204 protein-coding genes and 6 pseudogenes are annotated in these 223,875 nt (G+C 73.8%); 99 read left to right on the top strand and 111 right to left on the bottom strand.

Features of this window, described 5'->3' with window-relative positions:
- The first annotated feature begins 57 nt into the window (after nucleotides 1–57).
- The 7 genes from IE217_RS12025 to IE217_RS11995 all read left to right on the top strand — a co-directional run bounded on the left by IE217_RS12025 (nucleotide 58) and on the right by IE217_RS11995 (nucleotide 7,850).
- Nucleotides 58–576: a (2Fe-2S)-binding protein gene (locus IE217_RS12025; protein ID WP_190177773.1), complete on the top strand. Its 519-nt coding sequence runs from the start codon at nucleotides 58–60 to the stop codon at nucleotides 574–576.
- On the top strand, nucleotides 573–2,966 hold the full coding sequence (locus tag IE217_RS12020; RefSeq protein ID WP_190177772.1) for a xanthine dehydrogenase family protein molybdopterin-binding subunit: 2,394 nt from the start codon (nucleotides 573–575) through the stop codon (nucleotides 2,964–2,966). Before IE217_RS12025 ends, IE217_RS12020 begins: the two co-directional genes overlap by 4 nt.
- Nucleotides 2,963–3,817 (top strand): FAD binding domain-containing protein, encoded by an 855-nt coding sequence (locus IE217_RS12015; RefSeq protein ID WP_190177771.1) that lies wholly within the window; start codon nucleotides 2,963–2,965, stop codon nucleotides 3,815–3,817. The genes IE217_RS12020 and IE217_RS12015 overlap by 4 nt, the downstream gene beginning before the upstream one ends.
- Nucleotides 3,818–3,832: 15 nt before the next feature.
- On the top strand, nucleotides 3,833–4,708 hold the full coding sequence (locus IE217_RS12010; protein ID WP_229865219.1) for an AAA family ATPase: 876 nt from the start codon (nucleotides 3,833–3,835) through the stop codon (nucleotides 4,706–4,708).
- A 5-nt stretch (nucleotides 4,709–4,713) separates the two neighbouring features.
- The gene (locus IE217_RS12005) at nucleotides 4,714–5,940 is read left to right on the top strand and encodes a vWA domain-containing protein (protein ID WP_373298001.1); all 1,227 of its coding nucleotides are present in this window, start codon (nucleotides 4,714–4,716) and stop codon (nucleotides 5,938–5,940) included.
- Nucleotides 5,933–7,039, top strand: coding sequence for an XdhC family protein (locus IE217_RS12000; protein WP_190177769.1), 1,107 nt, complete (start codon nucleotides 5,933–5,935; stop codon nucleotides 7,037–7,039). Before IE217_RS12005 ends, IE217_RS12000 begins: the two co-directional genes overlap by 8 nt.
- A 67-nt stretch (nucleotides 7,040–7,106) precedes the next feature.
- On the top strand, nucleotides 7,107–7,850 hold the full coding sequence (locus IE217_RS11995) for an SRPBCC family protein (RefSeq protein WP_190177768.1): 744 nt from the start codon (nucleotides 7,107–7,109) through the stop codon (nucleotides 7,848–7,850).
- A 95-nt stretch (nucleotides 7,851–7,945) separates the two neighbouring features.
- On the opposite strand, the gene IE217_RS11990 is transcribed toward IE217_RS11995, so the two are convergent.
- Both IE217_RS11990 and IE217_RS11985 read right to left on the bottom strand, forming a co-directional pair.
- Nucleotides 7,946–9,598 (bottom strand): MFS transporter, encoded by a 1,653-nt coding sequence (locus IE217_RS11990; RefSeq protein ID WP_229865218.1) that lies wholly within the window; start codon nucleotides 9,596–9,598, stop codon nucleotides 7,946–7,948.
- A 70-nt stretch (nucleotides 9,599–9,668) separates the two neighbouring features.
- Nucleotides 9,669–10,178, bottom strand: a complete 510-nt coding sequence (locus IE217_RS11985; RefSeq protein ID WP_190177767.1) for a metallophosphoesterase family protein — start codon at nucleotides 10,176–10,178, stop codon at nucleotides 9,669–9,671.
- A 151-nt stretch (nucleotides 10,179–10,329) separates the two neighbouring features.
- Between IE217_RS11985 and IE217_RS11980 the strand changes: the two genes are divergently transcribed.
- Genes IE217_RS11980 through IE217_RS11970 form a run of 3 tightly spaced genes read left to right on the top strand, consistent with a single transcriptional unit; the run spans nucleotide 10,330 to nucleotide 12,930 of the window.
- Nucleotides 10,330–10,791: a MarR family winged helix-turn-helix transcriptional regulator gene (locus tag IE217_RS11980; RefSeq protein WP_190177766.1), complete on the top strand. Its 462-nt coding sequence runs from the start codon at nucleotides 10,330–10,332 to the stop codon at nucleotides 10,789–10,791.
- Nucleotides 10,792–10,816: 25 nt separating this feature from the next.
- On the top strand, nucleotides 10,817–12,340 hold the full coding sequence (locus IE217_RS11975) for an MFS transporter (RefSeq protein ID WP_373297996.1): 1,524 nt from the start codon (nucleotides 10,817–10,819) through the stop codon (nucleotides 12,338–12,340).
- 5 nt (nucleotides 12,341–12,345) lie between these two features.
- Complete coding sequence (locus IE217_RS11970; RefSeq protein WP_190177765.1) at nucleotides 12,346–12,930, top strand: hydrolase; 585 nt, start codon at nucleotides 12,346–12,348, stop codon at nucleotides 12,928–12,930.
- A gap of 47 nt (nucleotides 12,931–12,977) precedes the next feature.
- Here IE217_RS11970 and IE217_RS11965 read toward each other — a convergent pair whose 3' ends face one another.
- Nucleotides 12,978–13,154: a hypothetical protein gene (locus tag IE217_RS11965; protein WP_190177764.1), complete on the bottom strand. Its 177-nt coding sequence runs from the start codon at nucleotides 13,152–13,154 to the stop codon at nucleotides 12,978–12,980.
- Between the two features lie 160 nt (nucleotides 13,155–13,314).
- Here IE217_RS11965 and IE217_RS11960 point away from each other — a divergent pair, with 160 nt between their 5' ends.
- Nucleotides 13,315–14,607: an MFS transporter gene (locus tag IE217_RS11960; RefSeq protein WP_229865217.1), complete on the top strand. Its 1,293-nt coding sequence runs from the start codon at nucleotides 13,315–13,317 to the stop codon at nucleotides 14,605–14,607.
- 31 nt (nucleotides 14,608–14,638) lie between these two features.
- Here the strand turns inward: IE217_RS11960 and IE217_RS11955 are convergent, their stop codons facing one another.
- The 4 genes from IE217_RS11955 to IE217_RS11940 form a co-directional block, all read right to left on the bottom strand.
- Nucleotides 14,639–15,007: a DUF6479 family protein gene (locus IE217_RS11955; protein ID WP_190177763.1), complete on the bottom strand. Its 369-nt coding sequence runs from the start codon at nucleotides 15,005–15,007 to the stop codon at nucleotides 14,639–14,641.
- Between the two features lie 51 nt (nucleotides 15,008–15,058).
- On the bottom strand, nucleotides 15,059–15,346 hold the full coding sequence (locus IE217_RS11950) for a hypothetical protein (RefSeq protein WP_190177762.1): 288 nt from the start codon (nucleotides 15,344–15,346) through the stop codon (nucleotides 15,059–15,061).
- Nucleotides 15,347–15,459: 113 nt separating this feature from the next.
- Nucleotides 15,460–17,916 carry a SpoIIE family protein phosphatase gene (locus IE217_RS11945; protein WP_190177761.1) on the bottom strand — a complete coding sequence of 819 codons (2,457 nt, stop codon included), beginning with the start codon at nucleotides 17,914–17,916 and terminating at the stop codon, nucleotides 15,460–15,462.
- A 470-nt stretch (nucleotides 17,917–18,386) separates the two neighbouring features.
- On the bottom strand, nucleotides 18,387–19,895 hold the full coding sequence (locus IE217_RS11940; protein WP_229865216.1) for a S1 family peptidase: 1,509 nt from the start codon (nucleotides 19,893–19,895) through the stop codon (nucleotides 18,387–18,389).
- A gap of 627 nt (nucleotides 19,896–20,522) precedes the next feature.
- Here IE217_RS11940 and IE217_RS11935 point away from each other — a divergent pair.
- The 9 genes from IE217_RS11935 to IE217_RS11895 all read left to right on the top strand — a co-directional run bounded on the left by IE217_RS11935 (nucleotide 20,523) and on the right by IE217_RS11895 (nucleotide 30,172).
- A complete protein-coding gene (locus IE217_RS11935) occupies nucleotides 20,523–20,738 on the top strand; it encodes a type A2 lantipeptide (protein ID WP_190177760.1) in 216 nt (71 codons plus the stop codon).
- Between the two features lie 128 nt (nucleotides 20,739–20,866).
- Nucleotides 20,867–21,673: a biotin/lipoyl-containing protein gene (locus IE217_RS11930; RefSeq protein WP_190177759.1), complete on the top strand. Its 807-nt coding sequence runs from the start codon at nucleotides 20,867–20,869 to the stop codon at nucleotides 21,671–21,673.
- 92 nt (nucleotides 21,674–21,765) lie between these two features.
- Nucleotides 21,766–23,931, top strand: coding sequence for an NHLP family bacteriocin export ABC transporter peptidase/permease/ATPase subunit (locus IE217_RS11925; RefSeq protein ID WP_229865234.1), 2,166 nt, complete (start codon nucleotides 21,766–21,768; stop codon nucleotides 23,929–23,931).
- A 1-nt stretch (nucleotide 23,932) separates the two neighbouring features.
- On the top strand, nucleotides 23,933–26,749 hold the full coding sequence (locus IE217_RS11920; RefSeq protein ID WP_190177757.1) for an NHLP bacteriocin export ABC transporter permease/ATPase subunit: 2,817 nt from the start codon (nucleotides 23,933–23,935) through the stop codon (nucleotides 26,747–26,749).
- Nucleotides 26,750–26,861: 112 nt separating this feature from the next.
- The gene (locus tag IE217_RS11915) at nucleotides 26,862–27,869 is read left to right on the top strand and encodes a Ppx/GppA family phosphatase (RefSeq protein ID WP_190177756.1); all 1,008 of its coding nucleotides are present in this window, start codon (nucleotides 26,862–26,864) and stop codon (nucleotides 27,867–27,869) included.
- Nucleotides 27,870–27,960: 91 nt separating this feature from the next.
- The gene (locus IE217_RS11910; RefSeq protein ID WP_190177755.1) at nucleotides 27,961–28,185 is read left to right on the top strand and encodes a hypothetical protein; all 225 of its coding nucleotides are present in this window, start codon (nucleotides 27,961–27,963) and stop codon (nucleotides 28,183–28,185) included.
- 71 nt (nucleotides 28,186–28,256) lie between these two features.
- Entirely contained in the window at nucleotides 28,257–29,270 is a 1,014-nt protein-coding gene (locus IE217_RS11905; protein ID WP_190177754.1) for an iron-containing redox enzyme family protein, read from the top strand.
- A gap of 52 nt (nucleotides 29,271–29,322) precedes the next feature.
- Nucleotides 29,323–29,976: a HemK2/MTQ2 family protein methyltransferase gene (locus IE217_RS11900; RefSeq protein ID WP_190177753.1), complete on the top strand. Its 654-nt coding sequence runs from the start codon at nucleotides 29,323–29,325 to the stop codon at nucleotides 29,974–29,976.
- Entirely contained in the window at nucleotides 29,957–30,172 is a 216-nt protein-coding gene (locus tag IE217_RS11895) for a CDGSH iron-sulfur domain-containing protein (RefSeq protein ID WP_190177752.1), read from the top strand. Before IE217_RS11900 ends, IE217_RS11895 begins: the two co-directional genes overlap by 20 nt.
- A 211-nt stretch (nucleotides 30,173–30,383) precedes the next feature.
- Here the strand turns inward: IE217_RS11895 and IE217_RS11890 are convergent, their stop codons facing one another.
- Nucleotides 30,384–30,818, bottom strand: coding sequence for a protease inhibitor (locus IE217_RS11890; protein WP_190177751.1), 435 nt, complete (start codon nucleotides 30,816–30,818; stop codon nucleotides 30,384–30,386).
- A gap of 330 nt (nucleotides 30,819–31,148) precedes the next feature.
- On the opposite strand from IE217_RS11890, the gene abmR reads away from it, so the two are divergent.
- The 3 genes from abmR to IE217_RS11875 all read left to right on the top strand — a co-directional run bounded on the left by abmR (nucleotide 31,149) and on the right by IE217_RS11875 (nucleotide 33,756).
- Nucleotides 31,149–31,781 carry an ATP-binding transcription factor AbmR gene (gene abmR, locus IE217_RS11885; RefSeq protein WP_229865215.1) on the top strand — a complete coding sequence of 211 codons (633 nt, stop codon included), beginning with the start codon at nucleotides 31,149–31,151 and terminating at the stop codon, nucleotides 31,779–31,781.
- A 48-nt stretch (nucleotides 31,782–31,829) separates the two neighbouring features.
- Nucleotides 31,830–32,525: an alpha/beta fold hydrolase gene (locus tag IE217_RS11880; protein ID WP_190177750.1), complete on the top strand. Its 696-nt coding sequence runs from the start codon at nucleotides 31,830–31,832 to the stop codon at nucleotides 32,523–32,525.
- Between the two features lie 61 nt (nucleotides 32,526–32,586).
- Entirely contained in the window at nucleotides 32,587–33,756 is a 1,170-nt protein-coding gene (locus tag IE217_RS11875) for a lactate 2-monooxygenase (protein WP_190177749.1), read from the top strand.
- Nucleotides 33,757–34,075: 319 nt separating this feature from the next.
- On the opposite strand, the gene IE217_RS11870 is transcribed toward IE217_RS11875, so the two are convergent.
- Both IE217_RS11870 and IE217_RS11865 read right to left on the bottom strand, forming a co-directional pair.
- Complete coding sequence (locus IE217_RS11870; RefSeq protein WP_190177748.1) at nucleotides 34,076–34,453, bottom strand: toxin Doc; 378 nt, start codon at nucleotides 34,451–34,453, stop codon at nucleotides 34,076–34,078.
- Nucleotides 34,454–34,456: 3 nt separating this feature from the next.
- Nucleotides 34,457–34,702, bottom strand: a complete 246-nt coding sequence (locus IE217_RS11865) for a hypothetical protein (protein WP_190177865.1) — start codon at nucleotides 34,700–34,702, stop codon at nucleotides 34,457–34,459.
- A gap of 341 nt (nucleotides 34,703–35,043) precedes the next feature.
- Here IE217_RS11865 and IE217_RS11860 point away from each other — a divergent pair, with 341 nt between their 5' ends.
- Nucleotides 35,044–37,419, top strand: coding sequence for a SpoIIE family protein phosphatase (locus IE217_RS11860; protein ID WP_190177747.1), 2,376 nt, complete (start codon nucleotides 35,044–35,046; stop codon nucleotides 37,417–37,419).
- Nucleotides 37,420–37,453: 34 nt separating this feature from the next.
- Here the strand turns inward: IE217_RS11860 and IE217_RS11855 are convergent, their stop codons facing one another.
- Complete coding sequence (locus tag IE217_RS11855) at nucleotides 37,454–38,002, bottom strand: RNA polymerase sigma factor (protein ID WP_229865214.1); 549 nt, start codon at nucleotides 38,000–38,002, stop codon at nucleotides 37,454–37,456.
- 47 nt (nucleotides 38,003–38,049) lie between these two features.
- On the opposite strand from IE217_RS11855, the gene IE217_RS11850 reads away from it, so the two are divergent.
- The 4 genes and pseudogenes from IE217_RS11850 to IE217_RS11835 all read left to right on the top strand — a co-directional run.
- Nucleotides 38,050–39,645 carry a serine/threonine-protein kinase gene (locus IE217_RS11850; RefSeq protein WP_190177746.1) on the top strand — a complete coding sequence of 532 codons (1,596 nt, stop codon included), beginning with the start codon at nucleotides 38,050–38,052 and terminating at the stop codon, nucleotides 39,643–39,645.
- 167 nt (nucleotides 39,646–39,812) lie between these two features.
- The gene (locus IE217_RS11845; protein ID WP_190177745.1) at nucleotides 39,813–40,523 is read left to right on the top strand and encodes a DUF4232 domain-containing protein; all 711 of its coding nucleotides are present in this window, start codon (nucleotides 39,813–39,815) and stop codon (nucleotides 40,521–40,523) included.
- Between the two features lie 107 nt (nucleotides 40,524–40,630).
- Complete coding sequence (locus IE217_RS11840; RefSeq protein ID WP_190177863.1) at nucleotides 40,631–41,881, top strand: arsenic transporter; 1,251 nt, start codon at nucleotides 40,631–40,633, stop codon at nucleotides 41,879–41,881.
- A 38-nt stretch (nucleotides 41,882–41,919) separates the two neighbouring features.
- Nucleotides 41,920–42,405 (top strand): annotated as a pseudogene (locus tag IE217_RS11835) (universal stress protein); the annotation flags it as partial.
- A gap of 165 nt (nucleotides 42,406–42,570) precedes the next feature.
- On the opposite strand, the gene IE217_RS35235 reads toward IE217_RS11835, so the two are convergent.
- From IE217_RS35235 to IE217_RS11825, 3 genes and pseudogenes are all read right to left on the bottom strand, one after another.
- Nucleotides 42,571–43,533, bottom strand: coding sequence for an RICIN domain-containing protein (locus tag IE217_RS35235; RefSeq protein WP_308432719.1), 963 nt, complete (start codon nucleotides 43,531–43,533; stop codon nucleotides 42,571–42,573).
- Between the two features lie 552 nt (nucleotides 43,534–44,085).
- Nucleotides 44,086–45,339, bottom strand: a pseudogene (locus tag IE217_RS35510) (RNA polymerase sigma factor); the annotation flags it as partial.
- Nucleotides 45,340–45,674: 335 nt separating this feature from the next.
- Nucleotides 45,675–46,643, bottom strand: a complete 969-nt coding sequence (locus IE217_RS11825; protein ID WP_190177742.1) for an aldo/keto reductase — start codon at nucleotides 46,641–46,643, stop codon at nucleotides 45,675–45,677.
- A gap of 418 nt (nucleotides 46,644–47,061) precedes the next feature.
- On the opposite strand from IE217_RS11825, the gene IE217_RS11820 reads away from it, so the two are divergent.
- Nucleotides 47,062–47,553: a hypothetical protein gene (locus IE217_RS11820; RefSeq protein ID WP_190177741.1), complete on the top strand. Its 492-nt coding sequence runs from the start codon at nucleotides 47,062–47,064 to the stop codon at nucleotides 47,551–47,553.
- Between the two features lie 159 nt (nucleotides 47,554–47,712).
- Here IE217_RS11820 and IE217_RS11815 read toward each other — a convergent pair whose 3' ends face one another.
- From IE217_RS11815 to IE217_RS11805, 3 genes are all read right to left on the bottom strand, one after another.
- Entirely contained in the window at nucleotides 47,713–48,255 is a 543-nt protein-coding gene (locus IE217_RS11815) for a flavoprotein (RefSeq protein ID WP_190177740.1), read from the bottom strand.
- 29 nt (nucleotides 48,256–48,284) lie between these two features.
- On the bottom strand, nucleotides 48,285–48,746 hold the full coding sequence (locus IE217_RS11810; RefSeq protein ID WP_190177739.1) for a nuclear transport factor 2 family protein: 462 nt from the start codon (nucleotides 48,744–48,746) through the stop codon (nucleotides 48,285–48,287).
- Between the two features lie 83 nt (nucleotides 48,747–48,829).
- Entirely contained in the window at nucleotides 48,830–49,510 is a 681-nt protein-coding gene (locus tag IE217_RS11805; protein ID WP_190177738.1) for an FMN-dependent NADH-azoreductase, read from the bottom strand.
- A gap of 68 nt (nucleotides 49,511–49,578) precedes the next feature.
- On the opposite strand from IE217_RS11805, the gene IE217_RS11800 reads away from it, so the two are divergent.
- Complete coding sequence (locus IE217_RS11800) at nucleotides 49,579–50,523, top strand: sigma-70 family RNA polymerase sigma factor (RefSeq protein ID WP_190177737.1); 945 nt, start codon at nucleotides 49,579–49,581, stop codon at nucleotides 50,521–50,523.
- Between the two features lie 16 nt (nucleotides 50,524–50,539).
- Here IE217_RS11800 and IE217_RS11795 read toward each other — a convergent pair whose 3' ends face one another.
- Together IE217_RS11795 and IE217_RS11790 are read right to left on the bottom strand one after the other, a co-directional pair.
- The gene (locus IE217_RS11795) at nucleotides 50,540–50,740 is read right to left on the bottom strand and encodes a ferredoxin (RefSeq protein WP_190177736.1); all 201 of its coding nucleotides are present in this window, start codon (nucleotides 50,738–50,740) and stop codon (nucleotides 50,540–50,542) included.
- 12 nt (nucleotides 50,741–50,752) lie between these two features.
- A complete protein-coding gene (locus IE217_RS11790) occupies nucleotides 50,753–51,958 on the bottom strand; it encodes a cytochrome P450 (RefSeq protein WP_190177735.1) in 1,206 nt (401 codons plus the stop codon).
- A gap of 282 nt (nucleotides 51,959–52,240) precedes the next feature.
- Between IE217_RS11790 and IE217_RS11785 the strand changes: the two genes are divergently transcribed.
- Both IE217_RS11785 and IE217_RS11780 read left to right on the top strand, forming a co-directional pair.
- Entirely contained in the window at nucleotides 52,241–52,879 is a 639-nt protein-coding gene (locus tag IE217_RS11785) for a LysE family transporter (RefSeq protein ID WP_190177734.1), read from the top strand.
- 281 nt (nucleotides 52,880–53,160) lie between these two features.
- Nucleotides 53,161–53,610, top strand: coding sequence for a nitroreductase family deazaflavin-dependent oxidoreductase (locus IE217_RS11780; protein ID WP_190177733.1), 450 nt, complete (start codon nucleotides 53,161–53,163; stop codon nucleotides 53,608–53,610).
- A gap of 194 nt (nucleotides 53,611–53,804) precedes the next feature.
- Here IE217_RS11780 and IE217_RS11775 read toward each other — a convergent pair whose 3' ends face one another.
- A complete protein-coding gene (locus IE217_RS11775) occupies nucleotides 53,805–54,845 on the bottom strand; it encodes a cation diffusion facilitator family transporter (protein WP_190177862.1) in 1,041 nt (346 codons plus the stop codon).
- 74 nt (nucleotides 54,846–54,919) lie between these two features.
- Between IE217_RS11775 and IE217_RS11770 the strand changes: the two genes are divergently transcribed.
- Both IE217_RS11770 and IE217_RS11765 read left to right on the top strand, forming a co-directional pair.
- The gene (locus tag IE217_RS11770; protein WP_190177732.1) at nucleotides 54,920–55,939 is read left to right on the top strand and encodes a glutathione S-transferase family protein; all 1,020 of its coding nucleotides are present in this window, start codon (nucleotides 54,920–54,922) and stop codon (nucleotides 55,937–55,939) included.
- A 58-nt stretch (nucleotides 55,940–55,997) separates the two neighbouring features.
- On the top strand, nucleotides 55,998–56,297 hold the full coding sequence (locus IE217_RS11765; RefSeq protein ID WP_190177731.1) for a DUF4235 domain-containing protein: 300 nt from the start codon (nucleotides 55,998–56,000) through the stop codon (nucleotides 56,295–56,297).
- A 74-nt stretch (nucleotides 56,298–56,371) separates the two neighbouring features.
- On the opposite strand, the gene IE217_RS11760 is transcribed toward IE217_RS11765, so the two are convergent.
- Complete coding sequence (locus IE217_RS11760; RefSeq protein ID WP_190177730.1) at nucleotides 56,372–57,319, bottom strand: GlxA family transcriptional regulator; 948 nt, start codon at nucleotides 57,317–57,319, stop codon at nucleotides 56,372–56,374.
- A 71-nt stretch (nucleotides 57,320–57,390) separates the two neighbouring features.
- Here IE217_RS11760 and IE217_RS11755 point away from each other — a divergent pair, with 71 nt between their 5' ends.
- On the top strand, nucleotides 57,391–58,341 hold the full coding sequence (locus IE217_RS11755) for an NADP-dependent oxidoreductase (RefSeq protein ID WP_190177729.1): 951 nt from the start codon (nucleotides 57,391–57,393) through the stop codon (nucleotides 58,339–58,341).
- Nucleotides 58,342–58,567: 226 nt separating this feature from the next.
- Nucleotides 58,568–58,948, top strand: a complete 381-nt coding sequence (locus IE217_RS11750) for an anti-sigma factor antagonist (protein WP_190177728.1) — start codon at nucleotides 58,568–58,570, stop codon at nucleotides 58,946–58,948.
- 31 nt (nucleotides 58,949–58,979) lie between these two features.
- On the opposite strand, the gene IE217_RS11745 is transcribed toward IE217_RS11750, so the two are convergent.
- Complete coding sequence (locus IE217_RS11745; protein ID WP_190177727.1) at nucleotides 58,980–59,951, bottom strand: ribose-phosphate diphosphokinase; 972 nt, start codon at nucleotides 59,949–59,951, stop codon at nucleotides 58,980–58,982.
- Between the two features lie 225 nt (nucleotides 59,952–60,176).
- Here IE217_RS11745 and IE217_RS11740 point away from each other — a divergent pair, with 225 nt between their 5' ends.
- Together IE217_RS11740 and IE217_RS11735 are read left to right on the top strand one after the other, a co-directional pair.
- A complete protein-coding gene (locus IE217_RS11740) occupies nucleotides 60,177–60,839 on the top strand; it encodes a DUF4230 domain-containing protein (RefSeq protein ID WP_190177726.1) in 663 nt (220 codons plus the stop codon).
- Nucleotides 60,840–60,949: 110 nt separating this feature from the next.
- A protein-coding gene (locus tag IE217_RS11735) for an IS5 family transposase (protein ID WP_373298000.1) occupies nucleotides 60,950–61,761 on the top strand; the annotation gives its coding sequence in 2 pieces (ribosomal slippage) (nucleotides 60,950–61,273 and nucleotides 61,276–61,761; 810 coding nt in all).
- A gap of 53 nt (nucleotides 61,762–61,814) precedes the next feature.
- Here the strand turns inward: IE217_RS11735 and IE217_RS11730 are convergent.
- The 8 genes and pseudogenes from IE217_RS11730 to IE217_RS11695 form a co-directional block, all read right to left on the bottom strand.
- On the bottom strand, nucleotides 61,815–62,939 hold the full coding sequence (locus IE217_RS11730; RefSeq protein WP_229865239.1) for a right-handed parallel beta-helix repeat-containing protein: 1,125 nt from the start codon (nucleotides 62,937–62,939) through the stop codon (nucleotides 61,815–61,817).
- 287 nt (nucleotides 62,940–63,226) lie between these two features.
- Nucleotides 63,227–63,346: pseudogene (locus IE217_RS11725) on the bottom strand (IS5/IS1182 family transposase); the annotation flags it as partial.
- Between the two features lie 35 nt (nucleotides 63,347–63,381).
- Nucleotides 63,382–65,163 carry a complex I subunit 5 family protein gene (locus tag IE217_RS11720; protein WP_190177725.1) on the bottom strand — a complete coding sequence of 594 codons (1,782 nt, stop codon included), beginning with the start codon at nucleotides 65,161–65,163 and terminating at the stop codon, nucleotides 63,382–63,384.
- Nucleotides 65,163–65,510 (bottom strand): sodium:proton antiporter, encoded by a 348-nt coding sequence (locus IE217_RS11715; RefSeq protein ID WP_190177860.1) that lies wholly within the window; start codon nucleotides 65,508–65,510, stop codon nucleotides 65,163–65,165. Before IE217_RS11715 ends, IE217_RS11720 begins: the two co-directional genes overlap by 1 nt.
- A gap of 19 nt (nucleotides 65,511–65,529) precedes the next feature.
- Entirely contained in the window at nucleotides 65,530–66,270 is a 741-nt protein-coding gene (locus tag IE217_RS11710) for an MnhB domain-containing protein (protein ID WP_190177724.1), read from the bottom strand.
- Complete coding sequence (locus IE217_RS11705; protein WP_190177723.1) at nucleotides 66,267–66,533, bottom strand: Na(+)/H(+) antiporter subunit B; 267 nt, start codon at nucleotides 66,531–66,533, stop codon at nucleotides 66,267–66,269. Before IE217_RS11705 ends, IE217_RS11710 begins: the two co-directional genes overlap by 4 nt.
- Complete coding sequence (locus IE217_RS11700) at nucleotides 66,526–66,978, bottom strand: monovalent cation/H+ antiporter complex subunit F (protein ID WP_190177722.1); 453 nt, start codon at nucleotides 66,976–66,978, stop codon at nucleotides 66,526–66,528. Before IE217_RS11700 ends, IE217_RS11705 begins: the two co-directional genes overlap by 8 nt.
- The gene (locus IE217_RS11695) at nucleotides 66,975–67,157 is read right to left on the bottom strand and encodes a hypothetical protein (RefSeq protein ID WP_190177721.1); all 183 of its coding nucleotides are present in this window, start codon (nucleotides 67,155–67,157) and stop codon (nucleotides 66,975–66,977) included. The genes IE217_RS11700 and IE217_RS11695 overlap by 4 nt, the downstream gene beginning before the upstream one ends.
- 182 nt (nucleotides 67,158–67,339) lie before the next feature.
- Here IE217_RS11695 and IE217_RS11690 point away from each other — a divergent pair, with 182 nt between their 5' ends.
- Nucleotides 67,340–67,981: a VanZ family protein gene (locus tag IE217_RS11690; protein ID WP_229865213.1), complete on the top strand. Its 642-nt coding sequence runs from the start codon at nucleotides 67,340–67,342 to the stop codon at nucleotides 67,979–67,981.
- A 128-nt stretch (nucleotides 67,982–68,109) separates the two neighbouring features.
- Nucleotides 68,110–69,363 carry a lectin gene (locus tag IE217_RS11685; RefSeq protein ID WP_190177719.1) on the top strand — a complete coding sequence of 418 codons (1,254 nt, stop codon included), beginning with the start codon at nucleotides 68,110–68,112 and terminating at the stop codon, nucleotides 69,361–69,363.
- A gap of 8 nt (nucleotides 69,364–69,371) precedes the next feature.
- Here IE217_RS11685 and IE217_RS11680 read toward each other — a convergent pair whose 3' ends face one another.
- From IE217_RS11680 to IE217_RS11670, 3 genes are read right to left on the bottom strand one after another with little or no spacing between them, the layout of a single operon-like run.
- Nucleotides 69,372–69,617, bottom strand: coding sequence for a hypothetical protein (locus tag IE217_RS11680; protein WP_190177718.1), 246 nt, complete (start codon nucleotides 69,615–69,617; stop codon nucleotides 69,372–69,374).
- A gap of 45 nt (nucleotides 69,618–69,662) precedes the next feature.
- Nucleotides 69,663–70,679 (bottom strand): DNA topoisomerase IB, encoded by a 1,017-nt coding sequence (locus IE217_RS11675; RefSeq protein WP_190177717.1) that lies wholly within the window; start codon nucleotides 70,677–70,679, stop codon nucleotides 69,663–69,665.
- A 10-nt stretch (nucleotides 70,680–70,689) separates the two neighbouring features.
- Complete coding sequence (locus IE217_RS11670; RefSeq protein ID WP_190177716.1) at nucleotides 70,690–71,502, bottom strand: SDR family oxidoreductase; 813 nt, start codon at nucleotides 71,500–71,502, stop codon at nucleotides 70,690–70,692.
- Between the two features lie 150 nt (nucleotides 71,503–71,652).
- Here IE217_RS11670 and IE217_RS11665 point away from each other — a divergent pair, with 150 nt between their 5' ends.
- The 4 genes from IE217_RS11665 to IE217_RS11650 all read left to right on the top strand — a co-directional run bounded on the left by IE217_RS11665 (nucleotide 71,653) and on the right by IE217_RS11650 (nucleotide 76,040).
- Nucleotides 71,653–72,690, top strand: a complete 1,038-nt coding sequence (locus tag IE217_RS11665) for a PHP domain-containing protein (RefSeq protein ID WP_190177715.1) — start codon at nucleotides 71,653–71,655, stop codon at nucleotides 72,688–72,690.
- A gap of 60 nt (nucleotides 72,691–72,750) precedes the next feature.
- Nucleotides 72,751–73,407, top strand: a complete 657-nt coding sequence (locus IE217_RS11660) for an HAD family hydrolase (protein ID WP_190177714.1) — start codon at nucleotides 72,751–72,753, stop codon at nucleotides 73,405–73,407.
- Nucleotides 73,408–73,526: 119 nt separating this feature from the next.
- Nucleotides 73,527–74,750, top strand: a complete 1,224-nt coding sequence (locus IE217_RS11655; RefSeq protein ID WP_190177713.1) for an FUSC family protein — start codon at nucleotides 73,527–73,529, stop codon at nucleotides 74,748–74,750.
- Between the two features lie 318 nt (nucleotides 74,751–75,068).
- Nucleotides 75,069–76,040, top strand: a complete 972-nt coding sequence (locus IE217_RS11650) for an SDR family NAD(P)-dependent oxidoreductase (RefSeq protein ID WP_190177712.1) — start codon at nucleotides 75,069–75,071, stop codon at nucleotides 76,038–76,040.
- A 15-nt stretch (nucleotides 76,041–76,055) separates the two neighbouring features.
- On the opposite strand, the gene IE217_RS11645 is transcribed toward IE217_RS11650, so the two are convergent.
- Nucleotides 76,056–76,892, bottom strand: coding sequence for an alpha/beta fold hydrolase (locus IE217_RS11645; protein WP_190177711.1), 837 nt, complete (start codon nucleotides 76,890–76,892; stop codon nucleotides 76,056–76,058).
- A 243-nt stretch (nucleotides 76,893–77,135) separates the two neighbouring features.
- Here IE217_RS11645 and IE217_RS11640 point away from each other — a divergent pair, with 243 nt between their 5' ends.
- Nucleotides 77,136–78,164, top strand: coding sequence for an SDR family oxidoreductase (locus IE217_RS11640; RefSeq protein ID WP_190177710.1), 1,029 nt, complete (start codon nucleotides 77,136–77,138; stop codon nucleotides 78,162–78,164).
- A 41-nt stretch (nucleotides 78,165–78,205) separates the two neighbouring features.
- Here IE217_RS11640 and IE217_RS11635 read toward each other — a convergent pair whose 3' ends face one another.
- Nucleotides 78,206–78,457 (bottom strand): hypothetical protein, encoded by a 252-nt coding sequence (locus IE217_RS11635; RefSeq protein ID WP_190177709.1) that lies wholly within the window; start codon nucleotides 78,455–78,457, stop codon nucleotides 78,206–78,208.
- An 85-nt stretch (nucleotides 78,458–78,542) separates the two neighbouring features.
- Nucleotides 78,543–78,932, bottom strand: coding sequence for a DUF6624 domain-containing protein (locus IE217_RS11630; protein WP_308432714.1), 390 nt, complete (start codon nucleotides 78,930–78,932; stop codon nucleotides 78,543–78,545).
- Nucleotides 78,933–78,951: 19 nt separating this feature from the next.
- Between IE217_RS11630 and IE217_RS11625 the strand changes: the two genes are divergently transcribed.
- Entirely contained in the window at nucleotides 78,952–79,326 is a 375-nt protein-coding gene (locus IE217_RS11625; RefSeq protein WP_190177878.1) for a hypothetical protein, read from the top strand.
- A 517-nt stretch (nucleotides 79,327–79,843) separates the two neighbouring features.
- Here the strand turns inward: IE217_RS11625 and IE217_RS11620 are convergent.
- On the bottom strand, nucleotides 79,844–80,347 hold the full coding sequence (locus IE217_RS11620) for an ATP-binding protein (protein WP_190177707.1): 504 nt from the start codon (nucleotides 80,345–80,347) through the stop codon (nucleotides 79,844–79,846).
- Nucleotides 80,348–80,601: 254 nt separating this feature from the next.
- On the opposite strand from IE217_RS11620, the gene IE217_RS11615 reads away from it, so the two are divergent.
- The 3 genes from IE217_RS11615 (at nucleotide 80,602) to IE217_RS11605 (ending at nucleotide 82,687) form a co-directional block, all read left to right on the top strand.
- On the top strand, nucleotides 80,602–81,468 hold the full coding sequence (locus tag IE217_RS11615) for a helix-turn-helix domain-containing protein (RefSeq protein ID WP_506004906.1): 867 nt from the start codon (nucleotides 80,602–80,604) through the stop codon (nucleotides 81,466–81,468).
- Nucleotides 81,469–81,572: 104 nt separating this feature from the next.
- A complete protein-coding gene (locus IE217_RS11610; protein WP_229865226.1) occupies nucleotides 81,573–81,788 on the top strand; it encodes a DUF397 domain-containing protein in 216 nt (71 codons plus the stop codon).
- A gap of 89 nt (nucleotides 81,789–81,877) precedes the next feature.
- The gene (locus IE217_RS11605; protein ID WP_190177705.1) at nucleotides 81,878–82,687 is read left to right on the top strand and encodes an SAM-dependent methyltransferase; all 810 of its coding nucleotides are present in this window, start codon (nucleotides 81,878–81,880) and stop codon (nucleotides 82,685–82,687) included.
- Between the two features lie 57 nt (nucleotides 82,688–82,744).
- Here IE217_RS11605 and IE217_RS11600 read toward each other — a convergent pair whose 3' ends face one another.
- A complete protein-coding gene (locus tag IE217_RS11600; protein ID WP_190177704.1) occupies nucleotides 82,745–83,956 on the bottom strand; it encodes a cysteine desulfurase-like protein in 1,212 nt (403 codons plus the stop codon).
- Nucleotides 83,957–84,033: 77 nt separating this feature from the next.
- Nucleotides 84,034–85,320, bottom strand: a complete 1,287-nt coding sequence (locus tag IE217_RS11595; protein ID WP_190177703.1) for an ROK family transcriptional regulator — start codon at nucleotides 85,318–85,320, stop codon at nucleotides 84,034–84,036.
- Between the two features lie 271 nt (nucleotides 85,321–85,591).
- Between IE217_RS11595 and IE217_RS11590 the strand changes: the two genes are divergently transcribed.
- The 4 genes from IE217_RS11590 to IE217_RS11575 all read left to right on the top strand — a co-directional run bounded on the left by IE217_RS11590 (nucleotide 85,592) and on the right by IE217_RS11575 (nucleotide 89,972).
- On the top strand, nucleotides 85,592–86,086 hold the full coding sequence (locus IE217_RS11590; RefSeq protein ID WP_190177702.1) for an FBP domain-containing protein: 495 nt from the start codon (nucleotides 85,592–85,594) through the stop codon (nucleotides 86,084–86,086).
- Between the two features lie 52 nt (nucleotides 86,087–86,138).
- The gene (locus IE217_RS11585) at nucleotides 86,139–87,392 is read left to right on the top strand and encodes an FUSC family protein (RefSeq protein WP_190177701.1); all 1,254 of its coding nucleotides are present in this window, start codon (nucleotides 86,139–86,141) and stop codon (nucleotides 87,390–87,392) included.
- 94 nt (nucleotides 87,393–87,486) lie between these two features.
- Nucleotides 87,487–88,608 carry a hypothetical protein gene (locus tag IE217_RS11580; protein ID WP_190177700.1) on the top strand — a complete coding sequence of 374 codons (1,122 nt, stop codon included), beginning with the start codon at nucleotides 87,487–87,489 and terminating at the stop codon, nucleotides 88,606–88,608.
- A gap of 116 nt (nucleotides 88,609–88,724) precedes the next feature.
- The gene (locus IE217_RS11575) at nucleotides 88,725–89,972 is read left to right on the top strand and encodes a lactonase family protein (protein WP_190177699.1); all 1,248 of its coding nucleotides are present in this window, start codon (nucleotides 88,725–88,727) and stop codon (nucleotides 89,970–89,972) included.
- Between the two features lie 80 nt (nucleotides 89,973–90,052).
- On the opposite strand, the gene IE217_RS11570 is transcribed toward IE217_RS11575, so the two are convergent.
- Complete coding sequence (locus IE217_RS11570) at nucleotides 90,053–90,667, bottom strand: TetR/AcrR family transcriptional regulator (RefSeq protein WP_190177698.1); 615 nt, start codon at nucleotides 90,665–90,667, stop codon at nucleotides 90,053–90,055.
- A gap of 90 nt (nucleotides 90,668–90,757) precedes the next feature.
- On the opposite strand from IE217_RS11570, the gene IE217_RS11565 reads away from it, so the two are divergent.
- The gene (locus IE217_RS11565) at nucleotides 90,758–92,305 is read left to right on the top strand and encodes a cytochrome P450 (protein WP_190177697.1); all 1,548 of its coding nucleotides are present in this window, start codon (nucleotides 90,758–90,760) and stop codon (nucleotides 92,303–92,305) included.
- Here IE217_RS11565 and IE217_RS11560 read toward each other — a convergent pair.
- The 11 genes from IE217_RS11560 to IE217_RS11510 all read right to left on the bottom strand — a co-directional run bounded on the left by IE217_RS11560 (nucleotide 92,267) and on the right by IE217_RS11510 (nucleotide 102,802).
- Nucleotides 92,267–93,118 (bottom strand): pentapeptide repeat-containing protein, encoded by an 852-nt coding sequence (locus IE217_RS11560; protein WP_190177696.1) that lies wholly within the window; start codon nucleotides 93,116–93,118, stop codon nucleotides 92,267–92,269. The two genes, IE217_RS11565 and IE217_RS11560, sit on opposite strands and share 39 nt — an antisense overlap.
- Nucleotides 93,119–93,163: 45 nt before the next feature.
- Nucleotides 93,164–93,334 (bottom strand): alpha/beta fold hydrolase, encoded by a 171-nt coding sequence (locus tag IE217_RS11555; protein ID WP_373297993.1) that lies wholly within the window; start codon nucleotides 93,332–93,334, stop codon nucleotides 93,164–93,166.
- Nucleotides 93,335–93,378: 44 nt separating this feature from the next.
- Entirely contained in the window at nucleotides 93,379–94,308 is a 930-nt protein-coding gene (locus IE217_RS11550) for a sigma-70 family RNA polymerase sigma factor (RefSeq protein WP_190177695.1), read from the bottom strand.
- Between the two features lie 56 nt (nucleotides 94,309–94,364).
- On the bottom strand, nucleotides 94,365–95,108 hold the full coding sequence (locus IE217_RS11545) for a PIG-L deacetylase family protein (RefSeq protein WP_190177694.1): 744 nt from the start codon (nucleotides 95,106–95,108) through the stop codon (nucleotides 94,365–94,367).
- Between the two features lie 53 nt (nucleotides 95,109–95,161).
- Complete coding sequence (locus tag IE217_RS11540) at nucleotides 95,162–96,463, bottom strand: alpha/beta fold hydrolase (RefSeq protein WP_190177693.1); 1,302 nt, start codon at nucleotides 96,461–96,463, stop codon at nucleotides 95,162–95,164.
- Nucleotides 96,464–96,561: 98 nt separating this feature from the next.
- Nucleotides 96,562–97,587 carry a LacI family DNA-binding transcriptional regulator gene (locus tag IE217_RS11535; RefSeq protein WP_190177692.1) on the bottom strand — a complete coding sequence of 342 codons (1,026 nt, stop codon included), beginning with the start codon at nucleotides 97,585–97,587 and terminating at the stop codon, nucleotides 96,562–96,564.
- Between the two features lie 145 nt (nucleotides 97,588–97,732).
- Complete coding sequence (locus IE217_RS11530) at nucleotides 97,733–98,053, bottom strand: L-rhamnose mutarotase (protein WP_190177691.1); 321 nt, start codon at nucleotides 98,051–98,053, stop codon at nucleotides 97,733–97,735.
- Nucleotides 98,054–98,070: 17 nt separating this feature from the next.
- On the bottom strand, nucleotides 98,071–99,153 hold the full coding sequence (gene rhaS, locus IE217_RS11525) for a rhamnose ABC transporter substrate-binding protein (protein WP_190177690.1): 1,083 nt from the start codon (nucleotides 99,151–99,153) through the stop codon (nucleotides 98,071–98,073).
- Between the two features lie 82 nt (nucleotides 99,154–99,235).
- Nucleotides 99,236–100,258 carry an ABC transporter permease gene (locus tag IE217_RS11520; RefSeq protein ID WP_190177689.1) on the bottom strand — a complete coding sequence of 341 codons (1,023 nt, stop codon included), beginning with the start codon at nucleotides 100,256–100,258 and terminating at the stop codon, nucleotides 99,236–99,238.
- A complete protein-coding gene (locus tag IE217_RS11515; protein WP_190177688.1) occupies nucleotides 100,251–101,291 on the bottom strand; it encodes an ABC transporter permease in 1,041 nt (346 codons plus the stop codon). Before IE217_RS11515 ends, IE217_RS11520 begins: the two co-directional genes overlap by 8 nt.
- A complete protein-coding gene (locus IE217_RS11510; RefSeq protein ID WP_190177687.1) occupies nucleotides 101,288–102,802 on the bottom strand; it encodes a sugar ABC transporter ATP-binding protein in 1,515 nt (504 codons plus the stop codon). The genes IE217_RS11515 and IE217_RS11510 overlap by 4 nt, the downstream gene beginning before the upstream one ends.
- Nucleotides 102,803–103,063: 261 nt before the next feature.
- On the opposite strand from IE217_RS11510, the gene rhaI reads away from it, so the two are divergent.
- The 6 genes from rhaI to IE217_RS11480 all read left to right on the top strand — a co-directional run bounded on the left by rhaI (nucleotide 103,064) and on the right by IE217_RS11480 (nucleotide 110,736).
- A complete protein-coding gene (gene rhaI, locus IE217_RS11505) occupies nucleotides 103,064–104,224 on the top strand; it encodes an L-rhamnose isomerase (protein WP_190177686.1) in 1,161 nt (386 codons plus the stop codon).
- 105 nt (nucleotides 104,225–104,329) lie between these two features.
- Nucleotides 104,330–106,369, top strand: coding sequence for a bifunctional aldolase/short-chain dehydrogenase (locus IE217_RS11500; RefSeq protein ID WP_190177685.1), 2,040 nt, complete (start codon nucleotides 104,330–104,332; stop codon nucleotides 106,367–106,369).
- Between the two features lie 56 nt (nucleotides 106,370–106,425).
- The gene (locus tag IE217_RS11495; protein ID WP_190177858.1) at nucleotides 106,426–107,808 is read left to right on the top strand and encodes a rhamnulokinase; all 1,383 of its coding nucleotides are present in this window, start codon (nucleotides 106,426–106,428) and stop codon (nucleotides 107,806–107,808) included.
- Between the two features lie 41 nt (nucleotides 107,809–107,849).
- The gene (locus IE217_RS11490; RefSeq protein ID WP_190177684.1) at nucleotides 107,850–108,605 is read left to right on the top strand and encodes a (Fe-S)-binding protein; all 756 of its coding nucleotides are present in this window, start codon (nucleotides 107,850–107,852) and stop codon (nucleotides 108,603–108,605) included.
- On the top strand, nucleotides 108,602–110,080 hold the full coding sequence (locus IE217_RS11485; protein ID WP_190177683.1) for a LutB/LldF family L-lactate oxidation iron-sulfur protein: 1,479 nt from the start codon (nucleotides 108,602–108,604) through the stop codon (nucleotides 110,078–110,080). Before IE217_RS11490 ends, IE217_RS11485 begins: the two co-directional genes overlap by 4 nt.
- Nucleotides 110,077–110,736: a LutC/YkgG family protein gene (locus IE217_RS11480; RefSeq protein WP_190177682.1), complete on the top strand. Its 660-nt coding sequence runs from the start codon at nucleotides 110,077–110,079 to the stop codon at nucleotides 110,734–110,736. The genes IE217_RS11485 and IE217_RS11480 overlap by 4 nt, the downstream gene beginning before the upstream one ends.
- Nucleotides 110,737–110,738: 2 nt before the next feature.
- Here the strand turns inward: IE217_RS11480 and IE217_RS11475 are convergent, their stop codons facing one another.
- From IE217_RS11475 to IE217_RS11455, 5 genes and pseudogenes are all read right to left on the bottom strand, one after another.
- Nucleotides 110,739–111,326, bottom strand: a complete 588-nt coding sequence (locus tag IE217_RS11475; RefSeq protein ID WP_190177681.1) for a hypothetical protein — start codon at nucleotides 111,324–111,326, stop codon at nucleotides 110,739–110,741.
- A gap of 40 nt (nucleotides 111,327–111,366) precedes the next feature.
- Nucleotides 111,367–112,335 carry an ABC transporter substrate-binding protein gene (locus IE217_RS11470; protein WP_190177680.1) on the bottom strand — a complete coding sequence of 323 codons (969 nt, stop codon included), beginning with the start codon at nucleotides 112,333–112,335 and terminating at the stop codon, nucleotides 111,367–111,369.
- Entirely contained in the window at nucleotides 112,332–113,006 is a 675-nt protein-coding gene (locus IE217_RS11465; protein WP_190177679.1) for an ABC transporter permease, read from the bottom strand. The genes IE217_RS11470 and IE217_RS11465 overlap by 4 nt, the downstream gene beginning before the upstream one ends.
- Nucleotides 113,003–113,683, bottom strand: a complete 681-nt coding sequence (locus tag IE217_RS11460; protein WP_190177678.1) for an ABC transporter permease — start codon at nucleotides 113,681–113,683, stop codon at nucleotides 113,003–113,005. The genes IE217_RS11465 and IE217_RS11460 overlap by 4 nt, the downstream gene beginning before the upstream one ends.
- A gap of 81 nt (nucleotides 113,684–113,764) precedes the next feature.
- Nucleotides 113,765–114,271: pseudogene (locus IE217_RS11455) on the bottom strand (TetR/AcrR family transcriptional regulator); the annotation flags it as partial.
- 94 nt (nucleotides 114,272–114,365) lie between these two features.
- On the opposite strand from IE217_RS11455, the gene IE217_RS11450 reads away from it, so the two are divergent.
- Together IE217_RS11450 and IE217_RS11445 are read left to right on the top strand one after the other, a co-directional pair.
- The gene (locus tag IE217_RS11450) at nucleotides 114,366–115,223 is read left to right on the top strand and encodes an AAA family ATPase (RefSeq protein WP_190177676.1); all 858 of its coding nucleotides are present in this window, start codon (nucleotides 114,366–114,368) and stop codon (nucleotides 115,221–115,223) included.
- Nucleotides 115,224–115,294: 71 nt separating this feature from the next.
- A complete protein-coding gene (locus IE217_RS11445; protein ID WP_190177857.1) occupies nucleotides 115,295–116,674 on the top strand; it encodes a vWA domain-containing protein in 1,380 nt (459 codons plus the stop codon).
- 219 nt (nucleotides 116,675–116,893) lie between these two features.
- Here the strand turns inward: IE217_RS11445 and IE217_RS11440 are convergent, their stop codons facing one another.
- Nucleotides 116,894–117,259, bottom strand: a complete 366-nt coding sequence (locus tag IE217_RS11440; protein WP_190177675.1) for a cupin domain-containing protein — start codon at nucleotides 117,257–117,259, stop codon at nucleotides 116,894–116,896.
- 188 nt (nucleotides 117,260–117,447) lie between these two features.
- Between IE217_RS11440 and IE217_RS11435 the strand changes: the two genes are divergently transcribed.
- The gene (locus IE217_RS11435; RefSeq protein WP_190177674.1) at nucleotides 117,448–118,341 is read left to right on the top strand and encodes an aminoglycoside phosphotransferase family protein; all 894 of its coding nucleotides are present in this window, start codon (nucleotides 117,448–117,450) and stop codon (nucleotides 118,339–118,341) included.
- 12 nt (nucleotides 118,342–118,353) lie between these two features.
- On the opposite strand, the gene IE217_RS11430 is transcribed toward IE217_RS11435, so the two are convergent.
- The 8 genes from IE217_RS11430 to IE217_RS11395 all read right to left on the bottom strand — a co-directional run bounded on the left by IE217_RS11430 (nucleotide 118,354) and on the right by IE217_RS11395 (nucleotide 130,757).
- Complete coding sequence (locus tag IE217_RS11430; RefSeq protein WP_190177856.1) at nucleotides 118,354–118,836, bottom strand: MarR family winged helix-turn-helix transcriptional regulator; 483 nt, start codon at nucleotides 118,834–118,836, stop codon at nucleotides 118,354–118,356.
- Nucleotides 118,837–119,365: 529 nt separating this feature from the next.
- Nucleotides 119,366–119,629: a hypothetical protein gene (locus IE217_RS11425; protein WP_190177673.1), complete on the bottom strand. Its 264-nt coding sequence runs from the start codon at nucleotides 119,627–119,629 to the stop codon at nucleotides 119,366–119,368.
- A 22-nt stretch (nucleotides 119,630–119,651) separates the two neighbouring features.
- Complete coding sequence (locus IE217_RS11420) at nucleotides 119,652–120,668, bottom strand: SDR family oxidoreductase (RefSeq protein ID WP_190177672.1); 1,017 nt, start codon at nucleotides 120,666–120,668, stop codon at nucleotides 119,652–119,654.
- A 3-nt stretch (nucleotides 120,669–120,671) separates the two neighbouring features.
- Complete coding sequence (locus IE217_RS11415; protein WP_190177671.1) at nucleotides 120,672–122,450, bottom strand: glycoside hydrolase family 15 protein; 1,779 nt, start codon at nucleotides 122,448–122,450, stop codon at nucleotides 120,672–120,674.
- A gap of 76 nt (nucleotides 122,451–122,526) precedes the next feature.
- Entirely contained in the window at nucleotides 122,527–124,350 is a 1,824-nt protein-coding gene (locus IE217_RS11410) for a thiamine pyrophosphate-requiring protein (RefSeq protein ID WP_190177670.1), read from the bottom strand.
- A 39-nt stretch (nucleotides 124,351–124,389) separates the two neighbouring features.
- Nucleotides 124,390–127,476 carry an FAD-binding and (Fe-S)-binding domain-containing protein gene (locus IE217_RS11405; protein ID WP_190177669.1) on the bottom strand — a complete coding sequence of 1,029 codons (3,087 nt, stop codon included), beginning with the start codon at nucleotides 127,474–127,476 and terminating at the stop codon, nucleotides 124,390–124,392.
- Between the two features lie 271 nt (nucleotides 127,477–127,747).
- Complete coding sequence (locus tag IE217_RS11400; protein WP_190177668.1) at nucleotides 127,748–129,217, bottom strand: SAV_2336 N-terminal domain-related protein; 1,470 nt, start codon at nucleotides 129,215–129,217, stop codon at nucleotides 127,748–127,750.
- A 7-nt stretch (nucleotides 129,218–129,224) separates the two neighbouring features.
- The gene (locus IE217_RS11395) at nucleotides 129,225–130,757 is read right to left on the bottom strand and encodes a VMAP-C domain-containing protein (protein WP_190177667.1); all 1,533 of its coding nucleotides are present in this window, start codon (nucleotides 130,755–130,757) and stop codon (nucleotides 129,225–129,227) included.
- Nucleotides 130,758–131,006: 249 nt separating this feature from the next.
- On the opposite strand from IE217_RS11395, the gene IE217_RS11390 reads away from it, so the two are divergent.
- Entirely contained in the window at nucleotides 131,007–131,432 is a 426-nt protein-coding gene (locus tag IE217_RS11390; protein WP_190177666.1) for a hypothetical protein, read from the top strand.
- Between the two features lie 10 nt (nucleotides 131,433–131,442).
- Here IE217_RS11390 and IE217_RS11385 read toward each other — a convergent pair whose 3' ends face one another.
- The 3 genes from IE217_RS11385 to IE217_RS11375 all read right to left on the bottom strand — a co-directional run bounded on the left by IE217_RS11385 (nucleotide 131,443) and on the right by IE217_RS11375 (nucleotide 139,234).
- Entirely contained in the window at nucleotides 131,443–137,148 is a 5,706-nt protein-coding gene (locus IE217_RS11385; protein WP_190177877.1) for an ATP-binding cassette domain-containing protein, read from the bottom strand.
- Between the two features lie 135 nt (nucleotides 137,149–137,283).
- The gene (locus IE217_RS11380; protein WP_373297992.1) at nucleotides 137,284–138,354 is read right to left on the bottom strand and encodes a cytochrome c oxidase assembly protein; all 1,071 of its coding nucleotides are present in this window, start codon (nucleotides 138,352–138,354) and stop codon (nucleotides 137,284–137,286) included.
- 97 nt (nucleotides 138,355–138,451) lie between these two features.
- On the bottom strand, nucleotides 138,452–139,234 hold the full coding sequence (locus IE217_RS11375; RefSeq protein ID WP_190177664.1) for a hypothetical protein: 783 nt from the start codon (nucleotides 139,232–139,234) through the stop codon (nucleotides 138,452–138,454).
- A gap of 88 nt (nucleotides 139,235–139,322) precedes the next feature.
- Between IE217_RS11375 and IE217_RS11370 the strand changes: the two genes are divergently transcribed.
- On the top strand, nucleotides 139,323–140,390 hold the full coding sequence (locus tag IE217_RS11370) for a GTP pyrophosphokinase (RefSeq protein WP_190177663.1): 1,068 nt from the start codon (nucleotides 139,323–139,325) through the stop codon (nucleotides 140,388–140,390).
- Between the two features lie 72 nt (nucleotides 140,391–140,462).
- Here the strand turns inward: IE217_RS11370 and IE217_RS11365 are convergent, their stop codons facing one another.
- Nucleotides 140,463–141,176 carry an LmeA family phospholipid-binding protein gene (locus IE217_RS11365; RefSeq protein ID WP_190177662.1) on the bottom strand — a complete coding sequence of 238 codons (714 nt, stop codon included), beginning with the start codon at nucleotides 141,174–141,176 and terminating at the stop codon, nucleotides 140,463–140,465.
- A gap of 144 nt (nucleotides 141,177–141,320) precedes the next feature.
- On the opposite strand from IE217_RS11365, the gene IE217_RS35090 reads away from it, so the two are divergent.
- A complete protein-coding gene (locus tag IE217_RS35090) occupies nucleotides 141,321–141,452 on the top strand; it encodes a hypothetical protein (RefSeq protein WP_268249142.1) in 132 nt (43 codons plus the stop codon).
- An 18-nt stretch (nucleotides 141,453–141,470) separates the two neighbouring features.
- Here the strand turns inward: IE217_RS35090 and sigJ are convergent, their stop codons facing one another.
- The 3 genes from sigJ to IE217_RS11350 form a co-directional block, all read right to left on the bottom strand.
- A complete protein-coding gene (gene sigJ, locus IE217_RS11360; protein ID WP_190177661.1) occupies nucleotides 141,471–142,427 on the bottom strand; it encodes an RNA polymerase sigma factor SigJ in 957 nt (318 codons plus the stop codon).
- A 50-nt stretch (nucleotides 142,428–142,477) separates the two neighbouring features.
- A complete protein-coding gene (locus tag IE217_RS11355; RefSeq protein WP_190177660.1) occupies nucleotides 142,478–143,176 on the bottom strand; it encodes an NAD(P)-dependent oxidoreductase in 699 nt (232 codons plus the stop codon).
- A gap of 238 nt (nucleotides 143,177–143,414) precedes the next feature.
- The gene (locus tag IE217_RS11350; protein ID WP_190177659.1) at nucleotides 143,415–144,380 is read right to left on the bottom strand and encodes a pirin family protein; all 966 of its coding nucleotides are present in this window, start codon (nucleotides 144,378–144,380) and stop codon (nucleotides 143,415–143,417) included.
- A gap of 163 nt (nucleotides 144,381–144,543) precedes the next feature.
- On the opposite strand from IE217_RS11350, the gene IE217_RS11345 reads away from it, so the two are divergent.
- Entirely contained in the window at nucleotides 144,544–144,891 is a 348-nt protein-coding gene (locus IE217_RS11345; RefSeq protein WP_190177658.1) for a tetratricopeptide repeat protein, read from the top strand.
- Between the two features lie 39 nt (nucleotides 144,892–144,930).
- Here the strand turns inward: IE217_RS11345 and IE217_RS11340 are convergent, their stop codons facing one another.
- Both IE217_RS11340 and IE217_RS11335 read right to left on the bottom strand, forming a co-directional pair.
- Nucleotides 144,931–145,872, bottom strand: coding sequence for a M56 family metallopeptidase (locus tag IE217_RS11340; RefSeq protein ID WP_190177657.1), 942 nt, complete (start codon nucleotides 145,870–145,872; stop codon nucleotides 144,931–144,933).
- A 119-nt stretch (nucleotides 145,873–145,991) separates the two neighbouring features.
- Nucleotides 145,992–146,381 (bottom strand): annotated as a pseudogene (locus IE217_RS11335) (BlaI/MecI/CopY family transcriptional regulator); the annotation flags it as partial.
- 242 nt (nucleotides 146,382–146,623) lie between these two features.
- Between IE217_RS11335 and IE217_RS11330 the strand changes: the two are divergent.
- Nucleotides 146,624–147,268, top strand: a complete 645-nt coding sequence (locus tag IE217_RS11330; protein ID WP_190177656.1) for a peptide deformylase — start codon at nucleotides 146,624–146,626, stop codon at nucleotides 147,266–147,268.
- A 31-nt stretch (nucleotides 147,269–147,299) separates the two neighbouring features.
- Here IE217_RS11330 and IE217_RS11325 read toward each other — a convergent pair whose 3' ends face one another.
- A complete protein-coding gene (locus IE217_RS11325; protein ID WP_190177655.1) occupies nucleotides 147,300–148,730 on the bottom strand; it encodes a dihydrolipoyl dehydrogenase family protein in 1,431 nt (476 codons plus the stop codon).
- Nucleotides 148,731–148,872: 142 nt separating this feature from the next.
- Between IE217_RS11325 and trxA the strand changes: the two genes are divergently transcribed.
- Both trxA and IE217_RS11315 read left to right on the top strand, forming a co-directional pair.
- Nucleotides 148,873–149,259 carry a thioredoxin gene (trxA, locus tag IE217_RS11320; protein WP_190177654.1) on the top strand — a complete coding sequence of 129 codons (387 nt, stop codon included), beginning with the start codon at nucleotides 148,873–148,875 and terminating at the stop codon, nucleotides 149,257–149,259.
- A 157-nt stretch (nucleotides 149,260–149,416) separates the two neighbouring features.
- Nucleotides 149,417–150,595, top strand: coding sequence for an FAD-dependent oxidoreductase (locus tag IE217_RS11315; protein ID WP_190177653.1), 1,179 nt, complete (start codon nucleotides 149,417–149,419; stop codon nucleotides 150,593–150,595).
- A gap of 53 nt (nucleotides 150,596–150,648) precedes the next feature.
- On the opposite strand, the gene IE217_RS11310 is transcribed toward IE217_RS11315, so the two are convergent.
- Nucleotides 150,649–151,368, bottom strand: a complete 720-nt coding sequence (locus IE217_RS11310) for a TetR/AcrR family transcriptional regulator (protein ID WP_229865211.1) — start codon at nucleotides 151,366–151,368, stop codon at nucleotides 150,649–150,651.
- Nucleotides 151,369–151,489: 121 nt separating this feature from the next.
- On the opposite strand from IE217_RS11310, the gene IE217_RS11305 reads away from it, so the two are divergent.
- The 3 genes from IE217_RS11305 to IE217_RS11295 all read left to right on the top strand — a co-directional run bounded on the left by IE217_RS11305 (nucleotide 151,490) and on the right by IE217_RS11295 (nucleotide 155,595).
- The gene (locus IE217_RS11305) at nucleotides 151,490–152,053 is read left to right on the top strand and encodes an NAD(P)H-dependent oxidoreductase (RefSeq protein WP_190177651.1); all 564 of its coding nucleotides are present in this window, start codon (nucleotides 151,490–151,492) and stop codon (nucleotides 152,051–152,053) included.
- Nucleotides 152,054–152,218: 165 nt separating this feature from the next.
- The gene (locus tag IE217_RS11300; protein ID WP_190177650.1) at nucleotides 152,219–153,199 is read left to right on the top strand and encodes an alpha/beta hydrolase; all 981 of its coding nucleotides are present in this window, start codon (nucleotides 152,219–152,221) and stop codon (nucleotides 153,197–153,199) included.
- A 245-nt stretch (nucleotides 153,200–153,444) separates the two neighbouring features.
- On the top strand, nucleotides 153,445–155,595 hold the full coding sequence (locus tag IE217_RS11295; protein ID WP_190177649.1) for a SpoIIE family protein phosphatase: 2,151 nt from the start codon (nucleotides 153,445–153,447) through the stop codon (nucleotides 155,593–155,595).
- Between the two features lie 67 nt (nucleotides 155,596–155,662).
- Here IE217_RS11295 and IE217_RS11290 read toward each other — a convergent pair whose 3' ends face one another.
- Entirely contained in the window at nucleotides 155,663–156,802 is a 1,140-nt protein-coding gene (locus tag IE217_RS11290; protein WP_190177648.1) for a serine/threonine-protein kinase, read from the bottom strand.
- 503 nt (nucleotides 156,803–157,305) lie between these two features.
- Here IE217_RS11290 and IE217_RS11285 point away from each other — a divergent pair.
- Nucleotides 157,306–158,733 (top strand): amidase, encoded by a 1,428-nt coding sequence (locus tag IE217_RS11285; RefSeq protein WP_190177647.1) that lies wholly within the window; start codon nucleotides 157,306–157,308, stop codon nucleotides 158,731–158,733.
- A 71-nt stretch (nucleotides 158,734–158,804) separates the two neighbouring features.
- Here IE217_RS11285 and IE217_RS11280 read toward each other — a convergent pair whose 3' ends face one another.
- A complete protein-coding gene (locus tag IE217_RS11280; protein WP_190177646.1) occupies nucleotides 158,805–159,233 on the bottom strand; it encodes a hypothetical protein in 429 nt (142 codons plus the stop codon).
- Between the two features lie 138 nt (nucleotides 159,234–159,371).
- Entirely contained in the window at nucleotides 159,372–160,055 is a 684-nt protein-coding gene (locus tag IE217_RS11275; RefSeq protein ID WP_190177645.1) for a helix-turn-helix transcriptional regulator, read from the bottom strand.
- A gap of 120 nt (nucleotides 160,056–160,175) precedes the next feature.
- On the opposite strand from IE217_RS11275, the gene IE217_RS11270 reads away from it, so the two are divergent.
- Nucleotides 160,176–160,622, top strand: a complete 447-nt coding sequence (locus tag IE217_RS11270) for a type II toxin-antitoxin system PemK/MazF family toxin (protein ID WP_190177644.1) — start codon at nucleotides 160,176–160,178, stop codon at nucleotides 160,620–160,622.
- Nucleotides 160,623–160,751: 129 nt separating this feature from the next.
- Here IE217_RS11270 and IE217_RS11265 read toward each other — a convergent pair whose 3' ends face one another.
- Entirely contained in the window at nucleotides 160,752–161,564 is an 813-nt protein-coding gene (locus tag IE217_RS11265) for a TIGR02452 family protein (protein WP_190177643.1), read from the bottom strand.
- Nucleotides 161,565–161,882: 318 nt separating this feature from the next.
- Between IE217_RS11265 and egtA the strand changes: the two genes are divergently transcribed.
- From egtA to egtD, 4 genes are read left to right on the top strand one after another with little or no spacing between them, the layout of a single operon-like run.
- Nucleotides 161,883–163,220, top strand: coding sequence for an ergothioneine biosynthesis glutamate--cysteine ligase EgtA (gene egtA / locus IE217_RS11260; RefSeq protein WP_190177642.1), 1,338 nt, complete (start codon nucleotides 161,883–161,885; stop codon nucleotides 163,218–163,220).
- On the top strand, nucleotides 163,217–164,584 hold the full coding sequence (egtB, locus tag IE217_RS11255) for an ergothioneine biosynthesis protein EgtB (RefSeq protein ID WP_190177641.1): 1,368 nt from the start codon (nucleotides 163,217–163,219) through the stop codon (nucleotides 164,582–164,584). The genes egtA and egtB overlap by 4 nt, the downstream gene beginning before the upstream one ends.
- Nucleotides 164,584–165,375: an ergothioneine biosynthesis protein EgtC gene (egtC, locus tag IE217_RS11250; protein ID WP_190177640.1), complete on the top strand. Its 792-nt coding sequence runs from the start codon at nucleotides 164,584–164,586 to the stop codon at nucleotides 165,373–165,375. The genes egtB and egtC overlap by 1 nt, the downstream gene beginning before the upstream one ends.
- A complete protein-coding gene (gene egtD, locus IE217_RS11245; protein ID WP_190177639.1) occupies nucleotides 165,372–166,334 on the top strand; it encodes an L-histidine N(alpha)-methyltransferase in 963 nt (320 codons plus the stop codon). Before egtC ends, egtD begins: the two co-directional genes overlap by 4 nt.
- 43 nt (nucleotides 166,335–166,377) lie before the next feature.
- Here the strand turns inward: egtD and IE217_RS11240 are convergent, their stop codons facing one another.
- Nucleotides 166,378–167,637, bottom strand: coding sequence for an extracellular solute-binding protein (locus IE217_RS11240; RefSeq protein WP_190177638.1), 1,260 nt, complete (start codon nucleotides 167,635–167,637; stop codon nucleotides 166,378–166,380).
- 104 nt (nucleotides 167,638–167,741) lie between these two features.
- On the bottom strand, nucleotides 167,742–167,897 hold the full coding sequence (locus tag IE217_RS11235) for a hypothetical protein (protein ID WP_190177637.1): 156 nt from the start codon (nucleotides 167,895–167,897) through the stop codon (nucleotides 167,742–167,744).
- Here IE217_RS11235 and IE217_RS11230 point away from each other — a divergent pair.
- Nucleotides 167,896–168,111: a dodecin gene (locus IE217_RS11230; protein WP_189704560.1), complete on the top strand. Its 216-nt coding sequence runs from the start codon at nucleotides 167,896–167,898 to the stop codon at nucleotides 168,109–168,111. The genes IE217_RS11235 and IE217_RS11230 overlap by 2 nt on opposite strands.
- Before the next feature lie 15 nt (nucleotides 168,112–168,126).
- Here the strand turns inward: IE217_RS11230 and IE217_RS11225 are convergent.
- A pseudogene (locus tag IE217_RS11225) lies at nucleotides 168,127–168,693 on the bottom strand (LNS2 domain-containing protein).
- Between the two features lie 72 nt (nucleotides 168,694–168,765).
- Here IE217_RS11225 and IE217_RS11220 point away from each other — a divergent pair.
- Genes IE217_RS11220 through IE217_RS11205 form a run of 4 tightly spaced genes read left to right on the top strand, consistent with a single transcriptional unit; the run spans nucleotide 168,766 to nucleotide 172,969 of the window.
- Nucleotides 168,766–168,999, top strand: coding sequence for a hypothetical protein (locus IE217_RS11220; RefSeq protein WP_190177636.1), 234 nt, complete (start codon nucleotides 168,766–168,768; stop codon nucleotides 168,997–168,999).
- Nucleotides 169,000–169,042: 43 nt separating this feature from the next.
- Entirely contained in the window at nucleotides 169,043–170,041 is a 999-nt protein-coding gene (locus IE217_RS11215) for an MsnO8 family LLM class oxidoreductase (protein WP_190177635.1), read from the top strand.
- Between the two features lie 40 nt (nucleotides 170,042–170,081).
- Nucleotides 170,082–172,439, top strand: coding sequence for an ATP-binding cassette domain-containing protein (locus tag IE217_RS11210; RefSeq protein ID WP_190177634.1), 2,358 nt, complete (start codon nucleotides 170,082–170,084; stop codon nucleotides 172,437–172,439).
- Nucleotides 172,436–172,969, top strand: coding sequence for a GNAT family N-acetyltransferase (locus tag IE217_RS11205; protein ID WP_190177633.1), 534 nt, complete (start codon nucleotides 172,436–172,438; stop codon nucleotides 172,967–172,969). Before IE217_RS11210 ends, IE217_RS11205 begins: the two co-directional genes overlap by 4 nt.
- Here IE217_RS11205 and IE217_RS11200 read toward each other — a convergent pair.
- The 5 genes from IE217_RS11200 to IE217_RS11180 all read right to left on the bottom strand — a co-directional run bounded on the left by IE217_RS11200 (nucleotide 172,948) and on the right by IE217_RS11180 (nucleotide 178,224).
- Nucleotides 172,948–173,787, bottom strand: coding sequence for a lysophospholipid acyltransferase family protein (locus IE217_RS11200; protein WP_190177632.1), 840 nt, complete (start codon nucleotides 173,785–173,787; stop codon nucleotides 172,948–172,950). The genes IE217_RS11205 and IE217_RS11200 overlap by 22 nt on opposite strands.
- Nucleotides 173,784–174,572, bottom strand: a complete 789-nt coding sequence (locus IE217_RS11195; protein ID WP_190177631.1) for a GNAT family N-acetyltransferase — start codon at nucleotides 174,570–174,572, stop codon at nucleotides 173,784–173,786. Before IE217_RS11195 ends, IE217_RS11200 begins: the two co-directional genes overlap by 4 nt.
- A 283-nt stretch (nucleotides 174,573–174,855) precedes the next feature.
- Entirely contained in the window at nucleotides 174,856–175,605 is a 750-nt protein-coding gene (locus IE217_RS11190) for a succinate dehydrogenase/fumarate reductase iron-sulfur subunit (RefSeq protein WP_190177630.1), read from the bottom strand.
- The gene (locus IE217_RS11185; protein ID WP_190177629.1) at nucleotides 175,602–177,551 is read right to left on the bottom strand and encodes a fumarate reductase/succinate dehydrogenase flavoprotein subunit; all 1,950 of its coding nucleotides are present in this window, start codon (nucleotides 177,549–177,551) and stop codon (nucleotides 175,602–175,604) included. The genes IE217_RS11190 and IE217_RS11185 overlap by 4 nt, the downstream gene beginning before the upstream one ends.
- Nucleotide 177,552: 1 nt before the next feature.
- Nucleotides 177,553–178,224 (bottom strand): succinate dehydrogenase, encoded by a 672-nt coding sequence (locus IE217_RS11180; protein WP_190177855.1) that lies wholly within the window; start codon nucleotides 178,222–178,224, stop codon nucleotides 177,553–177,555.
- Between the two features lie 120 nt (nucleotides 178,225–178,344).
- On the opposite strand from IE217_RS11180, the gene IE217_RS11175 reads away from it, so the two are divergent.
- Nucleotides 178,345–179,232 (top strand): LysR family transcriptional regulator, encoded by an 888-nt coding sequence (locus IE217_RS11175; protein ID WP_190177628.1) that lies wholly within the window; start codon nucleotides 178,345–178,347, stop codon nucleotides 179,230–179,232.
- 44 nt (nucleotides 179,233–179,276) lie between these two features.
- Here the strand turns inward: IE217_RS11175 and IE217_RS11170 are convergent, their stop codons facing one another.
- On the bottom strand, nucleotides 179,277–180,167 hold the full coding sequence (locus IE217_RS11170) for an NAD(P)H-binding protein (protein ID WP_190177627.1): 891 nt from the start codon (nucleotides 180,165–180,167) through the stop codon (nucleotides 179,277–179,279).
- 138 nt (nucleotides 180,168–180,305) lie between these two features.
- On the opposite strand from IE217_RS11170, the gene IE217_RS11165 reads away from it, so the two are divergent.
- Complete coding sequence (locus IE217_RS11165; RefSeq protein WP_190177626.1) at nucleotides 180,306–181,130, top strand: LysR family transcriptional regulator; 825 nt, start codon at nucleotides 180,306–180,308, stop codon at nucleotides 181,128–181,130.
- A gap of 58 nt (nucleotides 181,131–181,188) precedes the next feature.
- Here the strand turns inward: IE217_RS11165 and IE217_RS11160 are convergent, their stop codons facing one another.
- The 3 genes from IE217_RS11160 to IE217_RS11150 form a co-directional block, all read right to left on the bottom strand.
- Complete coding sequence (locus IE217_RS11160) at nucleotides 181,189–183,324, bottom strand: putative bifunctional diguanylate cyclase/phosphodiesterase (RefSeq protein WP_190177625.1); 2,136 nt, start codon at nucleotides 183,322–183,324, stop codon at nucleotides 181,189–181,191.
- On the bottom strand, nucleotides 183,321–184,133 hold the full coding sequence (locus tag IE217_RS11155; RefSeq protein ID WP_190177624.1) for an SAM-dependent methyltransferase: 813 nt from the start codon (nucleotides 184,131–184,133) through the stop codon (nucleotides 183,321–183,323). The genes IE217_RS11160 and IE217_RS11155 overlap by 4 nt, the downstream gene beginning before the upstream one ends.
- Before the next feature lie 229 nt (nucleotides 184,134–184,362).
- Nucleotides 184,363–185,322 carry an SCO0930 family lipoprotein gene (locus IE217_RS11150; RefSeq protein WP_190177623.1) on the bottom strand — a complete coding sequence of 320 codons (960 nt, stop codon included), beginning with the start codon at nucleotides 185,320–185,322 and terminating at the stop codon, nucleotides 184,363–184,365.
- Between the two features lie 746 nt (nucleotides 185,323–186,068).
- On the opposite strand from IE217_RS11150, the gene IE217_RS11145 reads away from it, so the two are divergent.
- The 3 genes from IE217_RS11145 (at nucleotide 186,069) to IE217_RS11135 (ending at nucleotide 187,658) form a co-directional block, all read left to right on the top strand.
- Nucleotides 186,069–186,233 carry a hypothetical protein gene (locus IE217_RS11145; RefSeq protein WP_190177876.1) on the top strand — a complete coding sequence of 55 codons (165 nt, stop codon included), beginning with the start codon at nucleotides 186,069–186,071 and terminating at the stop codon, nucleotides 186,231–186,233.
- A gap of 15 nt (nucleotides 186,234–186,248) precedes the next feature.
- Nucleotides 186,249–187,013, top strand: coding sequence for a bestrophin-like domain (locus IE217_RS11140; protein WP_190177622.1), 765 nt, complete (start codon nucleotides 186,249–186,251; stop codon nucleotides 187,011–187,013).
- Between the two features lie 201 nt (nucleotides 187,014–187,214).
- On the top strand, nucleotides 187,215–187,658 hold the full coding sequence (locus IE217_RS11135; protein WP_190177621.1) for a hypothetical protein: 444 nt from the start codon (nucleotides 187,215–187,217) through the stop codon (nucleotides 187,656–187,658).
- 746 nt (nucleotides 187,659–188,404) lie between these two features.
- Here IE217_RS11135 and IE217_RS34650 read toward each other — a convergent pair.
- A complete protein-coding gene (locus tag IE217_RS34650) occupies nucleotides 188,405–189,382 on the bottom strand; it encodes a hypothetical protein (RefSeq protein ID WP_229865238.1) in 978 nt (325 codons plus the stop codon).
- A 344-nt stretch (nucleotides 189,383–189,726) separates the two neighbouring features.
- Here IE217_RS34650 and IE217_RS11125 point away from each other — a divergent pair, with 344 nt between their 5' ends.
- Nucleotides 189,727–190,404, top strand: a complete 678-nt coding sequence (locus IE217_RS11125) for a class F sortase (protein ID WP_190177620.1) — start codon at nucleotides 189,727–189,729, stop codon at nucleotides 190,402–190,404.
- Nucleotides 190,405–190,453: 49 nt separating this feature from the next.
- Here IE217_RS11125 and IE217_RS11120 read toward each other — a convergent pair whose 3' ends face one another.
- The gene (locus tag IE217_RS11120) at nucleotides 190,454–191,302 is read right to left on the bottom strand and encodes a polysaccharide deacetylase family protein (RefSeq protein WP_190177619.1); all 849 of its coding nucleotides are present in this window, start codon (nucleotides 191,300–191,302) and stop codon (nucleotides 190,454–190,456) included.
- A 100-nt stretch (nucleotides 191,303–191,402) separates the two neighbouring features.
- Nucleotides 191,403–194,675, bottom strand: coding sequence for a bifunctional lysylphosphatidylglycerol synthetase/lysine--tRNA ligase LysX (lysX, locus tag IE217_RS11115; protein WP_190177618.1), 3,273 nt, complete (start codon nucleotides 194,673–194,675; stop codon nucleotides 191,403–191,405).
- A 136-nt stretch (nucleotides 194,676–194,811) separates the two neighbouring features.
- Between lysX and IE217_RS11110 the strand changes: the two genes are divergently transcribed.
- Nucleotides 194,812–195,291 (top strand): universal stress protein, encoded by a 480-nt coding sequence (locus tag IE217_RS11110; RefSeq protein ID WP_190177617.1) that lies wholly within the window; start codon nucleotides 194,812–194,814, stop codon nucleotides 195,289–195,291.
- 202 nt (nucleotides 195,292–195,493) lie between these two features.
- Nucleotides 195,494–196,906 (top strand): amino acid permease, encoded by a 1,413-nt coding sequence (locus tag IE217_RS11105; protein ID WP_190177616.1) that lies wholly within the window; start codon nucleotides 195,494–195,496, stop codon nucleotides 196,904–196,906.
- A 64-nt stretch (nucleotides 196,907–196,970) separates the two neighbouring features.
- On the opposite strand, the gene IE217_RS11100 is transcribed toward IE217_RS11105, so the two are convergent.
- Nucleotides 196,971–198,134, bottom strand: coding sequence for a CapA family protein (locus IE217_RS11100; RefSeq protein ID WP_190177615.1), 1,164 nt, complete (start codon nucleotides 198,132–198,134; stop codon nucleotides 196,971–196,973).
- Between the two features lie 279 nt (nucleotides 198,135–198,413).
- Here IE217_RS11100 and IE217_RS11095 point away from each other — a divergent pair, with 279 nt between their 5' ends.
- From IE217_RS11095 to IE217_RS11085, 3 genes are all read left to right on the top strand, one after another.
- Nucleotides 198,414–198,962 (top strand): sigma-70 family RNA polymerase sigma factor, encoded by a 549-nt coding sequence (locus tag IE217_RS11095; RefSeq protein ID WP_190177614.1) that lies wholly within the window; start codon nucleotides 198,414–198,416, stop codon nucleotides 198,960–198,962.
- A gap of 134 nt (nucleotides 198,963–199,096) precedes the next feature.
- On the top strand, nucleotides 199,097–199,612 hold the full coding sequence (locus IE217_RS11090; RefSeq protein WP_190177613.1) for a hypothetical protein: 516 nt from the start codon (nucleotides 199,097–199,099) through the stop codon (nucleotides 199,610–199,612).
- A gap of 197 nt (nucleotides 199,613–199,809) precedes the next feature.
- Nucleotides 199,810–200,469 carry a zf-HC2 domain-containing protein gene (locus IE217_RS11085; protein WP_190177612.1) on the top strand — a complete coding sequence of 220 codons (660 nt, stop codon included), beginning with the start codon at nucleotides 199,810–199,812 and terminating at the stop codon, nucleotides 200,467–200,469.
- A gap of 63 nt (nucleotides 200,470–200,532) precedes the next feature.
- On the opposite strand, the gene IE217_RS11080 is transcribed toward IE217_RS11085, so the two are convergent.
- Both IE217_RS11080 and IE217_RS11075 read right to left on the bottom strand, forming a co-directional pair.
- A complete protein-coding gene (locus IE217_RS11080) occupies nucleotides 200,533–201,396 on the bottom strand; it encodes an Fpg/Nei family DNA glycosylase (protein WP_190177611.1) in 864 nt (287 codons plus the stop codon).
- A gap of 66 nt (nucleotides 201,397–201,462) precedes the next feature.
- Nucleotides 201,463–203,550 (bottom strand): SpoIIE family protein phosphatase, encoded by a 2,088-nt coding sequence (locus IE217_RS11075; protein ID WP_190177610.1) that lies wholly within the window; start codon nucleotides 203,548–203,550, stop codon nucleotides 201,463–201,465.
- Between the two features lie 99 nt (nucleotides 203,551–203,649).
- Here IE217_RS11075 and IE217_RS11070 point away from each other — a divergent pair, with 99 nt between their 5' ends.
- On the top strand, nucleotides 203,650–205,071 hold the full coding sequence (locus IE217_RS11070; RefSeq protein WP_190177609.1) for a lipase maturation factor family protein: 1,422 nt from the start codon (nucleotides 203,650–203,652) through the stop codon (nucleotides 205,069–205,071).
- A gap of 56 nt (nucleotides 205,072–205,127) precedes the next feature.
- On the top strand, nucleotides 205,128–205,535 hold the full coding sequence (locus tag IE217_RS11065; RefSeq protein ID WP_190177608.1) for a DUF3224 domain-containing protein: 408 nt from the start codon (nucleotides 205,128–205,130) through the stop codon (nucleotides 205,533–205,535).
- 34 nt (nucleotides 205,536–205,569) lie between these two features.
- On the opposite strand, the gene IE217_RS11060 is transcribed toward IE217_RS11065, so the two are convergent.
- The 7 genes from IE217_RS11060 to IE217_RS11030 form a co-directional block, all read right to left on the bottom strand.
- Complete coding sequence (locus tag IE217_RS11060; protein ID WP_190177607.1) at nucleotides 205,570–206,037, bottom strand: DUF4231 domain-containing protein; 468 nt, start codon at nucleotides 206,035–206,037, stop codon at nucleotides 205,570–205,572.
- Nucleotides 206,038–206,885: 848 nt separating this feature from the next.
- A complete protein-coding gene (locus IE217_RS11055; RefSeq protein WP_190177606.1) occupies nucleotides 206,886–209,912 on the bottom strand; it encodes an alpha-mannosidase in 3,027 nt (1,008 codons plus the stop codon).
- A gap of 35 nt (nucleotides 209,913–209,947) precedes the next feature.
- Entirely contained in the window at nucleotides 209,948–211,996 is a 2,049-nt protein-coding gene (locus IE217_RS11050) for an endo-beta-N-acetylglucosaminidase (protein ID WP_190177605.1), read from the bottom strand.
- On the bottom strand, nucleotides 211,993–213,279 hold the full coding sequence (locus tag IE217_RS11045) for a glycoside hydrolase 5 family protein (protein ID WP_190177604.1): 1,287 nt from the start codon (nucleotides 213,277–213,279) through the stop codon (nucleotides 211,993–211,995). Before IE217_RS11045 ends, IE217_RS11050 begins: the two co-directional genes overlap by 4 nt.
- Nucleotides 213,280–213,311: 32 nt before the next feature.
- Complete coding sequence (locus IE217_RS11040; protein ID WP_190177603.1) at nucleotides 213,312–214,226, bottom strand: carbohydrate ABC transporter permease; 915 nt, start codon at nucleotides 214,224–214,226, stop codon at nucleotides 213,312–213,314.
- Complete coding sequence (locus IE217_RS11035) at nucleotides 214,223–215,125, bottom strand: carbohydrate ABC transporter permease (protein ID WP_190177602.1); 903 nt, start codon at nucleotides 215,123–215,125, stop codon at nucleotides 214,223–214,225. The genes IE217_RS11040 and IE217_RS11035 overlap by 4 nt, the downstream gene beginning before the upstream one ends.
- A gap of 8 nt (nucleotides 215,126–215,133) precedes the next feature.
- Nucleotides 215,134–216,429 carry an ABC transporter substrate-binding protein gene (locus IE217_RS11030; RefSeq protein WP_190177601.1) on the bottom strand — a complete coding sequence of 432 codons (1,296 nt, stop codon included), beginning with the start codon at nucleotides 216,427–216,429 and terminating at the stop codon, nucleotides 215,134–215,136.
- A 232-nt stretch (nucleotides 216,430–216,661) separates the two neighbouring features.
- Between IE217_RS11030 and IE217_RS11025 the strand changes: the two genes are divergently transcribed.
- Nucleotides 216,662–217,708, top strand: a complete 1,047-nt coding sequence (locus tag IE217_RS11025) for a LacI family DNA-binding transcriptional regulator (RefSeq protein ID WP_190177600.1) — start codon at nucleotides 216,662–216,664, stop codon at nucleotides 217,706–217,708.
- A 93-nt stretch (nucleotides 217,709–217,801) separates the two neighbouring features.
- Here the strand turns inward: IE217_RS11025 and IE217_RS11020 are convergent, their stop codons facing one another.
- Together IE217_RS11020 and IE217_RS11015 are read right to left on the bottom strand one after the other, a co-directional pair.
- Nucleotides 217,802–219,001, bottom strand: a complete 1,200-nt coding sequence (locus IE217_RS11020; protein ID WP_190177599.1) for a flotillin family protein — start codon at nucleotides 218,999–219,001, stop codon at nucleotides 217,802–217,804.
- A gap of 14 nt (nucleotides 219,002–219,015) precedes the next feature.
- The gene (locus IE217_RS11015) at nucleotides 219,016–219,267 is read right to left on the bottom strand and encodes an NfeD C-terminal domain-containing protein (RefSeq protein WP_190177598.1); all 252 of its coding nucleotides are present in this window, start codon (nucleotides 219,265–219,267) and stop codon (nucleotides 219,016–219,018) included.
- 204 nt (nucleotides 219,268–219,471) lie between these two features.
- Here IE217_RS11015 and IE217_RS11010 point away from each other — a divergent pair, with 204 nt between their 5' ends.
- Nucleotides 219,472–220,857 (top strand): amidase, encoded by a 1,386-nt coding sequence (locus IE217_RS11010; RefSeq protein WP_190177597.1) that lies wholly within the window; start codon nucleotides 219,472–219,474, stop codon nucleotides 220,855–220,857.
- Nucleotides 220,858–220,910: 53 nt separating this feature from the next.
- On the opposite strand, the gene IE217_RS11005 is transcribed toward IE217_RS11010, so the two are convergent.
- The 4 genes from IE217_RS11005 to IE217_RS10990 form a co-directional block, all read right to left on the bottom strand.
- Complete coding sequence (locus IE217_RS11005) at nucleotides 220,911–221,393, bottom strand: GNAT family N-acetyltransferase (RefSeq protein WP_190177596.1); 483 nt, start codon at nucleotides 221,391–221,393, stop codon at nucleotides 220,911–220,913.
- 52 nt (nucleotides 221,394–221,445) lie between these two features.
- Nucleotides 221,446–221,619, bottom strand: coding sequence for a hypothetical protein (locus IE217_RS11000; protein WP_189704433.1), 174 nt, complete (start codon nucleotides 221,617–221,619; stop codon nucleotides 221,446–221,448).
- 358 nt (nucleotides 221,620–221,977) lie between these two features.
- Entirely contained in the window at nucleotides 221,978–222,214 is a 237-nt protein-coding gene (locus IE217_RS10995) for a hypothetical protein (protein WP_190177595.1), read from the bottom strand.
- Nucleotides 222,215–222,304: 90 nt separating this feature from the next.
- Nucleotides 222,305–223,804 carry an SDR family NAD(P)-dependent oxidoreductase gene (locus IE217_RS10990; RefSeq protein ID WP_190177594.1) on the bottom strand — a complete coding sequence of 500 codons (1,500 nt, stop codon included), beginning with the start codon at nucleotides 223,802–223,804 and terminating at the stop codon, nucleotides 222,305–222,307.
- Between the last annotated feature and the right edge of the window lie 71 nt (nucleotides 223,805–223,875).

Here is a 223,875-nt window from a genome sequence, read left to right as displayed (position 1 = left end):
ACACCACGCTGGTCGCTGATTTCCCTCACCCACGCCCATACGGTCTCTGGAGGGCACATGACCCATATCTCGGTCACGGTGGACGGCACGGCCTACGAGGACGAGGTGGAACCCCGACTCCTCCTGGTCCACTATCTGCGCGACCGTCTCGGTCTGACCGGTACCCCGATCGGCTGCGACACCTCGAACTGCGGGGCCTGCACGGTGGAGCTCGACGGCGTGAGCGTCAAGAGCTGCACGGTGCTGGCCGTCCAGGCGGACGGGAGCGAGGTGACGACCGTGCAGGGGCTGGCCCCGGACGGCGAGTGGACGCCGCTGCAGCGCGCCTTCCACGAGCGGCACGCCCTGCAGTGCGGCTACTGCACGCCGGGGATGCTCATGGCCGCGCGGGACCTGCTGCGCGAGAACCCGCACCCCTCCCCCGAGGAGGTGCGCAGGGCCCTCGAGGGCAACCTGTGCCGGTGCACCGGATACCAGAACATCGTGCGCGCGGTGCTCTCGGCCGCCGAGGAGAGCGACGGCTCGGGGGCCACCGGCGAGCGGAGCGCCGCGTCCGCCCAGGAGGTGACGGCATGACCGACCAGGCCGTCGAGCGCGAGGTCGGCAAGGCCCGGCTGCGCAAGGAGGACGCCCGGCTGATCACCGGCCAGACCAACTGGACCGACAACATCTCCGTGGCCGGTCTGCTGCACATGGCCATCCTGCGCAGCCCGATGGCGCACGCCCGCGTCGAGCGTGTGGACGTCTCCCCGGCTCTCGGGCGCCCCGGCGTCGTCGCCGCGTTCAGCGGCCGCGACCTCGCCGAGGGCCTCGGCTCCCTGCCGTGCGCCTGGCCCGTCACCGAGGACATGGTGCTGCCCGACCACCCGCCGCTCGCCGTGGACGAGGTGCGCCACGCCGGCGACCCGGTGGCGGTGGTGGTGGCCCGCGACCGGTACGCGGCCGCCGACGCCCTCGAGGCGGTCGAGGTCGACTACGAGCCGCTGCCGCCCGTGCTGGACCTGGAGGCGGCGCTCGCCGAGGACGCCCCGCTGGTCCACGCCGACAAGGGCACCAACCGCGCCTACGTGTGGCCGCTGAAGACCGGCGAGGACTACGGGAGCGTCAAGCAGCGCGCGGACGTGGTCGTCAAGCGGCGCTACGAACAGCAGCGCCTCATCCCCAACGCCATGGAGCCGCGCGCGGTCGTCGTCACCCCGCTCGCCGCCTCCGGCGAGTACACGGTGTACTCCGCCACCCAGATCCCGCACATCCTGCGGATCATGCTGTCGGTGGTCACCGGGGTGCCCGAGCACAAGCTGCGCGTGGTCGCCCCGGACGTGGGCGGCGGCTTCGGCTCCAAGCTCCAGGTGTACGGCGAGGAGGCCCTCGCCCTGGCGGTGGCGCGCAAGCTGGGCCGCCCGGTGAAGTGGACCGAGTCCCGCTCGGAGGGATACCTGGCCACCCACCACGGCCGGGGCATGATCCAGGACATCGAGCTCGCCGCGACCTCCGAGGGCCGGCTGCTCGGCCTCAAGGTGGACCTGCTGGCCGACATGGGCGCGTACCTCATGCTGGTCACGCCGGGCATCCCGATTCTGGGCGCGTTCATGTACCCGGCGATCTACAAGATGGACGCCTACGAGTTCAACTGCACGGGCGTGTTCACCACCCGCACCCCCACCGACGCCTACCGCGGCGCCGGGCGCCCGGAGGCCACGTACGCCATCGAGCGGGCCATGGACGAACTGGCCGCCGAGGTGGGACTGGACCCGGTGGAGGTGCGGCGGCGCAACTGGATCCGGCACGAGGAGTTCCCGTACACCTCGATCGCGGGACTGACCTACGACAGCGGCAACTACGAGGCGGCCACCGACAAGGCGCTCGCCCTGTTCGGCTACGACGACCTGCGCGCCGAGCAGGCCAAGCGCAACGAGCGCGGGGACACCGTGCGCCTGGGCATCGGCGTGTCGACGTACACGGAGATGTGCGGCCTCGCCCCCAGCCGGGTGCTGCGCGACCTGCGCTACTCGGCGGGCGGCTGGGAGGCGGCGAGCATCCGCATGCTGCCCACCGGCAAGGTCGAGGTGGTCACCGGCACCAGCCCGCACGGGCAGGGGCACGTGACGTCCTGGAGCCAGATCGCCGCCGACGTGCTGGGCGTGCCGTTCGAGGACGTCGAGGTGGTGCACGGCGACACCAAGGTGGCCCCGCAGGGCATGGACACCTACGGCTCGCGGTCGCTGGTGGTGGGCGGCGCGGCCGTGCACCGGGCGGCCGAGAAGGTGGTGGACAAGGCGCGCAAGGTCGCCGCGCACCTGCTGGAGGCCAGCGAGGACGACCTGGAGTTCCGGGACGGGGTGTTCTCCGTCAAGGGCTCCCCCGAGGCGCGCAAGACGATCCAGGAACTCGCCTTCGAGGCGTTCACCTCGCACGACGTGCCCGAGGGCATGGAGCCCACCCTCAACGCCGAGCACGTCCTCGACCCGGAGAACTTCTCCTACCCGCACGGCACGCACCTGTGCGCGGTCGAGGTCGACACCGAGACCGGGCGGACGGGTATCAGGTCCTACGTGTGCGTCGACGACGTGGGCCGGGTGGTAAACCCGATGATCGTCGAGGGCCAGGTGCACGGCGGGCTCGCGCAGGGCATCGCGCAGGCGCTGTACGAGGAGGCGGTGTACGACACGGAGGGCAACCTGGTCTCCGGCACGATGGCCGACTACCTGGTGCCCTCGGCGCCGGACCTGCCCGAGTTCGTCACCGACCGGACCGAGACGCCCGCGGCCTCCAACCCGCTCGGCGTCAAGGGCGTCGGCGAGGCGGGCACCATCGCCTCCACGCCCGCCGTCGTCAACGCGATCGTGGACGCGCTGCGGCCGCTCGGCGTGCACGACGTGCGCATGCCGTGCACACCGGAGCGGGTCTGGGAGGCGGCACGGTCGGCACAGTCGTCCGGTGCGGCCCGGAAGGAGGGCTCGGCATGATTCCCCCCGCATTCGACTACGTACGCCCGGCCGGCGTCGAGGAGGCCGTGCGCGCGCTCGCCGACGCGGGCGAGGACGCCAAGGTGCTGGCCGGCGGGCAGAGCCTGCTGCCGCTGCTCAGGCTGCGGCTGGCCTTCCCCGAGCTGGTCGTCGACGTCGGGCGCATTCCGGAGCTGCGCGGGGTGCGCGAGGACGGCGACACGCTCGTCATCGGCGCGCTGACCACGCACCACGACGTGGTCCACGACCCGCTGGTGCGCCGGCACGCCGGTCTGCTGGCCCAGGCCACCGAGGCGGTGGCCGACCCCGCGGTACGGCACCGGGGCACCCTCGGCGGCTCGCTCGCCCACGCCGACCCGGCCGGCGACCTGCCGGCGGTGGCGCTGGCGCTGGACGCCGAGCTCGTCGCCCAGGGGCCGGGCGGGCGGCGCGCGATCCCGGCCCGCGAGTTCTTCACCGACTACCTCCAGACCACCCTCGCTCCCGACGAGCTCCTGGTCGAGATCCGGGTGCCGAAGCGGGACGGCTGGGGCTTCCGCTACGAGAAGTTCGCCCGCGTCGCCCAGTCCTGGGCGATGGTGGGGGTCGCCGCGCTCGTACGGCGCGACGACGGGCACATCGCCGAGGCGCGCGTCGGGCTCACCAACATGGGCGCCACCCCGCTGCGGGCCACGGCGGCCGAGGAGGCGCTGGCCGGGGCGGGGGACGCCGGGGCGGTGGCGCGGGCGGCGGAGTCGGCGGCCGAGGGCACCCGGCCCTCCCGCGACGCCTCGGCCTCGCCCGAGTACCGGGCGCACCTGGCGCGGGTGCTCACCAAGCGGGCGGTCCTGGCCGCCGCCGGGATGGGGTGAGCGCCGATCACCGCCATGGACGGCCCCGAGCAGGTGCGGGCCCGCCTGGAGGAGACGGGGTACCTCGTCGACGACGGGCTGGCCATCGCCTGCTTCCTGGCGCTCAGGCTGCACCGGCCGGTCTTCTGCGAGGGCGACGCGGGCGTCGGCAAGACGGCGCTCGCCTCCGCCCTCGCCGAGGCGCTCGGCGCCCCGCTGATCCGGCTCCAGTGCCACGAGGGCATCGACGCCTCGCAGGCGCTGTACGACTGGGACTTCCCCCGTCAGCTGCTGCATCTGCGGGCCGCCGAGGCGGCCGGCGTCAAGGACGCCGAACGGCTCGAACGCGAGCTGTACGACCGGCGGTTCCTGGTCGCGCGGCCACTGCTCAAGGCGCTCCAGACGCAGCCGTCGGTGCTGCTCGTCGACGAGATCGACCGCGCCGACGACGAGTTCGAGGCGTTCCTGCTGGAGGTGCTGTCGGAGTTCCAGGTGACCGTGCCGGAGCTGGGCACGCTGCGGGCGGAGGTGCCGCCGGTGGTGGTGCTCACCTCCAACCGGACCCGGGAGGTGCACGACGCGCTGAAGCGGCGCTGTCTGTACCACTGGTTCGACCATCCGGGCTTCGCCCGCGAACTGGCCATCGTACGGCGGCGGTTGCCCGAGGTGTCGGCCCGGCTGGCCGAGCAGGTGACCGCGCTGGTGCAGGCGCTGCGCGCCGAGGACCTGCTCAAGCCGCCCGGCGTGGCCGAGACGCTGGACTGGGCCCGCGCGCTGGACGCGCTCGGCGCGAGCGAGGTCGACGCGGAACTGGCGGTCACCACCCTGGGCTCGGTCCTGAAGTACCGCGAGGACACCGACCGGGCCCGGGGGCTGGACTTCGCGGCGGTCCTCGCGGCGCGGGGGGCGTGAGCGCCGTGGCGGGCCCGGACCCCGAACCGGCCCGAACGCTCCGGGCGGACGCCGTGCTGCTCGGCTTCGCGCGGGCACTGCGCGCCGCGGGCGCCGACACCGGCTCCGAGCGCGTGCACGCCTTCCTGCGGGCGGTGGACGCGCTGCGGCCCGGTGTCCGGGCGGACGTGTACTGGGCGGGCCGGCTGACGCTGTGCGGCGACCGGGACGACCTGGAGCGCTACGACCGGGTCTTCGCCGCCTACTTCGGCACCGGCGAGGCCACGACCCGGCCGGCGCGGACCCTCGTACCGCCCCGGCTGCGGCTCACCCTGCGGGAGGCCCCCGCCGGGCCGCGCCCCGACGGCCCCCGGGGCGAGCGGCAGGGGCCGCCCACCGCCACGCTGGCCAGTTCGGTGGAGGTGCTGCGCCATCGGGACGTGGCTCAACTCGACCCCGCCGAGCGGGCGCAGGTGCGGCGGCTGCTGGCCGCGCTCGCGCTGCGCGGGCAGCCGCGGCGCACCGCGCGGCGCCGGCCGGCCCGGCGCGGCACGGTCGACCCGCACCGCACGGTGCGGGAACTGCTGCGGCGCGGCGGCGAGCCCGCGCTCCTGCGGCGGCACGCGCGGGCCGAACGGCCCCGGCGGGTGGTGCTGCTCGTCGACGTCAGCGGGTCCATGGCGCCGTACGCCGACGCGCTGCTGCGCTTCGCCCACGCGGCGGCCCGCGGGCAGCGCACGGAGGTGTTCACCATCGGCACCCGCCTGACCCGGGTGACGCGCGAGCTGTCCCACCGGGACCCGGACCTCGCGATGGCCGCGGTCGCCGAGGCCGTGCCCGACTGGCGCGGCGGCACCCGGCTGGGCGAGCTGCTGCGGGAGTTCCTCGACCGGTGGGGGCAGCGGGGCATGGCGCGCGGGGCCGTGGTGGTGCTGCTGTCCGACGGCTGGGAGCGCGGCGACCCCGAGCTGCTGGCCGCGCAGATGCGGCGCCTGCACCGCCTGGCCCACCGGGTCGTCTGGTCCAACCCGCGCAAGGCCCGCCCCGGCTACGCCCCCCTCGCCGCCGGCATGGCCGCCGCCCTGCCGAGCGTGGACGCCTTCGTGGAGGGCCACAGCCTGGCGGCACTGGAGAACCTGGCGGCGGTGGTGCGGGGCGCGGACGTGGGCGCCGTGACGGAGCGGGCGTCGCCCGGTGCCGCGGGGGCGGGACCTGCCGGCGTTGGTTCGCGGGAAGGAGTTCGACGTGCGTGAGATTCTGCCCGTGCTGGAGCGGTGGTACGCGGCGCGGGTTCCGTTCGGGCTGGCCACGGTGGTGTCGGTCAGCCGCAGCGCGCCGCGCGACCCCGGCGCGGCGATGGCGGTCGGCCCGGACGACGAGGTAGCGGGCAGCGTGTCGGGCGGCTGCGTGGAGGGCGCGGTCTTCGAGCTGGCCCAGGAGGTGGTGGCGAGCGGCGAGGCACGCCTGGCGACCTTCGGCTACAGCGACGAGGACGCCTTCGCGGTCGGCCTGACCTGCGGCGGCGAGATCACCGTGCTGGTCCGCCCCGTCACCCACGAGTCCGATCCCGCCTTCGGCGCGGTCGCCGCGTCGGTCGCCTCCGGCGAGCCGGTCACCCTGGCGACCGTGGTCGACGGGCCCGCGCCGCGCGGAGCGACCCTCGCGGTGTGGCCGCACACGGTCGTGGGCAGCCTGGGCGCGCCGGGACTGGACGTCGCCGTCACCGCCGACGCCCGCGGCGAACTCGCCCTCGGCGCCACGGGTACGCGGCACTACGGGGCGAACGGCGAGCGCCGCGAGGACGCCGTCACCGTCTTCCTGCACTCCTTCGCGCCGCCCCCGCGCATGCTGGTGTTCGGCGCGATCGACTACGCCGCCGCGGTGGCCCGGATCGGCGCCTTCCTCGGCTACCGCGTCACGGTGTGCGACGCCCGCCCGGTGTTCGCCACGCCGAAGCGGTTCCCGGATGCCGTGGAGGTCGTCGTGGACTGGCCGCACCGCTATCTGCACGGCACGGACACCGACGAGCGCACGGTCATCTGCGTCCTGACCCACGACCCCAAGTTCGACGTGCCGCTGCTGGAGGAGGCGCTGCGCCGCCCCGCCGCGTACATCGGCGCGATGGGCAGCCGCCGTACCCACGACGACCGGCTGGCCCGGCTGGTGGAGGCGGGCCTCACGGACGCCGAGCTGTCGCGGCTGCGCTCGCCGGTCGGGCTGGACCTCGGCGCCCGTACGCCCGAGGAGGTCGCCGTCTCCGTCGCGGCCGAGATCGTCGCGCTGCGCTGGGGCGGCACCGGGCAGCCGCTGACCGCGACCGCCGGAGCCATCCACACGGCCGGCACCGCCTGAGCCCCGGCCCGGAGCCTGATCCCCGAGCCCCGAGCCCCGAGTCCGAGTCCGCAGAGGAGAGGAAGAGATGGAGCTGCACCACGAGTTCACCGTGCCCGTCCCGGTCGACGACGCCTGGCGGGCGCTCCTCGACATCGAGCGGGTCGCGCCGTGCCTGCCGGGGGCCGCCGTGGAGGACTACGACGGCAAGACGGTCACCGGCTCGGTCAAGGTCAGACTGGGGCCGATCACCGTGACGTACAAGGGGACGGCGGTCTTCGAGGAGCAGGACGAGGCGGCCCACCGGATGGTGCTCGCCGCGAGCGGCCGGGAGACCCGGGGGCAGGGCACGGCCCGCGCCACCGTCACGGCCACGCTGGAGGAGCGCGACGGCACCACGGCGGTGTCGGTGGGCACCGACCTGACGGTGACCGGCCGGCCGGCGCAGTTCGGGCGGGGCGTGATGGCGGAGGTGGGCGACCGCCTGGTGGGCCAGTTCGCGGACTGCCTGGCACAGCGGCTCGCGGAACCGGCGGCGCGAGCCGCGCCGGGGACGGCCGCCGGGGCAGCCGTGACCGAGACGGGCGCCGGTGCCGTGCCGGGGGCGGCTGCCGGTGCCGTGACGGAGGCGGGTGCCGAGACCTCCTCCGAGCCTCGCGGGGAGGCGGCTGCCCGCACCCGCGCCCAGCCGCCCGCGTACGCCCCGTCGGAGCCGATCGACCTGCTGCGCACCGCCGGCGGGCCGGTCGCCAAGCGTGTCGCGGTGGCGGGCGCCGCGGCCGCCGCGGTGGTGTTGCTGGTGGTGGCGGTGCGTCGCCTGCGGGGCAGGTGACAGGGGACGGCTGCCGTGCGGGGATTTCCGTAGATTCCTCCCGGTTTTGTCGGCCGGGGTGGTGTGCCGCGCGCCCGGGACGGGTAGGCGGCGCATCAACGGATGAGGCATGCATGGCCTCTGCAGCACATGTGCCGCACATCCCCGCTGGAAGGAGGTCCGTGACAGCGCACCATCACAGCGCCCGGGCCGCCTCCGCGCACAGAGCGGTGGCCCGGATCTCGTCCAGAAGTCGGGAATGAGAAAGGGAAGAGTGATCCCGGGGCGGCCCCGTCGGGGTCGCCCTCCCCTGTGCGTGGCCGTCCGTCACCGCCTGCCCAGCAGCGCCGCGCGCCCGGCAGCAGGGCGCCCGGCAGCAGCGCCAGCACCAGGAGCACGGTGGCCGCGTAGAGGCCGGCCGCGCCGAGCGCGATCGCGTGGAATCCCCGTACGAAGTGGGACTGGTCGCCGGGCTGTCCGGCGACGGCGCCGGCCACCGCGATGCCGATGGCCCCGCCGGTCTGGCGCGCGGTGTTGTTCACGGCCGAGGCCAGGCCCGAGCGGCCGGCGGGCACGGCCGCGACCGCGGCGGCCACGACGGCCGGGGTGAGTATGCCGAGGCCGGTGCCCCACAGCAGGAACGCGGGCAGCAGCACCGCGTAGCCGGAGTGCGGCTGGGCGCGGACCAGCAGGGCGAGTCCGGCGGCGGCGCACAGCAGTCCGGCGGTGGCCGGCAGCCGGGCCCCGACGCGGCTGGTGATCCGCCCGCCGAACGGCGCGATCACCGCGAGCGGGGCGAACAGCGGGACGACGGCAAGACCCGCGCCCAGCGCGGAACGGCCCTGCACCGACTGCAGGAACAGCATCAGCACGAACAGCGCGCCCAGCGTGCACAGGTTCATGATCCCGGCGGCGGCGTTGGCCGCGTCGAAGGCGGGCCGCCGCAGCAGCGCGGGCGGCAGCATCGCCTCCTCCCCGCGCCGCGCCTCGGCGACGCACAGCGCGGCCAGGGCGGCCACCGCGACCACGGCCGCGGCGACGACGCGCGGGGCGCCGGCCCCGGACCGTCCGCCCTGGACGAAGGCGTACGTCGTGGCGAGCAGCAGCAGCGCGCCCAGCAGCAGTCCGGGCAGGTCCAGGGGCGGGGTGCTGGCACCGCGGCTCTCGCGTACGACGGCCGCGGACCACACCAGGGCCACCAGCACGATCGGCACGTTGACGAGGAAGACCGCGCGCCAGCCCAGCCCGTCGACGAGCAGCCCGCCGAGCAGCGGACCGGCCGGCAGGGCCAGGCTGCCGATTCCCGCCCACACCCCGATGGCCCGCGCCCGCCCGCGCTCGTCCGGGAAGGCCTGCCCGATGATGGCCAGCGTGCCCGGCAGCAGCAGCGCGGCGCCCACGCCCTGCACCACCCGGGCGGCGACCAGCACGGGGGCGTCCGGGGCGAGGCCGCAGGCGAGGGAGCCGAGGCCGAAGACGCCGAGCCCGGCCAGCACGACACGCCGGTGGCCGTAGCGGTCGTCCGCCGTGCCGCTGGCCAGCATCAGCGCGGCGAGCGCCAGCGCGTAGCCGTCCACGACCCACTGGAGTCCGCCGATGTCCGCGCCGAGGCCCGAACCGATCCGGGGCAGCGCGACGTTGACGATCGTCACGTCGAGCAGCACCAGGAAGTACCCGGCGCACATCACGACGAGGACGGTGCGGGGCGAGCCGGTGGACCGGGGCGGGCCCACGACCCGCCGCAGGAGCGTTGCCGGTGTGTCAGCCATGACTCCACGCATACCACCGGGGTCCGACACTCCCCTTCGGGATCGGCGGCGGGCGCGGACCCGGCGGTCGCTACGTCGTGTGGCGCGGCGGCAGCCGGTGCAGTTCCACGTCGGTGAGCCGGCCGCCGTCGACGGTGGCGGTCATGTAGGTGCAGTAGGGCTGGCGGCGGCGGTCGGTGGGCGAGCCCGGGTTGAGCAGGCGCAGACCGGAGGGCGCGGTGGTGTCCCAGGGGATGTGGCTGTGTCCGAAGACCAGGACGTCCAGGCCGGGGAAGCGGGCGGCGCAGCGTACCTCGCGGCCCTGGGCGGGCCCGGTCTCGTGGACGGCGCCGAAGCGCAGCCCGCCGAGGTCGGCGCGGGCCACCTCGGGCAGACGGGCGCGCAGCGCGGGTCCGTCGTTGTTGCCGTACACGCCGACGAGCCGGCGGCTGCGGCTCTCCAGCAGGTCGAGGGTGGCGGTGTCGACCCAGTCCCCGGCGTGGAGGACGACGTCCGCGCGCGGGATCTCCTCGAGCAGCGGCGCGGGCAGTTCCTTGGCGCGCTTGGGGAGATGGGTGTCGGACATCAGCAGCAGGCGCACCGGCTCAGCGTACTGCCGCAATGCCCGCGGGACCTCGGAGGAGAGGGCTCCGAAGCGCCGTACGGACCGCGCGGGACGATCCAGAAGATCTACAGGTGAAACTGTTCAGTTCGGACTGGACAGTTTGGGCTTACGGTTCTACGGTGGCCGTATGGATCACGAGACCGGTGAGGTGCCCGAGGGCGTCTCCCGCTCCGCCGCCCGGGCCGCGCGCGAGCTGCGCGTGGTGTTCAGCCGGCTGCGGCGGCGCATCCGCGAGGTCGCGCAGGACGAGGACCTGACGCCGTCGCAGGTGTCGGCACTCACCCTGGCCGGCAAGCACGGGGCCGCCACGGCGAGCGCCCTCGCGGCCGCCGAGGGGGTGCGCCCGCAGTCGATGGCGACCACGCTGTCCGCCCTGGAGCAGCACGGGCTCATCCGCCGCAGCCCCGATCCCGACGACGGCCGGCGCCAGTTGGTCACCCTGACCGAGACGGGCCGCGAACGCATCGAGGACAACCGGCAGGTGCGCGCGGAGTGGCTGGCCCGCGCCCTGCAGGACCGGTTCTCGGAGGCCGAACGGGGCACGCTCCTGGAGGCGTTCGCCCTGATGGAACGGCTGACCCGCCCGTGACCCGCGCGACCTCGGGGACGCGGCCGTGATCCCCCGGATACCGCGGTTCACCCGCGCCCGGCGCGGCGCGGACCGCCCGAAGCCGCCGGGATTCGACCGCCGGCTGATCGCGCCCATGGTCCTCGGCTCGGTCCTCAACCCGGTCAACTCGTCCATGATCGCGGTGGCCCTCGTCCCGATCGGCACCGCCTTCGGCGCGTCCCCGGCGCGGACGGTCTGGCTGGTCTCGGCGCTGTACCTGGCCACCGCCGTGGGACAGCCCGTCATCGGACGGCTGGTGGACATGTACGGTCCCCGCCGGCTCTACCTCGTGGGCACGTCCATGGTGGGCGTCGCGGGACTGCTGGGCGCGCTCGCGCCGTCGCTCGGGGCGCTGATCGGGGCGCGGGTGCTGCTGGGGTTCGGGACCTCGGCGGCGTATCCGGCGTCCATGCAGCTGACCCGGCGCGAGGCCGAACGCACCGGCCAGGACAGCCCGGCGGGTGTGCTGACCGCGCTCGCCGTCGCCAACCAGACGGTGGCGGTGGTCGGTCCGGCGCTCGGCGGGCTGCTGATCGGCGCGGGCGGCTGGCGCGCGGTGTTCACCGTCAACGTGCCGCTGTCCGCGGCCTGTCTGGTCCTCGGCAGCCTCCGCCTGCCCAGGGAGCCCCGGGCCTGCGGGCGCTCCCGCCGCGACGTCGACCTGCCCGGCATGGTGCTGTTCGCCGCCATGCTGGTGGCGCTGATGCTGTTCCTGATGGCCCCGCGCGCGGACCACTGGTACCTGCCCGTGCTCGCGGCCGGCGCGGCGGCCGCGTTCGCCCTGCGGGAGCTGCGGACCGCGCGGCCGTTCGTGGACCTGCGAGTGCTGGGCGGCAACGCGCCGCTGCTGGTCACGTATCTGCGCCAGTTCCTCGGTTACGCCACGTCCTACGCCTTCATGTACGGCTACACCCAGTGGCTGGAGCAGGGGCGCGGGCTGGACGCGTCGACCGCAGGACTGGTGCTGCTGCCGCTGTCGGCGACCGCGCTCGGCGTCTCCACCCTGACCGGGCGCCGCGAGGCGGTGCGGACCAAGCTGGTGGCCGGCGCCTGCGTCCAGATCGCGGCCTGCGCGTTCCTGCTGCTGGTCGGCTCCGGCAGCGGCCTGTGGACGCTGCTCGTGGCCGGGGTCGTGATGGGCGTGCCGCAGGGCCTGATCGGCCTCGCCAACCAGAACGCCCTCTACCGGCAGGCCGATCCCGCGCGGATCGCGTCGGCCGCCGGGCTGCTGCGCACCTTCATGTACCTCGGCGCGCTGGGCGCGTCCGCCGCCACGGCCGGGTTCTTCCCGCACCGCGCCGACACTGCCGGTCTGCACGGCCTGGCTCTGGTCATGCTCGCCGGATCGACACTGCTCCTGGCGACCGTCCTGCCCGACCGCTCCCTGCGCGGCCTCACGCTCCCGGCCGCCGGGGCTCCAGCCCTCCCGGAACCGCGGCCCCCGCAATCACAGCGAGCATCCGGAACGCCCCGACAACCGCAAGAAGCGCCCGAGTCGCAGGACTCGCGCGGAACCCGAAAGGCCTGACCCCCATGGCAGTCACCGCCCTCGACCCCCGCACCGCCCTCGTGGTGATCGACCTCCAGGCCGGCATCGTCGGCGCCCGGACCGCGCCGTACTCCGCCGCCGAGGTCGTCTCCCGGACGGCCGAGCTCGCCGACGCCTTCCGCGCCCGCGGCCTGCCCGTCGTCCTCGTGCGGGTCTCCTTCGCGCCGGACTTCGGCGACGTGCCGCCCGGCCGCACCGAGGCGCCGCGCTCCGGCGGCGGACGGCCCGAGGGCTGGGACGTGATCGTCCCCGAACTCGCCGGTCACGCGGGCGACATCACCGTCACCAAGCACAACTGGGGCGCCTTCCACGGCACCGACCTGGACGTGCAGCTGCGGCGGCGCGGCGTCACGCAGATCGTGCTGACCGGCATCGCCACCAGCATCGGCGTGGAGTCCACCGCGCGGGCCGCGTACGAGCACGGCTACCACGTCACGCTCGCCACCGACGCCATGTCCGACCTGGACGCGGAGGGCCACCGGGGTTCCGTGACACGGGTGTTCCCGCGTCTGGGTGAGACGGGCACCACCGCCGAGATCCTCGAACTGCTGGCCAAGACCCACGCCTGAGGCGCGGGAGGGTCAAGGGCGCGGGAGGGTCAGGGGTGCGGGGAGGGTCAGTCCTCGCCGCGCACGATGTTCGACTCGGAACCCACGCGGTCCCGGTGCGGCCCGCCGCAGTCGCCGACCGCCGGCACGCAGGTACGCACGGGCTCGCGCCGCAGCCGGCGGGCCTTCGCCCAGCCGGTCTCGGGGCTGTGGACAACCGGTTTCTCACTGGTGTGGGCGGTCACGACGCCTCATCTTCCTTCTGCGTCCGGTCCGGTGCGGTGGTTCGGTCCGGTGGTTCGTCCGCGAACCCCGTCCTCCTGGGCAGTCGGGTCCCCGCACGCACCGGCAGCAAACCCGCCCCCCGTACCGCTCGGCGCCCCCCGGTGACGGACACTGTCGGGCGTGGACGCTAAGCCGGCCGGCGAGCCCGGGACCGCGCCACGGGCCCGGATGGGCGCGTGGCGCTTCGTGGTGTGGTTCGGCACCGTCAGCCTGCTCGCGGACTTCGTCTACGAGGGCGCCCGCTCGGTCACCGGGCCGCTGCTGTCCTCGCTCGGGGCCTCGGCGCTGGTGGTCGGCGTGGTCACCGGCGCGGGTGAGGCGGCGGCCCTCGGACTGCGGCTGGTGTCCGGGCCCCTGGCCGACCGGACCCGGCGCTTCTGGGCCCTGACCATCGCCGGCTATCTGCTCACCGTCGTCGCGGTGCCCCCGCTCGGTGCGGTCGGGACCCTGTGGGCCGCGTGCGCGCTGGTGGTCGCCGAAAGGGTGGGCAAGGCGGTGCGCTCACCGGCCAAGGACACCCTTCTGTCGCACGCCACCGCGGCGACCGGACGCGGCCGGGGCTTCGCCGTGCACGAGGCGATGGACCAGGTGGGCGCGCTGGTCGGCCCGCTCACCGTCGCCGGTGTGCTCGCGCTGACGGGTGGCTCCTACGGGCCGGCGCTGGGCGTTCTCGCCGTGCCCGGGGTCGCCGTGGTCGTCCTGCTGCTGTGGCTGCGGAACCGGGTGCCCGACCCGCGCCGCTACGAGGAGGCCGCCGGGCCCGCCCCGAAGACCGCGGAAGGCCCGAAGGCCCCAGGAGCCCCGGAAACGGCAGGAGGGGGCCCGGCGAGGCGGCCCGCCCCGGCGAAGGCGGGCGGCCGGGTGGGCCGGCTGCCGGTGGCGTTCTGGACGTACGCGGCGTTCACCGCGGCCACCACCGCCGGCTTCGCCACCTTCGGCGTGCTCTCCTACCACCTGGTCCAGCGCCATCTGCTGGCCCCGGCGTGGGTGCCCGTGCTGTACGCGGCCGCGATGGCCGTGGACGCGGTGGCCGCCCTGGTGACCGGCTGGTTCTACGACCGGTACGGGCCCGCCGTGCTCGTCGTCCTGCCGCTGCTCGCCGCCCTCGTACCGGCGCTGGCCTTCACGGACGCGGTGACCGTCGCGGTGGCCGGGTCGCTGGTGTGGGGCGCCGCCCTGGGCGTGCAGGAGTCGACGCTGCGCGCCACGGTCGCCGACCTGGTCCCGCCGGGACGGCGGGCGACGGCGTACGGCGTGTTCGCGGGCGTGGCGGGCGGCGCGAGCCTGGTGGGCGGGGCGCTGACGGGCGCGCTCTACGGGGTGTCCGTCCCGCTGCTCATCACGGTCGTGGCAGCGATCCAGGCCTTGGCCCTGGCCCTGCTGGCGTTCACACGCACATGGCGCCGCCGCTGACCGAGCCAGGGCCTTCACCGGCCCGGTCCGGTCACCTGCCCCCGGAGCCGCCGCTGCCGAAGGAGCCGCTGGAGCCGTCGTCCCAGCGGGGGCGGGACTGGTCCTCGCTGCGCCTGCTGCCGGAGGAGCTGAGCTCGTGCGGGGTCAGGCGGCGGCCGGTCTCCTCGGCACGGGGCACCTCGTCGGGCTCGCGCCGCTGCTGGGTCTCGTGGACCGGTCCGGACTCCGGCAGAGTGGGGTGCTCGCCTCCGCGCGGGGTCCGGGGTTCGCGCTGCTTGACCTTGATGCCGAGGCCGATGGCCCACACCAGGGCGGCGGCGATGACCAGACCGCCGACGACGATGACGGCGATCCCGAAGGCCGAGCCCGCGGCGAGTGCTTCGTACCGGGTGGTGTCCATGGACGGCGGGTACCCCGCCACGGCCACCGGATACGTGCCTGCGGCCACGGCCTACGACTCGGCGCCCTCTCCGCCCTCGCGTGCCGCCCGGGCCACCTCGTCCTCGACCTCGGGGCGCGGCCGTCCCTCCTGGCCGGCGTACTCGTTCAGGGCGGTGCTCAGATCGCGGGCCAGGTCGCGCCAGGCGCGCAGCGCCGTCTCGTACGTCTCGCTCTGGGTCCCGGTCAGGCGTGACTGCGCGGGCGGCCCGTAGGCGGTGCGCAGCTCCGCGACCCGGGCGTGGGCCTCGTCGGCCGCGCGCTTCTTGGCCACGAGCTCTTCGAAGGTGGTGTGTGACACAGCCCAGGACCCTAAGCAACGGATGGCCCGGCGGCGGCTCAGACCTGCCGTCGCGGGCGCGCGGCGCACCCGTGTGGCGGGTCGGCCGCGGTGTGCGCCCGGGGCCGGACGGGTCAGCGGCCCAGCACCAACTCGCTCCACACCTGCTTGCCGCCGCTGACCGGCAGGGTGCCCCAGGCCGCCGACATGGCCTCGACCAGGAGGATGCCCCGCCCGCCGGTGGCCTCCCAGCCGATGCTCGTCGGCTTGACCGGGGTGCGGGGCGAACCGTCGGCGACCGCGACGCGCAGGCGGTGGTTGACCAGGGTGAGGTCGAGGCGGACCTGCCCTTCGGTGTGCACCAGGCCGTTGGTGACCAGTTCGGAGACGATCAGCAGGGCGGCGTCGATGTCGTCGTCGCCCACGCCCCACGAGCGCAGGGTGCGCCGGGTGAAGCGGCGGGCGTGCCGTACCGCCTCGGGCACCCGCCATACCGTCCAGCTCTCCCGCAGCGGGCGTACGGCGAGGCCGTTGTAGCGCATGAGCAGCAGGGCGATGTCGTCGCTGCGGCCCGCGTCGGTGAGCAGGGCGTCGGCGACGAGGCCGAGGTGGGCGGGGTCGACGGCGGCCAGGCCCTCGGCGAGGCGGTTCATGCCGTCGTCGATGTCGGCCTGGGGGGACTCCACGAGGCCGTCGGTGGTCAGCGCGAGCACGGTGCCGGGCTGGAGCCTGAGCGGGGTCATGGGGAAGTCGGCCTGGCTGAGCACCCCGAGCGGCGGGCCGCCCTCCGCCTCGGCGATCTCCACGCTGCCGTCCGGGTGGCGCAGCACCGGCGGCAGGTGACCGGCGCGCACGCACCACGCCGTGCCCGCCTCCATGTCGACGTCGACGTAGGCGCAGGTGGCGAACAGGTCGGTCTCCAGCTCCAGCAGGAGCCGGTTGGCGTGCGAGACGACCACGTCCGGGGGGTGGCCCTCGGCGGCGTAGGCGCGCAGCGCGGTGCGCATCTGGCCCATGAGGGTGGCGGCGGCGGCGCTGTGGCCCTGGACGTCCCCGATGACGAAGGCGACGTGGTTGTCGGGCAGCGGGATCACGTCGTACCAGTCGCCGCCGACCTCCAGGCCGGCGGTGGCGGGCAGATAGCGGGCCACGGCCTCGGCGCCGGGCAGCTTGGGCAGGCGGCGGGGCAGCAGGGTGCGCTGGAGCATGCCGACGAGTTCGTGCTCGGCGTCGAAGGCGTGGGCGCGCATGAGGGCCTGTCCGGCGAGGCCGGCCGAGGCGGTGAGCAGGGCGCGTTCGTCGGGGCCGAAGTCGTGCGGGGTGTCCCAGCCGATCAGGCAGACGCCGGCCATCCGGCCGCCGGCGGCCAGCGGCAGGACCGCGAGCCCGCCGGGGCCGACCTCGGCGAGCGCGGGCTCCAGGCTGGTCCCGGCGGGCCAGATCTGGGCGCGTCCCTCGCGCAGGGCGGCGGCGAGGGTGGGCATGGCCCGCACCGGCGCGTCGGGCCATTCCGTGCGCCACTCCAGGCGCCACAGCTCGGGCCAGGCCTCGGGTTCGGGCGGGTCCAGGACGGTGACGACGAGCCGGTCGTTCTCCAGTTCCGCCAGCGCGATCCGGTCGGCCTGGAGCGGCTTGCGCAGGGCGCCGACCACGGCCTGGCTGACGTCGCGGACGGTGCCGGCGGTGGCCAGGGCGGCGGCGAGCCGCTGGACGCGGGTGACGTCGGTGACGCCGCCGGCGCGCATCGTCGAGGCGTCGGCGACCGTGCCGACCAGGCGGGCGGGCCGGCCCTCGCCGCCGGGCAGCAGCCGCCCGCGCAGCCGCAGCCATCTGGGCGGCCCGTCGGGCTGGAGGATGCGGAACTCCAGCTCGCGCTCGCCGATCGACATGTGGTCGGCCTCGACCACGGACATGAGGGAGGGCAGGTCCTCGGGCACGGTCAGTGACAGCAGCGTCTCGACCTTGCCGTCGAAGTCGCTGCGGCCGATGTCGAACAGGCGCAGGATGTCGTCGCCGACCTCGACCCGCCCGGTGTCCATGGCGAGGCTGAAGGCGCCCGGCGGCAGCTCCTCGCCGTGCGCGGTCTCGGCCGGGGCGGGACAGGCGACGGCGCGGGCGACGAGTTCCAGGCACTCGCGGTCCTCGCTGTCGAAGCCGCCCGGGCTCTCGGTGACCGCGACCAGGCAGCCGCCCTCGCACCCGCCCAGCGGGACCACGGCGAGGAAGACGTCCCCGGCGGGCATCCGGCGGGAGTCCGCGCACCCGGCGAGCTCCTCGGGGCCGAGCCACACGGCCCGCCCGGTGCGGCGGGCCTCGGCGGCCGGGGACCGGCCCTCCAGCGGGTAGGCGTCACGCAGGCCGTACAGGGTGCGCGGCACGCCGGCGGACTCGGCCAGGCACAGCAGGTCCCCGCCCTCTCCACACGTGTAGACGGCGGCGAAGGCGGCGCCGGCGAAGACCAGGGCCTGCTCCAGGACGCGGTGCAGGCGGTCGTCGGTGGCCGGCTCGGAGGTGAGGGTGCTGAGGGCAAGTTCGGCTCGCAGACTCCTCGTTCTGCGTGCCGTAGCGCCCTCACTGACCACGTTGGCCATTACAGCGCGTATCGGCCGCCTGCGCAGCCCCTGTGACGGTTCCGTGGAGTTCCTGGCCGCCCGCCCGCCTCGCCGTGCGCCGTGTGCGCTCCGGGGAAGTCCCGACCCGGGGGCCTTCGCACGGGCGGGTGAGAGGTGGGGGCGTGACCGCGGGGCAGTGGTCCGGGTGCCGTCCGTGACCGCCCGCCTGGTGCGCCACCCGGCGGCGGCACGGGAGCGGATCGACGACGTGCCGGTGCTCCCGCCGCGGGCTCGCGGGGACGGCCGAGCGGAGCCGTCCCCGCGAGGTTCGTACGGAGTGGTCCGGTCCTCCCGCCGGAGGACCGGACCACTCCACCGGCCGGCCGGGAACCGCTGGTGCTTGGCCGGCCGGTGGCTGGGGAGGGGGAGGCGGCCGAGGGGAGACGGCCGGGCCCGGGCGGGCGGGTCCTTGGACGCTCCCCCTCCTCAGGGACTGCCGGTCCGGGCCGTCACCCGCCCTGGGAGATCCCGGAGCCGTTGGAGACGCCGGACCCGTTGTTGGCGCCCGAGCCGTTGTTGGCACCCGAGCCGTTGGAGACGCCGGACCCGTTGTTGGCACCCGACCCGTTGTTCGCGCCCGAGCCGTTGTTCGCGCCGGACTGGTCGCCGGGGGAAGCCGTGCCCGCGCCCGACTGGTCGCCCGGGGACGCCGTGCCCGACTGGTCGCCGCCGGCCTGCTGGCCGCCGCCCTGCTGGTTACCACCCTGCTGGTTGCCGGCGCCGTTCCCGTTGCCCGCGCCATTGCCGGCGCCGTTTCCGTTGCCCGCGCCATTGCCGGCGCCGTTCCCGTTGCCCGCGCCCGCGCCGTTGCCCGCGCCCAGCGTCGCTCCGGTCGCCTGGAGTGCGGCGGTCACCGGCTGGAAGAAGGTCTCTCCGCCCTTGGTGCAGTCGCCGCTGCCGCCGGAGGTGAGGCCGACCGCGCCACCGTCCTGCGTGAACAGGGAGCCGCCGCTGTCGCCCGGCTCGGCGCACACGTTGGTCTGGATGAGGCCGTTGACGGTGTCGACGCCGCCCGGGTTGGTCTCGCTCTGGAAGTTGACGGTGGCGTCGAGACCGGTCACCTGGCCGTTGTGCAGACCGGTGGTGCTGCCCATGCGGAACACCGTAGAGCCCACGGTCGCGTCGACGGCCTGGGTGATCTGCACGGTCTGCCCGTTGCCGGCGTTGACCTCGCTCGGGGCCTGCGTGTTGGGGTCGTCGTACTTGAGGAGGGAGAAGTCGTTGCCGGGGAAGGTGGCCTGGTCGACGGTGGCGACCGGCTGGCCGTTCTGCGAGTCGGCCCACTGCTTGGCGGCGACACCGCAGTGTCCGGCGGTCAGGAAGGCCGGCTTGCCGTCCGAGGCCGTCACGTTGAAGCCGAGGGAACAGCGCACGGTGCCGCCCTGGGCCTGGGCGAAGATGGCGTCGCCGCCCGAGGCGAAGGTCTTGAAGGCGCCGGCGGACTTCTTCAGCGTCGCCATGCCCGGGCCGAGGCTCTTCACGGTGGATTGGAGTCTGTTCCACTTCGCGCCGGTGACCGTGCTGTCGGCCGTGACGACGACCTTGTCGGTGCGCGGGTCGACGGCCCAGGAGGTGCCCGGGATGGTGGCCTTGGCCTTGAGGGTGCGCGCGGCCGACTTCAGGGACGCGGTGCTGTTGGCGACCTGGCGGACCGCGGCGCCGGCCTTCTTCGCCTGTACGGCCACGTTGTTGTTGTCGCCGCCCACCACGTTGACCACGAGCTGCTGCTTGGCGCTGTCGTAGTAGGCGCCCGCGAAGGAGTCGCCGGGGTTCTTGGCGAGCTGTGCGGCGAGGCTGGAGGCGTCCGTCGCCTTGAACGTCCGGGGGGTGGCGTTGTCCGCGGCGCCGCCGTCCTGGGAGGCCATGGCGTTGGGGAGCAGCACCGCCGCCGCGCCCAGCGCCACCACGCTGCCCGCCGCTATCGCGGCCTTGCGCTTCGGAATTCGCTTGTGACTCAAACTTCTCGACCTCCTGGGGACGGGGTCTGCGCCGCCGTCCGGCGGCTCGTTTCGGGGACGCCTGGATGGCTGTTGGTACGCACGTGCCGGGCGGGGCGTTCAATCCCGTTCGCCAACTCCCGGTGCGTGGGGCCGAATCGGCCAACTCCCCAGGCGGGGACGGCACATCCGGTACGGACACGCAGCGCGACCGCGCGGGCACCGGCGGTCGCGGTTCACTTGCGGAATCCCGGCTTCAGCGAATCTGCACATCCACTGCTCAGCGAGGTCACCGCGCGCGGAGGATCTGCACAATCGCGCGCCCCCCGGCAGACCTTTGGCGACAAGTGCCGGATTCGGCCACGGGGCGGCAAGGGGGTGGGTGGGCCGAAGCCGTGCGGCATGTGAAGAAGTAGCTGGCAAGCCGTGTCCGAGCCTGCACGGATGACGTCGACGGATCGACAAGTTGCCTGATGAGAGGCCTGGTTGAGTGGAATCGGCGGCGCGGGGCGTGCTTTGATCCATCGCACCGCGGGCCCCACTGGGCGCTTGGGAATCTGGCGTCCGGCGCCCGCGGTCGCGGCCGTCCTGTCCCCAGAGGGGGCCGCTCCCCCCTTATGAGATATCCATACGAAGGGAAGTTCCATCATGAACTCCACCCCCCAGGTTGAGACCGTCGAGATCTCCGACGCCGAGCTCGACAACGTCTCCGGCGGTCTGTCCGTGAACGCTCTGGGCACCGCCACCGGCCTGGTGGACGGCGTTGCCCCGGTGTCCGGCCTGGTCGACACGGCCGTCGGCACCGTCGAGGGCGTGACCGGTCTGAACGTCGCCCCGGCCGCCAACCTGGTCGCCGGTCTCTGATCGCGCCGCGTCGCCGCCGAGTCCCGGAGCCGGATCGCCGGTTCCGGGATTCCCGGGTGCCGTGGGCACCCCGCACCCTCCCCTCTCCCCCGTCCCCTCCGTACGCCCGCACAGGTGAGGGATAGACCGTGCAGTTCCGTCAGCAGGCCCTCGCCAAACTCCAGTCGCCCGAGGAGCTCGACCTCCCGGTGCGGCTCGCCCGCCCGCAGGGATGGCTCGTGCTGTCCGTGACACTGGTGGCGATGGCGGCCGCCTGCGTGTGGGCGGTGACGGGCTCGGTGGCCTCCACCGTCGCCGCGCCGGCCGTCCTCACCCACGGCCAGGGCAGTTACCTGCTGCAGAGTCCGTTCGCCGGCCAGGTCACCGCGGTCTACGCCCAGGAGGGCGGGCGCCTCACCGCCGGCGCGCCCGTGCTGAGGGTGCGCACCGAACGGGGCGAGCAGGTCGTCCGCGCGGTCGCCGCGGGCCGGGTCACCGCGCTCGCCGCCGACCTCGGCCAGATCGTCTCCACGGGCGCGAACCTCGCCGCCGTCGAGAAGACCGCCCACGCCTCCGACCCGCTCTACGCCACCGTGTACGTACCGGCCCAGAACGCCGCCTCGATCCCCGCCGGGGCCCCCGTCGACCTCACCGTCTCCTCGGTGCCCGCCCAGCGGTACGGGGTGCTGCGCGGCCATGTGAAGTCGGTGGACCGCTCGGCGCAGTCGGCGCAGCGGATCGCCGCTTTCCTCGGCGACGCGCAACTGGGCGAGCAGTTCACCAGGAAGGGACGGCCCGTCGCCGTGCTCGTACGGCTGGACGCCTCCGCCGCCACCAGGAGCGGCTACCGCTGGTCCTCCGCCGGCGGACCGCCGTACCGCCTGGACTCCATGACCATGGCCACGGCCTCCATCCGCCTGGCCGACCAGCGCCCCGTCGACTGGCTGCTGCCGTGAGCGCCGTACGGGAGACGCCCCCGGCTCCGGAGTCCCGGCGGGCGCGGGAGTCACGCGGCCGGCGGCGTGCCGCCGCTCCGCCCCGCCGTCCGGTGCCCAAGGCGCGGGGCGGGACCGTGCGCACCCCGACCGTGCTCCAGATGGAGGCCGTGGAGTGCGGCGCCGCCTCGCTCGCCATGGTGCTCGGCCACTACGGCCGCCATGTGCCGCTGGAGGAGCTGCGCATCGCCTGCGGTGTCTCGCGGGACGGCTCGCGCGCGAGCAACCTGCTGAAGGCGGCGCGTGGTTACGGCCTGACCGCCAAGGGCATGCAGATGGACACCGCCGCCCTCGCCGAGGTCGCCGCGCCGGCCATCCTGTTCTGGGAGTTCAACCACTACGTCGTCTACGACGGCATGGGCCGCCGCCTCGGCCGGCGCGGGGTGTACGTCAACGACCCCGGCAAGGGCCGCCGTTTCGTGCCCATGGAGGAGTTCGACACCTCCTTCACCGGTGTGGTGCTGGTGATGGAGCCGGGCGAGGGGTTCGCCAAGGGCGGCCGCAGGCCCGGGATCCTGGGCGCCCTGCCGGCCCGGATGCGCGGCACCGCGGGCACCATGCCGGCGGCGATGCTGGCGAGCCTGCTGCTGGTCGCGGTGGGCGCGGCGGTGCCCGCGCTCAGCCGCACCTACATCGACACGTACCTGATAGGCAATCAGACCTCGCTGCTCGGCGTGCTGTTCGCGTCGATGGGCGCGTGCGTGCTGCTCACGGTGGTGCTGACCTGGCTCCAGCAGGCAAACCTGCTGCGCGGCCGCATCATCTCCTCCACCCTGGGCGGCGCCCGCTTCCTGCGCCATCTGCTGCGGCTGCCGGTGACGTTCTTCGCCCAGCGCAGCCCGGCCGACCTGGTGCAGCGGCTGCAGTCCAACGACCAGGTGGCCGAGACGCTGGCCCGCGACCTCGCGGCGGCGGGCGTCGACGCGGTCGTGGTGGTGCTGTACGCGGTGCTGCTGTACACCTACGACCCGCAGCTGACGTTCGTCGGCATCGGCGTGGCGCTGCTGAACGTGGTGGCGATGCGCGTGGTCGTACGGCTGCGCGCCACCCGTACGGCGAAGCTGCGGGCGGACACCGCCCGGCTCACCAACACCGCCTATACCGGGCTGCAGTTGATCGAGACCATGAAGGCGACCGGCGGCGAGGACGGCTACTTCGCGCGGTGGGCGGGGCAGCACGCCACGACGCTCGAGGAGCAGCAGCGGCTCGGCGTGCCGAGCGCGTGGCTGGGCGTGGTCGCGCCGGCGCTGGCCACGTTCAACAGCGCGCTCATCCTGTGGATCGGCGGGATGCGGGCGGTCGAGGGGCACATCTCGGTCGGTCTGCTGGTGGCCTTCCAGGCGCTGGTGACCCGCTTCACCGCGCCGCTGACCCGGCTCAACGGGGTCGCGGGCCGCATCCAGGACTTCGCCGCCGACGTGGCCCGGCTGAAGGACGTCGAGAACTTCCGCACCGACCCGCTCTACGCCCGTCCGGGCCCCGGCGAGTCCACGCGCCGGCTGCACGGCCATGTCGAGCTGGAGAACATCGCGTTCGGCTACAGCCCGCTGGACAAGCCGCTGCTGACGGGATTCGACCTGACCGTGGGGCCGGGGCAGCAGGTCGCGCTGGTCGGCGGGTCCGGCAGCGGCAAGTCCACCGTCTCCCGGCTCATCTCGGGGCTGTACACCCCGTGGGAGGGCGTGATCCGCATCGACGGGCAGCGACTGGAGGACATCCCGCGCGGGGCGCTCGCGGCGTCCGTCTCCTTCGTCGACCAGGACGTGTTCCTCTTCGAGGGCACGGTCCGCGACAACGTGGCGCTGTGGGACCCGTCCGTGCCGGACGATGCGGTGGTGGAGGCGCTGAAGGACGCGGCGCTGTACGACGTGGTCGCGCGCCGGCCCGGCGGCATCCACGCGCGCGTGGAGCAGGACGGGCGCAACTTCTCCGGCGGCCAGCGCCAGCGCCTGGAGATCGCCCGCGCGTTGGTGCGCAGGCCCAGCATCCTCGTGCTCGACGAGGTGACGAGCGCCCTGGACGCGGAGACCGAACTGGTGGTGATGGACAACCTGCGGCGGCGCGGCTGCGCCTGCGTGGTCATCGCCCACCGGCTCTCCACGGTGCGCGACAGCGACGAGATCGTCGTGCTCCAGCACGGCCAGGTGGTCGAGCGCGGCCGGCACGAGGAACTGGTGGCGCGCGGCGGGGCGTACGCGGCACTGGTCAGGGAGCGGTGAGATGACGTCCGTCCACGAAGGCGATCTGGTCCTCGGCGCGCTCGGCTCGCTCGGCACACGCGTGGACTGCGCCGGCTTCGGCCGGCTGGACCTGGAGGGTCCGCAGGTGCTGTGGCTGGTCGCGGCCGGCGCGGTGGACCTGTTCGCGGTGGACGCGGCCGAGCAGGGGCACTGGCACCACCTGGGCCGTCTTGAGGCGGGTTCGCTGCTGCTCGGCCCGGTCGCCGGACCGCGCCACACGCTGGTCGCCCGGCCGCTGCGGGACTGCGTCGTGCACCGTGTCGCGCTGCGCGAGCTGTACCAGCCCGCCGCCACGCAGACCTGGTCCTACGACGAGTACGGCAACCCGCAGTACGTGCCCCCGGCGACCAGTCCGCTGGAGTACGCCGTGGCGCTCGGCGTCGGCCGCAGCCTGTCGGTGCTGTTCCAGGCCCCGCAGCCCGGGGAGCGGGCCGACGCGCCCGGCGACGACGACGTGTTCTGGATGCAGGTGCCGCCCGGCAGTGTCCAGTACGGGGCGGTCTACGGCGCCGAGGCGGCCGCCGACCTGCTGATGGACCCGGCGCTGTGGCAGAGCATGGTCGACCAGCAGTACCGGCTGCTGACCGCGCTGGACCGCTGGATCGAGGAGCTGGAGCGCAGCCACGAGGACCGCACGGCGGCCGGGATCAGGGCCGGCGAGGCCGTGCGCGCCCTGGCCGACCGGACGCTGCTGGCGTCCATCGGACGGTCCGCGCCGGCGCGTACGACGGCGGCCGACGCGGACGCCACCTACGCGGCCTGCGCGCTGGTCGCCCGCGCCGCGGGGATCACGCTCGCCGAGGCGCCCAGGTCCGGCACCGGCAGCGACCGGCTGGATCCGGTGGAGCAGGTGGCCCTCGCCTCCCGGGTGCGCACCAGGGCCGTACGGCTGCGCGGGAAGTGGTGGCGGGAGGACATCGGCCCGCTGGTGGGGCACCGGGCGCTGTCGGGCGCGCCGGTGGCGCTGCTGTGGCGGCGCGGCGGATACGTCGCCGTGCACCCGGCGACCGGCCGGGAGACGCCCGTGGAACGGGCCAACGCCGAGGAGTTCGAGCCGCGCGCGGTGATGTTCTACCGGCCGCTGCCCGAGCGCCGCCTCGGACTGCTCGGGCTGCTGCGCTTCAGTCTGCGCGGCACCCGCGGCGACCTGCTCAACCTGCTGCTCGCCGGCCTGGTGACGGTGGCCATCGGGGCGCTGGTGCCCGTGGCCACCGGCAAGGTGCTCGGCCAGTACGTGCCGAGGGCCGAGCAGGGGCCGATCACCCGGGTGTGCCTGGCGGTGATGGTCAGCGGTGTGGTGGCGGCGGCCTTCATGCTGCTGGAGAACCTGACCATCCTGCGGCTCGAGGGCCGGATCGAGGCCACGCTCCAGCCGGCCGTATGGGACCGGCTGCTGCGCCTGCCGACCAAGTTCTTCACCGAGCGCTCCACCGGTGAGCTGGCGAGCGCCGCCATGGGCGTGAGCGCGATCCGCCGGCTGCTGGCCGGGGTGGGCCCGGTGGTCGCCCAGTCGGTCACCGTGGGCGCGATGAACCTGGCGCTCCTGTTCTGGTACAGCGCCTCGATGGCCCTGGCGGCGATCGGCATGCTGGTGGTGATCGCGGGCGTGTTCCTCGGGCTCGGCCTGTGGCAGGTGCGCTGGCAGCGCCGGCTGGTCGTGCTCGGCAACAAGCTGAACAACCAGGCCTTCCAGACCCTGCGCGGACTGCCCAAGCTGCGCGTGGCCGCCGCCGAGAACTACGCCTACGCCGCATGGGCCGCGCAGTTCGCGCGCAGCCGTGAGCTTCAGCGGAAGGCCGGCGGGATCAAGAACCTCACCACGGTGCTGGGCGCGGTCTACCTGCCGGTGTGCACGCTGGTGATGTTCATGCTCCTCGCGGGCCCGGCCAGGGGGTCGATGTCGGCGGCGGCGTTCCTGACCTTCAACACCTCGGTGACGATGCTGCTGACCTCCGTCACCCAGCTGACCGGCGCGTTCGTCTCGGCGGTGGCCGCGCTGCCGCTGCTGGAGGAGATCCGCCCGGTGCTGGACGCCGCGCCCGAGGTGCGGGCCGCGAGCACCCGGCCGGGTCCGCTGTCGGGGGCGATCGAGGCGCGGCGGCTGTCGTTCCGGTACAGCGACGACGGGCCGCTGGTGCTGGACGAGGTGTCGTTCCGGATCCGGCCGGGCGAGTTCGTGGCGGTCGTCGGGCCGAGCGGCTGCGGCAAGTCGACCTTGTTGCGGCTGCTGATCGGCTTCGACCGCCCGCTGTCGGGCAGTGTGCTGTACGACGGCCAGGACCTCGCGGCCCTGGACCAGTCGGCCGTGCGCCGGCAGTGCGGGGTGGTGCTCCAGCACGCGCAGCCGTTCACCGGCTCCGTCCTGGACGTCATCCGGGGCACCGAGCCGTGCACGCCCGAGGAGGCGATGGCGGCGGCCGAACTGGCCGGGCTCGCCGAGGACATCAAGCGGATGCCGATGGGCCTGCACACCATCGTCTCGGGCGGCGGCGCCGTCTCCGGGGGCCAGCGGCAGCGGCTGATGATCGCGCAGGCCCTCGTACGGCGCCCGCGCATCCTGTTCTTCGACGAGGCGACCAGCGCCCTGGACAACGACACGCAGCGCACGGTGATCGAGAGCACCCGCAAGCTCAACGCCACCCGCATCGTCATCGCGCACCGCCTGTCGACGGTGCTGGACGCCGACCGTGTGATCGTCATGGAGGACGGCAGGATCATTCAGCAGGGGCCGCCCGCCGAACTGCTCGCGGACACCGGCGGGCGCCTGCACGAGCTGGTGCGCAGACAGCTGGCGTGAGACGCAGGTGCCGTACCCACGTCACGGACCCGGGTGCGACGGGCCTCAGGCTCCGTGACGTGGGTACGGGCCCGGAGGGCATCAAGCCCTGTGACTGGGTACCCACTTGCCCATGCGAATCAGCGTGGTGGACGTGGGGTCGAACACGGTCCGGCTCGTGGTGGCCGACGCGGAGGGCGGGGTGCCGCTGCCGGTCCACACCGCCAAGTGGCGGCTGCGGCTGTCGCAGCAGGTCCGCCCCGGGGAGGACATTCCCGAGGAGGCCGTGGACCGGCTGGTGCGCGCGGTCGGCGAGGCGGGCCGGACCGCGGCCCGGTGGGGCGCGGCCCCGCCGCCGGCCTTCGCGACGGCGGTGGTGCGCGGCGCCCCCAACCGGCTCGAGGTGCTGCGCGCCGTACGGGAGCGCACCGGCATCGCCCTGTGCACGCTGCCGGGCGAGGTCGAGGCCGAGCTCACGTTCCTGGGCGCGCGGCGCTGGATGGGCTGGCGGTCGGGGCCGCTGGCGCTCCTCGACATCGGCGGCGGCTCACTCGAGGTGGCGTTCGGCCGCGGCCGGCTGCCGGACTTCGTGGCCTCGCTGCCGCTGGGCGCGGGGCGGCTGACCCACGAGTTCCTCTCGGCCGGGGACCCGCCGTCCCCGGAGCAGCTGAAGGCGCTGCGGCGCAAGGTGCGCCACCAGCTGCGCGACGTGGCCGCTCGGATCCGCTGGGAGGGGCCGCGCACCGCGGTGGCCACCTCGCGCACCTTCCAGCAGCTGGGCCGGTTGTGCGGGGCCGCGCCCGGGCGGCACGGGCCGTTCGTGGAGCGCCGGCTGCGCCGCCGCGACCTGCGCGAGGCGGTCGGCCGGCTCGCGGCGCTGCCCGCCGCCGAGCGGTCCGCGCTGCCCGGGATCTCCGCTCCGCGGGCCGCGCAGAGCCTGGCCGGCGCGGTCGTCGGCCATACGGCGATGAAGCTCACGGGACTGAGGAAGGTCACCCTCTGCCCCTGGGCGATCCGTGAGGGAGTGCTGCTGCGGCACATCGAGGACGGGGCCTCCTGGTGGGCGGAGGTGTCCCGGCTCAGCGACGAGGCCGCACCCCCGGAGCCGGTGCCCCTGCGCATCGCGGCCGCGCGCACATGACCCGCGCCGGCCCTCCGGACATACATCCCGACGTACGAGAACAGAGACACGAGCCGGGACGACGACCCGCACCGACGGAAGGAAGACGACCATGACCGGCAAGCACGGCCACCAGGGCGACCGCGACGAGCACCGCACCGCCCCTCCCCGCACCGCCGTCGGCGAGGTGCTGCGCGAGTTCGAGGACGCCGAGACCGATGTCGCCGAGGAGCGGGACAGGCGCCACGGCGGCCAGGCCGGCGAGGCGATCACGCCGAACGTGAGCGCCCAGGAGCAGGCCGAACGCGAGGCGCGCGAGGGCTCCAGGGACGAGTGAGCACCCGGCGCCGGCCGCGTGGCCGTGCGCCACGGGAGGATGGCCCAGGCCCGCGCGGGTACCCGCACCCCATGAACCACGAGTGCCCAGGACCAGCCCTGCCCTGCGACCGGGGCCCGGTATCCGCGGCCGTGACGGCGTATCTGCGCGGTACCGGCCCCCTCCCCCGCGCCGAGGACGCCGACGCGGCGCACCCCTACGGCGACGACCTCCAGCTGGCCCTGTACGTGTGCTACGAGCTGCACTACCGGGGCTTCGCCGGGGTCGGTCCCCAGTACGAGTGGGACCCCGGACTGCTGGGCGTGCGGGCGGCCCTGGAGCACCGCTTCCTGTCCGCGCTGCGCGCCGACACCCCCGGCCACGACAGCCTCGACGACGCCCTGGCCGCCCTCCTGGTCGAACCGGTCCACGGCACGGGCGTCTCCCACTACCTGCGCGACGAGGGCGAGCTGTGGCAGCTGCGGGAGTACGCCGCCCAGCGCTCCCTGTACCACCTCAAGGAGGCCGACCCGCACGCCTGGGTGCTGCCCAGGCTGTGGGGACGGGCCAAGGCGGCGATGGCGGCGGTGGAGTTCGACGAGTGGGGCGCCGGCCGCGCCGAGCGCGTGCACGCCCAGCTCTTCGCCGACCTGATGACGGACCTGGGCCTCGACACGACGTACGGCCGCTACCTGGACGCGGCCTCGGCGGAGCTGCTGGCCGTCGTCAACCTCATGTCCCTGTTCGGACTCCACCGCGAACTGCGCGGCGCGCTGGTGGGCCACTTCGCCGCCGTCGAGATCACCTCCTCCCCCGGCTCCCGGCGGCTCGCCGAGGCGATGCGCCGGACCGGCGCGGGACCGGCCGCGGAGTTCTTCTACGACGAGCACGTCGAGGCGGACGCGGTGCACGAGCAGGTGGTGCGCCACGACGTGATCGGCGGGCTGCTCGCCGAGGAGCCGCACCTGGCACCGGACGTCGCCTTCGGCATCGACGCGACCGGCTTCCTGGAGGACCGTCTGGGCGAGCGGCTGCTCGCCGACTGGCGCGCGGGCAGGTCGTCGCTGCGGGCGCCCCTCGCCGAGGCGGCGGCGCATTCCCGCTGATTGCCGAGAACCACCACCGGTATCTCCTGCCCATCGGGGTACACGGACCTCCGTGAACGCACTGGTACTCCCGGGTGTCTACGCCCCACAGGACGACACGGAACTGCTGGCCGAGGTCATCGCCGAGGAGCCGTACGAGCCCGGCACGGAGGTGCTCGACGTGGGCACCGGGAGCGGGACGCTCGCTCTGGCCGCCGCCCGCAGGGGCGCGCGGGTGACCGCGGTCGACGTCTCCCGCCGCGCGGTGTGGACCGCCCGGCTCAACGCCTGGCTGACCCGGCTGCCGGTCCGCGCCCGCCGCGGAAACCTGTTCGCGCCGGTGCGCGGCCGGACCTTCGACGTCATCGTGGCCAATCCGCCCTACGTGCCGGCCCCCGAGGCCCGCGGTGTGCCGCGGGGCCGCTCCCGCGCCTGGGACGCGGGCGACGACGGGCGCCTGGTGCTGGACCGGATCTGCCGGGACGCGCCCGCGCTGCTGCGGCCCGGTGGCGTGCTGCTGATCGTGCACTCCGCGCTCAGCGGCCCGGACCGCACCCTGGACCTGCTGCGCGCGGCGGGCCTGAAGGCCGCCGTGGTGCGGCGGCGCTGGATCGCCTTCGGGCCGGTGCTGCGGGCCCGCAAGGGCTGGCTGCGCGAACGCGGCCTGCTGGATGCGGCCGAGGAGAGGGAAGAGCTGGTGGTCATCCGTGCCGAACGACCCCTCTGAGACGACGCCCCGCGGCGCTCCGGCGCGCCGGGTGACCATGCAGCGGCAGGGCCCGATCCTCGTGGACGGGCCGGTCGAGGTGGAGCTGGAGGACGGCACCACGGTCTCCTCCGACCGCTTCCGCGTCGCGCTGTGCACCTGCCGTCGCAGCCGGCGTTACCCGTGGTGCGACACCAGCCACCGCAAACGGGTCTAGCCGGGTACGGTTCCCCGCCCGTACCCGGCCGGACCCGGGTGGGCGGTCCGCGTACGGACCGCCCGACGTAATACCAGGGGCCGGCGGGAGGCCCCACTCCTCCCGGCCGGCCCCTGGTGCGGAATCGCTGTCGTGTCCTCGCCTTCGGGCCCGCACTCCCCAGTCACGGGACCCATGGTGCTGCGCGAGGACCGCGCGACCCCGGTCCTTTTCAGAAGGAGAAGACGCTCGTCGCGGCCGCGTCCTTCACACACTCGTTGGCGAAGGTGCGCTCGAAGGAGACGCGCTTGCCCTGCCAGACCCCCTGCGCGGTGACCACCACCGGGTTCCAGATCTGGGTGCACATCACGCCGGCCCGGGCCGTCAGCGCGTCGAAGTCCCCGCCGACGGCGCGCAGTTCGGCGCAGGCGTCGGGCGCCGCGGGGTGCGTGCCGGACGCCGACGGGGCGCAGTTGAGGGTGACGGCCCGCTCGGGGGTGGCCGCCGCCGCGTTCACGCCGTGGCCCACGGTGAGCACCAGGGCCGAGGGGGCGTAGAGCGAGGCGGGGGCGCTGGACGGGGTGGCGAGGGCGCTTCCGGTGAGAGGCCCGCAGACGGCGGTGGCCGTCAGGCCGAGAGTGGCAGCCCAGCGCGCGGTGTTCCGCATCGTGTGCTTCCTTCCGCTCGATTTTCGATGAGAGATGCCGGGCCCGAGCTCGATGGGTTGCCGGACCGGCGTGCCGGAGTCTGCCGAGTCCGCCGCCGAAACTCACATCGAACCCACGGGTTTCAGTAACCTTGCGTATTGAATCAGTGGCGTGAAGTCACGGAATTCGAACGTTCCAACCGCCGAACCACGGGCTTTTCGATCACTGGATCCGGCCGATTGGCCTGAAACCATAGGTTCGTTAATCGTCCTGAAACATTCCGGTTCCGCTCTGGGCGGACTCCTTTCGGACCCCTTGTGTTCATGAACGAACGGAGTAATCGTCATTACATGATTACGCCAGAGCAGCGGGAGAAGGTCCGCGGCTGGTTCGCAGGCCGTCTGCCCGACGGCCTGTTCGAGGAACTGGCCGAAGTGACCGTGGACCGCGAGGAGATCACCGTCGTGGGCCGCATAGCCGCGCCCCGCACCGCCGACGACGCCTCGGCGACGGAACGCAGGGCTGCCGTGGAGGGCCGCGTCCAGGAGTTCCGGGAACGCACCCGGGAGGACCGGATGGCGGTCGCGCGCGCGGCCGAGCACCGGTTCGGGCGCAAGGTGTCCTGGGGGGTGCGGTGCGGGGACGAGCGTGCCCTGTTCACCCATGTCGCCGCGCCCGTGATGACCCGGCTGCGCCAGCCCGAGCGGCAGGTCCTCGACACCCTGATCGCGGGCGGTGTCGCCCGCAGCCGGAGCGAGGCGCTCGCGTGGTGCGTGCGGCTGGTCCAGCGCCACGCGGACGACTGGCTCACCGAACTGCGCCAGTCCCTGGAGCACGTCCAGCGGGTGAGGTCCCAGGGCCCGGACACCGACGCCGGGACGGACTCCGCGAGCGACGGCGATGACGGCGGCAACGGCAACGGCAGCGGCAGCGGCAGCGGCAGCGGCAGCGGCAGCGGCAGCGGCAGCGGCAGCGGCAACTGACCTGTGGCCGCAGGGGCGTTGTCACACCCGTCCGGTACGTTGCCGGCCATGACTCGATTCGTGTTGGTGGCGGGCGCGTGGCTCGGCGGCTGGGCGTGGGACGAGGTGGCCTCGGCGCTGCGGGAGGCCGGGCACGAGGCGGACGCGGTGACGCTGTCCGGCCTCGCCGAGAGGAGGGACACGCCGGCCGGGCTGCGGACGCACGTCAAGGACGTCGTGGACCACGTCGAGCGGCACGGTCTCACGGACGTGGTCCTGGTCGGCCACAGCTACTCCGGGGTGCCGGTCGGTCAGGCCGCCGAGCTGATCGGCGACCGGCTGCGGCGCGTGGTGTTCGTCGACGCCAACGTCCCGGTGGACGGGGAGTCCTTCCTCGACGGCTTCCCCAGCGACCACATCCGGCAGGCCCTCGCGGCCTCCGGCGGAGCCTGGCCGCCCCTGCCGCCCGCCGGCTACGCCGGCCAGGACCTGACCGACGAGCAGATCGGCCGCATCGTCACCGAGGGCACACCCCACCCGGGCGCCACCCTCACCGAGCCGGCCGTCCTCGGCCGCCCCTTGGGCGAGCTGCCGGCGACCTACGTCAAGTGCCTGATGGACGGCCGCGATCCCGCCCCTTCCGTGGCCGGGCTCCTCAAGAGCGACCGCTGGGATCTGGCCGAGATGGAGACCGGCCACTGGCCGATGTTCTCCCGCCCGCGCGAACTGGCCCGCCTCCTCGCCGAAGCGGCCGGCGAAGGCTGACCTACCCGCCGGTATGGTCGGGGTCGCAAGGCATGGCCGGCGACGAGAGGCGGGTGCACGGGTGGGGAAGCACTGGGGTGACTTTCAGTACGAGATCTATCTGAACGGGATGACGGGGGCCGTGCCCCGCCTGCCCACCGATCTCACGCGGCTGGAGGCGCTGGTCGAGCGCCGGCTCGGCCCCGGCCCCGTGGGCTATGTGGCGGGCAGCGCCGGCAACGGCAGTACGGCGCTGGCGAACCGGGCCGCCCTCGACCGGCGCCGGATCGTCCCGCGCATGCTGCGGGACGTGCACGAGCGCGACCTGTCGGCCGAGGTGCTGGGCCGCGCCCTGCCCGCCCCGCTCGCGCTCGCGCCCGTCGGCGTCCTTTCGATCATGCACCCGGACGCCGAGTGCGCGGCCGCCCGGGCCGCCGCCGCGCAAGGGGTGCCGTACATCCTGTCGTCGGCCTCCAGCACACCCATGGAGCAGGTCGCGGAGGCGATGGGCGACGCGGAGCGGTGGTTCCAGCTGTACTGGGCCAAGGACCGGGAGGTGACCCGGAGTTTCCTCGACCGGGCCAAGGCGTCCGGCTTCGGCGTCCTCGTCGTCACCCTCGACACCCCGCTGCTGGCATGGCGCCCGCGCGACCTCGACCAGGCCTACCTGCCCTTCCTGCACGGCGTGGGCACCGCCAACTACTTCACCGACCCGGCGTTCCTGGCGGGCCTCGCCAAGCCCGTGCACGAGGACCTGAACGCGGCGGTGCTGCGCTTCGTCGGCATGTTCGCCGACCCCGGCAAGACCTGGCCCGATCTGGCGTTCCTGCGTCGGCACTGGGACGGCCCGATCGTCCTCAAGGGCGTCCTGCACCCGGACGACGCCCTGCTCGCCGCCGAGGCCGGGATGGACGGCGTGGTGGTGTCCAACCACGGCGGCCGCCAGGTGGCCGGTTCGGTGGCGGCCGCCGACGCGCTGCCGCGGGTGGCGCGGGCGGTGGGCGACCGCCTGACGGTCCTGTTCGACAGCGGGGTGCGCACCGGGGACGACGTCTTCAAGGCCCTCGCCCTCGGCGCCCGCGCCGTCCTCCTCGGACGGCCCTACGTCTACGGGCTCGGCCTGGACGGCCAGGCGGGCGTGGAGCACGTGATCCGCTGCCTGCTCGCCGAGTTCGACCTCACCCTCGCCCTGTCCGGCCACGCCACCCCGGCCACGGTCACGGCCTCGGACCTGGAGGAGAGCCCCGCCTGACCGGCCGGGCGGGACGTACGGCGCCGTGCGCCCCGTGTGAAGCACGCGCACCCACCCGGCCGCCGCGCACGCTCCCGGCCCACCCGGCCGAGGAGTGCACTGGAGTCGGCCCCTCGGCCCCGCGCGGGACGGCGGCTCTCCCGCGCGCGCCGGGCCGCCGGCCCTGTTCCTCCCGCCCTGGACCGGCGGCCCAGGGGACTCGGGCACTCCGGCATGCGGACAGGGGCCCAGGCCCCTCGCGCGCCCGGACGGGGCCCCAGGCCTTCGCGCCCGCGGCCCCGGGCCCTCGCGCACGCGGACGGCCACGAACGGCGAGGTGTCAGATCTCCCAGGAGCGCAGGCGGTCCGCGGCGCCGTAGACGTCGGTCTTGCCGGACATCAGATCGCGGGCGAGGTCGACGAGCGCGCCGTAGGGCGGGTCGATGCCGACCCCGCTGACGAACATGTAGGCCACGGCCGTCGAGCACGCGAAGCGGGCGTTGGCCGAGGGCAGGGGCCGCAGCAGGGCGAGGGTGTGCAGCAGGGCGGCGGCCCGCCAGGCGGGGTCGGAGTCCACGCCCAGGCGCGGCGGATCGACCCGGTGGCGGGCGACGGCGGCCACGAGGGCCGAGAAGTCGTTGATCGTGGGCTGGTCCGGCAGCACTTCCTCGTGACGCTGCAGGAGCCAGGGCACGTCGATGTGGATGACAGGGGTCATCGGTCAGGCGGCCCGCCCCTCGCCCCTGCTGGGCGGCTCGTCGTCGGGAAAGGCCGCCGCGAACTCGTCCGCGTGGGCCGTGAAGAACCGGCGGAAGGCCTCGGCGCCCTCCTGGAGGGCGCGGTGCCTGGCTATGTCGGCGGCCGCGGCCTCGCGCACGAGCGCCTTCATGGACGTACCGCGTTCCTTGGCGATCTGCCGCAAGTCCTCGAGCTCGCGGTCGCTGAACTCCACATTCAGAGCTGGCATGCCCTTCACGGTACCGCGCGGGTACTCTGGCGTAAATACCAGCAGGTCAGGGTGCCTCCTGCACGGTACCGTGAAGGGGTCGGTCAGCCCGAGCCGGGAGCCGCGGGCGCGCCCGAAGGTGATCACCGCGGGGCTGCCGGAGGTGTCGGTGGTGCGGCCGCCGGCGCGCGGTCCGGCGCGCGGGGTGCAGCGGCGGGGGGCGAAGTCCCACAACAGCGTGTGCGAGACCATGCGTTCGAGGTTGGCGCGGGGTCGGCCGTCCGCCGCGGACGGGTAAGCACTAGGCTGGAACTCAAGTGACGCGCCTGATCACTGTGAGTGTGCGCGATGGAGTGGCGACGATGAGCCCGGTGTATCCGTTCGACGACGCCGCAACGGCACGGGCCGCCGTCGACGACCACGGCGTCCTCGTGGAGTGGAACGAGGGCGCGCGCCGGCTGCTCGGCTGGGAGCCCGGGGAGGTCCTCGGCAGGCCGGCGGCCGAGCTGATGGCCGGGCCGGGCCTCCGGCTGCCCGGTGACCCCCGCTGGCACGGCAGTCTCACGCTCCGCCACCGCGACGGGCACGAGGTCACCGTCTGGGCCCTGGTCCACCACCGGCGCCCGGAGGACGGCGGCGGCCGGCTCCTGGTCACACCCCTTGAGGGCGGCACGCCCCCCGACCCGGACGACCCCCTCTCCCGTGCCGTGCTCCTCCAGTCCCCGTGCGCCGTGGCGATCTACGACGCCCGGCTGCGCCTGCACGCCGTGAACGACGCCATGGCCGAGGTGATCGGCGCGCCCGGGGAGCGGCTGCGTGGCCTGCGGGTGTCCGAGATCGGCGGCCGGCGCGACAGCGAGGACATCGAGGCACAGATGCACCGCGTCCTCACCACCGGCGTCGGCCACGACGTGCGGACGTACGTCCCGATAGGCGGCGCCGGACGGATGAGCGCCTGGCTGGCCCGCATGTCCCCGATCACCGACGCGCGGGGGCGGGTGTGCGGGGTGTGCCTGGCCGCCCACGACTTCACCGAGCAGTACCGGGCCCGCGAGCGGCTGCAACTGGTGAACGAGGCGAGCGTGCGCATCGGCACCACCCTCGACGTCACCCGTACGGCGCAGGAACTCGCCGACGTGTGCGTGCCGTCGCTCGCCGACTTCGTCAGCGTCGACCTGCTGGAACCGCGGGAACGCACCGGCGAGCCCTTCACCGGCCCGCCCGGGGCGCCGGTGACCCTGCGCCGCGCCGCCCACCGCTCCGTCCACCGGGGCGAGCCGGAGGCGGTCACCCTGCCCGGGCGCAGCGAGGTCTACCCGGCCACCTCGCCCCAGGGCGCGTCCCTGCTGGCGGGCCAGTCGGTCGTGGTCACCCAGGAGTCGGGCGACCTGGAGAAATGGCTGTCCTGGGACCCCGCGCGCAGCCTGCTCGCCCAGCGGCTGGGCATCCACTCCACGATGTCGGTGCCGATCCGGGCCCGGGGCACCACCCTGGGCGTCGCCGTCTTCACCCGCTTCGAACAGCCCGCGCCCTTCCTCCCCGACGACGTGCTGCTGGCCGAGGAGGTCACGGCGCGGGCCGCCGTGTGCATCGACAACGCCCGCCGCTACTCGCGCGAGCGGGAGACCGCGCTCGCCCTCCAGCGCAGCCTGCTGCCGCGCAGCCTGCCGCACACGGCCGCCCTGGACGCGGCCTCCCGCTACCTCCCCGCGGCGCACACCGGGGTGGGCGGCGACTGGTTCGACGTGATCCCGCTGTCCGGGATGCGGGTCGCCATGGTCGTCGGGGACGTCATCGGGCGCGGCGTGCAGGCGTCGGCGACCATGGGCCGGCTGCGCACCGCCGTGCGCACCCTCGCCGACATCGACCTCGCCCCGGACGAGCTGCTCACCCACCTCGACGACCTGGTCGTACGGATGTCCGCGGAGGCCGGCACCGAGAGCGCCTCGGGGGCGCTCGGCGCGACCTGCCTCTACGCCGTGTACGACCCGGTGTCCCGGCGCTGCACGCTCGCCCGCGCCGGCCATCCCTCCCCGGTGCTGCTCCCGCCCGACGGGCCGCCCCGCCGCGTGGACCTGCCCTCCGGTCCCCCGCTGGGCGTGGGCGGGCTGCCCTTCGAGTGCGCGGAGATCGATCTGCGCGAGGGCAGCGTGCTGTCGTTCTACACCGACGGGCTGCTCGAGGGCCGCGAGCGGGACGTGGAGGCGGGGCACCGGCTGCTGTGCGAGGCGCTGGCCGACCGCACCGGCTCGTTGGAGGAGACCTGCGACCGCGTGCTCGGGGCGCTGCTGCCGGCCGGCGGCTCCGCCGACGACGTGGCCCTGCTGCTGGCCCGCACCCGGGGCCTGCCCGCCTCCCAGGTGGCGACCTGGGACATCCCCGCCGACCCCGCGCTGGTCGCGCCGATCCGCAAGCAGGTCGTCGACCAGCTGGACGACTGGGGCATGGCCGAGTCGGCGTTCACCGCCGAGCTGGTGGTGAGCGAGCTGGTCACCAACGCGATCCGGTACGGCATCCCGCCCATCCGGCTCCGGCTGATCCACGACGACGCGCATCTGATCTGCGAGGTGTCCGACACCAGCCACACCGCCCCGCACCTGCGCCGCGCCAAGACCTGGGACGAGGGCGGCCGCGGGCTGCTGCTGGTCGCCCAGCTCACCCGGCGCTGGGGCAGCCGGCACACCACCGAGGGCAAGACGATCTGGTCGGAGCTGGACCTGCTCACCGACGAGGAGTGAGGGGACGAGGGGACTCGGCTGGACGTGTCCGGGCTCAGGACGCGTCGGTCAGCCAGGGCCGCACCTGGCGGCGCGCCTCGTGCAGCCGGGACTTGAGCGTGCCGAGCGGGATGCCGATCCGCTCGGCGGCCTCGGCGTACTCCAGCCGGCAGATGTCCCGGTACACCAGCGGCGCCACCAGGTGCGGGTGCTCGCGCTCCAGCCGCTCCAGCGCCTCCAGGAGGTCCACGCGCGAGCCGGCGATGACGCTGGTGGTGCGCGGGTCGATCTGCTGCGCGGGCTCGATCGCGGCGGGCCGCTCGGCCGCGCGGCGCCTGAGCTCGCGGTACTTCTGCCGGCAGCAGTTGGCGACGACCGTGTGCAGCCAGGTGCTGAACCGGCTGCGGCCCTCGAAGGTGGTGATCCTGCGCGCGAGCTGGAGCAGCACGTCCTGCGCGGCCTCCTCGGCGTCCTCCCGGCAGGGCAGGAAGCGCCCGCAGCGGCGGACCACCTCGGGCCGCACCTCGTGCAGCAGTTCCTCCAGCGCCGTGCCGTCACCGGCGGCGGCCCGGCGGGCGAGGTCCTCGGTCAGCGCCGCGTCCACGACGAGGGTCCCCCTCCGAGTCGATCTCAGACAGGCATCATAGTCGTATGCCCTCCCTCGAGCGGATCGGCCGCTACCGCCTCGAACGGCGCCTGGGAACGGGCGCGTTCGGCACCGTGTGGCTCGCCCACGACGACGTGCTCGACGCCCCGGTCGCCGTCAAGGTACTCGCCGAGAACTGGGCGCACCGCCTCGACGTCCGCGAGCGGTTCCTGTCCGAGGCGCGGCTGCTGCGCAAGGCCGGCTCACCGCGCGTGGTCCAGGTCTACGACATCGGTGAACTGCCGGACGGCAGGCCCTACTTCGTCATGGAGTACGCCGACGGCGGCACGCTCGCCGACCTGTGCGACGGCGCCGGTGTGCTGCCGGTGCCCCAGGCGCTGCGGCTGACCGCGCAGGCCGCCCGGTCCGCGCACGCCCTGCACGAGGCGGGCATCGTGCACCGGGACGTCAAGCCGGGCAACGTGCTGCTGCGCACCGCCCCGGACGGCACCCGCCGGGTGCTGCTCGCCGACCTGGGACTTGCCAAGAGCCTCGCGGAGGCGTCAGGGCTCACCCTGGCCGCCGGTTCGGCCGGGTACCGGGCGCCCGAGCAGGCGCGGGCCGGCGCGGGCATCGACGCGCGCGCCGACGTCTACGGCCTGGGCGCGGTCGGCTACCGGCTGGTGACGGGCACGGTCCCCGCCGCGCCCGGCGAGGTCGTACCGCCCGGACGGCTGCGCCCGGGCCTCGACCCGGCGGTCGAGCGGGCCCTGATGCGGGCCCTGGCCCCGGACCGCGACCATCGGCCGCCCGACGCGGGCACGTTCGCGGACGAGCTCGAGGCTCTGGCCGAGGGCCACCGTCCCACGGCCTTGTCCCGGGCCGCCCGTAACCGGGTCCGCCTCCGCCTGCCCCGGGGCCGTCCCGGCCGGTCCCAGGACCCCGGCACCCGGTCCCTGGACCGCACGGACCAAGCCCCGGCCCCCGCAGACCGGGCCGGCCGGGACGCGGAGCGCGCGGGCCGGGACACGGACCGCGCGGGCGGTCCCGTGGACCGACGCGGCCGGTTCCCGGAGCCCACCGGCCGGGACGCGGGTCGCAGGCGGGCGCTCGGTCTGGTCGCCGTCGCCGTCGCCGTCGCGGGCGGGATCGTCGCCGGTGGTGTGGGGATCACGGCGGCGTTGTGGCCGGGCGGGTCCGACGGGGTCGCGGTCCGGGACGGCACGGGGCGGATCGCGGTACGGGTGCCGGACGGCTGGGCGCGTCAGCTGCGCGGCTCCGGCTGGGATCCGCGGGCGCTGGGCCTGCCCGGCGGGCACGAGCCCGGGCTCGCCGTGGCCGACGATCTGGCGCGCTGGCAGGACCTCGGCGCGGCGGCGCGCGGTGTGTTCGCGGGGCTGAGCGAGCACGGTGACGTCACGGCCCGCGTGAACGCCCTCGCGCACCCCGGCTGCCACTACGACGGCGCCCGCGCCTGGACGGGCCCGCGCTGGCACGGCCGTATCCGCGCCTGGAGCGGCTGCCCGGACGGCGGCCGGCTCACCGAGACCGCGCTCGTCCCGGCCGGGGGCGCCGCGCGGCCTCAGGTGTACGTGCAGATCCGGCAGTTCGACGGCGACGACGCGACCGATCACATACTCCGCTCCCTGCGGGTCACCTGACCCGTACGGGTGAACGGGGGCCGGTGCGGGGCGGGAAGAAATCCCCGGAGGATTCCGCGACGGCCGTGAACTTTCCGCGCAGCCGGTGCATCGGACACTCATGACGGCGCACCAGGCGCCGGACGCACGCGCCACCGCGTGCGACGCGACCACCAGGAGTGTGGAACATGGCGCATCCGTCCCTTCCGGTGAACCGGGCCGCCCTGCTCGCGGGCGCGGCCGCCGTACTGGGCCTGCTGACCGCCTGCGGCAACGGCGGCGCCGCGAGCCCCCCGCAGCACGTGTCGGGCACCGCCGCACCGGCCTCCGGCGGTACGACGGCGAGCGGGAGCGCGAGCTCCGCCCCCGGCGACGGCACCGCACAGGGCAGTACGGCCCCGGGCTCCTCCCCCGCGACGACCCGCGCGGGCGGCACCACCGCCGGCACGAACCCCGGCACCGGTGCGGGCAGCGGTGCCGGCGGCCGGTGCCACACCTCGCAGCTCAAGGCGTCCGTGGGCCGCAACGACCCGGGCGCCGGGCAGGAGAACTTTCCCGTGGTCCTCACCAACGTCTCGGGCCGCACCTGCACCGTGCGCGGCTACCCGGGCGCCGCCTTCGTGGACGCCTCCGGCAAGCAGCTCGGCCCCGACCCGAAGCGCTCCGCGGGCACACCCACGACGGTCAACCTGAAGCCCGGCCGCAGCGCCTGGGCGGGCCTGACGTTCTCCAACCCCGGCGTGAGCGGCGCGAAGACGGCGACGCCCGCCGCGCTGATCGTCACCCCGCCGGACGAACGCGACCACCTCACCGTCCCGTGGCAGGCGGGCCCGGTCCCGGTCGGCGGCAACGCCTCCTCGGTGTTCCTGACCGTCCTCAGCCCCGGCACCGCGCCCTGAGCCGGGGCGCCCTCCACGGCGCGGCGCGGATCAGCCGCTTTCCGGTCCGTGCGGCACGTTTGCTTTGATGGGCGGGCACCAGCCCACCCCGCCCCGAGGACCGCGCCCTGAACGCACCGTTCGCCGAGACCCTCTCGGCCGTCCTGCTCGTCGCCGTGCTCGCCTGGGCCGTCGTCCGCCCCTTCGGATGGCCCGAGGCGGTCATGGCCGTACCCGCCGCCGGCGTCGCCGTCGCCACCGGTGCGATCTCCCTCGACCACGCCCGCGCGGAGGCCGAACGGCTCGGACCGGTCGTCGGCTTCCTGGCCGCCGTCCTCGTCCTCGCACACTTCTGCGACGTCGAGGGTCTGTTCCAGGCGTGCGGGGCGTGGACGGCCCGCTGGGCGGGCGGCCGTCCGGTGCGGCTGCTGACCGCGGTGTTCGCACTCGCCTCCGCGATCACGGCCGTACTCAGCCTGGACGCCACCATCGTGCTGCTGACCCCGGTCGTCTTCGCCACCGCGGCCCGGACCGGAGTACGGCCCAAACCGCACGTGTACGCGTGCACGCATCTGTCGAACACGGCCTCGCTGCTGCTGCCGGTCTCCAACCTCACCAACCTGCTGGCGTTCGCGGCCAGCGGGCTGAGCTTCACCCGGTTCGCCGCGCTGATGGCGCTGCCGTGGCTGGTGGCGATCGGCGCAGAGTACGTGGTCTTCCGCCGCTTCTTCGCCCGCGACCTGGCCGCGGCCGCCCCGTCCCGGAGCGCCGGGGAGCCGCCCGCGCTCCCGCTGTTCGCGCTGGTCACGGTGGGCTGCACGCTCGCCGGGTTCGTCGTCACCTCCACGTTCGGCATCGACCCGGCCTGGGCCGCGTTCGCGGGGGCGCTGGTGCTGGCCGGGCGCGCGCTGGTGCGGCGGCGGGCGACCCCGCTGTCGGTGGTGCGGGCCGCCGCGCCGGCCTTCCTGGCGTTCGTGCTCGCCCTCGGCATCGTCGTGCGGGCCGTGGTGGACAACGGCCTCGCGAGCGCGCTCGGGCACGTGCTGCCCGGCGGGGGTTCGCTGCCCGCGCTGCTCGGCGTGGCCGCGCTGGCCGCCGTACTCGCCAACATGATCAACAACCTGCCGGCGGTGCTGGTCCTGCTGCCGCTGGCCGCGCCCGCCGGACCTGGCTCGGTCCTCGCCGTCCTGCTCGGCGTCAACATCGGCCCGAACCTCACCTACGCCGGCTCGCTGGCGACCCTGCTGTGGCGGCGCATCGTGCACCAGCACGAACACGGCGTGGACCTCAAGGAGTTCACCCGGCTCGGCCTGATCGCCGTGCCCGCCTCCCTGGTGCCCGCGGTGGTGGCACTGTGGGGGGCGCTCCAGGTTCTGTGAGACCGACCGGACCGCCCACGGCTCGAGGAGGCCGACCGATGCGTGTGATCGCCTGGCTGGTGGAGGGCACCTGGCCCGCCTGCGTGGACGCCGTACGCACCCATGCGCCCGACGCGTCCGAGGTGGTGCTGCTGCACGTGAGCGGGCCGGAGGTGCCCGGTGTGGCGCACGGCGCGTTCGCCGGGCTGCTGGGGCGTGGGCATCCCGAGCGCGATCCCGGGGACCTGCTGGAGGACCTCGGGGGCGCGTCGGCGGCGGAACTGCTCGACGCGGCGGCCGAGCGGCTGGAACGGCCGTGCACGCGGCTGGAGCGGACCGGGCGGGCCGAGCGCGAGGTGGTGGCGGCCGCCGGAGACGCCGATCTGCTGGTGCTGGCCCGGGACGGCGACCGCGACCGGCTAGGGCCGCGCAGCCTCGGGCCGGCCGTGCGGTTCGCCGTGGACCACGCGCCGTGCCCGGTGCTGCTGGTGTGGCCGGAGGCCGCCCCTGCCCTCACCACGCTGCCTCCGCCGCCGCCCGCCCATCCGGCACGTCCGGGGCACCACGGGCGTCCCGCGCCGCCCCGGCCTCCGGAGCCACCGGTGCCGTTGGAGCCGCCGCGGTCGCAGGGGCCTCCGCGACCGCCGGAGCCGCCCGAGCCGCCCCGGCCTCCGGAGCCGCCCGAGCCGCCCCGGTAGCCGTGACGCCGGTCAGCGTCCGCCGTAGCCGCCCCCGCCGCCCCAGTGGACGTCGCCCCGCTGGTGGTCCCAGTGGTGCTGCCCGTCGCCCCCGCACCAGTACCGGTCGGCGTCGCAGCTGACGCTGGGATCGGGGGGCGTCGTGGCGGTCGTCGCACCCGCGGCCGGGTCCGGCGTCGCCGAGGGCTTCCCCGTGCTCGACGGCCCGGGGGTGGCGGAGGACGTGCCCGTGGGACGGGCCGAAGTGCCGCCGTCCGCGTCCCAGTTGACCACCTCCATCTGGAGGTCGGGCTGGGACGCGTCGATTGTCCAGCGCTGGGTGTCGCTCTTGGCGCGGGTCTTCAGTACGAGGGTGCCGGCTCCGTCGGTCGCGGCCGGGGTGAGGGCCAGGTCCTGGTCGAAGCGGGGCACGAGCGTGCCCTGGAGCGTGAAGTCGTAGCGGATGTACTTGCCGGCCGGCTCGGAGGCGGCCACGCAGGGAGCGAGCTGCACCGAGTAGCCGAGGTGGGAGTCGAGGCAGAGGCCGGGGTCGGCGCCGCTGCGCAGCAGCCCGTCGGCCTCGTACACCCACTGCTGGCCGGGCGTGCCCGAACACTTCGCCAGCTCGGTCTCGGCGCCCGCCACGACCTTTCCGCCGGTCACGCCGACGCACAGCCCCGAGGCGACGTTGTGCAGCCGCCCGCGCAGGGTGCCCTTGCCGGGCGCGCCGGTTCCGGTCCGGGCGGGCCCGGACGGCCGGGCGCCGGAGCCGGGCGCCTCGGAGGGCTGGCCGCCGGCGCGCGGCGCGGTGCCGTCCCCGGAGCCGAGGACCGCCCACAGGACGAGCGGCAGTACGACCAGTCCGCTCACCGTCGCCACGGCGATGGCGAGGTTGCGCTGCCGCGCGGTCCGCCGCGCCGCCCGCTTGGCCGACCGCCCCTCGGCGGCACGGGGCCCGGTGGCCGTGTCGGCCTTCCGCGCCACCCCGCGCCGCATGGCGGCGGCGGCTTCCGCACGCCCCCGCGGGAACCGCCTCTCACCGTCCCCGGCCGACGCGGCGCGCGTCGCGGGAGTGCCGCCCGGGCCGGTGAACGCGGAGGCGAAGGACTCGGAAGCAGAGGACGCGGAGGCGAAGGAGCCGGAGGCAGCGGACGTCTGGGCGGAGGAAGTCGGGGCAGAGGGCGTGGGCGCGGAGGAGGTGGGCCCGGAGGCCTCCGAGAAGAAGTCCTCGCCCCCGATCGGACCACCGCCCACCGCGTCGGCCCGCGCACCGAACGGATCCGGCAACGCGTCCGCACCCGCACCCGGAGAACCGGCCCACCCGGGCTCGCCGTCCCCCGCGAACGCCTCACCCGCGCCCGCCGGACCCGGTGTCCCGTTCGCCCACCCCTGCCCCTTGGCGGGCGCGCCCGGCGCTTCGACCCCGGGCCTTCGCCGGCCGGGCACGGATGCCTCGCCTCCTGACCGCGCCGCGCGCGGAGCGAAACCGAAGAAGTCACCGCCCGCTGCCGCGCCGAAGGGGCCGCCGGTGGGTGCCGGCTCATGGGCGGCGGCGGGCCCGGTGGCCGCGCCTCCCGTCGGTGCCACCTGGCCGAGGCCACCGGCGGCTGCCGCCTCGCGGGGGACGGTGCCGGCAGGCTCAGCGCCGCCGACCGCCGGCCCCTGGCGAGGGACCGTGCCCGAGAGGCCCGCGCCGGCGGTCGCCCCCTGGCCAGGAGCCGTGCCCGAGGGGCCGCCACCCACCGCCGCTCCCCGGCCGGGAACCGTGGCCGAAGGACCGCCGCCGGTGGTCGCCGGCCCGCCGGGGACCGTGCCCGGAAGGTCGCCCGCGGCCGCCGCTCGACGGGATGCCGGGCGCGCTCTTCTCCTGCCGGGTGCCGGGCCCGCACCGCGGCCGGCGGGCGGAGCGGCCTCCGGGCGGGCCGGAGTTGGCTCCGCCGGCCGCTCGGGCGTCCGCTCGGCGGCCGCCGCCGCGAGGCGCGCGTTACGGTACGGCACCGCGCCCCAGCCGAGGACGCCCTCGGCCAGCGCGGTGCCGAGGTCGCCGTTGAACTGGGCGAGCTGGTCGGCGGTGTAGCGGCAGTGCTTGCACCCGGCCAGGTGCCCGCGCAGATCGGGGTCGATGCCGACCCCCTCGCGCCGGTAGGTGACGTCCAGCAGCCGGAAGTAGCGCAGGCAGTCCTGGTCCGGCGCGACTTCGCGGTGCACCTGGAGGCACTCCTCGCGCAACCGATCCCGCGCGCGCCGGAGTTCGAGGCGCGCGCCCTCCTCGTCGAGACCGAGCAGCGCGGCCGGGACCGTGAGGGGCTCGGCCTCGACCTCGGCGTGCCACAGCAGCGCGCGGGCCGCCTGCGGCAGCCGCTGGAACGCCCGGGAGAGCAGCCGCCGGTCGGTGGGCGGCAGCAGCCGCGCGGCGATCGGCTCGCCGTCGCCGGCCGCGGCCCGCAGCAGGTCCGGGTGGAGCATCTCCTGCCGGTGGTCGGCGCTCCACTCCGCCGCTATGCGCCGTACGGTGACGAGGAGTTGGGGCCGCCACGCGGCCGTGGGACCGGACTGTCTGATGGACGCGCCGAACAGTCGGGTGAAGGCGGCGGTGGTGAGCATGCCCGCGGGGTGCGGACCGTCGGTGCACAGCCGGGCGTAGGCGTACGCGGCCTCCCAGTGCCGGTCGAGCAGCTCGCCGACCGGGTGGACGGCGGGCGAGGCGCCGGTCCACTTGCGCAGTTCGGCGCTCAGTTGCTCGTCGGTGATACCGAAGGAGCGGGGCGGCCTGGGGGAATTCGACATGCCTGGGTCGTTCACGGCTGCATTCCTCCATACGCACCGCGGATTTTGATCCGTACCAAGAGTGGGGGGTGTCGGCACCTCGAACGTCCACCGCACAGAGGGAAGATCCATTTCTGTACGCCGACAGCGCACACCTTCGCACAGGTCACCGGGAGCAACAAGGGATCACACTCATCCGCGCCCGGTGCCCGGCGCGCACCCGCCCGTTGACGAATTGTCAATTCGCTTCGGGCGGGTGCGGGGAACCCGCGCAGGGAACGGCCGTGGTGAATTGGTGCGCCGTTTCCGGCAGACGGGAGATGCGAGGAGATCAAGGAGATCCGAGGAGATCCGGGGAGAACCGAAAAGACTCAGTGCCCGCTGACGGGGTGCGGCTCGTAGGGGCGCTCGAGTTCCTCGATCTCCTTCTCGCTCAGCCGGAGTTCGACGGCGGCCACGGCGTCCTCGAGGTGGCCCGCCCTGGACGCGCCGACGATCGGGGACGTCACCGTGTCCTGGTGCAGCAGCCAGGCGAGGGCCACCTGGGCGCGCGGCACCCGGCGCTCGGCGGCGATGCGCGTGACGGCTTCGACGACCGCGCGGTCGCCCTCCGGGTAGAGGGTGCTGCCGAAGGCGTCGGTGGCGCTGCGCCCGGTGGCCGTGTCCCAGTCGCGGGTGAGGCGGCCGCGGGCCAGCGGGCTCCAGGGCAGCACGCCGACGCCCTGGTCGGCGCACAGGGGCAGCATCTCGCGCTCCTCCTCGCGGTAGAGGAGGTTGTAGTGGTTCTGCATGGACACGAACCGGGTCCAGCCGTTCAGCCGCGCGGTGTACTGGGCCTTGGAGAACTGCCAGGCGTACATCGAACTGGCGCCGATGTAGCGGGCCTTGCCCGCCTTGACCACGTCGTGCAGGGCCTCCATGGTCTCCTCGACGGGGGTGTGGGGGTCCCAGCGGTGGATCTGGTAGAGGTCGACGTGGTCGGTGCCCAGGCGGCGCAGGCTGTTGTCGATCTCGGTCATGATCGCCCTGCGCGAGAGCCCGGCGCCGTTGGGCCCGGGCCGCATCCGGCCGTGCACCTTGGTGGCCAGCACGATCTCGTCGCGGCGGGCGAAGTCGCGCAGCGCGCGGCCGACGATCTCCTCGCTGGTGCCGTCGGAGTAGACGTTGGCGGTGTCGAAGAAGTTGATGCCCGCCTCGAGGGCCTGGCGGATGAGCGGGCGCGACGCCTCCTCGTCGAGGGTCCACTCGTGGTTGCCGCGGCCGGGCACGCCGTAGGTCATGCAGCCCAGACAGATCCGCGACACGTCCAGGCCCGTCGAACCGAGCTTCACGTACTGCATCGTTGCTGCTCCTGCCTCGAAGGTGGGGAGTTGCCGCTCCCGAGCGTATGCCGTCGATCACCGGGGGCGGCCGCCGGCGTGGCGCGTCCGCCGTCGCTGCCCGCAGGTGACCGACCGGCGCGGAAGCATCCACCGTCGCTGCCCGCAGGTGACCGACCGGCGCCGGAGCATCCACCGTCGCTGCCCGCAGGTGACCGACCGGCGCCGGAGCATCCACCGTCGCTGCCCGCAGGTGACCGACCGGCGCCGGAGCATCCGCCCTCGCCGCCCGCAGGTGACCGACCGGCGCGGGAGCATCCGCCGTTGCTGCCCGCAGGTGACCGACCGGCGTGGGAGCGGCCGGCCGGCCGCCGCGGTCACGCATCCTCGGGGCGGACGGCCGGCGCGGGGCCGGCCGCTGCCGTACGGGAGGAACGCGGTGCGAACACGTCTGGCCACCCTCCGGACCCTGATGGGGACGGCCGTGCTGCCGCTCGCCCTGGTGACGCCCGCCTGGGGCCGGCCCGACCCGCCCAGGTCGGTCCAGGAGGTGCCCGCCACGCTGTGCGCCCCGGCGGGTGTGCTGCGCGGCGCCGGGCACCAGTGGGCGTCGGTCAGCCTGTGCACGGGCGTCGGCACGCCGGTGATGGCGGTGTTCGCGGCGGCGCTGTGCGGGTATCCCGCCACGAAGGTGCGCTACGCCTGCCGTACCTGGGGCACCTGGACGGCCGCCCGGGACGGCGCGACGGTGGCCTCCGGCACGCTGCCGGGGCCCGGCGAGTACCCCGGCCCGGGCACGTACGAGGTCAGGGCCGAGGTGCGGGTGCGGTCCGCGCCGCCGCGCGTGGAGCTGAACGGCACGGTCCGCGCCACCCTGACCCTGACCGCGCCCACGGCCACCGCGCCCTCCGGGCCGCGGGCTCTCGGTTAGGGTCTTTCGTCTGGATCAGGCCGGATCAGAGAGCGGGGTCTGGTGCCGTGCATCGCAAGGCGGAGGAGGGCGTCATGGCGGAGCCATGGCAACCGACGACAACGCCGCGAGGCGCGGTGCCGGAGCCCGCGAGCCCGGCATGATCCAGACGAGGGGCCCCTAGCCGGCCGGGAAGGGTTCGAGCAGGTCCAGTGCCCGGGCCCAGCCGAAGTCCGGGCGAGTGCCGTCCGCGGCCGGCTCCGCGGTGTACGGCTCGCCGAAGCGCACGCCCATCCCGCGCAGCCGGGCCAGGCTCTCCTGGTAGGCGGGGTGGGCGGCCAGGGCGCCGCCCACGCACGGCAGGACGGCGACCGGGACGCCGAGGCCGTAGGACTCGCACAGGGTGGCCAGGGCGAGGGTGTCGGCGGTGCCGGCGGCCCACTTGTTGACGGTGTTGAAGGTGGCGGGGGCGACGACCACGGCGTCGGGCGGCGGGAAGGGGCGCGGGTCGCCGGGGGTGCGCCAGGCGGACCGGATGGAACGGCCGGTGCGCGCCTCGACGGCGGCGGTGTCGAAGAAGCCGCCCATGGCGACCGGCGTCGCGATGACCCCGACCCGCCAGCCGCGCCCCTGCGCGGCGGCGATCAGCTCGTCCACGCCGGCGGCGATGCCGGCGGCGCAGACGACGACGTAGAGGAAGGGTTCCGGAGCCGGTTCGGTCATCCGGGCACCCTACTGAACGCCCGCCGGGCTCAGCGCAGCGGGAAGGTCCGTCCGCGCTCGGCCTGGGGGCGCGGCCCGTGGATGCGGCGCTCGCCCTCCTCGATCGGCACGTCGTTGATGCTGGCCTCGCGCCGGGTCATCAGGCCGTGCTCGTCGAACTCCCACAGCTCGTTGCCGTACGAGCGCCACCACTGGCCGCGGACGTCCCGGGACTCGTACTGGAACCGCACGGCGATGCGGTCGCCCTCGAAGGCCCACAGGTCCTTGCGCAGCGCGTAGTCCAGCTCCCGCTCCCACTTGGCCGTGAGGAACGCGACGATCTCGGCGCGGCCGGTGACGAAGGTGTCCCGGTTGCGCCAGAGGGAGTCCTCGGAGTAGGCGAGGGCGACCTTGTGGGGGTCGCGGGTGTTCCAGGCGTCCTCGGCGGCCTGGACCTTCTGTGCGGCGCTCTCCCGGGTGAAGGGCGGCAGGGGCGGGCGGTCCTCGGGCATCGGTCCTCCTGACGGGCCGTCGACGGCGTTGCGGGGAAGTCGCCTGCCAACGTACCGACAGCCGGGGCCCGGTTCCGGGGGGCTCACGTGCTCGTGGCGAGCGTCTTCGCCGCCTGCTCGGCCGCGGCGTGGGAGGCCGCGGCGCGCTGTTCCAGACCGGCCAGGTGGGGAAGTACGTCCACGCGGGTGAGTTCGGCGGCCACGGCGTGGAAGCGGTCGGGTGCGACGCCGAGGTTGATGAAGTAGGCCCTCAGATATGGGGTCTGGAAGTCGCACGCCTCCCTCGGGGTGCCGGGGCCGTAGGCGCCGCCGCGGGCCATGAGCGCGACCACGCGGGTGTCGCGCAGCAGGCTCTCTCCCGAGTCGGGGTCCTTGAACGCGCCCGGGAAGGTCACCCGGTCGATCCACGCCTTGAGGGCGGCGGGCACGCAGAGGTTGTACATCGGCACCCCGAGCAGGAGGGTGTGCGCGGCCCGCAGTTCGGTGATCAGGGGCAGGGTCAGGTCCCACTCGCGCCGCTCGGCGGCGGTCCCGATCAGGGCGGGCACCTTGGCCGGGGGCACGAAGCCCTCGCGCTCGACCCGCCGGCCCAGGAGGGTGTACGCGGCGGTCAGCGGGGGCACCGGCGCGGCGGCCAGGTCACGGCGGCGGTACTCGCCGGCGGGGTGCGCCGCCTTCCACGTACGGGTGAAGAGGGCTGTCAGACGGCGGGTCACCGAGTCGGCGGTGGCGTCTGCGCTGGAGTCGATGTGAAGGAGCAGCATCGGAAGGTCACCTCGGTCGTGTGCGGTTCGTCAGTGAGGTGACGGAACACGGCACGGAAAGGTGACCCATGCGCCCCAGCGACCGCGACGACCCCACGGCCCCCGGCCCCTCCTCCCCCGCCGGCGAGGAACTGGCCCGGCGCTTCGAGGAGCGGCGCGGGCATCTGCGGGCGGTGGCGTACCGGATGCTGGGCTCGCTCAGCGAGGCGGACGACGCCGTGCAGGAGACGTGGCTGCGGCTCGGGCGGACCGGGGCGGACGGCATCGGCAACCTGTCCGGGTGGCTGACGACCGTGCTCTCCCGGGTGTGCCTGGACATGCTGCGCTCGCGCAGGGCCCGGCGCGAGGAGCCGTACGGCGACGACTGGCCCGAGGGAGTGGGCGGGCGGGAGGCCGGTCCCGAGGACGAGGCGGAGCTGGCCGAGTCGGTGGGCCTGGCGCTGCTGGTGGTGCTGGACACGCTGAGCCCGCCGGAGCGGGTCGCCTTCGTGCTGCACGACCTGTTCGCCGTGCCGTTCGACCGGATCGCGGCCGTGGTGGACCGCTCGCAGCCGGCCGCGAAGAAGCTGGCCAGCCGGGCCCGGGCGAAGGTGCGCGGCACGCCCGTGGTGCCGGGCGCGGAGCTGGAGGGGCACCGGCGGGTCGTGGAGGCGTTCCTCGCGGCCGCCCGGGGCGGCGACCTGGGCGCGCTGCTGGACGTGCTGGCGCCGGACGTGGTGCGCCGGGCCGACCCCGCCGCCCTGCCGGCCGGGGTGCCGGCGGAGCTGCGCGGGGCGCGGGCGGTCGCCGAGGGCACGGTCGTGCTCCGGGACCGCGCCCGGTTCGCCGCGGTGGCGCTCGTGGACGGCCGCGCGGGGGTGGTGGTCGCCCCGCGCGGGCGGCTGGTGTTCGCCCTGCGGGTCGCCGTGGAGGGCGGGCGGGTCGTCTCCTACGAGGTGGTCGCCGCCCCGGAGCGCCTGCGCCGCCTGCCGCTGGGCCTGCTGGACCCACCCGGGGCGGAAGGCGGCGCATAAGGGGCGGGCGGCGGTCTCACACCGCCGTTTCGGAGACCTTGATGGCGCCGACCGGGCAGGCCCGCGCGGCCTCCCGAACCATCGGGTCGCCGCCGCCGTCCTCCCGGCCGGGCAGCAGGCTGCTGTAGCCCTCGTCGTCCTGGGTGAACACGCCCGGGGCGGCCAGGGCGCACTGCCCGGCGCCGATGCAGAGATCCGTGTCGATGTCGATGTGCATGACGGCAGCCTCTTACCAGGTCACGGGGAGTTCCAGCATCCCCTGGATCGTGTCGCCGGGTTTGAAGGGGATCTCCTCGGGCGGGACGGCCAGGCGCAGCCCGGGCAGCCGTGTGACGAGGGTGCCGAGGGCGATCTCCAGTTCGGCGCGGGCGAGGTTCTGGCCGAGGCACTGGTGGATGCCGAATCCGAAGGCGACGTGGTGGCGGGCCGGGCGGTGGAGGTCGAGGGTGTCGGGGGCGGGGTAGACGTCCTGGTCGCGGTTGATGAGCGAGGTCGAGAAGAGCACGGCGTCGCCGGCGCGGATCGTGGTCCCGGCGACCTCGATGTCCTCGGTGGCCAGCCGCAGCAGTCCGTCCGCGATGGACAGCATCCGCATCAGCTCGTCCACGGCGGCGGGCAGCAGCGCGGGGTCGGCGCGCAGCTCGGCCAGCCGTCCGGGGTGCCGCAGCAGGGTGTAGGTGCCCAGCGAGATCATGTTGGCGGTGGTCTCGTGCCCGGCGACCAGCAGGATGATGGCGAGCGCGACCAGTTCGGCTCGGTTTGGGCGCCCTTCGTTCGTCCGCCGCCGGACCAGTTCGTCCAGCAGGCCGTCGCCGTCCCCGGCGGCCTTGCGGTCGATCAGGTCGCCCAGGTACTCCTCCAGGCGGTCCCGCGCGCCCTGGGTGTCGTCGGCGGTCGGGCCGCGCAGCAGCCGCCGTGACTGTTCCTCGAAGAACTCGTGGTCGGCGTAGGGCACTCCGAGCAGTTCGCAGATCACCATGGAGGGCACCGGCAGCGCGAACGCCCCGACCAGTTCGGCGGGCGGCCCCTGGGCGGTCATGGCGTCGAGGAGGCCGTCGACGATCCGCTGGATGCGGGGGCGCAGCGCGGTGGCCCGTTTCAGGGTGAAGTTGGGGATCATCATGCGCCGCTGAGCGCGGTGTTCGGGGTCGTCGACGCCCAGCAGCGCGGTCCTGCGCTTGCGGACGGCGGCGAAGCGGGCCGTGGTCGCCGGGAAGCCGTCACGGGTGCGGTCGCTGGACAGGCGCGCGTCGGCGAGCAGTTCGCGGGCCACGGCGTGTCCGGTGACCATCCAGGCGGGGCGGCCGTCGTAGAGGGTGACGCGGGTCAGCGGCCGGGCGGCGCGCAGGGGGTCGTAGCCGGCGGGCGGGTGGTAGGGGCAGGTGCGGTCCTGCGGGAAGGCGACGGGTGCGGACAGTGCGGTCGGTTCCGTCATGGAAGACCTCGCAGACGAAGGGTGCGTCGTGCCGATCTTCATTAGATGCCCGAGGCACCTATGGTGCGACGAGAAGTTCGGCCAGATCGGTCACCTGCGGGAACTGGCTGGGAAGCGTCTGTTCCGGGGCGAAATCCGGTTGCCGTGGCCGGCTCGCGGGCCGCAGGATCCGGTCATGCCCGCGATCGTCGTACCCGTGCCGCCGCTGTCCGCCGCCGCCCTTCCGGCCGCGCGCCGACAGCGGGCCGGCCGTCCGGAGGGGGCCGGTCCGCCGCCGCGGTCATGACGGCCGCGCTCGTCGCGGGCCTGCTCGCGGGCTACGGCATCGCCGTGCCCGTGGGCGCCGTCGGCACCTACCTGGTCTCCCTCACCGCGCGCACGTCCCTGCGGACCGGCGGCTGCGCCGCGCTCGGCGTGGCCACCGCGGACGGGCTCTACGCCGCGCTGGCCACGCTCGGGGGTTCCGCGGCAGCCGCCGCGCTGCGGCCGGTCATGGGGCCGCTGCGCTGGGCCTCGGTGCTGGTGCTGGCCGGTCTCGCGGCGCACGGCGCGGTCACCGCCGTGCGGCGGTACCGCGCGGGGCACCGCCTCGCCACCGCCGCGCAGCCGCCCCCGCCGAGCCCGTCCCGGGCCTACCTGGGGCTGCTCGGGATCACTCTGCTCAACCCCACCACGGTCGTCTACTTCGCCGCCCTGGTCCTCGGCGCCCGTGCCACGGGATCCGTACCGGCCCTGGAGCAGGCGGTGTTCGTGCTGGCCGCCCTGGCCGCGTCCGCGAGCTGGCAACTGCTGCTCGCGGCGGGCGGCGCCCTGCTCGGCCGTGCCCTGACCGGCCGCCGGGGCCGGCTCGGGACGGCCCTCGCCTCCAGCGCCGTGATGGCGGTACTGGCGGTGCGGATGCTGCTGACGCCGGGCGGGTGAGGACGTACGGACAGGGGGTGCGAGGTGGCGTGCGCGCGGGGGCGGCGACGGCGTCCGCGTGCGGGTGCCCGCGTCGTCCATCGTCGTGGAACTGGCCCGATACACCCATCCGTCGAGCACCCGAAGGCGCCGGAATCCTTCGAACGCGGCGCGCGGCGGCGTGGCCCGGGCGTGGCTGGTGGGATACGCGGGGCGTGGAGCGGTAGGGATGATGCGTGCGTGCACCGGTGTTGAACGCCGGTGCACGACCGGTCACCGAACGCGAGGAAGGGACGGACGCCATGCCGCTCGAGGGCGAGTACGAGCCGAGCACGGCCCAGTGGGTGCGCGACCAGGTGGAGCTCTACGAGAGCTCCGGCGGTACCAAGGGCACCACGCTGATGGACACGGGGATGCCCGTCATCCTGCTCACCACGCGGGGCGCGCGGAGCGGGAAGATCCGCAAGACGCCGCTGATGCGGGTGGAGCACGGCGGGCGCTACGCCGTGGTGGCCTCGCAGGGCGGTGCGCCCAAGCACCCCTTCTGGTACTTCAACCTCAAGGCGGACCCTCGCGTCGAGCTCCAGGACGGGCCGCGCAAGCAGGACATGACGGCGCGTGAGGTCACCGGCGAGGAGAAGGCTCAGTGGTGGGAGCGGGCCGTCGCCGCCTACCCGCCCTACGCCGAGTACCAGGAGAAGACCTCACGGGAGATCCCGGTCTTCGTGCTGGAGCCCGTCGAGGGGCACTGAGCCCGCGGGACTTCGGCCCGCCTTCGGGACCCCGGGGGGCTACGGGCCTCGGACTCCCGGGCCTTCGGGCTCCCGGACCTCCGGGCTCCTGGACCTTCGGGCTCCTGGACCTTCGGGCTTCCGGGCCTTCGGGGCCGGCCCGAGGGAATTCCGGGCCGTGAGGCATGAACCCCGGAGGCCCGGGCACCCGGACCTCAGGCCTCGCCGCGTTCCCCCGTCGCGGCGGGGCTTTCCTGTGCCTCCTCCGCCGGGCGGTCGGTCACGTCGAGGAAGATCTGGTCCGTCTCCGGCACGGTGCGGGCGATGGAGCGCTTGATGCGCACGGCGACCTCCTCGACCCGCTCGCTGTCCAGGCCGGGCGCGAGGTCGATGCGGGCGGCCACCAGCACCGAGTCCAGGCCCATCTTCATCGTGAACAGCGCCTCCACGCTGTCGATCTCCGGCTGGGCCTGGAGCAGACTGCGGATGCGGCCGCTCAGCTCCGGATCGGCGGCCTCCCCGATGAGCTGGTCGCGGGCGTCCCGGCCGAGGCGGTAGGCGACGTAGACGAGCAGCGCGCCGATGGCGAGCGAGGCCGACGCCTCCCAGACGACCTGCCCGGTGACCATGTGCAGGGCCATGCCGATGAGGGCGAGGGTGACGCCGAGCACCGCGGTGCCGTCCTCGGCGACGACCGTGCGCAGCGCGGGATCGCGCAGGCCGCCCTTGGCGCCGCCCTGCCGGCGCACCTGGTGCAGCGCCCGCAGCAACGAGAGCCCCTCGGCGAGGAGGGCCACCCCGAGCACGATCAGCCCGGCGACGTAGCCGCCGTGCGTCTCCTGCTCGTCGCTGCGCAGCGCCTGGACGCCCTGGAAGAAGGAGAAGCAACCGCCCATGACGAAGATCCCGACGGCGGCGAGCAGCGACCAGAAGAACCGCTCCTTGCCGTAGCCGAACGGGTGACGCCGGTCGGCGGGGCGGCGGCTGCGCCGCAACGCGGCCAGCAGGAACACCTCGTTGAAGCTGTCGGCCACGGAGTGGGCCGCTTCCGACAGCAGCGCCGGCGAGTGCGCGACCAGGCCTCCGACGGCCTTGGCGACCGCGATCACCAGGTTCGCCGCGAGTGCCACCAGGACGGTGACACGCGTCTTGCGGTCGGGAGCGTGAGACCGCGCCCGCCCGTTCGTACGATGATCCGGATACCCGCCCGATGTGCCGCCCACTTTCGCCGGATGCCCCCGGCCGGGACGGCTCACACAGTGCCGCCGGCCGATTCCGGGGAACGCGTTCACCAGGACACCCGTGCGGCACCCCTACAGCAGGAGGACCCATGAGCGAGGGGCGCGAGGGCAACAGCGCCTACGGCCACAAGGCCTTCAAGCGGTCCCGGAGCCACTTCGCGGACCGGATCACCGCCGACGGCCGGGACGGCTGGCCGGTGGAGGCGGGGCGCTACCGGCTGGTGGTCAGCCGCGCCTGCCCGTGGGCGAGCCGGGCGCTGGTCGCGCGGCGGCTGCTCGGCCTGGAGGACGCGCTGTCGCTGGCCGTGACCGATCCCATCCAGGACGACCGCAGCTGGCGCTTCACCCTGGACCCGGACGGCCGCGACCCGGTCCTCGGCATCCGCTTCCTCAGCGAGGCCTACGACAAGCGGGAGACGGGCTATCCGGGCGGGGTGAGCGTGCCGGCCGTCGTCGACGTGCCCAGCGGCAGGCTGGTCACCAACGACTTCCAGCAGATCACCCTGGACCTCGCCACCGAGTGGACCGCGCTGCACCGGCCGGGCGCGCCCGACCTGTACCCCAAGGAGCGGCGCGACGAGATCGACACGGTGATGGCGGAGGTCTACCAGGACGTCAACAACGGCGTCTACCGGGCCGGCTTCGCCACCGGCCAGCGGGAGTACGAGCAGGCGTGCACCGGGGTGTTCCGGCGGCTGGAGCTGCTGGCCGCCCGGCTGGCCGGGCAGCGCTACCTCGTCGGCGACACGATCACCGAGGCGGACATCAGGCTGTTCACCACGCTGGTCCGTTTCGACGCCGTGTATCACGGTCACTTCAAGTGCAACCGCTGGAAGCTGGCGGAGAACCCCGTGCTGTGGGCATACACCCGCGATCTGTTCCAGACGCCCGGCTTCGGCGACACGGTCGACTTCGACCACATCAAGCGGCACTACTACCAGGTGCACACCGGCATCAACCCGACCGGCATCGTGCCCCTCGGCCCGGACCTGTCCGGGTGGCTGACGCCGCATCACCGCGAGGAACTCGGCGGCCGCCCCTTCGGCGACGGCACGCCGCCGGGGCCGGTGCGGGCCGGCGAGGAGGTCCCGCCGCAGGGCCGCCCCTGACCGGCGGATCAGCCACGCGGACCAGCCCCGTAGAAATCACCCAGAGGAGGAGAACCAGGTGGCCAAGAAGAAGCACAAGCTCCCGCTCGCCTACCAGCCCGTCGGATTCGTGCTGGGGTGGGCCGGCGGCGCGCTGGCCGGCATGGCGTTCCGCGCCACGTGGAAGGCCATCCGGCACGAGGACGACGCCCCCGACGCGCTGGACCAGGACCGCCGCTGGGGCGAGATCCTGCTGGCGGCGGCGGTCCAGGGCGCCATCTTCGCCGTGGTCCGCAGCGCCGTCGACCGAGCGGGTGCCAAGGCCGTCGAGCGCTCCACGGGAGTGTGGCCCACGAAGGAGAAGGGCGGCCGCGACTAGACCCCGGCGGGGAGCCGGCGCAGTCGGCTCCCCGGCGCCCGCTCCCCCGCCGTACGCCCCCGGCCGGGCCGCCCTCAGCGTGCCGTCTGGAACGTGCGCCGGTAGGCCTGCGGTGAGACGCCGATCGCCGCCTGAAGGTGCTGGCGCAGCGACGCGCCGGTGGCGAAGCCCACCTCGGCCGCGATCTGGTCCACCGTCAGGTCACTGGACTCCAGCAGGTCGCGGGCCCGCGCCACCCGCTGCTGGATCAGCCAGCGGCCGGGGCTGAGGCCCACCTCGTCGTTGAAGCGGCGCGCGAAGGTGCGCAGGCTCATCCGGGCGTGGGCGGCGAGCCCGGCGAGGGTGAGCGGCTCGCCGAGGCGTTCCAGGGCCCAGGCGCGGGTCGCGGCGGTGCTCGCGGCGCTGTACTCGGGCACCGGCCGCACGATGTACTGGGCCTGCCCGCCCTCCCGGAAGGGCGGCACCACGCAGCAGCGGGCCACGAAGTTGGCCACCGCGCTGCCGTGGTCCTGGCGCACGAGGTGCAGGCAGATGTCGACGCCGGAGGCGGCGCCGGCCGAGGTGAGGAAGCGGCCGTCCTCGACGAACAGCACGTCCGGGTCGAGGGTGACGCGCGGGAAGGCGCGCCGGAAGCGCTCGGCCACGTGCCAGTGGGTGGTGGCCCGGCGTCCGTCGAGCAGTCCGGCCGCCGCCAGCACGAAGGCGCCCGTGCAGATGGAGACCACCCGCGCGTGCGCGGGGATGCGGGCGAGGGCGGCGGCGACCGGTTCGGGCAGCCGCTCGGGGATGCGGTCCTCCGGCATCGAGGTGATGATCACCGTGTCCGCCGTGCCGATCACCTCGGGCCCGTGCTCCACGGTCACGGAGAAGTCCGCGTTGGTACGTACGGGGCGGCCGTCGACCGTACAGGTCAGCACCTCGTAGCGGCCGCGGGCCGCGCCGAGGATGCGGCTGGGGATGCCGAGTTCGAAGGGGTAGACGCCGTCGAGGGCCAGGACGACGACCCGTTCCACACGCTGCATGGCACGATCTTATCGAAGGTTGGCAATCATGCCATTTCCCCGACGCGCGCTCCCGGGCAGGCTGGTTCACCATGAGCGATGTGAAGACGATGCGCGCGATCGGCCAGGACGTCCTCGGCGGTCCCGAGGTGCTGAAGGAAATCGAACTCGAGCGGCCCGAGCCGCGTGCCAACGAGGTGCTGGTCCGGGTGCGGGCCGCCGGAGTGAACCCCACCGACTGGAAGCACCGGGCCACCGGCGGCTTCCTGGGTCAGCCGCCCTTCGTGCTGGGCTGGGACGTCTCCGGGGTCGTCGAGGCCGTGGGCATCGGGGTGGCCGAGTTCAAGCCCGGTGACGAGGTGTTCGGCATGCTGTCGTACCCCTTCGGGCACGGCTCGCACGCCGAGTACGTCACCGCCCCGGCCCGCACCTTCGCGCTGAAGCCCGCCGGGATCGACCACGTCCAGGCGGGCGCGCTGCCGTTGGTGTCCCTGACCGCCTGGCAGGCGCTGGTGGAGCGGGCGGAACTGCGGCCCGGGCAGCGGGTGCTGATCCACGCGGCGGCCGGCGGCGTCGGCCATGTGGCCGTGCAGATCGCCAAGGCGCACGGCGCGTACGTCATCGGCACGGCGAGCGAGGGCAAGCACGACTTCCTGCGCGGCATCGGTGTGGACGAGGCGGTGGACTACCGCACGACGGACTTCGCCGAGGCGGTCCGGGACGCGGACGTGGTGCTGGACACGATCGGCGGTGACACGTCCCTGCGCTCGCTGCGGGTGCTGCGCCCCGGCGGGCTGCTGGTGTCGATCCTGCCGGTGGGCTCGGACGAGCTGTACCGGGAGGCGGAGCGGCTCGGCGTGCGGGCGATCCGGATGCTCGTCGACGCCGACCACCACGGCATGCGGGAGATCGCGGGGCTCGTGGAGGCGGGGAAGCTGAGCGCGACGATCGCGGGGACCTTCCCGCTGGCCGAGGCGGCCAGGGCGCACGAGCTCGGCGACACCGGCCGCACCACGGGCAAGCTGGTGCTGGTGGTCGACTGACGGCCGAAAGGACGACGTCCGTGACGGGCCCGGCGCCCGTCACGGACCGTAGTGTGCCCAGCCCGTCCCGCAGATCACCCGAGCGTCGGCCTCAATTCGAAGACATATGTCAATCGAACATGCTGGAATTCACTCCCAGGAGGGTAACTTGCAGGGCGGGGAAGGGTGTTGCAGCCGCTGACCCGAGAACCCGCCGCAGAAGCAGCCGGTTGGAGGCGATGTCGTCGTGCCGCAGGAGCCTGCGCCGCTCACCCGGCATCTGCGCATCCGCCGGGAGCGCGGTCACACCGTGCTGGAGCTGCGCGGGGAGATCGACATCGCGGCGGCGGTGCAGATCGTGCCGTACCTGGACCGGGTGACCGCACGGCCCGGCGCCCGGGTGGTGATCGACCTCAGCGGGGTGGAGTTCTTCGACTGCTCCGGGCTGCGCCTGCTCTACCGGGCCCGCGGCCGCCTCCTCGGCCAGGACGGGGAGCTGCGCCTGGTGTGCACGCACCCGCTGACCCTGCGCATCCTGAAGGTCACCGGCCTCGCCCGGCTGCTGCCCCCGCAGCCCACGCTGGACGCGGCCCTGGAGCAGCCCGAGGCGACCTCCGGCTCCCTCTGAACCGGCCTTCCGGTACGGACCGCCCGGACCGTCACTCACCGCGCGGCGCGTCGAACAGGGCGCTCACCGACTCGCCGTTGTGGATGCGCCGCACGGCCTCGGCCAGCGCCGGCGCGATGGACAGGACCCGCAGCTTGTCACCGTGCGCCCGGTACTCCTCGTGGTCCTCCCCCGGCACCGGCACGGTGTTGGTGCACACGATCTCCAGGACGTCCGGCTGCTCGGTCAGCCGCTTCAGCGCGCCCGCCGCGAACAGCCCGTGGGTGCAGGCGATGCGGATGGAGCGCGGCCCCGACTCGCGCAGCCGCTCGAGGAGTTCGAGCACCGTACTGCCCTTGGCGATCTCGTCGTCCAGCACGATCACGTCCCGCCCGGCCACGTCCCCGATGACGGAGCTGATGGTCACCCGGTCGTCGGCGTAGCGCTGTTTGGCGCCGGCGGCCACCTGGGCGCCGATCATCCGGGCGAACGCGGCGGCCTCCTTGGCGTTGCCGAGGTCCGGCGACACCACGGTGGTGCGGCTCAGGTCGTACTGGCCGAAGTGCGCGGCCAGCTCGCGCAGGGCGTGCAGGTGGTCGACGGGCACCGAGAAGAAGCCGTGCACCTGCGGCGCGTGCAGCGTCATGGCCAGCACGCGGCCCGCGCCCGCCGCCGTCAGCAGGTCGGCCACCAGCCGCCCGCCCAGCGAGATGCGCGGGGCGTCCTTCTTGTCGGAGCGCGCGTAGGAGTAGTGAGGCATCACGACGGTGATGCGCCCGGCGGAGGCGCCGCGCGCCGCGTCGCACATCAGCAGCAGCTCGACCAGGTGCTCCTGCACCGGCTTGACCAGCGGCTGGATGAGGAAGACGTCCCGCTCGCGGCAGTTGGCCTGGAGCTGCACCTCCAGGCAGTCGTTGGCGAAACGGCTGACCCGGGTGGGGCTGAGCGGCACACCGAGGTGTGCGCAGACCTCGGCCGCGAGGCCGGGATGGGCGCTGCCGCTGAACACCGCGATGTCTCGCACGATCCGTACGCTCCCCGCATGATCGTTTGTGCTGCCGCGCTCATGCTACTGACCGCGGCCCCGCCGGGCGCGGCACCGGGCGCGGAACGCGCCAGACGGCCCGGCGGCGGCCGCCGTGCGCCCCGGGCGCGCCCTGTGCCGCCGGTCCGCCGGTGTCCGCGTTCAACCAAGCGGTCTGGTACGGGATTTGGCGGGCATCCGCAGTCGTAGGAAGGAGGAGCCCGCATGACGACTTCCCTCGGGCGACAGCCCCGGCGCATGCCCGGCTGGGCGAAGGCGGTGACCGCCGTCGTGCTGGTGCTCGCGGTGCTGTTCGCCGGGATCCGGCTGGCCGTGCTGCCGGGCATCAAGGACCTGTTCGGCACCGAGACGCACGACCGCTCCGGGCCCGCGCTGCTGAAGTCCATCCAGGACCTGAGCCGCTACGACGCCGCCTCCGGCAACTTCCAGGTCGTGGTGGACCTGGAGAAGGACTCCAAGTACCTGCCGGACGCCATCCGGGGCACCCGCACCCTCTACGTCGGGGCCGGCACCGTGGACGCCTACGTCGACCTCGGACGGGTCGGCCAGGGGGACGTGACGGTGAACGGCGACCGCACCTCGGCCACGCTCCGGCTGCCGCACGCGCGCCTGGGCAAGGCGGCCCTGGACGCCGACCACTCGTACGCCGTCTCCAAGCAGCGCGGGCTGCTCGACCGCCTCGGCGACCTGTTCTCGGACAACCCCAACAGCGAGCACGCGGTGCAGCAGCTCGCCGTGCGGCACATCGCGGACGCCGCCAAGGGCAGCGGGCTCACCGCGCGGGCCGAGACCAACACCGCCGGCATGCTCCAGGGGCTGCTGAGCTCCCTCGGCTTCAAGGAGGTCCACGTCTCCTTCGGCGCCTGAGCTCCCGCGGCGCCGGAGCGGCCGTGTACGGCCGTTATAACGGCTAACACAATGAGGTGGCCGAGCCGTGGTATCCGTGTCTGGACGGCGAGTTGAGCATTGTCCGATGCGTGGGGGCATCACCGTGGATCGTGTCGGATGAGCTATGGGAGCGGATCGAGCCGCTGTTGCCGAGGCGGAAGCGCAGGTTCCGGTATCCAGGCCGTAAGCCGTTGCCGGACCGGCAGGTGCTGTGCGGGATCCTGTACGTGCTGCACACGGACATCCAGTGGGAGTACCTGCCCAAGGAGCTCGGGTTCGGGTCGGGCATGACGTGCTGGCGTCGGCTGCGGGACTGGAACGAGGCCGGGGTCTGGCAGCGGCTGCACGAGGTCCTGCTCGCCGAGCTGAACGCGGAACGGAAGCTGGACTGGTCCTGCTGCGTGGTTGATTCCTCGCACGTCAGGGCATTAAAAGGGGGAGCCACACGGGCCCGTCGCCGGTCGACCGGGGCCGGGCCGGTTCCAAACACCACTTGATCACTGACGGGCATGGGACTCCGCTGGCGGTCATCCTGACCGGCGGGAACCGCAACGACGTCACCCAGCTGCTGCCTCTGCTGGATGCCGTCCCGCCCGTCCGCGGTCGGGTCGGCCGGCCCCGCCGTAGAGCGGTCACGCTCTACGCGGACCGCGGCTACGACCACGACTGCTACCGCAAGCAGGTCCGCGCCCGCGGCATCGTGCCCGCCATCGCACGGCGCGGCACCGAGCACGGCTCCGACCTGGGCGTCTACCGGTGGGTGGTCGAGCGGACCTTTGCCTGGCTTCACGGCTTCCGCCGGCTGCGTGTGCGCTGGGAACGACGAGCAGACATCCACGAGGCATTCCTGAAACTTGCCTGCTGCCTGATCGCCCACCGGCAACTCAACTCAATCTGTTAGCCGGTGTGAACGACGAGACCCCCGGCCGGCCGGGGGTCTCCTCCTGCGCTCGGCTACCCCTTGCAGCCGGGGATCGGCGTGGGGGCGCAGTTGTCGGGATGGTTCTTGCGCACCTCGGAGTCGTGCAGCGTCACGACGCCCAGGTTGTAGATGCCGCCGCCGTCCTGGTAGGCGGTGTTGTGTTCGACGGTGGAACGGAGGAGTGTGAGGTTGCCGGTGGGGCCGTTGAAGATGCCCCCGCCGAAGCGCCCGGCGATGTTCCCACTCACCGTCGTCTCCTCCAGCGTTGTCTTGCTTTGGTTGTAGATGCCGCCGCCGTCGTTGCTGCCCGAGGTGTTGTCGAGGACTTGGGAACGGTACAGCGTCGCCGAAGTGTTGGTGTGTTCGATGAGGATGCCGCCGGAGTCCAACGTGTTCGCGGCGTTCTTGCTGACCGTGGAGTCGATGAGCGTCAAGGTGCTCTGGTTGTAGGTGTCGATGCCGCCGGCCTCAGCGGAACTGTTGTTGCTCACCGTGGAGCTGATCAGTTTCAGTTTTGTACGGCCGTTCTCGATGCCTCCCCCGATGCTTCCAAAGGTGCCGCCCGTGAAGTTGTCGCTCACCGTTGAGTGATCCAGTGTCACGGTGCCGTTGTTACTGTTGATACCGCCCCCGAAGCCGAAAGAACCATTGGCGATGTTGTTGCGCACCGTCGACCGGATCAACGTCAGGGTGCCCAGTTGGTTGTCGATGCCGCCACCGCCCTGGCTTGAGGTGTTGTTGCGCACGGTTGAGTCGTCGAGCGTCACCCGGCCGCGGTTGTTCAGGACGCCGCCGCCACCGTTGACGGTGTTGCCGTGGATGATCGTCAGGTTTTTCAGTTCCACCCGGGCCGAGTTGACCGTCACGGTGGTGCCCGTCTCATGGCCGTCCAGAACCGCGTCGTCCACGCCGACCAGCTTCAGGTCCTTGTTGATGACGAAGTTGCCGAAGCAGACGCCTTTGATCCGCGACGTCGATCCCGGCTGGGCAGTGCCGAGAGCGATCACCAGTGCGTTGGGATCGCGGTTGCAGTCGACCACGGTGTCGTGATCGGCGGCCGCGGCCGCCCCTGACTCGACCATGCAGATCGCCCCCGCTGCCGCTACCGCCGCCGCGGTTCTCCCCCACCGAGAACGCGCCCCCTTGACCACTCCCATGTGCATCCCGTTCTCCTGTGTCGTGCGGGGCTCGAACGAATGAATTCGGTGCCCGCTCCGCCTTCCGTCAGGGGTGCACCCGTGGCGCAGCCCACGGAGGGAGGGTGCGCCCGGCCGGGCGGCAGAGGTACGGGACAGGCCAGGGCATCAATCCAATGGCCGCGCATGGTAACCGGCGCGGCCCACACACGGCACCCGAAAGGGTGAGTGGCCCTACCCGGCCACTGTCCGGTTGCCGGACACGGTGAGGAGCGCCAGGCGCGCCGGGCGCCGGGCCCGTTCGTGCGCCGGCACCTTGCCCGGCGAGGCCCGTGGTCGTAGCCGCGGTCCGCGTAGAGCGTGACCGCTCTGCGGCGGGGCCGGCCCACCCGGCCACGGACAGGCGGGCCGGCATCCAGCAGAGGGACACCATGGCTCGGCCACCTCATTCTGTTAGCCGTTGTTAGCCCAGTACGCCGGGCAGGGCCAGAGCCGCCAGCACGGTCATGCCGAGCAGGGTCCAGGCCACGTAGTCGCCGACGTGACCGGACTGCAGGCGCCTGAGGGGCAGGGCCCAGCCGGGGGCGGCGAGCCGGCGCGGGCGGGCCACGGCCAGGGCGGCCAGCCCCACGGCGAGCGCGGTCGACAGCAGGTCCAGCAGGACCCCGGCCGCCGTCCAGTGCACGGAGGAGAACACCCCCCAGGTACCGGCCTCGTCGACGGAGTGCGCCACGACGTCGGCGAAGCCGGGCGCCGCGCCGGCCGCGAGCGCCCCGGCGAGCAGCAGCGCGGCCACCGCCCGCATGGTGTCGGGGACCCGTGTCAGCCGCCGCCGAGTCTCGGGCTCCTCGTCGGAGCCGGACGTCTCGTCCTCGTCGCGCTCCACGCCGTCGTGCTCCTCGGGCCGGGGGCCGAGCCCCAGGAACACCCTGGCGGTCACCCGCAGCACGGCGGCTCCGGTGACGGCCGACACGGCGACGTAGAGCACGGTGAGCGGGCCGCCCACGGCCTCCTCGCTCACGGCCTTGCCGAGCCCGGTGCCGAACGGCGGCAGTCCGGCCAGGGCCAGCCCGCCGAGGGCGAACATGACGCCCACGCCGCGCAGCCGGCGGGCCCGGCCGTGCAGCTGGAACTCGTCGACGGTGCCGTAGCGGTCGAGCAGGACGCCGGCGCAGGCGAACAGGGCCGCCTTCACTCCGGCGTGCCCGAGGATGTAGAGGGCGGTGCCGTCGTCCGCCTCTGCCTTGAGCACGCCGATGCCGACCAGGAACAGGCCCGTGTGGGAGATGGTGGAGAAGGCGAGCAGCCGTTTGATGTGCCGCTGGTACCAGCACATGACCGCGCCCACGGCCGCGGTCAGCACGCCGAGGCAGACGAGGGCGCGGGTGAAGTCCGCCACGGGAACGCCGCCGGGACCGGAGAAGACCGTCCCGTAGACGCGCCAGACGCCGTACACGCCGAGTTCGACCATCACGCCGGACAGCAGCATGCACACCGGGGTGGGGGCGACGGCGTGCGCGTCGGGCAGCCAGAACTGGAACGGCACGGCGGCGGCCTTCACCAGCAGCCCGGTCACGACCAGGACGAAGCCGGCCAGGGTGAGGGCGTCGGGCCCGCCGCCCGCGGCGCTCGCGTCCAGCCCGTGCCCGATCCTCGTCATGGCCAGCTCGCCGGTACGGGCGTAGAGCAGGGCGATGCCCATGAGCATGGCGTACGCGCCCAGCGAGTTGACGACGCCGAAGGTCAGCGCGCCCTGGACGGCCTTGGCCTCGTCGATGCGGTAGCCGGTGAGCGCGTAGGCGACCACGCTCATCAGCTCGAAGAACACGAACGCGTTGAAGAGGTCGCCCGCGATCGCGAAGCCGCACATGCCGCCCTGGAAGAGCAGCATCAGCGCGGGAAAGGAGCCGGCGTGCCCGCGGGGCGGCTCGTCGAAGTAGTACCAGGAGTACGCCAGCGCCGCGAGGGTGAGCAGCGAGGCGAGCGCGGCCATGCCGAGCCCGGCCCCGTCCCCCACCAGCACGATGCCCACGCTCCCGCCGTGCCGCGGGAACCAGTCACCCACCCATTCCACCAGTGGCGGCGAGGAGTTGAGCAGCAGCACGAGAGCGAGGGCGGCGGTGGCGGCCGAGGCCAGGCAGCCGAAGCCCTCGGCGATCCGCCGGGAGACATGGCGGCCGCCGGCGACCAGCAGGGCGGCCGCGAGCAGCGGCACGGCCACGAGCAGCGGCACGAGGTGGTGCATCAGCCGCGCAGCTCCCTCAGCTCGTCCGGGTCGACCGTGCCGTGCCGCTTGGAGATCTGCACCACGAGGGCGAGCAGCAGCGCGGTCACGGTCGCGCCGACCACGATGTCGGTGAGGGTGAGCGCCTGCACGACGGGGTCGGCCACGGGCCGGGAGCCCGGCCGCAGGTCGGAGAAGACGGGGGCGGTGCCGCCGTCGCGGTAGCCGACGGCCAGCAGCAGGACGTACGTGGCCGACTGGCACACGGCCAGGCAGCCCACCGCGTGGATGAGGTTGCGGCTGGTGGCGAGGCCGTAGCAGCCGACGACGAACACGTACGCGGCGGTCAGGTACGGAAGGACGTGCATGACGGCGGTCACGGCGCTCTCACTTCCCGCTCTCCTCCTCGATCTCGACGGCCTGGTCCAGGAAGCGGGCGAGCAGCACGACGACCGCGCAGGCGACCTCCATGCCGATGGCCGCGTTCAGCAGCGGGACTGTGCCCGCGGAGGACAGGGTGTTGAACGTCCCGTACGGCAGCAGGGCGTTGGCGAGGAACCCGGTGCCGGCCAGCACGCCGGCGAGGCCCAGCACGAGGTAGGCGGAGGCGGCCAGCGCGTCGCCGGCCTCGAAGGCCTCGAGCGGGCGGACGCGTTCCAGGGCCGCGTAGTCGGCGCCGAGGTACATCAGATGCAGGGCGGTCGCGGCGACCACTCCGCCCTGGAAGCCGCCGCCGGGGCTGAGCTGTCCGTGGGCGACGACGTAGAGGCCGGTGACCAGGGCGACGGGCAGCACTGCGAGGGCGTAGCGGCGTACCGGCGCGGCGACCTCGGCGGGGCGGGGGCGGCCGCGGTGCTCGTCGCGGGCCTGCCGCAGCAGGACCACGCAGCCGAGGACGGCCGCGAAGAGGATCGCCATCTCGCCCATCGTGTCGAAGGCGCGCTGGTCGAAGTTGACGGAGGCGATGGTGTTGGCGGTGTGCCGGCTGAGGGCGGCACGCACCGCGCGGTCGCCGTAGGGGTGGTGGCCGCCGCCGAAGCGGGGCAGCCGCAGGCAGGCGGCGGCGAGCAGCGCGGCGAGTCCCGCGCCGCCGATGGCGACCAGCCACAGCCTGGCGCGCGGGTTCACTCCTCACCGTCCTCGCCGGTCTCGGCCGGGCGCCGTTTGACCTTGCGCACCGCGAGCATGATCAGCAGCGGGGTGAGGGCGGAGCCGACGGCGAGCTGGGACAGCCCCACGTCGGGCGCCTGGTCCACGGTGAACAGCACGGCGAGGGCGGTGCCGAGGACGGACAGGACCAGGGCCTGGCGCACGGGGTCGCGGTTGACGACGGCGGCGGTCGCGGCGCCGGCGACGAGCAGCAGGGCGACGACGACGACCGCTTCAGCCACGGTCCACCCCCGCGAAGCCGTGGGACAGGGCGCGGGAGGCGACCAGGTTGCCGCCGACCACCAGCGCCCCGGCCACGAGGAGCTTCACCATGGCCCGGCCGGGCCCGGTGACCGCGCAGAGCACCAGCACGACGACCGCGCCGACCGCGGCCACCGTCCAGGTCGACGCCCGCGCGCGCGGCGGGTCGTCGGCGAGTTCGGCGGCGAGCAGCCGGGCGAAGACGAGAGTGCCGACCGGGCCGAGCAGGGCCAGGACCAGGGCCAGGTCGACGTAGGAGGTGCGGCCGTAGCCCTGGGCGAGCAGGAGCAGGCCGGGGCAGACGATGGCGTTGGACAGGTTCTGGGCGACCACCCGGCGCTTGAGGGGGCCCGTGGACACGCCCCACAGGCAGGTCCCGAGGCCCACGGCGATGACCAGGGCCGCGGCGAGGATCCAGCCGTTCACCGGTCGCTCACCGCCCGCCGCCCGGCCCTCGCGGCGAGCGCGCCCACGCCCGCGGCGCACGCGCCGACCACCCATTCGAGTGTGGAGACGGTGCTGATGAGCATCAGCCACAGCACGAGGAGCGCGGCCCACCAGGCCAGTACCTCGCCCACGGCGAGGAGCGTCGCAGGCGCCTTCACACGCCACCTCCCCGTCTCGGGTCGTCCCGGCTGCTGTTCCCGGATGCCCAGGGAACACCGGTGGAAACCGGCGGCGCGGTACCGGCCGGTGGGCGGCTTCGGTGGTGGAATCCGGCGGCATCGGCGGTCCGTTCGCGGGTAATCGGCCCGGCACAGAGGGAAGTTGACGCAGGGAGGACCGAATGGCCCGGATGGCGATCCGTCCGCGTACAGTGTTCCGGCCGCGCCCGGGAAAGACCCGGCAGGACGCCCGTGCCTCACGGACTTCGCGGACGGCGTCATGGTTTTCGCGGGCTTCACGGACCTCGCGGGCGTCAGGAACTTCGCGGGCTTCACGTGCTTCGCGGAAGGCGACCGGTGAGCGGCGGCCCGCGCCGTGGCCGCTGCGGCTGCTGGCGATGCTGTGCGCGTTCGTCTTCATGGTGGGGTTCGCCGTGGTGCTGGCGCGGCTGACGCTGGAGCCCTCCCCCGCCTCGGCGGCCATCGCGCACACCAATCTGCACCCCGGCCGCTCCCTGCGCGCCTATCTGTCGGAGCCCGGGCTGCGCGACGCGGCCAAGCAGATCGGCGGCAACCTGCTGCTCGGGGTGCCGTTCGGGGTGCTCGTGCCGGTGCTGGCGCCCCGGACGCGCGGGCTGTGGCGGGTGCTGCTGCTGACCGCGGTCGTGATGCTGCTGGTGGAGTTCGCGCAGGGCGCGCTGATCACCGGGCGCGCCTTCGACATCGACGACGTCATCCTCAACACCAGTGGCGCGCTGGTGGGTTACCTGCTCCTGGGCCGGCGGATGAGCCGTGCCGTGCACGCCCGCCGCAGCCGTGAATGACCACCGGAAACTGGTCCGGACCAAAGTATTGACGCTCACTTAGTTCATTACTTGAATCAAGAGTCGACGCATCCACCCCCCACAGGTCGGCGTGCCCCTCCCCGGGCCGCCGTACGGAAGGGAGAGACGTGGCCTCTCCACGCCTGCTCCGCAGATGTCTGTTCGCCGCGCTGTCCGCCGCACTCGCCGGATCGGCCGCCGTGGGCCCGGCCGGCGCGGCGCCGGCCGACGTCTCCGCCGCCCCCGCGGTGGCCGCGGTGTCCACCTTCTCCGACACCTTCGACGGGCCCGCGGGCGCGGCCGTCGACCCCGCCAAGTGGCAGACCGAGACCGGCGACAACGTCAACAACCACGAGCGGCAGTACTACACGGCCGGGAACCGCAACGCCGCCCTCGACGGCCAGGGCCACCTGGTCATCACCGCCCGGCGCGAGAACCCCGCCGGCTACCAGTGCTGGTACGGCACTTGCCAGTACACGTCGGCGCGGCTGAACACCTCGGGGAAGTTCGCCGCGCAGTACGGGCACGTCGAGGCCCGCATGAAGATCCCGCGCGGGCAGGGCATGTGGCCCGCCTTCTGGATGCTCGGCGACGACATCGGGCAGGTCGGCTGGCCGGACTCCGGTGAGATCGACGTGATGGAGAACGTCGGCTTCGAGCCCTCGACGGTCCACGGCACCATCCACGGCCCCGGCTACTCCGGCTCGGGCGGCATAGGCGCCGGCTACACGCTCCCCGGCGGCCAGGCCTTCGCCGACGCCTTCCACACCTTCGCCGTCGACTGGGCGCCCGACTCGATCACCTGGTCGGTGGACGGCAACGTCTACGAGCGCCGCACCCCCGCCGACCTCGGCGGGAAGACGTGGGTGTTCAACAAGCCGTTCTTCCTCATCCTCAACCTGGCCGTGGGCGGCTACTGGCCCGGCGACCCGGACGGCTCCACCGCCTTCCCGGCCCAGCTGGTGGTCGACTCGGTGTCGGTGACCACGAGCGACTCCCCCACCGGCGGCGCGATCCGCGGGCTCGCCGGCAAGTGCGTGGACGTGGCCGGGGCGAACCCCGCCAACGGCACCCCGGTGCAGCTCTACGACTGCAACGGCACCGCCGCCCAGCGGTGGACCGTGGGCCCGGACGGCACGCTGCGCGCGCTCGGCAAGTGCCTGGACGTGACGGGCAACGCCACCGCGGACGGCTCCACGGTCCAGCTGTGGGACTGCACCGGCGGCCCCAACCAGAAGTGGGCCCTCTCCCCGGCGAACGACATCGTCAATCCGCAGGCGGACAAGTGCCTGGACGTCACCGGCAACAATGCGGCCAACGGCACCCGGCTCCAGATCTGGACCTGCACGGGCGGCGCGAACCAGAAGTGGACGGTCGGCTGAGGCGGCACCTACCGCTGGTGGCGCGGTGTCCAGGTGAACTTGTCCCCACCGACCCAGCGGACCACGTCCGGGTCGTCGAGGTCGTGGACCCGGATGCCGAACAGGAGGGCGGCCCGCAGGACGTCCGTGACGCCCTTCGCCTCCCCCACCACCTCCCCGTCGACCTCCACGATCCGGAACGGCGGGGGGCCCGGCTGCACGCCGAGCACCAGGATCCGCGGCTGGGAGATGTAGGGACACGCGGCTTCGGTCATGCATTCCAGCGTAGAACGCGGGCCCCTGCCGGCGCGTCGTGAGCGTCACCGCTCCAGCAGCTCCAGCACGGCCGCCTCCACGGCCCCCTGGGTGGCGGGGCGGCCGAAGTCCCCGTGCTCGCCCAGCCGGGTGAGCACGGGGGCGATCGTCTCCCCCGCCTCGAACAGCTCGAAGACCTTCGGGTCGATGTAGGAGGAGCGGCACACGGCGGGGGTGTTGCCCAGGTAGTGGCTCACCTCGCGGACCGTGCGGGTGATCTGCCGGCGCCGGGCCGCCGCCGTCGCCCGTGCCTGCTCGGCGGAGACGGAGACGCCCACGGCGGCCAGCACCGTGGCGTGCCAGGTGCGGAAGTCCTTGGCGGTGATGTCGGTGCCCGACAGCCGGCGCAGCGCCTCGTTGAGGTCGCCGCTGTGCAGGTCGTGCCAGGCCCCGCCGTTGCGGTACACCAGCAGCCGCTGCCCGCCGTGCCGGCGCCGCAGCAGGGCGCGGACCACCGCGTGCGCCTCCTCGTCCACCAGCGCCCGTACGAGTTCGGTGCCGCCCTTGGCCGGGTAGCTGAACGCGATCTCGCCGTGGCCGCAGGTGACGTGCTCGCGGAGCATGGTGGTCAGGCCGTAGGTCTCGCTCTCGCGGGTGTGCCGGTCGCTGCCGATGCGGAAGAAGCCGAGGTCCAGCAGGCGCACCGCGCAGGCGGTGACCCGGTCGCGGCCGAGGCCCCGCCCCGCGAGGTCGGAGGCGACGCGGGCGCGCAGTTCGGGCAGGGCGCGGGCCACCTCGCGCACGTGCTCGTGCTTGGCCTGCTCCTGCTGGGCGCGGAACTCCTCGTGGTACAGGTACTGGCGGCGTCCGGCGTCGTCGGTGCCGACCGCCTGGAGATGGCCGTTGGGCCAGGGGCAGATCCACACCTGGCGCCAGGCGGGCGGGATCGTCAGGGCGCGGATGCGGGCGAGGTGGGCGGGGTCCCGGAGCGGCTGCCCCTCGGCGTCCTCGTAGCGGAAGCCGCGGCCGCAGCGGATCCGGGTGAAGCCGGGCCGGTCACAGGAGCTGGTACGCAGTCGCACGGCGGCCGGCTCAGGGACGGCGCCAGTCGTCGCCGGTCAGGTGCGAGCCGGCCATCGGGCCCATGCGAAGCATCCCGCCGTCCACGCTCCAGGACGCCCCCGTGACGTAAGAGGCGTCGGGGCCCGCCAGGAAGGCGATCACGGCGGCCACCTCGCGGGCGTCGCCGGGCCGTCCGAGCGGCACGCCGGGGCGGTGCTCGGCGCGCACGTCGGTGTCCTCCTGGCCGGTCATGGGGGTGGCGATCTCGCCGGGCGCCACCGCGTTGACGGTGATGCCGTGCTCGGCCAGCTCCAGGGCCATGACCTGGGTGAGCAGGCCGAGGCCGCCCTTGGCCGCGCAGTACGGGGCGGCGCCGACGCGCGGCTGGTGCTCGTGCACGGAGGTCACGTTGACGATCCGGCCGCCCCCGCCCTGCCCGATCATCCGCCGGGCCGCCTTCTGCCCGCACAGGAACGGCCCCACGAGGTCCACGTCCAGCACCTCGCGGACGTCGTCGAGGCGCAGGTCGAGGAACGGGGTCGCGGTGCCGGTACCGGCGTTGTTGACCAGGACGTCGATCCGGCCGCCCAGCGCGTCGGCCAGCTCGTCCACGGCGTCCGCGGCGTCGGGCAGGCGGGTGAGGTCCATCCGCGCCACGGCGGCCCGCCGGCCCTTGCCGCGGACCTCCTCGGCGGTCCGCTCGGCGCCCTTCTCGTCGGTGTGCCAGGTGACGCCGACGTCCATGCCCGCCTCGGCCAGGCGTACGGCGGTGGCGCGGCCGATGCCGGAGTCGGCACCGGTGACCACGGCCACCCGGGGAGCTCCGGCTGTGGGGGCGGACATGACGGCCTCCTGCGGTGACGGTCGGTCGCGGGGCGTCTCCTCGCGGGATCCGCAGGTACCCGGGGGCGCACCGGGCAAACCGGGAGCGGTCCGGGCAACGTCGCGGTGCGGCCGGCGCGGCGCCGGGGAACCCTGGGGGTGGAGGTGGCCATGGACCCCGTCGAGGCACTGGACCGGATCGCGTTCCTGCTGGAGCGGTCGCAGGCGCCGACGTACCGCGTGCGCGCCTTCCGCACCGCGGCGGGGGTGCTGTCGGCGCTGCCCGCCGAGGAGGTGGCGCGGCGGGCCGCGGCCGGGACCCTCCAGTCCCTCAAGGGCGTCGGCCCGAAGACCGCCCAGGTGGTGAGCGAGGCGCTGGCCGGAGGGGTGCCGGGCTACCTGGAGAAGCTCCAGGGCGAGGCGGCCGCCCCGCTCGCCCGTGGCGGCGAGCGGCTGCGGGCGCTGCTGCGCGGGGACTGCCATCTGCACTCCGACTGGTCCGACGGCGGCAGCCCGATCGAGGAGATGGGCCGCACCGCGGCGCGGCTCGGGCACGAGTGGGCGGTGCTCACGGACCATTCGCCGCGGCTGACGGTGGCCCGCGGGCTGTCCCCCGCGCGGCTGCGCGAGCAGCTGGACGTGGTGGCCCGGCTCAACGAGACCTGGGCGCCCTTCCGGCTGCTGACCGGCATCGAGTGCGACATCCTCGAGGACGGCTCGCTCGACCAGGAGCCGGAGCTGCTGGACCGGCTGGACGTGGTCGTGGTCTCGGTGCACTCCAAGCTGCGCATGGACGCCCGCTCGATGACCCGCCGCATGGTCGCCGCCGTACGCGATCCGCACTCCGACGTGCTCGGGCACTGCACCGGGCGGCTGGTGACCGGGCGGGGGCGGCCGGAGTCGGAGTTCGACGCGGACGAGGTGTTCGCGGCGTGCGCGGAGACGGGTACCGCGCTGGAGATCAACAGCCGCCCGGAACGGCTCGACCCGCCGCGCCGCCTGCTGCGCCGGGCCGTCGAGGCGGGCGTGCTGTTCTCCATCGACACCGACGCCCACGCGCCCGGCCAGCTGGACTGGCAGATCCACGGGTGCGCGCGGGCCGAGGAGTGCGGGGTGCCGCCCGAACGGGTGGTGACCACCTGGTCCCTGGACGAACTGCTGGCCTGGACGCGTGATCGCCGTACGCCCGCCCGCGTGGCCGCCGGCTGACGTGGTACCCGCCCAACCGGAGAACGGATCAGCGATCGGCACTGGAGAGAGGACCCCCGGATGGACCGTGCGGCCGTGTTCGACGTCGACGGAACGCTCGTCGACACCAACCACCTCCACGTCACCACCTGGTGGGAGGCCTTCCGCCAGGCGGGTCACCGGGTGCCCATGCACGCCATCCACCGGGCCGTGGGCCTGGGCTCCACCGACCTGGTCGCCCATCTGCTCGGCGAGGACCGCGACAAGGACCAGGACGACGCGTTGAGCTCCGCCCACACCACGCTGTACGCCCAGTACTTCGACCGGCTGCCCGCCCTCGACGACGCCGGGCGGCTGCTGCGGCGGCTGCACGAGGACGGCTGGCGGGTGGTGCTGGCCACCTCGGCGAGCGGCGCCGAGCTGGGCGCGCTGCGCCGGGCCATCGACGCGGACGAGGCCATCGACGCCACCGCGAGCGCCGACGACGTCAAGGAGGGCAAGCCCGCACCGGAGCCCGTGGAGCACGCCCTCGAACTGGCCGGGGTGCCGGCCGAACGCGCGGTGTTCGTGGGCGACACCGTGTGGGACATGCGGGCCGGAAGCCGGGCCGGGGTGCGCTGCGTGGGCGTCCTGTGCGGCGGCATCCCGCGCGCCGACCTGGAGGCGGCCGGCGCCCAGGCGATCTACGACGACCCGGCGGACCTGCTCGCCTCGCTGCGGGAGAGCCCGCTGGCGTGAGTGCGCCGGCGTGAGCCCGCTGGCGTGAGTGCGGGGCCGTCGGTCCGCGGGGTGGAGTGTTCCCGGGGTCACTGCAGGTGGGGCGTGGGCGGCCGGGATCTCTGGATACCCGCACCCGCATGGCAGTGGTCAAGGAGGCTTCACAAGAGGACGCGCACGCACGCGGGCGGTGGGCGGGTGCCCGGCCGGCCGCGGTGGTGCGCCGGGAGGGCCGGACCGTGCGCCGCGCGGCCCGGGCGGCCTGGCGGGGACCGGGCCGGGAGCGGGACATGGTCGTGCAGTCGCTCAAGGCAGCGGCGGCGGCCCTGCTGGCCTGGCTGGTGGCACGGGACTGGCTCGGCGACCCGATGGCCCTCATGGCGCCCTGGGTGGCGCTGGTCCTGGTGCAGGCGACCGTCTACAGCTCGCTGCGGCGGTCGGTGCAGCAGTTCACCGCGATCTGCGCCGGGACGCTGTGCGCCTCGGCGGCGCAGGCGCTCACCCACGACACCACCGCCTCGCTGGCGCTGTGCGTGCCCGTGCTGATGCTGCTGGCGAACTGGCCCCGGTTCGGCGACCAGGGCGTCTACGGCGCGACGACGGCCGTGTTCACCCTCGCCACCGGCAGCGTCTCCACCGCCGCGGTCGGGCACCGGCTGGGCCAGACCGCGCTCGGGGCGGTCATCGGGGTCGCCGTGAACGCGCTGGTGCTGCCGCCGATCCATCTGCGCGACGTACGGGAGAACCTGGCGGCGCTGGCCCGCGAGGCCGGCGAGGTGCTGCACGAAGTGGCCGCCGACCTGAACCGCGAGGACTGGGACCCCGGGGCGGCGGCCGGCTGGTCGCACGGCTCGGACCGGCTGGAGCGGCGGCTCACGTCCCTGCACGCGGCACGGGCGTGGAGCCGGGAGAGCCTGCGGCTGACGAACGGGGTGCTGCGCAGGCTGCGCCGCGTCCCGGGCCCGGTGCCGCCCGAGGAGGAGGACGAGCGGTGGGCCCGCGTCACCGGGCACATCAGGTCCCTCACCCGCACGCTCGCGGTGGCCACCGACGACAACCGGGCGCCCGCCCCGCCCGACACCCCGGTCCTGCGGACGTACGCACGGCTGCTCGACCTGATCGCGGACCGCTGCCGCACGGAAGCCGGCCGGCTCCTGCACGGCGGCGTCGCACAGCCGCCGGACGGGGAGGCCAGGGCCGCCATGGAGGAACTGCACGGCCATGTGCAGGAGGCGCTGCGCGAGCACGCGGGCCGGGAGGCGACCCGGACGACGGTGCTCGGCTCGCTGCTGCTCCAGGCGGAGAACGTGTGGGCGGAGGTCGTGCCCGGCGCCGTACAGGAGGCGGGGCAACGTGCGGAGTGACTCAGATCACCACAAAAGCGGACGCACACCGGAACACCGGGCGGTGGTTCGCCGTTGAACAGACCGTGGGTGCGGGTGGGACAGTGTCCCCGGGCCTCACCTATCGCCCACAGGGAAGATCGTTCGGCTGAAGCCCTGTGGAGCCTTTCGCCGAGAGGCGACCGCCATGCGTGCCCACACCTCGAGCCGCCCCGGCCGTGATTCCCCCGTCGCGGCCGGGGCTTCCCCATGTCCGGGCCCGCGCCGTCCGGGTGGGAACCCCGCGTCCGGACGGCACCGCTTGACTTGGAGCGCACTTCAATTCCTAGCGTTCCCGACATGAGCACTACGCCACAGCACAAGATCGGTTCCGGTTTCGGCGCGACGAGCACCGCCGACGACGTACTGGAGGGCATCGACCTCACCGGGAAGCTCGCGCTCGTCACGGGCGGCTACTCCGGCCTCGGCCTGGAGACCACGCGGGCCCTGTCCAGGGCGGGCGCCCAGGTGGTGGTGCCCGCCCGGCGGCCCGGCACCGCGCGGGAGGCGCTGGCCGGCGTCGAGCGCGTCGAGGTGGACACGCTCGACCTCGGCGACCTTCGCAGCGTGCGCGCCTTCGCCGAGCGGTTCCTCGCCTCCGGCCGCACCATCGACCTCCTCATCGGCAGCGCCGGGATCATGGCGTGCCCCGAGACCCGGGTGGGCCCGGGCTGGGAGGCCCAGTTCGCGACGAACCACCTCGGGCACTTCGCCCTGGTCAACCGCCTGTGGCCGGCGATCGAGCCGGGCGGCGCCCGCGTGGTCTCCGTCTCCTCCCGCGGCCACCACTTCTCCGGCATCCGCTGGGACGACGTCCACTGGCGCCGGGGCTACGACAAGTGGGCGGCCTACGGCCAGGCCAAGACCGCCAACGTCCTGTTCGCCGTCCACCTCGACCGGCTCGCCCGGGACCGCGGTGTCCGCGCCTTCGCCCTCCACCCCGGCGGCATCCTCACCCCGCTCCAGCGGCACCTGGCCAAGGAGGAGATGGTCGAGCGCGGCTGGATCGACGAGCAGGGAAACCTACTGAACCCGGAGGGCTTCAAGAGCCCCGAACAGGGCGCCGCCACGCAGGTCTGGGCGGCGACCTCCCCGCAGCTCGAGGGCATGGGCGGCGTCTACCTGGCGGACTGCGACATCGCCGAGCCGGCCTCCGAGGCGGACGGCGACCGGCGCGGGGTCAGGTCCTGGGCCACCGACCCGGAGCAGGCGGCGCGCCTGTGGGCCCTGTCGGCCGACCTCACCGGCGTGGACGCCTTCGCCGGGCGGTAGCGGGGCGCGGCGGGCTCAGTCCGTGGTGGTCATGAACGCGCGCAGGTCGGTCACGAGACGGTCCGCGTGCGTGACGTAGAGGCCGTGGCCGGCGTCCTCGTAGACCTTGAGCGTGGCGTCCGGCAGGAGGTCTGCGGCGCGGCGGCCGGTCGTCTCCAGGGCGGCCGAGGTGTCGTGGGTGCCGTGCACGACGAGCACCGGGAGCTCCAGCTTGGGCAGCTCCGGGGCCACGTCCACCTCGGCGATCAGGGCCTGGACGGCGGCGGTCGCGCGGGCGGTGGCGGTCAGGCAGCAGCCCAGGACGTAGCGGACGTACTCCGGGGAGACGTCGTTGCCGGGCCGGTCGAGCGCGAAGAAGGCGTCGGCGGAGGAGGCGAAGAACGCCGCCCGGTCGCGCCGCGAGAGCTCGTTGGCGGCGAGTACGGCGGCCGGGTCGGCGCCGTCGGGGTTGGCGGGCGTGCGCACCACGCCGGGGGCGATGCCGGCGACGAAGGCCACCCTGGCCACCCGGCCGGTGCCGTGCCGGGTCAGGCAGCGGGTGATCTCCACGCTGCCCATGGAGTGGCCGATCAGGGTCACCTCGCGCAGGTCGAGGTGGTCGAGCAGCCCGTACAGGTCGTCGGCGAGGGTGTCGAGGTCGTAGCCGCCCCAGACGTCCTCGGAGCGCCCGTGGCCCCGCCGGTCCATGGAGACGCAGCGGTACCCCTCCGCCGCCAGCGCCGGCATCTGGAACTCCCACATCTCGGTGCCGAGGTAGGCGCTGTTCACGAAGACCGCCACGGGGCCGTCGGCCGGCCCGTAGTCGGCGTAGTGCAGTCGCGTGCCGTCGGCGGGGCTGGTGAAGTACGGCATGGAGGCCTCCCGGGGTCCGGTTCGCAGGACTCCTGCGAACGCGTGCGGACGTTTTCGTGCGGACGGCTCTCATGGTCGCGGGCGGGGCGCGCGGGGTCGATTACCTCTCGGGTCATGCGGGGGCGGGCGCCTCTCGGGTCGGCCATGCAGGGGGGCGGGCGCCTCTCGGGCCACGCGGGGGTGGGGCGTGCGGGCGCGGGTACTCGGGGCGGCGCACGGTCAGCGCCGCGAGAGGAGCCGAAGGTGAGCAGTGCGTCGGGCAGCAGGGTCGTCGTCACGGGTGCCACCGGCAATGTCGGCACGAGTGTCGTCCGCGTTCTCTCCGAGGATCCGGACATCGCCTCGGTACGGGGTCTGGCCCGCCGCAAACCGGGCTGGTCGCCGCCGAAGACGGAGTGGTCGGCGGTGGACGTGGCCTCCGAACAGGCCGGTCTCGCCGCGGAGTTCGAGGGCGCCGACGCCGTGATCCATCTGGCCTGGGCGTTCCAGCCGACGCACGATCCGGCGACGACCTGGCGCACCAACGTGCTCGGCAGCATGCGGGTGTTCGAGGCGGTGGCCGCCGCCCGGGTGCCGGTGCTGGTGCACGCCTCGTCGGTCGGGGCGTACTCGCCGGGGCCGAAGGACCGCGCCGTGGACGAGTCGTGGCCCACGCACGGCTGGCCCGACGCGGCGTACACCCGGGAGAAGGCGTACCTCGAACGCGCCCTGGACACCTTCGAGCGGGACCACCCGGACATCAGGGTGGTGCGGATGCGGCCCGCGTTCCTCTTCAAGCGGGAGTCGGCCAGCGAGCAGCGTCGCATCTTCGGCGGCCGCTTCCTTCCGGGGCCGCTGGCCCGGCCCGAGCTGCTTCCGTTCCTGCCGGACATCCCGGGGCTGCGGGTGCAGGCGCTGCACACCGACGACGGCGCGCGGGCCTACCGGCTGGCGCTGCGGCACGAGGTGCGGGGCGCCTTCAACCTGGCCGCCGATCCCCCGCTCGACGCGCATGTGCTGGGCGAGATGCTGGGCGCGCGCACCGTACGGCTGCCCCGGGGCGCCGCACGCTCGGCGATCGCCGCCGCGTGGGGGCTGCACCTGCTGCCGGCGTCGCCGCACCTGTTCGACGCGGTACTGCGGCTGCCGCTGATGGACTGCACCCGCGCCCACACCGAACTGGGCTGGCGCCCGGAGCGTACGGCGACCGAGGTCGTCCAGGAGTTCCTGGAGGGACTCCAGCAGGGCGAGGGCGCGGACACGGAGCCGATGCGCGGCCGCAAGGTCGGCTGACCCGAAGGTGACCGACCCGGGCCGGGCCCGGTCCGGGTCGGTCAGCCGCTGGGCTCGTCGGGGACGGGGTGCTCGGGGTGGACGGTGCCGGGGCGCGCGGCGCCCTTGGGACCGGTGCCCGCCTCGTCCGAGTCGGGCACGTCCGGGGCCTCCGCCTCCGGCTCGCGCCCCTTCGCGCGCCGCGCGGGCGCGGCGTCCCAGGGGTCCTCGCCCTCCTGCACCTGCTGGTCCGGCATGTCCCGGGGAACGGGCGCGCCGTTCTCGCCGGGAGCCTCGCGACGGTGATCGGTCACGGCGTACTCCCTTCGCCTCGTCTCGCCTGCCGGGCGACGCGCGAGTACCTCCGCGGCGGCCCGCGAAACCCGGCGGGCGTGCGGGTCAGCCGGACAGCCGAAGTGCCCTCATCTGCTCCTGGAGCGTGCCGAGGCCGACGTCCCGGCGGCGCTCGTCGAGGGTCTGCGGCCGGCGCACCGGGTACGGGCGCAGGGTGGCGGGGTCGATCCGCGTGCCGTAGAACTGCGGTTCGCCCAGGTCCACCGCGCAGTGGTCGGCGATGTAGGCGAGGTGCACTGCGGGACAGCGCCCGTCCGCCGCGGCCCGCGCTATGAGGTCCCGGCAGCGCAGACGGAAGTCCAGGTCGGGGGCGTGCAGCAGGATCATGAGGGCGGCCGTGGAGGCGGCGGTGCCCACGACATCGGCGGCCGGCCACCCGTGCCGCCGCACGATCGCGGCGAGCGCCTCGGCGTTGTCCCGGTGACACTCCCCCACCCTCCGCCGCCGCGCCGCCGTGGGAGCCACCCCCGCCACCCGCGTCACCGCCCTGTCCTCCTCCGCCCGCCGCACCAGTTCCTCCGCGATGGCGGAGGCCAAGGCGGGCGAGGGCGGGGATACGGGCGTGGGCGAGCCGCCCGGGACGACGGCCCCACCGTCGCCCACGCCCGGGGCCCCGGCTGCTGTCGCCCCCTTCGTCAGGGGCGCGGGTGTGACCCCGGAGGTGACCGGAGCCTCCGTGTCCGGGGACGGGGTGGTGACCGACGGTGCCGGCGCGAGCGCACTCGCGGACGCCCCCGCCGCCACGGGCGCCGACGCCGCGCCGGCCGCGCGGTCGGTGCGCTCGCGAGCCGCGCCCGCCCTCACGGCCGCGGCCGCGGCCGCGGCCTGATGAGCGTCCCGCTTCTTCCGCTGAGCACCGCTCTCCCGCCCGCCGTGGGGCTCGGAGCCGGCTGCCCCACCACCGGCCGGCCCGGGACGGAAGCCCCGACCTCCCTCGGCCTCAGCCTCGGCCTCGGAACCCCGGCCACCGAGCGCCCCGGCACCGCAAGCCTCACCACCATGGAACCCTGAACCGGAGGACGGACCGCCAAGTGGCCCCGGCCCCGAGGCCTCGCCACCGCGGAACCCAGAACCGGAGGACGAGCCACCAAGCGGCCCCGACCCCCAGGCCTCGCCACCGCGGAACCCAGAACCGGAGGACGAGCCACCAAGCGGCCCCGACCCCCAGGCCTCGCCGCCGAGGCCGGAGCCGGAACCCCGGCCGCCCCCATGGCCGGAGCCGGAACCCACGCCGTCGGCGGGCACGGGGCGGGAGGCCCATCCTCCTTGGCTTTCGGGGACCGAGGTCCGACCGGCGCGGGCGTCCGGGCCAGAGGCTGCGCCGGGGTCGGGGTTGGGGTGGTGGGTCATGGTGTCGTGCCGCTCCGGCGTCGTAACGTGAACCACACGCTCTTGCCCGCCGCGCCCGGGCGGGGCGGGGCCATGCCCCAGTCGTCGGCGAGGGCGGCCACGATGGCCAGCCCGCGCCCCGACTCGGCGAGGGGATCCGCCGTCCCCGGGCGCGGACGTGCGGGTGAGGGATCGGCGACCGTCACCCGCAATGTGCCCGCGCTCCACTCGAGGGTGACGGTGACCGTTTCGTGCGAGCCGGTGCTCGCGTGTCTGACCGCGTTGGCGAACAACTCGTCCGTCGCCAGCACCGCGTCCTCCCGCTGCCCGGCCGCCAGCCGCAGCCCCGCGAGGTGTTCGGCCACCAGGCGGCGCACGGCCGGGGCCCGTGAGGCCTCGGCGGGCACGGAGCAGCGCAGGCTGAGCGGTTCGTCGTCGGCGTGCCCACCCGGCACGGCCCCGAGCGTGAACTCCCGCACGCTGTCCGGACTTCTCGACTGTCCGTCGGTCACGGTGGCCATCCAGGTCTCGCCTCGCATGGGTGTGCGGCCGGCGCGGGCCACACCTGGTGGAACGTCAGTTCCGTTTCTGCCACGCACAGTTGGCCCCGAAGGACCGGCGCCGGGCGGCAGCTCCTCGGATCACTATGATGTCGGACACACACGGCTCGCAACCTGCGTTCTGATAATTTCAGAACGCCCCGCATCACCCTGTCCTCGTCCCGCGGCAGCGTGCCACACTGCACGCTGTGACGGCCCGCCCGGGGAGGTAGGACGTGAGGGAGAACCGCTCCGGCGGCAGCGCGCCCACCGTCCTGCGGATGGTCCTCGGCAAGCGTCTGCGGCAACTGCGGGAGCAGGCCGGCGTGTCCTTCGAGGAAGCGGCGCGGACCATCGAGGTCACGCCGCTGACGGTCCGCCGCATCGAGAAGGCCGAGGTCGGCCTGCGCATCCCGTACGTCAGGGAGCTGCTGCGCGCCTACGGCGTCCCGGCGGCGGAGATCGACGGCTTCCTCGCCCTGGCGCGGGAGGCCAACCGGCCCGGCTGGTGGTACAAGTTCCGCGATGTGCTGCCCGAGTGGTTCAGGGCCTACGTCAGCCTGGAGAGCGAGGCCAGTGTCATCCGCCTGTACGAACCGCACTACGTACCGGGCCTGTTGCAGACGTACGACTACGCCACCGCGCTGATGCGCGTCGGCTTCCCCAACGAGTCGAAGGAGGAGATCGCCCGCCGCGTGGACCTGCGCCTCAGACGCCAGGACCTGCTGGCCAAGCCGGACGCGCCGGCGGTGTGGGCCATCGTGGACGAGACGGTGCTGCGCCGTCCCGTCGGCGGCCCCGAGGTGATGCGGGCGCAGATCGACCGGCTGGCCGAGGTCTGCTCGATGCCGAAGGTCCGCATCCAGGTCATGCGCTTCTCCGTGGGGGCCCACCCGGGCGCCTACGGCCCCTTCCACCACTTCCGTTTCGGATTCTCCGAGCTGCCCGACATCGTCTACACCGAGAACCTGGCGGGCTCGGTCTACTACGACCGTCCGGAGGACGTCGTCGCCTACCTCGAAGTACTGGACCGGATGTCCGTACAGGCGGAGCCGGTCGCACGGACCAGGGAGATCCTGGACGAGCTGCGTAAGGAGTTGTGATCATGTCGGAAACCACCGGGTCCACCGGAGTCAACGGATCCACCGGATCGACGGGACGCGCGGAACGCGCGGAATCCGCGGGCTTCGTCCACGTCCGCAGCGGCATGCCGGCCGGCGAACTGGGCGCCGAGGGCTGGCACAAGCCGTGGAGCGGCACCAACGGCGGCTCCTGCGTGGAGGCCAAGCGGCTGCCCGACGGACGGGTCGCCTTCCGCCAGTCCACCGACCCCGAAGGACCCGCCCTCGTCTACACCCGCGACGAGATGCTCACCTTCCTGGAGGGCGCCAAGGCGGGCCTCGCCGACTTCCTGGTCGACTGAGCCCTACCGATCCTTGAACTCGCGCCGCGGGCAAGGGGGTTGGCGCTACGTTGGACACACACCGCGTGACGCACGGCAGGAGACCTCCCATGACCGACGGCCGGCCCGCTCCCGACCAGGACGCATTGTCGAAGATCGACACCACGGTGCCGCACTCGGCCCGCATCTGGAACTACTGGATGGGCGGCAAGGACAACTACGAGGTCGACCGGATCGCGGGCGACGCCTACCGGGAGCACGCGCCCACCATCGAGACGATGGCCCGCGCCTCCCGGCAGTACCTGATCCGCGCGGTGACGTTCGTGGCCGGCGACCTCGGCATCCGCCAGTTCCTCGACATCGGCACCGGACTGCCGACGTACGACAACACCCATCAGGTGGCCCAGCGCGTCGCGCCCGAGGCGCAGGTAGTCTACGTCGACAACGACCCGCTGGTACTGCGTCACGCGCAGGCGCTGCTCACCAGCACGCCCGAGGGCGTCACCGAGTACATCGACGCGGACCTGCACGAGCCCGAGAGGATCCTCGAACGGGCGGGCAAGGTACTGGACTTCGAGCAGCCGGTCGCGCTGATGCTCATGGGCATCCTCGGCCACATCCAGGACTACGAGGAGGCGAAGTCGATCGTCCGCCGCCTCCAGGCGGCCCTGCCCCCGGGCAGCTACTTCGTGCACTACGACAGCACCGACACCGACCAGGCGCTCAAGGAGGCCCAGCAGGGCTACGACGACACCGGCGCGGTGCCCTACGTACTGCGCAGCCCCGAGCAGCTCGCCGCGTACTACGAGGGCCTGGAACTGCTCGAACCCGGCATCGTCTCCTGCCCGTTGTGGCGTCCGGAGCCCGGGACCACGCCCGCGCCCACGGACATTTACGGCGGGGTGGCCCGCAAGCCCTGACCCGACGGGCACGTAGCGGCGCGCACGACCCGGCGCGCACGACCCGGCGGGCACCGCTCAGGGCGCCGTCCGCAGGAAGTCCGCCAGCCCCTCCAGGAGCCGGTCGGCGTCCTCCTCGTCGTTGTACGGGGCGAGTCCCACGCGCAGGCCGCCGGTGTCGCCGAGGCCGAGGTGGCGGGAGGCCTCCAGGGCGTAGAAGGAGCCGGCGGGCGCGGCCACCTCACGCCCGGCGAGATGACGGTAGGCGTCGGCTCCGGCGCGCCCCTCGAAGGTCAGCAACAGGGTGGGCGTGCGCCGGGCCGCGCGGGAGCGCACGGTGACGCCGGGCAGCGCGGCCAGGCCCTCCTCGATGCGGCGGCGCAGCGCGTCCTCGTGGTGCTCGAGCGAGGCGAAGGAGGTGAGCAGCCGCTCCCGCCGGGTGCCGGTGGCGCGCGGGTCCATGCCGGCGAGGAAGTCCACGGCTGCCGCGGTGCCGGCCAGCAGCTCGTAGGGCAGGGTGCCGAGTTCGAAGCGCTCGGGGACCGCGTCGGAGGAGGGCAGCAGCTTGTCCGGGCGCAGGGTCTCCAGCAGTTCGGGGCGGGCGGCGAGCACGCCCAGGTGGGGGCCGAGGAACTTGTAGGGCGAGCAGACGAAGAAGTCCGCGCCCAGGTGCGCCAGTTCGACGGGTGCGTGGGCGGTGTGGTGCACCCCGTCGACGTACAGCAGCGCGCCGCGCTCGTGGGCGAGGGCGGCGATCGCGGGGATGTCGGGCCGGGTGCCGATCAGGTTGGAGGCGGCGGTGACCGCGACCAGCCGGGTGCGGTCGGACAGCTGGGCCGCGATGTCCCGCGCGCCCAGTTCGCCGGTGACCGGGTCGAAGTCCGCCCACCGCACCGTCGCGCCCACGGCCTCGGCGGCCTGCACCCAGGGGCGGATGTTGGAGTCGTGGTCGAGCCGGGTCACGACGACCTCGTCGCCCGGCCCCCAGCCCTTGGCCAGCGTGCGGGAGAAGTCGTACGTCAGCTGGGTCGCGCTGCGTCCGAAGACGACGCCGGACGGCTCGGCGCCGAGCAGGTCCGCCATGGCGCCCCGGGCGGCGGCGACCCGGTCCTCGGCGTTGCGCTCGCCGGCCGTGAGGACGCCCCGGTTGGCCAGCGGCCCGGCCAGGGCGTCGGCGATCGCGTCGATCACCGGCTGCGGCGTCTGGCTGCCGCCGGGCCCGTCGAAGTGCGCCCACCCGGACTTCAGCGCGGGGAACTGCGCACGCACACCGGCGATGTCATGGCTCACGGACGACTCCTTCGAACGGCCCTGCGGTACGGGGTGCCGTCACCCTATGACCTGCGGCGGCGCCGCAGAAGACCTGCTCAGGACCTGCGCTCCTCCAGCGCCGCCTGCCAGGCGGGCGACGGGGCGGGCGGAGCGGGTTCCACGGCCCGGCCGCCGCGGCCGAAGAAGTCGGCGAGGGGGAGGATCGCCGCGCCGACGGTGACCGCGTCCGGGCCGAGGCGGCCCAGGTCGATGGTGACCTTCTCGGCCGGGTGGCGCAGCGCGTACGCGGCGGCGTGGCGGCGCACGGCGGGCAGGAAGCGGGGGCCGAGCTGGAGCCCGGCCCAGCCGCCGATGAGGATGCGCTCGGGCTGGAAGAGGTTGATCAGGTCGGAGAGGCCGGCGCCCAGGTACTCGGCGGTCTCCTCCAGGACGCCGAGCGCGACCGGGTCCGCGGCGGCGCCGTCCGCGGGATAGGCGGCGGCGAGCATCGCGGTGAGCGCGGTCTCCTCGTCGGTGTCCTCGGGCGGCCGGCCGCCCTCCTCGCGCCAGCGGGCGAGCAGGGACTCCGCCCCCGCGTACGCCTCCAGGCAGCCGAGCGCGCCGCACCGGCAGCGGCGGCCCCGCACCCGTACCGTCAGGTGCCCCCACTCGACCGCCCGGCCCCGCTCCACCTCGGGGGTGACCAGGCACGCGCCGACGCCCGAGCCGAAGAGGACCACGATCGCGTTGCCCGCGCCGCGTCCGGCGCCGAACCACATCTCGGCCTGGCCGAGGGTGCGCGCGCCGTTGTCGATGAAGTACGGCACTTCCGCGGGCAGCTGGGAGCCGGAGCGCAGCAGGGACTCCAGGGGGACGGCGTCCCAGCCGATGGTCTGCCCGTGCACCACGGCCCCGCGGCCGGGGGTGCGCTCGACGATGCCGGGGACGCCGATGCCGACGCCGAGCAGCCGCTCGGGGGTGGGTCCGGCGGCGGCGAGCACCTCGGCGATGCCGTCCCTGATGTGCCCGGTGATGACGTCGACGTCGTAGCCCTGCGCGGTGAGCGGCCGGTCGGTGCGGGCGAGCTCGGTGAGGGTGAGGTCGAACAGCTCCACCCGCACCCGGGTCTCGCCGACGTCGACGCCGATCATGTGGCCGCTGCCGGGGTTGACGCGCAGGAGGGTGCGCGGGCGGCCGCCGTCGGAGTCGACGGAGCCGGCCTCCTCGACCAGGCCGTCGGCGATCAGGTCCGCGACGACGTTGCTGACGGAGCCGGAGCTCAGGCCGGTGGCCGGGCCGAGTTCGAAGCGGCTGAGGGGGCCGTCGAAGTACAGCCGCTGAAGCACGGCCGCGCGGTTGCCCCGCCTGAGATCGCGCACCGTGCGCCCGTTCCGCCCCGCCATGTGGCTCCCTAGTCCGAACTCTCCCACCCTGCCCGAGCCGCAACATACCGTCGGAAGTGACCTCGGCGCGACTTCTCGGAGCACTTAGTCCACGCAATAAATTAAGACGTAACCTTTTCCGCCCGCACAGTGCCCGCACAGGTACGCCTCCGGCCCGGCCCCGAAATCCGGTGGAGCGCCGACGCGGCACCTGTCTACCCTAGGCCCGAAACTAAAACCCATAGGTTTCCGTACGGGCTTTTCCCTGGCCCAGGATCCGAGGAGGGCTCCCATGAGACCGCTGGACGAGCAGGACATCCGCACCGCGTTCGTCAACTGCTCCAAGGGCGAGGCCAAGCGCCTGCCCGTACCCCGTGACCTGGGTGAACGCCCCTGGGACGACCTCGACTTCCTGGGCTGGCGCGATTCCGGCGCGCCCGACCGCAGCTATCTGGTCACCGAGCGGGAGGGCCGGCCGGTGGGCGTGGCCCTGCGCTTCCCGTCCTCGCAGCGCGGCTTCCTGCACCGCAGCCTGTGCTCGCTGTGCCTGACCACGCACCCGGGGGGCGGGGTCTCGCTGATGACCGCCCGCAAGGCGGGGGCGGCGGGCCGCGAGGGCAACTCGGTCGGCCTGTACATGTGCACCGACCTCGCCTGCTCGCTGTACGTGCGCGGCCGGAAGGTCCCCAAGGGCGGCACCCGCTTCGAGGAGAGCCTCACGCCGGCCGAGCAGATCGCCCGGGTCACGGGGAACCTGGCGGCCTTCCTGGACAAGCTGTACGTCTGAAGCGCCGCGTGTCCACGTTCGATGCGTCTGCGAACGGGGAACAGCGCAAGGGATGCAAGATGTACGTGAGTGGCCGTCGTCCCTGGCGGCACTGGTGCGACGGCACCGGGACCCCGTGGTCGTACAGGCCCTGAGGTCCACGGTCGCGGCCACGATCGCCTATGTGATCGCCAAGTGGCTGAGCCCGGAACCCGCCCCGCTGACCGCCCCCCTGACCGCCCTGCTCGTCGTCCAGGTCACCCTCTTCGCGACCCTGAAGACCAGCGTCCGCCGAGTGAACGCGGTGGTCGCGGGGGTGCTCGTCGCCATCGCCTTCTCCCTGCTGGTGGGGCTCACCTGGTGGAGCCTCGCCCTGGTGATCCTGGCCGGTCTCGGCGTGGGCCACCTGGTGCGGGTGGACGAGTTCGTGGTCGAGGTGGCGATCAGCGCGATGCTGGTCCTCGGCGTCACCACCGTGGGCAGCACCGCCTGGGCGCGGATCGTGGAGACGCTGATCGGCGCGGTGGTCGGCCTGGCCTGCAACCTGCTCCTGGCTCCCCCGGTGTGGACCGGGCAGGCGAGCGAGTCGATCGACGGGCTGGCGCGGCGGATGCGGCAGCTGATGCTGCGCATGGGCGACGAGGTGACCGACGGCATCCCGGTGGAGCGGGCGGCCGCGCGGCTGCACGAGGCGCGCCGCCTGGACCACGACATCGCCGACGTGGACGCCGCCCTGCGGCAGGCCGAGGACAGCCTGCGGCTCAATCCGAGGGTACGCGAGGGACTGCTGCACCGGGTGGTGCTGCGCACCGGCCTGGACACCCTGGAGATCTGCACCGTGGTCCTGCGGGTGCTCGCGCGCACCTTCACCGACCTGACCAAGCAGCGGGCGCCGGAGCCGCTGTTCTCCCCGCAGACCGGCGCCCTCGTGAGGCAGCTGCTGTGCGAGATCTCCGACGCGGTGGTCAGCTACGCGGTGCTGGTGACCACGGACGTCAGCGTGAGCGCGGAGTCGGCCGAGGACCGGCTGGCCGCCGAGCTGCGGCAGGCCGGGACGACCCGCGACAAACTGGCGCAGGTGCTCCTGGAGGAGGTGCAGCAGGACGTCAGCAACTGGCAGCTGTACGGCGCGGTGCTCACCGAGGTCAACCGCATCCTCGACGAGATGGACACCGAGCACCGCTCGCAGCGGCTGCTGGAGGAGCTCGACCGGCACACCCGCGAGCAGCGCGAGAAGCGGCCGCACCTGACGCGGCTGGCGGACAAGCTGGGAGCGCCGGTCAGGTCGCACCGGAACCGGCAGGACCCCCAGCGGCGTTCTCCGTGAGGGATCATCGGACGCGCGTCCGGTGGCCGGTGCCGTCGGGCGGGGGTCGCGTCGCCCTCCGGGGGCGCGCGGAACGACGGAGGGGAGCGGGCGAATGACCGGTACGAGGGTCCGGATCGACGGGAACACACTGCGGCTGCCGGGCGGTGTGGCGGTGCGGTTCGTGCGCACCCTGCGGCTGCCGGAAACGGGCACCCACCCGCTGCCGCCGGGGCTCGGCGAGTTCCCGGTGCGCCGGGTCGCGGACTACGGGGACGCGGTGCCCGAGCAGATGCGCGCCCGCGGTGGGGTGATGCTGCCGGTGTACCTGCGCGAGGCCATGTGGCTGAGCTTCGCGGGCACCAGCGAGCCGGCCGCGCTCCAGGTGGGCGTGGGCAAGGTGTGCGCGGTGTCGGGCAGGCCGTGGACCGGGCGCATGGCCCGCGGCCCGCAGAACTACGTGGTGCTGCCGCGCCAGCCCTGGCTCGACGGCATCAACTCCGGCCGGGGCACGGTCCGCCAGTTCGTGGCGGTGCCGCTCGGCCTCGGGGCGACGGTGGAGGGCCAGGTCACGGGCGAGGAGGTGTGGGGCGGCGTGCAGTTGCAGGCCTTCCCGCTGCGGCCCGGGGAGCTGGCCAGGTGGCGCGAGCAGGAGCAGCAGCGGCAGCGGACGACCCGGTCGGTCAAGACCATGGGCGCGGGCTTCCCCCTGCCGCCGCCGGGGGCGCCGGCACCGGCCGCTCCGGGTGGGGCGCCGTTCGCGGGCGCTCCGGGTGGCGCGCCGTTCGCGGCCGCTCCGGGTGGCGCACCGGCCGCGGGCGGTCCGCCCGCCCCGGGGGCCCGCCCCCGGACCGCCGCGGCCATGGGCCTGGGCGTCGGCGGCTCCATGCGCCAGGAGGTGTACGAGGACGACCGCCCGCTGGGCGACTGGGCCGAGGAGCCCGCCGGGCGCGTGTTCGTGCACCTGGTGACGCCCCCGGAGTGGCGCCGCATCACCGGCGAGGCCGCCCCGCCCTCCCCCGTGGACCGCGCCGCGTACACCCGCGCGGGCCTGCCCTGGTACGACTACTACGACGAGGGCGCCGAGGACCTGGCCCCGGCCGACACCCTGACGCAGGTCCAGCCGGTCGGCGACTGGCTCGGCGACGACCACGACCCGTGGCAGGCGCCGTCCCCGGACCAGGTGCACCCCCTCAAGGACGCGCCGGGCAAGCCGGTCGAGGACGGGAACTGGTAGGCCCACCGCCCGCGCATTGCGGAGTCCGCAACGCGGGTTGCCGTACTTGCACCGGGGGCCGGGTCCACGCAAAGGTGGCCCGGGACCGGGGGCAGTCGACGACCTGAGGTGCGGGCATGGGCAGCGGTGAGCGCGGGCAGGGCTGGAGCAGGCGCAGGATCGTGGGCGCCCTGACGGGCGCCGCCGCGGTGGCGGCCGTACCGGCGCCGGCGGCGCCCCGCCGCACCCCCGATCCGGACGCCGGCGCGGACGCACCGGGAGCCTCCCCGGATCCGCGGCCGGATCCGGAGGCGGCCGCCGGTACGGGCCGCGCCCCCGGCGAGCCGTCCGGCCCCCGGCCGCTCTACGTCGGCACCTACACCTCCGTCGAGGGCGGCGGTACGGGCATCGGCCTGGCGGAGTACGACCCGGTGACGGGCGCCGTCACCGGCCGGAGCACGCTCACCGGGGTGCCCGACCCGTCGTACCTCGCCGTGCACCCGGACGGACGCACGCTGTACGCCGTCGACGAGCGCCAGGACGGGGCCGTGACCGCCGTACGGCTCGCGGACCGCCGGGTGCTGGGCACCCGGAGCACGGGCGGGGCGGGCCCCTGCCACCTGTCCGTGCACCCCACCGGACGCTGGCTGCTCAGCGCCAACTACACCTCCGGCAGCGTGGCCGTGCACCCGATCGCGCCCTCGGGCGCCCTCGGCGAGCGCTCCTGCCTGGTGACCCACACCAGCCCGCCGCCGGGCCCGGGCCAGGACGGGCCGCACGCACACCAGTTCGTCACGAGTCCGGAGGGTGGTCACGTCCTCGCGGTCGACCTCGGCACCGACACCGTCTACACCTACCGTCTGGACACCCGCACGGGCCGGCTCACCGAGGTGTCGCAGGCGCACGCCCGCCCCGGGGCCGGGCCGCGCCACCTCACCTTCCATCCCGGCGGCCGCCACGCCTACCTCGCCAACGAGGTCGACGACACCGTGGCGGTGTGCGGCTACGACCCGCCGACCGGCCGGCTGTCCATCGGCGAGCCGCAGTCCACGGGTCCGGGCCCGGGCGGCGTGCGGAACTATCCGGCGCAGATCCTGGTCACGTCCGACGGCTCCTTCGCCTACCTCGCCAACCGCGGCCACGACAGCCTCGCGCGCTACGCCGTCGAGGCGGGCGGGGCGCGGCTCAGGCTGCTGGACACGGTGCCTGTGGGGGGCGGCTTCCCGCGGCAGATCGCCTTCTCGCCGGACGGCGGGCTGCTGTTCGCGGCCAACCAGAAGTCGGGTTCGGTCAGCGTCTTCCGCGTGGACCGCGCGAGCGGGGAACTGACGCTCGCGGGCGAGCCGTTCGCCTCGCCCGTCGCCGTCTGTGCGCTGCCGCTGTAGGGCGCGCGGGCGGAGGCGGGCGCTCGCCCGGGCGAGCGGTGCGTGCAGGCGCTCGCCGACCACGCCCGGCCGGTGCCGCTTCAGGAGGTGAGTACGCCGAGCAGCGCGCGTGCGCACAGGTCGCGCACCTGTTCCCGCGTCAGGCCCGGGTCGCCGCGCAGCCACTCCAGGCAGACGGCGGTGGTGAAGGCCAGCCAGCCTCGGACGGCCAGCCGGATGTCGGCCCGCTGCCCGGCCGACGCGCCGAACTCCGGGTCCGCGGCCAGGGCTGCCAGGATCTGCCGCTCCTGCGCGGCCAGGGCACGCCGGTAGACCCGGCGCACGGCCTGGTCGCCCGCCGCGTCGGCGCGGTGGAAGGCGCGGTAGCCGTGCGCGTGCGTGCGTACGTACTCCAGATAGGTGTCCAGACCCGCCGTCAGCTGTTCGCGTACGGGAACTCCGGGCACCGCCGCGGTCATCCGCAGCATACGCTCGCTCTCGCGCTCCACGACCGCCGCGAAGAAGTCCCGCTTGGTCGGGAAGTAGTGGTAGAGCAGCCCGCGCGAGACTCCGGCGATCTCCGCGACCTGCTCGATCCACACGTCGTCGTACGGGCTCTCCGAGAACAGCCGCGCCCCCACCGACAGGAGCTGCTCCCGGCGCTCGGCGGTGCTCAGCCGGCGGCGCGTGCGCTGCTCCCCCTCGTTCGCGGCCATGCCCACACTTTACTTGACGGGGGTTCAACAACGGGACCAGACTGAATCGCGTTGTTGAACCCACGTACAACACGTTCGGGAGATCGCGTCATGGCGCAGACGACGACGGCGTCGGAACTGCCGAAGGGATTCCGCGGCGCGGAGCAGGGGTGGCCCGAGCTGCACCGCATCCCGCATCCGCCGTACCGGATCCCGTTCCTCGGTGACGTGCTCGGCGCGAACCGGCGCACGCCCCTCCAGGACTCGATGCGCCACGCCCGCGCGCTCGGCCCGGTCTTCCGCCGCAAGGCCTTCGGCAAGGAGTTCGTGTTCGTGTGGGGCGCGCGGCCGGCCGCCGACCTCGCGGACGAGTCCCGCTTCGCCAAGCACGTGGGCCTCGGGGTCGCCAACCTGCGCCCGGTCGCCGGGGACGGGCTGTTCACGGCGTACAACCACGAGCCCAACTGGCAGCTGGCGCACGACGTGCTGGCCCCCGGGTTCAGCCGCGAGGCGATGGCCGGCTACCACACGATGATGCTCGACGTGGCCGCGCGGCTCACCGGCCACTGGGACCGGGCGGCGGCCGCCGGACACCCCGTGGACGTGCCCGGCGACATGACCAAGCTGACGCTGGAGACGATCGCCCGGACCGGGTTCGGGCACGACTTCGGCTCCTTCGAACGCGCCCGGCCGCACCCGTTCGTGACCGCGATGGTCGGCACCCTCAGCTACGCGCAGCGGCTCAACACCGTGCCGGCGCCGCTCGCCCCGTACCTGCTGCGGGAGGCGAGCCGCCGCAACGCCGCCGACATCGCCCACCTCAACAGCACCGTCGACGAACTGGTGCGCGCCCGGCGCGCGGCGAGCGGGAGCGGGAGCGGGGACCTGCTCGACCGGATGCTGGAGGTGGCCCACCCGGAGACAGGCGAGCGGCTGTCACCCGAGAACGTGCGCCGGCAGGTGATCACCTTCCTGGTCGCGGGCCACGAGACCACCTCCGGAGCCCTGTCCTTCGCCCTGTACTACCTCGCCCGACACCCGGAGGTCGCGGCCCGGGCCCGCGCCGAGGTGGACCGGGTCTGGGGCGGCACGCAGGCGCCCGCGTACGAGCAGGTGGCCAAGCTGCGGTACGTGCGGCGGGTGCTCGACGAGTCGCTGCGGCTGTGGCCGACCGCGCCCGCCTTCGCCCGCGAGGCGGTGCGGGACACGGTGCTGGCCGGGGAGCACCCGATGCGCCGAGGCGCGTGGGCGCTGGTGCTGACCCCGATGCTGCACCGGGACACCGAGGTGTGGGGGCCGGACGCGGAGCGCTTCGACCCGGACCGGTTCGACGCGCGGGCCGTCCGCGCGCGCCCGCCGCACGTCTTCAAACCGTTCGGCACGGGGGCGCGGGCGTGCATCGGCCGCCAGTTCGCGCTGCACGAGGCGACGCTGGTCCTGGGCCTGCTGCTGCGCCGCTACGATCTGCTGCCCGAACCGGGCTACCGCCTGAAGGTCACCGAGCGCCTGACCCTGATGCCGGAGGGCCTGCGCCTGCTCCCGGAGCGACGGACGTCCGTTCCGCCGGAACGCCCACCGGCACCGGCCGAAGAGGCGCCCCCGGCCCCCGGCACGCAGGACTCAGCCCTGGGCTGTCCAGTGCACCGGGCGGGTGACTGACTGCGGAAGCCGGGTGCCGACGCTGCCCCGGGCCGCGTTGAGCTGCGGCTGGGTCAGGAAGAACGCGCCGGTCAGATCGGCGTCCGTGAGGTCCGCGTCGCGCAGGTCGGCGCCGATCAGATCCGCCTGGCGCAGATCGGCGCCGGTCAGGTCGGCGGCGATCAAACAGGCGCCGCGCAGGGAGGCCCCGCGCAGGTCGGCCCCCTTGAGCCGGGCACCGATCAGATCGGCCCCCCGCCGGTCCTTGCGCTTGCGGGCGGGCACCTGTGCGCGGACCAGTTCGCTGGTGCGCAGGAGCAGCACGTTGGCCTCCTGCCGGTGCGCGCCGACGTCCAGCGCGGCGAGCTCGTCGGGCGTGCCGAGGGTGAGCCGCTCGGTGCGCTCCAGGGCCCGGCGCAGTTCGGAGCGGATGGGCCGGGCGGCCGGCAAGGTGAGCGCCTCCGTCAGGTACCAGAGCAGTTCGTGCAGGTGGCGCACGACCGGGAACACCTCGAACATCCGCCGCGCCCCGTCCCCGGACGCCGCACGCCAGTCCCGGCCGGCGAAGGTCACCCGGGACACCTTCTGCCCGGCGCCGAAACAGTCGTAGACCGTGCAGCCGCTGTACCCCTCCTGCCGCAGCCGGGCGTGGATCCCGCACCGGTGGTCGTCCCGGAGGTTCGGACACGGCTTCCCCGCGGGCTTGTCCCTCGCGAAGTCCGCGGAAGCGGCGAAGGGGAGAGCGACACAGCACAGCCCGAAGCAACGCGCGCAGTCCCCACGCAACTCGGACAACTGGGGCAGCTCGGGCCGGTCGGCTCTCTGATCAGGCATGGCGTCCAGCCTACTGACTCACCGCACGCACCCCGGGCGGCCGGGTCACCGCAGGAAGGCGCCGACCGCGGCGACGAAGCGGGCAGGGTCGTCCAGCCACGGGAAGTGCCCGGCGCCGGGCTGCACGACCAGTTCGGCGCGCGGGAACAACCCGCCGTACTCGGCCATCGCTGGCGGCGGGGAGTTCAGGTCGACCTCGCCGGCGAGCACGAGCACGGGACACCGGACGTGATCAGCGCGAGCCGGCCGACGCGTTCGGGTCAGCCTTCCGCGGCCGGCCGGTCGTCCTCCGTGTGCCGGGGCGGGTCCAGGCGGTCGAGGCGGGCGGGGTCGGCCAGGATGTACATGTGGGTGATCCTGCCGTTCGCGACGGTGACGGCCATGACCGAGCGGGGCCCGGTCTCGGGGGCGTTGGCGACGCCGATCGTGCCGTTGACCAGGACGAGCCGGGCGGAGGCGGCGTACCGGGCGAAGGTGAGGGCCTGCGCGGCGACCGTCGTCGCGCCGTGGACCACCTTGGAGACGGCGGCGCCGCGGACCAGGGCGCCCGCGTCGACGCGCAGCACCACGTCGGGGTGGAGGACGGCCACCAGCGCCTCGAAGTCGCCGGCCCGTGAGGCGGCCAGGAAGGCCTCGAGCACCTGCCGCTGCCGGTTGAGGTCGGTCTCGGCCGAGGGGGTGGCGCCCTGGACGCGGCGCCGGGCGCGGCTGGTGAGCTGCCTGGTGGAGGCGGAGGTCCGCTCCAGGACCGGGGCGATGTCGTCGAAGGGCACGGCGAACATGTCGTGCAGCACGAACGCCAGCCGCTCGTCCGGGGCCAGCCGCTCCAGGACGACGAGCAGGGCCAGGCCCAGCGAGTCGGCCTCGACCGCCTCCTGCTCCGGGTCGGTGCGGGTCAGCGGCCGGATGACGGGGTCGGGCACGAAGGTGTCGTCGAGCGGGTCCTCGCGGCGCGAGGTCCGCGTGCGCAGCAGGTCGAGGCAGATCCGGCCGGTCACGGTGGTCAGCCAGGCGCCCAGGTTCGTGATGGCGCCGGTGTCCGTGCGGGTCAGCCGCAGCCAGGCCTCCTGGACCGCGTCCTCGGCCTCGGTCAGCGAACCGAGCATGCGGTAGGCGACCGCGCGCAGTTGGCCCCTGTGCTCCTGGAAGCGCCGCGCCAGGAGTTCCTTGTCGTCGTCCGCCTCGCGCACCTGCCGCCCCCGTCCTTTTCGATCATCCTAGGCCGGGCCCGGCCCGCCGCACGCCCTCACCGGCCGAAGACCTCGAAGGCGACGGCCGGTTTCCCGCCGTGGCGCTCGCCCACCGCCGTCGCCGTCGAGGTCAGGAACTCGCGCGCGTACGTCTCCGGGTCCTCGTCCGTCAACGCCTCGATGTAGGTGCGGTGTTCCAGCAGCGAGCGCACCGCCCGCTCCAGGCCGGGCCCCGCCTCCACGGCGTGGGTGGGCGTGGCGGAACCGGCGACGGCGACCCAGCGGACGCCGTTCCAGGGCTCGAGGCCCTGCTCGGCCAGCTCGGGGAAGATCCAGCGGTTGCCCGCGTCCGCCGCCGCGTCCAGCGTGGCCCGGCCGACCGCCACGTGGTCGGGCGTGTTCCAGGCGACGCCGCCCCAGGTGTCGCGGTGGTTGAGGGTGATCACCAGCTCGGGGCGGTGACGCCGGATGGCGGCGGCGATGTCCCGGCGCAGGGCGGTGCCGTACTCGATCACGCCGTCGCGGTGGTCCAGGAACTCCACCCGGGACACTCCGACCGCGGCCGCGCTCGCCCGCTGCTCCCGCTCGCGCAGGGGTCCGCAGGTCGCCGGGTCGAGGGTGTCGATCCCGGCCTCGCCTCGCGTGGCCAGGACGTAGACGACCTCGCGGCCCGCGTCGGTCCACGCGGCGACCGCCGCCGCGCAGCCGTACTCCAGGTCGTCGGGGTGCGCGACCACGGCGAGCGCGCGCCGCCAGTCCTCGGGCATGGGCCGCAGCCGGCCGGTGCCGGACTCGGTCATACGGGACTTCTCCTCTCGGCTGTCGTCACGGTTGTCACGGTTCCCGTCCCGTCTCACACCTCGTCGCGGACCAGGGCGAGCAGGCGGTCCAGGACGCGGGGGCCGCCGGCGCGGACGCCGTCGTGCTCGAACTCGTCGGTGACCCAGGTGCGCAGGCCCCGTACGGAGCGCGCGGTGTCGAGGGCGTGCGCGGTGTCGACGTACATGTCGTCGTGGTAGACGGCCGCGGCGACCGGGACCTCGTTGGCGGCGAGCCGGGCGCGGTCGTACAGGGGCCGCCAGTCGGTGCGGGCGGCGAGCAGCTCCGCGGTCTCCCGCAGCGGGCGCAGCGCGGGGTCGCAGTCGAACGTCCAGGGGTGCACGGACTCGCCGGTGAACAGCAGCGGCCCGTCCCCGGCCAGCGCCTTGGCCGCGTCGAACTGCGGGAACTCGGCCCGCACCCGCTCCGCGGCCCAGGCGGTGGGCCGCTCGTCCTGGCCGTAGATCGCCTCGTGGACGAGGGCGTACAGCGGGTGGCCGGCGTACGACAGCAGGCCCCGCACCTCCTCCTGGAAGGCGTCGGAGAGCTCGAGGCCCCCCGGGGTGCGTACGAAGGCGTGCTCGAGGAGGAAGTGGAGGCGGTGGCTGCCGTCGCCGCCGCCCAGCATGATGCCCAGGGACTGGAACGCCTCCACGGTCAGGCGGTGGCCGCCCGGCAGCACGACGTCGTGGGTGAGCAGGTGGTCGGCGATGCGGCGGGCGCGCTCGACGTCCTGCGGGTAGCGCGCGTAGTGGGCGGCGACCTTGCGCTCGATGCGCGGGTAGGCGGCGCGGTAGACGTCGTCGGCGTGGGCGTCGAGGGAGGGCAGGCCGCCGGTGATCAGGGCGGCGGACAGGCCCTCGGGGTGCGTGGAGAGGTAGTTGACCGTGCAGAAGCCGCCGAAGCTCTGGCCGAGGACGGTCCAGGGGGCACCGCCGGTCAGCTTCGGGCGGATCGCCTCGCAGTCGCGGACGATGGAGTCGGCGCGGAAGTGCGTGAGGTAGCCGGCCTGCTCGGCCGGGCCGCCGCGCAGCGGGAGGGTCTGGCGGTTGGCGGGTGTGGAGTGGCCGGTGCCGCGCTGGTCCAGGAGCAGCACCCGGTACTCCTCCAGGGCCCGCCCGAGCCAGGCCTGCTTGCCGGTGAAACGGTTCGCCCCGAAGCCGGGGCCGCCCTGGAGGTAGACCAGCCAGGGCAGGTCCTTGCCGGCCTTGTCGCTCGCGACGGCCTCACGGGCGTAGAGCTCGATCGTCTCCCCCGCCGGGTCGTCGTGGTCGAGCGGCACGGTGAAGCGGTGGTCGGTGAGGACGACGCCGGGCTGGCGGTAGCTGAGGGACAAGGGGGCTCCCGGGACGGAGGGTTTACGGCCGCGTCCCAGTTCAGCACATGTTCCTGCGCCGTCCGCCCCCCGGGATCGTGAGAACGGCCGGATCCCGGTCAGCGGGCGGGCAGGCTGGAGCTGCGGACCACCAGCTCCGGCTGGAGCACCACGCGCCGGTGCTCGTGCACGCGCGCCGCCGGCCCGGACCCGGTCTCCTCCAGCAGCAGTTCGGCGGCGAGCGCCCCCATGGTGGCCGCGGGCTGGCGGACCGAGGTCAGCGGTACGGCGGCGGCCGCGGCGAACTCGATGTCGTCGTAGCCGACGATGGCGAGGTCGTCGGGGACGTTCACCCCGGCCGCGTACATGGCCTGGAGCAGACCGAGGGCGAGCAGGTCGTTGGCGCAGAAGACGGCGGTGGGCCGCTCGGCGAGGCCCAGCAGCCGCGCCCCGGCGTCACGGCCCGCGGCCACGTCCAGCCGCTCGGTGGGCAGTTCGCGCAGTGCCTCGGGGCCGAGGCCGGCCTCGGCGAGCGCGTGCAGCGCGCCGGTGCGCCGGTCGCGGACCTGGTTCAGGCCGGGCGGGCCGCTGACGTAGGCGATGGAGCGGTGCCCGGCGTCCACCAGGTGCCGCACGGCGAGCGCGCCGCCCGCCACGTCGTCCACCGAGACCGAGCACTCGGTGGCGCCCTCGGCGACCCGGTCGACCAGCACGAAGGGGATATTGTGCCGGCGGAAGGCGGCGATGTTGCGCCCGGTGGCGTCGGTCGGGGTGAGCAGGACGCCGCGCACCCGCTGCTCGGCGAAGAGGGAGAGGTACTCGGCCTCCTCGCTGACGCTCTGCGCGCTGTTGCACACCATCACGCCGAGCCCCGCCTCGCGCGCCGCCCGCTCGGCGCCGCGCGCCACGTCCACGAAGAAGGGGTTGCCCATGTCGAGGACGAGCAGGCCCATGATCCGGCTGCGCCCGGCGCGCAGTTGGCGCGCGGACTCGCTGCGGACGTAGCCGAGCCGGTCGATCGCGGACAGCACCCTGGCCCGGGTCTCGGTGGCGACGGACTCGGGGCGGTTGATGACGTTGGAGACCGTGCCCACGGAGACGCCGGCGGCGCGGGCGACGTCCTTGATACCCACCGGCTGGCTCATCGGGCGGAAACCTCCAGGGAAGACGGGACGGGGGCGGCGGGCGGGGCTTCACATTACCGTCGGCGCACCGCACACCGGAGCGGATCGGGCGGGTGGGGCGGAAGGCGGCGGCGCTTGAGGGCGCCGGCGCCTGCGCCCCGTGGGGTCAGGCGAGGTGGAAGATCTGGGTGAGGGGTCTCATCGCCTCGTCGGGCCGGGTGCCGTCCAGTGCTTCGAACAGCGGGCCCATCCCGGCCTGCCAGCGGGCGTTGACCTCGGTGGCCTCCATGCCGGCCCTGGCGGCCTCGAAGTCCTCGGTCTCCAGGTAGCCGACGAGCAGGCCGTCGTCGCGCAGGAAGAGGGAGTAGTTGTGCCAGCCGGTGGCCGAGAGCGCCCGGCGCATCTCGGGCCACACGGCGGCGTGGCGTTCGCGGTACTCGGCGATCCGGTCCTCGCGGACCTTGAGGAGGAAACAGACGCGCTGCATGAAGTACCGCTCCCGCTCTAGAAGTCGAACTGGTCGATGTTCCTGGCGTCGAACACCGTCGGCTTGCCGAGGTTGATCACCCCGTCCTTGCCGAGGGTGTACGACCCCATCGCGCCGGCCTTGAAGGTCTCGCCCTCCTTGCCGCCGATCTGCCCCGAGGACAGGGCGACCGCGGTGCGCGCGGCGAGCTCGCCGAGCTTGGCCGGGTCCCACAGCTCGAAGGCGTCGACGGTGCCGTTCTTGACGTACTTGCGCATGTCGTTGGGGGTGCCGAGGCCGGTCAGCTTGACCTTGCCCCTGTACTTGGAGCCTGACAGGTACTGGGCGGCGGCCTTGATGCCCACGGTGGTCGGGGAGATGATCCCCTTGAGGTCCGGGTACTCCTGGAGCAGGCCCTGGGTCTGCTGGAAGGACTGCTGGGCGTCGTCGTTGCCGTAGGCGACCTTGACCAGCTGGACGTTCTTGTACTTGGGGTCCTTGAGCTCCTGCTTCATGTAGTCGATCCAGGTGTTCTGGTTCGTCGCGGTCTGCGCGGCGGACAGGACCGCGATCTTGCCCTGGTAGCCGATCTGCTGGGCGAGCAGTTGCACCTCGGTGCGGCCGAGGTCCTCGGCGGAGGCCTGGGAGACGAAGGCATTGCGGCACTCGGGTTTGGTGTCGGAGTCGTAGGTGACGACCTTGATGCCGTTGCTCATGGCCTGCTTGAGCGCGGTGCACAGGGCGCCGTGGTCCTGCGCGGACACGGCCATCGCGTCGACCTGCTGCTGGGTGAGCGTGTTGACGTAGGAGACCTGGCCGGAGGTGTCGGTGGCGCTGGAGGGGCCGACCTCCTTGTACTTCTCGCCCAGTTCCTCCAGGGCCTTCCTGCCGCCGTTGTCGGCGGAGGTGAAGTAGGGGTTGTTGACCTGCTTGGGCAGGAAGCCGACGGTCAGGCCCTTCTTGGTCGCAGCGCCGGGGTCGGCCTTGCCGGCCGTGGCGGCGGAGCCGCCCTCGCTGCCGACGTCCTTCTTGGTGGTGCCGCCGCAGGCGGTGGCGGCCAGGGCGAGGGAGGTGACGGCGGCCAGGGCCGCGCAGGTACGGCGGATCGAGGCTCTGCGCATGGGGGTTCCTTGTCGGAGAAGGGCGGGCGGGAAAGGGCAGGTGCGGAAGCGGTTACGCGGGAAAGGGCAGGTGCGGGAGCGGCTATGAGGTCGGCGCGGAGGCCTCGGACACGGGCGCCGCGGCGGCCCGGCGTCCGGCCCTGGCGACCGCGATCCGGCGGGCGAGGCGGGGCCCGAGCACGGAGACGACGAGCAGGACGCCGGTGACGACGATCTGCGACTGGGCGGAGACGTTGAGCAGGCTCATCACGTTCTGCAGGGCGCCGAGCAGGAACACGCCGGCGATCGCGCCGCCGAGGGTGCCCCTGCCGCCGTCGAAGTCGATGCCGCCGAGCAGCACGGCCGCGACGACGGAGAGCTCGAGGCCGGTGGCGTTGTCGTAGCGGGCGCTGGCGTAGTGCAGGGCCCAGAAGACGCCGGTCAGCGAGGCCATGAAGCCGGTGGCGACGAAGAGGAGCAGCTTGTGCCGCTTGACGCGGATGCCGGCGAACCGGGCCGCCTCCTCGCTCGCGCCGATCGCGAACAGGGACCGGCCGAACGGGGTGGCGTGCAGGACGACCACGGCGATCCCCAGCAGGACCAGGAAGGGCGGGAAGGCCCGCGGCAGGAAGCTGTCGCCGAGGCGGCCGGCCGCGAAGTCGAGGTACTGGCCGGGGAAGTCGGTCACCGCGTCGGAGCCGAGGACGATCTGCGCGATGCCCCGGTAGGCGGCGAGCGTGCCGATGGTGACGGCGAGGGACGGCAGGCCCAGCCGGGTCACCAGCAGGCCGTTGGCCAGGCCGCACACCGCGCCGAGCACCAGGCACAGCGGGATGATCGTCTCGATGGCCATGCCCTGGTTCCACAGGGCGCCCATCACCGCGCCGGACAGCCCGGCCGTGGAGGCGACCGACAGGTCGATCTCGCCGGAGACGACCAGCAGGGTCATCGGCAGCGCGATCAGGGCGATCGGGAGGGTGTTGCCGATCAGGAACGACAGGTTGAGGGAGTTGCCGAAGCCGTCGGCGAAGCCGAAGGAGAACAGCAGGACCACGACGAGCAGGGCGCCGACGACGGTGTCCCAGCGCACCGCGCGGGCCAGTGAGGTCGCGGAGAAGTCAGCCATGTCGGGCGTTCCTCTTCTTCAGGGCCGAGGCCACGCGCAGCGCGACGATCCGGTCGACCGCGATGGCGAGCAGGAGCAGGATGCCGTTGATCGCCAGCACCCAGACGGAGCTGACGCCCAGGGCGGGCAGCACGCTGTTGACGGAGGTCAGCAGCAGGGCGCCGAGGGCGGCTCCGTGGACGCTGCCGGAGCCGCCGGTGAAGACCACGCCGCCGACCACGACCGCGCTGACGACGGTGAGTTCGTAGCCGTTGCCGGTGCCGGAGTCGACGTTGCCGAACCGGGCGAGGTACAGGGCGCCGGCGAGACCGGCCAGGGCGCCGCAGAAGGTGTACGCGGCCAGGATCCGCCTGCGCACCGGGATGCCGGCGAGGCGGGCGGCCTCCGGGCTGGAGCCGAGCGCGTACAGCTCACGGCCGCTGCCGTAGTGCTTGAGGTAGTACGCGGTGCCCACCAGGACCACGAGCGCGATCAGCGCCAGGTAGGGCACCGCCGAGATGCCGCCCGAGCCGAAGTCGACGAAGCCGCCGGGCAGGTCGGCCGCGGTGATCTGGCGCGAGCCGACCCAGATGGAGTCGATGCCGCGGATGATGTAGAGCGTGCCGAGGGTGACGACGAGGGCGGGCACCTGGCCGAGGCTGACCAGCAGGCCGTTGAGCAGTCCGAAGCCGACGCCGAGGAGCACCGCGAGGACGACCGCGACCACGGGGTTACCGCCGCCGTGCAGATAGGTGCCCGCGGCGAAGGCGGTGATGCCGAGGGTGGAGCCGACGGACAGGTCGACGTTGCGGGTGATGACGACCAGGGACTGGCCGGTGGCGACCAGCACCAGGATGGTCGCGTTCAGCAGCAGGTCCTTGACGCCCTGCTGGGACAGGAACTCGCTGTTGCCGGCCTGGGTGACGGCGATCATCACCAGGAAGACGGCCAGGATGGCGAGTTCGCGCATCTTGAACACGCGGTCGGCCAGGCGGCTGCCGCTGGACGCGGACGCCTCGGCGGCGGAGGCGGGGTTGGGGGCGGTCACGGTCACGCGACCCTCCCCGTTGCTGCGGCCATCACGGTTTCCTCGGTGGCGTCGGAGCGGGGGATCTCGGCGGTCAGCCGGCCCTCGTGCATCACGAGCACGCGGTCGGCCATGCCGAGGATCTCGGGCAGGTCGGAGGAGATCATCAGGACGGCGACGCCGTCGGCCGCCAGTTGGCTCAGCAGCCGGTGCACCTCGGCCTTGGTGCCCACGTCGATGCCGCGGGTGGGCTCGTCGACGATGAGCACCTTCGGCCCGGTGGCGAGCCACTTGGCGAGGACGACCTTCTGCTGGTTGCCGCCGGAGAGGGTGGAGACGGCGTCGGCGATGCGGGCGTACTTGACCTGGAGCCTGACCGCCCAGTCGAGGGAGCGGCTGCGTTCGGCACCGCGGTCCATCAGGCCGGCCCTCACGGTGGTGCGCAGGCCGGTGAGGCCGATGTTGCGCTCGATGGACATGTCCATCACCAGGCCCTGGGCGCGCCGGTCCTCGGGGACCAGGGCGAGCCCGGCGGCCATCGCCGCGGACGGGGCGCCGTTGGTCAGGCCGCGGCCGTCGACCTCGACCTCCCCGGCGTCCCAGCGGTCGACGCCGAAGACGGCCCGCGCGACCTCGGTGCGCCCGGCGCCGACCAGCCCGGCGAGCCCGACGATCTCGCCGCGCCGCACCTCGAAGGAGACGTCGGTGAAGACTCCCTCGCGGGTCAGCCTGCGCACGCTGAGCGCGACCTCGCCCGGCGTGACGTCCTGCTTGGGGTAGAGCGCCTCGAGGTCACGGCCGACCATGCGTCGTACGAGGTCGTCCTCGCCCATGCCCTGAAGCGGCTCGCTCGCGATCCGGGCGCCGTCCCGCAGGGTGGTGACCCGCTCGCAGATCTCGAAGATCTCCTCCAGCCGGTGGGAGATGAACAGCACGGCGGCGCCCTGTTCGCGCAGGGTGCGCACCACGCCGAAGAGGCGGGCGACCTCGCTGCCGGTCAGCGCGGCGGTCGGCTCGTCCATGATCAGGACGCGGGCGTCGAAGGAGAGCGCCTTGGCGATCTCCACGATCTGCTGGTCGGCGATGGACAGGCCGCGCGCGGGGCGGTCGGGGTCGAGTTCGACGCCCAGGCGCCGCATCAGGCCGGCCGTGGCCTCGCGGGTGGCCTTGTGGTCGATGCGGCCGAGGGCGCGGCGGGGTCTGCGGCCCATGAAGATGTTCTCGGCGATCGACAGGTCGGGGAAGAGGGTCGGTTCCTGGTAGATCACGGCGATGCCGGCGTCACGGGCGTCGCCGGGGCCGTGGAAGACGACGGGCTCGCCGTCGAGCAGTACCTGGCCGGCGTCCGGCCGGTGCACCCCGGCGAGGGTCTTGATGAGGGTCGACTTGCCCGCGCCGTTCTCCCCGGCGAGGGCGTGCACCTGGCCCGGGAACAGTTCCAGGGACACGTTCTTGAGGGCACGCACCGCGCCGAAGGACTTCGAGATGTCCTTAAGTGCCAGCACCGGGGCCGGACCCGTGTCGGACGGGTGGGTCATGGAGGGCTCCTCGACGACGCCGGCCGGAGAGCCGCACCGCGTCGTGAAAGGTTTCAACTGGGTTGCCGGGACGTTAGACACGGAGCAGATGTCACGTCAATGGGTCCCGGTCGAAAAGTTGCGGCGGATTCAGGTCACGCATGGGTCACAACCACCGATGTACGCGGGCGGGGTTGACACCCCCTGGCACTGCCCCTAGCTTCCCGTCCTGAATCGTTTCACTCTGTGGTCGTGCAGACCCGATGTCACAGGAGCCCTCACGTGACCGAGCTCGCCGCGGCGAAGGCCGCTCTCAAGACACAGGCCGTCGAGACGCCGTCGTGGGCGTACGGGAACTCGGGCACCCGTTTCAAGGTGTTCGCGCAAGCCGGCGTGCCGCGCACCCCCGAGGAGAAGCTGGACGACGCGGCCAAGGTGCACGAGTTCACCGGCGTCGCCCCGACCGTGGCGCTGCACATCCCGTGGGACAAGGCGGAGGACTACGCGGCACTGGCCAGGCACGCCGAGGACCGGGGAGTGCGGCTCGGCACGATCAACTCCAACACCTTCCAGGACGACGACTACAGGCTGGGCAGCATCTGCCACCCGGACGCGGCGGTGCGGCGCAAGGCCGTCGGCCATCTGCTGGAGTGCGTCGACATCATGGACGCCACCGGGTCCCGCGACCTGAAACTGTGGTTCGCCGACGGCACCAACTACCCGGGCCAGGACGACATCCGCTCCCGCCAGGACCGCCTCGCCGAAGGGCTCGCGGAGGTCTACGAGCGGCTCGGCGACGGGCAGCGGATGCTGCTGGAGTACAAGCTGTTCGAGCCGGCCTTCTACACCACCGACGTCCCCGACTGGGGCACCGCCTACGCCCACTGCCTCAAGCTCGGCCCCAAGGCGCGGGTCGTCGTCGACACCGGGCACCACGCGCCCGGCACCAACATCGAGTTCATCGTGGCGACGCTGCTGCGCGAGGACAGGCTCGGCGGTTTCGACTTCAACTCGCGCTTCTACGCCGACGACGACCTGATGGCCGGCGCGGCCGACCCCTTCCAGCTGTTCCGGATCATGTACGAGGTGGTGCGCGGCGGCGGGCTCACGCCCGGGGTCGCGTTCATGCTCGACCAGTGCCACAACATCGAGGCGAAGATCCCGGCGATCATCCGTTCGGTGATGAACGTCCAGGAGGCGACGGCCAAGGCTCTGCTCGTCGACCGGGAGGCGCTGGGTGAGGCCCAGGCCGCGGGGGACGTTCTCGGCGCCAACGCCGTGCTGATGGACGCGTACGACACGGACGTGCGTCCGCTGCTTCGCGAGGTGCGTCAGGAGATGGGGCTGGACCCCGACCCCCTCGCCGCCTATCGGCGGTCCGGGTGGGCGGAGAAGATCGTGGCCGAGCGGGTGGGCGGGGAGCAGGCCGGGTGGGGGGCGTGAGCGGCTGCCGGGTCACTGTCCGTCGCGGGGCGCGGGTCGTTCGCGGCTGGTCGCGCAGTTCCCCGTGCCTCTTTTTCACTCACCTCTCTTCGAAGGGAACCCTCCGTGTCACTTCATCCTGAAGCCGCTGCCCTCCTCGCCCGGTCCCACCGGCTCGGCTCCGATCCCCGCAACACCAATTACGCCGGGGGGAACGCCTCCGCCAAGGGCACGGAGAAGGACCCCGTCACCGGCGGGGACGTGGAGCTGATGTGGGTCAAGGGGTCCGGGGGTGATCTCGGGACGCTGACCGAGGACGGGCTGGCGGTGCTGCGGCTGGACCGGCTGCGGGCGCTCACCGGCGTGTATCCAGGGGTGGAGCGCGAGGACGAGATGGTCGCCGCGTTCGACTACTGCCTGCACGGGAAGGGCGGGGCGGCGCCGTCCATCGACACCGCCATGCACGGGCTGGTCGACGCCCCGCACGTGGACCATCTGCACCCCGACTCCGGGATCGCGCTCGCCTGCGCGGCCGACGGGGAGAAGCTGACCGCCGAGTGCTTCGGCGACAGCGTGGTGTGGGTGCCGTGGCGGCGGCCCGGCTTCCAGCTGGGCCTGGACATCGCCGCCATCAAGGAGGCCAACCCCCAGGCCGTCGGGTGCGTGCTCGGCGGGCACGGGATCACCGCGTGGGGCGCCACCGCCGAGGAGTGCGAGCGCAACTCCCTGCACATCATCCGCACCGCCGAGGCCTTCCTCGCCGAGCGCGGCAAGGCGCGGCCCTTCGGGCCGGTGATCGAGGGGTACGGCCCGCTGCCCGGGGCCGAGCGGCGCAAGCGGGCCGCCGCCCTCGCGCCGTACGTCCGCGCGATCGCCTCCCAGGACCACCCGCAGGTCGGGCACTTCACCGACTCCGACGTCGTGCTCGACTTCGTCTCCCGCGCCGAGCACCCCCGGCTCGCCGCGCTGGGCACCTCCTGCCCCGACCACTTCCTGCGCACCAAGGTCCGCCCGCTCGTCCTCGACCTGCCGCCGACGGCGCCCCTCCAGGAGGCCGTGGACCGGCTGAGGGAACTGCACGCGGCCTACCGGGAGGAGTACGCGGCCTACTACCGCCGGCACGCCGGGCCCGGCTCCCCCGCCATGCGGGGCGCCGACCCGGCGATCGTGCTCGTGCCGGGCGTCGGCATGTTCTCCTTCGGCAGGGACAAGCAGAGCGCCCGGGTGGCCGGCGAGTTCTACGTCAACGCGATCAACGTGATGCGCGGGGCCGAGGCGGTCTCCGCGTACGCGCCGATCGAGGAGTCGGAGAAGTTCCGCATCGAGTACTGGGCGCTGGAGGAGGCCAAGCTGCGGCGGATGCCCCCGCCCCGGCCGCTGGCCACGCGCATCGCGCTGGTCACCGGCGCGGGCAGCGGCATCGGCAGGGCGATCGCGCACCGGCTGGCGGCCGAGGGCGCGTGCGTCGTGGTGGCCGACCTGAACGCGGAGAACGCGGCGGCGGTCGCCGGGGAGCTGGGCGGTCCGGACAAGGCCGTCGCGGTCACCGTGGACGTGACCGACGAGGAGCGCATCGCGGAGGCCTTCGAGGCGGCCCTGCTCGCCTTCGGCGGGGTGGACCTCGTCGTCAACAACGCCGGGATCTCCATCTCCAAGCCGCTGCTCGAGACCTCGGCCGGGGACTGGGACCTCCAGCACGCCGTCATGGCCCGCGGTTCCTTCCTCGTCTCGCGTGAGGCGGCGCGCGTGATGACCGCCCAGGGCCTGGGCGGCGACATCGTCTACATCGCCTCCAAGAACGCCGTCTTCGCCGGCCCGAACAACATCGCCTACTCCGCCACCAAGGCCGACCAGGCGCATCAAGTACGGCTGCTGGCAGCCGAGTTGGGTGAGCACGGGATCCGTGTCAACGGCGTCAACCCGGACGGGGTGGTGCGCGGCTCGGGGATCTTCGCGGGCGGCTGGGGCGCCCAGCGGGCCGCCGTGTACGGGGTGCCGGAGGAGAAGCTCGGCGAGTTCTACGCCCAGCGGACCCTGCTCAAGCGCGAGGTGCTGCCCGAGCACGTGGCCAACGCGGTGTTCGCGCTGACCGGCGGGGAGCTGTCCCACACCACCGGGCTGCACGTCCCGGTCGACGCCGGCGTCGCGGCCGCCTTCCTGCGGTGAGCGGCGGCGTGAAGGCGTACGCCGCGGTCGACCTCGGCGCGTCCAGCGGGCGTGTCATGGTCGGCCGGGTCGGGCCCGGGTCGCTGGAGCTGACCGAGGCGCACCGCTTCCCCAACCGGCCCGTGCGGCTGCCCGAGGGCCTGCGCTGGGACGTCCTCGCGCTGTACGCGGGGGTCCTGGACGGGCTGCGGGCGGCGGGCGAGGTGGACTCGGTCGGCATCGACAGCTGGGCCGTCGACTACGGCCTGCTGGACGCCGACGGCGCCCTGCTGGGCAACCCGGTGCACTACCGCGACCCGCGCACCGAGGGCGTCGCGGAGCAGGTGTGGGCGACGATGCCGGCCGCCGAGCTGTACGCGGCGACCGGCATCCAGTACGCCCCCTTCAACACCCTCTACCAGCTGACCGCGGCCCACTCGACCGCCCAACTCGCTGCAGCCCAGCGGCTGCTGCTCATCCCCGATCTGCTGACGTACTGGCTGACAGGTGAGCAGGGCACGGAGCTGACCAACGCCTCCACCACCCAGCTCGTCGACCCGCGCACGCGTGACTGGTCGCGGGAGGTCGCCGACCGGCTGGGCGTCGACCTGGACCTGTTCGCGCCGCTGCGACTGCCCGGCGACCCGGCGGGAGGGCTGCGGCCGAAGGTGCTGGAGGAGACCGGGCTCACCGGTCCGGTGCCGGTCACGGCGGTCTGCTCGCACGACACCGCCTCCGCGGTGGCCGCGGTGCCGGCCGGGAACGAGCGGTTCGCCTACATCTGCACGGGCACCTGGTCGCTGGCCGGTCTGGAACTGGACGCGCCGGTGCTCACCGAGGAGAGCCGGGCGGCGAACTTCACCAACGAGCTGGGCCTGGACGGCACCGTGCGCCATCTGCGCAACATCATGGGTCTGTGGCTGCTCCAGGAGTGCCTGCGCGCCTGGGGCGAGCCCGGTCTGGACGGGCTGCTGCGCGAGGCCGCCGAGGCGCCCGGGCTCAGGTCGGTGGTGGACGCGGGGGACGCGGCCTTCCTCGCCCCGGGCCGGATGCCGGAGCGGATCGCGGCGGCCTGCCGGGACTCCGGGCAGCCAGTGCCCCGCTCCCCCGCCGAGACCACCCGCTGCATCCTGGACTCCCTCGCCCTCGCCCACCGGCGGGCCGTCCGCGAGGCGCAGCGCCTGGCGGACCACCCCGTGGACGTGGTGCACATCGTGGGCGGCGGCGCCCGCAACGCCCTGCTGTGCCGGCTGACCGCCGACGCCTGCGGGCTGCCGGTGGTGGCGGGCCCGGCGGAGGCGGCGGCCCTGGGCAACGTCCTGGTGCAGGCCCGCGCGCACGGACTGGTCGGCGACCGGGCCGGCATGCGGCGCCTGGTGGCCCGTACGCAGCCGCTCACCCGCTACGAACCCCGGGGTGACGCGGCGGCCTGGCGCTCGGCGGAGGCCCGGCTCGTCTGACTACCCTGCACACATCCGACGAACGACAGCGAGGAGCCGCGATGCGTGTCGCACTGTTCCTGACCTGCGTCAACGACACGCTCTATCCGGACACCGGGCGCGCCGTGGTGAGACTGCTGACCCGGCTGGGCGTGGAGGTGGACTTCCCGCTGGGGCAGACGTGCTGCGGGCAGGCGCACTACAACACCGGCTACCGGCACGAGGCCGAGCCGCTCGCCCGTCGTTTCGCCGAGGTCTTCGGCGGCTACGAGGCGATCGTCACGCCGTCCGGTTCCTGCGGGGCGATGGTGCGGGAGCAGTACCCGCGGATGGGCGGGCGGGCCCGGGCCGAGGGGCGCGGGAACACCCTGGAGCGGGTCCTGGCCCCGGTGGTGCCGAAGACGTACGAGTTGACGGAGTTCCTGGTGGACGTGCTGGGGGTGACGGACGTCGGCGCGTACTACCCGCACCGGGTCACCTACCACCCGACCTGCCACGGGCTGCGCGGCCTGGGCCTCGGGGACCGGCCCCGGCGGCTGCTCCAGGCGGTGAGGGGGCTGGAGCTGGTGGAGCTGCCCGGCGCGGAGGAGTGCTGCGGATTCGGCGGCACCTTCGCGGTGAAGAACCCCGACGTGTCGGCGGCGATGGGCGCCGACAAGGTGCGCAACGCCGAGTCGACGGGCGCCGGGGTGCTGTGCGCGGGCGACAACTCCTGCCTCATGCACATCGGCGGGACCATGAGCCGGCTCGGCAGCGGGATGCGGCCGGTGCACATCGCGGAGATCCTGGCGAGCACGGAGGAGGAACCCGCCGTATGAGCGTGACGTTCGTGGGGATGCCCGCCTTCCCGGTCGCGGCGCACGAGGCGGTCGCCGACAGCACCCTGCGCGGCAATCTGCGCCACGCCACGCACACCATCCGCGCCAAGCGGGCGGCGGCCGTGGCGGAGGTGTCCGACTGGGCCCGGCTGCGCGAGGCCGGCCGGCGGATCAAGGACCACACCCTGCGCCACCTCGACCGGTACCTGGTCCAGGTGGAGGAGGCGGTGACGGCGGCGGGCGGCACGGTCCACTGGGCGGCCGACGCCGAGGAGGCCAACCGGATCGTGACCGCTCTGGTGAAGGCCACCGGTGAGAGCGAGGTGGTCAAGGTCAAGTCGATGGCCACCCAGGAGATCGGGCTGAACGAGGCGCTGGAGGCGGAGGGCATCCGTGCCTACGAGACCGATCTCGCCGAGCTCATCGTGCAGTTGGGCAAGGACCGGCCCTCGCACATCCTGGTGCCGGCCATCCACCGCAACCGAGGGGAAATCCGGGACATCTTCCGCTCCGAGATGAGGGAGTGGGGCCGCCCGGCCCCCGAGGGCCTGACCGACGCGCCCGCCGAACTCGCCGAGGCGGCCCGGCTGCACCTGCGGGAGAAGTTCCTGCGCGCCAAGGTCGGCATCTCGGGCGCCAACTTCGTGGTCGCCGAGACCGGCACGCTGGTGGTCGTGGAGTCCGAGGGCAACGGGCGGATGTGCCTGACGCTGCCCGAGACGCTGATCTCGGTGGTCGGCATCGAGAAGGTGGTGCCGACCTGGCGGGACCTGGAGGTGTTCCTCCAGACGCTGCCGCGCTCCTCGACCGCCGAGCGGATGAACCCGTACACGTCCATGTGGACCGGCGTCCGCGACGAGGACGGACCCAGCGCCTTCCACCTGGTCCTGCTCGACAACGGCCGCACCGACACGCTCGCCGACGAGGTCGGCCGGCAGGCCCTGCGCTGCATCCGCTGCTCGGCCTGCCTGAACGTCTGCCCGGTGTACGAGCGGGCCGGCGGGCACGCCTACGGCTCGGTCTACCCGGGGCCGATCGGCGCCATCCTCAGCCCCCAACTGCGCGGCACCCAGAGCGAGATCGACGCCTCGCTGCCGTTCGCGTCCTCGCTGTGCGGGGCCTGCTACGAGGTGTGCCCGGTCGCCATCGACATCCCCGAGGTCCTGGTGCACCTGCGCGAACGCGTCGTGCAGGGCGGCCCGGCGACCCGGCAGGGCAACAAGGTGGTGCTGAAGCCCGCCAAGGGACACGCGGCCGAGCGCGCGGCGATGCGCGCCGCGCGCTGGGCGTTCAGCCATGCCGGTGCGCTGCGCGGCGGCCAGCGCCTGGCCTCGCGCACCCGCCGGCTGCATCCGCGGACCCTGCCCGGCCCGGGCCGGGCGTGGACCGGGACCCGGGATCTGCCGCCGGTGCCCGCCGAGCCGTTTCGCGACTGGTGGCAGCGCACGCACGGGGGCCAGGAGGGCACGAAGTGAGCAGCAGGGACCGGGTGCTGGGCCGGGTGCGGCGCGCGCTGGCCGACGTACCGGAGGACGACACGCCGTACGCGCAGGCCGTCGTCCGCGACTACCTGCGCCGGCACGGGGAGCGCGACCCCGAGGACACGGTGGAGCTGCTGGCCGAGAACCTGGTGGACTACCGGGCGGTCGTGCACCGCGCGGACGCCGGGGACCTGCCGCTGCTCATCACGCGGCTCCTCGAGGCACGCGGATCCGGCAAGGTGCTCGTGCCGCCGGGACTGCCGCCCGAGTGGACGTCGGCGCCCGACACCCACTGGGTCCAGGACCACACGGTGAGCACTCCGGAGGAACTCGACCGCGTGGACAGCGTGGTGACCGGCTGCGCGGTGGCGATCGCCGAGACGGGCACCATCGTCCTGGACGGCTCCCCCGACCAGGGCCGCCGCCGCATCACGCTGATCCCCGACCACCACATCTGCGTCGTCCGCGTCCCCGACCAGGTCGTCTCCTCCGTGCCCGAGGCGCTGGAGCGCCTGGACCCGGCACGCCCGCTGACGTGGATCTCCGGGCCCTCGGCGACCAGCGACATCGAACTGAACCGGGTCGAGGGCGTGCACGGTCCGCGCACCCTCGAGGTGGTGCTGGTGAGCGGGGACCACAGCTCGCCGTAGGCTCAGCAGAAGGCGATCGGGGCGCCCCGGCGCACCGAGTGCTGGGCCGCGCGCAGGTACAGCGCCACGTAGAACGACGCGTCCAGGTCCTCGCTCCACGGTCCTGGGCGTACGGCGGCCAGCTTCGTGGCGTCGCCGTCCAGGAACCAGTTGGTCAGGTCGAGGTTGTCGCACGCGGACGGCACCTCGGGCGGCAGCGCCACGGCCGTCGCCAGCCGCTGGGCGAGCGCCTCGACCTGGGGCGCGCCACAGACGGCCGTCTCGTCCGCGTAGGCGTCGCCCACGGGAAGTATCAGCTCCTGATCGAGGGAGAACGGCACCAGCAGCGACCAGCCGCACAGTCTGTCCGTCTCCTCCTGCGACAGGTGCGCCCGGCACAGGGCGAGGAACCCGTCCATGCCCGGCACCAGCTTCTCCTCGAAGGACTGCCCCGAGCCCCGTACGAAGTCCTCCTCCTCGGGAGGGGACCCGTACGGCGGCAGGCCGCGGCGGCGCAGCTCCTCGTTCAGCGCGACGGCGAGTGAGCCCCGGCCGTCCTCGCTCCCGTCGGACCACTCCCGCGCGCCGACGCTGACCAGATAGACACCCATGCCCGCAACGTACAGGCGGCCACTGACAGCCCGGCCGCTCTCACCCGAGCAGGCCCTTCTCGCGCAGGTAGCGGCGGGCCACGTCCTCGGGAAGGCGGCGCCACTGGTCCACCTCCCGGTTCATCGACGCGAGGTCCGCCGTCGTCAGGACCGCGCTCAGCCGGCCGAGCGCGCGGGTCACGCCGGGGCCGCCGGCGCGGGCGCGGTTGACGACCGGGACGACGTAGTCGGCGTTCTGGAGGTGCCGGTCGTCGGCGAGGAGGACGAGGCCGAAGGCGTCGAGGCCGGCGTCCGTGGTGGTGGTCAGCACCATCTGGTCGCGGCCGCCGCGCACGGCCTCCTTGGCCTGGGTGGTGCCGACCCCCTTGGGGTCGATCCCGGTGATGTCGATGCCGTAGGTCCGGCGCAGTCCCGGCGCGCAGTACGGCCGTTGCACGCACTCGTCGCCCGCCGCGAGCCGCACCTTCAGGCCCGAGGCGCCCAGGTCGCTGAGGGTTCTGAGGCGGTGCTGCCGCGCGTAGGAGGCGCTCACGGCGAACGCGTTCTGGTCGACGGCGCGGCCGGGTTCGAGGACGGTCAGCCCGCGGGGCGCGGCGAGCCGGCGCAGGGCGTTCATGGTGGTCCCGAGGCCGGGTGAGCCGACGGGGCGCGCGCCGGAGCCGTGAGTCCGTGCGTTGAGCCAGTCGGCGAACGTGGCGGCGTACTCGGGTACGACGTCGATACCACCGGACTCCAGGGCGGGTTCGTACAGTTCGCGGTTGGCGACGGTGATCAGGGAGGTCCGGTAGCCGGCCCGGTTCAGCAGCAGGGCGTACAACTGGGCGAGCAGGTCGCTCTCGGTGAAGCCGGCCGACCCCACGGTCAGGTGACGGCTGTCGCCGGGCGCAGCGGTGACCCGGCCGCGGTCCTCGAGGGCGGGGCCCGTGGCGCAGGCGGTGAGCGGGGCGAGCAGGAGCAGCGGGAGCAGCGGGAGCAGCGGGAACGGCCGGCGCGGGGCCGGCGCTCTCACCGTGCGCCGCCGCGCGTCCACGGCGGCCCGAGCCGCTCGGCGGCCGCGAACACGCCCTCGACGAGCAGCGCGAGCGCCGCGACGAGGACGGCGCCGGCGACCACCTGCGGGGTGCTCGCCAGGTTGAAGCCGGCCGTGATGATCCGGCCGAGCCCTCCGCCGCCGGCGAGCGCGGCGATCGTGGCGGTGGCGACGAGCTGGACGGCGGCCGTGCGCACGCCGGTGAGGATCATCGGCAGCGCCAGGGGCAACTCCACCTGGAGCAGCACCTGCCGCCCGGACATCCCCGTCCCGCGGGCCGCGCGCACCGTGTCCCGGTCGACCTCGCGCACGCCGACGTAGGCGTTGGTGAGCAGCGGGGGCAGGGCGAACAGCACCAGCGCGACGACCGTCGGCCCCTCGCCCCAGCGGCCGACCGGGGTCAGGAGCAGCAGGACGAGGACGGCGAAGGTGGGCACGGCCCGGCCGACGTTGGAGATGTTGACGGCGAGGGCACCGCCCCTGCCGAGGTGGCCGAGGACGAGCGCGACCGGGAGGGCGATCAGGCAGGCGACGGCCAGGCAGACGGCCGTGAGCACCACGTGCTCAAGGAGGCGGTGGGCGATGCCGTCCTCGCCGGCCCAGTGCGCGGGGTCGGTGAGCCAGTTCCAGGTGCCGGCCGGGGTCGTCATGCGCGTTCCGTCCGCGTCCAGGGCGTGATCAGCCGCTGGACGGCCAGCAGGATCAGGTCGGCGGCGACCGCGATGACCACGCACAGCACGGACGCGGTGAGCACCTGGGCCTTGAAGTAGGTGTTCATGCCCGCGTAGATGAGGTTGCCGAGGCCGCCGTGGCCGACGACCGCGCCGAGGGTGACGAGGGAGACCGCCGAGACCGTGGCGACGCGCAGTCCCGCCATGGCGGCGGGCAGGGCGAGCGGCAGTTCGACGGTGAGCAGCAGCCGCAGCGGGCCGTAACCGAGGCCGAGCGCCGCCTGCCGGGTCTCCTCGGGCACGCCTCGCAGCCCGGTGAGGATGTTGCGCACCAGCAGGGTCAGCGAGTACAGCGCGAGCCCGGCGACGACCAGGCTCTCCGAGAGCCCGTACAGGGGCAGGAGCAGGGAGAACATCGCCAGGGAGGGGATGGTGTAGAGGATCGTCGTGCCGGCCAGGACGGGCCCCGCGGCCGGCCGCAGGCGGCGGGCGAGGAGGGCGAGCGGGACGGCGAGGAGGAGCCCGATGAGCACCGCCAGGACCGTGATACGGACGTGCTGGAGCGTGGCGTCGAGCAGGATCCGGCGGCGGGTGCTCAGATAGGCCCCGCAGATCCACTCGTTGCGCGCGAGGCAGTCGTCCGGAGGCACGGTCACGCATCCATTGCACCGGCGGACCGGTGGTCATGGCACCCGGGGGTGAGCCGTCCGGGGGCCGGAGCCGGGCCGCGGTGCGGGTCAGCCGACGCCCGCGGCGTCCAGCAGGGTCGTCGCGGTGGATGTCGCCAGGCCGTCGTCGAGGCTCTCCACGCCCGCGCCGCTGCGGGCGGAGGCGCCGTCGAAGACCAGCATCAGCTGACGGGCGAGGAGTCCGGAATCGCGGGCCCCGCCCAGCTCGGCCTGGGCGCGGAACGCCTCCTTCAGGCGTTCCTTGGCGTCGCGGGCCACCCGGCTCGCCGCGTGCCCGGGGTCCTTCAGCTCGACGAGCGCGGCGAGGTAGGGGCAGCCGTGGTAGCCGGGCTCGGCGGAGGCCCTGGCCAGCCGCTCGAAGACGTACAGGATCCGCTCGCGGGGGGTGGCGGCCTCGCCGGGGCCGGGGCTGAGCCCGGCCTCGTAACCGGGCGGCCGACGCTCCAGGCTCGCGGCGAGCATCTCGTCCTTGCTGCCGAAGAGCTGGTACATCGACCGCTTGGAGACGCCGGCCGCCCGGCACAGCGCCTCGGCGCCGACGAAGACGCCGTCGCGGGTTTACTCCGTGACAGACCCGCTGAACAAGCGCTTAGATAGGTGAACGCGCATCCTGGAGACCGCATCCGCCCACGCCACGCTGGAGGCCCCGTTGTTCACGTCCGTCGAGGATGTCTCCGCCCGCCTGGCCGAGACCGGCTACCTCGCCTCGCCCGCGGTCGCCACGACCGTCTTCCTCGCCGACCGCCTCGGCAAGCCGCTGCTGATCGAGGGACCCGCCGGGGTCGGCAAGACGGAGCTGGCCAAGGCGGTGGCCGAGGTCGCCGGGGCCCGGCTGGTCCGGTTGCAGTGCTACGAGGGCGTGGACGAGTCCCGGGCGCTGTACGAGTGGAACCACGCCAAGCAGCTGCTGCGCATCAGCGCGGGACGCGACCAGGGCTGGGACGAGACCCGGACGGACATCTTCAGCGAGGAGTTCCTGCTGACCCGCCCGCTGCTCACGGCGATCCGCGGCGACGACGCGAAGGTGCTGCTGATCGACGAGACCGACAAGGCGGACGTCGAGATCGAGGGCCTGCTCCTGGAGGTGCTCGGCGACTTCCAGGTGACCGTGCCCGAGCTGGGCACCATCACCGCGACCCGGCGCCCCTTCGTGGTCCTCACCTCCAACGCCACCCGCGAGTTGTCGGAGGCGCTGCGCCGCCGCTGCCTGTTCCTGCACATCGGCTTCCCCGACGAGGAACTGGAGCGGCGGATCCTGCGCCTGAAGGTGCCGGGGCTCGACGAGGCGCTGGCCGCCTCCGTGGTGCGGGTGGTCGGCGCGCTGCGCGCGATGGACCTGCGCAAGGTGCCCTCGGTCGCCGAGACCATCGACTGGGCGCGCACACTGCTCGCGCTGGGCGCGGGCACGCTCGGCGAGGACGTCGTCCGCGACACCCTGGGCGTCCTCCTCAAGCACCAGGAGGACGTGCTCAAGGCGGCCGCCAAGCTCGACCTGGACGCCGTGTGAGCGCCGCCGCGGGACCCGCGTCCGCCCCGGGATCCGTGGCCGCTCCGGAATCCGTGGCCGGCACGGAACCCGTGGCCGGCGCGGCCGGCGTCGCCGGGCGGCTGGCGGGGTTCACCGGCGCCCTGCGCGGGCACGGCGTCCGGATCGGCACCGGAGAGAGCGTGGACGCGGCCCGGGCCGTCGAGGCGCTCGGCCTCGGCGATCGCGAGCTGCTGCGCGAGGGCCTGGCCGCCACCCTGCTGCACGGCCCCGGCCAGCGCGCGGTGTTCGACCAGGTCTTCGACCTGTACTTCCCGCGCACGGTCGGCGCCCCCGAGGGTCCGGCCGCCGGCCGCGAGGACCTGCGCGACCGGCTGGCGCGGGCCCTGGCCGCCAACGACACCGCGCTGATCGGCCAGTTGGCCGTCGAGGCGGTCGACGGCTTCGGCGGATACGGGAGTTCGCCCGGGTCGGACGGCTGGTCGGCGCACCAGACGCTGGAGCGGCTGCGTCCGCAGACGCTGCTGGCGCGGGTGCGGGAGAGCGTGCGGGCCGGGGGCGGCACGGGCGGCGGCGAGGGCATGCGGGAGGAGTTCACCGAGCGGCTCCTCGACGACGAGATCCGGCGCCGCATCGAGCTCTTCCGCCGGCAGGTGGGAGCCGAGGCGCGGCGCCGGGTCGCCGAGCGGCGCGGGCGGGAGGAGATCGCGCGGCGGGCGGTGGCGCCCACCGCCGACCGGGTCGACTTCCTCTACGCGGGCCGGGACCGGGTGGCCGAACTGCGCCGTACGGTACGGCCGTTGGCCCGCAAGCTGGCCACCCGGCTGGCCGCGCGCCGCCGCCGGGCGGCCCGGGGCTCGATCGATCTGCGCCGCACCCTGCGCGGCTCGCTGTCCACCGGCGGGGTTCCGGTGAAGCCGGTGCTGCGCCGACGGCGGCCGGTGCGGCCCGAACTGGTGCTGCTGTGCGACGTGTCGGGCTCGGTCGCGGGCTTCTCCGACTTCACCATGCTGCTGGTGCAGGCGCTGCACGACCAGTTCGGCAAGGTGCGCGTGTTCGCCTTCGTCAACCGGATCGACGAGGTGACCGGGCTGCTGCGGCACGGCACGGCCGACCCGGAGGGTCTGGGCGCGCGCATCCAGGAGGAGGCCCGGCTGACCGGCTGGCACGGCAGCAGCGACTACGGCGTGGCGCTGGGCGAGTTCGCCGAGCGGTACGCCGACGCGGTCGGCCCCCGCACGACGGTGTTCGTGCTCGGTGACGCGCGCACCAACATGGCCGACCCGAACCTGCCCGCGCTGCGGGAGATCGCCGGGCGGGCGCGCCGGGTGTACTGGCTGAACCCGGAGCCGCGCGCCCAGTGGGGCACGGGCGACTCGGCCGCGCCCCACTACGCCGGGGAGGTCGGGATGCACGAGTGCCGCAACGCCCGCCAACTGGGCGCGATCGTCTCGCGGTTGCTGCCGGTGTGACCGGGCGGCGCGGTCACGCGCCCGGTGCGGTCGCCCGCCGCGAGGATGGGGTGCGCTCACCTCCGGGGCCGGCGGCACCGCGTCCGTATGCGTGACGGTCCTGGGGTCGTGGGCAGCGGCACAGAGGAAACCGACCGGCTTCCTGCGGACGCGACCACAGTGGACCGACCGGTTTCCAAGAGCTGAGGACTGAGTCGGGCGCGCGGGTGCCGTGCCCGTTCAGCCCTGCGCGGGCTTGGCGTACTCCTGGGCCATGATGCCGGCGAAGTCGTACACGACGACCTGCTCGTCGCCCACCACCCAGGCGTCGTGCCCGGGGGCGCAGACGAAGACGTCACCGGGACCGACCTCGGCCTCGCCGCCGTCGTCCATGACGAGGTGCATACGTCCCTGCACCACGTAACCGTTGTGGTGGATCTGGCAGCTCTTCGTGCCGGCGATCGGGCCGACCGACTCCGACCAGCGCCAGCCCGGTTCGAAGGTGCCCACGGCGAAGTCGAGCCCGGTGAGGTGGACGGCTTCGAGGTGGCCCCGCGGGAAGTCGCGCCGCTCGTCCGGCTTCTCGACCGTCTTCACTTCCAGCATGACGGTGTTCTCCCTTCCGGCCGTGATCCCTGCGGCCGGGGCCGGTCTCCGTCTCCCGCACCTGCGCACGGGGTACCGGCGGGGGCCGAGCCCCACGCCCTCATCCTCCCCCCGGCACGCGGGACTCGCCATTCGGCCGCCCGATAAGGAGTTGACGCCCCCGCGGCCGACGCCGTTCGATGATCACCATGTGCGCCGACACCCTCGGTACCGGCGAGCCACGGTTCGGCACCGGGCTCGTGCGCCGGCTGGTCGCCGAGCAGTTCCCGGCGTGGTCGGGGCTTGCCGTCGTCCCGGTGGGCCCGGGTGCCGGCACCTCCAACGTGATGTACCGGCTCGGCGAGGACATGGTGGTACGGCTCCCCCGCACTTCCGGCGCCGCGGGCGACGTGGAGAAGGAGCACCGCTGGCTGCCCCGGCTCGCGCCCGCCCTGCCGGTGGCCGTGCCCGTGCCGCTGGGCCTCGGCGCACCCGGCCCCGGCTGCCCTTGGCCCTGGTCGGTCTACCGGTGGCTGGACGGCGCGATCGCCGTGCCAGGGAACGTCACCGACCCGGAGGCGCTCGCCCGCGACCTCGCCGCGTTCGTCACCGCGCTGCACCGCGCCGACCCCAGGGGCGGGCCGCCCTCGTACCGCTGCGAACCCCTCGCGGCGCGCGATGCCACGACCCGTGAGGACATCGCCGCGCTGCGCGGGGAGGTGGACGCGGGCGCGGCCACCGCCGTCTGGACCGAGGCCCTGAGCGCTCCCGCGCCCAGCGGTCCGCCGGTCTGGATCCACGCCGATCTGCAGCCCGGGAACCTGCTCGTGGCGGACGGACGGCTCGGCGCCGTGATCGACTTCGGATGCCTGGGCCTCGGGGACGCGGCGGTCGACCTCCTCCCGGCCTGGTACGTGCTGCCGTCCGGTGCGCGTGAGGTGTTCCGGGACGCGCTCGGCGCCGACGCGGCCGCCTGGGCGCGGGGACGCGGGTGGGCCCTGTCCGTGGCGCTGGCCGAACTGCGCCACTACCGCACGGCCAATCCCTTCATGGCCGGCACCGCCCGGAGGGTCCTCGCCCGGCTCCTCGCCGGCCGTGACTGACCGGAACCGGGACTACGTGTCCGTGGGAGAGACCGCCGCGTCCAGCGGGTCGTCCACGATCCCGCGTACGGCGCGGGCGCTGTCGTAGGCCTCCACGGCCATCTCGCCCGCCGTCGTCGTCAGGGCGCGCAGGGCCGGGATCAGGGCCGCGCGCTCCTCGGCGGGCAGCCGCTGGACCAGCTTGCGGATCTCGGCGCGGCGGTGTGCGAGCACCCTGGTGACCAGGTCGTGTCCCTCGGAGGTCAGGCTCAGCACGACCTCGCGGCGGTTGTCCGGGTTGGTCCTGCGGTCGACCAGGCCGAGCCCCTCCAGGCGTCCCACCATGCGCAGCGCGGTGGACGGGTTGACGCCGAGGGTGGCGGCCAGGGCGACCAGTTTGACCGGCCCGCAGGTGTCGAGCACGACCAGTGCGCGCAGTTGGGGCAGGGTGAGCGACTCGGCCGTGGAGGCGAGGGCGCGGGCGGAGATGGCGACGAAGAGGCGGGAGGTCGCCATGACGGCCACGCCCAGCTCCTCGACCTCGCGGTCGAGGTCTTCACGGTCGGCGGTCCCACCGCCGGGAGCCTCGCGGCCGCCCGGCTCGTCCTCGCGGGCCTGGCAGCCGCCGGGGGCCACGCGGTGGGCATGCTCGCTATCGCGGGCCTCGGGGGCGGCGGGCTCGTCCTCGCGCTCCTCGGAGCCGCCGGGCTCGCCGCCTGGGGCCACGCGGCCGCCAGACTCGTCGCCGCGCGCCTCGCGGCCGCCGGGCTCGTCCTCGCGGGCCACGCGGTCGCCGGGGGCCACGCGGTGGGCGTGCTCGCTGTCGCGGGCCTCGGGGGCGGCGGGCTCGTCGCCGGAGTTCGCGTGGGCGGCGGTCTCGTCGTCGGGGGTCTCGAGATGGGTGTCGTGCTGTGCCATGGTGTCCCCCTTCCGCCGCTCCGCCCGGCCGGCGGAGGCGATCACGCGCGGAGAATCATTGCAGAGGACAACGGCGCCGGACGAGGCGGCCCTCCCGGGCGGTGGCCCGGCGCCGTGGGGAGCGGTCTCAGGGAGCCGCCGACCGGGCCTGCCCGGGTGCGGTGTGCCCGCCGCCGAGCTGGGCCCTGAGTTCCCCCCGCAGTTCGGCCGGAAGCCGTCCGCTGACCGCCCACTCGACGACGAGTGCGGCGACGTGCTGCTCCTTGATGTGCGTGTGCGCGGACATCGCGCGCAGCACGGCCCGGGCCCGGTCGAGGGTCACCCCGCCCACGGTGGCCACGATGGCGGTGGCCTCGTCGAGCAGGGAGCGTGGGCGGTCGTGTGCGGTCATGCGGTGCTCCTGGTGCGGTGGATCACCGGCCGCGCCGGCTGAGCGCGGCCCTGGCGGTGGCGGCGACGCCCACCCCTACCGCGGAGGCCACGGCGGAGGCGACGGCGGCCGGGTGACGGGCCAGCACCGCCTCCAGGGAACTGCCGTGCGAGGCGTCGTCGAAGATGCCGTGGGCGCCGTGGTCGGTGCCCGTGGCCGCGTCGACCGGTTCGAACAGGTTGCTGTCGCCGGTCGGGGGCCGCTGGTCGGTCTGCTGGGAGTCGTAGCCGGTGCGGGCCAGGTAGCGGTCGAGCAGGGCCGGGAAGAAGCGGTTGGCCCAGATGGTCGCCACGGTGGTGGCGCCGATGTAGTACTGCTTGCGCCGGGGGTGGTCGGCGGCGTGCACGACACCGCGGGCGGCGACCTCCGGCTGGTAGATGGGCGGGACGGGCTGCGGGTGCCTGGACAGCCGGCTCGTCACCCACGAGAACTGCGGGGTGTTGACGGCCGGCATCTGGGCGACCGTGACGTGGACGCCGCTGCCGCGGTGCAGCAGTTCGGTGCGCAGCGAGGAGGTGAAGCCGTTGATGGCGTGCTTGGCCCCGCAGTACACCGACTGAAGGGGCACCGACCGCTCCCCCAGCGCGGAGCCGACCTGCACGATCGTGCCCCGGTCGCGGGGGAGCATCCGCTTGAGCGCGGAGCGGGTGCCGTTGACGAATCCGAGGTAGGTCACCTCGGTCGCCCGCCGGTACTCCTCGGGCGAGATCTCCTCGAAGGGCGCGAAGACGCTGCTGAACGCGCAGTTGATCCACACGTCGACGGGCCCGAAGTGCTCCTCGGCGGCCGCGGCGGCGGCTTCCACCTGGTCCGGGTCGGCCACGTCGGCCTCGTGGACCAGCGCCCGCCCGCCGAGCGACTCGATCTCCTTCGCGGCGGCGTCCAGGCCCGCGCGGCCGCGGGCGACGAGGACGACGTCGGCACGGCGTCCGCCGTACAGGCGTGCGGTGGCGCGTCCGATGCCGGCGCTCGCACCGGTGATGACGACGGTCTGGGCCATGGGTCAGCTCCTTCCTCGGCCGCGCGCGCGGTGCGGCCCGGGGTCCTGGGCGAGACGGGCGGCGGTCTCCAGCAGCAGCGCGTGGACGAACGCCTGCGGGAGGTTGCCGCGCAACTGGCGCTGGGCGATGTCGAACTCCTCCGCGTACAGCCCCGACGCGCCGCACGCGCCGCGGTTGCGCTCGAACCAGCGGAACGCCTCGGCGGTGTTTCCCTGCTCGTGCTCGGCCAGCGCCATGAGGAAGCCGCACAGCAGGAACGCGCCCTCGGCCTCCTCCAGGGGCCGGTCGTCGTGGCGGAAGCGGTAGACGAAGTGGTCCTGGGTCAGCCGTTCGCGGCAGGCGGCGAGGGTGGCGCGGACGCGCGGGTCGTCGGCGGCCAGGGCGCCGCGCAGCGAGGGCAGCAGCAGGGCCGCGTCGACCTTGGGGTCGTCGGGGGTGCGCTGCCAGTGCCCGTCGGGATGCACGCTGGTGACGGAGGTGTCGGCGAGGATCCGGCCGGCCAGGTCCGTGCAGGTGCCGGCGAGGGGGCGGCCCGGCGCCGCCTCGGCGAGGGCGCGCAGTCCGGCCACGCAGGTGAGGCGGCTGTGCGTCCAGACCCTGTCGTCGAGTTCCCAGATGCCGGCGTCGGGTTCGCGCCACCGCTCGGCGACGGACCGCACCGCGATCTCGGCGGCCTTCCAGCCCTCGCCGTCCAGCCGGTCCTGGCGTTCGGCGGCGGCGAACAGCAGCAGGGCCTCGCCGAAGCAGTCCAGCTGGAACTGCTTCTCGACGTGGTTGCCGATCCGGCTGAAGCCGCCGGGGTAGCCGGGCAGGTCGAGTTCGCGCTGATCGGGTACGGGGGTGCCGTGCACGGTGTAGGCGGGGGCGAGGCCGGGGCCGTTGTCGAGCAGGCGTGCGCCGACGAACCGGACGGCGGCGTCGAGGAGTTCGGGCGCGCCGACGGCGGCCGCGGCCTGCCCGGCGTAGCTCTGGTCGCGGATCCACACGTACCGGTAGTCGTAGTTGCGTCCGGCCTCGGCGCGTTCGGGCAGGCTGGTGGTGGCCGCGGCGACCATGCCGCCGCCGTGCGTGGTCAGCCCGCTGAGCAGGGCGTAGGCGCGTCTGGCGTCGCGCGGGGCGACGGTCTGTTCCAGCTCGGGCACTTTCCGGCGCCAGGCCTGCTCGGTGGCGGCCCAGGCCCGCGTGGCCATCGGCGGAGTGTGCGGCAGCGGTGAGTCGGAGCACTCCAGGACGAGGTCGTGGCTCTCGCCGGGTTCGAGGACGATGTCGGCGGTCAGGCCCTCGGCGCGTACGGTCGCGGACGCGGCGCCCTGCCAGCGCAGCCGGTGGCGGCCGGTGTTCAGGTGCCACACGCCGTCGTCGTCGCGGTGCGTGGAGGTGAGCGGGGCGCGGCCGTAGTCGGCGTGCGGGTCGAGGACGACCCGCAGGTGCGCCGTGCCGTCCACGGCCTTCACCTGCCGCAGCAGGACCAGCCGGTTGCGTTCGGCGGGCAGGGCGAGTGCCTCGCGGCACTCGATGACGCCGTCGGTGGTGATCCAGCGGCTGCGCCAGACGAGGCTGCTCTCCTCGTAGTAGCCGCCGGGCACCCACCGGCCGCGCGGGGTCACGGCGTAGACGCCCGCGCCGCCGATGAGGGAGGCGAAGACGGCGTCGTCGTGCCAGGTGGGCGCGCACAGCCAGTTGACGGCGCCGTCGGGTCCGATCAGTGCGCCGCGCTCCCCGTCGGCCAGCAGCGCGTAGTCGTGCAGCGCGTGCGGCGGGAAGGACGGCGTGGTGCTCATCAGTACTGCCTCCTGCTGGTTCAGCCGCGGGCGGGACCGGGGTCGCCCGCGGCGGGGACGGGGTCGCGGTGGACGGTCACTGGTCGTCGCGCGCGCCCGGCCGGTCCTCGCGGTGCCGGGTGCCGGGCAGGAACTCCTGCACCTTCGCCTTGAAGCCCTGGCGGACCATTCCGGCGCGGTCGCTGTCGCCCTTGAGGATCGAGGTCGCGGCGGCCTCGATCTGGTCGAGCGTGGCGTGCGGCGGGATGGGCGGCACGGCGGGGTCGGTGACGAAGTCGAGCACGCAGGGCCGGTCGCTGCCGAGGGCGGCCTCCCAGGCGCCCTGGACGTCGCCGGGCTTCTCGATCCGCATGCCGTTCAGGCCGACCGAGCGGGCGAAGTCGGCGTAGGCGACGTCGGGGATGGACTGGGAGGGCAGGAACTGCGGGGCGCCGGCCATGGCGCGCATCTCCCAGGTGACCTGGTTGAGGTCCTGGTTGTTCAGCACGGCCACGATCAGGCGCGGGTCCTCCCACTCCCGCCAGTACTTGCCGATGGTGATCAGCTCGGCCAGGCCGTTCATCTGCATCGCGCCGTCGCCGACCAGCGCGATCGCCGGGCGGTCGCCGTGCGCGAACTTCGCGCCGATGACGTACGGCACCCCGGGCCCCATGGTGGCGAGGGTGCCGGAGAGGGAGCCGCGCATGGCGCCGCGCAGCTTGAGGTGGCGCGCGTACCAGTTGGCGGCGGAGCCGGAGTCGGAGGCGAGGATGACGTTGTCGGGCAGCAGGTCGTTCAGGGCGTGCGCGACGTACTCGGGGTTGATCGGGTCGGCGTCGACGGCGGCGCGCCGCTGCATGACCTCCCACCAGCGGGCGACACCGCTCTCGATCTTCTCGCGCCAGCCGCTGTCCTTGGCGCCCTGGAGCAGCGGCAGCAGCCGGGTCAGCGTCTCGCGGGCGTCGCCGACGAGGTTGACCTCGAAGGGGTAGCGCATGCCGACCATGTGCGGGTCGATGTCGATCTGCACCGCGCGCGCCTGCCCGAACTCCGGCAGGAACTGGGTGTACGGGAAGGACGACCCGATGACCAGGAGGGTGTCGCACTCCATCATCAGCTCGTACGACGGCCGGGTGCCGAGCAGGCCGATGGAGCCGGTGACGTAGGGCAGGTCGTCGTCGAGGGCGTCCTTGCCGAGCAGGGCCTTGGCGACGCCCGCGCCGAGCCGGTCGGCGACCGCCATGACCTCCTGCCGGGCTCCGCGGGCGCCCTGCCCGGCGAGGATGGCGACCTTCTCGCCGGAGTTCAGCACCTCGGCGGCGCGGGCGAGGTCGTCGTCGGAGGGCACCGGCGCGTAGTGCGGCATGCCCAGGCTGGAGGGAACCATCTTGAAGGCGTGCCCGGGCGGCGAGTAGTCGAGTTCCTGCACGTCGGCGGGGATGATCACGGCGCACACCGAGCGGCGGGCCATCGCGGTGCGCATCGCGCGGTCGATGACGTTGGGCAGCTGCTCGGGGACGGTGACCATCTCGCAGAAGTCGGAGGCGACGTCCTTGTAGAGGCTGAGCAGGTCCACCTCCTGCTGGTAGGAGCCGCCCATGGCGCTGCGGTTGGTCTGCCCGACGATGGCGACGACCGGGACGTGGTCGAGCTTGGCGTCGTACAGGCCGTTGAGCAGGTGGATGGCGCCGGGCCCGGAGGTGGCCGCGCAGACGCCGACCTTGCCGGAGAACTTGGCGTAGCCGACGGCCTCGAAGGCGGCCATCTCCTCGTGCCGGGCCTGGATGAAGCGGGGGTTGTCGTCGGCGCGGCCCCAGGCGGCGAGCAGGCCGTTGATGCCGTCGCCGGGGTAGGCGAAGACGTGGTCCACACCCCAGTCGCGCAGACGCTCGAGTACGTGGTCGGAGACCTTCATCGACATGTTCGAAGACCTTTCGGGGGGTTGCGTACGAGGGGCGGGTCAGGGCTGCCGGCGCAGGTGCCGCAGGGCACCGCGGCCGACGGCGGTCGCGGCCGTCGCGGTGAGGGCCGCGGCGCCGGCGGCGGCCGCGGTGGCCGCCCACCGGGCCGCGCGGGAGGGCGGGGCGGGCCGCTTCGCCAGGCGTTCGGGCTGCCGGCTGGGCAGGTTCCCGTCCAGGCCGAGGGCGAGCGCCTCGGCCAGGTGCAGGGCCCGGCGGCCGGTGCCGCCCTGTTCGATCTGGGTGCGGCAGCTGAAGCCGTCGGCGAGGACGAGGCTGTCGGGGGCGGCGGCCCGCACGGCGGGCAGGACGCCCTGTTCGGCGACCGCCATGGACACGTCGTGGTGGCCGCGTTCGAAGCCGAAGTTGCCGGCCAGGCCGCAGCAGCCTTCGTCGAGGACGTCGGCGTCCAGGTGGGCGCGGCGCAGCAGTTCGCGGTCGGCGTCGAACTTCATGATCGCGTGCTGGTGGCAGTGGGTCTGCACGGTCGCCTGCCGGGCCAGCGCCGGCGGCTGCCAGCCTTCGGGGGCGTGGTGCACCAGTTGCTCGGCGAAGGTGCGGACCTGTCCGGCGAGCCGCTGGACGTCCTGGTCGGCGGGCATCAGCTCGCTCGCGTCGGAGCGGAACACGGCCGTGCAGGACGGCTCCAGGCCGATGATCGGGGTGCCCGCGTCGAGGTAGGGCCGCAGCACGTCCAGGGTGCGCCGCAGCGCCTTCTGGGCGACGGTCAGCTGCCCGGTGGAGATCCAGGTCAGGCCGCAGCACACCGGTTCGGTGGGCACCGCCACCTTGAACCCGGCGTCGCGCAGGACCCGTACGGCCGAGATCGCGATGGACGGGTGGAAGTAGGTGCTGAAGGTGTCGGGCCACAGGACGACGGTGCGCGGATCGGCCGGGTCGGGCTGCTCGCCGCCCTGCTCCTGCCACCACTGCACGAAGGACTGCCCGGCGAACACCGGCGGCTGCCGCTCCTCGGCCACCCCGGCGAGCAGCTTGCCCGCGCGGGCGAGACCGGGCGCCCGCAGCACGGTGTTGACCAGGGACGGTGCGATCCGCGACAGGCGGGCCCACAGCGGGAGCCAGCCCAGGGAGTAGTGCGCGGCGGGCCGCAGCCGGCCCTCGTAGTGGTGCGAGAGGAACTCGGCCTTGTACGTCGCCATGTCGACGTTGACCGGGCAGTCCGACTTGCAGCCCTTGCAGGCCAGGCACAGGTCGAGCGCGTCCTTGACCTCGGTGGAGCGCCAGCCGTCGGTGATCACGGAGTCCTGGTGGCCGCCGAGCATCTCGAACAGCAGCCGCGCGCGGCCGCGGGTGGAGTGCTCCTCCTCCATGGTGGCCCGGTACGAGGGGCACATCACGCCGCCCTCGTGGCTGCGGCAGTTGCCGATGCCGACACAGCGCATCACCGCGCGGGTGAAGGAGTGCTCGTCCTCGGGATAGCCGAAGTGGGTCTCCGGCGTGGCCGGGCGCCAGGCGGAGCCCAGACGCAGTTGCCCGTCGACGGGGTTGGGGTCGACGACCTTGCCGGGGTTCATCCGGTTGCCGGGGTCGAACAGCGCCTTCAGCTCGCCGAACGCCGTGACCAGCCGCTCGCCGAACATCCGGGTCAGCAGCTCGCCCCGGGACTGGCCGTCGCCGTGCTCGCCGGACAGGGAGCCGCCGTAGGAGGCGACGAGGTCGGCCGCGCGTTCCACGAAGCGGCGGAAGTGGGCGACGCCGTCGGCGGTCTTCAGGCCGAAGGGGATACGGGTGTGCACGCAGCCCTGTCCGAAGTGGCCGTACAGGGACGGGTGGTCGTAGTCGAACTCCTCGAACAGCTTCCTCAGGTCGCGCAGGTAGTCGCCGAGCCGTTCCGGCGGGACGGCGGAGTCCTCCCAGCCCTCCCAGGTCTCGCGGCCGTCCGGCGGCCGCGCGGTGACGCCGAGGCCGGCCTCGCGGGCCTTGAGCATCTTCTGCTCGCGCTCGGGGTTGTCGGAGAAGGCCACGTCCGGGTCCTTCTCGTCGCGGCCGAGGGAGCGCAGCAGGGCGTGCGCCTGCTCGTCGACCTCCTCCTGGCTGTCCCCGGCGAACTGCACCATCAGCCAGCTGCCGCCCCGAGGCAGGACGGCCAGCGAGTCCAGGTAGGCGCCCTCCTCGCGCATCAGCTGCGCCATCCGGTCGTCCAGCGCCTCCAGCTGGGTGGGCGAGCAGTGCTCCAGCAGACGGGAGACGTCGTCACCGGCGGCGGCGATGTCCTCGTAGCCGAGCACCAGCAGCGACTGGTACGCGGGGACCGGCACCAGGTCGAGTTCCGCGCGCAGGACGGTGACCAGGGTGCCCTCGCTGCCGACCAGGGCGCGGGCCACGTCGAAGCCGTTCTCCGGCAGCAGCGAGTCGAGGTTGTAGCCGGAGACCCGGCGGGGGATCTGGGGGAAGCCGCGCCGGATGTCGGCCATGTACTCGCCGGCGATGCGCTCCAGGCCCGCGTAGATCTCGGCCTTGCGCCCGCCCTCGGCGGCGATGCGCGCCCGCTCGGCCTCCGAGGTCGGCCCGACCCACATGCGCAGCCCGTCGTACGTCATGACCTCCAGGCGGCGCACGTTGTCGACGGTCTTGCCGTAGGCCTGCGCGGACGCGCCGCAGGAGTTGTTCCCGATCATTCCGCCGAGCGCGCAGTGGCTGTGCGTGGAGGGCTTCGGGCCGAACTGGAGCCTGTGGTCGGACAGCCGCTCGTTGAGCTGGTCCAGGACGATCCCCGGCTCCACGACGCACGTACGGGCGTCGGGGTCGACGGAGATCAGGGCGTGGCAGTACTTGGTCCAGTCGATCACCACGGCGGTGTTGGTCGTCTGGCCCGCGAGGCTCGTGCCGCCGCCGCGCGAGAGCACGGGGGCGCCGAACCGCGCGCACACCTCGACCGCGCGCGCCCCCGCCTCGACGTTGCGCGGCACGACCACGCCGATCGGCACCTGCCGGTAGTTGGAGCCGTCCGTGACGTACGCACCTCTGCTGCCGGCGTCGAACCGGACCTCGCCGTCCACGGCCTCGCGCAGCGCCGCCTCCAGCGCGGCCACGTCCACCGCGGGGGCGTCGAGGGGTGTGCGACTCATCAGGGGCAACCGCCTTCCTGGACCATGCAGGACGTCTTGGGGCGCGCACGCGCTACTCCCGCCGCGCCGCCCTCCGGGTACCCGCCCTTGCAGTGTGCAAGGGTGCCTTTTCACCCGCCCGTCGTACGCCCCCGCCGTCGACCGGGTGGATCTTGCGCCGCCCTCACGGCGGCCCCGCCCGCCCCGCCCGGCACGGCGGCATCGCCACCGCACGGGTCACGGGGGCGGGTGCGGGACGCTGAGCTGTTCGGGTGAGCGGGGTGCCCCGCGGCTACGGAAGGAGTTCCGCGAGGCGGCACTGGAGGGCCTGGGCTGTCTCCCTGTGGGGGTGCGAGTCACCGGAGAGGGCCGTGAGAAGGGCCAGCTCGACGCGGGAGTAGTGGTGGGTGGCCCTGGTGGGCGGCGGCGTAGAGGCCGGGTCCGGAGAGCGCATCCGGCGGTCGATGCCCCGCATCGCCGGGACGAGCGGGCCGAGGTGGGTGTCGAGCAGCTTGGCGACCTTCCGGGTCTTCAGGGTCTCGCCCAGGGACAGCAGCCGCTGCCGGACGCCCGGCAGGAAGTCGAAGGTGACCGCGTCGAACGGGTCGTGGTGGTCCGGCACGTCGTCGACCGTCGTGATCAGGCCGCTGGTCAGGATGGCGGCGAGGTCGCCGGCGTCGGCCTCCGGCATCAGCTCCACGGCGATCAGCTGCATCACGTGCCGGTTCAGCGGCGCGGCGGCCAGCAGCACCGCGAGCGCGAAGGAGTTCTCCGAGGCGGCCGTGCGGAAGGTGGCGATGCGCCGGTCGGGGTCGGTGTCCAGCTCCCCCGCGCCGGCCGGCGCCGCGACCCGCGTCCCCACGTCGCCCTCCTCGGGGATCTCCAGCACGTGCTGGCGCACCGGCAGCCGCCGGGACATCAGCAGCCGCGCCCACTGGTCCAGCCACCGTTTGCGTATCTCCAGCACCGGAATGAACAGGCTGGCGCACTGCTCGGGGCCGGCCTCCCCGGGCAGGGACGGCGAGTCGGACGGCTCGGCGAGCAGCGCGCGGTTGGCGCAGCCGGGGTGCGAGGTTCGCAGCCGCAGGGAACGGGTGTGGATGCCGGACAGGTGCCAGTTGTAGTGCGGCAGCACGTTCAGGATCGCCACGGTGTGGCAGCCGGCCCAGCGGCGCAGGTCGGGCCAGAGCAGCCGCCGCTTCCATGCGGCGCCGACTCCGTCGGTGAGGATCAGCACCATCTTGCGGGTGCCCTCGGTGCTCTCGCCCAGCCCGATGGCGCCGAGCCGGTCCCGGTCGAAGAGTCCGTCGGGCGTGGCGGACCGGTGCGTACGCAGCTTGACGACGTGCACCTCGCTGAACAGCGGCAGGTCGCGCACGCACGCGGCGAAGGCGTTCACGGTCGGGTACCACGCGGCCATGGACACCCCGGTGTCGACGACCAGGACCAGTTCCCACTGGGCGGCGGCGGTGGCGAGCCGCCCCTGCGGGCCGGGCGGGCGGTCCGGGACGGTGTAGGCGTCGGCGGCCTGCTCGACGGCCCCGGCGGCGTCGGGCCACAGGCGGATCAGCGTGTGCAGGGCGGCGGCCGAGGTCTCCGCCGCCGGGGTGGGCAGCGGGCCGGGCCAGCCGGGCGGGGCCTCGGCGAAGACGGGCTCGTGCCGGCCCGCTCCCTGGCCGGCAGGCCGCCAGGCGGGCGGCACGGTCGGAGCGGGGGCGGCGGTGATCAGCCACGCCCTGGCGTCGGCGTCGGGTGTGGTCACGGGGCCGCTACCTCGTCCGGTGGGGCAGGCGGGCGGACGGGCCGGACACCGTGTCCCCCGTGGCCCCGTGGGGGTGGAACAGCGGCGGGGAGGGCACCTCGTCCGGCGCGACGAGCGGGCTGAGCACGGGCAGCGAGCGGTTGGGGTCGTCCCACATCAGGGTGAGCCCGCGCACCACCTCCGTGGGCAGTCCGCCGTCCTCGCAGGCCAGCCGCATCGCGCGGATGCGCTCGGGCAGGGTCGAGACGGGGCCGCGGCTCAGCAGCACGTCCACGGTGTCGCGAAACTCGCGGGAGGTGCAGTCGTGGCGGTGCCACAGCACGACGGGGACACCGGTGGTGATGGCCCGCATCAACTGGCCCCGGCCCTCCGCGCAGTCGGGCGGCGCGGACAGCACCAGGGGCAGGTCGGGGCGCACCTCGGACCACTCCGGGAGCGGGACCGGCTCGGGAGATCCCGAGGGTCCCCCGAGCCGGTCCCGGTCCCGGCCGAGGCGTACCGGGCACGTGACGTCCCCGCCGCCGACCTTCTCCGCGGTGTCCACCATCCGCGACCAGCGCTCGCGCCAGGAGTGCTGGGAGCCGGAGGCCCGCATACGGTCCAGGCTGCGCACCACCACCCGTACGTCGTCCGGGGCGCCGGGCTCGCGCGGCGCGCACCACTCGGCGACCGGCAGGTTGATCAGGGACAGGGGCAGCCAGAACTCGACGGTGAGGGCCGCGTTCTTGTCGTGCCCCTGGGACGTCTCGCGCACCTTGCCGCGGATGGCCCGCTCCAGGTCGGCCTCGCGGACCCGGGCGTCGTTGTCGCGCAGCGCGGGCGCGGGGTGCGGGGCGTCGTCCTGGTGCCACACGCGCAGGGCGTAGTAGTCGTCGTCGAGGCCGTCCGGCAGCAGTACGAGCATCATGCGCCGTTCGCGGGCGGCGGTGACCAGGGTGCCGTCGGCGCGCGCCCGGCACGACTCGAGAGCCGGCCACAGCTCGCGGCTGCGGGCCCGCCGCTCGGTCCACTCCCGCAGCGGCGAGGCCAGCGGCTCCCCGGCGGAGGCGGCGAGGAACTCCAGGAACGCCAGGAACGGCGGAAGACCGTCCGGCAGCGCGTTGCGGCGCAGCAGGTAGAGCAGGGCGCTGCGGGCGTCGGTGCAGTGGTCGGGCAGGGGCGCCGGGACCGGCTGGAGGCTGGCGAGTGCGATGGCCTGCACGTCGTGCTCCTCGCCGACCTGGCCGAGCAGGCAGTCGAGTAACACCAGGTCCTCCGGGGCAAGTTGCTCCTGCGCCGTCCACTTGTCGGACAGCTGGCGCATTTCGAGCGCGGTGCGCCGGTCTCCGTCGAGCGAGGCCACGGCCTCGGCGAGGGCGTCGGTGCCCTCGCTGTGCGCGGTGCACTCGGTGACGATGTGGGTGAAGTGGTCGAAGGAGCGCGCGGGCGCCTTCTCCCGCGCCGTGAAGGGCTGTTCGAGGGCCCGGACCAGGTAGCTCACCAGGTCCCGGCGGCTGGAGGGGGTGGCGAACCGCGGCGAGCGGTTGAGGACGTCGGCCATCTGTCGCAGCAGGGTGCGGTGACGTGTGCGGCCAGCGGACCGTTCGGACTATTTGCCCCCATGAGCGCGCCCCCCTGCGAACCCGCCGGCCCGGCGGCACGAGCGTTCCGGCATGCCGCGTTCCCGACATGACTGTCCACCCGCCGGCCGTCCGCGGCCAAGGACATTTCCCGCACGACTTCGGCTTGTGCAGGACCAATACGTCCAACCGCCCTCCTTCGGTTCACCCCTGGCGGTCACAATGGGTCCGTGGGGGATCCGAGTCAGTGGGCGGCCTGGGCGGCTGCTGTGACGAGCATGGCCACCTTGGTGGTGACCACAGTGGTGGGCGGGCGCCGTGAGCAGCGGACGTGGGCACGGGACGCACTCACCGACGCGTTCGTCGGCTTCCTGGAGGCGAGTTGGGCGCACTCCGACGCCATGAAGGCGCTGTCCGGGGACCAGCCGGGTCCCGGCGCGCGGGCCGAGGAGCACTACGCCGAGATGCGCAGCCGGCTCACGCGCCTGCGTCTGCTCGCCTCGGCGCAGGTGCTGGAGGCGGGCCAGGAGCTGCTGCGGCGTCAGCGCGCCGTGCAGGAGGCGCCGCCGGGCGCCGGGCGGGAACAGGCGCTCGAGGAGGCCGCGCTCGCCCGGCGCAGGGTGGTGGCGGCGGCGAAGCGGGAGATGGGCCTTTGAGGCGGCGCGGTCAGAGCACATAGCGTCCCAGCCTGTCTTCGATGCCGTCGCGGATGTCGGTGAGCGTGGCCTGCGCGGCGGCGCCGTAGGAGCCGCCCTGGAGTCTTCGGGTGATGGAGCGGGCGATCACGGCGAAGTAGCCGTCGCTCCTGCGCTGCCGGGGGCCGGGCAGCCACTGGCCGACCAGGTTGCGCGCGGCCGCCAGCAGGATGGGGTCCCCGCCCTCCGTCGCGGTGAGCAGTTCGTCCCAGTGGCCCCAGTAGCCGAGCCCGATCAGGCGGGCCCTCTCCATGCTGGGGTGCATGGAGAGGGTGTCGCGGGCCATGCCGCGCAGGGTGCTCTCCGCCTCCTCCGCGTCCAGCGCCAGGGAGTCCTCCATCAGGGCGAGCCGCCCCAGGTAGCCGATCGCGGTGACCGCGTGCGCGGCCAGGGTGACCTCGATCTGCCCGTACTGCCCGTGCGAGTGGGTGATCACCGTGCGGATGTTGTGCTCACTCTCGGCTACCTCACGGGCGAACGGCAGCGCCTGGTGGAGTCCGGCGCTGGCGGCCATCAGCACGAACTGGTGGGCGACCACTCCGTGCGGGCTCGTGGGGCGCAGCCGCATCAGCTCGCGCTGCTCCTGCGGGGTGAGCGCGGCCGGCTGCACCCAGGGGGCGTCGAGCAGGACGTCGGCGCTGCCCAGCAGGCAGATCCGGGTGTGGCTGTCGAACTCCTGCTCCCGCATGAAGAAGCGCATCTCGGCGCGTGGCGGCAGGACGCGCCGCCAGGTCATCGCCCAGGGCCAGTTGAGCGCCTCGCGGACGAGTCCCGCCTTGGCGAGGGCGTCCTGCACGCGCATGGCCAGCCGCAGTCCGGTGCCCTGGTCCAGGGCGACGACGGCGGTGACGAAGCTGGCGACCGCGTCCACGTACTCGGCGCCCGGCCGCTCCAGGAACCGCTCCAGGAGCGGTTCGAGGGCGGCCGGGTCCTGGTCGGGCGGCAGACAGGAGACGGCGGCGGCGACCAGGGACAGCTTGGCGGGCGTCTGCCGGACGAGGATGGCCTCGAGGTCGCCCACGTCCAGGCGCAGCCCCTCGGCGAGGATGTGGTGCCCGGCGATGACCGCGAGCTGCTCGTTCTCCCGGGTGAGCAGCCGCCGCCAACGCTCCTGGCCCGGCGGCCGTACGCCCGGTTCGTGCTCGTCGAGCACGGCGTCGGCCAGGACGTTGGCCGGGGACTGCGACTGCTGTGCGCGGGCGGCCGTGCACAGCAGCCGGCGCCAGCGCGGATGCTCGGCCAGGCCCATGCGGAAGCGGTAGCCCAGCAGTGTCTCGATGCGGCCCTCTACGGCCAGCAGTTCCAGCAGTGCCATCCGCTCGTCGTTGAGGTCGACCGCGTCGTCGGTGCGGGCCGTCGAGCGCAGCGTCTCGTCGATCTCGGCCAGCCGGGCGGCGCAGGCGTCGCCGTAGGTGCGGCGCAGGGCCCTGGTCGGCTGGACCCTCAGCTGCCTGAGGGTCTCCCAGGCCTGGGAGACCACCGGCCAGGGCGCATTGGGGGTCACGCGGGCCAGGACGTGGGCGACGAGGCCGCCGAGGCCCGTGACCTGGACGCAGCGCAGGGCGCGCGCGACCACCCGGGGGTCGGTGCGCCGGTCGGTGGGCGGGTCGAGGAGCCGGACCAGCACCTCGCGCAGATCGGCGGTGGCGCCGGGCACGAACCACTGGTGCATCATCACCAGCCCGTCCAGGGCCGCTGCGACGGCCTCCGGCGCGCCGTCGCGTTGCACGGCGGCGGTCGCCAGGACCTCCAGCGCGGGCTGGGAGCCGTAGCGTGCCAGGGCGTAGGCGGAGCGGCGCCAGGCCGGCAGCCCGCTGTGCGGGGAGTGCAGTACGGCCCGCTGGCGGCCGAGGAAGTCCTCGCGGGTGGTCTCCACCGCGTTCTCGGGCGCCGCCTGGAGCAGCATCGCCCCGTACAACGGGTTGGCCGAGGCGCCCTGTTCGACGACGGCGGCCACGACCGCGGGGTCGGTGCCGGGGTCGGCGACGAGCATCTGGGCGGCGTCGCGCCAGGCGTGCCGCAGGATGCGGACGGTGACCTCGTCGACCTCGTCCGGCTCGTACTGCTGGAGCACCGAGGCGGCGCAGTAGGCCTGCACGAGGGGGTTGCAGAAGGTGACGCGGGACGACTCCTCGTTGATGACGCTGGTCGACAGCAGTGCGGCCAGAGTGAGTTCGGCGTCGCCGGTGTCGTGGTCGGCGATGACGCGCAGGGCCTCGTCGCGGCTGAGCGCGCCGGAGTCGCCGAGCCGGGTGACGAGTTCCCGCAGCAGCCGCAGCTTGCGTTCGACCTCGCTGGAGTGGTTGCTCGACTCCAACTGCCTGAGGAGGTACTTGCGGGCCAGCACACCGGGGTTGGCGGGTATGTCGCCGGTGCGGGCGTAGTGCCGTACGAGCATCCACAGGAACTGCGGCTTGCCGGCCAGGTCGCGCAGCGCGGCGGTTCCGGGGTCGTCGAACAGCCGCTCCTTGAGCTGTTCCAGCTTGGGCTGCCAGTCCTGGGGCGCGAGCAGGCGCAGCACCTCGGCCAGGAAGCGCCGGGCGGGCTGCTCGCGCACCTTGTGCAGGGCGACGGCGGGCCAGCCCAGCTGGCCGGGGTCGTAGTTGTGGGCGCGCTGGCAGACCACGACCCGTACGTGCGGCGCCTCGGTGCGCAGTTCCTTGAGCCAGTCCAGCACCTGACCGCGCAGCCGCGGGTCGACCTTGTGCAGGGCGTCCACGGTCAGGTGGACCAGGCCCAGGTCCATGAGCCGGGCCAGCCGCTCCTCGGAGAGCAGACTGCGCAGCCCGCAGACCTCGAGCAGCACCGCGGCGGCCGGCGAGCGCGCGGACAGCACGTGGCTCAGCTGGGGTGCGCTGACCGACAGGGGCAGCAGTCCGCGGGCGCCTGCGCACCCGTCCTCACCGTCGCCCGCGGACACGCCACGGGACACGCCGTCGTGGTCGTGTTCGCCGGCGGGCCGCCCGGTGCCCGGGGAGCGTGGGGACAGCAGCATCCTGCGCAACTGCCGTGCCACCACGGTGGTTCCGGAGCCGGACTCGCCGAGCAGGACGACGGCCTCCTGCTCGGCGAGCAGTTCCAGGCAGTCGCGGGAGGCGACCGACAGCGCGCCCTGCCCCTGCTGCACGAACGGCTCGCCCGGCGCGAGGGCGTGGCCCTCCAGCGGGATGTAGACGAAGTCGGCCCCGGGCTTTCCCGCGCACCCGGGGTCGTCGCACTCGGCGTCCTGGCAGCAGCGCCTGAGCACCTGGACTATCCCGGTCAGCGGCCCGTCCGCCAGGTACCGGGCGACCGACCGCCGCCACCCGGCGATCCGGTCCTGGTTGCCCGTCCGGCCCGCGGCGAGCACGGCCACGGAGACCAGGTCGCCGCTCTCCCAGTCGTTGCCGTCGCCGTGGGTGAGCAGCACTTCGCAGGCGGCCCGCATCTCCTGCTCGCCCCAGCGGGCGAACAGGTCGGCGCGGCGCGGCGCGAGGCACTCGGACGCGACCGCGGCCGCCGCCGCGGCGGCGATCACGCGCGGATGGTCGTCCTCGTCCGCCCGCCACTTGAAGGTGCGGCAGGCGGCGAGCAGCAGGTGCTGGAAGTAGTGCTCGGGAAAGGCCGCCCGGTCGCTCTCTGGCACCCACTGCCACACCCCGCGCCGCAGCGCCCACAACAGGGCCAGGCACCGGCCGAGTTCGGGTGCGGTGTCGCGGTGGCGGTCCGCGAGGTCTTGCGCGGCGCGGTCGGCGGCACGCGTGCCCCAGAACGGGAGTACGACGGTGAGCAGGCCCAAGTAGCTTTGCAGACGCACCAGTTGCGGCCAGGTCAGGCGGCCGGCCACGCAGTCGCGCAGGACGCACACCTCCATCCAGGCCGGATCTGTCAGGGAGTAGGCGTCCTTGCGGAACGAGGCGAAGTCGATCAGGTACGGGTTGGGGCCGCAGAACAGCACGTTGCGCGGATTGAGGTCGCCGTGCACGGCGGAGCGGGTGCGGGGGGCCGACGCGCTCTCCAGGGTGTCGTAGAGGCGGCGCAAGGGATGGTCGGTGCGCACTCCCTGGTACTCGAGGCTGTCGGGCCCCTCGCGTAACCCGCCGTCGTCGGCGAAGGCGGCGGTGAGCAGGTCCGACCACTCCCCCGCGCGTACGGAGGCGACCCGCCCGTAGACGTCCACCGCCGTGCCGGGCTTGATGTCGCGGGCGGGCCGGCCGCCGGGCGCGGCCCGCCCGGTGAGCGCGACCCGCACCTTGGTGGACTTGAACCGGCCGGTGACCGTGGCCCCGTCGACCTGGACCTCGTCGAGCCGGAGCCGGGTGCGGCCGCCGGCGGCCAGGGAGCGTGCGCTGCCCGGCGGCGAGGTGGAGGAGCGCAGCAGACGGGCCGAGGTCAGCACGTCGCTGCACAGGTCGGTCTCGTCGGGGTTGCCGTCGACGAGCAGGACCAGCCCCTCGGGCGGTTCCTCGATGTCGTCCACGGTGAGGGACAGGTCGCAGCCCAGCCGGCGGTTCTCGTCGGTCAGGTCGCCGTCCCGCGAGGTGCTCTCGCGGAACAGCTTGCGGGTGAGGGTCTGCATGAGTCCGGCGACGACGGCGGCGGCCTCGTCGCACCGCCGCTGGTCGCCGAGCGCGTCCAGCCAGACGTCCTGAAGCGAACGCACGGGTCCGCTCGGGTCGTTGTCGCGGTCGCGGACATGGGCGTAGACGACGGCGTGGCGGTTGAAGTCGGTGCCGAGTCCAGGGTTGCGCACCCCGTTGCCCACCGCGACGATCGGCACGAACAGGGTGGCGTCGAGCGAGGCCGACAGCTGCCGGTACGCCTCCCACTCCTCCACGGCGTCCTGGTGCCGCATGAGCTTGGCGACCTGCAAGGAGGCCGAGCCGCCCCGGGCCACCTCGATTTCCAGGACCTCCGAGCCGCTGCGGCCGCCCGCGAGCCTGCGCAGCACGGTGACCTTGCGGACGTGTTCGGGCCAGGCGCCCTCACGTCCGCAGGCGGCCTCGTCGGTGGTACTGCCGACCGCCACGTCCAGCAGCGCGTCCTTGATGTCGTCCTCGTCGGCCTTCGCGATCCCGCAGTCCGGCGCGAACGTCACCTGCCAGCCCATGGGCACCCCCGTCGCACCGTTGAACGCCCCACACCCTTGCCGGCGTTCGCGGATGCCGATGTAACTGGCGAGAGTGTAGCGACGCGGAGGGCCCCACGACCCCCTCCGCACGGACGCCGCACCCCCGCGTGCACACAGATGGCCGAGTCCGCTTCGAACCTGACCACTCACGCGCGATCCGCCACGAGATCTGACCGGGGCCGACCGCAGCGGGACGGGCGCCTGACGGCTCCCGGTCCGGATCGGAGTCAGGCGGTCGCCGGACCGGCGACGGCCGCGGCAGAGTGGAGGGCCGACCATGTCGACGACGTGGTCGGCAGCCGCCCCGACCACCGGGTCCTGGGTGGCGACGACGGTGACGCAGCCGTGGCGGCGCGTGGCCGAGGCGATGAGGCGCACGAGGCCGGCGGCCCGCTCGCGGTCCACCGCGGTGGTGGGCTCGTCCACGAGCAGCACCTCCGGTTCGAGCAGCGACGCCCGCGCGACGGCGATCCGCTGCCGCTCCCCGCGCGACGGCTCGTCGGCGCGGTGCCGCAGCCGGTGCGCGGAACCGGCCTCGGTCAGCAGTTCCTCGGCCCGCCCGCGCATCCGCCGCGGCGAGCGGCCGGCCACGGCCGCGGCGGCCGGAAGTTGTTCGAGCGCGCTGCGAGGCGGCGAGCAGGTTGCCGCTCCGGAAGACGCATCCCGCGCGGTCCCCCCGCAGCCGGGCCCCCGCGGGGTAGGTCAGCCGTCGCGCCGCTGGCGGCGGATCCGGGCGGCCACGTCGTTGTCCTCGGTCTCCCACCAGGGCCGTACGAGATCGGGCGCGGGGGACGCCGGCGCGGGAGCGGCCGGGGACGGCACGGCTGAGGCCGGCTCCGCGCCGGCCGGCGGGGCGACACGTACGAGCTGCTCGTCGAGGCGGCGGTCCAGGACCGCGTTCTGCGCACGCTCGGCACGCGCCCACTGCACCAGGATCGCCAGCATGAAGGGCAGCGCGACCAGTTCGGCGATGCTGAGCATGGCGCCCCCGCCGATCTGCTGGTCGTGGTGGACGTCCGTGGACCAGGTGGGCGCGTGGTGCAGGTACCAGGCCCCGGCGATCAGCGTGCCGTGGGTCATCACCACGACACCGGGCACCGCGTCGACGAGGCCGTCGAGGAAGACCAGACCGGCGCGCACGGGATGCGTGCACCAGGAGGGCAGCGTCTGCTCGTGGGTGAGGACGGGCACGACGAAGAGGCATCCGGCGGCGAGCAGGTGCAGGTACATCAGCTCGTGCAGCCAGCCGACGCGCAGGGCGGTGGCGAAGTACGGGGTGAAGTAGACGACCAGTTCGGTGGCGAGGACGAGGACGGTGGAGACCAGGGGGAAGGTGAGGACGCGCACCACCCGGCCGGTGACGATCCGCCGCGCGCGCCGCGAGCCGTTCTCCGGCAGCGCCTCGACCGCGAGCCGCAGCGGGTCGCCGAGCGCGAGGCCCAGCGGGGCGACCAGGTCGAGCAGGATGTTCTGCACCGCGGCCGGCCAGAACAGCACGTGGTCGTAGACGGCGAGCGCGGACATGGTGGCCACCACCAGCGCGCCGAGTCCGGGCAGCGCGAAGGCGGCGGCCCGGGCGAGCGGCCAGGACCCGCCGCGCCGGCGCACCCGCAGCACGCCCGCGCCGTACAGGGCGCCGAGCAGGATCACCAGGAGCAGCGCGGGCAGGTCGAGCTGCCACGAGCCGAGCAGCCGCCCCACGGTCGGCGCCGGCGGCTGGGCGGCGGACGCGTCGGTCAGGGCGGACAGACCGGTCACCGCTGAGGCGATCATGCGCATCGTTCTCCTTCGGCCCACAGGGGATGATTCGGCTCGAATCCCTGGCGGGACGTTATCCTCCCGGACCGGTGCGGCGGGCGGCGGGGGCCGGTCAGTCGCTCTGCCGGGGGATGGCGGGGACGCTGAGCAGCCGGTCGAGCTCCATGCGCCGGGAGGTCGACGGGGAGAGGTCGGCGTAGCGGGCCCGCAGCCGTTCGACGTCCCCGGGCGACAGCGTGCCGCCGCCGGCCTGGAGGAGTCCGCCGAGGGCACGGATGCCCCAGTAGTGGCTGAACGGCTTGTCCTCCACCTCGACCAGGGCCCTGACCAGCCGGTCGATGTACTGGGTCTCGGGGGTGGCGTAGAGGTAGGCGTAGGCCGCCAGGCGCGTGCCGGAGTCGCCGGACCCCAGCGCCTGTCCAGGGTCGAAGTCGGCGGCCCGCACGGTCCAGGTCATCAGCTCGCCGACGAGGCGGTTCATCGCCTCGGAGCGGGCCGGGCCGCGCGGCCGGGCCCTGATCTCCTCGTAGCGCGCCGCCAGTTCGGCGACCCTCTCCCCCGCGCGCCCGGCGGTGCGGTCGAGCGAGGAGCCCGCGCTGGCCGCCCCGAGCGCGGCCTGCGCCGTCTGCGCGGCGTCCCCCACCTCACCGCGGACCAGCCGGGTGCTGCGCTCGGCCTCCTCGACGCGCTGCTCCAGGTTCCGGTAGCGCACGGCCCCGCCGCCGGGGAACTCGATGCTGTCGACCACGGAGCCGATCCACGGGAGCACGGCCACGCCCAGCAGTACGACGGTGAGCGTATCGATCTTGAGTTGAGGCCAGACTGTATGCGCGACCGCGAGCGCGACGGCACCGAGGGTCACTGTCGCCGGCAGGATGCGCTTGGGATCCGTCACGGCGCCCAGCATGTCAGAGGGAGGGGCGGGGGCACGGCCGTTTCCGGATCACCTCCGGGCGCGCGGCCCCCGCCGGAGGGAGGGGCTCTTGTACGGCGAGGACATCACGCGTGACCGGATCGCCGAGGCGTATCCCAAGGTGTATCCCGCGCTGGAGTCCTGCGCCTCGACCCTGGAGTCGCTGCTGACCACGCTGTGCCGTGACCGCGGGGTCAAGGTGCACGCCATCGAGGCGCGCGCCAAGCACCCGGACAGCCTCAGGGACAAGCTCCGGCGCCACCCCAACTACCAGCGGCTGTCCGACGTGGAGGACATGTGCGGGGCGCGCATCGTGACGTTCTACCAGGAGGACGTGACACGCATCCGCGACCTGCTCCACAAGGAGTTCCTCATCCACAAGGAGGAGAGCCGCCACGCCGAGTCGCCGGACGCCTTCGGCTACCGGAGCCTGCACATCATCGGCCAGTTCGACGCCCGCCGACGTGATCTGCCCGAGTACAAGGCCTACGCCGAGTTCCCGGTGGAGTTCCAGGTGCGCACGGTGCTCCAGCACGCCTGGGGCGTGATCAGCCACAGCCTCGACTACAAGAACGAGGCGGAGACCCCTCCGGAGGTGCGGCGCAAGCTGTTCCGGCTCGCAGCGCTCATGGAGACGGGCGACGAGCTGTTCGGCAGCTACCGCTTCGAGGTGGAGTCGCTGCGCGACCGCTATCGCAAGCAGGAGAAGCACGGTGACTGGACGGAGCTCCCCGTCGACCTCGACTCCGTCACGACCAGCTGGAAGCGGCTGCCCATCGGTGAGGTGGTGGCGGTGGCCAAGCGCGCCGGTTTCCAGGAGATGGACGACAGCTCCCACGAGGAGAGCCACCGCTGGTCGATGGGGATGCTCGTGTCCATGACGCGGCTGGCGGGGCTCGAGACCCTCGGGGATCTGGAGAAGGTGATGGCGGGGATCGGCCACTACGAGCCGCGGCTCGCCGAACTGGCGCGGATCAGCAAGGAAAACGGCTTCACCCCGTTCGCCAACGCCTTCGACCTGACGGCGTTCGCCATGATCCTCGAGCACCCCGAACTGCGGGTGAAGCTGGGCACGCCCTTCCACCCCGCGATCGAAGCCGGGCTGGACGCCGCGCTCCGGTCGGGCGCGACGTCGTGAGCGGCCAGGGCTGAACGCGGCGCCCACCCTGGAGGACACCGCCCGCCCGGACGCGGCGGGCGGGGCGCCGGGTCAGCGGGTGAAGCGTGAGGCGCCGAGGTTCACCAGGTGGCCGACCAGGCTGATCCGTATGCCGTCCGGGGTCGAACGCGCCTCGGTGAAGCCGGTGTTCTCCGGGAGCTGGACCCGCCAGGTGGCCACCGGCTGCGCGCTGCCGGGGACGGTGAGGGAGATCTCGTTCCCCTGCGCGAGGACCGTGCCCTCGCCGTCCCCCTGCCGGCCGCGGATCGTGCCGCTGATCTTGACCTTCGCGGCCTGACCCGCCGAGCCCTGGGCCTGGGACACGTGCACGGAACCGCCGCTCGCGGCCAGCCTCGACACCGCGCCGGACAGGGCGTCGTACGAGAGCGTCACGTCGCCGGTGGCGAGGTCGGCCTCGGCTTCGCGCGCCGTCAGGGAGGTCACCCGCACATGGCGCAGGTCGATCCGGAGCCGTTCGACGGGCAGGTAGCCGCCCTGCGCGTTGCCCGTGGTGTCCACGGTGAACTTCCCCGCGTCCAGCTCGACATGGTCGAAGTCCTGGCTGAACGCCTGGGTGAGGAAGGGGAATCCGTCTATCGACACGTCCAGATGCCCGTCGGTGCTGTCGCGGTACCCGTACTTCTCCGCCGCGAGCCGGGCGGCCTCCTTGTCCGCGTAGTGCACGGCGACCCGGTCGGCCACCGTGAAGAGAGCGGCCGACACCACCACGATCACCGCGAGCACCTTGACCCACCGACGCCTCATGCGAGATTCCCCCGTTGCCCCCGACTGCATGTCCATGACGTACGCGACAGTACAGGGCTGATCACGCCCGGCACGGTGACGGAGAGCGGGCCTGGGTACCCGGAGGGGGCACGACACGCCGTTTCGCGAAAGAAGGCCGGACCAGTGAACCTCGCAAGCGGAATGAACCTCCTCGCGTCGGCCAAGGTGGACGAACTCTTCCCGTGGTTCGTCATCATGTTCGGGATCCTCGCCGCCGCCCTCGTGATCATGCTGCTGAAGACCAGGAAGCGCTGAGTTCCACGGGAGCGCGGGTCATCGCGCCCTCCGTACGTGGGCGAGTTTGGCCGGATCGGTGACCAGGTAGACGTCCGAGACCTGGTCACCGTCCGGGGTGAGGTCCATGACCATCACGGCGTACGGGGTGTCTCCGGTGAACAGCACCGCCGCGTCGTCGCCGTTGACGCGCCGGTAGCGGATGTCCGGGTCCTCGGTGCGCCGGGTGGCGTAGCCGGCCAGCATGCGGGCGGCCTTCTCCCGGCCGTGCACCGGGCGCGACCCGGCCCCGCTCCGCGCTCCCCCGCTGTCGATCCAGACCGTCACGTCCGGCGCGAGGATCTCCATGAGCGCGCCGATGTCGCCGCCGAGGGCGGCCGCGACGAACCGCTCCGTGGCCTCGCGCCGGACGCGGGGGTGGGCGCGGTAGCGGGGGCGGCGGGCGCGCACGTGCGCGCGGGCGCGGTGGGCGAGCTGGCGCACGGAGGCGGGGCTGCGGTCGAGCACGCCGGCGATCTCGGTGTGGGGGTAACCGAACACCTCGTGCAGGACGAACACGGCCCGTTCCAGGGGCGTGAGGGTCTCCAGGACCACCAGCAGGGCCATGGAGACCGAGTCCGCGCGCACCGCCTGGTCGGCCGTGTCGGGGACGGAGCCGGTGGCGGTGTCGGTGACCAGGGGTTCGGGCAGCCAGGGACCGACGTACGTCTCACGGCGGACGGCGATGGCGGCCCGCCGGGCGAGCGCGTGGTTCACCGCGACGCGTACGAGGTAGGCGCGCGGATTGCCGATCTCCGCAAGCGGCGCCCGGCTGTTCTTGCCGGACCAGGACAGCCAGGTCTCCTGGAGCACGTCCTCGGTGTCGGCGACGCTGCCGAGCATGTTGTAGACGACGGAGAACAGGAGCTCGCGATGGCCGGCGAAGAGCCGTGTGGCGTCGTACGCCGGATCGTCCGCCCGGCCCGTCGCCGCGCTCTCGTCGGGCGTGCCTGCCATCGTCGTCCTCCCTGTCGTGTGCCACGGGTCCACCCGGTCGTACCGAACTCTCATTTCCTGCCGCCGAGTGCCTCCTTGCGGATGACGTCGAGGAAGCCCGGCACTCCCTGCGTGGTGCGGACGTCGAGGAAGGCGCGCACATGGCGGCCACCGGTCGCCTGGCGCAGCAGCGCGTTCCCCAGGTCGGCGCGCGAGGTGAACCGGCCGGGGAGGCGGGAAGTGGCGATCCGGTAGTCGCTGACCTGGTCCGCGTCGAAGAGGCCGGCCGGGCGCAGGATCGTCCAGTCGTGGTCGCCGTCGGTCACGATCCCTTCCATGCGCCGCATGTCGTCGTACACGGTGCGCCCGATGGTGCGGGCGATGAGGGGTTCGAGCACCGCCCGGAAGAAGAAGGTCTCGTCCGGCGCCGGTACGCCGAAGAGCACGGTCGAGGTCACGCAGACCAGGCGCCGGACGCCCTGCTTCGTCATGGCCCGCATGATGTGGCGCATGCCGTCGGAGTACACGGTGACGGGTTTGAGGCCGTAGGGCACGCCGACCGCCGAGATCACCGCGTCCTGCCCGGCCACGGCGCTCTCGACAGCGCCCGGATCGAGCACATCGGCGCCCGCCACGCGCAGCCGCGGGTCGCTGAGCGGGAAATCGCCGGGGTGGCGGGTGACGGCCGTGACCGTGTGCCCTTCCGCGATCGCCTGCGCGGTGGCCTGCCGTCCGGTCGGCCCGTTCGCCCCGAATATCACGAGTTTCACGTGTTCTGCCCTCTCCCTGCGGATGGTCTCGTCATATGGGAGGTGGCGAGGACGGCGAGTGTGACATCGCGCGCCGGCGTGAGGCGCGGCAAGCCAGGTCGAGAGAGTGCGGGAGGTGCTCACGGGGCGGCGCCCCGAAGATCGGCCCCGTCGGCAAGGTCGGCCGAGCCTCAGGGACTCCCCATGGGCGTGCTCGATCGATTCGGTGTCGGGTTCGGCCCTGCCGAGGCGCCGCGTGTCAACGCGTCCTTCCGCGCGGCTTCAGTGGCACCGGCGGCAGTTCCGGAGCCGCGAGTGGGGCGCCGTCGTAGCCCTTCACCTCGCCGAAGCGGGTGCCCTGCATCCAGTCCCGGCGAGCCTGGGCGATCTCCTCCTGGGTTCGGCCGATCCAGTTCCAGAACATGATCAGCTCTTCCTCGAAGGGTTCGCCGCCGAGGAGCATGAGGCCCGCGTCCGATGCCGCGCGGACGGGGAGTTCGGTGCGGCCGCAGCCGAGGTAGAGCATCGCGCCGGGCAGGACGGGCACCCCGTCGACGTGCGCCTCGCCGGACATGGACAGGACGGCGTACTCGAAGTCGGGGTCCAGGGGCAGGCGTACGTCCGTGTCGCGGGCCAGGGACAGGTCGGCGCCGACGATGGGGGTGTACACGGTGCCGGGCGAGACCGCCCCGTCCAGGGCGCCGAGGATGACGGTGGCCTTCAGGCCCGGCGCCGTGACGACGGGCAGCTCGGCGTGGTGTTCGAAGTGGGGGTCGGTGTGGCGGTGGCCGTCCGGGAGGGCCACCCACAGCTGGGCGCCGTGCAGGAAGCGGGCGTGCGGGCGCGGGCTCTCCTCGGAGTGGCTGATCGCCCGGCCGGAGGTCATCAGGCCCAGTTCGCCGGGGCGGATCAGCTGGAGGCTGCCGGTCGAGTCGCGGTGCAGCACCTCGCCCTCGTGGAGCCAGCTCACCGTCTGCAGGCCCATGTGGGGGTGCGGCGGCACCTGCATGCCGGGCTCGTCGGCGATGTCGTCGGGGCCGTAGTGGTCGACGAAGCACCAGGCGCCGACCATGCGGCGGCCGAGGTTCGGCAGCAGCCGGCGGACCTCGGTGGACTCGCCGAGCCGGACCCGGCGCGGGCTGAGGAGTTCGCGCACGGGCTCGGCCACCACGAACCCGCGGCCGCCGCACACCGTGGGTACCGCCTCGCGGTCAAGGTTGCTCATACCGCCCAACCTAGTGCCGTCCGGACCGCCGCGTCAGGGCGTCAGGGCGTCAGGGCGTCAGGGCCGCGTCGGCAGGCCGTGGAGCCGGGCAGGACCCCGACGGGAAAGGTAGTGGAATATTCAATCATTCCGTTTTCGTTGTCGGCGGCGAAGGAGGTCACGAGTGGACACGACGTACTACGGCCACGGAACCCCCGCCGAGCGCTGGGAGCGCGCGCGGATGTTCTTCGACGCCAAGGACTACACGGCGGCCGGGCGGGTGCTCGCCGGGCTGGTCGAGGAGGTGCCGGAGCAGACCGGACCCCGGCTGCTGCTGGCGCGCGCCTACTACCACTCGGCCCAACTGCGCCGCGCCGAGGCCCAGTTGCGCCTCATCGTGGAGCGCGACCCGGTGGAGCACTACGCCCGGCTGATGCTGGGCCGCACCCTCCAGCGGCAGGGGCGGCACGAGGAGGCGGCCACGCATCTGCGCGTCGCCTCGGCGCTGGCGGGTGAGTTCGAGGACGTGTGAGGAACGCGGGGCCACCCGCGGCCCCTGTTTCCGCCGGGTCTACAGCGGTGTCGCCGCCGCGCGCAGGATCAGGAACAGGGTGACCGCGGAGTTCGCCGAGGACATCGCGGACGCCACCGCGCCCGCGGCCGCCCCCCACACCGCCGCCCCCACGCCCGTGAACAGCGACGGCCGGTCGCGGGCGGCGGGCGCGGGGGCCAGCAGGGCGGCGACCCGGCGCGGTACCGGTCCGGTGGCGGCCAGAGCGGCGAGCGTACGGGCGGGCGCCGGCGCCGGCGCCGACAGCAGCGCCGCCCTGCCGATGGCCCGCGCGACCACGCGCCGGTCGCCCACCGCGCGGGCCGCGTCCTCGTCGGCCCAGCGCTCGGCGGTGTAGAGGACCGCGGAGCGCAGGGGCCGCAGGAAGGGGTTGGCGCGGGCCGCAAGGTGGACGGCGAGCAGGTGCCGGTGGTGGCGTGCCGCCAGATGGGCGCGCTCGTGCGCGAACAGCGCCCGCCGCTCGGCCGGCGCGAGTCCGCTGAGCAGTGCGGTGGTGACGACGATCCGGCCCCCGCGCGCGCCGGGCAGGGCGTAGGCGTACGGCTCGGGGTCGGGCAGCACCACGACCGTGGTGCCGGGCAGTCCGGCCAGGGCCCGCCGGGCGCGCCGGATCACCCGCCGGTGGGCCAGCAGCGTACGTCCGCAGGCCACCGCGACCGCGCCCAGCGCGGGGATCGCCGCGCGTCCGGCGACCCCGTCGTGCGGGACGGCGGCCCTGACCTCCGGGTCGGACCAGCCGTCGGGCAGCGGGTTGCCGGGCAGTTGGGCGGTGCCGACCACCATGAGAAGGGCGAGGCAGAGGGTGCTGCATCCGGCCATCACGACGGCCACCGACGTCAGCAGCCGGGTGGCGGTGCGCGGGTGCAGCCGGGGCGCGGCCAGCCGGGCGACGGGCCACGCGGACAGCGGCAGTACCAGCGGCAGGAGGACGAAGACTCCCATCAGGTGTCGGTCTCTCCGGCCGCCGTCCCGAAGGACCTCCGCGCCGGTGCGTCCTGCCCCGGCGCGTGCTGCCCCCGCGCGTGCTGCCCCCGCCCCTGCTGCCCCAGGGGCGCGCCCCGCTCCGGCGTCCCCGCCTCGGTGTCCGCCACCTCCAGCAGGGCGCGCAGCACCTGCTCGTCGTGCGGCGGCAGTGCGGTGACGAAGCTGGTGAGGACCGCGTCACGGTCGCGCTCGCCGTCCAGCAGACGGCGCATCCGCAGCGCCGCGAGGCGGGCCACGTCGGCGGTCGGCGTCCACACGAAGGAACGGCCCCGCCGCTCGCGGCTCACCACGTCCTTGGCCAGCAGCCGGGTCAGGATGGTGACCACGGTGGTGTAGGCGAGGTCGCCGCCGAGCCGTTCCTGCACCCAGGCCGCGGTGACCGGGCCGTCCGCCTCGCGCAGCGCGCCGAGCACCTGGCCCTCCAGCTCGCCCTGCCTGCGCCGGGCCCGTCGGGGTTGCGTCGCCATCTCCGTCTCCCTCCGGCCCGCGCTCCCTTCGGCGTCGGCGTGTCGCTCCACGCTACTTCACGCCGCCGCCCCCTACCGCCGCCATCCGCGAGGGGTGGGCGGGGTCCGCGTCATGGCGTCGGGCCGGAAGCGTGTCGACCAGGAGGCCCGTCGGCCGGAAGCGTGTCGCCTCGCAAGCGCATCGATCCGCGAGCGCATCGGTCCGGGAGCGCGTCGGGCCGGCCCCGTGGCATGCTGGCGCGATGGCTACTCCCCGTGCGCGTCAGCCCGTTGCCGAGCAGGTCGAGGAACTCCTCGCCGCCGGAGGGCCGTTGGACATCGTCGCGGCCGGTGATCCGGTGCTGCGGCGGCCTTCGGAGCCGTACGAGGGGCAGTTGGGGCCCGAGCTGCTGGCGAGGTTCGTCGAGGCGCTGCGCCTCACCATGCGGGCGGCGCCCGGGGTGGGGCTGGCCGCGCCGCAGGTCGGGGTGGGGCTGCGGATCGCGGTCCTGGAGGACCCGGCACCGGTACCCGAGGAGGTGCGCCGGGTACGCGGGCGGGTGCCGCAGCCGTTCCGGGTACTGGTCAATCCGGCCTACGAGCCACACGGCCCGGAGCGGGCCGCGTTCTTCGAGGGCTGCCTGAGCGTGCCGGGCTGGCAGGCGGTGGTGGCTCGGCACGCCGAGGTGCGCCTGACGGGGCAGGACGACCACGGGCGCGCGCTCGACGAGGTGTTCACGGGCTGGCCCGCGCGCATCGTCCAGCACGAGACCGATCACCTCGACGGCACGCTGTACCTGGACCGCGCCGAGCTGCGCTCGCTCTCCTCGAGCGAGGCGATGGCCCGGCGCTGGTCCCAGCCGACACCCGCAGCGGCGGCACGGGAACTGGGCTTTCGACTGCCCTGAAAGGAGGCCGAGCCGAGGCCGGCCGGGCCGGTCAGCCGCGGTAGGACTCCAGGAGGCGGAGCCAGACCTCGCTGAGGGTCGGGTAGGACGGGACCGCGTGCCACAGGCGCTCGACGGGGACCTGGCCGGCGATGGCGACGGATGCCGAGTGGATCAGTTCGCCGACGCCGGGGCCGACGAAGGTGACACCGCGCAGGATCTCCTCGTCGAGGTCGACGACCATGCGGGCGCGGCCGCGATAGCCCTCGCCGTACAGCCCCGCGCCGGCGACGGAGCCGAAGTCCACGTCGACGGCCCGAACGCGGTGCCCGGCCTGTTCGGCCTCCGCCAGCGACAGGCCAACGGCGGCGGCCTCCGGGTCGGTGAAGACGACCTGCGGCACGGCGCGGTGGTCGGCGGTGGCGGCGTGCGCTCCCCACGGGTCCGTCTCCAGCAGGGGCACCCCCGCTGCCCTGGCCCCGATGGCGTCGCCGGCGATCCGCGCCTGGTACTTGCCCTGGTGGGTGAGCAGGGCGCGGTGGTTGACGTCCCCGCAGGCGTACAGCCAGTCGCTGCCCTCCACGCGCAGGGTGTCGTCCACGGGGAGCCAGGAGCCGGGTTCCAGGCCCACGGTCTCCAGACCGATGTCGTCGGTGCGCGGGGCGCGGCCGGTGGCGAAGAGGATCTCGTCTGCCTCCACGCGGTCCCCGGCGTCGGTGACGGCCACGACCGTGCCGTTCTCCCGGGTCACCGAGGCGACCGAGGTGCCGGTGCGGATCTCGGCGCCCGCCTCGGCCAGGGCGTCGGCGACCAGTTCACCGGCGAAGGGCTCCATGCGGGAGAGCAGCCCCTTGCCCCGCACCAGGACGGTGACCTGGGAGCCCAGCGCCTGGAAGACGGTCGCCATCTCGGTGGCGACCACTCCGCCGCCGACCACGATCAGCCGCCCCGGCACCTCCTCGGCGCTGGTGGCCTCGCGGCTGGTCCACGGCCTCACCTCGTCCAGTCCGGGCAGTCCGGGCAGCCGCGCGCGGGTGCCGGTGCAGACGGCGACGGCGTGCCGGGCGGTCAGGGTCACCACGTTCCCGTCCCCTGCGGTGACCGTGACCGTGCGCGGGCCCGCCAGCCGGCCCTGCCCGCGGTACAGGTCGGCGCCGATGCCGTCGAGCCACCGGACCTGGCCGTCGTCGTGCCAGTGGGAGGTGTACTCGTCCCGGCGGGCGAGGACGGCGGCCGCGTCCAGCGGACCCCGCACGGCCTGGCTGAGTCCCGGCAGGCGGCGGGCGTCCGCGCGTGCGATGACCGGGCGCAGCAGCGCCTTGCTCGGCATGCAGGCCCAGTACGAGCACTCGCCGCCGACCAGCTCGCTCTCCACGACCGCGGTGGACAGGCCGGCCGCGCGGGTGCGGTCAGCCACGTTCTCTCCCACGGGTCCGGCCCCGAGCACCACGACGTCGTACGCGATGGTTTCCGTTTCCGTCATGGGGTCAGTCTGGTGGGTGGTGTGCGCCGTGGCCACACGGGTACGCGCGCGGAATACGCGTTGGAATACCCATAGGGTCGGCCGTGTTGTGCCGACGGCTTCGCCCCAGCCGGGGAGCCCCCACCAGGAAGAGGGATACGTCATGAGCAGCACCGTGGAGCTCACCAAGGAGAACTTCGACCAGATGGTCACCGAGAACGAGTTCGTTCTCATCGACTTCTGGGCGTCCTGGTGCGGGCCGTGCCGTCAGTTCGCCCCGGTCTACGAGAAGGCGGCCGAGGACAACCCCGACCTGGTGTTCGGCAAGGTGGACACCGAGGCGCAGCCGGAGCTCGCGGCGGCCTTCGGCATCCAGTCGATCCCCACGCTGATGATCGTGCGCGATCAGGTGGCCGTCTTCGCCCAGCCCGGCGCGCTGCCCGAGTCGGCGCTGGCGGACGTGATCGGCCAGGCCCGCAAGCTGGACATGGACGAGGTCCGCAAGTCGGTCGCCGAGCAGCAGGCCAAGGGCGGCCAGGGCGAGCAGTAGCGCGAGCAGGGGCGCGAGGGTTCCTTACGTCGGCGTGCGGAAGGGACCCCCTTCTTTTTTTCGGTGGGCCGAACTCGTTCGTTACGAACTTGTTCGCGACGAACAGGTTCGCTACCTTGGGTGCCGCCACCCCGTACCCCAAGGAGAGCGAGAGCGCATGACCACCGACACCGCCACCGCCGCCCATGACCCCCACACCCCTCATCACGCCATCGCCGTCGTCGGCGCCGGGCTCGGCGGGCTCACGCTCGCCCGCGTACTGCACGTGCACGGCGTCGAGGCGGCCGTGTTCGACCTCGACGCCTCGCCCGGCGCGCGCGCCCAGGGCGGCATGCTCGACATCCACGAGGACTCCGGCCAGGAGGCGCTGCGCGCGGCCGGGCTGCACGAGCGGTTCCTGGAGCTCGTCCTGCCCGGCGGCCAGGCCACGCGCGTACTCGACAAGGACGCCGTGGTCCACCTGGAGCAGGACGACGACGGCACGGGCGGCCGGCCCGAGATCGACCGGGGCGACCTGCGCGACCTGCTGCTCGGCTCGCTGCCCGAGGGCACCGTCCGCTGGGGCGCGAAGGTCACCGGCGCGCGTCCGCTCGGCGGCGGCCGGCACGAGGTGACCCTCGTGGACGGCACGGTGTTCACCACGGACCTGCTGGTCGGCGCGGACGGCGCCTGGTCCCGGATCCGCCCGCTGGTCTCCTCGGCCCGGCCCGTCTACACCGGCGTGTCGTTCGTCGAGGCGGACCTGCGGGAAGTCGACGTACGCCATCCGGTCCTGGCCGAGCTGGTGGGCGGCGGCTTCTTCTTCGCCTCGGCCGCGGGTCAGGGCTTCCTCGCCCACCGGGAGACCGACGGCAGCGTGCACGTGTACGCGGCGCTCGAGGCCCCCGAGGAGTGGCTGGACGGCATCGACTTCGCCGACACCCCGGCCGCGAAGGAGCGGATACTCGAGCACTTCGCCGACTGGGACAAGGCCCTGCGCGCCCTGATCACGGACGCCGACGGCACGCTGGTGCCGCGGCGGATCCACACCCTGCCGGCCGGCCACCGCTGGGACCGCGTCCCGGGCGTCACGCTGCTGGGCGACGCCGCCCACCTCATGTCACCGTTCGCGGGCGAGGGCGCCAATCTGGCGATGCTCGACGGAGCCGAGCTGGGCCGCTTCCTCGCCGTCAGGCCGTACGACGTGGAGGCCGCGCTCACCGCGTACGAGGAGCGGCTGTTCCCGCGCGCCGAGGCGGCCGCCCGCGACTCCGCGCTCAGCGCCGCCCTGCTGTTCGGCGAGGACGCGCCGCGCGGTCTGGTGGAGATGTTCGCGGCCCACACGGCCCAGGACTGAGGCCGACCCCGAGCGCACCGGCCCCCCGTCCGGCCTGTCCGGCCTTTCGGGGTCTATCCGGCCGGTCCGGTCCCTCCGGCCGACTCGTCGGTCCCCCCGGAAGCGTCCTCCGAGGCACCCTCCGGCGTACCGGTCACGCGGGCGACCAGGTCGTGCCAGCCGGCCTGGAGCCGTTCCATCGGCATCTGGCACTGGTTGACCAGGTGGTGGATCAGGGCCGGATCGAGGTAGCTCATCAGCACATGGCCGAGGAGTTCGCCGTCGGCCTGCGGGACCGCCTGCCGCAGCAGCATGACCACATGGCTGTGCCGCACCCGGTGCGGCGGCACGACGAAGCGGCGGTCCGCGCATGGTTCGGCCGCGAGTTGGAGTTCCAGGTCGTCGGTGGCCCGGCGCAGCGCGGCGCAGCCGAACGCCCGCAGCCGCTCCACGGGCGGCGCGCCCGGCCCCAGCGGAGCCGGACCGCTCAGGAACGACGCCTGGAACTTCTTCTCCGAGTGGTCCAGCAGTGCCGTGAGCAGGCCGGTCCGGTCGCCGAAGCGGCGGAAGACGGTGCCCTTGCCCACCTCGGCGGCCGCGGCCACCGCCTCCATCGTGAGGCCGGCCGCGCCGTGCTCGGCCACCAGGCGTGCGGCCGCGTCCAGCAGCCGGGCCCGGTTGCGCGCCGCGTCCGCCCGCAGGCACGGCTCGTCCACGCCGGTGCCGAATTCGAGCACTACCGGCTTCTTCACGGGCTCCTGAGGCTTCGGGAAGGGCGGCAGCGGGCTGGACATGAAGACAGCGTAAAGCATGGGGAACAAAACTGGACCACGGTCCGGTTAGCCTGGTAGAAAATTAAGCGGACCTCGGTCCGGATTTGTTTCGGCAGTGTTTCACCCCCCTCTTGGAGTCCCCATGTCTGTTCGCATCCTCGCGCTCGTCGGCAGCCTTCGCGCCGGTTCCCACAACCGCCAGCTGGCCGAGGCGGCGGTGAAGCTCGCCCCCGCGGGCGCCGAGGTCGTCGTGTTCGAGGGCCTGGCCGACGTCCCCTTCTACAACGAGGACATCGACGTAGAGGGCACCGTACCGGCCTCCGCCGCCGAGCTGCGCGCCGCCGCCCAGGGCGCCGACGCCTTCCTGCTCTTCTCCCCCGAGTACAACGGCACCATCCCGGCCGTCCTGAAGAACGCCATCGACTGGCTGTCGCGTCCGTACGGCGCCGGCGCCTTCGGCGGCAAGCCGGTCGCCGTGGTGGGCACCGCTTTCGGCCAGTACGGCGGCGTCTGGGCGCAGGACGACACCCGCAAGGCCGTGGGCATCGCCGGCGGCAAGGTGATCGAGGACATCAAGCTGTCCATCCCCGGCTCCGTGACCCGCTTCGCCGAGACCCACCCGGTGGACGACGCCGAGGTCGCCGCCCAGCTGACCGAGGTCGTCGCCCGTCTGCACGGCCACGCGGGCGAGGCCGTCGCCGCCTGATCCCGGCCGGGACGACGACCGGCGAAGGGGCCGGAGCCCTTACGGCTCCGGCCCCTTCGCCGTCCCCGCGTTCGCGCACGTCCGCGGCCTCGGGCATACGGGCGGGTACTCGGACCCTCGCCGTACGAGCGACCGCGACACCGCCATACCGCGCGAGGAGACGCCATGACGCCGGTCCCGCCCCCGCCCCCGTTCGACCCCGAACTCGCCGCCGCCCTGGAGGAGGTCGCCGGGACGATGGGGCCCGGCCTCACCCCGCAGGACATCGAGACCGCCCGGCGCGGCCCCGCCGTGGAACTGCTGGACGCGCTGGACCTGACCATGGACGGCGCCTTCGAGGTGGAGGACCGCGAGGTGCCGGGGCCGCCCGGCGCGCCCCGCGTGTCCCTTCTCGTCTGCCGGCCGGCCGCACCGGCGACCGCCGGCCCGCGGCCCGTCCTCTACCATCTGCACGGCGGCGGCATGGTCCTCGGCAACAGCAGACTCGGCGTGGAGGCCGCCCTGGCCTGGGCCCAGGAGCTGGACGCGGTCGTGGTGTCGGTGGAGTACCGGCTGGCGCCCGAGCACCCGCACCCGGCGCCCGTGGAGGACGCGTACGCGGGCCTGCTGTGGACCGCGGAACACGCCGGGGAACTCGGCGGCGACCCGCACCGGATCGTCCTCGTCGGCGCCAGCGCGGGCGGTGGCCTCGCCGCCGCGCTTGCGCTGCTCCTGCGGGACCGCGGGGGCCCGCGGCCGCTCGGCCAGATGCTGATGTACCCGATGCTCGACGACCGCAACGACACTCCCTCCGCGCACCAGATGGCGGGCGTCGGCACCTGGGACCGTACGGCGAACGAGACCGCGTGGACGGCACTGCTCGGCGACCGGCGCGGCGGCCCGGACGTGTCGCCCTACGCGGCCCCGGCGCGCGCCGGGGACCTGTCGGGGCTGCCGCCCGCCTTCCTCGACGTGGGGTCCGCGGAGACCTTCCGGGACGAGGTCGTCGCCTACGCCTCCCGCATCTGGCAGGCCGGCGGAATCGCCGAACTGCACGTGTGGCCCGGCGGGTTCCACGGCTTCGACGGCTTCGTCCCGCAGGCGGCCCTGTCGAGGGCGGCGCGGGCGGCACAGCTGGACTGGCTGCGCAGGCTGCTGGCGCGGTGACGGTGCGGCGCCAATGCCGAGATGCGGATGCCGGTGCCGACGCGGATGCGGATGCCGGATGCCGGCGGCACGCCTCCGGGCGGGCGGGCCGATCCCTCGTGCTTTCCGGCTCCGCGCTCCCGGCTCTCCCGGCGCTGCGTTGGTGCTCCGCCGCCCTCGGGAAGATGCTTGTCAGTAGAGCCCTGGCCGTACAGGTCCCGCGCACGCCGCGGGACGACGAACGAGCAACGGCGAGATGAGCGGCGATGGAGCGACTTCCCACCTCTCCCGGCGAGCGCCCGGCCCGTGACCCGGCCCCGCCCGAGGCCCAGTCCGAAGCGATCGGCACCGCCCAGGCCACCCTGGAGGGGTGGGCCTTCCACCAGTCCCCCTGCCTGCTGGCGATCTTCGGCCCCGACCTGCGTCTGCTGCGCGTCAACCAGGCGATGGAGCGCGCGCTCTCGCGCGGCCAGGACGAGTTGCGCGGGCTGCGGCTCGCGGACATCGCGCCCGGTCCGTCCTGCGACGAGGCCGCGGACCGGATGCGTACGGCACTGGAGACCGGCGAGTCCCAGCACATCGAGGCCGCCCTGCGCACCGCGGGCGCCGGTCCGCAGGTCCGCCGGCCGGTCTCCCTGACGCCCCTGAAGGACGGCGACGGACGGGTGCGCGGGGTGTGCCTGACCGTACAGGACGGCCTCCCGGCCCCGGGCGCCGCCGAGCGGCCGAACGCGCTGCGGCTGAAGGAAGCCGCCGCGCGGCTCGGCACGACCCTCGACCTCGGGCGCACCGTGCAGGAACTCGGGGACGTCACCGTGCCGGTCCTCGCCGACCTGACGGCGGTGGACCTGCTCGACTTCCCCCGGTCCGCCGAGGACGCCTCCCCGGCCACCGCGACCGAGCCGGTCGTACTGCGCCGTGCCGCGCTGCGTTCGGCGGACGCGCGCGAACCCGAACCGGCGAGCGCCGTCGGCGGCACGACCGCCCACGCGGCCGCGTCCCCTCCGGTTCGGTGCCTGGTCACCGGCCGGCCCGAGCGGTACACGGCGGCCGAGCCGGCCTTCGGCCGCTGGCTGGAGCACGACGAGGCGGCCGCGTCCCTACGCGCCCTCGGGGCGCACTCGCTGCTTGCGGTGCCGCTGCTGACGGGCGGCACCACGCTGGGCGTGGTCCTCTTCGGACGCCGCCGCGACCGGGAACCCTTCGGGCCCGAGGACGTACTGGCCGCCGAGGAGCTCGCGGCCAGGGCGGCCGTCAGCATCCACAACGCCCGCCGCCACACCAGGGCCCGCACCACGACCATGGCCCTCCAGCGCAGCCTGCTCCCGCAGACCCTGCCCGACCAGACGGCCCTGGACATCGCCTCCCGCTATCTGCCGGCGGGCAGCCAGGCGGGGGTGGGCGGCGACTGGTTCGACGTCATCCCGCTGTCCGGCGCGCGGGTCGCCCTGGTGGTGGGCGACGTGGTCGGGCACGGCATCCGCGCCTCGGCCACCATGGGCCGGGTACGGACCGCGGTGCGCACCCTGGCCGACGTCGACCTGCCGGCCGACGAACTGCTCACCCACCTCGACGACCTGGTCCTGCACCTGTCCGTGGAGGAGGGCAGCGCCACCGACCCGGCCGCCGAGACCGCCGGCGGCATCGGCACCACCTGCCTCTACGCCGTCTACGACCCGGTGTCGCGGCGCTGCACCCTCGCCCGGGCCGGCCACCCCCCGCCCGCCGTGGTCACCCCGGACGGCGCGGTCCGCTTCCTGGACGTGCCGGCCGGCCCGCCGCTGGGCCTGGGCGGGCTGCCCTTCGAGGCCGTGGAGACCGAGCTTCCCGAGGGCAGCGTCCTCGCCCTCTACACCGACGGCCTGCTCGAGGCCCGCGACCACGACATCGACGTGGCGCTGGACAGGATGTTCGCCGAGCTGGCCCGCCCCGCCACCACCCTGGACACCGTCTGCGACCGCGTGCTGACGGCCCTGCTCAGCCACCGTCCCGACGACGACGTGGCGCTGCTGGTGGCCCGCACCCGGGCACTGCACGCCGACCGGGTCGCCGCCTGGGACCTGCCCTTCGACGCCTCCGTGGTCGCCGACGCCCGCCACTACGCGGACGGCCGGCTCACCGCGTGGGGGCTGGAGGAGGCCGCGTTCGTCACCGAGCTGATGGTCAGCGAGCTGGTCACCAACGCCCTGCGCTACGGCCGGCCGCCCGTGCAGCTGCGGATGATCCACCAGGGGTCCACGCTGATCTGCGAGGTCTTCGACTCCAGCAGCACCACCCCGCACATGCGGCGGGCGCGGACCTTCGACGAGGGCGGCCGCGGACTGCTGCTGGTGGCGCAGCTGGCCCAGCGCTGGGGCACCCGGCACGACCGGATCGGCAAGACGGTCTGGGCGGAGCAGTCGCTGACGACGCCGTGACGCCGTAGCCCCGGGCGCGGTTGCGGTTGCGGTTGCGGTCAAACCTTTCAGGCGTGCGGGTGCTCCATCAGACCCGGCCACGGAACACGGGCCGGGCCCAGGAAGGCGGTTCCGGAGGCGCGCCCGGGGTCCCGGCCCCCTCGGAACCCGGTGCCGCTTCGGAGGCCCCGGCGGCTACGCAGGTCTCGGAGGCCTCGGACGCCAAGGATGCCTCGGAGACTACGGAGGCCTCGGCCGGCACCGGCACCGCGGGCGCTCGGGTGTCGACCCGGGTGAGCGGCCTGGTGGTCCCGGGCCCGGAGTCCCGCGCGGGCGCCGGCCGCACGCGGGTGGCGGCGCGCAGGGCCGCGACGAACTCCAGGCAGGAGTCGTAGCGGTCCTCGGGGACCTTCGCCAGCGCCTTGGCCATCACCGCGTCCGCTTCCGGCGCGATGTCGGGCCGCTTGGCGGTCAGGGCGGGCGGCTGGTCGTACTGGTGCGCCCACAGCAGGGCGATGTCCTCGTCGCGCTGGAAGGGCGGCGCGCCGGTGAGGGTCTCGTGGACGACGCAGGCGAGGCTGTAGAGGTCGCACCTGCCGTCGACCGGGCGGCCGGAGATCTGCTCGGGCGCCACGTAGTCGAGGGTGCCGACGAACTCGCCGACGGTGGTGAACCCGGTCAGCGACAGCGACTTCTTCGTCAGCCCGAAGTCGGTGAGGTAGACGTGCTCGGGGTGGTCGCTGTCCACGCCCTTGGCGACCAGGACGTTGCCGGGTTTGACGTCCCGGTGCACCAGGTTGTGCTCGTGGGCCGCGTCGAGGGCGGAGGCGAGCTGGGCGGCGATGCGCAGGGCGGTCGCCACCGGCAGCGGGCCGTCCCGGTCGAGCAGGGCGCGCAGGTCGAGGCCGGAGACGTAGCGCATGGCGATGTAGAGCACGCCGTCCGTCTCGCCGGCCTCGAAGATGGGGACGATGTGCGGGTGCTCGATGGCGGCGGCCACGCGGGACTCGTGGGTGAAGCGGCGGCGGAAGGTGTCGTTGCGGGCGAGTCCGGGGGCGAGGAGCTTGAGGGCGACCGTGCGGTCGAGGCGGAGGTCCTTCGCGCAGTACACGACGGCCATGCCGCCGCGGCCGAGCTCGCGCTCCACGCGGTAGCCCGCGATCTCCGTGCCGGTCAGGCCGGAGGGCCGGTTCGCGTACCGGCTCACGTCGTCCGGCGACGGGTCCATGGGCCACCACCGTCACGTGGCGCGTCCGGGCCGGCCGGGTGACCGGCCGCTCTGCCACACCGCACATTCTAGTCGCCGACTCGCCGGTTGCCAGGCGTTGTTGGCGGGTGACACAGTGGGCGCCCCGGGGAAGGGCCCACACGCCCGCGTGTACGCCCGCGCCGCACACGGCCGGCCGGCGCGCGCTCCTCCGCAGCGGGCGCCCACCCCTCCGCCCGCACCCGCACGGACCGCAGGCCGTCGCACACCCTCGCCGCGGCCCCGCCCCCGATCCGGGCCGCCCCTCGCCTGACACTGACTCCCCCACACCCCCACCCGGCCGAAGGACATCCCCCCATGCGCACCACGCACATTCCCGCATCCCCTCCCGCCGCCGACCCTTCCTGGACGAGCGGCCGCCCCGGCTCCTCCCGCGGCTGTCCGAACCTGATCCATCAGCGGTTCCCCTTCCGGGGCACGGAGGTTACCGTTCGGTAGACAACGCGCTCCCGGAGGTGTTCCGCATGACGCTCGACCGTGCCGCAGGTCTGGCCGAGACCGCCCGCGCACTGGCCGAAGGGGAGGTGTCGTCCCGCACCCTGGTCGAGGAGGCGCTGGCCCGGATCGAGGCCACGCAGACGTCCCTGAACGCCTTCCGCATCGTCCGCGCCGAGGCCGCGCTCGCCGAGGCGGACGCGGCCGACCGCCGGCTGTCCGCCGGGGACCGGCCGCCGCTGCTCGGGGTGCCGGTGGCGGTGAAGGACGACATGGACGTGGCGGGCGAGCCGACCGCGTTCGGCTGCCGGGGCGCGTTCCCGGCGGTGGCCGAGGACGGCGAGGCGGTACGGCGGCTGCGCGCGGCGGGTGCGGTGATCGTCGGCAAGACCAACACCTGCGAGCTGGGACAGTGGCCCTTCACCGAGGGCCCGGCGTTCGGCGAGACGCGCAATCCCTGGGACACCGCCAGGACCCCGGGCGGCTCCTCGGGCGGTTCGGCGGCCGCGGTCGCCGCCGGGCTGGTGCCGGCCGCCCTCGGCTCGGACGGCGCCGGCTCGGTGCGCATCCCGGCCGCCTGGACGCATCTGGTCGGGATCAAGCCGCAGCGGGGACGCCTGTCGACCTGGCCGCGCGGCGAGTCCTTCCAGGGCATCACGGTCAACGGCACCCTGGCGCGCACGGTCGACGACGCGGCCCTGCTGCTGGACGCGGCCGCCGGGAACCACCCGGACGACCCCCACCAGCCGCCGGCCCTGGACGTCCGGGCCGCCGCGACCCGGGAGCCGGGCAGGCTGCGCATCGCGCTCTCACTCAAGCCGCCGTTCACCGCCCTGCCGGTGCGGCTCGACCCCGGGATACGGGCGCGTGTCGTCGAACTGGCCGGGAAACTGGCCGGGTTGGGGCACCACGTCGAGGAGGCCGACCCACCCTACGGCCAGATCGGGCTGACCTTCGTGCCGCGTGCCACGGCCGGCATCGCGGAGTGGGTGAGCGACGCGCCCGAGCCGGCGCTGCTCGACCCGCGCACCCGCGGCGCCGCCCGGCTGGGGCGGCTGCTCGGCGGGGCGCCGCTGCGCGTGGCACGGCGCGCGGAGGCGGTGCTGCACCGGCGCATCGGCCGGTTCTTCGAGTCGTACGACGTGATCCTCGCGCCGACGACGGCCGCCGTCCCGCCCCGGATCGGCGCCATGGCCGAGCTGAGCGGCTTTGCCACCGACCGCGCGATGATCGCCGCCTGCCCCTACGCCTGGCCGTGGAACGTGCTGGGCTGGCCCGGCGTGAACGTCCCCGCCGGGTTCGTCGCGGGCGGCCTGCCCGTGGGCGCGCAGCTGCTCGGGCCGGCGCACAGCGAGCCGCTGCTGGTCTCGCTGGCCGCGCAGTTGGAGGCGGACCTGCGCTGGCACGAGCGGTGGCCGCCGCCCCGGCCGGCGGTCGCGGACGCTCCGGCGGCCTGACCAGGCACCGCGCGCGACCCGCCACGCCGGCGCCTGGCCGATCCGCCGGCTCCGAGGCGCCGGGATGCCGTTCAGGCCGTCAGCAGGCCGATGCCCAGGGCGATCAGGACCGCGACCTTGGCGATCTCCAGGGCCACGTAGACCAGGTGGCCGCGCGAGCGGGGGCCCTCCTCGCCGGCCAGGACGCGGTCGGAGCGGCGGTTGAGCCGGGGGCGTACGAAGACCAGCTGGGCCAGGAGCAGGACGACGACGGCCGCGGTCAGGCCCACGGTCGCGGCCGGCGCCCCGCCCACGGCCACCGCGACGACGACCACGGCGGCCAGGGCGGCCTCCACGAGGTTCAGCGCCCGGAAGACCATGCGGCCGATGCCGAGGCCGATCGGAATGGTCACACCGGGGGCGCGGAACTTCAGCGGGGCCTCGAGGAAGGAGATCGCCAGCACCATCCCGAGCCAGACGAAGGTGACCGCGCTCGCCGTGGCGGCCGACGTGGTGTTCATCGAAGTGTTGCCTTTCCGCCGCGGAGACCCGCGGCCTGTTCACGTCATCCGGCCGAGCCGTCCGATCGAGTCATCCGGCCGAGTCGTCCGGTCAGGTCGTCCGGTGGGAGTCGTTCCGGTGGGAGTCGTCCGGTCGCGTCACCCGGCCGTCGCGGCCGGGTCGTTGCTCCCGGCCAGGTGGGCCAGACAGAAGTCGGGCCGGGCGAACGGCTCCAGGCCGGTCGCGGTCAGCGGGGCGCCCAGTTCGGCCAACGCGCCCTGCATCAGGCCCAGATGGACCGGGCAGACCAACTCGCCGTATTCCTCGGCCAGTTCCAGGAAGGGGCAGTGGCGCAGCCGGATCCGCGCAGGGACCTCGGTCTCGCCGGCGCCCTCGGGTTCGGGGGCGAAGCCGAGGTCGTCGAGCAGGGCCACCAGGCGCTCCGCCGACTGCGCGGCCGTCGGCTTGCGGTAGGGCGGCAGCGGATCGACCAGGAACCGCCCCCAGGCCCGGCCCGCCTCCGCCGCCTCCTCCCGTGCCCCTCGGCCCCGGGACGCGAGCTGACCGAGCAGGATCTGCGCCAGCAGCCGGTAACTGCGCGTCCCGCGGCGGTCCATGCCGGGCCGGGGCGCGTAGACGGTACGGGGACGGCCGGGGCCCGAGGGCTCCTCGATCCGCCGCTCGACCAGCCCCTCGGCCACCAGGGCCTCGAGGTGGAACCGCACGGTGTTGGGGTGCACGCCGATCCGCCCGGCCGTCTCGGTGACGCCCAGCGGCTCGTCGGCGGCGCGCAGCACGGCCAGCACCTCGCGACGGCGAGGGCTCTCCTGTGTGGGGGCCACGTCGGCTCACCCCTTCCACCTGCGGCGATTTTTTACGAATGCTGACTGTGAGAATCGTAGCGCCCGTCCGGCGCGGAGGGGGAGGCGGGGTGGCCGTGAGGCACGTTCTAAAGTGCGTGCGTGACTTCGTTCATCGATGAGGACGTTCCCGGCCGCTACGGCCCCACCGCGACCACCGAGGCCGACCCCCGCGAGGTCGGCCGGGTGCGCACCGAGTACTCGCCGGCCCACGACGGCGACCCCGACCCCGGTGAGATCGTCTGGACCTGGGTGCCCTTCGAGGAGAACGACGGGCGGGGCAAGGACCGGCCGGTGCTCGTGGTGGCCCGCGAGGCCGCGGGGACCCTCCTGGCCGTGCGGCTGTCCAGCAAGGCGCACGACGGCGACCGCGAGTGGGTGCCGATCGGCAACGGGCCCTGGGACCGGTCGGGGCGCGCCTCCTGGGTGGACGTGGACCGCGTGCTGCGGCTGCACGAGGAGGGGATGCGGCGCGAGGCGTGCGCGCTGGACCGGATGCGGTTCAACTCCGTGGTGCACCGGCTGCGGGAGCGCTACGGCTGGAGCTGACGGGACTCTCCGGCGCACCTCGCCGCACGGCCCCACACCCCCCGGCCACCCCGCCACCGGCACCGGCACCGGCCACCAGCGACCGGCATCGGTCACCCCACCATCGCCACCGCCACCGCGCCACCACGGCTACCGGTCGCCGAACGCCCGTACGAACGCCGCCCGCACCGCGCTCCCCCGGGTGCGGTCGAGCACGCCGAACACCACGCGCTCGAAGGCGTCCGCGAACCGTCCGCCGGGCCCGAGCAGGGCCCTGAAGGCGGCCGCCACCTGCGCCGGGTCGTTGCGGAACACCCCGCAGCCCCAGGCGCCCAGCACCAGCCGCCGGTAGCCGTGCGCGGCGGCCGTCTCCAGGACGCGCTCGGCCCGAGAGGCCAGGGCAACGGGCAGCTCGGCGGCGCGCTCGGGGGCGTCGCGCAGGACCACCCCGGCGTTGGGCGCCGCGGCGGTCAGGAAGCCGGCGGTGTACGGCTCGTCCAGGAGTCCGCCGCGCTCGTCGCGGAAGACGGGCACCGCGGGCGAGTGGATGACCCGGTCGGAGTAGAACGGGTCACGGTGGGCCCGGTGGTGCTCGTAGAACTCGCGGGCGCCGAGCAGGCACGTGTAGAGCGCGGAGGCGCGGCACAGGGCCTCCTCCTGGGCCTGCGCGCCGTTGAGGTAGCCGCCGCCGGGGTTGCGGGCCGAGGCGAAGTTCAGCACGGCGGGCCGGCCGCCGAGCCGGCGGGCCGCCTCCAGGCTGCTCTCGCCGGTGACCTCGACGAGCGTCCCGGCCGGAGCCCACCGGGGCACCGGCACCGGGCCCGGCCCGTGCATGCGCGTGCCCGCCCGGGCGGCCTCGACGGCCGCCCCTATCGGCACCTCGCGCCCGTCGGACGCGCGGTAGCCGCCCGCCATGACGATCTGTTCCGTCTGCTGCGCGACACCGCGCAGGCGCGCGCTCATGGCACCACCCCCGTGTGCGCCACGAGCGCGCGCCGCGACTCGTCCCCCGTCGTGCTCATGCACGCATCGTCAGCGATGCGGAACCCGCCGTGCAACGGAGTTTTCCGGGGCCGGGACACCGTGAGCGGGCCGCCGGGACCCCGCGAGCGGGCCGTGGTGCGCCGGCAGACGTCGCGGAAACGGAGGATCGGGGGCACGATTGTCACGATGTGCACCCTTGTGCGAAACGGTCCGAGGGTTTTGGGTGGGACGGTATGCCGCCGGCCCGGCCCACAGCTTCGGACCGGTGGCATGGTGGAATCTCAGGAGGATCCCGACATGTCCGATTCGGCAAGTGGCTGTACGGAGCCCCGTACCGCCGTCACCGAAGCCGAGGTCGAGGCCCTGGTCAGTGGCATCTGCTTCAAGACCGGGCCGCCCCGCACCCTCGGCGTGGAAGTGGAATGGCTCGTCCACGAGCTGCGCGATCCGCGGCTCCCCGTCACACCCGAACGTCTCGAAGCGGCCTACGCCGCGTTGCGGACCGTGCCCCTGAGGTCGGCGCTCACCGTTGAGCCCGGCGGCCAGCTGGAGCTGAGCTCGCCACCCGCCGCCTCCCTGATGGAGTGCATCGGCACCGTCTCCGCCGACCTCGACGCCGTCCGCGCCGTACTGGCCGGGGACGGGCTGCGTCTCACCGGACTCGGCCACGACCCCTGGCGCCTGCCCCGCCGCTTCCTGCGCGAGCGGCGCTACGACGCGCTGGAGACGTGCCTGGCCCGCGGCGGCCCCGCCGGCCGTCACATGATGTGCGCCTCGGCCTCCGTCCAGGTGTGCCTGGACGCCGGGCACGAGGAGCCCGGGCCGCTCGGCCACGGGCGGCGCTGGTGGCTGGCGCACCAGCTGGGCGCGGTCCTGGTGGCCGCGTTCGCCAACTCCCCGCTGGCGTCGGGCCGGCCCACCGGCTGGCTCTCCACGCGTCAGCTGATGTGGACCCGGATCGGCCCGGGCCGGGCGGGCGCTCCCCCGCTGAACGGCGACCCGCGCGCCGCCTGGGCGCGGCACGCGCTGGACGCGCCGGTGATGTGCGTACGGCGCGACGACGGGCCGTGGGACGTGCCCGAGGGGCTGTCCTTCCGGGAGTGGATACGGACCCGGCTGCCGAGGCCGCCCACGAAGGCGGACCTCGACTACCACCTCACCACCCTGTTCCCGCCGGTCAGGCCGCGGGGGCACCTGGAGCTGCGCATGATCGACGCGCAGCCCGGCGACGACGGCTGGATCGTGCCGGCCGCGGTGACGGCGGCGCTGTTCGACGACCCGGAGGCGGCGGAGACCGCGTACCGGGCGGTGAAGCCGCTGGCCGAGCGGGCCGGGCCGCGTCCCGCGCCCCACAATCCGCTGTGGACCGGGGCGGCCCGGACCGGACTGGCCGACCCCGAACTGCACGAGGCCGCCGTCACCTGCTTCGCGGCCGCCCTGGAGGCCCTGCCCCGGCTCGGGGCCACCGACGAGGTCGTGGCCGCCGTCGCGGAGTTCCGCGAGCGCCACGTCCTCAAGGGCCGGTGCCCCGCCGACGACCTGCTCGACCGGCTGCGCGCCCCGGACCCCTCCCCGTCCGGGTCCCGCGCGACCGGGGGGAGCCCCACAGCCCACGGGAAGGACATCCGCACATGACCGACCCCGCACACGACTCCACGCCCGGCACGGCGACGGATCAGCGGACGCTGCGCGAGCGGGTGCTGAGCACGCTCACCACCGCCCGGGACCGCACCACGCTGCTGACCAGCTGCGTCGAGGATCCCGACCTCACCGCCCAGCACTCGCCGCTGATGTCCCCGCTGGTCTGGGACCTCGCGCACATCGGCAACCAGGAGGAGCTCTGGCTGCTGCGGGCGGTCGGCGGCCGCGAGGCGATGCGCCCCGAGATCGACAGCCTCTACGACGCCTTCGAGCACCCGCGCGCCGAGCGCCCCTCGCTGCCCCTGCTGCCGCCCGACGAGGCCCGCAAGTACGCGGCGGAGGTGCGCGGCCGGGTGATCGACCTGCTGGAGTCGGCCGCCTTCCGCGATGAGCCCGGCGCGCACGGCACCCGGCTGACCGAGGCGGGCTTCGCCTTCGGCATGGTCGCCCAGCACGAACAGCAGCACGACGAGACCATGCTGATCACCCATCAGCTGCGCCGCGGCCCGCAGGCGCTCACCGCCCCGGACCCCGAACCGGCGCCGCGGTTCACCGGGCCACCCGAAGTCCTCGTCCCCGGCGGCCCGTTCACCATGGGCACCTCCACCGAGCCGTGGGCGCTGGACAACGAACGGCCCGCGCACGTACGGGACGTGCCGGCGTTCTGGATCGACACCACGCCGGTGACCAACGGCGCCTACCTCGCGTTCGTCGAGGACGGCGGCTACGACGACCCGCGCTGGTGGGCCCCGGACGGCTGGGCGCACATACGCGCGCACGGCATCACCGCGCCGCTGTTCTGGCGCCGTGAGGGCGGGCAGTGGCTGCGCCGCCGCTTCGGCGTCACCGAGGCCGTACCGCCCGGGGAGCCGGTGCTGCATGTCAGCTGGTACGAGGCGGACGCCTACGCCCGCTGGGCCGGGCGGCGGCTGCCCACCGAGGCCGAGTGGGAGAAGGCCGCCCGTCACGACCCGGCCCAGGGCCGCTCCACCCGCTACCCCTGGGGCGACACCGATCCCGGCCCCGAGCACGCCAACCTCGGCCAGCGGCACCTGCGCCCGGCCCCGGCCGGCAGCTACCCGGCGGGCGAGTCGCCGCTCGGCGTACGGCAGTTGATCGGTGACGTCTGGGAGTGGACGGCCAGCGACTTCCTGCCGTACCCGGGGTTCGCCGCGTTCCCGTACAAGGAGTACTCCGAGGTGTTCTTCGGGCCCGAGTACAAGGTGCTGCGCGGCGGTTCGTTCGCCGTGGACCCGGTGGCCTGCCGGGGCACGTTCCGCAACTGGGACTACCCGGTCAGGCGGCAGATCTTCTCCGGCTTCCGCACCGCCCGCCCGGCCCGCGCGGAGGATGCCTGATGTGCCGTCACCTCGCCTACCTGGGACCCGAGGAGCCGCTCGGCCGGCTGCTGGTGGAGCCCCCGCACGGCCTGTACCGCCAGTCCTGGGCGCCCAGGCGCCAGCGGTACGGCACGGTCAACGCGGACGGCTTCGGCGTCGGCTGGTACGCGCCCGGCGACCCGGTGCCGGCCCGCTACCGGCGGGCGGGGCCCATCTGGGCCGACCTGTCCTTCGCCGACCTGGCCCGGGTGGTGCGCTCCGGCGCGCTGCTGGCCGCGGTGCGGGACGCGACCCTGTCGGGCGCGGACGCCGAGGCCGCGGCGGCGCCGTTCGCCGCGGGCCGCTGGCTGTTCAGCCACAACGGCGCCGTGACCGGCTGGCCGGGCTCGCTGGCCGCCCTGTCGCGGACCCTGCCGCCGAAGGACCTGCTGTCGCTGGAGGCCCGCAACGACTCGGCGCTCGTGTGGGCGCTGGTGCTGGCCCGGCTGCGGGCCGGCGACGAGGCCGGCCAGGCCCTCGGCGACACCGTGCCGGAGGTGGCCGCGGCCGCCCCCGGCTCCCGCCTCAACCTGCTGCTCACCGACGGCGAGACCATCACCGCCACCGCCTGGGGCGACACCCTGTGGTACCTGGCCGAGCCCGGCCGCCGCACGGTCGTGGCCTCCGAGCCCTACGACGACGATCCGCGGTGGCAGGAGGTGCCCGACCGCACACTGCTCGCGGCGAGCCGCACCGACGTCCTGCTCACCCCGCTCAAGGACCTGACCGAGGACCTGGCGTCCGCACCATCCGAGGAGCCTTGTACGTGAGTCGCTTCCGCACCACCCGCATCCTGCCCGAGGACGCCATGGCGGCCGCCCTGCGCGCCGACGTCCAGCACGGCCTGACCTCCGACCCGAAGACGCTTCCGCCCAAGTGGTTCTACGACGCCCACGGCAGCGAACTGTTCGAGCGGATCACCGAACTGCCCGAGTACTACCCGACACGCGCCGAGCGGGAGATCCTCGCCGCCCGCTCCGGTGAGATCGCCGCCGCCCTGCCCGCCCGCACCCTGGTCGAACTGGGCTCCGGCTCCTCGGAGAAGACCCGCTACCTGCTCGACGCGCTGAGCGGCCTGGACACCTACGTGCCCGTCGACGTCAGCGACAGCGCGCTCACCCAGGCCGGACAGGCCCTGGCCGCCGAACGGCCGGACCTGAACGTACACGCGCTGATCGCCGACTTCACCGGCGCACTGGCCCTGCCCGACGCGCCCGGACCGCGGCTGCTCGCCTTCCTCGGCGGCACGATCGGCAACCTGCTGCCCGCCGAGCGCGCCGCCTTCCTTGAGCGGGTGCGCGGCCTGCTCTCGCCCGGTGACGCGCTGCTGCTCGGCACCGACCTGGTCAAGGACGAGGACGTCCTGGTGAGGGCGTACGACGACGCGGCCGGGGTGACGGCCGCGTTCAACAAGAACGTCCTCGCGGTCGTCAACCGTGAACTGGGCGCCGACTTCGACCCGGACGCCTTCGACCACGTGGCGCTGTGGGACGCCGGCAACGAGTGGATCGAGATGCGGCTGCGCTCGCGCGTCGCGCAGACCGTGAAGGTGCCGGCCCTCGACCTCGCCGTCGACTTCGCGGCGGGCGAGGACCTGCGCACGGAGGTCTCGGCGAAGTTCCGCGAGGAGGGAGTCGGCCGTGAGCTGCGCGCCGCGGGGCTCGAGCCGGCGCGCTGGTGGACGGACGGCGAGGAGCGGTTCGCGCTGTCGCTGAGCGTGGTGCGCTGAGGCGCCCGGGCGCCGAGTTCCGCGCGGGGTTCGGCGCCCGTTCTCACTTCACGTTCGGGGAGAGCTCCTGGGTGATCCGGCGTGAGGCGCGGCGCGCCTCGGTCGCCGGGTCGCCCCCGGTGAGCACCTTGGTCATGTACTGCTTGATCGGGTTGTCCGCCTCGACCGCCGCCCACTGCGGCGTGCTGGGGGTCGCCCGGCCGTGCGCGGCGCCCGCCGCCATGGCCGCGACCCCCTCCTCGCCCGAGACCGCGGAGGCGAGGGTGGTCTTGTTGGGGACGTAGTTCATGGCGCGGGCCAGTTCGGTGTCCCACTTGGCGCCGGTCAGGGCGGCGACCACGGCGACGGCCGCGTCCCGGTCGTCGGTGTCGCGGGGCACGACGAGGTCGGAGCCCCCGGTGAACACGGCGCCCGGCCGCGCGGCCGTCTTGCCCGGCACCGGGAAGAAGCCCAGCTTGCCCTTCAGGGAGGGGTTCTTCTGCACGATCGCCTGGGCCAGTCCCGGCACGGCGACGATCTGCGCCACCTTGCCGGCGGCGAACACCCCGGCCTGCGGCGGGTGTTCCTCGTCGGCGCCGGCGGGCCCGCGGCCGAGCGCCTGGAGCCGGCGGTAGAAGTCCATGCCGCGCAGGGCCGCCGGGGTGTCGAGGGTGCCCTTCCAGATGTTGTCGGTCTGCTGGGCGAGGTCGCCGCCCTCGTCCCAGATGAAGCCGGAGAGCGTGTACCAGTCCTGTCCGGCCAGGTAGATGCCCTGGTCACCGCCGGAGTCGAGCTTCTCGGTGTCGGCGAGCCACTCGGCGCGGGTACGGGGCGGGGAGTCGATGCCCGCCTTCTCGAACAGGTCCTTGCGGTAGATGACCACCCGGTTGGCCGCGTACCAGGGGATGCCGTACTGCGCGGAGTTGTCCAGCCCCGGCTCGGCCAGGCCCGGCAGCCAGTCCTTCATGCCCCAGTCCCGCATCGACTCCAGGGTCAGGTTGGTGAGCCGGCCGCCCTCGACGTACTGCGCCACCTGGGTGTTGCCGACCTCGATGACGTCGGGGCACTCGCCGGATCCGGCGCCGAGCGCCTTCTGCACCTTGGGGCCGATGCCGGTCCATTCCTGGATGCGGATGTCGAGGCGCAGGTCGCCGTGGGTGCGTTCGAAGTCCTCGGTGAAGCGGCGCAGGAAGTCCTGCGAGGCGCTGTCCTTCATCAGCCATACGGTGACGGTGTGCCGGCCGCCCGAGCCGCCGGGCAGCACACCGCAGGCGCCGGCCAGGGAGGCCGACACGAGGACGAGGGCGACGAAACTGCGTCTCACGAGGGGTCCTGTTCTGTCCGTGACAGGGCAAAGGGGCCCGACGTGGGGGGACGAGCGGGGCTCGTACCGGGTGGGCAGCAGTTTGGTATGGACCAATGCTTCGGTCAAGGGGCGTACCGGCGCCGGCCGTACGTCTCGCGCTCGGCCACGGCATACGGCACGGTGGAGTGACGCGTGACACATCCGTCACCGACGGCCACGGACACGGCCACGGTCACGGCGCACACGGCCGCGGCCACGGACGCAGAGGAGATCCGCATGACCGACCACACCTACCGGGTCACCGAGATCGTCGGCACCTCGCACGAGGGCGTCGACCAGGCCATCCGCAACGCCGTCGACCGCGCCTCCCAGACCCTGCGCAACCTGGACTGGTTCGAGGTGACCCAGGTCAGGGGCCAGATCGAGAACGGGCGGATCGAGCACTACCAGGTGGGCCTGAAGGTCGGCTTCCGCATCGAGGACGCGGACTGACCCGCCCTCCGAAGCTCAGGTCCGGCCCTCGCGCTCCCGCGCGTCCTTCAGGTCGGCCGAGGGCTCGGCCCACCGCGCCCGCAGGACGGGGAAACCCGCCTGTTCGGCGTCCGCGCACACCAGCTCGTCGTCGTCCACGAGGATCCTGATCTCCCGGCCGCGGGCGAGCCGGCGCAGGGTCTCCAGCTTGGTGCGGCGGGCGGGCCTGCGGTCGTCGTCGCGCCGCATGTGCACCCGGCCCTCGGGCAGCCCGTGGGCGGCGAGCCAGTCCAGCGTGTCCCGGCGGCACCGCTCGGGCCGCCCGGTGAGGTAGACGACCTCGCATTCCCGCGCGCTGTCCCGGGCCAGCCGTACGCCCTCGGCGAGCGGCGGGTCCTTGGGGCCTGTCCGGGGGTTCCCGCCTGCGCCCCGCACGCCCTACGGGCGGACGACGGGAAACCCCGGACAGGCCCCAAGCGCGGCGGCGAAGAAGGCGTCCCAGTCCCGGGGCCGGCGCTCCAGGAACCGCTGCCGGTGCGCGGTGTCGGCGAGGGTGTTGTCCAGGTCGAACACGGCGAGGGGCCGCCTGCTGCTGTCCGTCACACCGCCCAGCGTAGACAGACCGCCGAGTGCCGTCCGGATGCGCGCCCGGGGGCCGCCCGTGATGATGGGTACATGTCCGGACCACTGCCCGTCATCGTGCACCCGCCCTCCCCGACCGGCGGCCGGCGCGTCCGTGTGAATGGCGAGATCCTGGGGCTGGCCTACAGCGTCGCGGACGTCGCCGAGTTCCTGCGCCGCGCCGGCCTCGACGTCGACCCCGTGGAGGTCTCGGTCTCCCCGCTCATCGACTGGCGCGGCGGCGGTCCCGAGTACTGGGGCCCCGAGCCCGACGAGCCGGCGCCCTGACCGGCGGCGGGAATCTGGGGGCGGGCCAGGCGTTGAACCCGGTGTGAGTTCCCTGATCGCCGCCACCCGCTTCTCCGTCCTCGACCGCTCCCGCACCCGCGAGGGCCACCCGGACGCCGAGGCGCTGCGCGACACGGTGCGGCTGGCCCAGGAGGCCGAACGGCTCGGCTACCACCGCTTCTGGGTGTCGGAACACCACGGCGTGCCCGGTGTCGCCGGGTCCGCGCCCACGGTCCTCGCCGCGGCCGTCGCCTCCGCGACCTCCGCCATCCGCGTCGGCACCGGCGGGGTGATGCTGCCCAACCACCGGACGCTGGTGGTCGCGGAGCAGTTCGGGGTACTGGAGTCGCTGTTCCCCGGCCGGATCGACATGGGCCTCGGCCGCTCGGTCGGCTTCACCGGCGGCGTGCGCCGGGCACTGGGCCACGACAAGGGCGACGCCGAGGACTTCGAGGCCCAACTTTCCGAGCTGCTCGGCTGGTTCGAGGGCGGCTCACCGACCGGCGCGCACGCCCGCCCCGCCGAGGGCCTGCGCGTGCCGCCGTTCGTGCTCGCGATGGGCGAGGGCGCCGCGATCGCCGCCCGTCTGGGCCTGCCCATGGTCATCGGCGACCTGCGTCACCGCGAGAGGATGCTCCGGGGCATCGACCGCTACCGCGCCGACTTCCGCCCCTCTTCGTGGGCCGCCGAGCCGTACGTCGTCGCCTCCGGCACCGTGGCGGTGGCCGCGACCGCGGCCGACGCCCACCGCCTCCTGGTCCCGGAGGCCTGGTCCATGGCCCACGCCCGCACACACGGCGCCTTTCCGCCTCTGCCGCCCGCCGAGCGCGTCGAGGTGGCGGCGATGACCGCCAAGGAGCGCGGCTTGTACGAGTCCGGTCTCACCGGTCACCTCGCGGGCACCGAGGACCAGGTCGCCCACGACCTGGAAACCCTCCTGAAGGAGACCGCCGCCCAGGAGGTCCTGGTCACCACGAGCACGTACGACCGCGAGGCCCTGACGGACTCCCTGCGGCGGCTCGCGCGGATCTTCGCCTCCTAGGGAGCCGGGACCGGCGAGGGCGATCGGGGACAATCTTTCCATGCACATCCCCCACGACCCCTACGTCCGTGTCCGCGGTGCCCGGGAGCACAACCTCAAAGGCGTCGACGTGGACGTCCCGCGCGACGCGCTGGTGGTGTTCACCGGGGTGTCGGGGTCGGGCAAGTCCTCGCTGGCGTTCGGGACCATCTACGCGGAGGCCCAGCGCCGCTACTTCGAGTCGGTGGCGCCGTACGCGCGGCGGCTGATCCACCAGGTGGGGGCGCCGAAGGTCGGGGAGGTGAGCGGGCTTCCGCCGGCCGTGTCGCTGGAGCAGCGCCGGTCGGTCCCCTCGTCGCGCTCGTCGGTGGGGACGGTGACGAACCTGTCCAACTCGCTGCGGATGCTGTTCTCGCGGGCCGGGGACTATCCGCCGGGCGCCGAGCGGCTCGACTCGGACGCCTTCTCTCCCAACACGGCGGCCGGGGCGTGCCCCGAGTGCCACGGGCTCGGGCGGGTGCACCGCACCAGCGAGGCGTCGCTCGTGCCCGATCCCTCGCTGTCCATCCGGGAGGGGGCGATCGCGGCGTGGCCGGGGGCCTGGCAGGGCAAGAACCTGCGGGACATCCTCGACGCCCTCGGGTACGACGTCGACCGGCCCTGGCGCGAACTGCCCGCCGAGCAGCGGGAGTGGATCCTGTTCACCGACGAGCAGCCCGTGGTGACCGTGCACCCGGTGCGGGACGCCGATCGCATCCAGCGGCCGTACCAGGGCACGTACATGAGCGCCCGGCGGTATGTGATGAAGACCTTCGCCGACTCCAAGAGCGCGACCCTGCGGGCCCGGGCGGAGCGGTTCCTCGTCGCGGAGCCCTGTCCGGTGTGCCGGGGCGGCCGGCTGCGCCCCGAGGCGCTGGCCGTCACCTTCGCGGGGCACACCATCGCCGAACTGGCCGCGCTGCCGCTGACCGAGCTCGCCGGCCTGCTGCACGGCACGTCCGAGGCCGCGCGCGTGCTCACCGACGACCTCAAGTCCCGTATCGCGCCCATCGTCGAGCTCGGGCTCGGGTACCTCGGCCTCGACCGTGCCGCGCCCACCCTTTCGGCGGGCGAGCTGCAACGGCTGCGGCTCGCCACGCAGTTGAGGTCCGGGCTCTTCGGAGTCGTGTACGTGCTCGACGAGCCCTCGGCCGGACTGCACCCGGCGGACACCGAGGCCCTGCTCACGGTGCTCCAGCGGCTGAAGGCCGCGGGCAACTCGGTGTTCGTCGTGGAGCACCACCTCGACGTCGTGCGCGCGGCGGACTGGGTGGTGGACGTCGGTCCGCTGGCCGGGGAGCACGGCGGGCGGGTGCTGCACAGCGGGCCCGTCGACGGGCTGGAGCGGGTGCCGGAGTCGGCCACGGGGCGTTTCCTGTTCGGGCGGGCGGCTGTCCCGGAGCGCCGGGACCGGCGGCCGCACGCCCGGTTGAAGGTCGGGCCGGTGACGCGGCACAACCTGCGCGGGGTGACCGCCGAGTTCCCGCTGGGCGCGTTCACCGCGGTCACGGGGGTGTCCGGGTCGGGGAAGTCCACACTCATCGGCGAGATCACGCAGGACGCCGCCGGGGTGGAACGGCTCGTCCGCGTGGACCAGAAGCCGATCGGGCGCACCCCGCGCTCCAACCTGGCCACCTACACCGGGCTGTTCGACGTCGTGCGGAAGCTGTTCGCGGACACCGACGAGGCGCGCGAGCGCGGTTACGGGGTCGGGCGGTTCTCGTTCAACGTGGCCGGAGGGCGCTGCGAGACCTGCCAGGGCGAGGGGTTCGTCAGCGTGGAACTGCTCTTCCTGCCCAGCACGTACGCGCCCTGCCCCGACTGCGGCGGGGCCCGCTACAACCCCGAGACGCTCCAAGTGACGTACCGGGGGCGGAACATCGCTCAGGTGCTTGACCTGACGGTGGAGGACGCGGCCGGGTTCTTCGCCGGCACGCCCGCCGCCGCCCGCAGTCTGGGTACCCTTCTCGACGTGGGTCTGGGATATCTCCGCCTCGGCCAGCCGGCGACCGAGCTGTCGGGCGGCGAGGCCCAGCGCATCAAGCTGGCCGGCGAGTTGCAGCGCGGCCGGCGCGGACACACCCTCTACCTGCTCGACGAGCCGACGACCGGGCTCCACCCCGCCGATGTCGAGGTGCTGATGCGGCAGTTGCACGGCCTGGTCGACGCCGGGCACACTGTGATCGTCGTCGAGCACGACATGTCCGTGGTGGCCGGGGCGGACTGGGTGATCGACCTGGGGCCCGGCGGCGGTGACGAGGGCGGCCGCATCGTGGCGGCGGGCCCGCCGGAGGCGGTGGCACGGGCGGAGGACAGCGCGACCGCCCCGTATCTCGCGCGGGTGCTGGGCCGTGCCGGTGGCCGAGGGAGTGCGGGATGAAAAGGGTGCGTACGGGCGGCATCACGTGCGTCCGACACCGCGCGGACGGCGATCTCGCGGAGTGCGTCCGGGTCCTCGCGCGGGTGCACGAGCACAGCGGCTACCCCGTGAACTGGCCCGACCGGCCGGGCGAATGGCTGACACCGGCCGCACTGCTCGGCGCGTGGGTGGCGGAGCTGGAGGGCCGGGTCGTGGGCCATGTCGCCCTGTGCCGGGGCGGCGCCTCGGACCTGGCGCCCGGGGTGTGGAGCGCGCGTACCGGAGCGGACGCGCGGGCGACCGCCGTGGTGGGCCGGCTGTTCGTCGACCCCTCGGCCCGGGGCCACGGGATCGGCGCGCTGCTGATGGAGGCGGCCGCCGAAGGGGGCCAGGACCGCTCCCTGCACCCGGTGCTGGACGTGGTGGCCACGGACACGGCGGCCAGGGCCCTGTACGAACGGCTCGGCTGGCAGCTGCTGACCACGGTGCGGCAGCGGTGGGGCCCGGAGCAACTGGTCACCGTCCACTGCTACGCCGCCGCCGCGCCCTGAGCCGGGGGCGGCACGTGGGTACGGCCGGTCCTGTCGTCCCCGGGCCGGCACTGGGCGGCCGCTGCCAGCGTGCGGCGGTCGCGGTGGGCGGACGCCGGGACGAGCGGCCGTGTCTCCACCTCGGCCACCAGGCCGCGGGTCGAGGCCACGCGCCACAGCGAGGCGAGCAGGGAGTCGTCCCCGACGAAGGCCGGCGCCGTGCTCGGCTCTCCCGCGCCCTCCCCGATCCTGCGGTAGCGGATGCGCACCGGCTGGACCGGTGTGCCCGCGTCCAGGGCGGCCTGGAAGACCGCGCGGTGGAAGCGGCCCTCCGCGCGCCCGCACCAGGTGCTGCCCTCGGGGAAGGCGGCGACCGCGGCGCCCCCGCGCAGGGCGTCGGCGACGCGCGCGACCGTGCCGGGCAGGGCGCGCAGCCGGTCGCGCTCGATGAACAGCGCCCCACGCGCCGCGAGCGGACCCGCCAGCGGCCAGTCGCGTATCTCCGTCTTGGCCAGCATCCGTGCCGGGCGCACGGCGGCCAGCAACGGAACGTCCAGCCAGGAGACGTGGTTGGCGACCAGCAGCAGACCCCCGGTGGGCGGGGCGCCGGAGCCGGTGAAGCGGACGCGGACCCCGGCGGCCCGTACCAGCGCCCGGCACCAGCGGCGGACCAGGTCCGCCGGTACGCGCCCGCCCAGCGGTGACAGCACGACGCCGGCCAGGAGCAGCACGGCGACCGCCGTGAGCCGCGCCACCGCGCGCGGCGCAAAGGCCGCGCGGGCCGTCGGTTCCACGCACGCCGCGGGAGTGCACGGCGCGGCGGGCAGCCAGGCGCTCACCGGGACGGCACGAGGGAGAGGAAGTGGCGCAGGTAGCGGGGGTTGACCCGGCGCATCGACAGCAGGACGTACAGGTCGGCGACGCCGAAGTCGGGATCGTGGGCGGGCTCGCCGCACACCCAGGCGCCCAGGCGGAGGTAGCCGCGCAGGAGTGCGGGCAGCTGGGCCCGGGCGGGCGGTGCGGGCTCCTCCTGCGGTGACCCCGCCGGGGTCCAGGGCAGCAGCGGGCGTACCCGGTACTCCTTCGGCGCGAGGTTCGCGGTGCGCACCCGCTCCCAGGTGGCGGCCGCGAGCGTCCCGCCGTCGGACAGCGGCAGGGAGCAGCAGCCGGCGAGCCACTCGTGGCCGCGCTCCACCATGTAGCGGGCCATGCCCGCCCAGATCAGGCCGATGACCGTGCCGTCCCGGTGGTCGGGGTGCACGCAGGAGCGGCCCACCTCCACCAGGGAGGGCCGGATCGCGTCGAGCGGGCCGAGGTCGAACTCGCCCTCGGAGTACAGGCGTCCGGCGATCGCGGCGCGTTCGGGCGGGAGGAGCCGGTAGGTGCCGACGACCTGTCCGGTGAGGGTCTCGCGGACGAGGAGGTGGTCGCAGTAGGAGTCGAAGGGGTCGATGTCGTGTCCCGGCTGCGGGCTGGTCAGCAGGGCGCCCATCTCGCCGGCGAAGACCTCGTACCGCAGCCGCTGGGCTGCGCGTACGTCCGCCTCGTCGCGGGCGAGGGTGACGGTGTAACGGGTGGGTGCGGCGGGCTGCGGGGGACGGGTGAGCGTGCTGGCGCCGGTCATGGCACTCTCCTGGTCACGGGCCGGAAGCGGCGGGGCGGGAGGGCCGGCGTGCCGTCCTCCCGCCCCTGTTCTTCCGGTGTCCGCTGACCGGCGCGTGACCGGCGCCGGGAGGGCCGGTGTGCGCTTGTTGAATGCCCGGGGTGCCTAGGCGTGCGTGGGGGGTGCCCTGGGCGTGCCTGGCGTGCCCGGGATGGTGCCTCGGGGTGCTTGGCGGGACCGGGGCAGCACCACGTCCGGTCCCGCCCGTCCGCACCCTGCCGGCGAACGTTCTCCTTCGCGGGGGCTACCGCTTGGCGGCCCTGCGGGTGGCGCGCAGCCACTCCTTGTTCATACTGGTGATCGACACCAGCGGGATGCCCTTCGGGCAGGCGGTGGCGCACTCGCCGGTCAGGGTGCAGCCGCCGAAGCCCTCCTCGTCCATCTGGGCCACCATGTCCAGCACGCGGGTCTCGCGCTCGGGCGCGCCCTGCGGGAGGACGTTGAGGTGGTTGACCTTGGCGGAGGTGAAGAGCATGGCCGCGCCGTTGGGGCAGGCGGCCACACACGCGCCGCACCCGATGCACTCGGCGTGCTCGAAGGCGAAGTCGGCGTCCGGCTTCGGCACGGGCGTGGCGTGGGCCTCGGGCGCGGAGCCGGTGGGGGCGGTGATGTAGCCGCCGGCCTGGATGATCCGGTCGAAGGCCGAGCGGTCCACGACCAGGTCCTTGACCACCGGGAAGGCCGCCGCCCGCCACGGCTCGACGTCGATGGTGTCGCCGTCCTTGAAGGAGCGCATGTGCAGCTGGCAGGTGGTGGTGCGCTCGGGGCCGTGCGCGTCGCCGTTGATGACCAGGCTGCACGCGCCGCAGATGCCCTCGCGGCAGTCGTGGTCGAAGGCGACGGGGTCCTCGCCGGAGAGGATGAGCTGTTCGTTGAGGACGTCCAGCATCTCCAGGAAGGACATGTCGGGCGAGATGCCGTCCACCTCGTAGGTGGACATGGTGCCTTCGGCGCCGGCGTTCTTCTGCCGCCAGACGCGCAAGGTGAGCTTCATGCGTAGCTCCGCTGGGTGGGGTGGACGTACTCGAAGACCAGGTCTTCCTTGTGCAGGGTGGGGGCCTCGCCCGTGCCGGTGAACTCCCAGGCGGCCGCGTACCCGAACTCGTCGTCCTTGCGGGCGGCCTCGCCGTCGGGGGTCTGGGACTCCTCGCGGAAGTGGCCGCCGCAGGACTCGGAGCGGTGCAGGGCGTCGAGGCACATGAGCTCGGCGAGCTCGAGGTAGTCGACGATGCGGTTGGCCTTCTCCAGCGACTGGTTGAACTCCTCGCCGGTGCCGGGGACCTTGATGCGGCGCCAGAACTCCTCGCGGATCTGCGGGATGCGCTCGAGCGCCTTGCGCAGCCCGCTGTCGGTGCGGGCCATGCCGCAGAACTCCCACAGCAGTTCGCCGAGTTCGCGGTGGAAGGAGTCGGGGGTGCGGTCGCCGTCGACGGCGAGGAGCAGGTTCAGACGGTCCTCGGTCTCGGCGAGCACCTCCTGGACGACCGGGTGGTCCGCGCCGACCTCGTCCTTGTGGGGGTGGCGGGCCAGGTAGTCGTTGATGGTGGCCGGGAGGACGAAGTAGCCGTCGGCGAGGCCCTGCATCAGCGCGGAGGCGCCGAGGCGGTTGGCGCCGTGGTCGGAGAAGTTGGCCTCGCCGACCGCGAACAGGCCCGGGATGGTGGTCTGGAGGTCGTAGTCGACCCACAGGCCGCCCATCGTGTAGTGCACGGCGGGGTAGATCCGCATGGGAACCTCGTAGGGGTTCTCGGCGGTGATCCGCTCGTACATGTCGAAGAGGTTGCCGTACCTCTCCTCGACCTTGCCGCGGCCCATCCGCTTGATGGCGTCGGCGAAGTCGAGGTAGACGCCCTGGCCGCCGGGGCCCACTCCCCTGCCCTCGTCGCAGACGTTCTTCGCGGCGCGGGAGGCGATGTCGCGGGGCACGAGGTTGCCGAAGGAGGGGTAGATGCGCTCCAGGTAGTAGTCGCGCTCGTCCTCGGGGATCTGGTTCGGCGGCCGGGTGTCGCCCTTGGCCTTGGGCACCCAGATGCGGCCGTCGTTGCGCAGCGACTCGCTCATCAGGGTGAGCTTGGACTGGTGGTCGCCGGTGCGCGGGATGCAGGTGGGGTGGATCTGCGTGAAGCAGGGGTTGGCGAAGTAGGCGCCGCGCCGGTGCGCCCGCCAGACGGCGGTCGCGTTGGAGTTCATGGCGTTGGTGGACAGGTAGAAGACGTTGCCGTAGCCGCCGGAGGCCAGTACGACGGCGTCGGCGAAGTAGGTGTCGATCTTCCCGGTGATCAGGTCGCGCGCGACGATGCCGCGGGCGCGGCCGTCGACGACGATCAGGTCGAGCATCTCGGTGCGCGGGTGCATCTCGACGTTGCCGGCGGCGATCTGGCGGGACAGCGCCTGGTAGGCGCCGAGGAGGAGCTGCTGGCCCGTCTGGCCGCGGGCGTAGAAGGTGCGGGAGACCTGGACGCCGCCGAAGGAGCGGGTGTCGAGCAGGCCGCCGTACTCCCGGGCGAAGGGCACGCCCTGGGCGACGCACTGGTCGATGATCTCCACCGAGATCTGCGCGAGGCGGTGGACGTTGGACTCGCGGGAGCGGAAGTCGCCGCCCTTGACGGTGTCGTAGAACAGGCGGTGGACGGAGTCGCCGTCGTTGCGGTAGTTCTTGGCCGCGTTGATGCCGCCTTGCGCGGCGATGGAGTGGGCGCGGCGCGGGGAGTCCTGGTAGCAGAACTGGACGACGCGGTAGCCCTGTTCGGCGAGGGTGGCGCCCGCGGAGCCGCCCGCGAGGCCGGTGCCGACGACGATGACGGTCTGCTTGCGCCGGTTGGCGGGGTTGACCAGCTTGGCCTCGAAACGGCGCTTGTCCCAGCGCTCGTTGATCGGGCCGGCGGGGGCCTTGGTGTCGGCGACCGGCTCGCCGGTCGTGTAGTCGGCGTAGGAGGTCATGTCAGCTCACCACTCCGGTCATCACGCCCACGGGCACGGCGATGAAGCCGGCCGTGAGCAGAGTTGCGAGAACGTTGGCGACGGTCTTCAGAGCGCGGTCGCGGGTGCGGCTGCCGGCGCCGAGGGTCTGGGCGGCGCTCCAGAAGCCGTGGCGGATGTGCAGGCCGAGCGCGAGCATGGCGACGATGTAGATCACGTCGCCGTACCAGGTGGAGAAGGTGTCCACGACGTTCTGGTACGGGTGGCCCTCCTGGAAGCCGCCGGAGTGCACGGTGCCGGTGGTCAGGTCCAGGACGTGCCAGACGATGAAGAGGCCGAGGATGACGCCGCCCCAGCGCATGGTGCGGGTGGCGTAGCTCGCGCGGGGGCGGGTGTGCACGTACTTGGTGGGGCGGGCCTTGAGGTCGCGGCGGCTGAGCTGGTAGGCGCAGACGGCGTGGGCGACAACGGCCACCACGAGGACGACGCGGATGAGCCAGAGCGTCCACTCGTAGTGCATGAACGGTTCGCCCACGGTGCGCAGCCAGTGCGCGTAGTGGTTGAACTCGCCGGCCCCGAAGTAGATCTTCAGGTTTCCGATCATGTGGGCGACCAGGTACAGCAGCATGATCAGGCCACTGACCGCCATCACGGTCTTCTTGCCGACGGTCGAGTCCCACACGGTGCGCGCCATGGACGGCCGTCGGTCCGTCCGCGTTGCCAGTGCCATGGGAATGAACGCTAGGACCGAAGGTCCCCATCGGTCCAAGACATCATCCGGCTGGTTTCGATAGTGAGCAGCTATGCTGATGGGGTGCAGTTCCAGCAACTCCAGTACTTCGTGGCCGTCGCCGAGACGCGGCACTTCACCCGGGCCGCGGACATGGTCCATGTCGCCCAGCCGTCGCTGTCCCAGCAGATCAAGGCGCTGGAGCGGGAGCTGGGCGCTGATCTGTTCCTGCGGGCGCGGGGCAACATCACGCTCACCGCGGCGGGCGAGGCGCTGCTGCCGCTGGCCCGGCGCATCCTCGCCGACGCGGACACCGCGCGGCACGAGGTGCAGGAGCTGGTGCAGCTGCGGCGGGGGCGGGTGCGGCTGGGCGCCACCCCGAGCGTGTGCACCGGTCTGCTGCCCGACGTGCTGCGCGCCTTCCACGACCGCTATCCGGGCATCCGGCTGCTGATCGAGGAGGGCGGCTCGCACGATCTCGTACGGGAGCTGGCCCGCGGCGCCCTCGACCTGGCCCTGGTCGTACTACCGCTGCCCAGCCCCTCGCCCGCCCTGACCACGGTCGAGCTGCTGCGCGAGGACCTGGTGGTGGTTTCCTCGCCGGAGGCGCCGGCGCCGGGCGGACCGGGCCGGCGCACGGTCCGCGTCGCGGATCTGGAGGGCGAGCGCCTGGTGATGTTCCGGCACGGCTACGACCTGCGGGAACTCACCGTGGCCGCGTGCCGCGCCGAGGGCTTCGAACCCGACCTCGCGGTCGAGGGCGGCGAGATGGACGCGGTGCTGGGCTTCGTCCGGGCGGGGCTCGGCGTCGCCGTCGTCCCCCGCATGGTCGCCACCCGCTCCGGCCGGGGGCTGCGCGTCACCCCGCTGGCCCGCCCGGGCCTGCACCGCACCATCGCCCTGGCCCACCGCAGCGACGTGGCACCGCCGAGGGCGGCCCGCGAACTCCAGCGGATGCTGCTGGAGCGGTAGCGGGCGGCTCCCGGGACCGCCGGACCGCGCGGCGGGCCCGCGGGTCAGCCGGCGACGGCCGGGCGCAGGACCTCCTCGCACCAGGTGCAGAAGTCCGTGGGGGCCGTAGCCGGGGTGGGCCGGGCCGCGAGACCGTAGAAGTCCTGGGCTTCCAGGGCCCTCGTCATGTCGGCCAGGCCGCCGGCCCAGGCCTCGGAGGCGCCGCGGGCGCGCAGCGCGGCGGCGTAGTCCTCGGCGGCGGCCCAGCGGACCCGTACGGGGCGGCCCAGTACCTCGGAGATGACCTCGGCCATGCCCTCGGCGGTCAGGGTGTCGGGGCCGACCGTGGGCACGTCGTCCTGGCCGGTCCAGGAGTCGTCGAGGAGGAGGCGGGCCGCGGTGGCCGCGATGTCCCGGGTGGAGCAGGTGCGCAGGACCCGGTCCGCGGTCATGGTGAGCTGGAACTCGCCAAGGTCGCGGATCGCAACGGCCTGCCCGAGCAGGTTCTCCATGAGGAAGGGCGGGCACAGCGCGCGGTAGTGCACGCCCGTCGCCGAGATGCGGTCGTCCATGGCCAGCGACGCCGAGATCTGCCCGGCGTCCTTGGCCACGCCCCGGCCCAGCGTGGAGACGGCGACCACCCTTTGCACGCTCCCCGCCTCGATCACCTCGCACAGCGCGTCGGTGAAGGCGCCGAAGTGCCCCTCCACGCTGTCGGCCCCGGGCGACGGAGGCACCAGCCAGAACACGCGGTCGGCGCCCGCGCACGCCGCGGCGAGGACCGCTGGCTCGGCGTGCGAGCCCTGGAACACCTCCGCCTCCCCGCGCGCCCGCCGGGACAGACGGGCCGGGTCGCGGGCGATCACCCGGAGGCGGCCCGCCGCGTCCGGGGTGTCGAGGAGGCGGTCGAGCAACTGCCCGCCGATCTGGCCGGTGGGTGTGGTCACGACGATCACGAGACAGACTCCAGTCCGAGGGAGAGAAGACACAAGAGCAGGTGCCTCGATGCTCCGGCCGGGGCCGGAGGAACTGAAGGTCCGATCCGCTCGCGCTCGTTACCCTGAGAGCAATACCGACCGCCGCTGGGGGACACCGTGGAATCACGCCCGCTGCGCTACTTCGTCGCCGTCGCCGAAGAGCTCAACTTCGCCCGCGCCGCCGGGCGGCTGGGCATCTCACCGCCGCCCCTGTCCCGCGCGATCCGCCGGCTGGAGACGGAGCTCGGCGTCACGCTGTTCGAGCGGACCACGCACAGTGTGACCCTGACCCCGGCCGGCGAGGTGCTGCTCAGCCAGGCCCGGATCGCCCTGGACGCCCTCGAGGCCGCCGGACGACGCGCGCGCCGGGCGGCGGCCTCGGAGACGAAACTGATCCTCGCCATGAAGGCCGACGGCGACGCCGGACTGCTGGAACCCCTGCTGAAGCGGTACGCCGCCGACCCCGCCGCCCTCCCGGTCACCGTCCGCCTGTGCGGCTGGCGCGAACAGCCCCGGCTGCTGCGCCGGGGCGAGGCGGACGCGGCCCTGGTCCACGAGCCGTTCGACCGCACCGGCCTGGACGCCGAGACGCTGGTGTCCGAACCGCGCGTCGCTGCACTCCCTGCGGACCACCCGCTCGCCGCCCGGGACTCCCTGGCCCTCGCCGACCTCGGCCTGCGCCCGGACGAACTCGACGGTTACGTCGACGGGATCCGCGGCAAGGGACGCGACCTCGCCCAGCTGCTCACGCTCGTGGGCCTGGGCGACACCGTCCCCGTACTGCCCGCCTCCGTGGCGGACCGCTACCCCCGGCCCGGCGTCGTCTACCGGGAGGTCCTGGACGCGCCGCCCGCCACCCTCGCCATCGCCTGGCCCCAGCAGTCCCGGTCCACCGCCACGGCCGCCCTGGTGCGCGCCGCGATGACCGAGGCCGGGGCCTGACACCTCCCGGACGCGGACCGTGGCCGGGGCCGTGACCGGCACCGCGCCCGGTGCCGCGTCAGCCCGCCGCGTCCACCAGGGCCAGTTCGTGCAGGCGTTCCGGGGGGCCGGGGCGGGCGTAGTACCAGCCCTGGGCCGTGTCGCAGCCCAGTACGCGCAGTTGCTCGGCCTGGGCGCCGGTCTCCACGCCCTCCACGGTGACCGCGAGGTCCAGGCTGTGGGCGAGGGCGACGATCCCCTCGACGATCTTCAGGTCGACGGGGTCGGCGGGGAACTGCTGCATGCCCCGGGTGAAGGAGCGGTCCAGCTTGAGCACGCTCACCGGAAGCCGGCGCAGGTTGGCGAGGTTGGAGTAGCCGGTGCCGAAGTCGTCCAGGGCGATGTCGACGCCCATCTCGGCCAGCCGGCGCAGCGGTTTGAGCAGGTCGTCGTCCGCGCCGATCAGCGCCGACTCGGTCACCTCCAGGCACAGCGCGTCCGGCGTCACGCCCGTGCGCTCCAGGATCTCCACGGTGTCCTGGACGAGACCGGGGTGGTGCAGCTGACACGGCGAGAGGTTGACGTTGATGCGCAGCGGCCCGGCGTCGCCGTGCCGTTCGCGCCACGCGCGGGCCTGCCGCACGGACTGCTCCATGACCCAGCGGCCCAACGGTACGATGAGCCCGGTGTGTTCGGCCAGCGGGATGAACCGGTCGGGCCCGAGGACCCCGTGCTGCGGATGCAGCCAGCGCACCAGCGCCTCCGCGCCCCGCACGCTGCCGTCGCCGAGGTGCACCAGCGGCTGGTACTCGATGAAGAACTCGCCGCGGTCCAGGGCGGCCGGCAGCGCTGTCGTCAGTCCGTGCCGGGTGATGGCGCGGGCGTCGGCCTCCGGGTCGGCGAGCTCGAAGCGGTTGCCGCCCGCCGACTTGGCCCGGTACATGGTGATGTCGGCGCTGCGCAGCACCTCGGCGGCGCTGCGCTCCCCCACCGGCCCCTCGACCACGCCGATGCTGCCGCGCACGGTCAGCTCGCGGCCCTCGATGCGGACCGGCGCGACGAGCGCGTTCATGATGCGTGAGGCCAGCTCGTCGACCTCGCGCTGGGTGTCGGGGCCGGTGGTCAGCGCCACGAACTCGTCGCCGCCGAGCCGGGCCACCATCTCGCCGGGGGCGGTCGCGCAGGCCTGGAGGCGGTCGGCGACCTCGACGAGCAGCCGGTCGCCGGCCGCGTGCCCGAGGCTGTCGTTGATGGTCTTGAAACCGTCGAGGTCGAGGTAGCACAGCCCGAAGCGCTGGCCCTCGCCCGCGTTGAGGGTCTTTTCCAGCCGCTCGAAGAACAGCGTCCGGTTGGGCAGGCCGGTGAGGGCGTCGTGGGTGGCCTCGTAGCGCAGCCGGAGGTTGAGCAGCCGCCGCTCGGTGGTGTCCTCCATGAGGGCCAGCTGGTACTGGGGGTTGCCGTCGGCGTCGCGCAGCAGGGAGACCGTCAGGTTGGTCCACAGCGCCGTGCCGTCGGGGCGGTAGAAGGCCTTCTCCACGTGGTAGTGCTCGCGTTCGCCGCGCACCAGTTCCTCGTACAGGCGCCACACCTGCGGGGCGTCCTCGGCGTGCGTCCAGTCCCGTACGTTGCGGCCCCGCACGCCCTGTTCGGAGCCGCCGAACATGCGCAGCAGCGCCTCGTTGACCTGGAGGATGTTGCCGTCCAGGTCGGCGATGCCGATGCCTATGGCCGCGCCTTCGAACACCGCCCGGAAGCGGGCCTCGCTCGCGTGCAGGGCCTGCGCGACGACGCCCTGCGCGCGCAGCGCGGCCTGGGAGATCGCCTCCTGCTCGGCGAGGGTGCGTTCACGCAGCGCCCGCGCGAACCCGGCGGCCATGGCGTGCTGGAGCCGCGCCGAACGGGCCCTCAGGTCCTCCTGGTCGCCGCCCTCGCCGCAGTAGAGCACGAGGTAGGCGTCCACGCAGTCCAGGGAGCGGCTGAGCGCCTCGGGGGCGGTGCAGTGCGCGGCCACCAGTCCGGCGCCCGCCGCCTCGCCGGCGCCCGCGTCGAAGGTCCTCGCCCGCAGCGCGTCGCTCAGCAGGCGGGCCAGCGGCAGCAGGCGCTCCTCGAACTCCGGGCGGGTCAGCGACGTGGAGGTGACGGGGAAGACCGCGCGGCTCCAGATGGTCGTCAGCCGGCGCAGTCTGTCCTCCGGCCCGTCCGGCTCCGCGCTCACGCCGTACGCCCCACGCCCGCGAAACCGGAGAAGGCGTAGGGATCCTCGTCCTCCGGCGCCGTCTGCGGCCGCCACAGCGGCGGCGGCACCACTCCCGGCTCCACCATCTCGTACCCCTCGAAGAACCGCGTGATCTCCTCGCGCGAGCGCATGATCAGCGGGTTGCGGATGTCCTTGTACACGTCGACCGCTCCCTCGCTGCGCTCCGGTGGAAGCGGGATGCCCTCGTAGGAGGCGTGCGTGAGAACGAGCAGGCTGCCCGGCGCGAGCGCGTCGCGCAGCTCGGCCACCGCTCCGTAGGGGTCGTCCGCGTCTTCCACGAAGTGCAGTATGGCAACGAGAAGCAGCGCCACTGGCCGATTCAGGTCGATCAGCCGTCGCAACCGGGGGCTCTCGAGGATCTCGCGGGGCTTGCGGAGGTCGGCCGCGAGCACGTCCGTGTCGTCGTTTCCGGCCAGGACGGCCTGGCTGTGGGCGACCGCCACCGGGTCGTGGTCGACGTAGAGCACGCGGGCGCCGGAATCGGCCGACTGCGCCACCTCGTGGACGTTGCCGAAGGTGGGGATGCCCGAGCCGATGTCCACGAACTGGGTGATGCCCTCGTCCAGGGCGAAGCGCACCGCACGGCGCATGAACGCCCTGTTCGCCTGCATGATCTTGGGCAGCCCCGGCATGAACTCCATGGCCTTGCGGGCGGCTTCCCGGTCGACCTCGAAGTTGTGCGAACCGCCCAGGTAGTAGTCGTAGATACGAGCGACGCTCGGCACCGAGATGTCGATACTCCGGGGAGCCCAAGCGGGACGCTCCATCTTCTCTCCAAGGCGTAGGCGATCCGGTGTTCGAGCTGAGGCTACTGATCGCCCGCCAACGGGGCGAGCAGAACCGGAAATTGACCATCCGTTCCCGGTCACCACCTGCGTCGCTCTTCTGTCCCGTGCGCCCGCATCAGGGCGGATTGCGCCGGTGTGCGCGCACGGCGAACCGCCCCCTCCGTGCGGTGCGGAAGGGGCGGTCCGGTCTCCTGGGGGAGGTGTTCGTCTACTTCGGCGCGCCGACCGGCTTTCCGTCCGGCGAGACGGCGTACCAGGTGCCGCCGACGCCCTGGCCGTTGATGTCTCCGGGCACCTTGTCCCCGGAGAAGGTGTAGATCGGCCAGCAGTTGACGGTCATCTGCTTCACGCCGTCGGGCCGGGTGAAGCCCATCAGGCCCTTCTTGGCCACGCCCTTGGTGTCGTTCGCGGGCACGGGGGCCACCGCCGGCCACTTCTCCAGGCAGGCGCCGGTGCACGCGGAGACCGACTTCGGCCACGCCTTGTCCTTGAGGAACCGGTAGACGGTCATGCCGTTCTTGTCGACCACGATGTCGCCGAGGTCGGTCTTCTTGACCGAGAGGCCCGGCAGGCTCGCCAGCGAGGCCTTCTTGCCGTTGGGCGCCAGCGCGTACCACTTGCCGCCCACACCCTGCCCGGCGGTGTCGCCCGCCTTGGTGTCCTTTGCGTAGCGGTAGGCGGGCCAGCCCGCGATCGTCAGCTGCTTGGTGCCGTCGGAGCGGGTGACCTCGCCGAGCAGGGCCTTGTCGACGCCGGCGCCGGCGGTGGCGTCGTTCGCGGGCACCGGCGGCCAGGTCTTGGCGCAGTCGCCGTCGCAGTTGGACTTGGGGGGCTCGGCGGTGTCCTGGTCGAAGCGGTACAGCGTCATCCCCGCGCTGTCCGTCAGCACCTTGCCCAGTGCGGCGTTGCTGGAGACGGCGAGCCGGCCGGCGGCCTTCCCGGCGCCCGCGGCGCCCTGCTGGCCGTCGGCGCCGTAGCCGTTGCCGGCGCCCGTGCCGGTCTGGGTGCCGGTGCCGGCGCCCGCGCCGCCGAAGCCGCCGGCCGGGGCGGTGGCACCCACGTTCTGGCTGCCCGCCGACGGGGTGCCTCCCTGACCGCACGCCGTCGTCAGCGCCAGTACGGCAGCGGCCGTCGCCACCAGCGATGCGCTCCGCCAGGAGGTGTTCATCGTCAACTCCCCATAATCACAAGGGTGTTGCAGCGCCCTGCTGCGCCGCCGCACGACACTGGGTACGCATGGGGGTGGCGGTTGTGTTCAATCGCGGCGGGATTTTCTTTCCGGAACTTGTGACGCGTTTTCCGCCACCCCGCGCCCGCGCGTCCGTCCGCCGTACGCACGCGCCCAGCACGCGCGTGCCCATCCGCGGCCCGGCGCGGGCCCGTTGCCCAAACCTCCCGGGCCTCCTCGTCCTTCCTTCGGGCCAATCCCCCGCGGCCGCGGCGTGCCCCGGTCCGGCACGGATCATGATCTCGGTCGTGCATCGACCCGAACCGACTCGATTCGTCCTGGTGCTGAGGGTGTTGGCGCCGGTCACGCTGGCCTGGACGTGCGTGGGCTGGCCGGCCGCGCCCGCCGTGGCCGACGCCTGCGCCTACGCCTCGACGGGCCCGGACGGAACGGTGGCGGTGTCGGTGGCCGGTGACGCCGGATCCTGGCCGCCGCCCCTGCCGCCGCCGTGCCCGCAGCCGACACCGCCGCCGCCCACCCCACCCTGCCCGACTCCCACCCCCACTCCCACACCGACGCCGAGGCCGAAGCCCCCTCCGCCCCCGCTCCCTCAGAAGCCGTCCGCGCGGCCGACGCCGCCGCCGAAGCCCCGGCCCACACCTGTGCCGCCGCCCCGGCCGGCGCATCCGCAGGCCCGCCCGGCGCCCCCGCCTCCGCCCCCGCCGCCCCCACCCACCCCGAGGCCCGTGCCCACGCCCCGCCCCCGGCCCTCGGTGACGCCGGTGACGTACCCGGAGTACCACCCGCGGCCGCACCGCGCCACGCCGCGGCACGGGCCGTCGCCCCTGACCTACGTCCTGCTCATCGCGGTGCCCGCACTGGCCGCCGTCGCCGCGCTCCGTCCGCGCTGACTCCGGGAGGAAACGTTGTCGGAATGGCTTGTTCTCACCCTCGCGATGCTGGCCGCCTGCGTCGTGGTGGTCCTCATCACCTTCCTGCGCCACCGCACAGCGGCCGAGGACGACGATCCCAGCGAGACGCCGGACGTCATCGAGTACATGACGATGTGGATCGGCGTGGTCTACGCCATCGTGCTGGGCCTGGCCATCGCCGGGGTCTGGGAGGCGCGCGTCGCCGCCCAGGACCACGTGCAGGCGGAGGCGCAGGCGCTGCACGAGGTCTCCGAGCGGGTACGGGTCTACCCGCCCGACGTCCGGGACCGGATCCGCTCCGACGTCAACGCCTATGTCGGACACGTCGTCACCACCGAGTGGAAGACGATGGCCGAGCACGGCCGGGTCACGAAGCAAGGCGACCGGATGCTCGACAAGGTACGCGCCGACGTGACCGACTACCGGCCCAGGTCGGACCACGAGGCGCAGGCCTACCAGCCGCTCGTGGACCAGGTGGCGGCCGCCGACCAGGCCCGCGCGGCCCGCGCCGACTCGACGGGGGCGACCATGCCGGGCGTGGTGTGGTTCGGGCTGATCTCGGGGGCCGTGGTCACCATCGGGATGGTGTTCGCGCTCCAGATCCGGCGCACGACCCGGGAGCTGGTGCTCGCCGGGCTGTTCTCCGCGCTGATCGCCTTCCTGCTGTTCCTGATCTGGGACTTCGACGCTCCCTACAGCCGGGGCGTGTCGGCGTCCGCGGGGCCCTTCCTCGACCTGTTCCCGCACCTGCCGGGCTGACGGCCACTCAAGTCCCGGGTCCTGGTCCCTGTCCCCCGGGCGAAGGAACGCGTCCCCTGTGCGGCCCACACCGTTGCCCCGTTCGCCCGAGTGCGATCGCGCCGGCGCGCACACCTTCCTACCGTTTTGATCATCGAGGTGCATTTCCGGCACAAGCGGAAGATATCCGCTGCTGCTCCTCGGGGACCCGGAGGATCCATCATGCGCGTAATACCCGTCGTTTCGGCCGCACTGCTGGGCGTTGGCGCCCTCACCTTCTCCGCTCCGGCCGCCTTCGCCGCCGGCGGCGGTGACAGCCACTCCTACGGCAGCGACAGCGGCAGCCACTCCTACGGCGGCGGAGGCGGCGACAGCCGCTCCGACGACGGGGACGGCAGCGGCGGCCGCTCCGGTGGGGGCGGTGGCGGTGAGGACCGCGGCAGGGGCGGCGACAGCCGCTCCGAGGACAGCGACGACGAGGGCCGCTCCGGCGGCGGCGGACACAAGCGGGAGCACTTCCAGCACGGCGTCCGCGCGGGCGAGGGTGGCACCATCGCCGGCTTCGACCTCAAGGAGATCGGCATGGGCACCGCGCTCATCGGCGGCTCGGTCGGCGCGGCGTACTACCTGTCCCGCCGCCGCACCGGCGAGGAAGGCGTCGCCTGACGCCCCCCACCACCCCATGAACTCCGCCCCGGACTCGCAAGGCCCGGGGCGGAGTTCATGTGCGCGTGCGCGGGGGCCGGGAGGAAGGCGCAGACACGCACTCCTGAGCCCCACGAACCCGCGAGGCGAAGCACGCAGCACGCAAGCGCAGGGCCACGCGCCACGACCCACGTGCCACGCGCCGCACGGACACGCGGCCCGCGGGCACTCGGCCACGCAGCGGCGGGCACGCGGCGCGTGGCCCGCCAACACGGATCGCGCCGTACGGCCACGCGGCACGCGCCGCAAGCGGGCCGGGCACTGCGGGCTCGGAGGCACCCAGCCACGCAGCGGTCGGCGGGCGGGCGCGCGGGCGCCGGCACGCTGCACGCCGTACGAGCAGCGGCACTTGGCACGCGGACACCCCGTGCGCAACGCGCCGTACGGCCATGCCGCACGCGCCGCGCGCGCGAGCGCAGCGCGCTGGGCCTCCGGCCCGCGGACACTCGGCCACACAGCCCGCCGCAGGCGGGCAGGCGGCGCTTCGCGTGCGGGTGCCCCGCGTTCGTGTGCGGTGAGCGGAGGGGCTGCTGTCGTGTGCCGTGCGCTTGTGGGCCGCGCCGGGCCGGCTCGGAGGCCCGCGCACCCGCCCGCGTACCGCCCCGCAGTTGCGCGGTTCCCGCCGTGTTGCCGTGGCCCGGTGTGAGCGCGTGAAGGGATCCGGCCTCCCGCGGGGCGGGAGGCCGGATCCCTTGCCGTGGGCCGGGCTAGATACGGCGGCCCGTTCCGCGGCGGCGGAGCCAGACGGCGGCGCCTCCCAGGACGCCCGCGGCGAGCAGGCCGCCGCCGATGGCCATGTCGGCCCGCGTGGCGCCGGTGGTGGTGCCGCCGCCGACTCCCCCGCGGACGCCGCCGACGACGGTGAAGGCGTTCGGCCGGACCAGCGTGCGGCCACCGCAGTTGACCCTGACCTCGTACGACCCCGGGCGGGCGTCCAGGCGTACCGTGCCGATGCCCCGCGCGATCTCCCCGGGGCCGCCCACCGGCCGCAGCGGGATGGTCGAGAAGGCGGGCGAGGACGCGTGGCCGCCGGTGCGGCAGCCGTTGACCGCGATGCTCAACTGCCCGCCGCGGGCGATGACGCTGGGCGCGACCAGGACGTTGCGGATGCCGCCCGGCACGCCGCCGTGGCCCTCACCGGGAAATGTGCCGCCGAACCCGCCGACGCCCCCGACGCCCCCGATCGCGCCACCCCCGCCAATTCCCCCGATTCCCCCGATTCCCCCGACTCCGCCTTCCCCGCCTTTCCCGGCACCGCCCGGGAACTGCCCGTTGCCGAGGCCGTTGCCGAAACCGCCCCCCGGGCCGATCCCCGGGCCGCCCGGGAACTCGTTGCCGAGACCGTTGCCGAGGCCGCCCCCGGGACCGATTCCGGGGCCGCCGGGGAACTCGCCGTTGCCCAAGCCGCCCGGGAACTGGCCGTTCCCCCCGAGCCCGCCGAACCCGCCGGCTCCGCCGACGCCGGGACCGCCCGGGAACTGACCGTTGCCGAGGCCGCCCCCGGGGCCGCCCCCGGGGCCGATCCCCGGGCCGCCGGGGAACTGGCCGTTGCCGAGGCCGCCGGGCCCTACGTCCCATGTGACACCTGGGGAGTCACCGCCCTTGGCGACGGCCGCAGGCGCGGCGAACCCGATGGTGGCGAACGCCGCGACCACAACCGCCACAGGGGTACGAGCAGTACGCATGTGATCCTCCGCGGAAGGCGCCCCGGGGACCCGTACCCGGTCGATCGGCGAGAAAGCACCTCCCGGAAAAACCCTCGGATGCGCTTGACCTGCGCGCATTTCGGCGCTCGCCCGTACCGGTGAGCGCGCCGCCGAATGCCTCCGAATGCCTTCACCCCTTCGAAATGTCCCCGCAGGTCACGGTCCGTCAGATCAATACCGTCCGGATCGCCTCGGATGGCGCACCGGAAAGTGCCCGGCCACCCGTTCGCCGCTGCCCCCGTCGCCGGTCGCGCGCACCCGGATTAGCGTTGCCGTATCCGCGAATTGACGGGGCGACGGCCGCGTCGAGAGGGGAAATGCGAATGTCTGCGAGCCGACTGCCGACGATGGCCGACGAGGAGGAGCAGGAGCCTCGGCGCAAGCGTGCCCCCTGGGGCGTGATAGCGCTCGTCCTGCTCTCCGGGCTCGCCCTCATCCGCAACGGTTCCGGCGAGTTCGACGTCGGCCCGCCGCAGCCCGCGAAGGCGGTCGCGCCGGACATCGGCCGCGCGCCGGCCCCGAGCGCGGGCGCCGTGCGGGCGCTGCCCTCCTCGGTGCCCGACCGGGTCAGGATCCCCGTCATCCAGGTGGACGCGCCCATCACTCCGGTCGGTGTCGACTCGGACGGCTGGGTCGCCGCGCCCCCGCCGGAGGACCCGAATCTGGCCGGCTGGTTCAACGGCGCGGTGACGCCCGGGGAAAAGGGCACCGCGGTCGTCGTCGGGCACGTGGACAACAAGGCGGGACCGGCGGTCTTCTACGGCCTCGGCGCGCTGAAGAAGGGAAACCACGTCGACATTCACCGCGAGGACGGAAAGACGGCCGTCTTCGAGGTGTACGGCGTCGAGGTGTTCGAGAAGAACGGTTTCCCCGGCGACCGGGTGTACGGCTCGAAAGGCACTCCGGAACTGCGGGTCATCACCTGCGGCGGCGGTTACACCAAGCAGACGGGGTATCAGGGCAACGTCGTCGTCTTCGCCCGCCTGGTCGAGGTCCGCTGAGGCGTCGCGGGACCCGGACCGCGTCCCCGGCCCGGCGGCGCGGGCCGGGTCAGGTGTATTTCCGGCGCGGCACCGTGAAGTGGTAGCCCTCGTCGAGCAGGCGCGGCAGATAGGTCCGTACGGCGCGGACGGTCTGCGAGCGGTCGCCCCCGGCGTCGTGGTGGAGGACCACGACGCCGGGGGCGGCGCCGTGCTCGACGCGGCGGATGATGGTGCTGGTGCCGGGCGTGGTCCAGTCGAAGCTGTCGACCGTCCAGGCCAACGGCTCCATGCCCATCTCGGCGTTGAGCTGGAAGACGTCGCGGTTCCACGCGCCGTAGGGGGCGCGGAACCACAGGGGCCGCTGGCCGTACGCCTTCTCGATGACGTCGCTGGTGCTCTCGATCTCGTCGCGGATCTCACCGCGGCTGAGCTGGGTGAGCAGTGGGTGGGTCCAGGTGTGGTTGCCGACCACGTGGCCCTCGTCCGCCATGCGGGCCAGCAGGTTCCGGTTCCAGTCGGCCATCTCGCCGCACACGAAGAAGGTGGCCCGGATGTCGTACTTGGCCAGCGTGTCGAGGATGTGGGGGGTGTAGTCGGGGTTGGGGCCGTCGTCGAAGGTGAGCAGCATGGTGTTGCCCCGGCCGGACATGCGCAGGATCGGCGCGTGCCGCACCTTGGTGGGCAGCGGCTGGGCGGGCGGAGCCGCGTCTCCGGTCAGCGGGCGGAGCCGGTACGCGGAGGGCTTGAGGGCGGAACGCGCCTGGGGGCCCGCGGCGGGGGCGGGCCGTGCCGGGGAGTGGGAGGAGCCGGAGAGCAGCAGGCCGGCCGTGCCGGCCGCTCCCGCCGCCCCGAGAGCGGCGGCCCCTGCGAGCAGAACCCGGCGCCGCGTGAGCAACTGATCCTGATCCTTCTTCATGACTCATCAGTGACCGCCCGGTTGCCGCAGCACCGGTACGGCGGCACGAAAGCACCCGCCCGGCCGAGCCCCGCACAGGGCCCGTCCCGGTCCGGCGCGGTCAGCGGTGGCGGACCAGGGGGAAGGGGAGGGTCTCCCGGATGGTCAGGCCGGTGAGGAACATGATCAGGCGGTCCACGCCGAGGCCGAGGCCGCCGGTGGGGGGCATGGCGTACTCGAGGGCGTCGAGGAAGTCCTCGTCGACTTCCATGGCCTCGACGTCGCCGCCGGCGGCGAGCAGGGACTGGGCGGTGAGGCGGCGGCGCTGTTCGACCGGGTCGGTCAGTTCGGAGTAGGCGGTGCCGAGTTCGGTGCCGAAGGCGACAAGGTCCCAGCGTTCGGCGAGCCGCGGGTCGGCACGGTGCTGCCGGGTGAGCGGGGAGACCTCGGTGGGGAAGTCCTTGTAGAACACGGGCAGCCGGGTCCGTTCCTCCACCAGCCGCTCGTACATCTCCAGCACCATCTCACCGGCCGTGTCGTCCGCGGTGTACGGCACCGAGGCGCGGTCGCAGAGGCGGCGCAGGGTCTCCAGGTCGGTCCCGGGGCCGATCTCCTCCCCCAGCGCCTCGGAGATCGCGGCGTGCACGGTGGTGACCGGCCAGGGGCCGGAGATGTCGTACTCGGTGCCGTCCCTGCGGACCACGGGACGGCCGAAGGCGGCGGTGGCGGCGCCCTGGATCAGTTCGCGGGTGAGGTCGAGCATCACGTCGTAGTCGGCGTACGCCTGGTAGGCCTCCAGCATGGTGAACTCGGGGTTGTGCTTGTGGGAGACGCCCTCGTTGCGGAAGGTGCGCCCCAGTTCGAAGACCTTCTCCATGCCGCCCACGCACAGCCGCTTGAGGTACAGCTCGGGGGCGATGCGCAGGTACAGGTCGAGGTCGTAGGCGTTGATGTGGGTGGTGAAGGGGCGGGCGTTGGCGCCGCCGTGGATCTGCTGGAGCATCGGGGTCTCGACCTCGAGGTACCCGCGCTCCAGCAGGCCGCCGCGCAGGGCCTGTACGGCGGCGGAGCGCACCCGGAGCACCTCGCGGGCCTCGGGCCTGACGACCAGGTCGAGGTAGCGCATGCGCACCCGCGCCTCGGGGTCGGCCAGTCCCCGGCGCTTGTCGGGCAGGGGGCGCAGGCATTTGGCGAGGAGCTGCCAGGAGGTGACGAAGACGGTGGGTTCGCCCTTGTCGCTGACGCCGGCCCGGCCGGTGACGGTGATGTGGTCGCCGATGTCCGTGTCGGCGGTGAAGCGGTCCGGGGCGGGGCCGGGACCGTCGCGGGTGAGGGCGATCTGGTGGTCGCCGGACCAGTCGCGCAGTACGGCGAAGACGATGCCGCCGAAGTCGCGCACCAGCATGATCCGTCCGGCGGCGGTGACCTCCTCGCCCTCGCGGATCTCGGCGAGGGCGCGGGTGCGGGCGGGGACGCCCACCGGGTACGGGTCGGTGCCGGCCGCGCGCAGCCGGCCGAGCCGGGCGTGCCGGACGCGGTACTGGTCGGGCAGCCCGGCCAGCGGGTCGGCGGCCCGGGTGCGCGCGGTCCCGTCCGGGCCGAGCTCGTCGAGCGGGGGCAGTCCCTCGGTGGTGGCGGGCCGGGGTCCGGGCCGGGTGTGGCCCTTGCCCCAGAGCTTGCGCAGCGAGGGCACGGAGACGAAGCCCTCGGCGATGCCGGAGGCGATGCCGATGCGGGCGAGGGAGGCGGTCTCGCCGTAGCAGATGTAGCGGGGGTACCACTCGGGGTGGTACTTGGCGTTGGACCGGTAGAGGGCCTCCAGCTGCCACCAGCGGGAGAAGAACAGCAGCAGCCGTCGCCACAGCCGCAGCACCGGGCCTGCGCCGATGCGGGCGCCCTCCTCGAAGGCGGAGCGGAAGACGGCGAAGTTCAGCGAGATGCGCCGTACGCCGAGGCGCGGGGCGGCCGCGCACAGTTCGGCGACCATGAACTCCATGACGCCGTTGGGTGCGGCGCGGTCGCGGCGCATGAGGTCCAGGGAGACGCCGCCCTGTCCCCACGGGACGAAGGAGAGCAGGGCGAGCAGCCGGCCGTCGGCGGCCAGGGCCTCGACGAGGAGGCAGTCGCCGTCGGCCGGGTCGCCGAGGCGGTCCAGGGCCATGGAGAAGCCGCGTTCGGTCTCGGTGTCGCGCCAGGCGTCGGCCTTGTCGACGACCTCCTCCATCTCCGCGTCGGAGAGGGTGGCGTGGCGTCGTACGCGGCAGGTGGCGCCGGTGCGCCGGACGCGGTGCACGGCCTGCCGGGTGACCCGCATGTCCCGGCCGTCGAGGTCGAATCCGGCCACGTGCACGATCGCCTCGTCGCCGAGCTGGAGGGCGCCGAGTCCGGCGCGTACGTAGGCGCGGGCGCCCTCCTCGGAGGCACCCATCACGGCGGGCGTCCAGGCGTAGCGGCGGGCCACGTCGAGCCAGGCGGCGATGGCGTGCGGCCAGGCCTCGCGGTCGCCCACGGGGTCGCCGCTGGCCAGGCAGACGCCTGCCTCGACGCGGTAGGTGACGGCGGCCTTGCCGGTGGGCGAGAAGACGACGGCCTTGTCGCGGCGGGTGGCGAAGTAGCCGAGGGAGTCGTCCTCGCCGTAGGCCTTGAGCAGGGCGCGGATGCGGGCCTCCTCGTCGCCGTGCAGGGCGGCTTCCAGGCGCTGGGAGCGGAACAGGGTGGCGGCGGCGCTGAGCAGGGCGAGCGCGCCGAACAGGCCGAGCAGGAAGGTCACGGGGCGCGGCGGGCGGCCGTCGAAGTCGCGGGCGGAGGCGAGGCCGCCGAGCACCCGGTTGGCGGACCAGGCCAGGTGCAGGCCGGGCGGCAGGGTGCCCGGGAAGAGCGCGACCAGACCCCAGCCGACGAGGATCGCCGCGGCGAGCCCGCCGACGAGCACGGCGAGCGCCCGCCAGACGGCGCCGCGGCGGGAGGCGGCGTAGAACTCGCCGCGCGCCGCGATCAGCGCGAGCAGCGCGAGTCCGCACAGGACGAAGGAGGGCACCGAGTCGGCGTAGTCGCCGACGGCGAGGCCGAGGATGTCGCCGAGGAGCACCAGGCCCAGGTAGACGACGACCAGCCACCAGGCGACCTTCTTGCGGGCGGCGGTGGCGCCGGCGAGGAGGAAGAGGAAGACGGCGTAGGCGAGGTTGGCGCTGACCGGGACCAGGAGGGAGTCCAGGCCGCGGACGACCGGGCGGAGCAGGACGCGCAGCGGGGCGATGAGGTCCAGCAGCGCGCACAGCAGTCCGAGCGCGCCGAAGAAGACGGCGAAGCCCTGGGGGACGTGGCCGAGGAAGCCGCTGCCCGCTGGCCGGGAGGCGGTTTCCGCGGTGCCCCGGGGCGGGGCGGTGGCGGTCATGGTGTCGTCGGGATCGCGGTCATGGCCTGGAGGGGGTGGCGCTCATGGTTCCGACTGTAGGAACACCGGGCGCGGGGCGCCCGTCGGGAGATCCCGGCCGGTGGCGTGGAGGGGGCCTTCCGATAGCCTCGCGGGTGTGACGGAACAGCACGAGCAGCACGAGCGCCGCGAGCACCGGTTCGAGCGGGGCACGGACGGGCCGAAGGTGATCGTGGCAGGGGTGGACGGCTCCGACTCCTCGATGCGGGCCGCCGCCTACGCGGCCGGTCTGGCCCGCCGGCAGGGCGCTCTGCTCGCGCTCGTGTACGTGCGGCCGGTGATGACGGCGGGCGCCGCGCTGGGGGCGCCGGTGGCCGAGACGACCGACGAGATCGCCGAGGACCTGGTGCAGCAGATCCGGGAGGCGACGGAGCGGCTGAAGGGGATATTCGAGGTCCGCTGGGAGTTCCACACCTTCCCCGGGGACCCGTACAACGGCCTGGTGACGGCCGCGGACGAACTGAAGGCGGACGCGGTGGTGGTGGGCGCCTCCGAGCAGGCCGGACACCGGATCATCGGCTCGGTCGCGGTGCGCCTGGTGAAGGCGGGGCGCTGGCCGGTGACGGTGGTGCCGTAGCCGCCGGTGACGGTGGGGGCGCGGGGCGGTGGGGGGCCGTGGTTTCGCGGGGCCCGGGCGGGTAGTGGTAGTGCCGTAGGCCACTGCGGCGGGCCTTCCTCGGGCTCACGGCCGTGGCGTGCGTGGCGTCTTCCGTACCCGGCGCGGCTGAGTCATCATGATCCGCCGTCAGCCGTTTGCCGTCTGCGAAGAGGTGAGGCGCATGGCCGGGCTCCGGATGGGCGAAGGCATTCTCCGCCGCAAACCCATCGAGCACATCGAGGAGACGGAAGTCGGCGAGGGCCCCCGGCTGGAGAGATCGCTGGGGCTGACCCAGCTCACCGCGATCGGTGTGGGCGGCATCATCGGCGCGGGCATCTTCACCCTGGCCGGCACGGTGGCCAACGGCACGGCCGGCCCGGCGGTGCTGGTGTCGTTCCTGATCGCGGGCGTGGCGAGCGCGGCTGCCGCGCTGTCGTACGCGGAGTTCGCGGGCCTGATCCCGAAGGCGGGCTCGGCCTACACCTACGGCTACGCGGTCCTCGGCGAGTTCGCGGGCTGGTTCATCGGCTGGGACCTGCTGCTGGAGTACACGGCGATCGTGGCGGTGGTCGCCATCGGCATCTCGGGCTACTTCAGCTTCCTCGTCCAGGACATGGGCGCGAAGCTGCCCGCCTGGATGCTGGGCGCGCCCGGCACCGGCTCGGGGCACAAGGTGGACCTGTTCGCGGCGATCCTGTGCCTGCTCATCGCCTGGCTGCTGAACATGGGCATCCGCAACGCGGCCCGCTTCGAGACCTTCGTGGTGGTGCTGAAGGTGCTGGTGGTGCTGCTGGTGATCGGCGTGGGCGTCTTCCACATCGACACGGCGAACTACCACCCGTTCTTCCCGTACGGGGTCGGCGGCGCGTTCACCGGCGCGGCGACGGTGTTCTTCGCGGTGTTCGGCTACGACGCGATGTCGACGGCGGCCGAGGAGTCCAAGGACGCCCAGCGGCACATGCCGAAGGCGATCATCTACTCGCTGGTGATCGCGATGGTGCTGTACGTGGCGGCCTGCCTGGTGCTGACGGGGATGCAGAACTACAAGGACATCGACAAGGAGAGCGGCTTCTCCACCGCGTTCAAGTCGGTGGGCCTGAACCGGCTGGCGGACGTGATCGCGGTGGGCGCGATCATCGGCATCCTCACGGTGATGTTCACGTTCATGCTGGGCGTGACCCGGGTGTGGTTCGCGATGTCCCGGGACGGGCTGCTGCCCAAGTGGTTCGCGAAGACCCACCCGACGCGGCACGTGCCGACCCGAGTGACATGGATCGTCGGGGTGGCGTCGGCGGTCATCGCCGGTTTCCTGCCGATCGCGGAGGCGGCGGAGCTGACCAACATCGGCATCCTGCTGGCGTTCGTGGTGGTGTGCACGGCGGTGATCGTGCTGCGCTACCGGCAGCCGGACCTGCCGCGCACGTTCCGCACCCCGTGGATGCCGTTCGTGCCGGCGCTGGGCGTGGTCTTCTCGATCTGGCTGATCACGTTCCTGCAGTGGCAGACCTGGGTGCGGTTCGCCGTGTGGTTCCTGATCGGGTGCGTGATCTACTTCGGGTACTCGTACAAGCGGTCGGCGCTGGCCGGGCGTTAGGCGTTAGGCGTGGTCGGCGGTGCGGGAGCGCCGCCGACCACGAGCCGCGGGACGCCGACGCGTGTCACTGCCCCATCGTCAGCCCGTCCTTGCCCGCGCCCCGGCCGAGCACGACACCGCTGATGCGGTCCCTCACGCCCCTCAGGTCGGCGCCCTGGGCGATCGCCTCGCCGAGGTTCACCACCCGCCCGGCGTCGAGGTCGTAGACCTCGGGGACGAACTCCGCCCGGGTCACCTCCCAGCGCCCGCCCGGCCGCGCGGGCGGCGAGAACGTGAACCGGGCGAGGGTGCTCTGGTTGGCGCGCGGGTCCTGCATCCCGCGGAGGTCGGTGGGCTGGCCCGCGATCTGCGCGCCGAGGCCGTAGACCACCCAGGTGCCGTTGACCTTCTCGTACGGCTGGGGGACGTGCGCGTGCGTGCCGAGGATCAGGTCGATGTCGGGGCGGCCGCCGGTGCGCGCGGCGGTCAGCCGCCTGGCCAGCGCCAGTTGCTGCTCGTCGGGCGCCTCCTGCCACTCCGTGCCCCAGTGCAGGGACACCACGACCACGTCGGCGCCCGCCTGCCGGGCCGCCCGCGCGTCGGCGAGGATCCGCTCCTCGTCGATCAGGCGCACCGCCCACGGCTGCCCGGGGGGCACCGGCTGGTCGGAGCCGTAGGAGTAGGCGAGGTGGGCCACCAGGGCGCCGCCCGCGCGCAGCAGCGTGCCCCGGGCCTCGGCCTCGCCGCGCGCCGAGCCGGCGTGCCGCAGCCCGGCGCGGTCCAGGGCGTCCAGGGTGCGCCGGACGCCGTCGGCTCCGTCGTCGAGGGTGTGCTCGGAGGCGGTGGCGCAACTGTCGTAGCCGGTGGCGGCGAGGGCCTGGGCCAGCTCGGGCGGCGACTTGAAGCGCGGGGCGCCGGTGTACGGGGGCTTCGCGCCGTAGGGCGTGTCCAGGTGACACAGCGCCAGGTCGGCGCGGGAGACCACGGACCGCACGCCCTGGAGCATCGGCCGGAAGTCGTACGCGGCCCCGCCGGCGTCGAAGTCGCCCCGCTCGACGACCGAGGTGTCGGGCAGGATCGCGCCCGAGGCGACGAGGGTGAACCTGCCCACCTGCCGGGTGGCCGGGGCGGGGGCGCCGTGCGCGGCGGCGGGCGTGCCGTGCTCCTGCCGGAGGTGGGCCGAGCAGGCCGCGCCCGCGGCGAGCAGGGCCGTCACGGCCAGGGCCACCTGCCGTCTGCGTGCGATCACCGGTTCACCCCACTCACGGCCGTACGGACACACCTTCACCACGGACAGACATTCATACAGACGGATAAATGGGTATGAAGCTCGCCGCCGCCGCAAACGGCATCCGCTCCTCCTTGAGCCCGTTGGCGTAGGCGCGGGCACGGCAGAAGGGGTTCACGGAGCGTGCGCGAGGGGGTGACGGACCGTTCGTCGTACCGTTCACCGACACGATCGACCGTCCGCCGCACCGCCGTGCGCGCGCCCTGTCCCCGGACGGCGTGCTGCGGTGCCATGTCGGCCATGACGGCCGGAACCATCCTCTCCCCCGGGACCACGACCGCCGAGCACGAACTCGCCGCGCTCCAGCGCGAGCACGGCAGGCCGCTGTTCGCCCTGCTGCTGCGGCTGTGCGACGGCGACCGCCAGCGCGCCGAGGACCTGCTCCAGGAGACGCTGCTGCGCGCCTGGCAGCACCCCGAGGCGCTGCGCGCCGACGCCTTCGACTCCGTACGGCCCTGGCTGCTGACCGTGGCACGACGGCTCGCGATCGACGCACGCCGCGCCCGTCAGGCACGGCCGCCGGAGGTCGGGGACGCGGTGCTGGAGAACGCCCGGGTGATCGGCGACCACGCCGAGCGCTCGGCCGCGACGCTCGATGTGCGCCAGGCTGTGAAGACACTCACTCCCGAGCACCGTGAAGTCCTGGTGCTGGTGTACTTCCACGGGGCGAGTGTGGCGGAAGCCGCCGAAACGCTGGGGATTCCGCCCGGTACCGTGAAGTCCCGCGCGTACTACGCGCTGCGCGCCCTGCGCCGGGTGCTTCCGGGATACGCGGCCGACCTGCGGTGAAACCGACCGCCAAGTCAAACCTCCGTAAAGCGCCTTGCTGTGGACCACCGTTGAGTAATCGGCTGTCCTCATCCGTGTTCCGGACCGGGACCCGGGGTCGGGCGCCCGTACGCACGGGAGGAAGGCGGGAAGGGATGCTGCACAGAGGGCAGGAAAGCACGGACGGCCAGGACGGTGGCGAACTGGCCGTCCCCATGGCCTGGTTGTACGCCGAGTACATCGCCGACGAACTGCTGCGCACCGGCGACCTGATGCCGCCGACGTCCTTCGAGTTCCGGGCCGGCCGGGACGCGCTGGCGCTGACGGTCTTCCTCTCCGACACCGGCGGCGAGCTGTCCGGCATCCGGGTGGTCTCGCAGCTGGAGACGTGGCTGTCGCTCACCGCGTACGACCAGCCCTGGCAGGACTGGGTGTGCGAGCGGATGGCGGACCTGGCCGCCGAGGCGCACGCCTGCGGCGTCCCCTCGCCGGACCTGGCGCTGGCCGAGGCGGCCTGGCGGTGGCTGGAGGAGACCGAGCTGCTCGCGCCCGACCTGGACGCGGTGCCGGGCGGCGCGGGAGGGCCCGGGGAGGACGAGGGACCGAAGGTGTGGACGCCGGCCTGGCGGCTCGGGCTGCCCCTCGGGCACCTCGCCATCCATCTCTTCTAGGAGACCTCTTCAAGAAGATCTCTTCCAGGACATCTCTTCCAGAAACCTTTTCCGGAAACCGACCAATCCGCGGCGCCGGCCGCTCCGAACCTCTTGGTTACGATTCTGTACGTGGCTTGAGTGATTCCGCGGCCGGGTGCGTACGGGTGGGAGCAACGAGTAACCCCACCCGCACCCCACGGTCACGAGGAATCGGCATGAGGTCCCTGGAGAGGCATCGCGACGCCGGCGCGTACGCGCTCGGCGTGCTGGACGAGGCGGACGCCTTCCGCTTCGAGGACCACCTCATGGAGTGCCCCAGCTGCGCGGCGCACGTCACCGAGTTCGGTCCCGCCGCACGGCAGCTGATGCTGTACCGGAGGGCCACGCCGCGCATCGTGCACCCCATGACCCAGCCGGGTCCCCGGCTGCTGGACCACCTGGTCGGCGAGGTCTCGCGCCGGCGCCGCGCCGGCCGCCGGCGCCTGCTGTACGGGCTGGCGGCCTCCGTGGTGCTGGCCGTGGGCGGACCGGCGTTCGCCGCCGTCGCCGGGCACGCGAATGAGGGTCAGGGTCCCTCACGGGTCGCCGCGACCGACGCCAGGACGGGGGTGTGGGCCGAGGTCCGCACCGCGGACGCGGACTGGGGCAGCTCGGTGGAGCTGCGGATCAAGGACGGCTCCGGTCCCCGCTCCTGCCGGCTGGTCGCGATCGGCCAGGACGGCTCGGAGCAGACCGTCACCACTTGGATGGTGCCGGCCCACGACCCGGACGCGAACGCGGTGTCCGGAGGCACGACGATGCACCCCGGCGAGATCGACCGCTTCGAGGTCCGCACGGCGGACGGGCAGCACCTCGTGACCCTCGACGGGCCCTGAACCGGCCACTGGTGCCCGGCTCCCGTGACTCCGGGCTCCCCGTGACTTCCGGCTCCCCGTGACTCACTTCAGGAGCCTGGACAGTCTGCGGTCCGCCAGCGGCTTGCCCCCGGTCTGGCAGGTGGGGCAGTACTGGAGGGACGAGTCGCTGAAGGACACCTCGCGGATGGTGTCGCCGCACACCGGGCAGGGCTCGCCCGTCCGGCCGTGCACTCTCAGGCCGCTCTTCTTCTCCGCCTTCAGCCGCCCGGCCGCGAGCCCCCAGGACCGCTCCACCGCCTCGGTCAGCGTCGTGCGCAGCGCCTCGTGGAGCCGCCGGATCTCCTCGGGGGTGAGGGAGGAGCACGGCTTGAACGGGGACATCCTCGCCGCGTGCAGGATCTCGTCGCTGTAGGCGTTGCCCACCCCGGCGATCAGGCTCTGGTCGCGCAGGGCGCCCTTGATCTGCCGCCGCTGCCCCGCCAGCAGCTCCGCCAGCCGGCCCTCGTCGAAGTCCTCGGCCAGCGGGTCGGGGCCGAGCCGGGCCACACCGGGGACCTCCGACGCGTCCCGTACGACGTACACCGCGAGCCGTTTCTGCGTGCCGGCCTCGGTGAGGTCGAAGCCGGCGCCGGTGTCCAGGGCGACGCGCAGCGCCAGCGGGCCCTTGCCGGGGCGGGGCGGGCCGTCGGGGAGGCGGTCCTTCCACTGGAGCCAGCCCGCGCGGGCCAGGTGCGTCACCAGGTGCGGGCCGCCGGCGGTGGCCAGGTCCAGGAACTTGCCGTACCGGCGCACCTCGGTGACCTCATGGCCCTCCAGGGCGGTGACGGGAGGGTCGTAGGTCTTCAGGACGCTGATCGCCACCGGCAGGACGCGGACGATCTCGCGGCCCACCAGGTTCTCGCTGAGGAAGTCCCTGAGCGCTTCCACCTCGGGCAGTTCGGGCATGGCTCCAGGGTGCCACCCGGCACCGACAACGCCACGCGACCCGCGACCGCCCGGCCTCCGGCCGCGTCAGTCCCGTTCCGGGACCACGAACTCGCACCACATGCACTTGCCGCCGCCCCGCGCCTCCACCCCCCACACGTCGGTGAGCCGGTCCACGAGCAGCAGGCCGCGCCCGGAGACGCCCTGCTCGCCCGGCTCGCGGCGGCGCGGCAGCGCGCTGGAGGAGTCCTCGACCTCCACACGCAGCCTCCGGTCGGTCCCGCTGAGGACCCGCAAGGTGACGACCGCGGCGCCCTCGGTGTGCATCAGCACGTTGGTGATCAGCTCGTCGGCCACCAGCTCGATCTCCTCGGAGCGCTCCCGGGCGCCCCAGGAGCGCACGGCGGCGCGGATCAGATGGCGGGCCTGGGTCAGCGCCTGGGGGTCGCCGGGCGGCACGTGCTGCTGGAGCCGCCCCAGGGGCTGGCGCTCGGTCAGGGCGCGGCGGCGCAGCACCAGCAGGGCCACGTCGTCGTCGCCGCCGCGCGCGTCGGCGATCTCGATGAGCCGGTCGGCGAGGTCGCGCACCTCGGCGGGTCCGGCGGCGATCGACTCCACCAGGACGCGCATGCCGTCGTCGAGGTCGGCGCCGGGCTGCTCGACCAGGCCGTCGGTGCACAGCACCAGCGCCTGCCCGGGGTCGAGCTCCATCGCGCACACCGGGTACTCCAGGCTGCCGAACTCGGCGGACAGCCCGAGCGGCAGGCCGCCGTCGACGGTCACGCGGCGGCAGCTGCCGTCGTCCAGCCGCACCAGCGGATCGATGTGCCCGGCCCGCACCACCTGGACCACGCCGGTGGACAGGTCGGCCTCGGCGTACAGGCAGGTGGCGAAGCGGTCGGTGTCGAGTTCGTGCAGGAAGACCGAGGCACGGGCCATCACGGTGGCCGGGGCGTGGCCCTCGGCGGCGTAGGCGCGCAGCACGATGCGCAGCTGGCCCATGACGGCGGCAGCGTGGGTGTCGTGGCCCTGGACGTCGCCGATGACCGCGCCGACCCGGCCGCCGGGCAGCGGGATGAGGTCGTACCAGTCGCCGCCGATGTCGCGGCCGAGCGAGCCGCCGGCGTAGCCGGAGCGGTAGCGGACGGCGACGTCTGCGCCTGGCACGCTGGGGATGGTGCGCGGGAGCATCGCCTGCTGGAGTCCCTGGGCGAGGTCCTTCTCCTGCTCGTAGAACATGGCGCGCTGGAGGCTCTGCGCGATGCTGCTGCCGAGGGCGACCAGGACGTTGCGCTCCTCGGGCGAGAAGCCGTAGCGGCCGCTGTAGAGCAGGCCCATGCCGCCGATCGGGCGGCCCTGGGCGATAAGCGGCAGGTAGGCGGCCGAGGTGATGTTCAGACCGGTGATGTGCGGCCACAGGATGGGGTAGCGGTCGGCGAAGTCCTCCGGGGACTCGATGAAGCGCGGGCTGAGGGTGCGCACGGCCTCGCTCATCGGGTACGGCTCGTCGATCCGGGTGACGCGCGTGCCGGGCACGGAGGTGCCCTCGGGGCCCTCGGCGACGAGCCTGATCCTGCCGGCCTCCACCAGGCCGAGGACCAGGCTGGTGGAGCCCAGCAGGGCGAGCCCCTGGGTGTCCTTGACGACGTCGATGACGTCCTGGACGGTGTGCGCGTGGGCGAGGGCGGCGGTGGCGGCCTGGACGACGTTGGTCTGCTCCCGACGGGCGGCGTCCCGGGCGGCCCGCTCCTGCCGGCCCGCGGTGTCGTTGAGCTCGTCGGTGGCGTCCCGGATGATGCCGATGATGCGGCGGGGGCGGCCGGTGTCGTCACGGCGGATGTAGCCCTGCGTGTAGACCCAGCGCAGGGAGCCGTCCTTGCGGCGCAGGCGGATGTACGTGCCGTAGTTCTCCCGGCCCTCCTTCATCGCCCGGGCCACCAGGGCGTCCAGGCGGTGGCCCTCGCCTCCGGGGACCCGGGGTGCCAGGCTCTCGGGGTGGCCGTCGTACTCCGCCGGGGTGATGTCGAAGATCTCGTAGGCCTGCGCGTCCATGCTGAACAGACCGCTGTCCAGGTCCCAGTCGAAGCTGCCCATGCGGTTGAGGGCCAGGATCGGATCCGGGTGGGCGGGCCAGTCGTCCGGGAGTGACAGGGCGTGCGCTCCCCGTTCAGCCATGGAGCCACCTTGCCAGGGTTTGCCCGATTCTTCGAGCCGGGGAAGGGGTAGCCGGAGCGCGGACGGCGCGGGAAGGGAAGGGAAGGAGCGTGCACGGCCGTGGGATGGTTCACCGCCCCCGAGTACTGGCTGAGCCGGCTGGTGTTCCAGCGGGCCCTGGCCGCGGTGTACCTCGTCGCGTTCCTGACGGCGGCCCTGCAGTTCCGGGCGCTGCTGGGCGAGCGGGGGCTGCTGCCGGTCCCCCGGTTCGTCGAGCGGGTGCCGTTCAGCCGGGCGCCGAGCCTGTTCCACTGGCGCTACTCCGACGCGCTGTTCGCGGCGGTCGCGTGGGGCGGGTGCGCGGTGTCGGCGGCGCTGCTCGCCGGGGCGGACTCGCTGCTGCCGCTGTGGGGCGCCATGCTGCTGTGGCTGCTGCCGTGGGCGCTGTACCTGTCGATCGTCAACGTCGGGCAGACCTGGTACGGCTTCGGGTGGGAGTCGCTGCTGCTGGAGACGGGGTTCCTCGCGGTCTTCCTCGGCAACGGCGAGGTGGCGCCGCCGGTGGTGGTGCTGTTCCTGCTGCGCTGGATCCTGTTCCGGGTGGAGTTCGGCGCTGGGCTGATCAAGATGCGCGGCGACGAGTGCTGGCGCAAGCTCACGTGCCTGCACCACCATCACGAGACGCAGCCGATGCCGGGCCCGCTGAGCTGGTTCTTCCACCACCTGCCCGGGCCGCTGCACAAGGCGGAGGTGGCCGCCAACCACGTCACGCAGCTGATCGTGCCGTTCCTGCTGTTCACCCCGCAGCCCGTCGCGACGGCGGCCGCGGCGCTGATGATCGTCACCCAGCTGTGGCTGGTCCTGTCGGGCAACTTCTCCTGGCTGAACTGGATCACCATCGTGCTCGCGCTGTCGGCGGTCCGCTTCCCCGCGCACGCGCCGCCGGTGGCGCCGGCTCCGCTGTGGTACGAGGTGGTGGTCCTCGCGGTGGCCGCCCTGGTGGCCTTCCTCAGCTACCGGCCGGTGGTCAACATGATCTCCCGCCGCCAGGTCATGAACCGCTCCTTCGACCCCCTGCACCTGGTCAACACCTACGGCGCCTTCGGCAGCGTCAGCCGGATCCGCTACGAGGTGGTCGTCGAGGGCACCCTCGACGACACGCCGCGTGAGGACTCCGACTGGCGGGAGTACGAGTTCCGGGGCAAACCCGGGGATCCGCGGCGCTGGCCGCGCCAGTTCGCGCCCTACCATCTGCGCCTCGACTGGCTGATGTGGTTCGTGGCGCTGTCCCCGGCGTACGCCGGCTCGTGGTTCGGCACCTTCATGGAACGGCTCCTGGAGGGCGACCGCGCCACCCTGCGCCTGCTGCGCCGCTCCCCCTTCCCGCCCGGCCGGCCGCCCCGCTACGTCCGGGCCCGCCTCTTCCGCTACCGCTACACCACCTGGCGGGAGCTGCGCGCCACCGGCGCCTGCTGGGACCGCACCTACGTCCGCGAGTTCCTGCCCCCGACCCGGCTGGCGGGGGCCGCGCGGAGGCCGTGAACCGGTCCCGTTGTCAGAGGCTCCCGTTGTCAGAGGCTCCCGGTACGGTCGCGGGCATGAGAGCTACGGGCACTTTCACCGTGAAGTCGTTCAAGCCGGCCGCGCTGGAGCAGGATCCGGCCGTCACGACCGCCCTTCCCGTGGGCGTCGCGACCATGGAGAAGCACTTCGAGGGGGAGATCGAGGGCCGGTCGGCCACCCTGTTCACCGCGGCCTACGACCAGGAGAAGGGGGTGGGTACGTACGTCGCCATGGAGTCCTTCGAGGGCACCCTCGCCGGCAGGGAGGGCGCCTTCAACTTCGTCCACTCGGCGACGACGACCGGCTCCGACCGCACCACCGAGTTCTTCACCGTCGTCCCCGCGAGCGGCACGGCCGGCCTGGCGGGCATCACCGGCACCGGCGGCCTGTCCGTGGACCCGGACGGCACCCACCGCATCTGGCTCGACTACGAGCTGGGCTGACGGGAGACGGCGCGGGGCGCGGCCGCCGGACCGGTCACACTCCCGTGGCCGGGAGCTGTGGGTCGGGGCGGTGGCCCCGGGACTCGGACCACTCCCGCAGTTCCTCGGCGCCCACCTCCTCGATGGCGGTCTGGAGGGCCTGGCGGACCTCCCCGTCGCGGGCCGGCTCGGGGGTCAGGAGGTAGCGGTCGAGGGCGCGGCGGAGGGTTTCCCTGGACCGGGCGGCCAGGACCCAGCGTGAGCCTGGGTTGAACAGCTGCCGCATGCCCGTGAAGAAGACGGCGCCGCCCGCGATCAGCGCGGTCAGCCAGGCGGGGGCGTGCAGTCCCGCGGCGACCACGGTGACCGAGGTGGTGCCGAGGGCGCCCATTTCGGTCACGTGGTGCAGCCGCCTGGCCCGGTCGCAGGAGCGGGCGTAGAACGCCAACTCCCGCCGGGCCAGGGCCAGCAGGGGATCCGGCTGCGAGGCCCAGGACTGGTCGGGCACCCTTGTGCGTCTCATCGCCCCATCATGGTGTCCCCCGACCGGCCCGGGAAAGCGGGTCCGCCTGCCCGGCCGCCGCGACGGCCCACGGCGTCCGGGGCCCACGGGCCGCCGCACCGCCCGGGTCACCCGGCAAGGGACGCACCGGCCCACGCGGGATGCGGGGCTGGCCGCCCGGCCGTCGTGGGGTGACAGGGTCCCCTGCCCGGTCGGCGCAGGGTGGCGGGGCCACCTGCCCGTCCGGCCGACGCAAGGTGCGGGACCGTCCGGCCCGCGCGGGATGGCGGAGCCACCTGCCCGCCCGGCCGACCCGCGGGGTGCGGGACCGCCCGGATCAGGCGCCGGGGAGCGCGGGCGCCGCCGGACGCCCGGATTACCCCGGCAGCCGACGCGGAGGCGCGGGCGGCACCCGGCCCGCGCGGGAAGGTGGGGCCGGCTGTCACGCGCGGGATGACGGGACCACCTGCCGTCCGGCTGGCGCGAGTTGCGGGACCGCCCGACCGGCGCAAGGTGGCAAAGCCACCTGCCCGCCCGGCCGACCCGGGGCACGGGACCGCCCGGATCAGGCGCCGGGGGGGTGCGGGCGCCGCCGGACGCCCGGATTACCCCGGCAGCCGACGCGGAGGCGCGGGCGACGCCCGGGCCCGCGCGCGGGAAGGAGGGGTCACCCGCCACGCGCGGGGCGGCGGGGTCCTGCCGGTCACGCGCGGGGTGGCGGAGCCGCCGGATGCCCGGGTTACCCGGCAGCCGACGCGGAGGCGCGGACGGCACCCGGCCCGCGCGCGGGAACGAGGGCTGCCCATCACGCGCGGATGGCGTGGGCAAGTCGTGCACGCGCGGGGTGGCGGGTCCGCCCGCTTCCCGGGTCAGCCGCGCCGTAGCCGGAGGGTTGTCAGTTCGAAGGGGCGTAGTCGTACGGCGATGTGGCGGCCGTCGTCGAGACGGGGTGCCGCCGCGTCCGGCAGGGGCCGTTCCAGCAGGTCGGTGACCTGTGCGCCGGCGACCTCGAAGCCCGCCGTCAGCGTGGCCCGGGCCCGCCCGCCGTGCGCCTCGTGGAAGCGGACCACCACGTCCCCGCTGCCGTCGTCGGCCAGCTTCACCGCCGTGACGACCACCGCGTCCTCGTCCACCGTCACCAGTGGGGCGACCTCGGCGGCCGCGCCGGTCAGCCGCCGTTCCGGCACGTTGATCCGCCAGCCCTCGCGCACCGCGTCGCCGATGTCCGCGCCCGGCACCAGGGCGTGCCGGAAGCGGTGGACGCCCTGGTCGGTCTCGGGGTCGGGGAAGCGCGGGGCGCGCAGCAGCGAGACGCGGACCGTCGTGGTCGTGCCCCGGTCGCCTTCGGTGCGGACCTGGCGGGTCACGTCGTGGCCGTACGTCGAGTCGTTGACGACCGCCACTCCCCAGCCGGGCTCGGCCACGTGCACGAAACGGTGGTTGCAGGCCTCGAACTTGGCCGCCTCCCAGGACGTGTTGGTGTGCGTGGGACGGTGGACGTGCCCGAACTGCGTCTCGGAGGCGTACCGTTCGGCGTGCACGTCGAGCGGGAAGGCCAGCTTGAGGAACTTCTCCCGCTCGTGCCAGTCGACTTCGGTGTCGAGCACCAGCCGCCGCTCCCCCGCGGGCAGCGACAGCACCTGGGTGACGCGGGAGGCGCCGAAGGACCGTACGATCCGCACGGACGCGCCATCCTGGCCGGCCTCGACGACCTCGGCGTCCGTGAGGTCGGTGACCGTGTTGCGGTAGAACTCGTCGACGTCCCAGGCGTCCCACATGTTGGGGAAGTCGGGGTGGAGCTGGAGCAGGTTGGCGGCCCGCCCGGGGGCGACGGTCTCGCGGTCGGCCGCGTGGTCGTACACCGAGACGACCAGGCCGCGGGCGTCGATCTCGGCCCGCAGCACGTCGTTGTCCAGCACGTACCCGCCGTCCGGGCGGGCCGCGAGCCGGGTGGCGCCCTCGGTGACCGCGGCTCCGGCGCCGCCTGCCGGGACCGAGGCACGGCTGTGCGGGGCGGCGTTGAAGACCAGCTCGGACGTGCCCGAACCGGCCAGCGCGCGCTGCGCGGCGCCGATGACGTTCTCCAGCTCGGCGGCGACCCGCTCGTAGGTCGCGCGGGCCTCGCGGTGCACCCAGGCGATGGAGGACCCCGGCAGGATGTCGTGGAACTGGTGGAGCAGCACCGTCTTCCAGATGCGGTCCAACTCCTCGTAGGGGTAGGGGAAACCGGTGCGTACGGCGGCCGTGGCCGCCCACAGTTCCGCCTCGCGCAGCAGGTGCTCGCTGCGCCGGTTGCCCTGCTTGGTCCCGGCCTGGCTGGTCAGGGTGGCCCGGTGCAGCTCCAGGTAGAGCTCGCCGACCCAGACGGGCGCGTCGGGGTACTCGGCCTCGGCCTTGTCGAAGAAGGCCGACGGGGTCTCCCACTCCACTCGCGCGGAGCCCTCCAGGTCGCGCAGCCGGGCGGCCTTGGCGACCATCTCACGGGTCGTGCCGCCGCCGCCGTCGCCCCAGCCGGTGGGGGCGAGGGAGTGCCGGGCGGCGCCCTTCTCCCTGAAGTTGCGGGCCGCGTGCGCGATCTCGCCGCCCTTCATGGAGCAGTTGTAGGTGTCGACGGGCGGGAAGTGGGTGAAAATCCGGGTGCCGTCGACGCCCTCCCACCAGAAGGTGTGGTGGGGGAACTTGTTCGTCCGGGACCACGAGATCTTCTGCGTGAGCAGGCGCGTGGACCCGGCCGCGCGGATGATCTGCGGCAGGCCGGCGGCGAAGCCGAAGGTGTCGGGCAGCCACGCCTCGTCGTTCTCGATGCCGAACTCGTCGAGGAAGAACCGCTTGCCGTGCACGAACTGACGGGCCATCGCCTCCGATCCCGGCATGTTGGTGTCGGACTCCACCCACATGCCCCCGGCCGGCACGAACCGCCCGTCCGCCACCGCCTTCTTCACCCGCGCCCACACCTCGGGCCGGTGCTCCTTGATCCACACCCACTGCTGGGCCTGGGACATGGCGAAGACGAACTCCGGCTCGTCCTCCAGCAGCGCGGTCATGTTGGACGCCGTGCGGGCCACCTTGCGCACGGTCTCGCGCAGCGGCCACAGCCACGCCGAGTCGATGTGGGCGTGCCCGACCGCGCTGATCCGGTGGGCGGAGGGCACCGCGGGCGCGGCGAGCACGTCCGTCAGGCACGAACGCGCCCTGCCAGCCGTGCCGTTGACGTCCTGGAGGTCCACGGCGTCCAGCGCACGCTCCACCGCGCGCAGGATCTGCCAGCGGCGCTGCGCGTCGTCCGGCAGCTCCGCCATCAGCTCGCCGAGCACCTCCAGGTCGGCCACCAGCTGCCACACCGTCTCGTCGAAGACGGCGAGGTCCATGCGGGCGAGGGTGTACTGCGGTTCGCTGCCCGCCGTCTCCTTGTCGCCGAGCCGGGTGGGCAGGAAGGGGCGGTAGTCGAGGACGACCGGGTTGGAGGCGGCCTCGATGTGCAGCCGGACCTCCTCGCCGCCCGCGACCGGTGCGCCGACCCGCACCCACTGGTTGCGCGGGTTGAGGCCCTTCACCGGGGTGCCGTCGGGCCGGTACACCAGGCCCTCGCACTGGAAGCCGGGCATGTTCTCGTCGAAGCCGAGGTCGAGCAGGGCCTCCACGGTCCGCCCGGCCCACGCCTCGGGGACGGTCCCGGTCACCCGGAACCAGCTGGTGCCCCACGGAGCACCCCAGCGGGCGCCCACCTCGATCGGCTCCGGCTCGGCGGCCAGGCCCTCGGCGACCGGCACGGGCTCTCCGGGCGCGTGCCACACCGCCACCTGGAGCGGGACGGACTCGGGGTACACGGCGGGGCGGATGCGCTCGTCCAGGACGCGCCGGAGGCGGGCCTCGACCAGGCTGCGGTCGTCATGCATGCGGGGTGCTCCGTAGGTCGTACGTCTGCGGGTGGTTACCAGGGGTGGGTGAGGGTCACGGGGGCCGACGAGGTGTAGAGCTCCCCCACGGCGCGCAGCTCCAACCGTGCGGCCCGCTCACCCGGCGCGGGAGTCAGGCCCGCGACGAAGCAGGCGTGCTGGCAGGTGGCGGCGAGGAAGCGGCGGGCGCCGTCGGGCAGGACGCGGTGGAGGGTGTAGTGGCGTACCGCGCCCCGGGAAGGCCGCCAGGCCAGGCGGAGGTCGCCGCCGCGGGCCGCGGTGATCCTCGGCCGGACGGGGGCGGAGGGGGTGGCGGCCTCGCCGTCGTGGACGGCGAGGCCGCCGAGCCGCCAGCGCACGGGGACCGAGCCCGCGAGGGAGGTGAGCCGGACGCCGAGGGCGTGCAGGGTGCCGGACAGGCCGGTGAGCCGGACGGTGCTGGTCCGCCAGCCGCCGTGCCCGGCCGCCCGCACCTTGGGCAGGGGCAGGTACGTGTACGGCGGTGCCTGCCCGGCCGCCTCCGGCTCGGCGGTCGCCACGGCCAGCTCGACGCGGACGTCGCCCGAGTCGGCCCTGTGGGTCAGTTCGACGACCGTGTGCGGGCCGGCGGTGAGCCGGGTCGCGTACAGGTCCACTACGGCGGGCCGGTCGAGTTCGCCCTCCACCAGCACGCTGTTGCCGCCGCGCCAGGCGTCCGCGAAGTCGAGACGGACGGCGGGCCGTCGCCCTTCGGTGCGGACGGCCCAGCGGCGGGACGGCAGCCGGTCCTGGAGGCCGAGCTGGTTCCAGGGGGTGTCGGAGGTGACCTCGCCGTCCTCGTACCAGCGCAGCCCGTGGCCGGTGTTGAAGACGCTGGCGAAGGGCACGGCGGTGACGGTGGAGCGGTCGGCGACGGACACGGCGGGCGCGCGCCAGACGTCTCCGGTGTCCGGCCGTGACGGGTCGAGGGAGCGGCCGGTCCAGAACCGGTCGTCGGCGGCGTGGAAGTCCTCGGGGGTGCGGCCGGCGGGCAGGTGGTCGCGGGTCCACTCGGGCCGGTAGAAGCCGATCGAGGTGACGTGCGGGGCGTCGGACGGCACGATGGCGTCCCAGTCCACGACGGTCCCGGTGCCGCTGGACTCGACGTCGACGCCCGCCCACAACTCGTAGCGGTCTCGGCCGAGTTGTTCCGCGGTCCGGGCGGAGGAGGCCAGGGATTCCGCGCTCCAGCGGAAGTCGACGAACATGTCGTCGGCGGCCTGGAAGAAGTCCTGGTTGCGGTCGTCGAGCGCGCCCTGCCAGGCGACCTGGCCGTCCACGGTCATCGCGTCGTACCAGGTGACGCGATGTCCCCTGGCGGCGGCGAGCGTCCTCAGCTCGGTCACGAAGCCGAGCATGTCCGCGCCCAGGGCGCTGTCGCCGCCGCCCGTCTCGGCGTTCAGGAACCAGCCGTCGAAGCCGTACGCGGCGGCCACGGCGACGAGTTGCGCGGCGAGCGGGTGGCGGCCTGAGGCGTCCCTGCGCACGAGGTCGCGGGTCCACCGGAGCTGTCCGCCGTAGGCGACGGGCGGCAGGAAGACGTTGCCGAGGACGGGCACGCCGTGCCGGTGCGCCGCGTCCACGACGGGCGCGTTGGGGGCGAGGATCAGTCCCTCGCCGGCCGAGCCGCCCCAGAAGACGAGTTCGTCGAGGTAGGCCCAGTGGGTGAGGGCGTAGTAGTCGGCGGTGGCCGAGCCCTGGGAGGGGTTGCCGGAGGTGGGTCCGAAGGAGACCAGGGCCTGGACGCGGGCCTGTCCGGCGCGGGCGGTGGTGTTGGCCGGGGTGGGCGTGAAGCGGCGGGCGAGCGGGACGGTGGAGGCGTTGAGGGCGAGGTCGGGGTCGGTGGCGGCGCTCCAGGTGCTCAGGCTGCGCCAGGTGACGCCGGGGCCGGGGGTGCCGGCGGGCAGGGAGTCGGGGTACCAGTAGGAGGCGTACGGCTGGGACGCCGGCGCGGGCTCGGCGGCCGGGGCGGCCTCGGTGGGCGCCGCGGCCGCGGCGGGCGGTGCGGGCAGGAGCGCGGCGGCGGCGCCGGCGAGCAGGACGGCGCGTCTGGTGGGGCGGTTCACGGGCTGGTGCCTCCTCGGGGGGTCCGGAGTACCTGATCGGGTGTGACGGCTTCCGTGATGGAGCGGGCGGCGAGGTGGTCCGGGTCGGCCGCCCGGGTGTCGAGGACGGTGGTGGGGCGGGCGCCGTCGGCGGTCAGCGCGAAGAACGCGTCGAAGACGTCGCCGCCGGGTGCGCAGCGGGAGCGGGCCGCCGGGTCGGCCGGCACGACGAGCGCGGTGGTGCGGGGGGCCGGGGCTCGGGCGGGAAAGCGGGTCCCGCTGCCGCTCTCGCGGTGGTCGCGGGCCGCGCGGGTCAGGGCGCGGGCGATGTCCTTGGGCCGCCGGTCGCTGGTCAGCAGGCCGAGGCTGTACTCGAGTTCGGGGAAGTCGGCGAGGCCGCGGGAGACGTCGTGGGAGCACCACCAGGTGATGCCCCACAGGTCCGGGCAGTCCAGGGCGGCCGCGACGGTGGCCTCGGCGAACTCGGCGGCGTGCTCGGCGGGTACGAGCGGGGCGGGCGCGCCGACCTCCTGGAGCCACACGGGACGGTCCGGTCGCCCGGCCCAGGCCTTGCTGAGTTCGACGAGGTAGGCGGCGTGGTGCCGGGCGGGTACGGAGGCGTGGCCGTGGCGCTGGGCGGTGCCGTTGAACACCCAGGAGTGGACGGCGGTGAGGGCGCCGTGCCGGGCGGCCTGGGCCGGGGTGAAGGGCATGTCGTCCTGGTACCAGGTGGCGTCGTACTCGGCGTGCAGGTGCAGCTTGCCCGGGGCGCCCTTCTCGCAGGCGGTGAGCATGCGCTCCAGCCAGGCGTCGACCTGCGCGGCGGTGGCCCGGTCGGGGTCGGGGTGGGGCGCGGCGGAGAACTGGTTGACCTCGTTGCCGAGGGTCAGGCCGAGGAAGTTGGGGCTGTCGGCGAGAGCGGCGGCGAGGGTGCGCAGGTAGGCGGCCTGGCCGTCGAGCACGTCGGGGTCGGTGAAGAGGTTGCGGCGGTGCCAGGTGCGGGTCCAGGCGGGCAGGAAGTCGAAGCTGGACAGGTGGCCCTGGAGTCCGTCCACGTTGACGTCGAGGCCGCGTTCGGCGGCGGCGTCGACGAGCCGGACCAGGTCCTCCACGGCGCGGGGGCGGATGAGCGTGCGGTTGGGCTGGAAGTGGGGCCACAGGGGGAAGACCCGGATGTGGTCCATGCCGAGGGCGGCGACGGAGTCCAGGTCGGCGCGCACGGCGTCGAGGTCGAAGTCGAGCCAGTGGTGGAACCACCCTTCGCTCGGGGTGTAGTTGACGCCGAAGCGCACGGCAGCAGGCATACGTGGGTCCTCGTCTGACACAGGTGGCGGGTTCAGCCCTTGACCGCGCCTTCGCCGACCCCGCGGAAGAAGTAGCGCTGGAGGCAGGCGAAGAGGGCGATCAGCGGGGCCACGGCGATGACGGTGCCGGCGGCGACGAGCCGCTCGTCGCCCGCGAAGGTGCCGTGGAGGTAGTTCAGTCCGATGGTCAGGGTGAACCTGGACGGGTCGCTGAGCACGATGAGCGGCCACAGGAAGTCGTCCCAGGCGCCCATGAAGGAGAAGATGGCCACCACCGCCAGGGTGCCCTTGACGGAGGGCAGCGCGATCCGCAGGAACCGCTGCCACACGTCGGCGCCGTCGACGTAGGCGGCCTCCTCGATCTCGTACGGCAGGTTGCGGAAGGCGTTGCGCATCAGCAGCACGTTCATGGCGCCGACGGAGCCGGGCAGGACGACCGCGACGAGCGTGTTGTTCAGGCCGAGTTCGCGCATGGTGGTGAACTGGGCGATGACGATGCCCTCGACGGGCACGAGCATCGCGAGGACGAACGTCAGGGTGGCCGCCGCGCGGCCCCGGTAGCGCAGCCGGGCGAGCGCGTAGCCGGCGAGGGCGGAGCCGGCGCAGTTGGTGACGACGTTGGCGGTGGCGACCTTGAGCGAGTTCAGTGCGTAGTCCCACACGGGGATGGTGGCGGAGACCCGTTGGTAGTTGTGCAGGGTAGGGTGGCCGGGCAGGAACTTCGGCGGGGAGCTGAAGATGTCCTCGGTCGGGCCCTTGAGCGAGGTGGACAGCTGCCACAGGAACGGGCCGACGGTCAGGGCGAGGACGGCGAGCAGCAGGACGTAGCGCAGGACCAGTTCCCAGGCGCGGACGCGGCGGCCGTGTTCGTCCCTGAGTCCGGCGCGGGGTGCGCGGGCGGTGGCGGCGGCCGGGCGGCGGGGCGGCGCCTTCTCCAGGAGGCTCATGACTCCTCCCTCCGGTCGGCGCGCAGCACGAGCAGCATCAGGGCGACGGTGACCAGGAAGACGACGACGGAGAGCGCGGAGGCGTAGCCGACGCGGCCGGTGAGGCCGGTGCCGGTGCGCTGGACGAGCATGACGAGGGTGGTGTCCTCGCCGGCCGGTCCGCCGCTCGGCCCGGCCATCAGGTAGACCTCGGAGAACACCTTGAAGGCGGCGACCGAGGAGAGCGCGCCGACCAGGACCATGGTGGAGCGCACGGCGGGCACGGTGACGGTGATGAAGCGGCGGACCGCGCCCGCGCCGTCCACGGCGGCGGCCTCGTGCAGTTCGCGCGGGACGTTCGCCAGCGCCGCCAGGTAAATGATCATGTAGTAGCCGAGGCCCTTCCAGACGGTCACGGCCATGGCGCTGAGCAGGAGCAGCCACTGGTCGCTGAGGAAGCCGACCCGGCCCACGCCCACGGTCTCCAGCAGCGAGTTGACCAGCCCGCGCTCGTCCAGCAGCCACACCCAGATCAGCCCGACGACCACGACCGAGGCGACGACCGGGGTGTAGAAGGCGGCGCGGAAGAAGGCGATGCCGGGGATGTTCTTCTGCACCAGCAGCGCGAGCAGCAGCGGCAGCACCACGAGGGCCGGGACGACCCCGAGGACGTAGAGCGTGCTGTTGCGCAGGCCGGTCCAGAACATGTCGTCGTGCAGCAGCTCGCGGAAGTTGGCGAGGCCCACGAAGCGGCCCGGGATCAGGGTGCGGCGGTCGGTGAAGGAGTTCACCACGGTGGACACGAACGGGTACAGGATGAACGCGCCGGCGATCAGCAGTCCGGGGGCGGCGAACAGCCAGGGGCTGGTAGGCAGTTGGCGTTTCACACGCCGTCCCCGGAGCACGGTGGACGAGGCCATGTCCGGTCCTAGCCCTGCTGCCGCAGGAGGGTGTCGCAGGCCTTGACAGCGTTGTCGAGGGCCGCCTTGGGGCTCTGCTTGCCCTGGAGCGCCTTGGCGACCTCGTTGCGCAGCGCGGTCTTCATCTGGTCGCTGAAGAGTACGGGCGTGTAATTGACCGCCGTCTTCAGCGACTTGGCGGCTGCGACGCGCACCCGGGTCTCGTCGGTGCCGTCCTGCTTGGTGAAGTACGGGTCGTCCAGGGAGCCGGCGGTGCTCGGGAAGATGGCGACCTTCTTCGCGAACGCCATCTGGTGCGCGGCGTCGGTGACGTAGTGGGCGAAGGCGACCGCGGCGGGCGTGTGCCTGGTCCGGGAGTTCACCATCACGCCCATCACGTACATGTTCACGTGACCGGTGCTGGTGATCTGGTCGGTGATGCCGATGTCGCGGTACAGGCTCGGCGCCTGCTTCTTGAAGTTGTCCAGGTCCAGGGCGCTGCCGGGGTTCATGGCGACGGCGCCGGTGAGGAACTTCTTCCCCGACGACTCCGGGGTGGCGGTGAGGGCCTGCGGGTCGAGGGCCTTGGCGTCGTACAACTGCTTGTACTTGGTGAGGAGTTCGACGCCCTTGGGGTCGTTGAAGGCGAAGGCGGTGCCCTGCTGGTTCACGAGCGGCACGCCGTAGCGGCCGAAGTCCTCGATGGTGGGGACGTTGGCGAGGGTGGCGACCTTTCCGCCGCTCTTGTGCGCCAGTTCGAGGGCGTCGGTGAAGAGGTCGTCGTACGTCCTGGGCGGCCGGTCGGGGTCGAGGCCTGCCTTCCTGAACAGGGACTTGTTGTAGAACAGCGGGCCGGTGTTGAGGTACCAGGGGAAGGCGTAGGTGCCCTTCATGCCCGGTATCTGGTGGCTGGCCCAGGCTCCGGGCAGGTACTCCTTCTCGTAGCGGGCGGCGGCCTTGTCGAGGTCGAGCGCGAGGCCGGCCTTGGCGAGCGGGGCGACCAGGTCCGGGGAGACGTTCACGACGTCGGGCAGGGTGCCGCCCGCCGCGTCCGCGCTGATCTTGTCGGCGTAGCCCTCGGCGGGCTGGTCGATCCACTTCACGTGCGTGCCGGGGTACTTGCTCTCGAAGCCGGCGACGACCGATTCGAAGTAGTCCTTGAAGTTGGCGCGCAGGTTCCAGGTCTGGAAGGTGATGTCGCCCTCGACCTTGCCGGAGGCGTCCGTCGAACCGCCTTTGCCGTCCGAGGAGCCGCAGGCGCTGAGCGGCAGGACGAGGACGGCGACGGCGGCCGCGGCGAGGGCGGCTCTGCGGGATGTGGGCACGGTGACACGGCTCCCTTGGGGGGTCGGCTGCTGGTGTCGGCAGTGACCATGCCGCCGGGTGGGAGGGAAGTCAATGGATTCGGTGAGCTAAAGAAATCCGGTATTCATTAGTGCAGGTCAGACAGAGTGCGGGAGGGCACTTGTAAGTCATTACTAATGCGCTTTAGGCTGTGATCGCTCAAGCGCTTTAGTTTGAGCGACCGGAAGCATGCGAGGAATAGAGGGGGCCACCATGGCGGCCAAGCGGTCACCGGCGCGCCGGCCGACAATGAAGGACATCGCACGTCGCGCCGGGGTCTCCGAGAGCGCGGTCTCCTTCGCGCTCAACGACCGCCCCGGCGTCTCCGAGGTCACCCGCGACCGGGTGCGCCGGGTCGCCGAGCAGCTGGGCTGGCGGCCGAGCACGGCGGCCCGCGCGCTGTCCGGGGAGGGCGCGGCCACCGTCGGTTTCGTCCTGGCCCGGCCGGCGGACACGCTCGGCGTGGACTCGTTCTTCCTCCAGCTCGTCTCCGGCGTCCAGGAGGTGCTGGCGGAGCGTCACCTGGGGCTGCTCTTCCAGATGGTGGAGGACGTGGCGGACGAGTGCGCGGTGTACCGCGGGTGGTGGGCCGAGCACCGGGTGGACGGCCTGCTCGTGGCCGACCCGCGCACCGCCGACCCCCGGCCCGGCCTGCTCGACGAACTCGGCCTGCCCGCCGTGGTGATCGGCGGCGCGCCGGACGAACGGCACCCCGGGCTGTCGACGGTGTGGGCGGACGACGCGGGCGCGATGGCGTCGGTGGTGGACGGGCTCTACGCGCTGGGGCACCGCAGGATCGTGCACATCGCGGGCCTGCCCGGCCTCGCCCACACCGAGCGCCGGATCCGCACGCTGCGCGCCGAGGCGGAGCGGCGCGGGCTGAGCGGGGTGGAGTCGGTGACCACCGACTACTCCGACACCGAGGGCGCCGCCGTGACCCGCCGGGTGCTGGGCTCGGCGGCCCCGCCGACCGCGCTGATCTACGACAACGACGTGATGGCGGTGGCGGGAGTCGCCGCCGCCGCCGAACTCGGCTTCTGCGTACCGGCGGACGTGTCGGTGGTGGCCTGGGAGGACTCGGCGCTGTGCCGTATCGTCACGCCGGGCCTGTCCGCGCTGTCCCGTGACAGCGCGGAGTTCGGCCGCACCGCGGCCCGGGAACTCCTCGCGCTCCTGGACGGCGGCCCCGCCCGCACGGTACGGGTGCCGGTCCCCCGCCTGGTGGAACGCGGGAGCACGGGGGTGGCACGGGAGCGGTGACGGCGCCCTGCCCCGCCCTGCCGCACGTACGCGCGCACGGCGAAGGGCCGCGCCCTCGGACGCGGCCCCTGCCTGTGAACTCCCGGTACCGGGTCAGCCGTTGGCGCCGGCGCCCCGGTCGTCGTCGTTGTCGCCGGCCGGCTTCGGGCCATGGAGCTCGAGCCGCTCCAGCAGGCCCTTGCCCTGACCACCGCTCTGGTTGCCCTGCCCGTTCTGGCCGTTCAGGTTCTGGCGCACCGAGTCCAGGATGGTCAGGCCCTGGGCGACCAGGCCGGCCGCGATCTCGCCGAGCCCGTCCGCTCCGTTGAGGACGTTGACGTTGGCGCCGGAGAGGCCGCCCGAGGCCTCCTTCACGATCTGCGGGAGCTGCTCGATCAGCATGCGGTCGAGCGCGACCCGGTCGTACGAGGCGGCCGCCTCCGCCTGGATCTTCATGCGCTGCGCCTCAGCGGCGGCCATGATCCGCACCCGCTCCGCCTCGGCCTCGGCCGGCTTGACCACCTCGGCCACCAGCTGCTGCTGGCGCAACTCCGCCTGCCGCTGGGCCAGTTCGGTCTGCGCGGCGAGCACCTCCTGCTGCGCGTGCGCCTGCGCCAGCGGACCGGCCTGCGCCGAGTGCGCCTGGGCGCGGTCCACCTCGGCGGAGTACTCCGCCTTCACCACGGCGGTCTGCCGCGCGTACTCGGCCTGCTTGCGCGCCGCCTCCTGCTGCGCCTCGGCGGCGGCCTGGTTGGCCTGCGCCTGGGCGATCTGCGCCTGCCGCTGGATGGCCGCCTTGTGCGGCGCGGACATCGCGTCGATGTAGCCGGTGTCGCCGTCGTCGATCGACTGGATCTGGAGCGAGTCCACGATCAGGCCGATCTTGGCCATCTCCGTCTTGGAGGTGTCCAGCACCTCGGCGGCGAGCTTCTGCCGCTCGGTGACGATCTCCTCGACCGTCATGGAGCCGATGATCGCGCGCAGGTGGCCGGCGAAGATCCGGCCGGTCAGCACCGACATCTGGTCCTGGTCGGAGAGGAACCGCTGACCGGCGTTGATGATGCTCTCGGTGTCGTTGCCGACCTTGAACGCGATGACGGCGCGGACGTGCAGCGCGATGCCCTGCTTGGTGACGCAGGTCTCGACCACCTCGGACTCGCACATCGACAGCGTGAGGAAGCGGACCTTGCGGAAGACGGGGAGCACGAACTTGCCGTGCCCCGTCACGACCCGGAACGGTGCGCCCCCCAGTCCCCGCCTGCCACCCGAGATCAGCATCGCCTCGTCGGGAGCGGGAACGCGGTAACCGAACATGCTTCTTCTTCTCCTTAGCCGGCGTCTGCCGCATCGCCGCGCAACACGTCCAGGGGGTCGCCCCACGCGATGACGTCGACCTCTCGGCATCCGCGCGATTCGACCACGAGCACCGTCGCACCGATCGGCAGCGGTTCTTGAGACCAGGCGAGGAAGGTCTCGGAACCGCCCCTGACCCGCACCAGGATCTCGCCGGGTCCGGCCGATCCTCGCGTGCCGATGAGAAGCTCCCCCGTGCAGCCGATCACGGCCTCGTCCTGCGCCATCGCCGACTGCCTCCCCTCGTTCTCGTCCTGTCGTTCCGACATTAGACCCGTCCGTGAAAAGCGCCCATCCACCGGGGGGCGCGGGTACGTTCCGGGTACCCCGGACCGGCAACCCCTCGACGCGGCGGCCGAGTGCGGGCACAGTTCTCCCTACCCGACGTACTCCCCAGTACGAACCCGTCCGTCCCCTTCCGAGGAGCGCCCGTGACCAGCTGGGCCGGCCTCAGCGCCGCCGACATCGCCGCCGCCGTCCGTGAGAAGCGGGCCACGCCCCGCGAGGTGGTGGCCGAGCACCTCGCCCTCATCGAGCGGCTCGACGGCCGTATCGGCGCCTTCCGCACCGTCCGCGCCGAGGCGGCCCTGGCCGAGGCCGACGAGGTGGCGGCCCGGGCCGATCTCGCCGAGCTGCCGCTCGCGGGCGTGCCGGTGGCCGTGAAGGACAACCTGGCGGTGCGCGGGGAGTCCAGCCGGGTCGGCTCGGCCGCGACCCCGGACACGCCGGCCGCCGAGGACCACGTCACCGTGGCCCGGCTGCGCGCGGCGGGCGCGGTCGTGGTCGGGCTGACGAACGTGCCCGAGCTGTGCGTCTTCGGCACCACCGAGGGTGTGCACGGCACCGCCCGCAATCCGTGGGACACGAGCCGCACGGCGGGCGGCTCCTCGGGCGGCAGCGCGGCGGCGGTCGCCGCCGGGATGGTGCCGATCGCGCTGGGCAACGACGGCATGGGCTCGCTGCGCATCCCCGCCGCCAACTGCGGACTGGTCACCATCAAGCCCGGCCACGGGGTGGTGCCCGCCGGGATCGGCGACGGGGACTGGTTCGGCATGTCGGAGAACGGACCCCTGGCCACGACCGTGGCGGACGCCCGCCTCATGCTCGCGGTCCTGGCGGACAACGGCAACGGCACCGTCACCGACGGCGGCTCCGATGACGCAGGCACCGGCGGCGCGCGGGACGTCACCCGCACCATCGCCGTCTCCGCGCGCAGCCCGCTCGCCGGGACCGCCGTGAGCAAGCCGTACGTCACCGCCGTACGGGAGGCGGCGCGGCTGCTGGCCGGGGCCGGTCACCAGGTGCGGCGCGCCGACCCGCCGTACCCGGTGTCGCTGGGCGTCACGGCGCTGCGGCACTGGACGGCCGGCACGGCGGTGGACGCGGCCTCGCTGGACCCGCGGCGGCTGGCCCGGCGGACCCGTGTGCACGCGGCGGTCGGGCGGCGGTTCGTGAACGGGGTGCGCACGGGTTCCGAGCGGGAGCGGCTGCGCCGCCGGATGGAGCCGTTCTTCGCCGAGTACGACGTGCTGCTCACCCCGGCGCTGGCCCGACGCTCCCCCAAGGCCGGGCCCTGGCACGAGCGCGGCTGGCTGCGCAACGTGCTGGCCAACACCACCTACTCGCCGATGACGCCGCCGTGGAACCTGACCGGCTGGCCCGCGATGTCGGTCCCGTTCGGCACGCTGCCCTCCGGAGCGCCGTGCGCGGTGCAGTTGGTGGGCCGTCCGGGGTCGGAGGCGGCGCTGCTGGACCTGGCCGAGCAGATCGAGCGGCTGAGCCCGTGGCGGCGGACGGCCGGCGCAGCGGCGAGCTGAAAGCCGGCACCGCGGCGGGCTGAGGGCCGGCGTCGGAGAGAACTGACGGCCGGCTACAGCGCCTTGTACATGATGTGCAGTCCCACGAGTCCGTGCCGGGGGTGTTCGAAGGCCTCCGGCACGGTGCCGAGGACGCGGAAGCCGAGGGAGGTCCACAGCCGGACGGCCGGGTTGGTCTCGACGACGGCGTTGAAGACCATGCCGCGGTAGCCCTGCGCGGCCGCGGCGGCGAGGACGTGCTCGGCCAGGGCGCGCCCCGTGCCGCGGCCGCCGTGGTCGGGGTCGACCATGAAGCCCGCGTTGGCGATCCTCGCCGCGGGGCCGCCGTAGTTGGGGGTGACGTAGGCGGAGCCGATGACGCGGCCGGTGTCGTCCTCGGCCACGTACACGCGTTTGGCGGGGCCCATCCACAGGGAGCGGGCGTCCTCCTCGGAGGTGTCCGGGTCCCAGGTGTAGGTGTCGGCGGCGGCGACGATGCGGTGCCAGAAGGGCCAGATCCGCGGCCAGTCCCCGGCCGCGGCTTCTCTGATCGGCATGGGCGTGATTCTCGCACGCCCATGCGTCGGCGATCGCGAGGTTTCCTGCCGGTCAGTCCACGCTGGGCAGGATGTGCGGCTCGGCGAGGTCCTCCTCGTAGCCCGCGAGGCGGATCGGGGCCGAACGGGCCCACACGTCGAGGCTTCCGAGGTCTCCGGGCCGCCGGCCCGCGCGCTCCGAGCGTTCCTTGGGGCGCTGATCGCGATTCGTCTTCTCCGGTGTCACCGCGCACTCCTTATGTGTCGGTCACCCTCGGGGCGCCCTCGGCCGGTCTGCGTTCCGGCACCTGACGCCTCGTCGGGGTCTTTGTCATCGCAGGGTCGGACGCGGTGGCGCCGGCAACTGAGGTACGGGCGGGTCGTGGTGCACCCGCTCGCCCCGGGACGGACCATGGGTGTGGATGGAACCCCTTGGTGCTGTCCGTCGACTCCCAGGTTAACCAAATGAGCGGCCCCCCGCTCGATGGGGCTGCAAAGAGCTGGTAACTATCTGGAGTCAGGCGTGTTGAATCGGTCGCATATGACCCGATTCAACACTCGTTCACCACTCGGACAGCGCAGGGAAACCGTGGCGGCTCGACGGCTCAGGGGAACAGCGCGATCCCCACGATGATCAGCAGGACGATGCAGGCGACGAAGGCCACCGTGCCCCACGTACCGCTGTGCCGCAGCGAGAAGGTGCCGGGCTCGCTGCCGCGCGGCCGGTCCTCGGGCAGGTCCGTCTGCTCGGGGCGGTCGCCGGCGTAGAACTCCTCGTCGGTGCGGTAGACGTTGCGCGGATCGTCGGAGCTGCGTGGATCGATGAAGTCTGATCGTGGCATGACGGCTCCCGGTGCGCGCTTTCTCCGCGGGGCGCCGGCCGGCGGCGGCCTCGGCCGCACGGCCTCAGCCGCGAGTGGGGGATCCGGCCCTCACCACTTCCCGGGCGCGTAGTCCTTGAGGAAGACGCCGTAGAGGTCTTCGCCCTGCTCACCGCGCACAATCGGATCGTATACCCGGGCCGCGCCGTCGACCAGGTCGAGCGGGGCGTGGAAGCCGGCCTCGGCGAGGCGGACCTTGTCGGGGTGCGGGCGCTCGTCGGTGATCCAGCCGGTGTCGACGGCCGTCATCAGGATGCGGTCCTTGTCGAACATCTCCTGGGCGCTGGTGCGGGTCAGCATGTTGAGGGCGGCCTTGGCCATGTTGGTGTGCGGGTGGCCGGCGCCCTTGTAGCCGCGGTCGAAGACGCCCTCCATGGCGGAGACGTTCACGATGTACGTCCGGCGGGCCGAGGACGCCGCCATCGCCGGGCGCAGCCGGCTGATCAGGATGAAGGGGGCCGTGGAGTTGCACAGCTGCACTTCGAGCAGCTCCACGGGCGTGACCTCCTCCACGGTCTGGATCCAGCTGTTGGTGTGGTGCAGGTCGGGCACGAGGCCGCCCGCGTCGATGGCCGTGCCGGCCGCGATGCGCTCCAGGGAGGCGGAGCCGGAGACGAGGGCGAGGTCGGTGACGTCCTGGGCGGTGAGCGCGCCGCCGCCCGCGACCGGCAGCTCGGCGACCGCGCCGGAGCCGAAGGTGCCGATGATCTCGGCGGCGGGCAGCTCACCGGCGGGCAGCGGGGCCGACTCGGCGGCGACCAGCTCGCTGTAGGCCTGCGGGGAACGCCGTACGGTCTGGGCCGCGTTGTTGATCAGGATGTCCAGCGGGCCCTCGGCGGCCACCGAGTCGGCGAGGGCGACGACCTGGGCGGGGTCGCGCAGGTCGATGCCGACGATCTTCAGTCGGTGGATCCACTGGTCGCTGTCGGGCTGGGCCTTGAAGCGCCGGATCGCGTCGCCCGGGAACCGCGTGGTGACGGTGGTGTGGGCGCCGTCGCGCAGCAGCCGGAGCGCGATGTACATGCCGATCTTGGCGCGGCCGCCGGTGAGCAGGGCGCGCTTGCCGGTGAGGTCGGCGCGGGCGTCGCGGCGGGCGCGGTTCTCGGCGGCGCAGCCCGGGCAGAGCTGGTGGTAGAAGTAGTCGACCTCGACGTAGCGCTGCTTGCAGGTGTAGCAGGAGCGCGGTCGCTGGAGTATGCCCGCGATCTGGCCCTCGGTGGTCGTGGAGGAGGGCAGGACGCCCTCGGTCTCGTCGTCGATGCGGCTCGCGGAGCCGGTCGCGGTGGCCTCGGTGACCGCGCGGTCGTGGGCGGTCTTGGCGGCCCGGCGCTCCTGGCGGCGGCGCTGCTTGACCATGCGGTAGATGTGCGAGGTGGCCCGGCGCACCGCGACGGCGTCGGGGTGGTCGACCTCGATGCCGTCGAGCTCCTCCAGCACGCTGAGGCACACGGCGAGGCGCTCGGGGTCGATGCCCGGCCCGTACACCATCTCACCGCCCGGCCCGGGCACCACCGCGTCCATCGCCGTGGAGCCGCCGTCTGTCACCGTCATCGCGCTGCCGTTTCCCTGGTCACCCGCGCGGCGCGCCCAGTGGCGCCGCTTTCGAACGCGGAATTTTACGT

Source organism: Streptomyces naganishii JCM 4654, from assembly GCF_014650575.1.
Classification (GTDB): Bacteria; Actinomycetota; Actinomycetes; order Streptomycetales; family Streptomycetaceae; genus Streptomyces; species Streptomyces naganishii.
The sequence above is the reverse complement of the archived record's forward strand: the minus strand, read 5'-3'. Positions and strand labels throughout refer to the sequence as shown.

Excerpts from the sequence above, each read along its gene's own strand:
- IE217_RS11720 (WP_190177725.1), bottom strand. The coding sequence starts at position 65,163 with ATGCACCACCTCGTGCCGCTGCTCGTGGCCGTGCCGCTGCTCGCGGCC.
- IE217_RS10990 (WP_190177594.1), bottom strand. The coding sequence starts at position 223,804 with ATGACGGTGACAGACGGCGGCTCCACGGCGATGGACGCGGTGGTGCCC.
- IE217_RS11520 (WP_190177689.1), bottom strand. The coding sequence starts at position 100,258 with ATGGCTGACTTCTCCGCGACCTCACTGGCCCGCGCGGTGCGCTGGGAC.
- IE217_RS11880 (WP_190177750.1), top strand. The coding sequence starts at position 31,830 with ATGACTCGATTCGTGTTGGTGGCGGGCGCGTGGCTCGGCGGCTGGGCG.
- IE217_RS35235 (WP_308432719.1), bottom strand. The coding sequence starts at position 43,533 with ATGCGGCGCGGGGTGGCGCGGAAGGCCGACACGGCCACCGGGCCCCGT.
- IE217_RS11435 (WP_190177674.1), top strand. The coding sequence starts at position 117,448 with ATGTGCGCCGACACCCTCGGTACCGGCGAGCCACGGTTCGGCACCGGG.
- IE217_RS34650 (WP_229865238.1), bottom strand. The coding sequence starts at position 189,382 with ATGCGTACTGCTCGTACCCCTGTGGCGGTTGTGGTCGCGGCGTTCGCC.
- IE217_RS11565 (WP_190177697.1), top strand. The coding sequence starts at position 90,758 with ATGGCGCAGACGACGACGGCGTCGGAACTGCCGAAGGGATTCCGCGGC.
- sigJ (WP_190177661.1), bottom strand. The coding sequence starts at position 142,427 with ATGGCAGGCACGCCCGACGAGAGCGCGGCGACGGGCCGGGCGGACGAT.
- IE217_RS11430 (WP_190177856.1), bottom strand. The coding sequence starts at position 118,836 with ATGGCGACCTCCCGCCTCTTCGTCGCCATCTCCGCCCGCGCCCTCGCC.
- IE217_RS11080 (WP_190177611.1), bottom strand. The coding sequence starts at position 201,396 with ATGCCCGAACTGCCCGAGGTGGAAGCGCTCAGGGACTTCCTCAGCGAG.
- IE217_RS11650 (WP_190177712.1), top strand. The coding sequence starts at position 75,069 with ATGAGCACTACGCCACAGCACAAGATCGGTTCCGGTTTCGGCGCGACG.
- IE217_RS11495 (WP_190177858.1), top strand. The coding sequence starts at position 106,426 with ATGGTCGGCCGGGTCGGGCCCGGGTCGCTGGAGCTGACCGAGGCGCAC.
- IE217_RS11590 (WP_190177702.1), top strand. The coding sequence starts at position 85,592 with ATGAGACCGCTGGACGAGCAGGACATCCGCACCGCGTTCGTCAACTGC.
- IE217_RS11035 (WP_190177602.1), bottom strand. The coding sequence starts at position 215,125 with ATGGCCTCGTCCACCGTGCTCCGGGGACGGCGTGTGAAACGCCAACTG.
- IE217_RS11210 (WP_190177634.1), top strand. The coding sequence starts at position 170,082 with ATGCACATCCCCCACGACCCCTACGTCCGTGTCCGCGGTGCCCGGGAG.
- IE217_RS11280 (WP_190177646.1), bottom strand. The coding sequence starts at position 159,233 with ATGAACACCACGTCGGCCGCCACGGCGAGCGCGGTCACCTTCGTCTGG.
- IE217_RS11440 (WP_190177675.1), bottom strand. The coding sequence starts at position 117,259 with ATGCTGGAAGTGAAGACGGTCGAGAAGCCGGACGAGCGGCGCGACTTC.
- IE217_RS11510 (WP_190177687.1), bottom strand. The coding sequence starts at position 102,802 with ATGACCCACCCGTCCGACACGGGTCCGGCCCCGGTGCTGGCACTTAAG.
- IE217_RS11980 (WP_190177766.1), top strand. The coding sequence starts at position 10,330 with ATGGATCACGAGACCGGTGAGGTGCCCGAGGGCGTCTCCCGCTCCGCC.
- IE217_RS12010 (WP_229865219.1), top strand. The coding sequence starts at position 3,833 with ATGGACGGCCCCGAGCAGGTGCGGGCCCGCCTGGAGGAGACGGGGTAC.
- abmR (WP_229865215.1), top strand. The coding sequence starts at position 31,149 with ATGATTACGCCAGAGCAGCGGGAGAAGGTCCGCGGCTGGTTCGCAGGC.
- IE217_RS11905 (WP_190177754.1), top strand. The coding sequence starts at position 28,257 with ATGAACCACGAGTGCCCAGGACCAGCCCTGCCCTGCGACCGGGGCCCG.
- IE217_RS11825 (WP_190177742.1), bottom strand. The coding sequence starts at position 46,643 with ATGCAGTACGTGAAGCTCGGTTCGACGGGCCTGGACGTGTCGCGGATC.
- IE217_RS11125 (WP_190177620.1), top strand. The coding sequence starts at position 189,727 with ATGTCTGCGAGCCGACTGCCGACGATGGCCGACGAGGAGGAGCAGGAG.
- IE217_RS11405 (WP_190177669.1), bottom strand. The coding sequence starts at position 127,476 with ATGAGTCGCACACCCCTCGACGCCCCCGCGGTGGACGTGGCCGCGCTG.
- IE217_RS11530 (WP_190177691.1), bottom strand. The coding sequence starts at position 98,053 with ATGCAGCGCGTCTGTTTCCTCCTCAAGGTCCGCGAGGACCGGATCGCC.
- IE217_RS11310 (WP_229865211.1), bottom strand. The coding sequence starts at position 151,368 with ATGTCCAGCCCGCTGCCGCCCTTCCCGAAGCCTCAGGAGCCCGTGAAG.
- IE217_RS11795 (WP_190177736.1), bottom strand. The coding sequence starts at position 50,740 with ATGCACATCGACATCGACACGGATCTCTGCATCGGCGCCGGGCAGTGC.
- IE217_RS11800 (WP_190177737.1), top strand. The coding sequence starts at position 49,579 with ATGCGCCCCAGCGACCGCGACGACCCCACGGCCCCCGGCCCCTCCTCC.
- IE217_RS11235 (WP_190177637.1), bottom strand. The coding sequence starts at position 167,897 with ATGCGGATCTCCTCTGCGTCCGTGGCCGCGGCCGTGTGCGCCGTGACC.
- IE217_RS11785 (WP_190177734.1), top strand. The coding sequence starts at position 52,241 with ATGACGGCCGCGCTCGTCGCGGGCCTGCTCGCGGGCTACGGCATCGCC.
- IE217_RS11025 (WP_190177600.1), top strand. The coding sequence starts at position 216,662 with ATGGCGGCCAAGCGGTCACCGGCGCGCCGGCCGACAATGAAGGACATC.
- IE217_RS11090 (WP_190177613.1), top strand. The coding sequence starts at position 199,097 with ATGCTGCACAGAGGGCAGGAAAGCACGGACGGCCAGGACGGTGGCGAA.
- IE217_RS11475 (WP_190177681.1), bottom strand. The coding sequence starts at position 111,326 with ATGGGTGTCTATCTGGTCAGCGTCGGCGCGCGGGAGTGGTCCGACGGG.
- IE217_RS11075 (WP_190177610.1), bottom strand. The coding sequence starts at position 203,550 with ATGGCTGAACGGGGAGCGCACGCCCTGTCACTCCCGGACGACTGGCCC.
- IE217_RS11715 (WP_190177860.1), bottom strand. The coding sequence starts at position 65,510 with ATGCACGTCCTTCCGTACCTGACCGCCGCGTACGTGTTCGTCGTCGGC.
- IE217_RS11230 (WP_189704560.1), top strand. The coding sequence starts at position 167,896 with ATGACCGACCACACCTACCGGGTCACCGAGATCGTCGGCACCTCGCAC.
- IE217_RS11465 (WP_190177679.1), bottom strand. The coding sequence starts at position 113,006 with ATGACGACCCCGGCCGGCACCTGGAACTGGCTCACCGACCCCGCGCAC.
- IE217_RS11015 (WP_190177598.1), bottom strand. The coding sequence starts at position 219,267 with ATGGCGCAGGACGAGGCCGTGATCGGCTGCACGGGGGAGCTTCTCATC.
- IE217_RS11570 (WP_190177698.1), bottom strand. The coding sequence starts at position 90,667 with ATGGCCGCGAACGAGGGGGAGCAGCGCACGCGCCGCCGGCTGAGCACC.
- IE217_RS11890 (WP_190177751.1), bottom strand. The coding sequence starts at position 30,818 with ATGCGGAACACCGCGCGCTGGGCTGCCACTCTCGGCCTGACGGCCACC.
- IE217_RS11325 (WP_190177655.1), bottom strand. The coding sequence starts at position 148,730 with ATGACGGAAACGGAAACCATCGCGTACGACGTCGTGGTGCTCGGGGCC.
- IE217_RS11660 (WP_190177714.1), top strand. The coding sequence starts at position 72,751 with ATGGACCGTGCGGCCGTGTTCGACGTCGACGGAACGCTCGTCGACACC.
- IE217_RS11665 (WP_190177715.1), top strand. The coding sequence starts at position 71,653 with ATGGACCCCGTCGAGGCACTGGACCGGATCGCGTTCCTGCTGGAGCGG.
- IE217_RS11150 (WP_190177623.1), bottom strand. The coding sequence starts at position 185,322 with ATGAACACCTCCTGGCGGAGCGCATCGCTGGTGGCGACGGCCGCTGCC.
- IE217_RS11970 (WP_190177765.1), top strand. The coding sequence starts at position 12,346 with ATGGCAGTCACCGCCCTCGACCCCCGCACCGCCCTCGTGGTGATCGAC.
- IE217_RS11580 (WP_190177700.1), top strand. The coding sequence starts at position 87,487 with ATGACCGGTACGAGGGTCCGGATCGACGGGAACACACTGCGGCTGCCG.
- IE217_RS11770 (WP_190177732.1), top strand. The coding sequence starts at position 54,920 with ATGAGCGAGGGGCGCGAGGGCAACAGCGCCTACGGCCACAAGGCCTTC.
- IE217_RS11865 (WP_190177865.1), bottom strand. The coding sequence starts at position 34,702 with ATGCCAGCTCTGAATGTGGAGTTCAGCGACCGCGAGCTCGAGGACTTG.
- IE217_RS11315 (WP_190177653.1), top strand. The coding sequence starts at position 149,417 with ATGACCACCGACACCGCCACCGCCGCCCATGACCCCCACACCCCTCAT.
- IE217_RS11220 (WP_190177636.1), top strand. The coding sequence starts at position 168,766 with ATGTCCGGACCACTGCCCGTCATCGTGCACCCGCCCTCCCCGACCGGC.
- egtC (WP_190177640.1), top strand. The coding sequence starts at position 164,584 with ATGTGCCGTCACCTCGCCTACCTGGGACCCGAGGAGCCGCTCGGCCGG.
- IE217_RS11620 (WP_190177707.1), bottom strand. The coding sequence starts at position 80,347 with ATGGCCACCGTGACCGACGGACAGTCGAGAAGTCCGGACAGCGTGCGG.
- IE217_RS11805 (WP_190177738.1), bottom strand. The coding sequence starts at position 49,510 with ATGCTGCTCCTTCACATCGACTCCAGCGCAGACGCCACCGCCGACTCG.
- IE217_RS12015 (WP_190177771.1), top strand. The coding sequence starts at position 2,963 with ATGATTCCCCCCGCATTCGACTACGTACGCCCGGCCGGCGTCGAGGAG.
- lysX (WP_190177618.1), bottom strand. The coding sequence starts at position 194,675 with ATGACCGCCACCGCCCCGCCCCGGGGCACCGCGGAAACCGCCTCCCGG.
- IE217_RS11915 (WP_190177756.1), top strand. The coding sequence starts at position 26,862 with ATGCGAATCAGCGTGGTGGACGTGGGGTCGAACACGGTCCGGCTCGTG.
- IE217_RS11300 (WP_190177650.1), top strand. The coding sequence starts at position 152,219 with ATGACGCCGGTCCCGCCCCCGCCCCCGTTCGACCCCGAACTCGCCGCC.
- IE217_RS11605 (WP_190177705.1), top strand. The coding sequence starts at position 81,878 with ATGACCGACGGCCGGCCCGCTCCCGACCAGGACGCATTGTCGAAGATC.
- IE217_RS11120 (WP_190177619.1), bottom strand. The coding sequence starts at position 191,302 with ATGAAGAAGGATCAGGATCAGTTGCTCACGCGGCGCCGGGTTCTGCTC.
- IE217_RS11415 (WP_190177671.1), bottom strand. The coding sequence starts at position 122,450 with ATGAGCACCACGCCGTCCTTCCCGCCGCACGCGCTGCACGACTACGCG.
- IE217_RS11045 (WP_190177604.1), bottom strand. The coding sequence starts at position 213,279 with ATGCCTGCTGCCGTGCGCTTCGGCGTCAACTACACCCCGAGCGAAGGG.
- IE217_RS11860 (WP_190177747.1), top strand. The coding sequence starts at position 35,044 with ATGAGCCCGGTGTATCCGTTCGACGACGCCGCAACGGCACGGGCCGCC.
- IE217_RS11425 (WP_190177673.1), bottom strand. The coding sequence starts at position 119,629 with ATGACCGCACACGACCGCCCACGCTCCCTGCTCGACGAGGCCACCGCC.
- egtA (WP_190177642.1), top strand. The coding sequence starts at position 161,883 with ATGTCCGATTCGGCAAGTGGCTGTACGGAGCCCCGTACCGCCGTCACC.
- IE217_RS11155 (WP_190177624.1), bottom strand. The coding sequence starts at position 184,133 with ATGGAGCGTCCCGCTTGGGCTCCCCGGAGTATCGACATCTCGGTGCCG.
- IE217_RS11850 (WP_190177746.1), top strand. The coding sequence starts at position 38,050 with ATGCCCTCCCTCGAGCGGATCGGCCGCTACCGCCTCGAACGGCGCCTG.
- IE217_RS11645 (WP_190177711.1), bottom strand. The coding sequence starts at position 76,892 with ATGCCGTACTTCACCAGCCCCGCCGACGGCACGCGACTGCACTACGCC.
- IE217_RS11065 (WP_190177608.1), top strand. The coding sequence starts at position 205,128 with ATGAGAGCTACGGGCACTTTCACCGTGAAGTCGTTCAAGCCGGCCGCG.
- IE217_RS11195 (WP_190177631.1), bottom strand. The coding sequence starts at position 174,572 with ATGACCGGCGCCAGCACGCTCACCCGTCCCCCGCAGCCCGCCGCACCC.
- IE217_RS11385 (WP_190177877.1), bottom strand. The coding sequence starts at position 137,148 with ATGCGCGGGCGGGCCGAGGAACTGCTGACCGAGGCCGGTTCCGCGCAC.
- IE217_RS11105 (WP_190177616.1), top strand. The coding sequence starts at position 195,494 with ATGGCCGGGCTCCGGATGGGCGAAGGCATTCTCCGCCGCAAACCCATC.
- IE217_RS11655 (WP_190177713.1), top strand. The coding sequence starts at position 73,527 with ATGGCAGTGGTCAAGGAGGCTTCACAAGAGGACGCGCACGCACGCGGG.
- IE217_RS11945 (WP_190177761.1), bottom strand. The coding sequence starts at position 17,916 with ATGGCCAACGTGGTCAGTGAGGGCGCTACGGCACGCAGAACGAGGAGT.
- IE217_RS11790 (WP_190177735.1), bottom strand. The coding sequence starts at position 51,958 with ATGACGGAACCGACCGCACTGTCCGCACCCGTCGCCTTCCCGCAGGAC.
- IE217_RS11190 (WP_190177630.1), bottom strand. The coding sequence starts at position 175,605 with ATGAAGCTCACCTTGCGCGTCTGGCGGCAGAAGAACGCCGGCGCCGAA.
- IE217_RS10995 (WP_190177595.1), bottom strand. The coding sequence starts at position 222,214 with ATGCCACGATCAGACTTCATCGATCCACGCAGCTCCGACGATCCGCGC.
- IE217_RS11330 (WP_190177656.1), top strand. The coding sequence starts at position 146,624 with ATGGCTACTCCCCGTGCGCGTCAGCCCGTTGCCGAGCAGGTCGAGGAA.
- IE217_RS11995 (WP_190177768.1), top strand. The coding sequence starts at position 7,107 with ATGGAGCTGCACCACGAGTTCACCGTGCCCGTCCCGGTCGACGACGCC.
- IE217_RS11135 (WP_190177621.1), top strand. The coding sequence starts at position 187,215 with ATGCGCGTAATACCCGTCGTTTCGGCCGCACTGCTGGGCGTTGGCGCC.
- IE217_RS11055 (WP_190177606.1), bottom strand. The coding sequence starts at position 209,912 with ATGCATGACGACCGCAGCCTGGTCGAGGCCCGCCTCCGGCGCGTCCTG.
- IE217_RS11205 (WP_190177633.1), top strand. The coding sequence starts at position 172,436 with ATGAAAAGGGTGCGTACGGGCGGCATCACGTGCGTCCGACACCGCGCG.
- IE217_RS11990 (WP_229865218.1), bottom strand. The coding sequence starts at position 9,598 with ATGGCTGACACACCGGCAACGCTCCTGCGGCGGGTCGTGGGCCCGCCC.
- IE217_RS11955 (WP_190177763.1), bottom strand. The coding sequence starts at position 15,007 with ATGGACACCACCCGGTACGAAGCACTCGCCGCGGGCTCGGCCTTCGGG.
- IE217_RS11290 (WP_190177648.1), bottom strand. The coding sequence starts at position 156,802 with ATGGACCCGTCGCCGGACGACGTGAGCCGGTACGCGAACCGGCCCTCC.
- IE217_RS11780 (WP_190177733.1), top strand. The coding sequence starts at position 53,161 with ATGCCGCTCGAGGGCGAGTACGAGCCGAGCACGGCCCAGTGGGTGCGC.
- IE217_RS11365 (WP_190177662.1), bottom strand. The coding sequence starts at position 141,176 with ATGAGGCGTCGGTGGGTCAAGGTGCTCGCGGTGATCGTGGTGGTGTCG.
- IE217_RS11060 (WP_190177607.1), bottom strand. The coding sequence starts at position 206,037 with ATGAGACGCACAAGGGTGCCCGACCAGTCCTGGGCCTCGCAGCCGGAT.
- IE217_RS12025 (WP_190177773.1), top strand. The coding sequence starts at position 58 with ATGACCCATATCTCGGTCACGGTGGACGGCACGGCCTACGAGGACGAG.
- IE217_RS11180 (WP_190177855.1), bottom strand. The coding sequence starts at position 178,224 with ATGGCGCGCACCGTGTGGGACTCGACCGTCGGCAAGAAGACCGTGATG.
- IE217_RS11810 (WP_190177739.1), bottom strand. The coding sequence starts at position 48,746 with ATGCCCGAGGACCGCCCGCCCCTGCCGCCCTTCACCCGGGAGAGCGCC.
- IE217_RS11585 (WP_190177701.1), top strand. The coding sequence starts at position 86,139 with ATGCAAGATGTACGTGAGTGGCCGTCGTCCCTGGCGGCACTGGTGCGA.
- IE217_RS11935 (WP_190177760.1), top strand. The coding sequence starts at position 20,523 with ATGAACTCCACCCCCCAGGTTGAGACCGTCGAGATCTCCGACGCCGAG.
- IE217_RS11490 (WP_190177684.1), top strand. The coding sequence starts at position 107,850 with ATGCGTGTCGCACTGTTCCTGACCTGCGTCAACGACACGCTCTATCCG.
- IE217_RS11005 (WP_190177596.1), bottom strand. The coding sequence starts at position 221,393 with ATGCCGATCAGAGAAGCCGCGGCCGGGGACTGGCCGCGGATCTGGCCC.
- IE217_RS11295 (WP_190177649.1), top strand. The coding sequence starts at position 153,445 with ATGGAGCGACTTCCCACCTCTCCCGGCGAGCGCCCGGCCCGTGACCCG.
- IE217_RS11690 (WP_229865213.1), top strand. The coding sequence starts at position 67,340 with ATGGCCCGGATGGCGATCCGTCCGCGTACAGTGTTCCGGCCGCGCCCG.
- IE217_RS11680 (WP_190177718.1), bottom strand. The coding sequence starts at position 69,617 with ATGACCGAAGCCGCGTGTCCCTACATCTCCCAGCCGCGGATCCTGGTG.
- IE217_RS11380 (WP_373297992.1), bottom strand. The coding sequence starts at position 138,354 with ATGATCGCCTCAGCGGTGACCGGTCTGTCCGCCCTGACCGACGCGTCC.
- IE217_RS11305 (WP_190177651.1), top strand. The coding sequence starts at position 151,490 with ATGTCTGTTCGCATCCTCGCGCTCGTCGGCAGCCTTCGCGCCGGTTCC.
- IE217_RS11410 (WP_190177670.1), bottom strand. The coding sequence starts at position 124,350 with ATGTCGATGAAGGTCTCCGACCACGTACTCGAGCGTCTGCGCGACTGG.
- IE217_RS11610 (WP_229865226.1), top strand. The coding sequence starts at position 81,573 with ATGCCGGCCGGCGAACTGGGCGCCGAGGGCTGGCACAAGCCGTGGAGC.
- IE217_RS11285 (WP_190177647.1), top strand. The coding sequence starts at position 157,306 with ATGACGCTCGACCGTGCCGCAGGTCTGGCCGAGACCGCCCGCGCACTG.
- IE217_RS11560 (WP_190177696.1), bottom strand. The coding sequence starts at position 93,118 with ATGCCTGATCAGAGAGCCGACCGGCCCGAGCTGCCCCAGTTGTCCGAG.
- IE217_RS11670 (WP_190177716.1), bottom strand. The coding sequence starts at position 71,502 with ATGTCCGCCCCCACAGCCGGAGCTCCCCGGGTGGCCGTGGTCACCGGT.
- IE217_RS11730 (WP_229865239.1), bottom strand. The coding sequence starts at position 62,939 with ATGGGAGTGGTCAAGGGGGCGCGTTCTCGGTGGGGGAGAACCGCGGCG.
- rhaS (WP_190177690.1), bottom strand. The coding sequence starts at position 99,153 with ATGCGCAGAGCCTCGATCCGCCGTACCTGCGCGGCCCTGGCCGCCGTC.
- IE217_RS11595 (WP_190177703.1), bottom strand. The coding sequence starts at position 85,320 with ATGGCGGGGCGGAACGGGCGCACGGTGCGCGATCTCAGGCGGGGCAAC.
- IE217_RS11575 (WP_190177699.1), top strand. The coding sequence starts at position 88,725 with ATGGGCAGCGGTGAGCGCGGGCAGGGCTGGAGCAGGCGCAGGATCGTG.
- IE217_RS11910 (WP_190177755.1), top strand. The coding sequence starts at position 27,961 with ATGACCGGCAAGCACGGCCACCAGGGCGACCGCGACGAGCACCGCACC.
- trxA (WP_190177654.1), top strand. The coding sequence starts at position 148,873 with ATGAGCAGCACCGTGGAGCTCACCAAGGAGAACTTCGACCAGATGGTC.
- IE217_RS11815 (WP_190177740.1), bottom strand. The coding sequence starts at position 48,255 with ATGACCGAACCGGCTCCGGAACCCTTCCTCTACGTCGTCGTCTGCGCC.
- IE217_RS11485 (WP_190177683.1), top strand. The coding sequence starts at position 108,602 with ATGAGCGTGACGTTCGTGGGGATGCCCGCCTTCCCGGTCGCGGCGCAC.
- IE217_RS11920 (WP_190177757.1), top strand. The coding sequence starts at position 23,933 with ATGACGTCCGTCCACGAAGGCGATCTGGTCCTCGGCGCGCTCGGCTCG.
- IE217_RS11265 (WP_190177643.1), bottom strand. The coding sequence starts at position 161,564 with ATGAGCGCGCGCCTGCGCGGTGTCGCGCAGCAGACGGAACAGATCGTC.
- IE217_RS11740 (WP_190177726.1), top strand. The coding sequence starts at position 60,177 with ATGACGACTTCCCTCGGGCGACAGCCCCGGCGCATGCCCGGCTGGGCG.
- IE217_RS12020 (WP_190177772.1), top strand. The coding sequence starts at position 573 with ATGACCGACCAGGCCGTCGAGCGCGAGGTCGGCAAGGCCCGGCTGCGC.
- IE217_RS11085 (WP_190177612.1), top strand. The coding sequence starts at position 199,810 with ATGAGGTCCCTGGAGAGGCATCGCGACGCCGGCGCGTACGCGCTCGGC.
- IE217_RS11185 (WP_190177629.1), bottom strand. The coding sequence starts at position 177,551 with ATGACCTCCTACGCCGACTACACGACCGGCGAGCCGGTCGCCGACACC.
- IE217_RS11095 (WP_190177614.1), top strand. The coding sequence starts at position 198,414 with ATGACGGCCGGAACCATCCTCTCCCCCGGGACCACGACCGCCGAGCAC.
- IE217_RS11040 (WP_190177603.1), bottom strand. The coding sequence starts at position 214,226 with ATGAGCCTCCTGGAGAAGGCGCCGCCCCGCCGCCCGGCCGCCGCCACC.
- IE217_RS11760 (WP_190177730.1), bottom strand. The coding sequence starts at position 57,319 with ATGCAGCGTGTGGAACGGGTCGTCGTCCTGGCCCTCGACGGCGTCTAC.
- IE217_RS11755 (WP_190177729.1), top strand. The coding sequence starts at position 57,391 with ATGAGCGATGTGAAGACGATGCGCGCGATCGGCCAGGACGTCCTCGGC.
- IE217_RS11020 (WP_190177599.1), bottom strand. The coding sequence starts at position 219,001 with ATGTTCGGTTACCGCGTTCCCGCTCCCGACGAGGCGATGCTGATCTCG.
- egtB (WP_190177641.1), top strand. The coding sequence starts at position 163,217 with ATGACCGACCCCGCACACGACTCCACGCCCGGCACGGCGACGGATCAG.
- IE217_RS11845 (WP_190177745.1), top strand. The coding sequence starts at position 39,813 with ATGGCGCATCCGTCCCTTCCGGTGAACCGGGCCGCCCTGCTCGCGGGC.
- IE217_RS11350 (WP_190177659.1), bottom strand. The coding sequence starts at position 144,380 with ATGAGCAACCTTGACCGCGAGGCGGTACCCACGGTGTGCGGCGGCCGC.
- IE217_RS11340 (WP_190177657.1), bottom strand. The coding sequence starts at position 145,872 with ATGGGAGTCTTCGTCCTCCTGCCGCTGGTACTGCCGCTGTCCGCGTGG.
- IE217_RS11395 (WP_190177667.1), bottom strand. The coding sequence starts at position 130,757 with ATGGCCGACGTCCTCAACCGCTCGCCGCGGTTCGCCACCCCCTCCAGC.
- IE217_RS11545 (WP_190177694.1), bottom strand. The coding sequence starts at position 95,108 with ATGACCGAGTCCGGCACCGGCCGGCTGCGGCCCATGCCCGAGGACTGG.
- IE217_RS11420 (WP_190177672.1), bottom strand. The coding sequence starts at position 120,668 with ATGGCCCAGACCGTCGTCATCACCGGTGCGAGCGCCGGCATCGGACGC.
- IE217_RS11535 (WP_190177692.1), bottom strand. The coding sequence starts at position 97,587 with ATGAGCCAGCCGGTGGGTATCAAGGACGTCGCCCGCGCCGCCGGCGTC.
- IE217_RS11870 (WP_190177748.1), bottom strand. The coding sequence starts at position 34,453 with ATGACCCCTGTCATCCACATCGACGTGCCCTGGCTCCTGCAGCGTCAC.